Raw genomic sequence first — 229,190 nt, forward strand, 5'->3', positions numbered from 1 at the left:
TTCGGTCCGAGGACGACCGTGCGGTGGCCGAGGCGGCGCGCGGCCTCCAGGCCGGTCAGCGTCTTGCCGAGGCCCGGCGGCAGCACGACCCAGGCCCGGCGCCCGCCCGCCGCGAACGCCGCCGCCAGCCGGTCCAGCGCCGCCGCCTGGTGGCGGCGCAGCGGCACCGGCGGCCGGGTCGCCGCCACCGCCGCCGCGTCGTCCGTGGACGCGCCGCCGCGTGCCGGGCCGCCCTCCGGAGCGCCGGTCACCAGCCGCGCTCGCGCCACTCCCGCACGTGCGGCCGCTCGGCGCCGAGCGTGGTGTCGCCGCCGTGCCCCGGGTACACCCACGTCTCGTCCGGCAGCCGCGCGAACAGCTTGGACTCCACACCGTCCAGCAGGCTCGCGAACCGCTCCGCGTCGCCCCAGGTGTTGCCCACGCCGCCCGGGAACAGGCAGTCGCCGGTGAAGACGTGCGGGTGCCCGTGCGGGTCGTCGTAGACCAGCGCCACGGACCCCGGCGTGTGCCCCACCAGGTGGACGGCCGTCAGCTCGACCCGCCCGACCCGTACGGTCCCGCCGTCCTCCAGCGGCACGTCGGTCGGCACCGGGATGCCCTCCGCGTCGAAGCGCCCCGCGTACGTACGCGCGCCGGTGGCCCGTACGACCGCTTCGAGGCCCTGCCAGTGGTCGTCGTGCCGGTGCGTGGTGACGACGGAGGCGATCCCGTCGGCACCGATGAGCCGCAGCAGGGTGTCGGGGTCGTTGGCGGCGTCGATCAGCAGCTGCTCGCCGGTGGTGCGGCAGCGCAGCAGGTACGCGTTGTTGTCCATCGGGCCGACCGCGACCTTCGAGATCATCAGGTCGGCCAACTCGTGCACGTCGGCGGGGCCGCCGACCTTCACCACTCCGTGGTAAGCCATGGCCCCACGCTATCCGCCCCGCCGGTCACCTCACAGCGGCGGGAGGACGGGCAGCGGGCCGGAGGCGGAGAGGCCGCTCCCCGTCGTACGCCCGGTGAGCCAGCCGGTGAGCGCGGCGGGCGTACCGGTCACGACGACCGGCTCCCCGGCGGGCGCCCCGGTGCGCCACGTGCGGCCGTCCTCGGCGCGCAGTTCGACGGCCTCGGGGACGTCGGGGTGGGCGTGGAAGCGGCGGGCCATGGTGGCGGTCTCGCGCGCGACGAAGTCGGCGGGGAGGTCGTCGACGGCGTAGTCGAGGCCGAGGTCGACGTGGTGCAGCTCGATCTCGATCCGGCGACGGAAGGGCACGGCCGCGGCGAGGTCGGTGACGCCGTTGCGCAGCTCGACGGTGCGCCCCCAGCTCTGCGCGTCCTCCGCGGCGAAGGCGGCGTCCAGCCGGGCCGCGGCCGCGCGCAGGTCGGCGGCGTGGACGGCGGGGGTGCGCGGGGCGTCCCGTTCGATGTCGGCGTCGCGCGCCTGCCCGCTGACGTACATCGGCCGTCCGGAGAGTACGTTGAGGAGGGCGTCCGCGTTGCGCGCGAGGTGGGCCAGTACGTGGCCGCGGGTCCAGCCGGGGAGCCGCGAGGGGGCGCGGAGCGCGGCGTCGTCCAGCGTCTCCACGGCGGTCAGCAGGCGCGCGGTGGCGTCGCGTACGGCGGCGGCGTCCGCGTCGGGGGCCTCGGCGGCGGGGTTGTCGGACGCGGGGTCACGGGGCGCCTGGTTCCGGGTCGCGGGGTCGGCGGGGTTCTGGTGCGGAGGCGGAGTCATGATCCGAACGTACGCGGCGTGACACCTTCGGGTGAAGAAGGCCCGTGGAGACCACGAAGACCCGTAAATCGAATGCGCGTGCTATAGGCTCTGGAATTGCGCATCCCGAACACACCGTCGCGGCGCTCGCCCTACCCTGGGCCGGTGGGCTCCGCCCATATCCGTACACATGCGAAAGGTCCCTCCCCGCGTGGCTGACCGTCTCTCCGTCCGTGGCGCTCGCGAGCACAACCTCAAGAACGTCTCCCTCGACCTCCCCCGTGACGCGCTCATCGTGTTCACGGGGCTCTCCGGGTCGGGCAAGTCCTCGCTGGCCTTCGACACGATCTTCGCCGAGGGGCAGCGCCGCTACGTCGAGTCGCTGTCCTCGTACGCGCGCCAGTTCCTCGGGCAGATGGACAAGCCCGACGTCGACTTCATCGAGGGCCTGTCCCCCGCGGTCTCCATCGACCAGAAGTCCACCTCGCGGAATCCGCGCTCGACGGTCGGCACCATCACCGAGGTCTACGACTACCTCCGGCTGCTGTTCGCCCGCATCGGCCGTCCGCACTGCCCCGAGTGCGGCCGCCCCATCGCGCGCCAGTCGCCGCAGGCGATCGTGGACAAGGTGCTGGACCTGGAGCCGGGCACCCGGTTCCAGGTGCTGTCCCCGCTGGTGCGGGAGCGGAAGGGCGAGTTCGTCGACCTGTTCGCGGACCTCCAGACCAAGGGGTACAGCCGGGCGCGGGTGGACGGCGAGACGGTCCAGCTGTCGGAGCCGCCGAAGCTGAAGAAGCAGGAGAAGCACACGATCGAGGTGGTCGTGGACCGCCTCACCGTCAAGGAGAGCGCGAAGCGGCGGCTGACGGACTCCGTGGAGACGGCGCTCGGACTCGCGGGCGGCATGGTGATCCTCGACTTCGTCGACCTGCCCGCGGACGACCCGCAGCGTGAGCGGATGTACTCGGAGCACCTGTACTGCCCGCACGACGACCTGTCGTTCGAGGAGATGGAGCCGCGCTCCTTCTCGTTCAACTCCCCCTTCGGCGCCTGCCCGGAGTGCACCGGCATCGGCACGCGGATGGAGGTGGACCCGGAGCTGATCGTCCCGGACGAGGACAAGTCGCTGGACGAGGGCGCCATCCACCCCTGGTCACATGGCCACACCAAGGACTACTTCGCGCGCCTGATCGGCGCCCTCGCGGACGCCCTCGGCTTCCGTACGGACATCCCGTGGGCGGGTCTGCCGCAGCGCGCCCGCAAGGCCCTGCTGCACGGGCACCGCACGCAGATCGAGGTGCGCTACCGCAACAGGTACGGACGGGAGCGGGCGTACACCACGTCGTTCGAGGGCGCGGTCCCGTTCGTACGGCGACGGCACCAGGAGGCGGAGACCGACACCAGTCGGGAGCGCTTCGAGGGGTACATGCGGGAGGTGCCCTGCCCCTCCTGCGCGGGCACCCGGCTGAAGCCGGTGGTGCTGGCGGTCACCGTGCAGGACCGGTCGATCGCGGACGTCGCCGCGATGTCGATCAGCGAGTGCGCGGACTTCCTCGGCGGCATGAAGCTGACGGACCGCGAGAAGACCATCGCGGAGCGGGTGCTGAAGGAGGTCAACGAACGGCTGCGCTTCCTCGTCGACGTCGGCCTCGACTACCTCTCGCTGAACCGCGCCGCGGGCACCCTCTCCGGCGGCGAGGCCCAGCGCATCCGGCTGGCGACGCAGATCGGCTCCGGCCTGGTCGGCGTGTTGTACGTGCTGGACGAGCCGTCCATCGGGCTGCACCAGCGGGACAACCACCGGCTGATGGAGACGCTCGTCCGCCTCCGGGACCTGGGGAACACGCTGATCGTCGTCGAGCACGACGAGGACACCATCAAGACGTCCGACTGGGTCGTGGACATCGGTCCGGGCGCGGGCGAGCACGGCGGCGAGGTCGTGCACAGCGGCACGTTGAAGGAGCTGCTGGCCAACGAGAAGTCGGTGACGGGCCAGTACCTGGCGGGCAAGCGGCAGATCCCGACCCCGGACGTCCGCAGGCCGCTGGACCCGAAGCGGCGGCTCACCGTGCACGGCGCCCGGGAGAACAACCTGCGGGACCTCACCGTCAGCTTCCCCCTCGGCGTGCTCACCGCCGTCACGGGCGTCTCCGGCTCCGGCAAGTCCACCCTGGTCAACGACATCCTCTACACCCACCTGGCCCGCGAGCTGAACGGCGCGAAGTCGGTGCCCGGACGGCACACCCGGGTGGACGGCGACGACCTGGTGGACAAGGTCGTGCACGTCGACCAGTCCCCGATCGGCCGCACCCCCCGCTCCAACCCGGCGACGTACACGGGCGTCTTCGACCACGTGCGGAAGCTGTTCGCGGAGACGATGGAGGCGAAGGTACGGGGATACCAGCCGGGCCGTTTCTCGTTCAACGTCAAGGGCGGTCGCTGCGAGAACTGCTCGGGCGACGGCACCATCAAGATCGAGATGAACTTCCTGCCGGACGTCTACGTCCCGTGCGAGGTCTGCCACGGCGACCGGTACAACCGGGAGACGCTGGAGGTGCACTACAAGGGCAAGTCCATCGCCGAGGTGCTGGACATGCCGATCGAGGAGGCCACGGACTTCTTCGAGGCGGTGCCCGCGATCTCCCGCCACCTGCGCACCCTGAAGGACGTCGGCCTGGGGTACGTACGGCTGGGCCAGCCCGCGCCGACCCTCTCCGGCGGTGAGGCACAGCGCGTCAAGCTGGCGAGCGAACTCCAGAAGCGGAGCACGGGCCGCACGGTCTACGTACTGGACGAGCCCACCACCGGGCTGCACTTCGAGGACATCCGGAAGCTGATCACCGTGCTGTCCGGGCTGGTCGACAAGGGCAACACGGTCATCGTCATCGAGCACAACCTCGACGTGATCAAGACCGCGGACTGGCTCGTCGACATGGGCCCCGAGGGCGGCAGCGGCGGCGGTCTGGTCGTCGCCGAGGGCACCCCGGAGCAGGTCGCGGGGGTGACGGGCAGTCACACGGGCAAGTTCCTGCGGGACATCCTGGGCAGCAGGGTGACGGACGCCCCGGCGGAGCTGAAGCCCGCGGGGAAGACCGCCAAGAAGACCACGGGCGCCAAGGCGGCGAAGGCCGCGAAGACGGCCACCGGCGCGAAGGCCGCGAAGAAGACGGCGGCGACGCGCAAGCGGTGAACGGAGGCTGACGGGCCGTCGGCCGTTCCGGCCCGCGCCTCACCCGTGGGGCACACGGGTGAGGCGCGTGTTGCGGCGAGGACTTGCAGGTGCACCGCGTTAACGTCCAGCGGGTCGGGCGGAATGCGGTGCACCTGCTGTTTTCAGCGATTTCTCCCGAGACCTCTGGTGTAGACCGGTCACTCTTGCCAGCGTGTGCGGCTGTGTGCGCAGAAAGCGCGCAGAACTCACGTCTCTGTGGGAGATGTTGTGATTCGAGTTCCGACACGCAGAAGGTCCCTCACCCGCCCACTGATCCCCGCCCTCACGGTTCTCGCGCTCACCGCCGGGCTCGCCCCGGCCGCCGCGGAGCCCGCCCCGACGGCCCCCGTCGCCGCCGCCCGACCGGCGGACGGCCCCGGCACCGACGTGGGCCCCGAGACCGACACCGGCTCCGACCCGGGCTCCGGCTCCGGCTCCCACGACGGGATGGAGCTGTCCCGTACGAGCCGACCGGTCGCGCCGGGCACCACGCTCACCTCGTTCGACCGGCTGGAGCCCGACAAGTGGCTCCGCGCCGACGCGTTGAGCGTCGACCTGGACGGCGGCACACGCGTCGACCACCTGTCCTCCGGAAAGGTCTCCGGGCGGCGGACCGTCGAGGACCTCGCGGACGCGCACGACCCGGGCCGCGGCCGCCGTACGGTCGCCGCCCTCAACGCCGACTTCTTCGACATCGACGCGACGGGCGCCCCCCTCGGCCCCGGCGTACGGGACGGGAAACCGGTCAACTCCCCCGCGCCCGGCACCTCCGAGGCCGCCGGTTTCGGCCCGGACAGCGCCGGGCGCATCCTGGACCTCTACTTCGAGGGCACCCTCACGCTGCCCGGCGGCACGGAGCCCCTCGGCGCGTACAACGCGGCCAACGTCCCCGGCGACGGCGTCGGCGTGTACGACACCCGCTGGGGTGCGGCCGACCGCGCCCTGACCGTGGACGGCGCCACCACGACCACCGAGGTCGCGGTACGCGGCGGCAGGGTCGTCTCGGTCCGCAACGGTCCGGGCCGGGGCGGCATCCCGAAGGGCACGACCGTGCTGCTGGGCCGCGACGCCGGGGCGCGAACCCTCGCGCGGCTGGCGCCGGGTGACGCGGTGTCGGTCGCGTACCGCATGCGGACGGACGACGGCAGCCCCGTGCCGCGTACGGCCGTCGGCGGGCGCGGCCTGCTGGTCGTGGACGGGAAGCCGCAGGACTGGGAGGGCCGCCCGAACAACCCCGCGGCGCCGCGTACGGCGGTCGGCTTCTCGAAGGACGGCGCGACGATGCACGTCCTGACCGTGGACGGCAGGCAGCCCTCGTCCGGTGGCGTGACCCTCACCGAACTGGCGCTGATGATGAAGGAGTTGGGCGCCCACAACGCCCTCAACCTGGACGGCGGCGGCTCCTCCACCCTCCTCGCCCGCGTGCCCGGCTCCGACACCCGGCGGCTGGAGAACGCGCCCTCCGACGGCGAGCAGCGCGAGGTCCCCAGCGCGCTCGCCCTCACCGCGGCCGACGGCAGCGGCCGGCTCCGCGGCTACCGGGTGACGACCGCCGCCGACCCGGCGCGCGCCCCGTCCGCCGACACCGTGCCCGGCGGCCATCCGGAGCGCGTCTTCCCGGGCCTCACCCGGCAGTTGACGGCGGCCGGTTACGACGAGACGTACGGCCCGGCGGACCTCCCGGCGGCGGGCGGTACGCAGCGGGGAGCGCCCCGATGGCGTACGGACCGGCCGGGCGTCGGCCGCGTCGACGGCGACGGCCGGTTCCACGCGCGCGGCAGCGGCCGTACGCGCGTCACCGCCGCGTCGGGCGCCGCGCGCGGAGGCACCCGGCTGGAGGTGCTCGGGCCGCTGGCGCGGGTGCGGCCCACGCACGCGCGGGTCGGACTGGCGGACCCGGCGGCGACGGGCGCGTTCGGGATCGTCGGCCACGACGCGCGCGGCGGGAGCGCGCCGATCGACCCGGCGGACGTACGGCTGGAGTACGACCGTGCGCTGTTCGCCGTCACCCCGGACCGGGCGAGCGGCGGTTTCACCGTCGCGGCGCGTACGGACCGGGCGTCCGTCACCGGGAAGGTGACCGTGACGGTGGGCGGCCGCAGCACGGTCGTCGGGGTCACCGTCGGCCTGCACGAGCGGGTCGCGGCGGACTTCGAGGACGCGGGCGACTGGACGTTCAGCGCCGCGCGGGCGGAGGGTGCGGTCGCGGCGGAGCCGGAGGGCCGTACGGGCGGCGGGCTGCGGCTGAGCTACGACTTCGGCATGTCCACCGCCACGCGCGCCGCGTACGCCAACCCGCCGCGGCGGCTGGAGGTGCCGGGGCAGCCGCAGAGCTTCACGCTGTCGCTCAAGGGCGACGGGCACGGCGCCTGGCCCTCGCTGCACCTGGTGGACGCGAACGGCACGAGCCATGTGCTGCGCGGCCCGGACGTCGACTGGGAGGGCTGGCGCGAGATCACGTTCACGGTGCCGGAGGGCGTCGCGTACCCGCTGGAGGTACGGCGCTTCTACCTCGCCGAGACCCGGCCCGCCGAGCAGTACACCGGCGAGGTCACCGTCGACCAGCTCGTCGCGCACACCCCGCCGGACCTGCGGCTGCCGCCGGTACCGACCGTACGGGACCCGTTGATCTCGACGGCGGCGGACGTACGCGGGCGCGACTGGCGGTTCGCGGTGCTGTCGGACGCGCAGTTCGTGGCGCGCGACCCGGACAGCCCTGTGGTACGGCAGGCGCGGCGCACGCTGCGCGAGATCCGGGCGGCCCGGCCGGACTTCGTCGTCGTGAACGGCGACCTGGTGGACGAGGGCGCGCCCGCGGACCTGTCGTTCGCGCGGAAGGTCCTGGAGGAGGAGTTGGGGGACTCGGTGCCGTGGCACTACGTGCCGGGGAACCACGAGATAATGGGCGGGGAGATCGACAACTTCGTGGCCGAGTTCGGTCCCGCGCAGCGCACGTTCGATCACAAGGGGACGCGCTTCCTCACGTTCGACACGTCGTCGCTGACGCTGCGGGGCGGCGGCTACGGGCAGTTCGGGGTGCTGCGACGGCAGCTGGACGCGGCGGCGCGCGACCCGCGGGTGCGTTCGGTCGTGGTCGTGCAGCACGTGCCGCCGCGCGACCCGACGCCGCAGCGGGCGAGCCAGCTGACGGACCGGCTGGAGGCCGACCTGCTGGAGGACTGGCTCGGCGCCTTCCGTACGCGCTCGGGGAAGGGCGTGCTGTTCGTCGGCGGGCACGTGGGCGTCTTCGACGCCTCACGGGTGGACGGCGTCCCGTACCTGGTCAACGGCAACGCCGGGAAGGCGCCCGCGGCCCCGGCCGACGAGGGCGGCTTCACCGGCTGGTCGCTGGTGGGCGTGGACCGGCACCACGACGGGCGCCCCGAGGCGAAGCACGGCGGAGGCGGGCACGGCGGCGAGCACCGGGACGACGGCGGGCTGTTCGCCGTACGGACCGCCGCGCACGTCGACGGGCTGGCGCTGGAGACACCCGCCCGGCTGTCGGTCGGTGAGACCGCCGACGCGCGGGCCACCGTGGTGCAGGGCGAGGGCGACACGGCGCGGGAGGTGCCGGTCGGCTGGCCGCTCAGCGCGGACTGGTCCGGTTCGGGCCGGATGTGCCTCCCGGACGGTGCCGCGAAGGCGGACCGGAAGCGCTGCGCCGCCTCGTACGACCCGGTCACCGGCCGTCTGACGGCGCTGCGGCCCGGCACCGTACGGCTCGCGGTGGAGGTGAACGGGGCGCGGGCGGAGCGCGAGGTCGTCCTGGGGTGAACCCGACCCGGCACGGCGGGACCGCCGGGGCGTGGTGCCCCGGCGGTCCCGTACGCGCGTCGCCGTCCGGCGGTGCCGGTCAGCGCTTGACGTCGTCGCTCTCCTGCGCGTCCTTGGCCTCGGCCTGCTCCGGCGTCTCGACGCCCAGCTTCTTCGAGGCGTAGAGGCTCGTCACCGTGGTCACGACCAGCACGGCGCAGATGACGCCGAGCGAGACCGGGATGCTGATGACGGGCACGTGGACACCGGCCTCGTGCAGGGCGTGCAGCACCAGCTTCACGCCGATGAAGCCGAGGATCACGGACAGCCCGTAGGAGAGGTGGACCAGCTTCTTGAGCAGGCCACCGATCAGGAAGTACAGCTGCCGCAGGCCCATGAGGGCGAAGGCGTTGGCGGTGAAGACGATGTACGGGTCCTGGGTGAGGCCGAAGATGGCCGGGATCGAGTCGAGTGCGAAGAGGACGTCGGTGGTGCCGATCGCGAGCATCACGATGAGCATCGGCGTCATCAGGCGGACGCCGTTCTCCCGGATGAACAGCTTCGTGCCGTGGTACTTGTCGGTGGACGGGACCCGGCGCTCGACCAGCTTGAGGAAACGGTTCTCCTCGTATGCCTCTTCCTCCTCGTCCGCACGCGCCTCCTGGATGAGCTTCCACGCGGTCCAGATGAGGAAGCCACCGAAGATAAAGAAGACCCAGGAGAACGTGGAGACGATCGCCGCACCCGCGGCGATGAACCCGGCCCGCAGCACCAGCGCGATCAGCACGCCGACCATCAGCACGCGCTGCTGGTAGATCGTCGGCACCGCGAACTTGGCCATGATCAGGACGAACACGAAGAGGTTGTCGACACTGAGCGACTTCTCCGTGACGAAGCCCGCGAAGAACTCACCCGACGCCTGCGTCTCACCGAGGGCCAGCAGGCCGAGCCCGAAGGCGACGGCGAGGGCGATCCAGACCGAGGTCCAGATCCCGGCCTCCTTGATGGAGACCTCGTGGGGCTTGCGGCCGCCGACGAAGAAGTCGACGGCGATGAGGGCGCACAGACCGACGATGGTCATGGCCCAGACGGCAAAGGAGACATCCATACGTACTGCTACCTCCGGCGGTCACTGCTGCCTGGAGGTCTCTTCCGCCCGTACGCCCATGGTGTGACGCGCCGGACCGGCGCCCCGGGGCCGATCGGCCGACCCGTACTGACGGGGACACCGCGAGGTTGGGAATACTCCCCTCCGCCCGTTCAGCGTAAAGCAGGACCAAGGAAAGGTAAAGAGATTCCTTTACCTTTCCTTGGTCACCGCCCACCCGTCCCCTCGGGTCCGTGCGAGGCGTGCCCTCCAGGGGCACTCCCCAGCGATGATGCCCGCACCCCGGTCGGCGCGCACGCGGAGCGGCGCCGCGCGGGCCCGGTCAGCGCCCGTACGCCCGCCGGGCCGTCGCGACCTGCCGCAGCACCTGCGGCACGACCTGGCTGCCCGCGGGCACCAGCGGCGGCTCGTACGTCCACGCGTGGCCCACCCAGGGGTCCGCCAGATGATCGTCCGGCACCGGGGTCACCCGCAGCAGCGCGCGCCACAGCGGGTCGAGCACCGGGCCGTACGACCGGGCCTCGTCGCGGTCCGCGACCATCAGCAGGTTGACGCCGACGGCGGGGCCCTCGTCCGCGAGATAGCGGAGCTGGGTGACCGCGCGGTCGTCGAAACCGTGCGGGAAGTCGTGCACCACGAGCAGCTGCTCCGCCGTGTCCAGCTCGGGAGGGAGCGCGCCGGTGGCACCGCTGCGCATCGCCATCTGCACCAGGTCGACGCGCTGGGTCAGCCGCTCCAACGTCCGGGCCACGCCCGCCGCGCCCACGGCGGGCGGCTCGCGCAGCGCGCCCGACTCCAGCAGCGGCACGAGCGACGCGGCGGCGGACCCGGCCGGGTCGATGACGTGGAGGGTGAAGCAGTCGACGGGGTAGACCGCGACGAGCCGGGCCGCGATGGCCACCGACGCCTCGACCGCCAGCCGCCGCAGCTCGTCGGAGCTGACGGACGCGGCGCCCGCCCCGCTGTTGCCGCTGTCGATCCACAGGCCGCGGTCCAGCGGCAGCCGGACCAGCATCGGGATACGGAGGTCGGCGCGCTCCGGCAGGGTCAGGTCACCGAGGCGGAGCGCCATCGGCACCTCCATCGGCACCTCGTACGCCTGCCAGACCGGATTGTCCCACCGGGCGAAGGCGGGCGGCAGCGCGGGCTCGACGACCTCCGACTCCGCGACGAGCTGGTCCAGGTCCCGTTCCAGTACGGCGCCCGCCTGGTCGACGAGTCGGGTGTGCTTCGCGCGGGCCTCGTCCCTGGCGGCGTCGGCGGCGGGGCCGATCCGGGCGCGCGGGTCGGAGAGGACCTTGTCCAGCTCCTGCTCGCGGCGGGAGTCCGCGAAGTCGACCGCGGAGCGGTAGGCCGCGACGGTCCGCGCCAGGTCCTCGAACATGCCCCAGATCTGGTTGTAGAGCCGCTCGTCCTGGGACCATCCGGCGGCGTCACCCGCGACGGGCACCGGCGGGGCGTCCGCGGGCTGCCCGACGCCGGGCGGCGCGGGACCGGTGGGCGGCACCGGGGCGCCCGGGGCCGGGGCGTCCGGGCCCGTCGGGGCGCTGGAACGGCGGCCCGGGTGCTGGTAGTTGACGGGTCCACCGCCACCCGCGGGGTCCGGGGTGCCGGAGGGCACCGGGCGCGCGGCGGCCCCGGTCTGGGCGGCGGGCTGCCGGGCGCCGCGCGTGGCGGGAGGGGGCGGTGCCACGGAGCGGGCGAGCCCCGCCGCGACCGCTTCGTTGATCGTGTCCGCGAGCTGCTGGGCCTCGGGAAGACCCTGGTCGTGGAGGAGGGCGGCCAGCCCGCCCGCGTACCCCTGGCCGACCGCGCGCACCTTCCACGCGCCCTGCCTGCGGTACAGCTCCAGGGCGATCACCGCGGACTCCGCGTGCAGGCCGGTGAGCGTGAAGCGGGCGATCTCGGTGCCGTCGAGGCCCGTCACCGCCGCGAACGGCGGGGCGAAGTCACCGAACCCGGACGGGCCGCCCACCCCCGCGGGGAGGGCGAGCAGCACGTTGACCCGGTGGACGGCGTCGGGGAGGGCGTCGAGGTCGACCGCGAGCCGGTGGTCGGCGGCGGCCTGCCGGGACACCTCGATGCCGTGGATGTGCGGCTCGGCGGGGTGGGCTATCCATCCCGCGTCCCGCATCAGGCCGTGCTCGTCGTTGAGCGTCGCACCGGCGAGCACCGGCTCACCGGCCGAGACCCGGATCTCCAGACGGGTCCCGGGCAGTGGGTGGTTCTGCCCGCGGACCAGCTCGGCCGTCATCCTCTTCGCACCCCTCCGCCGCTCGGCGTCACGAGATCCAGCCGCCTACAGGAACGGCACGATCGTCGGCATCAGGTCCTGGAACGTACGGCCGTTGGCGGGCTCACCGATGGCCGTCATCTGCCAGCCGTTGCCCTGGCGGTGCACCTTGGCCATGATCTGCGCCGTGTACTGGCCGCCGCCGGTCAGCGTGTAGCGCGCCATCTCCTGGCCGTTGGTCTCGTCGATGAGACGGCAGAAGGCGTTCTCGACCTCGGCGAAGGTCTGGCCGGTGAAGGAGTTCACCGTGAAGACGATCTGGTCGATGTGGACGGGCACGCGCTGGAGGTCGACCATGACCGCCTCGTCGTCGCCGCCCTGCCCCGCGCCACCCACCAGGTTGTCACCGGTGTGCCGGACGGAACCGTCGTCGCTCACGAGGTGCCGGAAGAAGACGACGTCCACCGGCTGCTTGTCCGCGAACAGGACGGCCGAGGCGTCGAGGTCGATCTCCTTGGTGCGCTTGCCGAACAGCCCACGGCGGGGCGCCGCCTGCCAACCCAGCCCCATCCGCACCGCGGTAAGGGTGCCGCCGTCGGACTTCTGCAGACTGATCGCCTGTCCCTTGGACATGTTGACCGTCACTGCGCGATCCCCTCTCGCCGTTCTCTCTGCGTGCCGTCATGGGCGGCGGCACTCCCGAACCTTATGCAGTGCCGCGGACACCCGTGCCAGGACGGGTGGTCTTTGTGTCGTTCTTGCAACACTCCGCTACTTCAGGCCCGCCTCACGCATCTGCCGCAGTTCCTTCTTCAACTCCCCCACCTCGTCGCGCAGTCGGGCGGCGACCTCGAACTGGAGCTCCGCGGCGGCCGCGCGCATGCGCTCGGTCATCTGCTCGATCATCCCGGCGAGCTCCTCCGCGGGGCGGTCCGTCAGCTCCGCGGCGTCCGCGCGCTTCCCGGCTCCGGCGGCCCTGCCGCCGAGCGCGGGGACGGGTGCCTTGGCGGGCTTGGCCTTGTCGCCGCCGACGTGGCGGTAGCCGGTGCCGAGCAGCTGCTCGGTGTCGATGTCCTCGCGGGCGATGTCCGCGACGATGTCGCCGATCTTCTTGCGCAGCGGCTGCGGGTCGATGCCGCGCTCCTCGTTGTACGCGACCTGCTTCTCCCGGCGCCTGTTGGTCTCGTCGATGGCCTTCTCCATCGCCGGGGTGATCCTGTCGGCGTACATGTGGACCTCGCCCGACACGTTCCGCGCGGCCCGGCCGATGGTCTGGATCAGGGAACGGCCCGACCGCAGGAAGCCCTCCTTGTCCGCGTCGAGGATCGCCACCAGCGACACCTCGGGCAGGTCGAGGCCCTCGCGCAGCAGGTTGATGCCGACGAGCACGTCGAACTCACCGGAACGCAGCTCCCGCAGCAGCTCCACGCGGCGCAACGTGTCCACGTCGCTGTGGAGGTATCGGACCCGGATGCCCAACTCCTGGAAGTAGTCGGTGAGATCCTCGGCCATCTTCTTGGTGAGGGTGGTCACCAGCACCCGTTCGTCCTTCTCCGTACGGGTGCGGATCTCGTGCACCAGGTCGTCGATCTGGCCCTCCGTGGGCTTGACGACGACCTGCGGGTCGACCAGGCCGGTCGGGCGGATGATCTGCTCCACCACGCCGTCGCCGCGGGACAGTTCGTACGCGCCCGGGGTCGCGGACAGGTAGACCGTCTGGTCGATGCGCTCCAGGAACTCCTCCCACTTCAGCGGGCGGTTGTCGATCGCGGACGGCAGCCGGAAGCCGTGCTCGACCAGCGTGCGCTTGCGCGCCGAGTCCCCCTCGTACATCGCGCCGATCTGCGGGACGGTCTGGTGCGACTCGTCGATGACGAGCAGGAAGTCGTCCGGGAAGAAGTCGATCAGGGTGTGCGGCGCGGAGCCGGGCTCGCGGCCGTCGATGTGCCGGGAGTAGTTCTCGATGCCGGAGCAGGTGCCGATCTGGCGCATCATCTCGATGTCGTACGTGGTGCGCATCCGCAGCCGTTGCGCCTCCAGCAGCTTGCCCTGCTTCTCCAGGACCGCCAGCCGCTCCGCCAGCTCGGCCTCGATGCCCGTCACGGCGCGCTCCATGCGCTCCGGGCCCGCGACGTAGTGCGTGGCGGGGAAGACGTGCAGCTCCTGGTGGTCCGCGATGACCTCGCCGGTGAGCGGGTGCAGGGTGGAGAGGGCCTCGATCTCGTCGCCGAACATCTCGATGCGGACGGCCAGCTCCTCGTACACCGGGAAGATCTCCACGGTGTCGCCGCGCACCCGGAACGTGCCACGGGTGAACGACACGTCGTTCCGCGCGTACTGGATCTCGACGAAGCGCCGCAGCAGCCGGTCCCGGTCGATCTCCTGGCCGACGGCGAGGGGGACCATGCGGTCTACGTACTCCTGCGGAGTGCCCAGGCCGTAGATGCAGGAGACGGAGGCCACCACGACGACGTCCCGCCGGGTCAGCAGGGAGTTGGTGGAGCTGTGGCGCAGGCGCTCCACCTCCTCGTTGATGGAGGAGTCCTTCTCGATGTACGTGTCCGTCTGCGGGACGTACGCCTCGGGCTGGTAATAGTCGTAGTACGAGACGAAATACTCCACCGCGTTGTGCGGGAGCAGCTCGCGGAACTCGTTGGCCAGCTGGGCGGCGAGCGTCTTGTTCGGCGCCATCACCAGGGTGGGGCGCTGGAGCTGCTCGATCATCCAGGCGGTGGTCGCCGACTTGCCCGTGCCGGTGGCACCCAGCAGCACGACGTCCTTCTCACCGGCGCGGACGCGTCGGCTGAGGTCCGCGATGGCCGCGGGCTGGTCGCCGTTGGGCTGGTAGGGGCTGACGACCTCGATGGGCGCCGCCTTGCGTTCGATCTCCGTGACTGGCCGCATGCAGTCCAAGGTACGACCCGGCACCGACAATCCCGTCCGGGCCGGGGTCGGGGCCGCTGCTCTCCGCGTACGGGCGACGCCGTCGCGTTTACAACGGCCTCCCTCCGTTCAGCTGTCGGTCACCTGTTCCCCGATTGCGTGTACCACGCACGCGGGAAGCTCTTCGCTGTCCGTACGCAGACCGACGCGAGGAGTGTCCGCATGCCGAAACGTCCCGTCGCCCTCACCGCCGGTGCCCTGCTGGGGATGTCCGCTCTGTTCGCCACCGCCGTACCGGCGGCCGCGGACGCGCAGGAGTCGTTCAAGGGCGCGCCGACGCCCGTCGCACACCGGGGCGCGTCCGGGTACGCCCCCGAGAACACCCTCGCGGCCGTCGACAAGGCCGCCGCGCTGGGCATCAGGTGGGTCGAGAACGACGTGCAGCGCACGCGCGACGGGAAGCTGGTCGTCATCCACGACACCACCCTCGACCGTACGACCGACGCCGAGGAGGTCTACCCCGACCGCGCCCCGTGGAACGTGGGGGACTTCACCGCGGCCGAGATCGCGAAGCTGGACGCGGGCAGCTGGTTCGGCAAGAAGTACGCCGGGACGAAGGTGCCGACGCTGAAGCAGTACCTCGCCCGGGTCGGCAAGCACGACCGGAAGCTGCTGCTGGAGCTGAAGGAGCCGGGGCGCTACCCCGGCATCGAGGCCCAGACCCTCAAGGAGCTGAGCAACGAGGGCTGGCTCGACGCCGACCACGTCGACGGCAAGCTCATCGTGCAGAGCTTCGACGCGGGCGCCGTCGCCAACGTGCACCTGCTGAAGCCCGCCGTGAAGACCGGCTTCCTGGGCAAGCCCGACGTCGACGACCTGGGCACGTACGCCCTCTTCACGGACCAGATCAACCCCAGCAGCAGCACGCTCACCAAGGACTACGTGGACGCGGTGCACGCCGTACGCGGCGCGCACGGCAAGCCGATGCAGGTCCTCACCTGGACGGTGAACGACGCGAAGGGCGCGCGGGCGGCGGCGAAGGCCGGGGTGGACGGGATCATCTCGAACTTCCCGGACGTGGTGCGGGACGCGCTGGAGGACTGAGCCGCGCCCCGCGCGGTGCCTCGGGGCGTACGGCGCCGGGGCACCGTTGTCGGTGGGCTCCCGTAGGGTTCGCGACGTGACGGACACCACGCGGGACACCGAGGACGCGGACACCACGCGGGCCTGGTCCTGGACCCCGTACGACGCGCCCGTCGGGCCGCTGCTGCTCGCGGCGACGGACGAGGGCCTGGTGCAGGTCGTCTTCCACGCCGACGCGCGCACCGCCGAGCGCGCGCGTGCGCGGCTGCGCACGCGGCTGGGGCCCGGGGCCCGCCGGGGAGCGGGCGGCGCCGACGCGCCGTCCGGCCCGGAGGCGTGGCTGGCGGAGGCGGTGGAGCAGTTGGACGCGTACTTCGCGGGCACGCTGCGTACGTTCACGCTGCCGCTGGACTGGACGTTGACCAGCGGTTTCAACGAGCGGGTGCTGCGGGAGCTGGCCACCGGCGTGCGCTACGGCGCGACCGCCGGATACCAGCACCTGGCCGACCGGGTCGGCGAGCCGGGCGCGGCCCGCGCGGTCGGGGTGGCGATGGCCGGCAATCCGCTGCCGGTGGTCGTGCCGTGCCACCGCGTCGTGGAGAGCGGTGGCGGGCTGGGCGGATTCGGCGGCGGCCTGGAGACCAAGCGGACGCTGCTGGCGCTGGAGGGCGTGCTGCCGGAGCCGCTGTTCTAGGCGCTGCCCGTGCCGTACGGCACGGAGCGGCCCGGTCGCACCCGCCCCCCGGCGGGGTCAGACCTTGACGCCGTGCTTGTGGAGGAAGGGCATCGGGTCGAAGCCGGAGCCGTAGGCGGCGGTGGTCCGGATCTCGAAGTGGAGGTGCGGGCCGGAGGTGTTGCCGGTGTTGCCGGACCGGGCGATCCGCTCCTCGGTGTTGACGTGCTCCCCGACGCGTACGTCGATCTTCGACAGGTGGGCGTACTGGCTGAACTTGCCGTTGGGGTGCTTGATCACGACGTTGTTGCCGTAGGCGCCGCCGTTCCCGGCCTCGACGACGGTCCCCTTGTGCACGGAGTTCACGGGGGTGCCGACCGGGATGGCGAAGTCCTGCCCGGAGTGCTTGGCGGACCAGCGGTCGCCGCTGTTGCCGAAGGACGCGGTCAGCGTGTACGGCTTCGCGACCGGCCGGACCCAGGACGCGGCCTTCTTGGCGGCGGCCTTCTTCGCGGCCTTCGCCGCCTCGGCCTTCTCCTTCTTCGCCTCGGCCTTCTCGCGCGCCGCGGTGGCGGCCGCCTCGTACTGCGCGTCCGACTGCTGCCGCGTCGCCTCCGCCAGGTCGCCGGCCGCGCTCGCCGCGAACGGGTCGTGGGGCGCGGCCGCGGGCTCCGCCGCCGCCGCGACGCCCGCGCCCAGCGCGAGGGCCGCGCACAGCCCGGTGGAGAGCAGGGCGGCCTGACCGCGCGGAGTGTTCACGAACGTGGCGGGAGTGACCTTTTTCGGCATACCGGTGCTACCTCCGGACAAAGCTGGTGAATCCCCGACTTCTGCCGGGGCTCCACCTTGGTAGCGCGACATTCGGGCCGGGATCAAAGGGCCCGGATACTAGGCCGCCCCGTAGTCGAATTACGGGGAATGCCGGATTTCCCGCCGCGGGCCGCCGGAACCGTCCGTGGGCTCCGCGTGACCCCGTGCGCGGGCACCCGTTCCGAGCTGCGGTGATGGCGGAGCACCACGCGGGGCGCGTATGGGGCGGGGGCGTCGGTACGGGCGCCGGGCGCGCGTACGGGAACGCGTTCGCGTCTTCCTATTCCGGCTCGTAGCGGCGGAATGGCCTGTGCCGCACCTCACCGGCGCGGGGCCGAAAGCGGCAATTCCTGTGACGTGGCGCACGGCCTTCTGTGAGCTGGCGCACGCCTTTTCTGTGACCTGGCGCACCCGGGTCCCGGCTGCCAGACTGACGGGCCGTGCCCGACACCAGCGAATCGTTCGACACTCCTGACGCCGTACGGGCGGCGGGCGGCGCCGGGATCGCCGCGCTGCGCCGCCGCGTGCACGCCGTACTGGTCGTGACCCAGATCCTCGGCGGGCTCGGCGTCGCGACCGGCATCGCGCTGGCGTCCGTACTGGCCGAGGACATCGGCGGATCGGAGGGGCTCGCCGGGCTGGCGTCCACGTCGTCCGTGCTCGGTACGGCCGTGGTGTCGCTGCCGCTCGCCGCGCTGATGGCCGCGCGGGGGCGCCGCCCGGGGCTCACCCTGGCGTACCTGATCGCCGCGTGCGGCGGCGCGGTCGTGGTCGTCGGCGCCGTGCTGGAGAGCTTCCCGCTGCTGCTGGCGGGCATGGCCGCGTTCGGCGAGGTCCGCGGCGGCGAACCTCCAGGCGCGGTTCGCCGCCGCGGACCTCGCCGAGCCGGAGCACCGCGCCCGCGCGATCTCCTCCGTCGTGTGGGCGACGACCGTCGGCGCCGTCCTGGGCCCGAACATCGCCTCGCCCGCCGGGCGGAGCGTCTCCGCGCTGGGGCTCGGCATACCGGCGACGGCGGGCCCCTTCCTGTGGGGCAGCGGCATCTTCGTCGCCGCGGGCGCCCTCGTCCACGTGCTGCTGCGCCCCGACCCGCTGCTCACCGCCCGCGCGCTGGAGACGGCGGAGGCGGACGCTGCGCGGGCGGACGGAACCGGCGCGGCGGAACGGGCGCCCGCGCGCGGCCACACCCTGCGCGCGGGCATGGCCGCCGTCGCCGCCTCACCCCGCGCGCGGCTCGCGCTGGTGACCATCGCGGGCACGCACACGGTGATGGTCTCGATCATGGTGATGACACCGGTCGCGCTCAGCCACCACGGCGCGGACATCGACCTGATCGGGCTGGTGATCAGCGGTCACATCGCGGGCATGTACGCCCTCTCCCCCGTGATGGGCCGACTCGCGGACCGCCTCGGCCGGATCAGCGTCGTCGGGCTGGCGGTGGCCCTGCTGGCGTGCGCGGGCGCCGTCGCCGGGACCGCGGGCGCGGACCACACGCGGTCGGCCGCCGGTCTCGTCCTCCTCGGCCTCGGCTGGTCGGCGGGCCTGGTCGCGGGCTCCGCCCTGCTCACCGAGTCGGTGCCCACGGCCGCGCGCGCGGCCACGCAGGGCCTCTCCGACCTGACGATGAACGGCGCGGCCGGTGCGGGCGGCGCGCTGGCCGGGGTGATCGTCTCGCACGCGGGCTACGGGATGCTGACCGCCGTCGCCGCCGGGCTGCTGCTGCCGGTGGCCGCCCTGGCGCTCGCGCACACGCTCCGCCGGGCGCCGGACCGCACGCCCCGCGCGGAGGCACCCGGGTGACGCGCCGGGCGTGCGCGCCGTTCCGCACCCGCCGGGCCCGCGCACCGCTCCCCCCGGGTCAGTCCCGCGCGCCGTTCCACGCCGGGTGGCCGGGTCGGTCGACCCGTACGACGACGTCCGCCGCCTCCACCGGGCCCACCTCGGCCTCGTAGCGGGCGAAGGCGGGCAGCGTCCACCGTTCCGCCGGGTCGGTACGCCGGTCCAGCGCCGCCGGGGTCAAGCTGAGGTGCACCGTCAGGTCGAACGGGAACCAGTGCCCGAGCAGCAGCGGGCCGTGCAGCAGCAGCACTCCCCCGTCCGCGAGGGCGACGCGCGCGCTGCGGGTGGCGCGGTCCGTGACCGGGTCCCACAGGTCGGGCAGCACGCGCCCGTCGCCGCCGGGGTCGAGCGGCCCGAAGACCTCTCGCCAGAGGGCTCCGGTGTCGTGCCACAGGTCGACGTACGCGTCCGGGTCCCGTTTGCCGTACTCGAAGCGGAGCGACGCCGGGCGCAGGAATCCGCCCGCCGCGACGGTCAGCACCGGGCGGCCGCGCAGCCGCAGCGCCTCCGCCAGCGCCTCGGCCAGCTCCTCCGGGTGGGCGGCGGGCGGTCCGTCGAGGGCGACGCGGAGGCGGGTGCCGCCATCGGCGGGCGCGGTGGCGGTGAGGCGGTCGGCCAGGGCCCCGGTCAGCCGCTGCCAGGTGATCGCTTCCAGTCGCACGGGGTCCATGATGCCGCCGCGCGCGTACGACCCCACCACCGCCCGCCGTTCCCCGTACGGGCCCGTGCCCCGCGCCGGTCAGGCCACCGCGCGCTGCGCCGCCGCGCGGAAGCGGGACGGCGGCACCCCGTAACGGGCGGTGAACGCCTGCCGCAGCGCCTCCGCCGTCCCGAAGCCGCACCGCGCCGCGACGGTGCCGACCGGCAGCCGGGTGGAGGCGAGGAGGTGCGCGGCGGCCTCCGTACGGGCGCCGCGCACGTACCGGCCGGGTGTCTGCCCGAGCTGGTCGAGGAAGAGGCGGGTGAGGTGGCGTTCGCTGACGCCCACCGCGGCGGCCAGCCCGGCGACGGTCAGCTCGCCGGACAGGCCGCTCGTGACGAGGTCGACGGCGCGCCGCACCAGGCCGTCCTCCGGGGCGGGCGGGCCGGTGAAGATGCTCATCTGCGCCTGGTTGCCCGGCCGTTGGAGGTAGGTGACGAGCCAGCGGGACACCAGCCGGGCCAGTTCCGCGCCGTGGTCCTCCTCGACGAACGCCAGCGTCAGGTCCAGCGCGCTGGTGACCCCGGCGGCGGTGCTGACCGCGCCGTCCCGCACGTAGATGGGGACGGGGTCCACCGTGATCCGCGGGTACGCGGCGGCCAGCCGCTCGGCCAGCGCCCAGTGCGTCGTCGCGCGCCGCCCGTCGAGCAGCCCCGCCGCCGCCAGTACGGTCGCGCCCGTGCACACCGACGCGACCCGTCGGCTCTCGCGCGCCAGCCGCCGTACGTGCCCGGTGACGCGCGGGTCGGCGGCGGCCCGCTCGTGGCCGGGGCCGCCGGAGACGAGCAGGGTGTCGAGCGGCCCCCGGACCCGTTCCAGGGTGCGTCCGGCGCGCAGGCCGAGGCCCGTGCCGGTGTCGATGTCGCGGCCGCCGGGGGTGGCGAGGGCGACGGCGTACGGCGGGGTGGCGCCCAGTTTGACGGCGGCGTCGAGGGTGGACGTGACGCACGCGATGTCCAGCATCTCCGCGCCCTCGTAGCCGACGACGACCACCTGTCGTTCGCTCATACGGGTGAGCCTATGCGGGGCGTACGGCGGGCCGGGCCGGGTCTGGAGGACGGGCTTCCCAAGAATCCGGACACGGCTCCCGTACGCCCTTCGCGGTACGGCCGTGCCCCGCCCAGGCTGGCCGCATGACCAAGACCATCGCTTTCGCGTTCTATCCCGGCTGCACGGCGCTCGACCTCGTCGGCCCGCTCCAGGTGCTGTCCGGACTGCCGCAGCTCGACCCCTCGTACGAGGTGGTCGTCGTCGGCGCCGACACCGCGCCCGGCGCCACGGACACCCCGCTGCGGCTGGCGGCGAGCCACACGTACGAGGAGGTGCCCGACCCGGCCGTGGTCGTCGTGCCCGGCGGCGGCGAGCCGACGCTCGCGGCGCTCGCGGACGAGGCGCTGGTCGGCTGGATACGGCGGACCGCGCGGACCGCCGGGACCGTGGCGTCCGTGTGCAGCGGCTCGCTGCTGCTCGGCGCGGCGGGGCTGCTGGAGGGGCGCCGGGCGACGACGCACTGGGGGCTGCGTTGGATGCTGCCCGCGTTCGGCGCGGAGCCCGTGGCGGAACGGTGGGTGGAGGACGGGCCGGTGCTCACGGCCGCCGGGGTGTCGGCGGGCATCGACATGGCGCTGCACCTGGTGGCGCGGCTGACGGGCGAGGAGACGGCGCGGACGTTGCAGCTGGGCATCGAGTACGACCCGCGGCCGCCGTTCGGCGCCATCGACTGGGACGCGCCGCGCGTCGCCGAACTGGCGCCGCTCTTCGAGAAGATGGTCGCCGACGGGCTCGCCGGGCAGCCGGAGCTGCTGGCGCGGGTACGGGCGGCGGACCCGCGCTGACGGCGCGTACGGGCGCCGGGCCGCGCCCCCCTTGGCTCCGCGCGGGGTTCGGGGGAGGATCGGGCGCATGCAGAGTGAGCTTTTCGCCTCCGAGAACATGGCGCAGCCGGCGTCCGCGCCGGGCATGGTCCAGCAGAACTCCAAGTCCATCAAGTACGTGGTGAACGGCGAGTGTTACGCCCGACAGGGCGCGATGATCGCCTTCCGCGGCAACCTCCAGTTCGACCGGCAGGGGCAGGGCGTCGGGAACTTCCTGAAGCGGTCCGTCACCGGCGAGGGGCTGGCCCTGATGGCGGTACGGGGCCAGGGGGAGGCGTGGTTCGCGCACGAGGCGGCGAACTGCTTCATCGTCGACTTCGCCCCGGGCGACTCCCTCACCGTCAACGGCCGGAACGTGCTGTGCTTCGACACCAGCCTCAGCTACGAGATCAAGATGGTGAAGGGCGCCGGGATGACCGGCGGCGGGCTGTTCAACTGCCTCTTCTCCGGACAGGGCCGCCTCGGCGTGATCTGCGAGGGCGAGCCCGTCATCATCCCGGTGTCGCCGCAGCAGCCGGTGTACGTGGACACGGACGCGGTGGTCGGCTGGAGCGCGCAGCTGCACACGTCGCTGAACCGCTCGCAGAGCTTCGGCTCGATGATCCGCGGCGGTTCCGGCGAGGCGGTGCAGCTGAAGCTGGAGGGTGAGGGCTTCGTCGTCGTGCGCCCGAGCGAGCTCCAGCCGACGCCCGCCTCCAACTGACACCCGCGTCCGAACGGCGCGCGTCCGACTGACGCGCGCCCCTCACCGCGTACGCCCCGGAGCCCTCGGCGGGTGCGGCCATTCGGCCGCAGGAGGGCCCCGGGGTGGTCATCCCCGGGGTACGGGCGCGCGGGGCGCCGGGCGGGCGGGGAGGTTTCCGGCACGATGCGGGAGGCCGTGGTGGTCGCGGCCGCACATCGTGTCGCGGGAGACCAGATGCAGAGACGCACGTTCGCCCTGTCCGCCGCCTCGACCGCCGCCGTGGTGCTGGCGGGGACGCTCGCCGCCGCCCCGGCCCCGGCGGGCGCCGCCACCCCGGCCGCCGCGCGCACCGCCTCCGATGCCTCCGCCGTCGCCGCCCCGAAGTGGACGGGCTGCGCCACCTCCGCGTACCCGCGGCTCCAGTGCGCGACCGTACGGGTGCCGCTGGACCACGCCCGGCCCGGCGGCCGCAAGATCACGCTGGCGCTGTCCCGCGTCCCGCACACCGCCCGTACGTACCAGGGCCCGCTGCTGGTCAACCCCGGCGGGCCGGGCGGCAGCGGGCTGAGCCTGGCCGGGTTCGTCGCGGAGTCGCTCCCGGCGGAGGTGGCGGCGCAGTACGACGTGATCGGCTTCGACCCGCGCGGCGTGGGGAGGAGCGAACCCCGACTGGACTGCCGCCCCGGGCACTTCGACCCCGTACGGCTCGACTCCGTACCCCGCGACGCGCAGGCGGAGCAGGCCAACGTGCAGCGCGCCGGGGACTTCGCCCGGTCCTGCGCGCAGCGGCACCACGACGTGCTGCCGCACCTCGGCACGGTCGCCGCCGCGCGGGACATGGAGGTGATCCGGCGGGCGCTGGGCAGCCCGCGGATCAACTACTTCGGCTACTCGTACGGCACCTACCTCGGCGCCGTCTACGCCAAGCTGTACCCGCACCGGGTGCGCCGCGCCGTCCTCGACAGCGTCGTCGACCCGAAGGGCGTCTGGTACGAGGCGAACCTCGCGCAGGACGTCGCGTTCGACGCGCGGCACAAGGCGTTCGCGGCGTGGGTCGCGGCGCACGACGACGAGTACGGCCTGGGCACGGACCCGGCGGACGTCGAGGCCGCGTGGTACGGGATGCGGGACGCCGTGCGCGAGGAACCGGCCGCGGGGCGGGTCGGGCCGTCCGAGCTGGAGGACACGTACCTGCCGGGCGGCTACTACAACGGCTACTGGCCGGAGTTGGCCGAGGCGTTCGCCGCGTACGTGAACGACGGCGACGAGCGGCCGCTCGGCGCGGCGTACGACACGCACGGCGCGGTCGACGCGGCGGGCGACAACGGCTACTCCGTCTACACCGCGGTGCAGTGCCGCGACGCGTCCTGGCCGCGCGACTGGCGCACCTGGCACGAGGACATGACGGCGACGCACGCCAAGGCGCCGTTCATGACGTGGAACAACGCCTGGTACAACGCACCGTGCGCGTTCTGGCCCGGCACGTCGCTGACGCCGCCGGACATCTCCAACCGGAAGCTGCCCCCGGTGCTGCTGTTCCAGGCGACGGACGACGCGGCCACCCCGTACCAGGGCGCGGTCAACCTCCGCCGCGCGCTGGACCGTTCGCGCCTGGTCGTCGAGGAGGGCGGCGGCAACCACGGCATCACGCTCAGCGGCAACGGCTGCCTCGACCGCCGTCTCGCCGCCTACCTGGCCACGGGCGAGGTGCCGCGACGCGGCGGGGCCACCGGACGCGTCGGCGGGGCGGACGCGGTGTGCGAGGCGCTGCCGGAGCCGGAGGCGGAGGCCGACTCCCCGGCGGGCGACTCCGGCGCGGAGGCGGAGGCGGGCGCGAAGTCCGGTGCGCGCGCCGGGGGTTCGGGCGCCGGTTCGGACGCGCCGGGCCGTGGGGACGGCCGTACGCGCGGCGCGGAGCTGCACCGGCTGCTCGGTTTCCGCGCGTGACGCCGTGACAGGTGGGGCGCGGTAGGGCGCGGTGGAACGGGAGCCCCGGGCGTACGCGTTCGGCGCACCCGGCCCACCCGTACGACGGAATCCCGTCCGGGCCTACAACCGTTCCCGGGCGCCGCGTGTCTTCTTGGGAAACCGGATCCTTCGGCCGGTGCCCCCTCCGGACGCGTACGGAGGGACGACCTGCACCCGTGCCCGATCCGGGACCACCGCACCACCGAACAAGGGGGAAACACCCATGCGTTCACGCATGATCGCCACCGCGGCCGTCGCAGCGGCCTTCGTCGTCCTGCCCGCGAGCAGCGCCTTCGCGGGCAGCGGCCCGGTCGCCCCGCCGTCCGAGCGCACGGCCGCCGGTTCCACCGCGCCCTCCCCGGAGGGCAACCCGCTGAGCGCGAAGGCGAAGGCCGCCGAGGTCTGCGACGACGCGCGTCAGATCGGCACCACCGGCTACGTCAAGCGGGGCGGCGAGACGATCGCGTCGGTCAAGCAGTTCTACTCGGCGGAGTGCAAGGAGAACTACTCCTACGTCTGGCTCTGGGACAGCTTCGTCGACAAGCAGGACGACTACGACGTCACCGCCTCCGTCTACAGCTACTCCCAGGACAAGCAGCTGGGCACCGTGACGTGGCCCGTGGACAACGGCCAGGAGTACTGGTCGGAGGGCGCGGCCACCGCCAGCGAGTGCACCGCCGCGGTCGGCACCGTCCGTCCGGTCGGCACCGCCAGCCCGCTGACCGGCCAGAGCGACAAGCGCTGCTGACCCGGCCCAGGTGACACCAGGAGGCGCCCCGCCACCCGCCAGGTGGCCGGGGCGCCTCCGCGCGTCGTACGGTCCCGGGCGCGGGGTCAGCCGGGGCTGGCGCGGCCGTGGCGCCAGTAGCCGACGAAGGCGATGTCCCGCTTGGGGACGGCCCGTTGGCCGGCCAGGTGGCGGCGTACGCCGGTGACGAGCTTCGACTCGCCCGCGACCCAGGTGTACGCGGGCGTGCCCAGGCCGGTGGCGTGCCGGACGGTCTCCAGGGCGAGGGCGCCGGGGACCGCGCCGCCGCTCTCGCCGTCACCCGCACCGTGGCCGTCGCCGTGGCCCTCGCCGTGGGGACCGTCCCGGCTGTCGCGGGGCAGCCAGGTGACGCGGACGCCGTCCGGGCGGGCGAGGTCCGCGCGGATGTCGGCGGCCGTGGGGACCTCCAGGTACGCGTGGCCGGTGAGGTCGGGCGGTGCGCCCGCCAGGACGGACAGCGCCGCGGGCAGCGCGCTCTCGTCGGCGACCAGCAGCCGGGTCCCGGCGCGGTCGGGCGGCAGGTAGCTGTAGCCCTCCTCGAACATGCCCGCCGGGTCGCCGGGTCGGGCGCGGGCGGCCCAGGCGGAGGCGGGCCCCTGGTCGCCGTGGAGGGCGAACTCGATGTCCAACTCCCGCTGCTCCGGCCGGTGTTCGCGCACCGTGTAGCTGCGGACCCACGGCCGCCGGGAGACGGGCTGGAAAAGCGTCTCGGCCATCCACGCGTCGTTGTGGAGGCTGGGCAGCCACAGCCCCTCCTGCCCCGCGCGCGGGAAGAAGAGGCGTACGGCGTGGTCCAGGCCGGGGCTGGTGAACCCGGCGAGGGCGGGGCCGCCGAAGGTGAGGCGGCGGAACGACGGGCTCACGCGCACGTTGGCGCGCACCTCCAGCGGGATGACGCGCCGCTGCCGGGCCCGTTTGACCCTGGGTATCACGGCCGCACCTCCGCGAGCCGCAGGCGTACGCCGTCGAGGAACAGCTCCAGCCCGTACGTGAAGCGCTCCTCCGGGTCGGCCCGTACGACGGCCTCCATGGCGCGGTTCAGCTCGGTGTCGGGGAGGTCGGCGCCCCGGTCCGCCCAGTCGCCCTCGGCGCGTTGGGCCTGTTCCTCGATGGTGTGCCCGAGCACGTAGTACATGGCGGCGAAGACGACCCAGCCCGCGCGGTCGAGGGGGAAGCCCGCGTCGGTGAGGACGCGGACGGCCTGCTGGCCGCCGCGTTCGGTGTTCGGCTCCGTCACGTACGTGCCCGCGACCACGCGGGCGCCGTCGCGGTGGGCGAGGAGCGCGCGGCGGATACGGTGCGCCATCTCGGCCAGCCGGGCGTCCCAGGCGCCGGGCGGGAGCGGGGTCGCGGTGACCTCGCCGACGATCCGGTCGGCCATGGCGCCGAGGAGCGCCTCCTTGTTCCTGAAGTGCCAGTAGATCCCGCCCGCCCGGACGCCGAGGTGGGCGCCGAGCTTGCGCATGGTCAGGCCGTCGAGGCCCTCGGCGTCGAGCAGGGCCAGGCCGCCGGTGACGACGTCCGCACGTTTCAGCTGCATGCCGGGAGTCTGGCACTGAACTTGAACAACGTTCAAGCCTGAACGGTGTTCAAGTGATGGCCGTCACAGTGGGTACGGTGGACTGTGCCATCGTGGAGTCGGCGGCCTCGCCCGGGGCGGAGGCCAATCGGACCGCACGCCCACCCCGTACACGGTCAGAGAGGACCCGGAGACCACAGGATGATCTCCCCCGACACGGCACGCTTCTGGTGGCGGGCCGTCCCCAAGGAACGCCCCAAGGGCGCGGGTTGGCGCGCGGTCGACGAGTCGGACTTCCGGGAGCGCGAGGACCGCGTCACCGGGCCGCAGAGCCTCACCGGACCCGTACCCGGCTGGGCGGACGACCTGTTGCGCACGGCGCGGGCCGCCTTCCTCGCGGACCGGCTCGTACGGCGTCCGGTGGCCGGTCCGCCCGACGGGACCGGCGCGGAGCCGGGCGGGGCGGCCGTGGAGGCGGGCGGGTCCGGCGCGGCGGAGGGCGAACAGGGCGGTGCGGCGCGGCACTTCACCGTCTCGGTGCCCGTCACGGACCCCGACCGCTGGGAGGCGGCCGCCGAGCCGCTGCTGTCGCCACTGCTGGGCGCGCTGACGGGGGACGTGTGGACGCTGGAGTTCCGGCAGTTGCCGCAGCGGCCCACGCAGGCGCTGCTCCCCGGCGACGACACCCGCCGCGCCCGTGAAGTGGCGGTGTTCTCCGGCGGGTTGGACTCCCTGGGCTGGGCCGCGCAGCGTGCCGCCGACACCCGGCGCGGGCCGCTGCTGCTCGTCGCCTTCGCGGAGCGGAAGCCGGGGAAGTGGGCACGGCAGCCCGCGTACGACGCGGTGCGCGCGCTCGGCGGACGCCTCGTCCGCCTCCTCACCGTCCCCGGCCAGACGCCACGGGCGCACGGCAACACCCTGGAACGTACGGCCAGTTCACGCGGTCTGCTGTACGCGGCGCTCGCCGTACGGGCCGCCGCCGCCGAGGACGTACCGGTGCTGCACGCGCCCGAGAACGGCCAACTCGCCCTCGGCACACCGGCCTTCGGGCAGCCGCCCAGCATCGTGCACCCCTGGCCGCTGCACCTGCTGAACGGGGTGGTGACGGCCGTCGCCGGGACCGTACGGGTCAAGAACCCGCTGCTGTACGACACCTGCGGCCAGGTCTGCCGGGCCGCGCTCGCCGCCGGACTCGACCGCGACGCGCTGGAACGGACGGTGAGCTGCGCGGCGGCTCCCGCCCGCCGACCGGGGCCCGAGGTCGTCAACTGCGGGCTGTGCCAGGGGTGTCTGGTACGCCGCGCGGGTCTGGTGCACGCGAACGGCGCGGACACCACCCCGTACGGGTCGGCGCCCTGGCTGCTGCCCCCGGACCACCGGGACGCCGGGACGTGGCGCGCGCTCGAACCCTGGCTGGAGCGGCCGGAGTTCACCGGTGACGACCTGGTCGCGCGGTTGCCGCTGCCGCCGCGTACGCACGCGGAACCGCTGCTGGAGGTCGTCGAGCAGGGGCGCGAGGAGTTGCGCGCGCTGGTGCGCGCGGCGCCGCGCGTGGTGGGCAGCGCCTGAGCGGCGTGGGGCAACTCCCGTACGGGGAGGGCCGGTTGGGACGGTCAGCCCGCGCCGGGGGGTGCGGGGGTCACGGGGGCGTCCGTACCGTCCGCGTCCGTGCCCTCGTCGACGAGCGGCACGAGCAGCACCGTGCCGCCCACCCGTACGGTCCCCGGGTCGTGCGGCGGCCGCGCCGCGTCGTGCAGGTCGGCCAGCAGGGCGGCGAACCGGCCGCGGAACGCGTCCCAGTCCTCCGGCGTCAGCCACAGCTCGGCGTCGGCGGTGACGCCGGGGCTGCCGCTGGCCTGCCGGGCGGCGCGTTCCCGGAGGTTGTGCGCGAGCGACTCGGCCAGCAGCGGGGCACCGTCGCGCGCGGCCTGGTCGGAGAGGGACGTGCCGCGCACCGTGCGGTAGCGGCGTTCGACGCCGCCCCGGCGCGTACGGGTCCCGGCCCGCTCCGTGAGTCCGGCGTCCCCGAGGAGCCGCAGATGGTGGCTGGCGAGCGCGTGCGAGACGCCCAACTCCCGCGCGAGGGCGGCGGCGGACTGCGGAGCGGCCCACATCAGCGAGAGCATCCGCAGCCGCGTGGGGTGGGAGAGCGCGCGCAGCACGGGGTCGTTCGTGGTCACGGCCGCCAGTAGACACCACGGTGTGGCGGGGCGTGCGACTCCCCAGCGTTGACTTGGGGGTGCGGCCGCGGCACGCTCCTCACGGACGGCGGGCGGGGAACCGCGACGGCGCGTACGGGACGGGGGCGGGCGACCGCCGGTGCGGCGGCGCGCACGGGCTGGGGCGCCGCGCGGGTGCCGCGCGACCGGAACGCGGGCCCGTACCTGACCGGCGTCGTCGTCTCCGGCTTCGGCAGCTCCGCGATGACCCTGGCAGTCGGCGTCCGGCTCAAGTCCCTCACGGGCTCGGGCAGTCTGGCGGCGCTGGCCCTGTTCTGCGTGTGGGCCCCCACCCCCGCCGGTCCCAGGCGATGTCCGGGCGGTCCTCCCGGGCTCGCGACGACGGGGCGCGGTGCCGGGCCGGGTCGCCGCGCCGGGGACACCGTCCACTGACCGCGCGGGCCCCAACACGTGTGCCTCGTACGGGACTTGGCGGCCGGACCACCTGCGCCGGACCGGTCCGCGTCGCTACCGTGACCCCATGCTTCCTCCCCGACACCCCCAGGTCCCCCGCTCCCCCTCCCCCGCGCGGAACGCCACCCCGAACGCCGCTCCGCGCGCCGTCCGGCGCTGGAGACGCGTACGCCAGGCGGTCGTCGCCGCCGTCTGCGCGGCGGGCGTGGCCGCCGCGCCCTCCGCCGCCGTGGCGACGCCGGGCAGCGGCGTCACCGCGCGGACCCTCGCGGAGGGCACCGCCGAGCGGGGCGTGGAGATCAGCGCGGAGGGGCGTACGGAGGTCGCCCACCGGGAGATCACCATCGCGCCCGGCGGCTCCACCGGCTGGCACCACCACCCGGGGCGGCTGCTGGCGGTCGTGCAGTCCGGCACCCTGACCCGTACGCTCGACGACTGCACCGTCGAGGTCTCCGGCCCCGGCGACACGGTGCTGGAGCCGGTGGGCGAGGACCATCCGCACATCGGGCGCAACCTCGGTACGGAGCCGGTGGTGCTGTACGCGACCTACGTGAAGCCCGCCGGCACCCCCGACTCGGTCGACGCGCCCGACCCGGGCTGCGACCAGCCCTGAGCGCCAGCGACCCTGAGCGCCAGCGGCCGTGCCCCCCCCACCCCTGACCGGTGCTCAGCCGTGCGCGACGCCGAACGGGGCGAACGAGACGCGCGTCGTCGAGCCGTCGTCCGCCCAGCGCACCACGACCGCGTCGGGACCGGCCGACAGCACCGTCGCCGCCGACGGCCCGGCGTGCGCGCCCCGTTCGGCGGCGGCGCCCGGCCCCCCGGCGAGCACCGCCAGCGCCGCGTACAGCGCCGCGCCGCCCGCCGCGCCGGGCACCCCACCGGGCACGTCCGCCGTCAGGCGCGGGACCAGCGCCCAGCGCGTGAACGCCGTGCCCCGCGGCGCCCGTACGGTGTCCCGCCCCGTCCAGCCGTACAGCCCGCGCAGCCCGGACCGCGCCTCCACCCCGGACCGCGCCTCCGCACCCCCGGCACCGTCGGCGCCCTCGCCCGGCTCCCCGCCCGTCGCCCAGCCCGTCTGGGTGACCCGCGCCCCCGGCGGCGCGCCGGTCACGCGGTGCACCCGCAGCTCGTACGGCCCGCGCGCGAACGTCACGCTCTCCACCCGCAGCCCCGGCACCGTCGGCGGCCCCGACGCGAACACCGGCAGGTGCCACGACGCGGCCCAGCCCCAGCCGCCGCCCGGCCCGGCGTCGCCCGCGCCCAGCGGATGGACACGGCGGCGGGTGCTGGGCACCCCGTCGACCTCGACGGCGAGGTGGTTGTCCGGCGCGTTGCCCGGAGCGGTCGGCCCGGTGCGCGTCGAGTACGCCAGCCGCCCGTAGTGCGGGTCGTCGGCCGCCGCCGACTCGCCCTCGTCGGGGCGTACGTGGTCGCTGCCGTGGTTGTGCAGCCGTACGACGCCGTCCGCGCGGGTCGACTGGAGCAGCAGGCCGGGTACGGGCAGGGCGCGGACGTGGTCGGGCCCGTCGCTGGGCGCGGGCTCCTCGGTGGCGGTCCACAGCGGGTGTTCGGCGGGGGCGAGCAGCGCGACGAGGGCCTTGCCCGCCCAGTACGGGGAGGCGGGCCCGGAGTACGGCTGGAGGGTGGCGGCGTGCGGCCCGTACCAGCCCGGGGCGAGCAGCCCGTCGTCGCCGGTCGCGCCCCGGTCGAGGAAGTGCCGGAACGTGCCGCTCAGCAGCCGCCGTGACGTGCCGGGGCTGAGCGGCGTCCACCCGGTGACGGCGCCCATGGCGACGGCGGCGCCCGCGGCGAAGCGGTAGGTGAGCGACCGGCCGAAGTGCATCGGCGCGCCGTCCGCGCCGAAGGTGGGCGCGAAGCCGTCCAGGTGGGCGCGCAGCCGCGGGCCGTGGTGCGCCGACTCCCGTTCGTCCCGGGCGAGATGGGCGTGCAGCATCGGGTAGAGGTGCAGGGCCCAGCCGTTGTAGTGGTCGAAGGCCCGGCCGTCCCCGTCGGCGTACCAGCCGTCCCCCCGGTACCAGCCCTCCAGCAGCCGCAGCGCCCGTTCCCGCGCCCGCTCCGTCTCGCCGTCGCCGCGCCCGACGGACTCCAGGAACGTGGCGACGGTGTACGGGAAGAGGTACCAGTTGTTCGGTGCGGGCGTGTGCCGCAGCGCGCCCCGCAACCACGCCTCGGCCCGGTCCCGTACGCCGTCGTCCAGCCGGTCCCACAGCCACGGCCGGGTCAGCCGCAGACCGAGCGCCACCGACGCCGACTCGACCATCGGCTGCCCCCGCCCCGGGTGGTCGAGGACCGGCGGCCACGACTCGGCGTCCGCGCGGCCGGGCGTGCGGGTGCCCGCCGCGAGCCCCTCCGCGTACCGGCCGAGCCAGCCGTACGGGTCGGCGCCGCCCGTGCCCGCCACCCGGAACGCGGCGGTCAGGAACGTGCGCGCGTACCCCTCCAGCCCGTCCGAGCGCACGCCCGACACCGACGGCGCGCCCGGCAGGTCGAGCAGCGCGCCGCACGGGGTGGCCCAGCGCCACGCGGCGCGCAGCAGGCCGTCGGCGGCGGCCTCCCAGTGGGCGCGGGTCCAGCCGGTGTACGGGCTCGACTCCCGGTCCTCAGGCGGCCGTTCGGGCAGGTAGGGGCCCTGTCGCGCGCCACCGGCGCCCGTCACGCCAGGGACTCCAGCCGGTCGCGCCGTACGGGATGCGCGAAGCCCTCCCCGGCGGCCCAGCGGGCGGCCTCCGCGACGGCCAGCTCGGCGAGCCGCTGCCACTCGTTGCCCTGCGAGCCCGCGAGGTGCGGGGTGAGCAGGACGTTCCGGCAGTCCCACAGCGGGTGGTCCGGGGGCAGCACGTCGGGGTCGGTGACGTCGAGGACGGCCCGTACGCGGCCCTGCCGCACGACGTCGGTCAACGCCTCCTGGTCGACGACGGCGCCGCGCGCGGTGTTGACGAGGACGGCGTCCGGCCGCATGGAGGTGAGGAGTTCGCGGCTGACGAGGCCGCGGGTCGCGGGCAGCAGCGGGGTGTGGACGCTCACCGTGTCGCTGCGCGCGAAGAGTTCGGGGAGGGCGACGGCGCGCACCCCGAGAGACGCGGCCTCCTCCGCCGACACGTACGGGTCGTGGAGCAGCACCTCCAGGTCGTACGGGCGGAGCAGTTCGACCACCCGCCGCCCGATCAGGGACGCGGACAGGATGCCCACGGTGCGGCGGTAGTTGCCGACGTCCGGCCCGGCGCGCAGCCAGTCGTCGGCGCGGCGCTCCGTACGGAACCGTTCCGCGCGCTCCAGCACCCGCTTGCCGGTGAGGAGGATCATCGCCACGGTGTACTCGGCGACGGGCAGCGCGTTCGCCGACGCCGCCGAGGACACCTCGATGCCGCGCCGCCAGCACGCCTCGGTGACATGGCCCCGCACGCTGCCCGCCGTGTGCACGATCGCCCGCAGCCGGGGCGCGGCCGCCAGCGCGGCGGCGTCCACCGGCGGGCAGCCCCAGCCGGTGACGAGGAGTTCGGCGGTGGCGAGCGCGGCGCGGGCACGGTCGGTGCCGAAGTCGTCGAGCGGGGGCGGCGGTACGAGGTCGCAGTGCGCGCCGAGCGCGGCCAGCGCCGGGGGGCGCAGGACGGCCGCCGCCGTCCCGGGCGCCATGGCGAGGACGGCGTGGGGTCGGCGCGTACGGGCGCCGCCGCCCGGCGCGGGTCCGGACTGGTAGGGCGTGCCGGGGGCGGGTGCGGTGGGCATCGCGTGCTCCTGGGGGCCGGGGCGGGGCGGCGGGGGCGGGTGTCGCCGTACGAGGGGGTGGGCGCCCCGCCGCGCCCTGTCCAGCCTTCCCGCTCGGCCACCGTACGTACCGCGGGCGTACCCGGCAGGCGTACCTGCCGCGGCCGTGCGTACCGCCCGTCGCCCACGCACGTACAGCCCGTCACACCCGGCCGCCGTTACCCAGTCGTGACAACCCCGCGCCCCGCCCGGGGCTCTACCCCGTCGAGACCCGTGGTCATAGCCGACCGGCACATCCCACGGGCACACACCGGAGGCACAAGCCGGAGGCATCGGGAAGGGACGCGTGAGGTTCGTGCACGACAAGGCGGAGCACCGCAGGAAACCGCGACTGGCCCGGCGCGGGCTGCTGGGCGTGGGACTCGCCGGGGTCGCCGGGCTGGGGGCCTGGGACGTACGGCACTGGTACGGCGGGAGCGGCAGCGGCTCCAGCGGGACGATCCGCGACGCGGGCACCCCGAGCCCCGCCTCCCCGCGCCTCATCGGCGACGGCTCCACCGCCGACACCGGCCCGCAGCCCGGACGGCCGGAGGTCACCAGGCTGGAGCCGGGGGAACGCCCGCCGCAGTTCGTCGTCGTCTCCTGGGACGGGGCGGCCGCGCTGGACGACGGCCTGTTCCCGCGCTTCCTCAAGCTGGCGAAGAAGCTCGACGCGCACATGACGTTCTTCCTGTCCGGCCTCTACCTGCTGCCCGAGTCGCGCAAGTCCCGCTACCGGCCGCCGATGAACCCGGCGGGCGCCTCCGACATCGGCTACCTCAGCGACGACCACATCCGCACCACCCTGGAGCAGATAGCCGCGGCCTGGAAGCAGGGCCACGAGATCGGCACCCACTTCAACGGCCACTTCTGCTCCGGCTCGGGCTCGGTCGCCAAGTGGACGCCGGAGATGTGGCGCAGCGAGATCGACCAGGCCGTCTCGTTCGTCACCGAGTGGCGGACGAACACCGGCTTCAAGGACCTGGACCCGCTGCCGTTCGACTACGGCGAGGAGTTGGTCGGCGGCCGTACGCCGTGCCTGCTCGGCCAGGACAACCTGCTGCCCACCGCGAAGGAGCTGGGCTGGCGCTACGACGCCAGCAGTCCGGGCGGCACCCAGGTCTGGCCGCGGAGGAAGCAGGGCCTGTGGGACCTGCCGTTGCAGGCCGTGCCGTTCCCGGGGCACGACTTCGAGGCGCTGACCATGGACTACAACTTCATGGCCAACCAGTCCGACGGCTCCGGCGACGGCGACCCGGCGGCCCGCCCCACCTGGCGCGAACAGGCCCGCGGCGCCTACCGCGCCGGGTTCCGGCGGGCGTACGGGAGCAACCGGGCGCCGCTGTTCCTCGGCAACCACTTCGAGAGCTGGAACGGCGGCATCTACATGGACGCCGTCGAGGAAGCCCTGCTTGACATGGCTGAGTACGATGAGGTCCGCTTCGTGTCCTTCCGGGAGCTGTGCGACTGGCTGGACGCGCAGAGCCCGGCCGTCCTGCGGAGCCTCCAGGGCCTCGGTGTCGGTGAGGCGCCCGCGCGGGGGTGGGCGAAGACCCCCTGACCGGGTCACCGCCACCGACCGCCACCGGGTCGACCCGCACGTCGCCCCGACCCGGCCCCACGTACCCGCCGTCCCCGTCCCCGTCCCGTAGGCACGCAGAGTTGACGAACGAAAGTGAAGCGGCGCAGCTGTTCGAGGAGCTGTACCCCCCGCTCGCCGGTTGGTGCCGCGGGCTCGTCGACTCCGACGCGCTCGCCCACGAGATCGCCAGCGAGGCGTTCACCCGGCTGTGGTCGCGCTGGTCACGCGTGGACGACACCCGGGCGTACCTCTTCGCCGTCGCCGCCAACCTCGTCAAGGACCACTGGCGGCGGCAGGAACGCGACCGCCGGGCGACCCGGCTCGTACGGAACGCGGAACGGGACGCCGGGCCGCCCCGCATGGAGCACGCGCAGGAGATCCGGGAGATCGTCCAGGCCCTGCCGAAGAAGCTGCGCATCCCCGTGCTGCTGTACTACTACGCGGACCTCCCGGTCGCCCAGATCGCGACGGCGCTCGGGCACAGCACGGGCACCATCAAATCCGACCTTCATCGCGCCCGCGAACTACTGCGATGGGAGCTGAGGGACCTCCGTGAAATCACCTGACGAGCCGCCGCGCGGCGCGCACGGCGGCGGCCCCGGCGACCCCCCGTCCGAGCCGGGACCGGACACCCCGTCCGAGATCCGCGACGCGTTCACCGTGCACGCCGCCCCGCTGCCCGCCCCGCCGGGCGCGTTCGGGGAGATCCGCCGTGCCGCGGCGAGGCGCCGCCGTCGGCGCGTGGCGGTGTGCGGGGCGGTGCTGACGACCTCCTGCGTCGCCCTCGGCGTGGTGTTCGCGCAGCAGTGGACGCCGCCGACGGAGGACGGCCGCGGTCCGGCCGCCACCGCCGACACGCTCCCCACGCCCTCGGACACGTCGGGGTCGACGGTCGGCGGCACCCCGGACCGCAGCCCCGACCCTTCGCCGTCCTCCCCGGCGGCCCCGACGAAGCCGACGCGGACCGCGCCCCCCGACCGCGGTGCGCCGTCCCCCTCGCGGACGGGGTCGGCGTCCGGCGGCGCCGAGGGCGACGACCCGGGGCGTACGGAGTGCGCGAGCGCGGACGTCGGTCTGGAGGTGGCCGGTTCGGAGCAGGCGGCCGGTTCGCGCTACGTGACGGTGCGCCTGACCAGCACCCGTACGACGCCCTGCACGATCACCGGCTACCCGGACGTCGTCCCCGTCACCGCCTCGGGCCGCACCGTCGGGAACGGCGCCGACCACGTCGCCTCGGACGTACGCGCCGTGACCCTGGAGGCGGGCGCCACCGCGCGCTTCGTGCTGAAGGCCGCCAACCCCGACAACTACGACCGCGAGACGTGCGACCCCGCGCCCGCCGCCGCCCTGCGCGTCGCGTGGCCGGGCTCCGAGGGCTCCGACCGGCTGCCGGTGGAGGGGCTGCGGACGTGCCGCTCCGACGAGGTCACGTCCACGCACGTGACCGCCGTCGAGCCCGGCGCGTGACAGGCGTCGCGCCGGGCGTCGTACGGGGTCAGTACAGCGTCAGCCCGTACGCGGCGAGGACCTCCGTCACCGGCTGGTAGTACGAGGCGCCGCCGGACGCGCAGTTGCCGCTGCCGCCCGCCTCCAGACCGAGCGCGGTCGTACCGGAGTACGCGGAACCGCCCCGCTCCCCCGGCTCGGCGCAGACCGTCGTCGCGAACAGCCCGGTCACCGCGCCCTCGGGGTGGTTGATGGTGACGTTGACGGCGGTGACGGTGCCGCACCGTACGCCCGTGGTGGTGCCGGCGCGGCAGACGGCGCGGCCGACGGTGGGCGCGGCGGCCCCCGTGATGTCGATGATCTGGCCGCCGGCGCGGATCTCCCCCGGGTAGGAGAGGTCGGGGTTGGTGTAGCGGATGACGCCGTAGTCGCTGCCCGGGAACTGCGCGCCCGCCGTCACGCCGACCTGCACGGTCAGCGCCGGGTCCGCGAACCACGTCTGGGCCGCCGCCGCGCAGTGGCCGGGCAGCAGGCCGTAGGAGGCGGACGCGTCACGGGCGTTGAAGCCGACGGCGCAGACGGTGCCGCCGCTGCCGTAGAGGACGTCGCCGCCGCGTACGGCGGTCACGTCGGCCGTTCCCACCGCCGCCGCGGGGGCGGCGGGCAGGACCAGCGCGGCGAGCAGGGCGGCGGCGCAGGCGGCGAGCGTACGGATGAGGGTGCGGGTACGGGCGCGGGGTGCGCGGGCGGGTCGGGCCGTACGGGTGGCGGGGCGGGGTCCGCGTCTCACAGTTCCTCCCGGTGCGTGCGGGCTGTGCCTCGGTCCGGCCCCCGCATTGTGCGGGGGCCGGGCACCGGAGCGGTAGCCCCGTACGCGCCGGAAGGGGCGGGAGGCGCGGCCGGAGACGACCTAAGCGAGGTCCGGGAAGGCCGCGGCCTCGACGAAGTCGGGGCGCGGGTCGAGCGCCGCCGCCAGCCGGAAGTGGCGGCGGGCCTCGTCGCCCCGGTCGGCGCGTTGGAGCGTACGGCCGAGGGCGAAGTGCGCGAACGCGTTGTCCGGCTCGCGCTCCAGGACCGTCTGGAACTCGCTCTCGGCCGACCGCAGTTGGGCGCTGAGGAAGTACGCGCGGGCACGGAGCAGCCGGGCCGCCGTGTTCTCCGGGTGCGCGGCGACGACCGGTTCCAGCAGCTTGACGGCGCCGCGCGGGTCGCGGGCCGCGAGCAGTTGCTCCGCCGCGCGGAAGTCGATGACGTGGGTAGAGGCCGTGGACTCGGACACTGAGATCCTCCTGACCTGGTCGGTACGGGGCGGTAACGCGCGCACCGTCCCGCGTATTCCGCTCCGGCCACGGGAGTTCCCGGCCACGGCGCGGGCAACGGCACCGGCTACCGGGCCGGAGCCGCCGCTCAGCCCGCCGCGGCGGACCCCAGCGCGTCCCAGACCTCCCGCACCCGCGGCTCCAGCTCCGCCAGCGGCCCGTCGTTGTCGATCACCACGTCCGCGATCGCCCGCCGTTCCTCGCGGCCGGCCTGCGCCGCCATCCGCGCGCGGGCCTCCTCCTCCGTCATGCCGCGCAGCCGTACGAGCCGGTCCAGCTGCGTCGCGGGGGACGCGTCCACGACGACGACCCTGTCGTAGAGCGGCGCGAGCCCGTTCTCGGTGAGCAGCGGCACGTCGTGGACGACGACCGCGTCCGGCCCGGCCGCGTCCGCCACCTCCGCGGAACGGGCGGCGACCAGGGGGTGCACGATCGCGTTCAGCGCGGCCAGCCGCCCCGTGTCGGCGAAGACGATCGCGCCGAGCTTCGGCCGGTCGAGGCTCCCGTCGGCGGCGAGCACGTCCGTCCCGAACTCCGCGACGACCGCCCGCAGTCCGTCCGTACCCGGCGCCACGACCTCGCGCGCGATCAGGTCCGCGTCCACGATCACCGCGCCGTACGAGGCGAACAGCCGCGACACCTCGCTCTTGCCCGCGCCGATGCCGCCCGTCAGTCCCACCTTCACCATGCGTGCCACGCTATACGGTGCGCGGCGCCAGCTCCGCGACGAGGTCGCCCGCCGTGACCCGGTCCGCCGCCGCCGCGTCGTACGGGCCGGGGAACAGCCGGTACGCCGTGCCCGTCACCCCGTCCGCGACGCCGTCCACGCCGTCATCCGCCGCGCGGTACGCCCCCGTCGGGCCGGGAAGGTCCGCCTCGACGAGCGCGCAGAACGCGCGCGTCCCCGGTGCGAGCGGCGGCTCCGCGCCGCGCTCGACGGCGTCCGGCGACCAGCCCTCGCGCAGGCGCTCGGCGAAGCGGGCGACGGACTCGTCGGGCCGCCGCCGGTAGGTGTGCGTCGCGCCGCCGCCCGCGTCCCGCCGCTCGGGCGGGGCGAACGGCTGCGGCACCCGTACGTGTACGGGCGCGCCCTCGCGCGTACGGGCCGCCGCGTGCCAGCACGCGAGGTCCCACAGCGTGACGCGGGTGCCGGGGCGGTACGCGTCGGCGAGGTCGCGGCCGAGCGCGGCCAGCCGCCGCCGGTAGCGCCACACGTGGTGCCCACCGCCCTCGCCGCCCAGAGTGGCGTCGGTCCACGGCGCCCGCCGCGCCGCCAGGTCGACGGTCATGGGCACGGCGATCCGCGTGTTCCAGAGAAGGTGAGAAGGAAGCACAACCCGGAGCCGCCCCCGCGCACGCCGACCATCCCCCGGGGACGGGCCGTCGCGCACCCGCTTTTCACCGCCCGCCCCGCACCGTGTCCCCGCTGGGGTCCCGCCGCCAAGCCCGGGTCAGCCGCCCTGCGCGCCGCCGCCGGTCGCCCCGCCACCGGTGCCGCCGTCGCCGTCCAGGTCCGCGAGGAAGCGCTCGAAGACGTCCCCCAGCTCGTCCGCCGAGGGCAGCTCCGCGGGCTCCGCGACGAGGTTCCCGCGCGTCTCCGCACCGGACACCGCGTCGTACTGCTGCTCCAACCCCCGTACGACGGTGACGAGATCCTCGTCGCCCTGCGCGAGCTGCCGCTCGATCTCGTTCTGCGTCTTGAGCGCCTCGCCGCGCAGCCGGAGCGCGATGTCCGGCAGGACCAGCCCGGTCGCGGAGGTGATCGACTCCAGTACGACGAGCGCCGCGTCCGGGTACGTCGACCGCGCGACGTAGTGCGGCACGTGCGCCGCGACGCCCACCGTGTCGTGCCCGTGGTCGCTCAGCCGCAGCTCGGCCAGGGCCGCCGCGCTGCCCGGCACCTGCGCCTCGTCGAAGGGCGAACGGTGGCCCGGCACCAGGTCGAGCCGGGTGCCGTGCGGCGTGAGCCCGACGGGGCGGGTGTGCGGGACGCCCATGGGGATGCCGTGGAACGTGACGGACAGCCGCACCCCGGTGCGTTCGACGATCTCCCGGAACGCCTCGGTGAACCGCTCCCACTCCACGTCCGGTTCGGGCCCGGACAGCAGCAGGAACGGGGCGCCGGTCGCGTCCCGTACGAGGCGCAGCTCCAGCCGCGGCGTCTCGTACGCGACCCAGCGGTGCCGCCGGAAGGTCATGGCGGGGCGGCGGGCGCGGTAGTCGACGAGGCGGTCCACGTCGAAGCGGGCCACGGTGACGTGGGGCTGGACGTCCAGCACGTGGTCGACGATCTGGGCGCCGGTGTCACCGGCGTCGATGAATCCCTCGAAGTGGTAGAGCAGCACCAGTCCGGCGCTGTCGGCGCCGTTGATGATCTCGTCGACGGCACGCAGCCCTGCGGGCTCCCACTCGTACAAACCCTTCGGTTCCAGCACGTTGTCAGCTCCTTCGCTCCGTAGGCGCCAACGTGCCGGGAGGCGGCGGCATTCCCGGGAGCGGTGCGCGTACGGGGGTCCGGGGCTTCTTGACGGGGACGCGGGACGGCCGTAGCTTCCGGAGCACCCAAGCGTGTTCATGTCAACGACCGAGGTTCAGGTCGTTGAACTCCCTCTCCCCCACAGCCTGTTCGAGGAGCCCCCATGCGCAGTCGCCGCCGTACCACCCTCGCCTCGGCCGCCGTCGTCGGCGCCGGTGCCGTGCTCGCCACCGGGGCCCTGGCCCTCGGCGCACCCGCCGGGCAGGCCGGTCCGGTCGGCGCCGCCGACGTGGTCGAGGTGTCCGACGCGGCCGGGCTGAAGGACGCGCTCGCCTCGGCGCGGCCGGGCGACACGATCCGGCTGGCCGACGGCACGTACGAGGGCAACTTCGCCGCGACGGCCTCCGGCAGCGAGTCGGCGCCCGTCACCCTCACCGGCTCCGCCGACGCCGTCCTCACCGCGGGCGGCGGCTACGGCCTGCACCTGGACGGCGCGTCCCACTGGAACCTCAGCGGGTTCACGGTGACCGGCGGCCAGAAGGGCATCGTCATGGACGGCGCGAACGGCGTCCACATCGACTCCGTCACCGTGCACGGCCTGGACATGGAGGGCGTCCACTTCCGCGCGTCCAGCTCCGACGGCTCACTCCGCGACTCCACCATCCGCGACACCGGGAACGACGGCCGCGGCATGGGCGAAGGCGTGTACGTCGGGAGCGCGGGCGGCACCGACGACCACAGCGACCGGATCGTGATCGAGGGCAACACCCTCGGACCGGACATCCGCGGCGAGAACGTCGACGTCAAGGAGGGCACCACCGGGACGCGGATCACCGACAACACCTTCGACGGCAGCGGCCTTACCGGGGTCCACTACGACGACTCGTGGGTCGACATCAAGGGCAACGACGTGCTGGTCGAGCAGAACACCGGCACCCGCACCACCAACGACGGCTACCAGGTGCACGAGGTGCAGGGCGGCTGGGGCTGCGGCACCGTCTTCCGCGGGAACGAGTCGGACCTGACCGGCGCCGCCGGGTCGGACCGCTTCGCCATCGACGTCACCAACTACGACGCGCGGGACTGCCCCGCCACCGTGACCGGCGACAACACCGTCACCGGCGGCGACGGCCTCACCAACCCGGGCGTACCCGTCGAGGACTGACCAGCCCGACGCCCCACCCCGTACCGCCCCGCACGCACGACGAGGGCCCCTTCCGTACGACCGTACGGAAGGGGCCCTCGTGACGCTGCTCTCCGCCTCAGCCCGGCGAACGGGCTTCGGACCGGCTCAGCGGCTCAGCTGCGGACAGCTCAGCTCTGGCCTCCGGCCAGCTTCTCGCGGAGCGCCGCCAGCGCTTCGTCCGAGGCCAGCGCACCGGAGTCGTCGGACGACTCCGAGGAGTACGAGCCGCCGCCCTGGCCGCCGCCGGACTGGCCGCCGCCCTGCGGGGTGGAGGAGCCGGAGACGGCACCCTCGGCCGCCGCCTGCTCGTCGGCCTCGCGGGACTTGACGACCTGCGCCTGGTGCTGCTCGAAGCGGACCTGCGCCTCGGCGTACTGCTGCTCCCACTCCTCGCGCTGCTTCTCGTACCCCTCCAGCCAGTCGTTGGCCTCGGGGTCGAAGCCCTCGGGGTAGATGTAGTTGCCCTGGTCGTCGTAGGACGCGGCCATGCCGTACAGCGTCGGGTCGAACTCGACGACGGACGGGTCGGCGCCGAACGCCTCGTTCGCCTGCTTCAGCGAGAGGCTGATGCGGCGGCGCTCCAGGTCGATGTCGATGACCTTGACGAAGATCTCGTCGTTGACCTGGACGACCTGCTCCGGGATCTCCACGTGGCGCTCGGCCAGCTCGGAGATGTGGACCAGACCCTCGATGCCCTCGTCCACTCGGACGAACGCGCCGAACGGCACCAGCTTGGTGACCTTGCCGGGGACGACCTGGCCGATCTGGTGCGTACGGGCGAACTGCTGCCACGGGTCTTCCTGCGTCGCCTTGAGCGACAGGGAGACACGCTCGCGGTCCATGTCGACGTCCAGGACCTCGACCGTGACCTCCTGGCCGACCTCGACGACCTCGGAGGGGTGGTCGATGTGCTTCCAGGACAGCTCCGAGACGTGCACGAGACCGTCGACACCGCCGAGGTCCACGAACGCGCCGAAGTTGACGATGGAGGAGACGACGCCGGAGCGCACCTGGCCCTTCTGGAGGGTGGTGAGGAAGGTCTGGCGGACCTCGCTCTGCGTCTGCTCCAGCCAGGCACGGCGGGAAAGGACCACGTTGTTGCGGTTCTTGTCCAGCTCGATGATCTTGGCTTCGAGCTCCTTGCCCACGTAGGGCTGGAGGTCGCGGACGCGGCGCATCTCGACGAGCGACGCCGGCAGGAAGCCACGGAGGCCGATGTCGAGGATGAGACCACCCTTGACGACCTCGATGACGGTACCGGTGACGATGCCGTCCTCTTCCTTGATCTTCTCGATGGTGCCCCAGGCCCGCTCGTACTGGGCACGCTTCTTCGAGAGGATCAGGCGCCCCTCCTTGTCCTCCTTCTGGAGAACAAGGGCCTCGATCTCGTCACCGACGGCCACGACCTCGTTCGGGTCGACGTCGTGCTTGATCGAAAGCTCGCGCGAGGGGATGACGCCCTCGGTCTTGTAACCGATGTCGAGCAGGACCTCGTCCCGGTCGACCTTCACGATGACGCCGTCGACGATGTCGCCGTCGTTGAAGTACTTGATCGTCTCGTCGATCGCGGCGAGGAAGGCTTCCTCGGAACCGATGTCGTTTACCGCAACCTGCGGGATGGTCACGGTGGTCTCGGTGCTGCTCGTCATGTGGAAAAGGGCTCCGGTACGGACATTGAGTCGTAGGCACTGCCACGCCGAGAACCCGTATCGCATCACATGCAGCCGACCGGGACCTTCGTACAGCACGGGACCCGGGGGACGTACAACGATGAGAGCGCGACCTGCTCTGTCTGAGGAGCGCAGGCTCGCAGCGCAACTTGTAGCATACGGGGGCAGCCGGGCACGGTCAATGCACGAACGAGCACACCAGGGGCGTATTCGCCCAATCCCGGCAGAATTCGCTGGACGGCACCACGCGGCACGGGCCGCGGCCCGCCAGCGTCCCCGCACATTACGACGACGGGCGCGATGAGCCAAGAGGACGAGCCGGAGGCCACGCGCCGTGAGTCCGGCCAGAACGAGACCAGCCGGGCCAACCGGAGTTGGTGGGACCGGAACGCGGACGACTACCAGCAGGAGCACGGCGCCTTCCTCGGCGACCACCGCTTCGTGTGGGGCCCCGAGGGCCTCGACGAGGCGGACGCGGGACTGCTGGGCCCGGCGGCGGAGCTGCGCGGCCGGGACGTGCTGGAGATCGGCGCGGGCGCGGCGCAGTGCGCGCGCTGGCTGGCGGAGCGCGGGGCGCGGCCCGTCGCGCTGGACCTCTCCCACCGGCAGCTCCAGCACGCGCGGCGCATCGGGGAGTCCGCCGACCGTACGGCGGGCGGGGTCGCGCTGGTGGAGGCGGACGCGGCGGCGCTGCCGTTCGCGGCGGGCTCGTTCGACCTGGCCTGCTCGGCGTACGGCGCGCTGCCGTTCGTCGCGGAGCCCGTACGGGTACTGCGCGAGGTGCGCCGGGTGCTGCGGCCCGGCGGGCGGCTGGTGTTCTCGGTGACGCACCCGGTGCGTTGGGCGTTCCCGGACGAGCCCGGCCCGGAGGGGCTGACGCTGGCGGCCTCCTACTTCGACCGCACTCCGTACGTGGAGCAGGACGACTCCGGGGACGCCGTCTACGTGGAGCACCACCGGACCATGGGCGACCGGGTACGGGACGTCGTCGCCGCCGGTTTCCGGCTCGTCGATCTGGTGGAGCCGGAGTGGCCGAGCTGGAACCGCCAGGAGTGGGGCGGCTGGTCGCCGCTGCGGGGCGCGTTCATCCCGGGGACGGCGATCTTCGTGTGCGTGCGGGACTGAACTCCCGCACGGGACACGGCCTGATCCGGACGCGGCCCGGCCCCCGGGGTGAACCGGGGGCCGGGCCGCGTTCCGACGTCGGGACCGGTGACCGTCAGGGCTGGGTGACGGTCAGGTCGATGTCGAGCGTGACGGAGCCGTCGCCGGTGACGAGGCGCAGCTTGAACACGCCGACCTCGGCGTCCGCGGTGATCTCCGGCAGCTTCAGCACGCCGTTCGCGTCCGTCTTCAGCTCGGTCAGAGCGCGTACGGGCTGCTCCTTCTTCCCGAAGAACGGGCCCTTCGTCGCGGGCTTGCCGTCCGCCGTGACCATGGTCGCGGTCATCGGGATGCCCGCGGACGCCTTGCCCTGGTAGGTGGCGCGCACCTCGACCGGGTGGGCGAACACGCCGCCCGCCACCGCCGTGAGCGGGTCGGCGTTCGTCCGGACGACCAGGTCGGCCTGCGGCTTCGGCTCCTCCTTCGGCTTGACCGTGGCGCCGAAGTCGGTGCTCACGCTGCGGCCCACGACCGAGGCGCGCACCGTGAAGGCGCCCGCCTTGCCGCCCGCGCTCAGCTTCGGGGCGACGGCCAGGCCGTCGGCGTCGCTGGTGACGGTGGCCCGCTTCTCGCCGCCGGGGAACGTGGCCTCGGTGCTGCCGACGATCGCGTACTCGACCTCGACGCCCTTGACCGCCTTGCCGTCCTCGCCGGTGGCGCGGGACTGGAAGCGCTTGGCGAAGTCGGTGCCCGCGACGGCCGTCAACTGCCGGTCGCCGACCTGCTTCAGGCCGGTGGCCACCGCCGGGTCCTCGTCGTCCGGGTCCTCGCCGCCGGGCTGGTCGGGCTCGTCGGGCTCGTCGGGCTTGTCCGGCTTTTCACCGCCCGGCTTGTCGCCACCGGGCTTCTCCCCGCCGGGCTTGTCGCCGCCCGGCTTCTGCGAGGGCTTGTCCGGCTTGCCGGAGGGCTTGCCACCGGGGCGGGTGTCGACGCCGGGGCCGTCGCTGTCGGGGAGCGTGCCCTCGCCGTCGGGCACCTGGTGCACGCCCTTGCGGTAGTACTCCAGCCACGACAGCACCGTACGCAGGTACTCCTGCGACTGGTTGTAGCTGAGGACCGCGCGGTCCAGGTCGGCCTTCACGGCCAGGTCCCGTTCGCCCGCGCACAGGTACTCGCCCGCGGCGAGCGCCGCGTCGAAGATGTTGTTGGGGTCGCGGCGCCCGTCGCCGTTGCCGTCCGCGCCCCAGCGCGCCCAGGTCGACGGGATGAACTGCATCGGGCCGACCGCGCGGTCGTACGTCGCGTCGCCGTCGTAGACACCGCTGTCGGTGTCGGTGATACGGGCGAAGCCCGCACCGTTCAACACCGGGCCCAGGATGGGCTTCAGCGTCGTGCCCGCCTTGTCGACGGCGCCGCCGCGCGCCTGCCCGGACTCCACCTTGCCGATGGCGGCGAGGAGTTCCCAGGGGAGGCCGCAGCTGGCGTCGGAGCCCTCCAGGGACTTCTCCGCCTTCTTGTACGCCGCGAGGACCGTCGCCGGGACCCCCGACGCGTCACCCCCGGCGTGCGCCGGGTCGCCGTCGGGTGCCGGGGACTCCAGCGGCGGCAGCTCGGTGTGGTACGAGTCGTCGCCGGGGCCACCGGTGTCGGGCGCCCCGGTGCTCCGGTCGTCCTCGTCGGCGCCGGACCGCACGACGTCGAGGCCCGGGGCCTGCGACGCCGTCAGCGCGGCCATCGCCGCTGCCGCCACTGCGGCGGTGCTCACGCCCTTGCGGAGTCTTGCACCCTGGAACTCGGTGAACTTCGCCGCCGCGTGTCTGCCGCGATATCGCGCCATTGATCAGACCGCCCTCTCCCCTGCGGATCTGCCGACTCCCCATCTCCGGTGACCCTACGACAACCACGGGCCTGAAGTCAGCGCCCGTAGGCGCCCACCGGGGGGCTGGGACCGACTCGTGACGAGGCCGGACAGGCCGTACTCCCCTTGTTCACCGGGGAGTACGGCGCCCGGCGCGCACCGTCACCGGACCACGCCGGGCCCACCGTGACCGTTCCGCGCCGGGATCGCACCGGGGCCGTGCCGGACCGGCGCTCAGTGCGCGGCCGACTCCCAGTCCGCGCCCGAACCCACCGACACGTCGAGCCGCGCGCGGAGTTCGACCGCGCCCGCCATCTCGCGCCGCACCAGCTTCTCCACCTGCTCCCGTTCACCGGGGGCGACCTCGACGACGATCTCGTCGTGCACCTGGAGCAGCATCCGGGACGCCAGCCGCTCGTCGCGCAGCGCCGTGGCCACCCGCAGCATCGCGACCTTGACGATGTCGGCGGCGGTGCCCTGGATCGGCGCGTTGAGCGCCATCCGCTCGGCCATCTCGCGGCGTTGCCGGTTGTCGCTGGTGAGGTCCGGCAGGTAACGGCGGCGACCCATGATCGTCTCCGTGTACCCGATGGCCCGCGCCTCCTCCACCGCCCGGTGCAGGTAGTCGCGCACGCCGCCGAACCGCTCGAAGTACTGGTCCATCAGTCTGCGCGCCTCGTCCGGCGCGATGTTCAGCTGCTGCGAGAGGCCGAACGCCGACAGCCCGTACGCCAGTCCGTACGACATCGCCTTGATCTTGCGCCGCATCTCCGGGTCGACGGCGGTCGTCGGCACGCCGAACACCTGGGAGGCGACGGTGTCGTGCAGGTCCTCGCCGGAGGAGAGTGCCTCCAACAGGCCCTCGTCGTCGGAGAGATGCGCCATGACACGCAGCTCGATCTGGCTGTAGTCGGCGGTGAGCAGCGACTCGTACCCCTCACCGACACGGAAGCCGCGGCGGATCGCGCGGCCCTCGTCGGTCCGCACCGGGATGTTCTGGAGGTTCGGGTCGGTGGAGGAGAGCCGCCCGGTGGCGGCGACCGTCTGGTGGAACGTGGTGTGGATACGGCCGTCGGGCGCGATCGTCTTGATCAGGCCCTCGACGGTGGTGCGCAGCTTCTGCTGCTCGCGGTAGCGCAGCATCAGCACCGGCAGCTCGTGCTCCGTCTGACCCGCGAGCCAGGCGAGGGCGTCCGCGTCCGTGGTGTAGCCCGTCTTGGTCTTCTTCGTCTTCGGCAGGCCCAGCTCGTTGAAGAGGACCTCCTGGAGCTGCTTGGGCGAGCCGAGGTTGAACTCGTGGCCCACCGCGGCGTGCGCCTCCGTGACCGCCTGCTGCACGGCGTCCGCGAACTGCCGCTCCAGGCCGGTCAGCCACTCGCGGTCGGCCGTGATCCCGGCCCGCTCCAGCTCCGCGAGCATCGCGGAGGTCGGCAGCTCCAGGTCGCGCAGCAGTCCCGAGGCGCCGACCTCCTCCAGCCTGCCCTCGAAGACCTCCCCCAGGTCGAGGACCGTACGCGCCTCGCTCATCAGCGCGTCCGCCTCGGCCTGCCCGTCCTCGTCCTCCTCGACGCCGAGCGCGAGCTGACCGTCGCCGTCGGCGGGCGCGGGCGCCAGCTCACGCCCCAGGTACTCCACCGACAGCGCGTCCAGCGCGAACGAGCGGCGGCCGGGCTTGACCAGGTACGCCGCGAGGGCCGTGTCCATCCCGACGCCCGCCACACGCCAACCGTGCTCCGCGAAGACCCGCATCGCGGACTTCGCGTCGTGCAGCACCTTGGGCCGCGCGTCGTCCGCGATCCACGCCGCGAACGCCTTCTCGTCCGACTCGTCCAGCTCCGCCGGGTCGAACCAGGCCGCCGGGCCGCCGACCGCGGCCAGCGCCAACGCGCCCACGCTGCCCGCGCCGAGCTGCCACTCGGCGCGCACCGCCAGGCCGAGCGGCCCGGCCGCGCCGTGCTCCGCCAGCCAGCCGGGCAGCTCGCCGGGGGCGAGCACCCGCCCGTCCACGGCCACACCGGCGGCCGGGGCGGGCGGCTCGTCCTCGACGGCGCCCGGGTCGACGGCGAACAGCCGGTCGCGGAAGTTCTGGTGGCGGAACTCCAGGGCGTCCAGCACGACGGTCAGCGTGTCCCGGTCGTACGGCGCGCGCTCCAGGTCGGCGGGCCCCTCGGGCAGTTCGACGTCCCGCACCATCTCCGTCAGACGGCGGTTGAGCCGCACCGCGTCGAGGTGCTCGCGCAGCTTCTCCCCGACCTTCCCCTTCACCTCGTCGGCCCGCTCGACCAGCTCCGCGAACGAACCGAACTGGTTGATCCACTTCGCCGCGGTCTTCTCCCCGACGCCCGGGATGCCCGGCAGGTTGTCGGAGGGGTCGCCGCGCAGCGCGGCGAAGTCCGGGTACTGCGCGGGCGTGAGGCCGTACTTCTCGTGCACCTTCTCCGGCGTGAAGCGCGTCAGCTCCGAGACGCCCTTCGTCGGATACAGCACCGTGACCCGGTCGCTGACCAGCTGGAACGAGTCCCGGTCGCCGGTGACGATGGAGACGTGGAAGCCCGCCTCCTCAGCCTGCGTGGTGAGCGTGGCGATGACGTCGTCCGCCTCGAAGCCGTCCACCGCGAAGCGCTTGACGCGCATCGCGTCCAGCAGCTCCCCGATCAGCTCCACCTGCCCCTTGAACTCGTCGGGGGTCTTGGACCTGTTCGCCTTGTACTCCGCGAACTCCTCCGACCGCCACGTCTTCCGCGACACGTCGAACGCGACCGCGAAGTGCGTGGGCGCCTCGTCGCGCAGGGTGTTCGCGAGCATCGACGCGAAGCCGTAGATCGCGTTCGTCGGCTGACCGGTGGTGGTGGAGAAGTTCTCCGCGGGCAGCGCGAAGAACGCCCGGTAGGCGAGCGAGTGCCCGTCCATGAGGAGCAGGCGCGGAACGGTGTCTTGCGATGCTGTCTTCGCTGTCTTTGCCACGTCCCGCATACTCCCACGCCCCACTGACAGCGGGCCCCGACGCCGCCCCCGCACGGCCGTCCACAGGCCGGTACGCGCCGTGTCCTCCGGCGCTAGCATCGGAGCATGAGTCGAAAGCCGCCCGCGCACGATCCCGTACAGGACGCACCCGAGGTCGGCGACCCCAAGCGGGCCGCGGCCGGACTGCCCGCCGTGGGGCACTCGCTGCGGCAGGCGCAGCAGCAGATGGGGGTGCGCCGTACGGCGCTCACCCTGCTCCGCGTCAACCAGAAGGACGGCTTCGACTGTCCCGGCTGCGCCTGGCCCGAGCCGGAGCACCGGCACACCGCCGAGTTCTGCGAGAACGGCGCGAAGGCCGTCGCGGAGGAGGCCACGCTGCGCCGGGTGACGCCCGCGTTCTTCGCGGAGCACCCGGTCGCGGAGCTGGCGGAGCGCTCCGGCTACTGGCTGGGTCAGCAGGGCAGACTCACCCGCCCGATGTACCTGCCGGAGGGCGGCACCCACTACGAACCGGTGTCCTGGGAGCGGGCGTTCGACCTCGTCGGTGAGGAACTGACCGCGCTCGACTCGCCCGACGAGGCCGTCTTCTACACCTCCGGCCGCACCAGCAACGAGGCCGCGTTCCTCTACCAGCTGTTCGCCCGCGAGTTCGGCACGAACAACCTGCCGGACTGCTCCAACATGTGCCACGAGTCGTCCGGTTCGGCGCTCACCGAGACCCTCGGCGTCGGCAAGGGCAGCGTCCTGCTGGAGGACATCCACCAGGCGGACCTGATCATCGTCGCCGGGCAGAACCCGGGCACCAACCACCCGCGCATGCTCAGCGCCCTGGAGCGGGCCAAGCAGGGCGGCGCCCGCGTCATCACCGTCAACCCGCTGCCCGAGGCCGGGCTGGAGCGCTTCCGCAACCCGCAGACGCCCCGCGGACTCGTCGGTTCCGGCACCCCCCTCACCGACCTGTTCCTCCAGGTCCGGATCGGCGGCGACCAGGCCCTGTTCCGGGCCCTGAGCCGCCTGGTGCTGGAGGCGGGCGCCACCGACGACGCGTTCATCGACGCGCACACCCACGGCTTCGAGGAGTACGCCGCGACCGCGCGCGCGGCCGACTGGGCGGAGACGCTGCGGGCGACCGGCCTGGAGCGCACGGAGATCGAACGGGCCGCCCGCATGGTCCTCGACTCCGAACGCACCGTCGTGTGCTGGGCGATGGGCCTCACCCAGCACAAGCACTCCGTGCCGACCATCCGCGAGGTCGTCAGCTTCCTGCTGCTGCGCGGCAACGTCGGCCGCACCGGCGCGGGCGTCTGCCCCGTTCGCGGCCACAGCAACGTGCAGGGCGACCGCACCATGGGCATCTTCGAACGGCCCGCGCCCGCGTTCCTCGACGCGCTGGAGAAGGAGTTCGGCTTCGCCCCGCCCCGCGAGCACGGCTACGACGTCGTACGGTCCATCCGCGCGATGCGCGACGGGCAGGCCAAGGTGTTCTTCGCGATGGGCGGCAACTTCGTGTCCGCGTCCCCCGACACGGCCGTCACCGAGGACGCCGTGCGGCGCGCCCGGCTGACCGTGCACGTGTCCACGAAGCTCAACCGCTCCCACTGCGTCACCGGCGCCCGCGCGCTGATCCTGCCCACCCTCGGCCGCACCGAGCGCGACCGGCAGGAGGGCGGCGACCAGTTCGTGACCGTCGAGGACTCCATGGGCATGGTGCACGCCTCACGCGGCCGGCTGGACCCCGCCGACCCGACGCTGCTGTCCGAACCGGCGATCGTGTGCCGCCTGGCACGCCGGGTGCTGGGCGCGGAATCGGCCACGCCCTGGGAGGAGTTCGAACGGGACTACTCCCGGGTCCGCGACCGCATCGCCCGGGTCGTGCCCGGATTCGACGACTTCAACGCGAAGGTCGCACACCCCGGCGGCTTCACCCTGCCGCACGGGCCGCGCGACAGCAGGACCTTCCCGACCGCCACGGGGAAGGCCAACTTCACGTCCGCGCCGCTGGAGTACCCGCCGGTGCCCGAGGGCCGCCTGCTGCTCCAGACGCTCCGCTCCCACGACCAGTACAACACCACGATCTACGGCCTCGACGACCGCTACCGCGGCATCCGCAACGGCCGTCGCGTCGTCCTCGTCCACCCCGAGGACGCGACCGCGCTCGGCTTCGCGGACGGCGACTACGCCGACCTGACCAGCGAGTGGCGCGACGGCGTCGAGCGCACCGCGCCCGGCTTCCGCGTCGTGCACTATCCCACCGCGCGCGGCTGCGCGGCGGCGTACTACCCGGAGACCAACGTCCTCGTGCCGCTCGACGCCACCGCCGACACCAGCAACACACCCGCCAGCAAGTCCGTCGTGATCCGGCTGACCCCGGCACCGGCCCCGGCGCCGGCCGACTGACCCGGGCCAGAGGACAGCGCGCCGCCGCGCTCTGATAGGAATGACGACCGGCACGATCGGTGCACAGGGCAACGGACGGCGGAAGCGGTCCGACGACGGGGAGCGGAGCGCGGCGATGGGCGACCAGGGCACGACGGAGTTCCCCCCGGAGATCGTCGAGGAGTGGCGCGGGTCGGGCGTCGACCTGGCCGCGATGTTCTCCGCCGGTCACCTGGGCGAACGGATGGGCCTGCGCGTCGTCGAGGCCTCGCCCGACCGCGTCGTGGGCACCCTGCCGGTCGAGGGCAACACCCAGCCGTACGGGCTGCTGCACGGCGGCGCCTCCGCCGTGCTCGCGGAGACCCTCGGCTCGGTCGGCGCCATGCTGCACGGCGGCCCGCGGAAGGTCGCGGTCGGCGTGGACCTCAACTGCACGCACCACCGCGCCGTACGCTCCGGCCTGGTCACCGGCACGGCCACACCCGTGCACCGGGGGCGGACCACCACCACGTACGAGATCGCCGTCACCGAGGAGTCCGGGAAGCGCGTCTGCACCGCGCGCCTGACCTGCCTGCTGCGCGACGCGGAACCGCCCGCCGCGAGCTGACCCGCCCGCCCCGGCCGCCGTACGCGCCCGACCCCGGACACCGCCGCACTCCGCGTACGCCCGACCGCCGCACGCCCGCGCCCGTACGCCCGCCGTACGCCCGCCGCACGTCCCCGCGCACCCGCCGGTGCGGGCGAACGCCCCCCCGCACGCCGCACGATCCGCGGTACGGCCCCTGGCCCACGGGCACGCCAGGCGCTAGCTTCCCGCCATGGGGGACACACCAAGCGGACGCGACCACGAGCACGGGCGGACCCACGGGCACGACCACCGGCCGGAACTGGTCCCGGAGCCGGAACCGACACCGGACCACACCACCGAGTACGCGGGCGACCCCGAGGTCCTCGTCACCCACGGCACCCCCGGCCTGGCCGAACGGTGGGCCCTGCTGCCCACCCGCACCCGGCACGCCGTGACCGCCGCCGTGACGCTCGCCGTCGTCGCCGCCGGATCGCTCTTCGCCCTCGACCAACGACCCGTACCGGAACAGGCACCACCGGTTCCGTACCCGGCGGAGATGACGTCGATCACTCTCCGGGAGATCTCCTTCGACGAGGACACCGACCGCGGCCTCACCCTCTCCCTGCGCGCCAGCACCACCGGCGACGCCCCCGTCACCGTCACCCGCGTCGGCACCGGCCGCGGCGGCGTGGACCTGCACGTGGACCCGTCGCCGCCGTTCGTGCTGACCGGCCCGAAGCCGCGCGTACTCACCGTGCGCACGACCGTCGAGACGTGCGAGGGGCTGCCCCTCGACGCCGCCGTCCCCTCGATTCAGGTGACACTGCGTAACGCGCGCGCGGAGCAGAAGTCGACCGTGATCGTCGATGAGCGCTACGCGCGTGCACTCAGCCACCAACTCCGTTCGCTATGCGGACTCCCCTCCGCACGCTGAGTTGCCCTCTGCTAAGCAGAACTGCGGTTTCGCTGTCCGATACACGGGCGTTTCCAGCGCGTAACACACAAGATCCACTAAACATTGCCCGGGGTGGCCCGGGTCATAACAAGAACGTCACATCCTCTCCCCGACTGCTCCCACACCGCCGTCATCGGCCATAGAGTCACGGCCAGTCACCGCGCCGCCAGGCGTGAACCGCTCACCCGGGACGGCGCCGGCCACGGCCGCCCCGACGGGCCGAACGGTCCGCACGCGGAAGTGCGCCGCGCCAGGGGAAAGGACTGATCGTGCGTCAGCGATCCTTGCTCATCATCACCACCGGGGTCACCGTGGGAGCCCTCACGTTGTCCGCCTGCGGGTCCCGCGACGACGACAACGGAGGCGACAGCGGCGGCGGCAACAAGACCGTCACCATCGGGCTCGACGCCCCGCTCACCGGCGACCTCTCCGCACTCGGCGAAGGCATCAAGAACTCCGCCGAACTGGCCGTCAAGACGGCCAACAAGGAGAAGACCGTCGACGGCGTCACCTTCAAGCTGGTCGCCAAGGACGACGCCGCGCAGGCGTCCACCGGCCAGCAGAACGCCACCGAGTTCGCCGGCGACGAGACCATGATCGGCGCCGTCGGCCCGCTGAACTCCGACGTCGGCCAGTCCATGCAGAAGGTCTTCGCCAACGCCGACATGGTCCAGGTGTCGCCCGCCAACACCAACCCCGCGCTCACGCAGGGGAACGACTGGCAGTCGGGCAAGAAGGAGCGTCCCTTCAAGACGTACTTCCGCACCTCCACCACCGACGCGGTCCAGGGCCCGTTCGCCGCCCGCTACCTGTACGGCGAGAAGAAGCTCAAGAGCGTCTACGTCATCGACGACAAGAAGACGTACGGCGCCGGACTCGCGGGCACCTTCGCGGCCGAGTTCAAGAAGCTCGGCGGCAAGGTCGTGGGCACCGACCACGTCAACCCCGAGGACAAGGACTTCGGCTCCGTCGCCACCAAGGTCGCCGCCGCCAAGGCCGACTTCGTCTACTACGGCGGCGAGTACCCGGCCGCCGCACCCCTCGCCGACCAGATCAAGCGCGCGGGCGCCAAGATCCCCACCGTCGGCGGCGACGCGCTGTTCAGCGCCGAGTACATCAAGATCGCCAAGAAGAACGCCGAAGGCGACATCGCCAGCTCCGTCGGCGCCCCGCTGGAGACCCTGGACACCGCCAAGGCCTTCATCAAGAACTACAAGGAAGCGGGCTACGACCAGGCCTACGAGGCGTACGGCGGCTACGCCTACGACAGCACCTGGGCGATCATCGAAGCCGTCAAGAAGGTCACCGAGGACAACGACGGCAAGCTGCCCGACGAGATGGACGAGTCCCGCTCGAAGGTCGTCGAGGCCATGCAGAAGATCACGTTCGACGGCGTCACCGGCAAGGTCGGCTTCGACCAGTACGGCGACACCACGAACAAGCAGCTCTCCCTCTACGAGGTGAAGGACGGCAAGCACGTCCCCATCGAGAGCGGCACCTTCGAAGGCTGACCACCAGCACCACACGCCCAGCCAGCATCGCCAGGGCTCGCGCGGGGGCGCACACCACGCCCCCGCGCAGCCATATCTGACACCCATCCCCGGAGGCCAGCGGTGAACGATCTGCCGCAGCAACTCGCCAACGGCCTGCTACTCGGCGGGCTGTACGGACTCATCGCGGTCGGCTACACGATGGTCTACGGCATCGTCCAGCTCATCAACTTCGCCCACGGCGAGATCTTCATGATCGGAGGGTTCGGTGCGCTGACCGCGTACCTGTGGCTCCCCGAGAACACGAGCCTCGTCATCGCCCTGCCCTTCATGCTCGTGTTCGCCGTCGCCTGCTCCGTCCTCGTCGGCATCGGAGCGGAACGCTTCGCCTACCGCCCCCTGCGCGGCGGACCCAGACTCGCGCCACTCATCACCGCGATCGGCCTGTCCATCGCGCTCCAGCAGGCCATCTGGGCCTTCTACCCCGACGGCACCAAGTCCCGTTCGTTCCCCCAGTTCCACGGCGAATCCCTCGACTTCGGGGCCTTCACCATCGGCCGCGGCGACCTCTTCCTCTTCGTCGCCGCCCCGCTCAGCATGATCGGCCTCGGCTTCTTCGTGTCCAAGACCCGCACCGGCCGCGCCATGCAGGCCACCTCGCAGGACCCCGACACCGCCAAGCTCATGGGCATCAACACCGACCGGATCATCGTCACCGCCTTCGCCATCGGCTCCGCGTTCGCCGCCGTCGCCGCCATCGCCCACGGCCTCAAGTACGGCGAGGTCAACTTCAAGATGGGCTTCATCGCCGGCCTCAAGGCGTTCACCGCGGCCGTCCTCGGCGGCATCGGCAACATCTACGGCGCCATGCTCGGCGGCGTCGTCCTCGGCCTCGCCGAAGCCATGGCCACCGCCTACATCCAGGACATCCCCGGCATGTCCCAGCTCGGCGGCGGCAGCTGGAAGGACGTCTGGGCCTTCGTCCTGCTCATTCTCGTACTGCTGCTGCGGCCACAGGGCCTGCTCGGCGAACGCGTCGCGGATCGGGCGTGATACCCATGACACCCACCACCCCCACCGCCACGGCGGACAAGACGGCCCCCGGCCCCGTGCCCGGCCTCCTCAAACTGCCCGCACACATCGCCCGCTGGGCCACCCTCGCCGGCGCCACCGGCGTCCTGCTCAGCACCTTCCTCGCCTGGACCTGGACCGCGGCGTTCCCCGGCAACCTCACCGTCGACCTCTACCCCGGCGGCCTCCAGGTCCTCGCCCTCACCGGCGCCCTCCTCACCCTGCTGTTCGCCCTCTCCGCACAGGGCGTACGCGGCCTCGGCTGGCTCACCCCCGGCGGCAAGCACTCCCCCGTGCTGCTCCTCGCACTCGGCACCGCCGCCACCACCCTCTACAGCGTCGCCGCCATCGCGCAGAAACTCGGCGGCCTCGTCAACCTCGAACCCGGCGGCTGGATCGCCGGAATCGCCTCCGTCGTACTCCTCGTCGGCGCACTCGGCCTCCCCGCCGACACCCCCGGCGACGCCGTACGACCACCCACCTCACCGCACCAACGGCTGCTGCACAGCTTCAAGGCACCCACACCCGAACGCGGACCCGTACTGCCGTCCTGGGCCGAGATCCTCATCATCGCCGCCGTCGTCGGCGCCGGACTCGAGGTCTTCGCCTACGGCATCAGCACCCCCTACGGCGAACTCTTCATCGGCTACCTCCTCACCACGGGATTCGCCCTCGCCGCCATCACCCGCTCCGGACTCAACCGGCGCCTGTCCGCCGTCACCGCACGGCACCGCAACGTCACCGTCGCCGCCGCCTTCATCGCGGCGTTCATCTTCCCGCTCACCCAGACCAGCGAGGCGTACGCCACCCTCGGCGCGTACATCCTCATCTTCGCCACCGTCGCCCTCGGCCTGAACGTCGTCGTCGGACTCGCCGGACTCCTCGACCTCGGCTACGTCGCCTTCCTCGGCGTCGGCGCCTACGCCGCGGCACTCGTCTCCGGCTCGCCCTACAGCACCCTCGACGTCCAGTTCCCGTTCTGGGCCGCCGTCCTCACCGGCATCGGCGCCTCACTCGTCTTCGGCGTCGTCATCGGCGCCCCCACCCTGCGGCTGCGCGGCGACTACCTCGCCATCGTCACCCTCGGCTTCGGCGAGATCTTCCGCATCGCCATGCAGAACATGGACGGCACCTCGGGCCCCAACGTCACCAACGGCCCCAACGGCATCCCCAACATCCCCGACCTGGAGATCCTCGGCTTCAACCTCGGCGAGGAACACACCATCCTCGGCTTCGAACTCGGCCGCTTCTCCAACTACTACCTGCTGATGCTGATCTTCACCGGCATCGTCGTCCTCGTCTTCCGCCGCTCCGACCAGTCCCGCATCGGCCGGGCCTGGGTCGCCATCCGCGAGGACGAGACCGCCGCACGCGCCATGGGCATCAACGCCTTCCGGCTCAAGCTCATGGCCTTCGCACTCGGCGCGACCCTCGCCGGCATGGCCGGCACCGTGCAGGCACACGTCACCTTCACCGTCACACCCACCCAGTACAAGTTCGTCGAGGTCGTCCCGCCCAACTCCGCGTTCCTCCTCGCCGCCGTCATCCTCGGCGGCATGGGCACCGTCAGCGGACCCCTCATCGGCGCCGCGCTCCTCTACCTCATCCCGGAGAAACTCGAGTTCATGGCCGAGTACCAGCTCCTGCTGTTCGGCATCGCCCTCGTCCTGCTCATGCGCTTCCGGCCCGAAGGACTCGTCGCCGACCGCCGCAAGCAGCTCGAATTCCACGACACCGGCCAACTCGACGTACCCAAGGCCGGACTCACCAAGGCGGGGGTGTGAACCACATGACCACCACCAGCACGACACCCGCCACACCGGGACCCGCCGCCGGACCCGGCGGCACCGTACTCGAAGCCACCGGCGTCACCATGCGCTTCGGCGGCCTCACCGCCGTACGCGGCGTCGACCTCACCGTCGACAGCGGCGAGATCGTCGGACTCATCGGCCCCAACGGAGCCGGGAAGACCACCTTCTTCAACTGCCTCACCGGGCTCTACGTGCCCACCGAAGGCACCGTGAAGTACCGCGGCACGGTCCTCCCCCACCGCTCCCACCTCGTCACCAAGGCCGGAGTCGCCCGCACCTTCCAGAACATCCGCCTCTTCGCCAACATGACCGTGCTGGAGAACGTCCTCGTCGGACGCCACACCCGCACCAAGGAAGGACTCTGGTCCGCGCTCCTGCGCGGACCCGGCTTCCGCAAGGCCGAACGCGAATCCGAGGAACGCGCCATGGAACTCCTGGAGTTCACCGGCCTCGACACCAAACGCGACCACCTCGCCCGCAACCTCGCCTACGGCGAACAGCGCAAACTCGAGATCGCCCGCGCCCTCGCCTCCGAACCCGGGCTCCTCCTCCTCGACGAACCCACCGCGGGCATGAACCCGCAGGAGACGATGGCCACCCAGGAACTCGTCCGCGCCATCCGCCGCCAAGGCACCGCCGTCCTCGTCATCGAGCACGACATGCGGTTCATCTTCAACATGTGCGACCGCGTCGCCGTCCTCGTCCAGGGCGAGAAACTCGTCGAGGGCAGCCCCCAGGTCGTACAGAGCGACGAACGCGTCGTCGCCGCCTACCTCGGCACCCCCTTCGAGGGCGAACCCGGCGAGAGCGAAGCAGCCGAGGTACGCGCCGCCGAAGCCCGCGAAGCGGGCGGCACGAGCAGCAGCGGCAGCGGCGAGGGCAAGAAGGAAGGTGAGGGCAAGTGACCGCGCTCCTGGAGGTCGAGGACCTGCGCGTCGCCTACGGCAAGATCGAGGCCGTCAAGGGCATCTCGTTCAGCGTCGAGGCAGGCCAGGTCGTCACCCTCATCGGCACCAACGGCGCCGGGAAGACCACCACCCTCCGCACCCTCTCCGGACTGCTCACCCCGCTCTCCGGAAAGATCACGTTCGACGGGGAGGTACTCGACGGCGTCGGCGCGCACAAGATCGTCGCCATGGGCCTCGCCCACTCCCCCGAGGGCCGCAGACTCTTCCCCCGCCTCACCGTCACCGAGAACCTCCAACTCGGCGCCTTCCTGCGCCGCGACACCGAGGCCATCGAGAAGGACATCCAGAGCGCCTACGAACGCTTCCCCATCCTGGGCGAACGCCGCAAACAAGCCGCCGGCACCCTCTCCGGCGGCGAACAACAGATGCTCGCCATGGGCCGCGCCCTCATGTCCCGACCCAAACTGCTCATGCTCGACGAGCCCTCCATGGGCCTCTCCCCGATCATGATGCAGAAGATCATGGAGACCATCACCGAACTCAAGAACCAGGGCACCACCATCCTGCTCGTCGAGCAGAACGCGCAGGCCGCGCTCTCCCTCGCCGACCAGGCACACGTGATGGAGGTCGGCGAGATCGTCCTCTCCGGCACCGGACAGGACCTCATGCACGACGAGTCCGTACGCAAGGCGTACCTCGGCGAGGACTGACCGCCCCGGAACCACGTGCGGGGAGGGCCGCCCCACCGGTGGGGCGGCCCTCCCCGCGCGTGTCCGTACCGGGGACAGCCCCGTCGAACGTCGTCACAGCCGCTACGGCTGCTGTCGCCGCTTCTCCTCGCCGTCCTGGATCACGGCCTCCGCGACCTGCCGCATCGACAGCCGCCGGTCCATCGACGTCTTCTGCACCCACCGGAACGCCGCCGGCTCCGACAGCCCGTACTGCGTCTGGAGCACGCTCTTCGCCCGGTCCACCAGCTTCCGCGTCTCCAACCGCTCCGACAGGTCCGCGACCTCACGCGACAGCAGCCGCAGCTCCGTGAAACGCGACACCGCCATCTCGATGGCCGGAACGATGTCGCTCTTGCTGAACGGCTTCACCAGGTACGCCATCGCCCCCGCGTCCCGCGCCCGCTCCACCAGCTCCCGCTGCGAGAACGCCGTGAGCATCAGCACCGGCGCGATGTTCTCCTCCGCGATCTTCTCCGCGGCGGAGATGCCGTCGAGGACCGGCATCTTCACGTCGAGGATGCACAGGTCGGGACGGTGCTCGCGAGCCAGCTCCACCGCGGTCTGCCCGTCCCCGGCCTCACCGACGACGGTGTAGCCCTCCTCCTCCAGCATCTCCCTGAGATCCATCCGGATCAGGGCCTCGTCCTCCGCGATGACGACCCTCGTCGTCTGCGGCGGCACATGCGCGCTCTCCTCCTCGGCGCCGGGCCGTGGCTCGGTGGGACCCGGCCGCGGGCTGCCGGGGGTGGGCTCGGGGACGTCCGCGGTGCTCACTGGGCTCCTCGTTTCCGCACAGGTGGGAGTCACGAGCCTACCCATTACGTTCGCGGCGTGGTCAGCCGGTAGACTGACTGGGCTGTGTGCGGCCGGGTTGGTGGAATGGCATACACGGAGGTCTCAAACACCTCTGCCCGAAAGGGCTTGTGGGTTCGAATCCCACACCCGGCACATCCGCGCCGTCGGCGACCACTCGTACGAGTGAACGAATCCCGTTTTCCCGACCGGCATTTCGTTCCCCTTGCCACGATGCGCGCATGGAACGACATCCACCACACGTTCGAGCCGAAGCGCTCGCCCTGCTCGGCAAGGGCATGACCAACAGCGCCGTGGCAGCCGCTCTGGGCGTGCCCGCGGGCACCATCGGCTACTGGTTGCACGTCGAGCGGGCCCGACGGGGCACGCTCCCCGGACGGAACGCCGCGCCGTGCCCCCGGTGCGGGGGCTCCCCGCTGGACACCACGGCGTACGCGTACCTCCTCGGCCTCTACCTGGGCGACGGACACATCAGCCGGTACTCCGCGCACCGCGTGCCGAACCTCATGATCACCTGTTCGGAAGCCTGGCCGGGGCTGATGGACGCGTGTGAGGCGGCCGTACGTGCGGTGTTCACGCAGAACGCGGTCTGCCGCGTGCGGAGGACCGGCTGCCGCAACGTGAAGGTCTACTCGCGGCACCTCTGCTGCCTCTTCCCGCAGCACGGGAAGGGGAAGAAGCACGAGCGGCGCATCGTGTTGGCGGGGTGGCAGCGGCGGGTCGTGGACGCGCACCCGTGGGAGCTGGTGCGGGGGCTGGTGCATTCCGACGGGTGCCGGGTCGTCAACCGGACGTCGCGGATCGTCGGCGGGGAGCGGAAGCGGTACGCGTATCCCCGGTACTTCCTCACCAACCGGTCGGAGGACATCCTGCGCCTGTACGCGGACACCCTGACGGCGGTGGGTGTGGAGTGGCAGGTCACGCGCAGGGCGGGCGTGCCGTACAACGTGTCGGTGGCGCGGCGCTCTTCGGTGGCGTTGATGGACGCGTACGTGGGGCCGAAGCACTGACGGCTGAGCACTGACGGGTCCGTGGTCGCGGGGGCGGCGGGGCGGGTGTGTTCGGCGGGTGGCGTAACCGCGTGCGGAGTGTCGGCGGGGTGCGGGAGCATGGGCGGCATGTCCGTACTGACGCGCGACGAAGCGCAGACCCGTGCCCGGCTCCTCAGCGTGCGGCACTACGCGATCGACCTCGATCTGACGCGTGGTGAGGAGGTGTTCGGCTCCACCACCGTCGTGCGGTTCACGGTGGCCGAGGAGGGGGCGGACACGTTCGTCGAGTTGCGGCCGGTGGTGCTGCGGGAAGCGGTGCTGGACGGGCGGGGGCTGGCGGTTCCGGAGGGGGTGCCGGAGGGGCGGCTCGCGTTGCGGGGGCTCGCGGCCGGGGAGCACGAGCTGCGGGTGGTGGCGGACATGCCGTACTCGCGGGTGGGTGAGGGCATGCACCGGTTCTCGGATCCGGTGGACGGGCGGACGTATCTGTACACGCAGTGCTGCATGGACGACGCCCCGCTGGTGTTCGCGTGCTTCGACCAGCCGGATCTGAAGGCGGTGTTCGAGGTGGCGGTGACGGCGCCGGAGGGCTGGACGGTGCTGGGGAACGGTACGGCGGCGCGTACGGCGGACCCGGGTGCGGGCGCTCCGGCGGGTACGGAACCAGGTACGGGCCCGGGTGCGGGTGCGGAGCGCTGGGTGTGTGCGGCGACGCCGCCGATCAGCACGTATCTGGTGGCGGTGGCGGCGGGGCCGTACCACTCGGTGCGTACGGAGCACGCGGGGCTGCCGTTCGGGCTGCACGTGCGGCGGTCGTTGGCGGAGTACCTGGACCGGGACGCGGAGGAGTTGTTCGATCTGACGCGCCGGTGTTTCGACCGGTATCACGAGATCTTCGACGAGCCGTATCCGTTCGACTCGTACGACCAGGCGTTCGTGCCGGAGTTCAACTCGGGGGCGATGGAGAATCCGGGGCTGGTGACGTTCCGGGACGAGTTCGTCTACCGTTCGGCGGTCACGGACACGGAGCGGCAGACGCGCGGCATGGTGATCGCGCACGAGATGGCGCACATGTGGTTCGGGGATCTGGTGACGTTGCGCTGGTGGGACGACATCTGGCTGAACGAGTCGTTCGCGGAGTACATGGGTTACCAGACGCTGGCGGAGTCGACGCGGTTCGGGGACACGTGGACGGATTTCGCGGTGGCGCGCAAGGGGTGGGGTTACGACGCGGACCAGCGGGGTTCGACGCACGCGGTGGCGCCGGACGCGGACGCGGTGCCGGACACGGACGCGGCGCGGTTGAACTTCGACGGGATCTCGTACGCGAAGGGGGCCGGTGCGCTGCGGCAGTTGGTGGCGTGGCTGGGTGAGAAGGCGTTTCTGGCGGGGATCAACGAGCATTTCGCGCGGCACCGTTTCGGGAACGCGACGTTGGCGGACTTCATCGACTCGTTGGCGCGGGCGTCGGTGGACCGGGACGTGCACGCGTGGGCGGAGCGGTGGCTGCGTACGACGGGTGTGGACACGTTGGTGCCGGTGGTGGCGGAGGAGTCGGGGCGCTGGTCGTTGGGGGTGCGGCACGTGGGTGGGCGGCCGCACCGGCTGGCGGTGGGGTTGTACGACCAGGCGCCGGCGGACGGGCGGCGGTTGGTGCTGCGGGAGCGGCTGGAGTCGGACGTTCCGGCGGGTGCGGACGCCGCGGACGGGTGCGGGGTCGGTGCGGGGGTCGGCGGCGGTGCGGCCGGTGGTGTGGTGCCGTTGCACGTGGCGGACGGGCCGCGGCCGGATCTGGTGCTGTTGAACGACGGGGATCTGACGTACGCGAAGGTGCGGCTGGACGCGGTGTCGTGGGCGACGGTGCGGGAGTCGCTGTCGGGGTTGCCGGACGCGCTGTCGCGCGCGGTGGTGTGGAACGCGGCGCGGGACATGGTGCGGGACGCGGAGCTGGCGCCGGGTGAGTATCTGGAGACGGTGCGGCGGCATCTGCCGTCGGAGTCGGACGACGCGGTGGTGCAGGGGGTGTTGGCGTTCGCGCGGACGCAGGTCGCGGACCGGTGTCTGGCGGGGGCGGAGCGTACGGCGGCGCTGGACGTGCTGACGGAGACGTGCCGGGAGTTGTTGGCGGGGTCGGTGGACGGTTCGGCGCCGGGGGTGCGGTTGACGGCGGTGCGGGTGTTCGTGGACAGCGCGACGTCGCCGGAGGAGTTGTTGGCGTGGCGGGCGGCGGGTGCGGTGCCGGGTGGTCCGGTGTTGGACCCGGAGTTGTTGTGGCGGGTGTTGCACCGGTTGTCGGTGCTGGGCGCGGTGGGTGAGGCGGAGATCGCGGCGGCGTTGGCGGCGGATCCGAGTGCCACGGGGCAGGAGGGGGCGGCGCGTTGCCGGGCGGCGTTGCCGGAGGCGGCGGCGAAGGCGGCGGCGTGGGAGGCGTTGTTCGGGGAGTCGGACACGTTGTCGAACTATCTGTTCACGGCGGTGGCGCGGGGTTTCTGGCAGCCGGAGCAGCGGGAGTTGCTGGCGGGGTACGCGGCGCGGTATTTCGACGCGGCGGTGGAGGTGGCGGCGCGGCGTGGTCCGGCGATCGGTGAGGCGGCGGGGCGGTGGGCGTTCCCGGTGTCGTTGGCGGACGAGGAGGTGTTGCGGCGCGGGGTGGAGTGTCTGGAGTCGGGGCGGCCGACGGCGGCGTTGCGGCGGCAGTTGGCGGATCAGCTGGACGATGTGCGGCGGGCGTTGGTGGTGCGCGCGCGGGCGTAGGAGCGGCGGCGGGCGTACGGGGTGGGGCGGGTGTCGGGGCGTACGGGCGCGGGTGTCGGGGCGTGCGCGGGCCCGGCGCGGCCGGGGTGCGGGTGGGGCGGCCCATAGCACGCGCGCTCCCGTCGCCGGGCCGCTGTCCCACGTTCGGGCGAATGCGTGCCCACTTGGGTGGCTGGCGCGCGGGCGGGACGTAGCTTCGGCCCTCTGAGCCGTCCGGGTCCTCAGGATTCCTGGCGCGGGTCCCCGAACCGAGAGAGCAGTCGCCCATGTTGTGTGTGTCCGCTGTCGCCGATTCCCGTCTGCTCGCCGGAGGCGCCCGGGGTGCCGCCGCGCTCCGCCCGCTGGTGGCGACGGTCCTGGACGCGCTGGCGGACGGGGCGCGGGAGCGGTCCGGGCCGCTGCCGCGGGGTGGCCCGGCCGCGGTGGCGGAGCGGGTCGGCGCGGTGGTGCGCGGGGCGCACGTCGGGGGTGGCGTGCTGCCGGAGGAGGGGGTGGGAGCGGACGCGGCGCTGGCGGCGTTGGTGGGGCTGGTGGCGGAGGGGGCGGCGGACCCGGCCGATCCGTTGTGCGCGGCGCATCTGCACTGTCCGCCGTTGGCGGTGGCCGCGGCGGCGGATCTGGCGGCGAGCGCGCTGAATCCGTCGATGGATTCGTGGGATCAGGCGCCGGCCGCCTCGGAGTTGGAGGCGTTGACGTGCGTGGCGTTGGCGGAGCTGGTGTTCGGGGCGCGCGTGGGGTCGGGTCGTACGGCGGACGCTTTGGTGACGACGGGCGGTACGGAGTCGAACCAGCTGGGGGTGTTGCTGGCGCGGGAGGCGCACGGTACGGGCGTGCGGCTGGTGTGCGGGGAGAACGCGCACCACAGCGTGCACCGGGCCGCGTGGCTGCTGGGGTTGGCGCCGCCGGAGGTGGTGCCGGCGCCGCGTGGGGTGCTGGACCCGGTGGCGTTGGACGGTGTGCTGGCGGGCGGGTCGGTGGCGGGCGGGTCGGGGCGCGCGCTGGTGGTGGCGACGGCGGGGACGACGGACGCGGGGGCGGTGGACCCGCTGTCGGAGGTCGCGGACGTGGCCGCGCGGCATGGTGCGCGGTTGCACGTGGACGCGGCGTACGGCGGGCCGCTGCTGTTCAGTGACGTGTTGCGGCCGGTGCTGGCGGGGTTGGAGCGGGCGGACTCGGTGACGTTGGACCTGCACAAGCTGGGTTGGCAGCCGGTGGCGGCGGGGTTGTTCGCGGTGCCGGACGGTGCGGCGCTGCGTCCGTTGGACCATCGCGCGGAGTATCTGAACGCGGACGACGACACGGAGGCGGGGCTGCCGGACCTGTTGGGGCGTTCGTTGCGGACGACGCGGCGGCCGGACGTGCTGAAGGTGGCGGTGACGTTGCGGGCGTTGGGGCGCCGGGGGTTGGCGGAGCTGGTGGAGCAGACGTGTGGGGCGGCGCGGGAGTTGGCGGGGCTGGTGGCGGCTGACCCGGCGTGGGAGCTGTGGGCGGAGCCGGAGCTGTCGACGGTGCTGTTCCGTCCGGCGGGCCGTGCGGACGGCTGTGCGGACGGCTGTGCGGACGGCGGCGGGGACGGGGCGGTGGCGGAGGTGCGGCGGCGGCTGCTGACGGAGGGCCGGGCGGTGCTGGGTCGGGCGTCGTTGGACGGGCGGCTGTGGTGGAAGGTGACGTTGCTGAATCCGCAGGTGCGGCGTGGTGAGTTGGTGGCGCTGCTGGAGCTGGTGCGCGGTGCGCTGGCGGCGTGCGCGCCACCCGGTCCGCGCGGGGCGCACGGGGCGGTGCCCGCGTGACGGCCGCGGCGGGCCCGGTCGGCCCGGCGCGTGGCGGCGCGCCGGAGCCGGACGGCGCGGTCCCCGACGCCGTACGCCCCGACCTCGTACGCCCCAACCCCGTACGCCCCGAACCCGCGCCCTCCGACCCCGCGTTCCCGGACGGCGTGCTGCCGGAGAGCGCCCTCCCCGAGCCCGGGGGCGACGGCGGGCACGGGGGTGAGGGCACGTACGAGCGCCCGTACGACCTGGCGGGCGTCGGCGTCGGCCCGTTCAACCTGTCACTGGCGGCGCTCGCGGACGGCCTGCGCGGGCTGCGGACGGTCTTCTTCGACCAGCGTCCGCGCTTCTCCTGGCACCCGGGTCTGATGATCGAGGGTGCCACGCTCCAAGTGCCGTTCCTCGCGGACCTGGTGTCGCTGACCGACCCGTCCAGCCCGTGGTCGTTCCTGAGTTTCCTGCGAGCGCAGGGCCGGCTGTTCCCGTTCTACTTCGCGGAGCGCTTCCACATCGAGCGCGCGGAGTACGACGCGTACTGCCGCTGGGTGAGCGCCGGTCTCGCGGGCGGTGAGGGGGCGGACAGCGGCGGGCTGCTGTTCGGGCACCAGGTGGACGCGGTCCGGTGGAACGGCGAACAGCGCCTGTTCGAGCTGGACTTCACGCAGCTGGACCCGGTGACGGGTGAGGCGGCGGCGCTGGGCCGCCGTTGGGCGCGGAACGTGTCGCTCGGCATCGGGACGGCGCCGTACGTGCCGGAGGCGCTGCGTCCGCTGGCGGACACCCCGACGGTGCCGGTGATCCACTCGGCGGACTACCTGGACCACCGCGAACGGCTGCTGGCGGCCGGGCACATCACGGTGATCGGTTCGGGTCAGTCCGGCGCGGAGGTCTTCCTGGACCTGTTGCGCAACCGGCCGTGCGGGCGGGAGGGGCTGCACTGGCTGACGCGGAGCGCGGCGTTCGCGCCGATGGAGTACAGCAAGCTGGGTCTGGAGCACTTCACGCCGGACTACACGCGCTACTTCCACGGCCTGCCGGAGCGGGTGCGGGACGCGCTGCTGGCGCGGCAGGGGCAGTTGCACAAGGCGATCGACCACGGGACGCTCGCGGCGATCCACGACGAGCTGTACCACCGTACGTGCCAGGGCGGTTGGCCGGACGCGGTGCTGACGCCGGGGGTGAGCGTGCGGACGGCGGGCCGGATCGGGCGTACGCAGGTGGAGCTGCACCTCGACCACGCGGAGCAGGGCGAGCGGACGCGGCTGCGTACGGACGCGGTGGTGCTGGCGACGGGTTACCGGGAGCGGGCGCACGACGGGTTGCTGTCGGCCCTGGACCCGTACGTGCGGCGGGACGCGGCGGGGCGGCCGCGGGTGGACGAGCGGTACCGGATGGTGCTGGACCCGGAGGTGACGGGCGCGCTGTACGTGCAGAACGCGGAGCGGCACACGCACGGTGTGGGCGCGCCGGACCTGGGGATGGCTGCGCACCGGAGCGCGGTGATCCTGGACTCGCTGACGGGCGGGGAGGCGTACGCGTTGCCGGGGCGTACGGCGTTCACGACGTTCGGGCTGCGGGCGGGGCAGCAGGGGCGGGTGCGGCCGGGCGGCGGGCCGGGGGCCGGGTCGGGGTCCGCGGGGATGCCGACGGGGTACGCGGGCTACGCGGGTTTCGCGGGCAGGCGTACGGCGGTGCCGGGGCCGCGGCCGGACGCGGGCGCGGTGACCGGCGGGGTCACCGGGGCGCCGGGTGCGGACACGGGCGCGGGTGGCGAAGGGCAGCCGGACGGCGGGGAGTTGCGGGAGGGTGGGGGACGTACCGTACCGCTGATCAGGGAGCCGTGATGACCGAGGACCACGCCGCCGAGCCCGTACCCGCCCCGTACGGGACGCCCGACGCGCCGCGGGTGGCCGTGCGCGGGGAGGCGCGGCTGGAGTTCGACCCGGAGATCGCCCGGCTGGGGGTGACGGTGAGCGCGCGCGGCGTCGACCGGCGGGGCGCGTTGAGCGACCTGACCCGGCGCAACAGCGAGGTGCTGGAGCTGCTGAAGGGCTACGGGGACGCGGTGGAGAAGCTGGAGACGGGCGCGTTCACGATCACGCCGGAGCTGGCCGAGAAGGGCCGCCGGGAGCGGGTGCGCGCGTACCACGGGCGGGTGCGGGTGACGGCGACGGTCGGTGACTTCACGGTGCTGGGCGAGTTGACGACGCGTCTCGCGGACCGGGAGCTGACGCGGGTGGACGGGCCGTGGTGGGCGCTGCGCCCGGACTCGCCGGTGCACCGGCAGGCGCGGCAGCAGGCCGTACGGGAGGCGGTGACGCGGGCCCGGGAGTACGCGGACGCGCTGGGCGCGGAGCTGGTGTCGCTGCTGGAGCTGGCGGACCTGGGCGCGGAGGGGCCGGGGGTGGCGCCGCGGGCGCCGGGTGCCGCGCGGGGGGCCGGGTACGGGGGTCCGGCGCGGGCCGCCGCACCGCCGGAGCTGGACCTGGAGCCGGAGCGGCAGACGGTCCACGCGCACGTCAACGCGCGCTTCACGATGAGCCCGCCCGCGCTCTGAGCCGAGCCGCGGCGCCCGGCTCCCGGTGCCCGGCGTCTCCCCCGCTCCGGGTGCTCATCGGAGCGGGGGTGCGCACACCTTTAGATGTTGTCAACGGCCCTTCATCGGAAGGCTGTTGGTCAGTCACCTTCCGACAGTTCTCTACCGGTCGGTAAGTCATAGGGTCCCGCTATGCGCCGAGCAAAGATCGTCAGCACACTGGGCCCCGCCACCGACTCGTACGAGCAGATCAAGGCACTCGTCGAGGCCGGAATGGACGTGGCCAGGCTCAACATGAGCCATGGCACGCACGCCGACCACGAGGCACGTTACGCACGGGTGCGCGCCGCCTCCGAGGAGACCGGCCGCAGCGTCGGCATCCTCGCCGACCTTCAAGGTCCGAAGATCCGCCTCGGCCGCTTCCGGGACGGGCCGGTACTCCTTGAACGCGGCGACGCGTTCACCATCACCGTCGAGGACGGCGCGGACGAGGGCGACCGTACGTGCTGCGGCACCACGTACGCGGGCCTGGCCGGGGACGTCGCCGCGGGCGAGCTGATCCTGGTGGACGACGGGCGCGTGACACTGCGGGTCACCGCCGTGGACGGGCCGCGGGTGCGCACGGAGGTCGTCGAGGGCGGCATGGTCTCGGACCACAAGGGCCTCAACCTGCCGGGCGTCGCGGTGTCCGTGCCCGCGCTGAGCGAGAAGGACGTCGAGGACCTGCGCTGGGCGCTGCGCACGGGGGCCGACGTGATCGCCCTGTCGTTCGTACGGGACGGGCAGGACGTGAAGGAGGTCCACCGGGTGATGGCCGAGGAGGGGCGGCGCGTCCCGGTCATCGCGAAGATCGAGAAGCCGCAGGCGGTGGACAACCTGGAGGCGATCGTCGACGCGTTCGACGGGCTGATGGTCGCGCGTGGTGACCTCGGGGTGGAGATGCCGCTGGAGTCCGTGCCGATGGTCCAGAAGCGGGCGGTGGCGCTGGCGCGGCGGAACGCGAAGCCGGTGATCGTCGCGACGCAGATGCTGGACTCGATGATCGACGCGTCGCGCCCGACCCGCGCCGAGGTGTCGGACGTCGCGAACGCGGTCATGGACGGTACGGACGCGGTGATGCTGTCCGGTGAGACGAGCGTCGGCAACTACCCGGTGGAGACGGTCGAGACGATGGGCCGCATCGTCGCCGCCGCCGAGCGGGACATGCTGGCGAAGGGCCTGACGCCGCTGACGCAGCGGAGCAAGCCGCGTACGCAGGGCGGCGCGCTGGCGCGTGCGGCGGCGGAGATGGGCGACTTCCTGGGGGCGCGGTTCCTGGTGGCGTTCACGCAGTCCGGCGACACGGTGCGGCGGCTCGCCCGTTACCGTTCGCCCATCCCCGTCCTGGCGTTCACGCCGGACGAGGCGACGCGCGCGCAGCTGAACCTGACGTGGGGCGTGGAGACGTTCCTCGGCCCGACGGTGCGGACGACGGACGAGATGGTCAGCCAGGTCGACGAGCAGCTGTTGAAGATCGGGCGCTGCGAGCAGGGCGACCTGGTGGTGATCACGGCCGGTTCGCCGCCGAGCGTGCCGGGCTCGACCAACCTGGTGCGGGTGCACCACATCGGCGAGGACGACACCCCCCGCTGACGGAGAGCCGGTACGGGTACGGGGGCCAGGCGGTGTCCGGGCGGTCTTTGAGGGGTGGCTCGCGGCGTCGGATGCGGTGCATCGCAAGGCGGAGGATCGTCCTCGTACCGGATCGTACGTGGACGACTCCGACAACGCGGCGAGGTGCCGTAGCCGTCGTCGCGAGCCCGAGAAGACCGCCCGGACACCGCCTAGCCCGCCGCGGGGGTCTCCGGCCCGTCGTCGGTCTGCACGGCGTCGGAGATCTGCTCGTGGTGCCGGATCACCTCCGCGATCACGAAGTTGAGCAGTTTCTCCGCGAACGACGGGTCGAGCTTGGCGCTCTCGGCCAGCTCCCGGAGCCGTACGATCTGCCGCGCCTCGCGGGCCGGGTCGGCGGGCGGCAGGCGGTGCGCCGCCTTCAACCGCCCCACGCGCTGCGTGCACTTGAAGCGCTCGGCGAGCATGTGGACGACGGCGGCGTCGATGTTGTCGATGCTGGCCCGCAGCTCCTCCAACTGGGCCCGTACGGACTCGTCGGGGGCGGGGGCGGTCGCGTCGCTTACGGCTGTCGCGTCGGTCGCGTCGGTGTCGTTCATCGACACCAGAGCCTATGCGGCCCGTCGCCCGCTGTCGTCGGTGGGTCACATCCCGGACACGGTGCGGCGCCCGCGCCGCCCGCGCGCCGCCCGTAGAGTGGTCGGGCGACCGACAGGGCGGGGCGGTGGAAGCCATGGGAGTGCGGCACGGCGGCGGCGCCGACCCGGTCGAACGGGGCTTTCCGCACCTGGAGACCGTACGGGCCGCGGTGACCGCGCTGTACCGGCGGCTGTCGTACGACACCGTCCGCACCTTCGACACCAGCGTCTCCCCCGGCGACGTGGCGTTCGCCGACGGCGACGACCTGTATCCGGGGGTGCAGCGCGTGGCGCGGGTGATGGCGCGGCACCTGCGGCTGCCGGACGCGCGGATGATCGTGTCGTTCCGGGACATGGAGTACGCGGCGAACGTCGAACTGGCCGCCGGGCCCGAGTTCTTCGTCGAGCTGAACTCCCGTTTCAAGCGGCACCGCCGCGACATCGGCGCCGCCCTCGCCCACGAGGTGACGCACGTCTACCTGCACCGTCTCGGCCTGTCCTTCCCCGGCACCCGCGACAACGAGATCCTCACGGACACCGCCGCGACGTACCTCGGCGCGGGCTGGCTGCTGCTCGACGCGTTCCGGCAGGACGCGGTGTCGTCGCAGAAGCTGGGCTATCTGACGCCGGAGGAGTACGGCTACGTGCTGGCGAAGCGGGCGGCGCTGTTCGGTGAGGACCCGGGCGTGTGGTTCACCAGCCCGCAGGCGTACGAGGCGTACCGCACGGGCCGGACGCGCGCCGAACGCGACGCCGCGCGGCCACCGCTGGCGGCAGGCGGCTGGGCGGGCCGCCGCCGCTACGCCCTGGACCGGCGGCTGGCCCTGGCCGGGTCCGGGACGGGAGCGGGGGCGGCGTCGGGGGCGGCGTCGGGTCAGGGGTACGCGTTCGAGGCGGGCCCGGTGCCGCACGTGTCGTTCCCCTGCCCCACGTGCCACCAGCGCGTCCGGCTGCCGGTACGGGGGCGGGTACGGGCGCGGTGCGGGCTGTGCCGGACGGTGCTGGACGTCGACACGTGACGGCCGGGGCGCCGCGTACGGCGTGCGGGTACGGGTGCCGAGGGCGCGGGGAGGGGCGGGCCCGTCGTACGCTCGCGGGCATGAGCCCTTCCATCGCGCGCAACACCACGGTCGACCTGGACGCCCTGCTGGACTTCGTACGGCCCCGGCACCGCGCCGTGCTCCTCACCCGCCGCTCCGACGGGACGCCGCAGGCGTCGCCGCTGACGTGCGGCGTGGACGGCGAGGGCCGCATCGTCATGTCGACCTACCCGGAGCGCGCCAAGACGCGGAACGCGCGCCGCGACCCGGCGGCCAGCGTGGTCGTGCTGTCCGACGAGTGGAACGGGCCGTGGGTGCAGGTCGACGGGGACGCGGAGGTCATCGACGCGCCGGACTCCGTGGAGCCGCTGGTCGAGTACTTCCGGGTGATCTCCGGGGAGCACCCCGACTGGGACGAGTACCGCGCCGCGATGCTGAAGCAGGGCAAGTCGCTGATCCGCGTCACCCCGCGCCGCTGGGGCCCGGTCGCCACCGGCGGGTTCCCGGCGCGCCTCGCGGAGTAGGCGCGGCGAGCGGCGGGGCGGGCGGGGTCGGCGGGGCGGGCGAGGGAACGGGCGGGGCAGCGGAAGTGCGTACGACCAGCAGGGGGTGGGCCGCCGTGCGCCGCCTCGACGGCCTCGACCGGCTCGCCGCCGCGCTCCTCGGCTGCGGTCTCGTCGCCCTGGCGACGGGCGCGCTGCCCACCGACCGGGCGGGCGACGCCATGACCCGGATCGTGCCGCTGCTCGGCTTCCTCGGCACGGTGGTCGTCCTGGCCGAACTCACCCGCCGCGCCGAGGTGTTCGACGCGGCGGCGACGGGCGTCGCGCGGGCCGCGCGGGGCAGCTACCCGGCGCTGTTCGGGCTGTGCGTGCTGTTCTCCTCGGTCACCACGATCGCCCTGAACCTCGACACCACCGCCGTCCTCCTCACCCCCGTCATGCTGGCGCTCGCCGGACGCGTCGGCATCGCGCCGGTGCCGCTCGCCATGACGACCGTCTGGCTGGCCAACACCGCGAGCCTGCTGCTGCCGGTCTCCAACCTCACCAACCTCCTCGCCGCCGACCGCGTCTCCCTCTCCCCCGCGGAGATGGCCGCCCGCATGTGGGCGCCCCAACTGGCCACACTGGCCGTCACGATGCTCTGCCTGTGGGGCTTCTTCTGGCGGCGCGGCCGACGCGACGCCGCCACGTACGAGCCACCCGCCCGCTTCCGCGCCGCCGACCCCGTACTGCTGCGGCTGTGCGCCGTGGCGTGCGTCGGCTTCCTGGTCGCGGTGCTGCTGGCGGAGCTGCCGCTGTGGGCGGTGTCGACGGCGGCGGCCGTCGCCGTGGTCGCCGCGTTCGCCGTACGGGACCGGGGGGCGCTGCGGCTGTCGCTGGTGCCGTGGCGGCTGCTGGTGCTCGTGCCCGGCATGTTCCTCGTCGTGGAGACGGCGAACGCGCACGGCCTGCACGGCTTCCTGGTGTCCGCCGTCGGCGACGAGGGCGGCTTCGCGGGGATGCTCCGCACGGCGGGGGTCGGCGCGGGCCTGTCGAACGCGCTGAACAACCTGCCCGTCTACGTGGCGGGCGAGTCCGCCGTACCGACCGGCCACCACGACCAACTGCTGGCCCTGCTCATCGGCACCAACGTCGGTGCCACGGTGACCCCCTGGGCCTCGCTGGCCACGCTGTTGTGGTTCGAACGCTGCCACTGGCACGGCACGCCGGTCCCGCTCCGCCGGTTCATGGCCACGGGCCTGGTGCTGGCCGTGGGCTGCGTGGTGGCGGCGACGGGGACGTACGCGCTGGTGCACTGAGCGCGGCCACCGTGCGGGGGCGCCTGCCGGGCGGCCGTGGTGCGGGGAGCGGCCCGCGCGGGCTCACGGCGCGGGGCGGAGGCGGAGCACGGCCGCGCCGTCCGCGACCCCGGCGACCTTCAGGCGCATCCCGTTGAGCGCGCCCTCCGTCCCGGCGTCGCACGTCAGGGCGATGGAGCCGGGCGCGTCGGCGGAGGGACCGGTGATGCTCATCGCGCAGCCGCTGTCGTTGACGAACTCCGTGCCGTACAGGACCGCGCTCAGCACGAGCGTTCCCGCCTCGACCGAGGTGACCGTCATCGCGCCGAACCCGTACCGCTCCGGGACCGGCACCACGTCCCCCTCCTTCACCCGCACCTCGCAGGTGCCGTCCGCGCACGCCTGCCGGTCGGTGCCGTCGGCCGGGTCGGGCAGCGACGGCTCGGCCGACGGCTCGGGCTCGGGCTTCGACTCCCGCTTCGACTCCGAGGGCCCCGGGCCGGGCGGCGCCGACGTGCCCTCGCCGGGGCGGCCGTCGGCGCGGGAGCCCCCGCCGTCGCCCCCGCCGTCGGCATCGCCGTCCGACGAGCAGGCGGTGAGGGCGGTGAGGGCGGTGAGCAGCAGCGCCGGGAGCAGTACGCGGGCGGCCGTACGGGGCCCGGGGGCCCGCGGTGAACGGTTCATGCGCCCATCCGACCAGATCCGCCCGGGACCGCTCCCGACCGCTCAGCCGCGTACGGTCACCCCCGCGCCGCGCGCCCGGCGACGAACGGCAGCAGCACCTCGTTGACCTCCCGCGCGTGCGTCCACAGCAGGCCGTGCGGGGCGCCCTCGATCTCCACGTACTCCGCCTCCGGGAACGCCTCGTGGAACGGGCGGCCCGTCGCGTCCACGGGCAGGATGTCGTCCGCCGTGCCGTGCACGATCAGCGCGGGCTTCCCCGACTCCCGTACGGCCGCCACGTCGGGCCGGAAGTCCTCCAGCCAGGTGGGCACCACGGCGTACGCGGCGGCGGGCGCGGAGCGTTCGGCGGTGTGCCGGTGGGCGTCGAGGGCCTCCTGGCTGATGCGGTGGCCCAGGTTCTCGTCGAGGCGGTAGAAGTCCCGGAAGAACTGCGTGAACCAGGCGAAACGGTCCTCGCGCGCCGCCTCCTCGATACCGTCGAAGACGGACCGCGGCACGCCGGTCGGGTTGTCGTCGGCGGCGAGCAGGAACGGTTCGAGCGAGGCGAGGAACACGAGCCGGGCGACGCGCGCGTGCCCGTGGTTCCGTACGTAGCGGGCCAGTTCGCCGGTGCCCATGGAGAAGCCGACGAGGACGACGTCCCGCAGGTCGAGGTGGCGCAGGAGGGCGTCGAGGTCGGCGGCGAAGGTGTCGTAGTCGTAGCCCGTGGCGACCTTGGCGGAGCGGCCGAAGCCCCGCCGGTCGTACGTGACGACGCGGTGGCCCGCCGCGAGGAGTTCCCTGGTCTGGCGCTCCCAGCTGTGGCCGTCCAGGGGGTAGCCGTGGATGAGGACGACGGGCGGGCCGGAGCCCTGGTCCTCGTAGTACAGCTCGACGGAGGTGCTGTTCTCGGTGCCGGCGGTGACGTGGCCCATGGTGACGGTGGCCTTCCCTCTCGCGTACGCGTACGGCACCCGGGTACCCCTCGGCCCGCGACGCACGCGAAACCCGCGCGCAGCCCGTGTCGGGGCGCCCCGTACGCGTACGGGGCGGGGCTGGTGCGGGTGCGCGGCGGGTGCCGGTGGGGTCAGTCGCCGTCGAGGCCGCCGCCCCCGCCGAGGCCGAAGTCCCCGCCGCCGTTCACGTGGCCCGGGGGCTGCTGCCGGACCTCCTGCCGGGCCTCCCCGGTCCCCCACTGGATGTGCCGCCACGACCGGCCGTCGACCGCGGGCGGCCGGTGCTTCTCCCGCGCCGCCGTCGCCGCGCTGCGCGGCTCCCGCCACCCGGGATGCTCCTCGGCCGCCCCGACGGACATCGAGACCGCTACCAGCCAGACGACCCCGACGGCGAGCAGAAGGACCAGTGCCACTCCCATGAGCGTTCCCCCCTCCCGGCCGCGACGCGGCCCGTGAGGGACATATCCCCTCCCCCGCCCGGACCGTAACTCCGGTCGGGGGCCGGTGGGTTGCCCCGATCACACCTCGTACGGGCGGACTTCACCTCATCAAGTGAACCGGCGCCCGCACCCAGGTGCGTTGCCGACCCGGCCACCGATAGTGGGGACGAACGGACGGGTACGGACCCGTACAGCACATGAGGGAGTGCCATGCGCGCAGAGGCAGTTGACCGCGTCAAGCTCGTTTTCTCCCTGTTCGACGTGGACGGCAACGGATATCTGGAGTCCGACGACTTCGACCTGATGTCGAGCCGCGTCAACGCGGTGGCCGCCGGCTCCGGGCCGGAGGCGAAGGACGCGATGCGGAGGGCCTTCCAGCGGTACTGGACGACCCTGGTGACGGAGATGGACGCCGACGGCGACGGCCGGGTGAGCTACGAGGAGTTCGTGGGGTGCGTGCTCAGCCCCGAACGGTTCACGCCGACGGTCGGTGACTTCGCGGCGGCGCTCTCCGCCCTCGGCGACCCCGACGGGGACGGGCGCGTCGAACGGCCCCTGTTCACCGACCTGATGCTGGCCATCGGCTTCTCCCCGGCCAACATCGACGCCCTCTTCGACGCGTTCGGACCGGACGCGGACGGCCAGATCACGGTCCCGACGTGGCGCGAGGGCATCGAGGAGTTCTACGCCCCGGACCGCGCGGGCATCCCCGGCGACCGCCTGGTGTCGGGCGCGTAGCCCGCGCCCCGCACACCCGCCGCCACCCCGCGCACGGCGACGCCCGCCCTCCGGTCGGGGTGGAGGGCGGGCGCCGGGTCCGGGGTGGGCGTACGGGTCCGGGGTGGGCGTACGGGCCGGGGCGGGGCCGGGCGGGGAACGCCCGGCCCCCGGCCGTCAGACCGTCAGGGGGCGGTCCGTGGGCCGGACCGGTGCCTGGAGGGTGCTCGTACCCGTGAGGTAGCGGTCGACGCCCCGGGCCGCCGAGCGGCCCTCGGCGATGGCCCAGACGATGAGCGACTGGCCGCGGCCCGCGTCGCCCGCGACGAAGACGCCGTCGACGGACGTGGCGTAGTCGGCGTCGCGCGCGATGTTGCCGCGCTCGTCGAGGTCCACGCCGAACTGCTCGACGAGGCCGTTCGCCCGGTCGGTGCCGGTGAACCCCATGGCCAGGGTGACGAGTTGGGCCGGGATGCGGCGTTCGGTGCCGGGCACCTGCTCCGGCCTGCCGTCCTTGAACTCGACCTCGGCCAGGTGCAGCCACTGCACGTCGCCGTTCTCGTCGCCCTCGAAGCGGGTGGTGGACACGGCGTACTCGCGGGTGCCGCCCTCCTCGTGCGCGGAGGTCACCTTGTAGAGCATCGGGTACGTCGGCCACGGCTGGTGCGCGGGCCGGTCCTCGCCGGGGCGCGGCATGATCTCCAGCTGGGTGACGGACGCGGCGCCCTGCCGGTGCGCGGTGCCGACGCAGTCGGCGCCGGTGTCGCCGCCGCCGATGACGACGACGTGCTTGCCCTCGGCGGAGATCGGGGAGGTGACGAGGTCGCCCTCCTGGACCTTGTTGGCCAGCGGCAGGTACTCCATGGCGAGGTGGACGCCGTTGAGTTCACGGCCCGGAACGGGCAGGTCGCGGGAGGTGGTGGCGCCCGCGGCGATGACGACGGCGTCGTGCCGCTTGCGGAGCTTCGCCGCGTCGAGGTCGCGGCCGATCTCCACCTCCGTACGGAACTTGGTGCCCTCCGCGCGCATCTGCTCGATACGGCGGTTGATGTGCACCTTCTCCATCTTGAACTCGGGGATGCCGTAGCGCAGCAGCCCGCCGATGCGGTCGGCCCGCTCGTACACGGCGACGGTGTGCCCGGCGCGGGTCAGCTGCTGGGCGGCGGCCAGCCCGGCGGGGCCGGAGCCGATGACGGCGACGGTCTTGCCGGACAGCCGCTCCGGGGGCTGCGGGGTGACGTCCCCGGCGTCCCACGCCTTGTCGACGATGGTGACCTCGACGTTCTTGATGGTCACGGCGGGCTGGTTGATGGCCAGCACGCACGCCGACTCGCAGGGCGCGGGGCACAGCCGCCCGGTGAACTCCGGGAAGTTGTTCGTGGCGTGCAGCCGCTCGCTGGCGGCGGCCCAGTCCTCGCGGTAGGCGTAGTCGTTCCACTCGGGGATGAGGTTCCCCAGCGGACAGCCGTTGTGGCAGAAGGGGATGCCGCAGTCCATGCAGCGCCCGGCCTGCTTGCTGATGATCGGGAGCAGCGAGCCGGGGACGTACACCTCGTTCCAGTCGCGTACGCGGTCGGCGACGGGCCGGGACTCGGCGCCCTCGCGGCCGGTGGTCAGGAAGCCCTTGGGGTCAGCCATCGATCGCCGCCTCCATCATCTTCTCGTGGGTCTCGGTCTCCGAGAGTCCCGCTCGCTCGGCGGCGTCCTTGGCGGCGAGCACGGCCTGGTACGTGGGCGGCAGGACCCGGCTGAAGCGGTTCGCGGCCGAGTCCCAGTCGGTGAGGAGCTTCTCCGCGACGGTGGAGCCGGTCTCCTCGTGGTGGCGGCGCACCACGTCGTGCAGCCACTGCCGGTCGGCGTCGTCGAGGGGGCCGACGGCGTCGCGCAGTCCCTCGTTGACGTGGGCGGGGTCGAGGTCGATCACGTACGCGGTGCCGCCGGACATGCCCGCGCCGAAGTTCCGTCCGGTGCTGCCGAGCACGACGGCGCGGCCGCCGGTCATGTACTCGCAGCCGTGGTCGCCGACGCCCTCGGAGACCACGGTGGCGCCGGAGTTGCGTACGCAGAAGCGTTCACCGACGCGGCCGCGGAGGTACAGTTCGCCGCCGGTCGCGCCGTACGCCAGGGTGTTCCCGGCGATGGTGGAGAACTCCGCGAGGTGGTCGGCGCCCCGGTCGGGTCGTACGACGACGCGGCCGCCGGAGAGGCCCTTGCCGACGTAGTCGTTGGCGTCGCCCTCCAGGCGGAGGGTGACCCCGCGAGGCAGGAACGCGCCGAAGGACTGCCCGGCGGAGCCGGTGAAGGTGAGGTCGATGGTGTCGTCGGGCAGTCCGGCGCCGCCGAACCTGCGGGTGACCTCGTGGCCGAGCATGGTGCCGACGGTCCGGTTGATGTTGCGGATGTCGAGCCGGGCGCGTACGGGCTGGGCGGCCTCGGGGGTGTCGGCGGACAGCGCGTCGGCGGACAGCCGGATCAGCTCGTTGTCGAGGGCCTTGGCCAGGCCGTGGTCCTGCTCGACGGTCCGGTGCAGGGAGGCGCCGGCGGGCAGTTCGGGCGTGTGCAGCAGCGGCGCCAGGTCCAGGCCCTGGGCCTTCCAGTGGTCCACGGCCCGCCCGGTGTCGAGGAGTTCGGCGTGCCCGACGGCCTCCGCGAGGCTGCGGAAGCCGAGTCCGGCGAGGAGTTCGCGGACCTCCTCGGCGATGAACCGGAAGAAGTTCACGATGTACTCGGCCTTGCCCGCGAACCGTTCGCGCAGCACCGGGTTCTGCGTGGCGATGCCCACCGGGCAGGTGTCCAGGTGGCAGACGCGCATCATGACGCAGCCGGAGACGACGAGCGGCGCGGTGGCGAAGCCGTACTCCTCGGCGCCCAGCAGCGCGGCGATCAGCACGTCGCGGCCGGTCTTCAGCTGGCCGTCGGTCTGGACGACGATGCGGTCCCGCAGCCCGTTCAGCAGCAGCGTCTGCTGCGTCTCCGCGAGGCCCAGCTCCCACGGGCCGCCCGCGTGCTTGAGGGAGGTGAGCGGGGAGGCGCCGGTGCCGCCGTCGTGGCCGGAGATCAGGACGACGTCGGCGTGCGCCTTGGAGACGCCGGCGGCGACGGTGCCGACGCCGACCTCGGAGACGAGCTTGACGTGGATACGGGCGCGGGGGTTGGCGTTCTTCAGGTCGTGGATGAGCTGGGCGAGGTCCTCGATGGAGTAGATGTCGTGGTGCGGCGGCGGGGAGATGAGGCCGACGCCGGGTGTGGAGTGGCGGGTCCTGGCGACCCACGGGTAGACCTTGTGGCCGGGCAGCTGGCCGCCCTCGCCGGGCTTGGCGCCCTGGGCCATCTTGATCTGGATGTCGTCGGAGTTGACCAGGTACTCGCTGGTGACGCCGAAGCGGCCGGACGCGACCTGCTTGATGCTGGAGCGGCGCGCGGGGTCGTAGAGCCGGTCGGGGTCCTCGCCGCCCTCACCGGTGTTGGACTTGCCGCCGAGCTGGTTCATGGCGATGGCGAGGGTCTCGTGCGCCTCGCGCGAGATGGAGCCGTACGACATGGCGCCGGTGGAGAAGCGCTTGACGATCTCCGCGACGGGCTCGACCTCGTCGATCGGTACGGGCGGCCGTTCGCCGTCCTTGAAGCGGAAGAGGCCGCGCAGCGTCATCAGCCGCTCGGACTGCTCGTCGACGCGCCGCGTGTACTGCTTGAACACGTCGTAGCTGCGGGCGCGCGTCGCGTGCTGGAGCCGGAAGACGGTGTCCGGGTCGAAGAGGTGCGGCTCGCCCTCGCGGCGCCACTGGTACTCGCCGCCGATCTCCAGGTCGCGGTGCGCGGGGGCGATGCCCGACACCGGGTACGCCTTGGCGTGCCGGGCGGCGACCTCGCGGGCGACGACGTCGAGCCCGGCGCCGCCGATCTTGGTGGTGGTGCCGTGGAAGTACGTGTCCACGAAGCTCTCGTCGAGCCCGACGGCCTCGAAGACCTGGGCGCCGCGGTAGGACGCGACGGTGGAGATGCCCATCTTCGACATCACCTTCAGGACGCCCTTGCCGAGCGCCCTGATCAGGTTCCGCATGGCCGTCTCGGGGTCGGCCCCCGGCAGGAACGTGCCGACGCGGACGAGGTCCTCGACGGACTCCATGGCGAGGTACGGGTTGACCGCGGCGGCGCCGTAGCCGACGAGGAGCGCGACGTGGTGGACCTCCCGTACGTCTCCCGCCTCGACGAGCAGCCCCACGCGCGTCCGCTGCTTGGTGCGGATCAGGTGGTGGTGCACGGCGGAGGTGAGGAGCAGCGACGGGATCGGGGCGTGCTCGGCGTCGGAGTGCCGGTCGGACAGCACGATCAGGCGGGTGCCGGAGGCGATCGCGGCGTCCGCCTCGGCGCAGATCTCGCGCAGCCGGGCGGCGAGGCCGTCGCCACCGTCCTGCACGCGGTAGAGGCCGGAGAGGGTGCTGGCCTTGAAGCCGGGGAGGTCGCCGTCGGCGTTGACGTGGATGAGCTTGGCCAGCTCGTCGTTGTCGAGCACCGGGAAGGGCAGCGTGATGGTGCGGCAGGACGCGGCGGTCGGCTCCAGCAGGTTGCCCTGGGGGCCGAGCGACGAGTGCAGGGAGGTGACCAGCTCCTCGCGGATGGCGTCCAGCGGGGGGTTGGTGACCTGCGCGAACAGCTGCGTGAAGTAGTCGAAGATCAGCCGGGGTCGTTCGGAGAGCGCGGCGATCGGGGAGTCGGTGCCCATGGAGCCGATGGGCTCGGCGCCCGTACGGGCCATAGGCGCGAGGAGGACGCGCAACTCCTCCTCGGTGTAGCCGAAGGTCTGCTGGCGGCGGGTGACGGAGGCGTGCGTGTGCACGATGTGCTCGCGCTCGGGCAGATCCGCGAGGCCGACGAGTCCGGCCTGGAGCCACTCCTCGTACGGCTGCTCGGCGGCGAGCCGCGCCTTCAGCTCGTCGTCCTCGACGATGCGGTGCTCGACGGTGTCGACGAGGAACATCCGGCCGGGCTGGAGGCGTCCCTTGCGGACGACCTTCGCGGGGTCGATGTCGAGGACGCCGACCTCGGAGCCGAGGACGACGAGGCCGTCGTCGGTGACCCAGTAGCGGCCGGGGCGCAGGCCGTTGCGGTCGAGTACGGCGCCGACCTGCGCGCCGTCGGTGAAGGTGACGCAGGCGGGGCCGTCCCAGGGCTCCATCATCGTGGCGTGGTACTGGTAGAACGCCCGCAGCGCCGGGTCCATCGAGTCGTGGTTCTCCCACGCCTCGGGGACCATCATCAGCACCGAGTGCGGCAGGGAGCGCCCGCCGAGGTGGAGGAGTTCGAGGACCTCGTCGAAGGTCGCGGAGTCGGAGGCGTCGGGGGTGCAGACGGGGAAGATCCGCTCCAGGTCCCGCTGACCGTCGGGGCCGGTGCCGAAGAGGTCGCTGTCGAGCTGCGACTCGCGGGCCCGCATCCAGTTGCGGTTGCCCTGGACGGTGTTGATCTCGCCGTTGTGCGCGACGAAGCGGTACGGGTGGGCCAGCGGCCAGCTCGGGAACGTGTTGGTGGAGAAGCGCGAGTGCACCAGTGCGACGGCGGTCGCGCAGCGGCGGTCCGACAGGTCGGGGAAGAACGGCTCCAGCTGCCCCGTGGTGAGCATGCCCTTGTAGACGATGGTGCGGGCGGAGAACGACGGGAAGTACGTGCCGGCCTCGCGCTCGGCGCGCTTGCGCAGCACGAACGCGGCCCGGTCCAGCTCCAGCCCGGCGCGGCGGGTGGTGGTGGTCGCGGGGTCGGCGACGAACAGCTGGCGGAAGGTGGGCATGGTCGCGCGGGCGCCCGCGCCGAGGAGCTCCGGCGTGGTGGGGACCTCGCGCCAGCCGAGGACGTCGAGGCCCTCCTCGGCGGCGATCGTCTCGACGCGCGAGACGGCCTTGTCCGACTCGTCGGCGTCGGCGGGCAGGAACGCGATGCCGACGGCGTACGCCCCCGCCTCGGGCAGCTCGAAGGGGACGCTCTCGCGGAGGAACGCGTCCGGGACCTGGAGGAGGATGCCGGCGCCGTCGCCGGTGTCCGGGTCGGAGCCGGTGGCGCCGCGGTGTTCGAGGTTGCGGAGGACGGTGAGCGCCTGCTCCACCAGCTCGTGGCTGGGTACGCCGGTGAGAGTGGCGACGAACCCGACGCCGCACGCGTCGTGCTCGTACCGGGGGTCGTACATCCCCTGCTTCGCAGGGTGGGCCGCCAGGGATGCAGCGCGCATCGGCTCTCCCGTCGTCGTCGGTGGCAGTGCAGGTGCCGAGGGACGACGTTGGCCCTCAGGGAACAAATTTTCGTGCAGATTACATGATGGCGCATCTTCCCAGAAAGCGGATGGTTCGTCCCAGTATGCGGACCTCGATGAAAGCGGACATCACGGGCGGCGCGCGGCGCGAGCACCCGCGGGGGTACGGGGTGGGCACGGCCTCCGGTCGCGGCCCGGTCCGGCCTCGCCGGCGGGCCGGGCGGTGCGCCGTCGCGACGCGACGGACGCGGTCCACCCCGCCCGTGACCGGCACGTTCCGGTCGACGTTCGCGGTGGAGGTACGGCACGTACGCAGCGGGTCGCGCGGCGGGCGCACCGCGGACACGTACTACGACATGTGCTGCGGACACGCAGGGCGGCACGGGCGTCGTTGCCCGGGGGCGCTCTTGCTGGGGGGACTTTCCGCCTTCTGCCCATCGTGACAGCCGCGAAACCGCCGGGTAACCCACGGATGGCACACATCACGCGGAGCCACCGGCCGCGTACGGGCCCGGAGACGGCCGGTGCCGCGCCCCGGAGGCGGCCGGAGAGGCGGTGCGGCCACGGCGGGGCGGCGGCCGGGGAGACGGGCACGGAACATTCCCGTGTCCGGCGGGCGCGTGCCCCTTGTGCGGGGGCGGGGGCGTCTGCGACCGTTCCGCCTGTAAACGTTTACAGGCCCTCGGGCGGACGGCGGACGGGGGTGCGCGTGGTGTCGACGAGCGGCCCTCCCACGGTGGAGACGATCGCGACGCGCGCCGGGGTCTCCACCGCGTCGGTCTCCCGGGTGCTGAACGGCCACGGCGCGCGCCCCGAGACCGTACGGCGCGTCGAACGGGCCGCCGCCGAGCTGGGCTACGTGCCGAACGCCGTCGCCCGCTCCCTCCAGGGCGGCCGCTCGCGGCAGCTCAGCGTCGCCGTACGGGACCTCCGTGACCCCGGCCACGTCGCGATGGTCCGCGCGGTCCAGGCCGTCGCGCGGGCCCACGGCTACCGCCTCGTGCTGCACTCCACCGACACCGCCGCCGACACCGCCCACGCCGTCGCTGACGAACTGGACGTGCTGCGCGGCCTCGCGGACGGTACGAGCGACGGGCTGGTGCTCTGCCCGGTCCACGTCACGCCGGAGCACGTCGAGGCGCTGCGGACGGCCGCGCAGCCGGTCGTCGTCCTCGGCGCGTTCCCCGACGGCGTGGAGCCGCCCGCCGACGGCGTGCGCGACGACCCGGCGGCGGGCGCGGAGCTGGCCGTACGGCACCTGGTGCGGACCGGGCGGCGGCGCGTCGCGTTCCTCGACGGCCCGGCGGGCACCGCGCCCGGCCGCGACCGGCACCGCGGCTACCGCGCGGCGCTCGCGGCCCGCGGCCTCACGCCCGACCCGGCGCTCGTCGCGCACGCCGACACCACCGTCGAGGCAGGTACGCGGGCCCTGCACAGGCTGCTGGACGGACCGGCGGGAGGCGGCGGCCGTACGGGCGAGGGGCACGGCGGCGGCGTCGACGCGGTCCTCTGCGCCGACGACCGGCTGGCGCTCGGCGCGACCCACGCCCTGCACGCGCGCGGGCTGCGCGTCCCGGCGGACGTCGCGGTGGCCGGGATGGGCGACTCGCCGCTGGCCGAGGCCGGTTGGCCGCCGCTCACCAGCGTCGACCTGGGCGCCGCCGAACGCGCCCGGATCGCCGCGGAAATGCTGCTCGCCCGCGTCGCGGAACGGGACGCGGGCACCGCCCGTACGCCCGCGCGCACCGCGACGGTCGCGCCCCGGCTCGCCGTACGCGCCTCCTCCGCGCCGCCCGCCCCGGGCGCGCGCCCGCCGGGGGTGGCGACGTGACCGGCACCCGTACCGCGACCGGCCCCGACGCCCGTACCCCCGGCGACCGCGGCACGCCCCCGCCCCGCACGATCCGCGAGCGGAGGTCCGCGCTGGGCCTGGACCGCGACGCGTGGTTCCTGCTGCTGCCCGCGCTGCTGCCGATCCTGGTGCTGAGCGTGGGGCCGCTGCTGTACGGGCTGTCGCTGGCGTTCACGGACGCGCAGGCGGGCCGTACGGACCCCACGCGGTGGATCGGCGTCGACAACTTCGCGGACCTGCGGTACGACACGCTGTTCTGGGACTCGTTCCGGATCGGCCTGGTGTGGGCGGTGTGCGTGACGGCGATCCAGTTCGCGCTGGCGCTGGGCCTCGCGCTGCTGCTCGACCAGAACCTCCGCTTCCGCTGGCTGGCCCGTACGCTCGCGCTCGTCCCGTGGGCGATGCCGGAGGTCGTCATCGGCATCATGTGGCGGCTCGTCTACCACCAGGACGCGGGCGTCCTCAACGCCACGCTGCGCGACCTCCACCTGATCACCGAGAACGTCAACTGGCTGGCCGACCTGTCCCTCGCGCTGCCCGCCGTGATCGCGGTCGGCGTGTGGGCGGGCATGCCGCAGACGACGGTGGTGCTGCTCGCCGGGCTCCAGAACGTGCCGCGCGACCTGCACGAGGCCGCCGCCCTGGACGGCGCGGGCGTGTGGCGCCGCTTCCGCGCGGTGACCTGGCCCGCGCTGCGACCCGTCGTGTTCTCGATCACCGCGCTCAACTTCATCTGGAACTTCAACTCCTTCGGGCTGGTGTACGTGCTGACGCAGGGCGGTCCCGGCGGTGAGACGCGGCTGCCGACGCTGTTCGCGTACGAGGAGGCGTTCCGCTACGGGCAGTTCGGCTACGCCGCCGCCATGGGCCTGGTGATGATCGCGGTCGTCGCCGTCCTGCTGACGGTCTTCCTGCGCAACCGGCTGACGGAGGTCGACCGGTGAGCGGCGGCACGGCACGGTCGAACACCGCGCCCGCCCCGGCACCCCGTGCGCGGCGGCGCGGGCTCCGTACGGCGCTGGGCCGCGCGGGGCAGTACGGGGCGCTGCTCTGCTACCTGGTCTTCCTCGCGTTCCCGCTGCTCTGGCTGGTGTCGAGCGCGTTCAAGTCGCCGCAGGAGCTGGGCTCGGTCGACCCCGCGTGGCTGCCCCGGCACTGGTCGCTGGACAACTTCCGCGCCGCGTTCGACCAGCAGCCGCTGGCCCGTTCGGCGCTGAACAGCCTTCTGGTGGCGGGCACGGCGGCGACCGTGTCGGTGCTGGTCGCGGTCCCGGCGGCGTACGCGACGGTGCGCTACCGCTCGCCGGTCGGCCGGGCGACCACGGGCTGGGTGCTGGTCAGCCAGATGTTCCCGTTCGTGCTGGTGATCATCCCGCTGTTCCTGGTGCTGAAGAACCTCCGGCTGGTCGACTCGCTGTTCGGGCTGATCCTCGTGTACGTGGTGTGGAACCTGCCGTTCGCGCTGTGGATGCTCCAGGGGTACGTACGGGCCGTGCCCGCCTCGTTGGAGGAGGCCGCGGCGATCGACGGGTGCGGCCGCCTCCGTACGCTGCGCAGCGTGGTGCTGCCGCTGCTCACACCGGGTGTGGTGGCGACGCTGATGTTCTCCTTCGTCACCGCCTGGAACGAGTTCTTCTTCGCCCTCGTGCTGCTCAAGTCCCCGGAGAAACAGACGATGTCGGTGATCCTCACGCACTTCCTCGGCGACGAGGGCGCCGCCGACCTCGGGCCGCTCGCCGCCGCCGCGCTGCTCGCGACCCTGCCGAGCCTGCTGTTCTTCGCCGTGCTCCAGCGGAAGCTCGTCGGCGGCATCGCGGCCGGGGCGGTGAAGGGCTGATGCGGCGCCGCCGCTTCCTCGGCGCCGCGTCCGGCGCGCTGGCCGCCGCGGGCACGGGCACGCTGCTCGGCGGCTGCTCCGGGCGCGGCGACGACGGTGTGCTCGACTACCTCAGCCTGGCCTGGCAGCGGGAGTCCGTCGCCGCCAACAAGGCGCTCGTCGCCGAGTGGAACGCCCGCAACCCGGACCGGAAGGTGCGCTACGTGCAGGGCAGTTGGGACACCGTCCACGACCAGCTGCTCACCTCGTTCGAGGGCGGCGAGGCGCCCGACGTCATCCACGACGAGGCCAACGACCTCACCGACTTCGCCCACGGCGGCTACCTCACCGACCTGCGCGGGCTGCTGCCCGCCGGGCTGCGGCGGCGGATCCCGGACCGGTCCTGGGACATGGCGACCTTCTCCGACGGCGGCGTCTACGGCGTGCCGCTGATGCAGGAGCCGCGCGTGCTGATCGCCAACCGGAAGCTGCTGGAACGGGCCGGGATACGCGCCCCGGAGCCCGAACGGCCGTGGACCTGGCCGGAGTTCGAGGACGCGGCGCGGGAGCTGCGGGGCGGCGGCGCGTACGGCGTGGCCTGGGCCATGAAGGAGCCCGTCAACCAGTCGGTGAACCTCTCCCTCACCACCGGCGGCGCCGTCTTCCACCGCGAGGACGGCCGGAACGTGGTCCGCTTCGACGCCCCCGACTCGTACGTCGCGGAGGTCGTACGGCGGCAGGTCCACGACGCCCGTACCGCCCCGAAGGGGGCCCTCGGCATGGGCGGTTCGGACACGCTGCCCGGGTTCTTCGCCGGGCGGTACGCGATGGTGCCGCTGAACTTCTCCTTCCGGCAGCAGGTGCGGCAGCAGGCGCCGGACGGCTTCGAGTGGGTGACGCTGCCGATGCCCGCCGGTACGGGGGACGGCTCCGGTACGGGTACGGGTTCCGGTACGGGTACGGGCGGGCGTTCCGGTGGCGGGCAGGGCGTCAGCCCGCAGACGCTGTCCATCGCGCGGGACACGGCGCGCAAGGAGGACGCCATGGCGTTCGTCGCCTTCCTGACCCGTACCGACCACATGGCGCGGCTGGCGAAGGGCGACTGGATGGTCCCGACCGGCACCGCGGCCCTGCGCGACCCGGACCTGAACTCCCCGCGCCACGGCTGGCGTACGGGCGTACGCGCCGCCGCCGACCTGCGCGCGTCGCCCGTGCTGGGCGTGCGGGGCTACGCCGAGTGGGCGGACAAGATCGCGACGCCCGCGTTCCAGGAGTTCTACAGCGGCGGCATCGGGCTCGGCGCGCTGCGGGACCGGCTCGTCGGGGACGGCAACCGGGTCCTCGCCCGGTACCAGCGATGACAGGAGAGGCCCCGACCGTGACCCCCGCTCCCCCGGCCCGCGCGGCCGTCGCCGTACTGGGCAGCGCCAACATGGACCTCGTCGCGTACGTCCCCACCGCGCCCCGCCGCGGCGAGACCGTGACCGGCACCGCGTTCCACACCGTGCCCGGCGGCAAGGGCGCCAACCAGGCCGTCGCCGCCGCGCGCGCGGGCGGCGCGGTGACGATGATCGGCGCGGTCGGCGCGGACGCCTTCGGCACCCGGCTGCGTACGGTGCTCACCGACGCGGGCGTCGACACCGACGGGCTGCGCACCACCGGGGGCGCCAGCGGCACCGCGCACATCGTGGTGGACGACGCGGGCGGCAACTCCATCGTCGTCGTCCCCGGCGCCAACGCCGCCGTGGACGCGCTCACCGGCGGCGACGAGGCTCGGATCGCCGCCGCCGGGACGCTCCTCCTCCAGCTGGAGACCCCGCTGCCCGGCGTCCTCGCGGGCGCCCGTACGGCCCGCGCGCACGGGGTACGCGTCGTGCTGACGCCCGCGCCCGCGCGGCCGCTCCCCGACGAACTCCTCGCCGCCACCGACCTGTTGGTGCCCAACGAGCACGAGGCCGCCGCCCTCTCCGGCACCTCCGACCCGGAGCGGGCGGCGGTCGCGCTGCTGTCCGCCGTGCCGGAGGTCGTCGTCACGCTCGGCGCGGCGGGCTGCCTGTACGCGGCGCGCGGCGCCGACCCCGTACGGGTGCCCGCGCCGCGCGTGCGGGCGGCGGACACGACGGCGGCGGGCGACACGTTCGTGGGCGCGCTCGCCGTCGCGCGCGGCGAGGGGCGGCCCATGGCCGCCGCGCTGGCCTGGGCGTCGGCCGCCGCGGCGCTGTCCGTACGGCGGGAGGGGGCGTCGGCGTCGATGCCGTACCGGCGCGAGATCGACGCGTACCTCGACACGTACGCCGCGGACACCGGCACACCCGCTCCCGGCCGCTGACCGCGCCCGACCGCACGTCTCCCGCCCGATCCCGGTACGACCGAGCCAGGAAGAACGAACGCGCTGATGAACGACTCGCACGCCGCACCCGCCGCCCCTGCCCCGGAGCCCGACCCGGCACCGGACCCGGCCGCCGCCGAGCCCGCGCCCGAGCCCGCCGAGCCCGTCGCGCCGCTCCACGGCGTACGCGTCCTCGACCTCGCCACCCTCTTCGCCGGTCCGCTCTCCGCCACCCTCCTCGGTGACTTCGGCGCCGAGGTGATCAAGGTGGAGCACCCGCACCGGCCCGACCCGTCGCGCGGCCACGGCCCGGCGAAGAACGGCGTCGGACTCTGGTGGAAGCTGCTCGGCCGCAACAAGCGCACCATCACCCTCGACCTGTCCACGCCCGGCGGCCGCGACGTGCTGCTGCGGCTGGCCGCCGACGCGGACGTGATCGTCGAGAACTTCCGCCCCGGCACCCTGGAGAAGTGGGACCTCGGCTGGGAGCAGCTGTCCGCCGTCAACCCGCGGCTGGTGCTGGCGCGCGTCACCGGTTTCGGGCAGGTCGGCCCGTACGCCCGCCGCGCCGGGTTCGGCACGCTGGCCGAGGCGATGAGCGGGTTCGCGGCGGTCACCGGGGAGGCGGACGGGCCGCCGACGCTGCCGCCCTTCGGGCTGGCGGACTCGGTGGCGGCGCTGTCCACGGCGTACGCGGTGATGACGGCGCTGCACGGCCGCGCGCGCACCGGCCGCGGCCAGGTCGTGGACATGGCGATCATCGAGCCGATGCTGACGGTGCTGGGGCCGCAACCCCTCTGGTACGACCAGCTCGGCTACGTCCAGCCCCGTACCGGCAACCGCTCCACCAACAACGCGCCCCGCAACACGTACCGCACCCGGGACGGCCGCTGGCTGGCCGTCTCCACGTCCGCGCAGTCCATCGCGGAACGCGTGATGCGGCTGGTGGGGCGGCCGGAGCTGGTGGACGAGCCGTGGTTCGGCACCGGCGCCGGGCGGGCCCGGCACGCGGACGAGCTGGACGCGGCCGTCGGGGACTGGATCGCGGAGCGCGACAGCGCGGAGGTGATCGCCGCCTTCGAGCGGGCGGAGGCGGCGGTGGCGCCGATCAACGACGTACGGGACGTGCTGGAGGACGAGCAGTACCGCGCGCTCGGCTCGATCACCGAGGTCGAGGACGAGGAGCTGGGCACCATCCGGATGCAGAACGTCCTCTTCCGGCTCTCGGAGACCCCCGGCGCGATCCGCTGGGCGGGTCGCCCGCACGGCGCCGACACGGAGGCGGTCCTCGCCGAACTGGGCATCGGCGCGGAGGAGTTGCGGACGCTGCGGGAGAACGGCGCGCTGTGAACCGGCCCGGCCGCTGACACGGCGGCGCGCGGAACCCGTGGGGTCCCGCGCGCCGTGTGGTCCGGTCGGTCCGTGCCGTCAGAGCTTCTTGGTGGCGCCCCGCCCGGAACCCGTCCCGGCCGGGTCGTCCGCGTCCGGATCTGCGTCCGGATCGGCGTCGGCGTCGGCGTCCTTGCCGGTGGCGGCGTCCCCGTCCGGGACGGCGCCCTTCCCGGCGGCGGGCTCGTCGCCCTGCTCGCCGCCCTCGGCGCCCTCACCGCGGTCCTCGTCACCGTCCTCGCGGTCCCCGGCGCGCTCGGCGCCGTCGGGCGCGTTCGGTTCCACGACCTCCTCGCGGCCGGGCCTGCGCCGCTGGGAGATCACGAAGTAGGCGACGGCGCCCAGGAAGACGACGATCGACGTCCAGTTGTTGAGGCGCATGCCCCAGACCTCGTGCGCGTCGTCGACCCGCATGTACTCGATCCAGAAACGGCCCGTCGTGTAGAGCGCGACGTAGAGCGCGAAGGCCCGCCCGTGGCCGAGCCGGAAGCGCCGGTCGGCCCAGATCACCAGCAGCGCGGCACCGGCGCACCACAGCGACTCGTACAGGAACGTCGGGTGGTACGTCGCCAGGTCCGGCGAGTCGACCGGACGGTTCTCCGGGTCGATCCGCACGGCCCACGGGAGGTCGGTCGCGCGCCCGAACAGCTCCTGGTTGAACCAGTTGCCCCAGCGCCCGATCGCCTGCGCGAAGGCCAGGCCGGGCGCCACGGCGTCCGCGAAGGCGGGCAGCGGGATGCCCCGGCGGCGGCAGCCGATCCACGCGCCGACCGCGCCGAGGGCGACGGCGCCCCAGATGCCGAGGCCGCCGTCCCACACGCGGAAAGCGTCGACCCAGTTGCGGCCGTCGCCGAAGTACAGCTGGTAGTCGGTGATCACGTGGTAGAGGCGTCCGCCGACCAGTCCGAACGGGACGGCCCACACGGCGATGTCCGCGACCGTGTGTTCCTGGCCGCCACGGGCGACCCAGCGCCTCCCGGCGAGCCAGACGGCGAAGAAGACACCGACGATGATGCAGAGCGCATAGCCGCGCAACGGCACCGGTCCGAGATGGATCTCGCCGGCGGAGGGGCTCGGGATGAAGGCAAGGGTGTCCATGGCTTCACCGACGCTACCGTGCCCGGCCCCCGCGTGGGCAATCCGCCCGGCACAACGGCTCCATAACGAGCCGCGCTCCCCCGTCCACCTGCCCGTACGGCCCGGCCGCGCGCCGTCTCCCGTACGCCCGTACGCCTCCGCCCGCGCGCCGTCTCCCGTACGTCCGCGCGCCTACGCCGCCTTGGCCTCGACCAGCTTGGCCAGCTTCTGCGGGGTCAGCGGGTCGCTCTGGTCCGCGTACACGTTCTCGCCGTCCAGCAGCACGGTCGGCGTCGCGTTGTGCCCGGACTTCAGGAAGGCGTTGTTGGACCGCTCCACCCAGGTGCCGTGGCGGCCGTCCTCGACGCACTTCTCGAACGACGGCCCCACGAGCCCGTCGACCTTGCCCGCCAGCTCGACGAGGCGCTCGCCGTCGCCGAAGTCGTCGTCCTGCTCGCCGGGCTGGTTGGCGAACAGCACGTCGTGGTACGGCCGGAACTTGCCCTGGTCGCGTGCGCAGAGCGCCGCGTTGGCGGCGTTGGTGGAGCCGCTGCCGCCCATGTTGTCGTCGATGATCGTGACGATGTGGTACTCGGTCCTCAGCTTCCCGGCCTCCTCCAGCTCGCGGATCGTGCCCCGGAACTGGTTCTCGAACTGGGCGCAGGCCGGGCAGCGGAAGTCCTCGTAGACGGTGAGGGTCGCCGGGGCCGCCGCCGCGCCCTGCGTGACCGGCTTGGCGGAGGTCGTGTCGCCGCTGCCGCCGTCGTCGCCACCGCTGTTGGCGACGACGGCGCCGGTCGCGCCCGCGACGGCGAGCACCCCGACCATCACGCCCGCCACCTTCAGCGCGCGGACGCGCTTGTCCGCGGCCTTCTCGCGCTCCTGCTGCTCCCGCAAGCGCTCACGGGCGCTGCGCTTTCCCTCGCGGTTCTTCTCGCTCATCACAATCTGGGCCAACGAACCGGGCGACGCCCGCGCGTCCACCTCCCCCGGGTTTCCCCCGAAAGGAGGACGCGCCGGGGCGCGCGGTCCGGGGTCCACCCCGAGCCGCGCGCCCCACCCGAACCGGCGGCACCGGCAGCACCAACGACACCAGCAGCACCGGCCGTCAGCCGCGCGTCCGTACCCCCGCGGCCAGTTCGCCCGCCAGTGCCCGTACGTCCGCCAGGCCCGCCGCGAGGTCGTCACCCGCGTCGAGCAGCCGCTTCACGAAGGCCGACCCGACGATCACCCCGTCCGCGAACGCCGCGACCTCCGCCGCCTGCGCGGGCGTCGAGACGCCGAGGCCGACGCACACCGGCAGCGGCGTCGTCGCCTTCGTACGGCGCACCAGCTCCGCCGCCTGCTCGCCGACCGACGCGCGGGTGCCGGTCACGCCCATCAGCGAGGCCGCGTACACGAAGCCGCTGCCCGCCCGCGTGATCTTCGCCAGCCGCTCGTCGCCGCTGGAGGGCGCGACCACGAAGACGGTCGCCAGGCCGTGCCGCTCGGCGGCCTTCCGCCAGCCCTCGGACTCCTCGACGGGCAGGTCCGGGAGGATGCACCCGGCGCCGCCCGCCGCGGCGAGTTCGGCGGCGAAGCGCTCGGGGCCGTAGCGGTCGACCGGGTTCCAGTACGTCATGCACAGCACCGGCGCGCCCGTCGCCGCGTGCGCCTCGCGGACCGTACGGAGCACGCCCGCGATCCGTACGCCGCCGCGCAGCGCGATGTCGTCGGCGGTCTGGATGACGGGTCCGTCCAGCACCGGGTCGCTGTGCGGGAGGCCCACCTCGACGATGTCGCAGCCGCCCTCCAGCAGCGCGACGCACGCCTGGATGCCGCCGTCCACGGTGGGGAAACCGGCCGGGAGGTAGCCCACGAGCGCCGCCCGGTTCTCGGCCGCGGCGGCGGCGAGGGTGGCGGTCAGCAGCTCGACGTTGCCGGTGGCCGCTCCGTCCGCGGGCGGCACCGCCGAGGTGTCCGTCCGCGTGTCCACGGGTCCGCTCACTTGTCCGCCCCCTCGCCCCGGGCGCGGTCGCCGTCCCCGGTGCCGTCCTCGCCGTCGTACAGCCCGAAGTAGCGGGCCGCCGTGTCCATGTCCTTGTCGCCGCGCCCGGAGAGGTTGACCAGCACGACGCCGTCCTTCCCCAGCTCCTTGCCCAGGTCGAGCGCCCCGGCCAGCGCGTGCGCGCTCTCGATGGCCGGGATGATGCCCTCCGTACGGGACAGCAGCCGCAGCGCCCGCATCGCCTGGTCGTCGGTGACGGGCCGGTACTCGCCGCGTCCGGAGTCCTTCAGGTACGCGTGCTCCGGGCCGATGCCCGGGTAGTCCAGGCCCGCCGAGATCGAGTACGGCTCGGTGATCTGTCCCTCGTCGTCCTGGAGCACGTACGACCGTGAGCCGTGCAGCACGCCGGGCTCGCCCGCGGTCAGGGTCGCCGCGTGCTCGCCGGAGTCCACGCCGTGTCCGGCGGCCTCGAAGCCGACCAGCCTCACGTCGGCGTCGGGGATGAAGGCGTGGAACAGGCCGATCGCGTTGGACCCGCCGCCGACGCAGGCGGCCACCGCGTCGGGCAGCCGCCCGACGCGCTCCAGGATCTGACGGCGCGCCTCGACGCCGATGACCCGGTGGAAGTCACGGACGAGGACGGGGAAGGGGTGCGGACCGGCGACGGTGCCGAAGAGGTAGTGGGTGCGGTCGACGTTGGCCACCCAGTCGCGGAACGCCTCGTTGATGGCGTCCTTCAGCGTGCGGCTGCCGGAGGTCACCGGGATCACCTCGGCGCCGAGCATGCGCATGCGCGCGACGTTGAGCGCCTGGCGCTCGGTGTCGACCTCGCCCATGTAGATGGTGCAGTCGAGGCCGAAGTACGCGCAGGCGGTCGCCGTGGCGACGCCGTGCTGGCCCGCGCCGGTCTCCGCGATGACGCGGGTCTTGCCCATGCGCTTGGTGAGGAGAGCCTGGCCGAGCACGTTGTTGATCTTGTGCGAGCCGGTGTGGTTGAGGTCCTCGCGCTTGAGGAACACCCGCGCGCCGCCCGCGTGTTCGGCGAACCGCGCGGCCTCGGTGAGGGGGCTGGGCCGACCGGTGTAGTCGACCAGCAGCTCCTCCAGCTCGGCGGCGAACGCGGGGTCCGCCTTGGCCTTCTCGTACTCGGCGGCCACCTCGTCCACCGCGGCGACGAGCGCCTCGGGGATGAACTTGCCGCCGAAGATCCCGAAGTAGCCCTCGGGGTTGGGCACCTGACCGTCACGGTCGGGAATGAAGAAGCCGGACATCCGACGTACTCCTCGCAGAAATGGACATCAAGGAAGAATGCAGGGGACAGTCTGCGCACGGGTCCGCGCGTACGCCCGTGGGCACGCGCGGAGGCGCGGCGGGACGGGCGGCGGCACGGAGACGTACGGGAACGCGCGCGTACGGGCGCCAGGGGCGGCGTACGGACACGGCGGGGCGCACGGGCTGCCACGGCCCGGATGTGCGCCCGCGAACGACCTGGCCCGCTAAGGCAGTTGCCGCGCGGGCCACCCCTCGGGGGTGCTCGCGACGGTACGGCGCGGCGCGGTCAGGCCGTGGGGCGCCGCCATCGGCGGCCGTTGATCTGACCGGGCTCGCACCCGATGTGGTAGCGCACGCGCCGACCGCGTACCCGGCGGGCGGGCGCGCGGCAGCCGCGCGGGCGGCACCCCCGGCCCAGCGCCGCGTACGGCAGCGGGGGCCGCGCACCGGCGCGTCCGCGCGCGGTGGGCGCGACGGGCACGGAGGTGGCGGCGGGCGCGGCGGTCATGGCGGGGTCAGCTCCGCCCGTGCCGGAGCGCGGGGTGGGCACCGGCCGCGACGAGGTCGGCGACGGCGGCCCGGGGGTCCTTGCCGGTGACGAGGGACTCTCCAACGAGTACGGCGTCGGCACCCTCGTTCGCGTACGCGATCAGGTCGTGCGGGCCCCGTACGCCCGACTCCGCGATCCGCACCACGTGGTCGGGGATCTCGGGGGCGATCCGCTCGAAGTTGCCGCGGTCGACCTCCAGCGTGCGGAGGTTGCGGGCGTTGACGCCGACCAGCTTCGCGCCGGCGGCGAGCGCGCGCTCGACCTCCTCCTCGTCGTGCACCTCGACGAGCGGCGTGAGCCCGATGGACTCGGCCCGCTCGACGAGGGAGACCAGCGCCTCCTGCTCCAGCGCGGCGACGATCAGCAGCACGAGGTCCGCGCCGTACGCGCGCGCCTCCCACAGCTGGTACGCGGTGAAGACGAAGTCCTTGCGCAGCACGGGGATGTCGACGCGGGCGCGGACCGCCTCCAGGTCGGCGAGGGAACCGCCGAAGCGGCGGCCCTCGGTGAGGACGGAGATGACGGAGGCGCCGCCCGCCTCGTAGTCGGCGGCGAGCCCGGCGGGGTCCGCGATCGCGGCGAGCGCGCCCTTGGAGGGGCTGGAGCGCTTCACCTCGCAGATGACCTTGACGCTGTCGCCCTTGAGCGCCGCGACCCCGTCCTTCGCCTGCGGTGCCGCCGCGGCGCGCTGCTTGAGATCGTCGAGGCTGACGCGCGCCTGCCGCTCGGCCAGGTCTTCGCGGACGCCGTCGATGATCTCGTCGAGCACACTCACGCGAGCGGCCCCCTTCATGGCTGAGGGAATGGTCGGTAAAGGCAGTCCGATGGTATCCGCCGAGGAGCGGAGCACCCGCATCCGGTTGCCCCAAATCTCACATTCCGGACAGAACGGCCGGGAGACAGGGGTCAGGTCAGGGGTCCGTCAGGGGGCCAGGCCCGCACCGAACGGCAGGTTCCGCACCACGGTGAACGCGAGCACCAGCCCGCCCAGCACCCAGCCGTGGACCGCGCGCGGCGGTACGGGCAGCAGCGCCACCGCCGACACCACCGGACGCCGCCGCAGCACCTCCCGTACCCAGCACAGCCAGAGCACCGCGAGCGCCGGGAAGGCCACCGCCACCAGCGCGTTGGCGCCCAGCGCGGCGACCGCGTCGCCGTGCGCGACGGCGTGCGCCGCGCGCAGCCCGCCGCAGCCGGGACAGAGGACGCCGGTCAGGCTCAGCAGCGGGCAGGCCGGGTAGTGGCCGGGCTCGTTCGGGTCGACGGCGCCGACGAAGCCCACGGCCGCCACGGTCGCCACCAGCGCCGCGACGGGTGCGGCGAGCCGTACGAGGGGGCCGCGCCCCGGCCCGTACGCGGCACGCGGACCGGCGGGGCGACGCCACCACCCGCGGGCACCGGTCGGATCGCTCACACTCCCCACCTTCCCCGCCGGGCGCCCGCCGGTCCACCCGCGCGCGGTCGGTGACCGCGCGGGCGGGCCGGGACGGCGGTGCGCCGGGACGGCACGGGGGCCTGGCCCGGGGGCCGGGCCGACCTCACCGCCGGGCCGAGGTCAGCGCCGCGTCCCCGGTCGGGACCGCGCCCCGGTCAGGACTGCGCCGACGCCGTGGCCGGTTCCTGGCCCGCGGCCGCCTGCGGCGTCCCCTGCTCCCGCTTCTGCGGGACCGGCGCCTGCCGCTGCGGCTTCTGGCCCATACCGGCCGCGCGCATGGCCATACCCACCACGCCGCCGAGAAGGGCCACGGCGCCTCCGGCCGCGACGCCGACCGGCTCGGCCATCACCGTGTAGACCCCGCCGACGCAGAAGCCGAGGAAGGTGATGGTGACGCCGGTCCAGGCCGCCGGCGTGTGTCCGTGGTTGTTGCCCGCCATTGACTGCTCCTCATCGATGAACTGGGCGGACCTACGGAGCCCGCCCGCGCCATTCTCCCCCGCGCGCGGGGCCACCCGCCTCAGGGGGTGCCGTACGTGGGGTCCTCACCGCGGTCGAGCGCCTTCCACAGGTCCTCCGGCCGCTCGTCCGGGTCGGACGGCGGCGTCTTCCCGTCGCCCGCCGGACCCGCGCTCGCGGACCGCCCCGACCCCGCGGGCCGCCCGTCCGCGTCCGTCCGCCGTTCCGCCCGGGGCCCGCGGCCGGGGCGGCGGACGGTGCGCTCGTACCGGCCGCTGCCCGCCATCGACGGCCACGACCGCCCGTACACCAGCGCCAGCACGCCCGCGGCGAGCAGCAGCACGCCGCCCGCGGCCGAGACGTACGGCCAGGCGCTGTGCGTCACGTCGCCGATGCCGCTGCTCGCCAGCCCGCTGGCCTGCGCGGCCTTGTCCTTCAGCGCCGCGGTGTCGCGCGCGCCGAGGACGGCGGTCGCCACCGTCCCGGCGCCGCAGAGGGCCAGCAGCGCGGCGACACCGAACCGTACGGCCCGGCGCACCGCGAACACGGCGACCAGCGCGGCCAGCCCCACCAGGGCGAGCGCGCTGGGGAGTCCGCTGATGTCGTTGCCGTCGGCCTCCAGCGGGAGGGTCCCGTCGGCGAACGACGCGCTGCTCTCGCTCCACACCTGCCCGGCGGCCACCAGCACCAGGGCGGCGCCCAGCGCCCCGCACGGCAGCGCGGCCGCGAGCGCGCGGCGGGGCGCCCGGGTGGTGGCCCGGGTGGCGGCGGGGGGTTCGGAAGTCACGCCTCCACGCTACCGCCGAGCCGTCCGGCGGTGTCGACCGCCCTCAGCACGGCGGCGGCCTTGTTCCGGCACTCGATGTCCTCGGAGGCGGGGTCGGAGTCGGCGACCACACCGGCCCCGGCCTGCACGTACGCGGTGCCGCCGCGCAGCAGCGCCGTACGGATCGCGATGGCCGTGTCGGAGTCGCCCGCGAAGTCGAGGTAGCCGACGCAGCCGCCGTAGACGCCGCGCCGGGTGGGCTCCAGCTCCTCGATGATCTGGAGGGCGCGCGGCTTGGGCGCCCCCGAGAGGGTGCCCGCGGGGAAGCAGGCGGTGAGCGCGTCGAAGGCCGTACGGCCCTCCGCGAGGCGGCCGGTGACGGTGGACACGAGGTGCATGACGTGGCTGTAGCGCTCGACGGACATGAAGTCGACGACCTCGACGCTGCCGGGCGCGCACACCCGCCCCAGGTCGTTCCGGCCGAGGTCGACGAGCATCAGGTGCTCGGCGCGCTCCTTGGGGTCGGCCAGCATCTCGTCCGCGAGCGCCGCGTCCCGCTGCGGGGTGTCGCCGCGGGGCCGGGTGCCCGCGATGGGGTGCAGCAGGGCGTGCCCGTCCTCGACCTTGATCAGCGCCTCGGGGCTCGAACCGACCACGTCGAAGCCGCCGTCGTCGTCCTCGAAGCGGAACAGGTACATGTACGGGCTGGGGTTGGTGGCCCGCAGCACCCGGTACACGTCCAACACCCCCGCCGCGCACGGCGTCTCGAACCGCTGCGAGGGCACGACCTGGAACGCCTCGCCCGCCCGGATGCGTTCCTTGATGTCCTCGACCACCGCCCGGTACGGGGCGCCGCCGGTCCGCGCCGTGTACTCCGGCAGCCGGGACGGCGGCAGCGGCGTCGTGCCCGTGGGCACGGGACGCGCGAGGTCGGCGGTCATCGCGTCGAGGCGGGCCACGGCGTCGCGGTGGGCGTCGTCGACGCCGGTGTCGAGGTCGTTGTGGTTGATGGCGTTGGCGATGAGCAGCACCGTGCCGTCGCGGTGGTCGAGCACGGCGAGGTCGGACGCGAGCAGCATCGTCAGCTCGGGCACGCGCAGGTCGTCGACCGTGCTGTCGTCGAGCTTCTCCAGGCGGCGTACAACGTCGTAGCCGAGGTAGCCCACCATGCCGCCGGTGAACGGCGGGAGTTCACCGGCCTCGTGGAGGTCGCGCGGGGTGTGCAGGGCCTCGACGGTCTCGCGGAGCGCGTGCAGCGGGTCGCCGTCGGTGGGAACCCCGACGGGCGGGGTGCCGAGCCAGTGCGCCCGCCCGTCGCGGACGGTGAGGGCGGCGGAGCTGCGGACGCCGACGAAGGAGTAGCGGGACCACGTACGGCCGTTCTCCGCCGACTCCAGCAGGAACGTGCCCGGCCGCTCCCCCGCCAGCTTGCGGTAGAGCCCGACGGGGGTGTCCCCGTCCGCCAGCAGGCGCCGGGTGACCGGGATGACCCGGCGGTCCTTCGCGAGCGTACGGAAGGTGGCGAGGTCCGGTGTCGTCATGGCGCCTGTCTCCGGGGAGGTGGTGTGGTTCGGGGGAGGTCGAGGGGCGGGTGCGTCGCCGCGCGAACGGCCGGGCGGGGGGCGGGGGTTGCGGCCGTACGGGCCGCGGCCGGTCCGGTGCGGGGCCGGTCGGTTCGGCGGGGTCCGGGTGCGCGGTCCGGTGCGGGGTCAGTCGCCGGAGGCGAGCAGCCCGGCGTCGAAGCAGGTCCGGTCGCCGGTGTGGCAGGCGGCGCCGACCTGGTCGACCTTGACGAGGACGGTGTCGCCGTCGCAGTCGAGGGCGACGGACTTGACCCACTGGAAGTGGCCGGAGGTGTCGCCCTTCACCCAGTACTCGCCCCGGCTGCGCGACCAGTACGTGCAGCGGCCGGTGGTGAGCGTACGGTGCAGTGCCTCGTCGTCCATCCAGCCGAGCATCAGCACCTCGCCGGTGTCGTACTGCTGGGCGACGGCCGCGACGAGTCCGTCGGCGTTCCGCTTGAGCCGCCCGGCGACCGCCGGGTCGAGGGAGCCGGGGCCGTCGGAGGGGGTACGGGATGTGGCAGAGGACATGCGGCCATTCTGCCGTCCGACGGGCCGCCGGACGCACCCGCGTGGGACGTCGGGTAACGGAAGGGCGTACTCCGGGCGGCCGGGGGTAACAGCATGGTCCCGACAAGGGCTTTTCCCGTCCCTCGGCGACCGCATGTCAGTGCGATGGTGCATCCTTTCGGCATGAGCTTCCCTCCGCCGCCGCAAGACCCGTACGGCTCCGGCGCTCCCGGCTCGGGCGGCGGTTTCGGCCCGCCTCAGGGCTTCGGCCCGCCGGAACAGCCGGGCCCCTCCCAGGGTTACGGATACCCGGGCCCCCAGTCCGGTGGGTACGGCCCGCCGCCCGGCGGTCCCGGCCAGCCGCCCTACGGCACGCCGCCCCCGCCGCCCGGCGGGGGGAACAACGGCGGCAAGGTCGCCGCGATCCTCATCGGCGCCGTGCTGGTGGTGGGCCTGGTCGTGGGCGGCGTCATCCTGATGAACGGCGACGACGACGGCGACTCGGACAGCGCCAAGGCGACGAACACGCCGAGCGCCGGTGACACGCCGAGCAGTTCGGGTCTGCCGACGGACATCCCGACCGGCATACCCACCGACATCCCCAGCCCCAGCCTGCCCACGACGGGCGCCGACCCGACGACCGGGGACCTGGTGCCGTTCGTCGTCCTGGACCCGGGCCAGTGCTTCGACCACCCGGCGCTCAGCAGCGCCGTGACGGAGGTCGAGACCCGCTCGTGCAACGGGCCGCACAACGGCGAGGTGATCGCCAACGACAAGCTGACGGGCACCTTCTCCTCCGAGACGGAGCTCCAGAGCAAGGTCCTGGAGCTGTGCAAGGCGGACGCCGCCGAGCGGCTCAAGAAGATCCCGCAGGACGGCCGCAACTACTACTTCTACGCGATCTACCCGTCGTTGGAGACGTACCGCATCCGGGGCCAGGACACCATCTCCTGCTCCCTCACCCTCAGCAACTCCCTCAACGGCACGAAGCTCGACAAGCCCCTCCCGGGCTGACGGGCCCCACCGGCGTACGCTTGCGGCATGTCGACCCATGCCAAACGTGAACGCCTGCTCCTCGCCGACCTGCTGGAGTCCGCCGGGCCCGACGCCCCCACGCTGTGCGAGGGTTGGCGGACCCGCGACCTCGCCGCGCACGTCGTGGTGCGCGAGCGCCGCAGCGACGCGGCGGGCGGTCTCCTGCTCAAGCCGCTGGCCGCGCGACTGGAGCGGGTGCAGGGCGAGTTCGCCGCGAAGCCGTACGAGGAGCTGATCCACCTGCTGCGCACGGGGCCGCCGCGCATGTCCCCGTTCGCGCTGAAGCAGGTGGACGAGGCGGCGAACACGGTGGAGTTCTACCTGCACGCCGAGGACGTACGACGCGCCGGGGGCGACGGGATGCCGCGCGAGCTGGACCCGGTCTTCGCGGACGTGCTGTGGCGGCGGCTGGAGACGGCCGCGAAGCTGTACGGCCGCAAGTGCCCCGTCGGGCTCGTGCTGCGCCGCCCCAACGGGCAGACGACGGTGGCCCGCAAGGGCACGCCGGTCGTCACGGCCACCGGTGAGCCGTCCGAGCTGCTGATGTTCGTCACGGGTCGGCAGGACTCGGCCCGGGTGGAGCTGGACGGCGAGAAGGAAGCGGTGGCCCGCGCGCAGGAGGCGGGACTCGGTCTCTGACCCTCATCGGCACCCGTGACGGCGCCCCCGGAGCCTCGGCTCCGGGGGCGCCGTGCTGCCGTACGACCGCACCGCCCCGCCCCGCCCCGCGCCGTACGGCGTCAGTCCGCGAGGACGCGCGACGCGATCCGGGCGCCGGGGGACGCCTCCGCCAGGTACGCGGTCAACTCCTCGCCCGCCGCCGCGAGTTCGCCGTCCGTCAGCGGGCCGAGCGCGTCGCACACGAACAGGGCGCGCGTGGTGTCGTACGTGAGGCGGGTGCGTACGCACTGCCGCCAGTTCCAGCGGCGGCACGTGACGCCCGCGTCGTCGCGCCACACCACCTCACCGGGGCGCGGGTGCTCCACGGCCGGTTCGCCGCCGGTGGTGACCTCGAACGGCTCGTCGCCCTCGGCCCGTACGAGCCGGGCCGGGCCGCGGTAGTGGTCGAGGTCCTCGCCGCCCAGCGGCAGGGCGTGGGTGATCGACACCGCGTTGTAGAGGTCCGTGAGCCGGTCCACGCGGGGCAGCCCGGCGTCCAGACGGCGCAGCAGCGCCTCCGCGCTCGGGCGCGTGCGCTGGGGCTTCGCGCCGAAGGCGCGGAACGCCTCGCGCCACGCGGCGAGATGCGGGTGCTCCTCCGGGGGCGCGTCCGCGAACCGCGCGCGGGCCCGTTCCTCCGCGGCGGCGAGCACCCGTTCGCTGAGGTCGTCGCTGGGGCCCGGGGTCAGGCCGTCGGCGACGACGAGCAACGCGCGGTAGTCCGGGCGCAGTTCGCGTACGGCGGGATCGATGGCGGCGGTGTCCAGCCAGTGGTCGGCGTCGAAGGGCACGGGCTTCCTCAGGTCGCTGTGATGAACTGCCAGGTCCACCCTAGTGCACCACAGACCCCCGTCCAGCTGCCCGCGCGGTCACCCTCCGGTCACGCGTCCGCGTCCGCCCGGCGGTTGTTGCGGTCGACCTCCGGCATGTGCGTCTCCGCCCAGTCCCGGAGCGCGGCGAGCGGGCCGTCCAGCGACAGCCCCAGGTCGGTGAGCCGGTAGTGCACGCCCGGCGGCACGGTCGGTTCGACGCGGCGGGCCACCAGCCCGTCCCGTACGAGCGCGCGCAGCGTCACCGACAGCATCTTCTGCGAGACGCCCGGCATCCGGCGGCGCAGCTCCGCGAACCGGACCTCCCCCGGCGCCGCCTCGGCCAGCACCTTGATCGCCATCGACGTCCACTTGGTGCCGACGCGGTCCAGCAACTGCCGCGTGGGACAACGCGGATCGAACAGGTCGCCGCGCCCGGCCGGTACGTCCGTGGTCACCCGCAGCTCACCACCTGAGGGGAAAGTGCCGTCTTGGGCCGCCCACGCTAGCCGCCTAGCGTGCTCTTGTCACCATTGGTTACCGCCCACCACCTGGAGCTTCCCATGCCCGAACTCCCGCACGCCGTACGCCCGGAGCTGCGTTCCGTCACCCTCCCCGACGGCGTACGGCTGAACGTCGCCGTGACCGGCTCCGGCCCCGCCGTACTGCTGCTGCACGGCTTCCCGCACACCTGGGAGCTGTGGACGGACGTGATCGCGGGGCTCGCGGACCGCCACCGGGTGATCGCCCCGGACCTGCGCGGGTTCGGCGCGAGCGACCGGGCCGCGGACGGCTACGACGCGGAGACGCTCGCCGGGGACGCGGCGGCGCTGCTCGCGGCGCTGGACGTACGGTCGGCCGCCGTCGTCGGCATCGACGCGGGCACGCCGCCCGCGTTCCTGCTCGCGCTGCGCCGCCCGGGGCTCGTACGGCGGCTCGTCGTCATGGAGTCCCTGCTCGGCGGGCTCCCCGGCGCGGAGGACTTCCTCGCGGACGGGCCGCCGTGGTGGTTCGGCTTCCACGCCGTGCCGGGACTGGCCGAGACGGTGCTGGAGGGGCACGAGGCGGAGTACGTCGACTGGTTCCTGCGCGCGGGCACGCTCGGCGAGGGGGTGCGCCCGGAGCTGCGGGACGCGTTCGTCCGCGCGTACACCGGGCGGGAGGCGCTGCGGTGCGCCTTCTCGTACTACCGGGCGCTGCCCACGAGCGCCGCCCAGCTCGCGCGGGCCACGGCGGGCGCGCGGCTGACCGTGCCGACCCTGGCGGTGGGCGCCCGGCCCGTCGGCCCGGCCCTTGAGCGGCAGCTCCGGCCGCTCGCGGACGACCTGACGGGGCACGTCCTCGAGGACTGCGGGCACATCGTGCCGCTGCACCGCCCGCACCAACTGCTGGCCCTGCTCCGCCCGTTCCTGTCCACCACCCCGGAGTGACCCGTACGGGCGCCGGGGTCGCGGCCGTGGGGCTACGCCTTCCAGTCCCGCAGCCGCCGCGCGACGTCCCCGAGGTCCAGCCGCTCCCCCCGGATGTCCCGCACCAGCTGGACCATCCCACCGGGCGGGGGCCGCAGCGGCGCACCCGCGAGCCCGCAGTACGCCCACGCACAGGTGGCCCCGATGATGCCGTTGTAGTCCTTGAAGGGCCGCAACCGCACGATCGTCTCCAGCAGCACGGCCGCACGGGTCGGCGTCTCCTCGTAGTACGTCTCACCGGCGAACCGCTCGAACCTGTGGCGCTCCACCGCGGCGTGCAGCGCACCCCAGTCCCGCAGCGACGGGTCCTCGGGGACATGCGTCGCCTGGATCTCCAGAACCCAGCCCGCGTCGATGTATAAGGTCACCGGTCGCCTTCCTCGAACGCGTCCAGGAACTCCGGCGCCAGCACGCCGAACTTCTCGCTGGCCTCCGCGGTGAAGTGCTTCCGCTGCCGTCTGCGCACCACGTCCTCGGTCAGGATGTCGTGCGCCAGCCGTTTGATCGCCAGGCCCTGCTCCTTCGCCTCGGCACGCAGCTCGGCCAGCTCTTCCTCGGTGAACTCGATCGTGATTCCAGGCATGCGATCAGACTAGACACACCGCAACCCGAATCGCTACCAGGTTCACTACCAAGGGTGATCCACGGCCCGGCGTTGACGCCCGCCGCCCCCTCAGTCGCGCCCCACCCGCTCCTCCAGGATGCGTTGCAGCTCGCGGGCCGCGCGGGTCGGGGAGACGTCGCCGCGGTGCGCGACCGAGATGGTGCGGTGCAGGCCGGGCGCGGTGAACGGGGTGGTGCGCAGGCCCGAGCGGGCCCCGACCATGCCGGGGACGACGGCCACGCCGAGCCCGGCCCGTACGAAGCCCAGCACCGCGTCCATCTCGCCGCCCTCGACGCCCAGCACCGGTTCGAACCCGGCGGCGCGGCAGGCCGCCAGCGTGAGGTCCCGCAGGTCGTAGCCGCGCCGGAACATCGCCAGCGGCCGGTCGCGCAGGTCCTCGATACGGATACGGGATCGGCGTACGGGCGGGGGCGCGTCCGGCGCGGAGACCACCACCAGCTCCTCCCGGAGCAGCTCCGCCGTGGTGAGCGCGGGGGCGTGTCCGAGGAGCGGGGTGATGATCAGCGCGAGGTCCAACTCACCGGCGGCGAGCACCCGTACGAGGTCCTGGGAGCCGTCCTCGTGGACGACGAGTTCGACGCCCGGGTAGCTGTCGTGGAACGCCCGCAGCACCCCCGGCACGATGCTCGCGCACAGGCTGGGCGGCGCCCCGAGGCGGACCCGCCCGCGGCGGAGCTGGGCGGCCTCCTGGACCTCGCGACGGGCGGTCTCGGTGTCGGCGAGGATGCGGCGGGCGAGCGGCAGCAGGGCCTCACCCGCGTCGGTGAGGGAGATGTGGCCGCGGGCGCGGTGGAAGAGTTCGGCGCCCAACTCCCGTTCCAGGGCGCGGATCTGCTGCGACAGGGACGGCTGGGCGACGTGTTCGCGTCGGGCGGCGCGGGTGAAGTGGCGGGTGTCGGCTACGGCGGCGAAGTAGCGGAGCTGCTGGAGCTGCATACGGCGAGGGTAGGCGCCGTGGATAGTCACTGCCTATCGAAAGCAGCGGAACCATGTCTTGGACTGATGCCCCGGCCGCTCTCTACCGTCGGCTCCATGGCACTGGTGACGCGGACGCGGACGCGCTCGGACGGGCGCGGGAGCAGGGCGGCGGGCGGCTCGGCGGACGGCCCCGGGAGCGGCGGCCCGGGGGACGGCGCCGCGAGCGGGGCGGCGGCACGGCGGACGCCCGTACGGGGAGCGGCGCGGCAGCCGTCCCTGGTGACGCTCGTGTGGCGGTCGACCGTCGGCAAGAAGGCGGTGATGGCGGTCACCGGCCTGATCATGCTGGCGTACCTGGTCGGGCATCTGCTGGGGAACCTCAAGGTGTTCTTCGGCCCGGACGACATGAACGGCTACGCGCACTGGCTGCGCACCATCGGCGAACCCGTCCTGCACCACGGCTGGTTCATCTGGCTGGCCCGCGTCGTCCTGCTGGCCGCCGTCGTGCTGCACGGCGTCTCCGCGTACCAGCTGAGCCGCCGGGGCGGGGCCGCGCGGCCCGTGGCGTACGCGCATCCGCGGCGGCCCCGCAACCACCGCGGCGACTACGCGACGCGCACGATGCGCTGGGGCGGCGTGATCCTCGCGCTGTTCCTCGTGTGGCACCTGCTCGACCTGACCACCGGCACGGTCAACCCCCGGGGCGAGGAGGGCCACCCGTACGAGAACATCGTGGCGACCTTCGGCACCTGGTACGGCAACACCGTCTACATCGTGGCGATGCTCGCCCTCGGACTGCACGTCCGGCACGGCTTCTGGAGCGCCGCCCAGACCCTCGGCGTGAACAGCGCGCGGCTCGACCGGGGGCTGAAGCTCACCGCGAACGGGCTGGCCCTGGTGCTGACCGCCGGATTCGTCTCCATCCCCCTGGCCGTGATGACGGGAGTCGTGAGCTGACCATGGCCGACGCACACAGCACCACAGCGGCGGACGGGCCCCGGGAAACCGGGGCGGCCGCCCCGTACACCGACTACGCCGTCGGCGCGCCGCTCGTCGACACCAAGGCCCCCGACGGGCCCGTGGCCGACCGCTGGAAGCGCCGCCGCTTCGAGGCGAAGCTGGTCAACCCGGCGAACCGGCGCAAGCACACCGTCATCGTCGTCGGCACCGGCCTGGCCGGGGGCGCGGCGGGCGCCTCGCTGGCCGAACAGGGCTACCGCGTCGTGCAGTTCTGCTACCAGGACTCCCCCCGGCGCGCCCACTCCATCGCCGCGCAGGGCGGCATCAACGCGGCGAAGAACTACCGCAACGACGGCGACTCCGTGCACCGCCTCTTCTACGACACCGTCAAGGGCGGCGACTTCCGCTCCCGCGAGTCGAACGTGCACCGCCTCGCGGAGGTGTCGGTGGAGATCATCGACCAGTGCGTCGCGCAGGGCGTGCCGTTCGCGCGGGAGTACGGCGGGCTGCTGGACACGCGGTCGTTCGGCGGCGTGCAGGTCTCCCGTACGTTCTACGCCCGGGGGCAGACGGGGCAGCAGCTGCTGCTCGGCGCGTACCAGGCGCTGTCCCGGCAGATCGCCGCCGGGAGCGTGGAGATGCACCCGCGCACCGAGATGCTGGACCTGGTCGTGGTCGACGGGCGGGCCCGGGGCATCGTGGCGCGGGACCTGGTGACCGGCCGCGTCGACACGTACCTCGCGGACGCCGTGGTGCTCGCCACCGGCGGCTACGGCAACGTCTTCCACCTCTCCACCAACGCCAAGAACTCCAACGCCACCGCCGTCTGGCGGGCCCACCGGCGCGGCGCGCACTTCGCCAACCCGTGCTTCACGCAGATCCATCCGACGTGCATCCCGCGCGCGGGCGACCACCAGTCGAAGCTGACGCTGATGAGCGAGTCGCTGCGGAACGACGGCCGGATCTGGGTGCCGAAGGCGCGCGGCGACGACCGGCCGCCCGCCACGATCCCGGAGGACGAGCGGGACTACTACCTGGAGCGGCAGTACCCCTCGTTCGGCAATCTCGTACCGCGCGACATCGCCTCCCGCGCCGCGAAGAACGTGTGCGACGAGGGCCGTGGCGTCGGTCCCGGCGGGCAGGGTGTGTACCTGGACTTCGCGGACGCGCTCGCCCGGATGGGCCGGGCGGCGGTGGAGGCGCGGTACGGGAACCTCTTCGAGATGTACGAGCGGATCACCGCCGAGAACCCGTACGAGGTCCCCATGCGGATCTACCCGGCGATCCACTACACGATGGGCGGCCTCTGGGTCGACTACGACCTCCAGACCACCGTGCCCGGCCTGTTCGCCGTCGGGGAGGCCAACTTCTCCGACCACGGCGCCAACCGGCTCGGCGCCTCCGCCCTCATGCAGGGCCTGGCCGACGGCTACTTCGTGCTGCCCGCCACCCTCAACGACTACCTCGCCGGGCACTGGCACGACGAGGTCCCCGACCACCATCCGGCCGTCGAGGAGGCGGTCGGCGCGGTCACCGACCGGCTGTACGCCCTGCTGTCCAACGACGGCGACCGCACCCCCGACTCGTTCCACCGCGAGCTGGGCGAGGTGATGTGGGACGAGTGCGGCATGTCCCGTACGGAGCCGGGGCTGCGCAAGGCGCTGGACCGGATCCCGGCGCTCCGCGAGGAGTTCTGGCGGCGCGTCCGCGTGCCCGGCAGCGGCGAGGCACTCAACCAGTCGCTGGAGAAGGCCAACCGGGTCGCGGACCACCTGGAGCTGGCCGAGCTGATGTGCCTGGACGCCCTGCACCGCACCGAGTCGTGCGGCGGCCACTTCCGCGAGGAGAGCCGTACGGCGGACGGCGAGGCGGCACGGGACGACGAGGCGTTCTCGTACGTCGCCGCCTGGGAGTTCACCGGCACCGGACGCCCGCCGACGCTCCACCGCGAGCAGCTGACCTTCGAGTACGTCCACCCCACCCAGCGGAGCTACACGTGAACCTCCACCTGCGCATCTGGCGCCAGCCCGGCCCGGACGCCGAGGGCGCCATGACCACGTACGAGATGACGGGCGTCAGCCCCGACATGTCGTTCCTGGAGATGCTCGACACCCTGAACGAGGAGCTGGCTGAGCGCGGCGAGGAGCCCGTCGCGTTCGACCACGACTGCCGCGAGGGCATCTGCGGGGCGTGCGGCATGGTCATCAACGGGCAGCCGCACGGGCCGGAACGGACCACCGCGTGCCAGCTGCACATGCGGCACTTCGCGGACGGCGACACGATCGACGTGGAGCCGTGGCGGGCGGCGGCGTTCCCGGTCGTACGGGACCTGGTGGTGGACCGGTCGGCGTTCGACCGGATCATCGGCTCCGGCGGCTACGTGACCGCGCCGACGGGCAGCGCCCCGGAGGCGCACGCGACTCCGGTGCCGAAGGCTGCGGCGGACACCGCGTTCGAGAACGCGGAGTGCATCGGCTGCGGGGCGTGCGTGGCGGCGTGCCCGAACGGGTCGGCGATGCTGTTCACCTCGGCGAAGGTCGTCCACCTCAACTCGCTGCCGCAGGGGGCGCCCGAGCGGGAGACGCGGGTGCTGGACATGGTCGGGCAGATGGACGCGGAGGGCTTCGGCGGCTGCACCAACACCGGCGAGTGCGCGACGGCCTGCCCGAAGGGCATCCCGCTGCCGTCGATCGCGGCGATGAACCGCGAGTACCTGCGGGCGGCGCGGCGTACGGGGCGCTGACGGGAGCATCTAGCATCGCCGTATGGGTTCCGAGGAGCAGGCGCAGGGCGGACGGCCGCAGGACGAACAGGCCCTGCGGGAGGCGGCGGACGCGGGCGACGCCGAGGCGATGCACGGACTGGCGCGGCGGCTGATGGAACGGCGCGAGACGTACGTCGAGGCCGAGGTGTGGTGCCGGCTCGCCGCCGACCACGGGCACGTCGAGGCGATGCACGGGTTGGCGCAGATCCTGCACGCGCGGGGTGAACTGCCGGGCGCCGAGGAGTGGTTCCGGCGGGCGGCCGACGCGGGGCACGAGGAGGCGCTGCACCGCGTACCGCTGCTGCTCCAGGAACGCGGCGAACGGGCCGAGGCGGAGGGCTGGTTGCGGCGCGCGGCCGAGGACGGGCGGCCCCGGGCGATGTACAACCTCGGGGTGCTGCTGCGGGACGGCGGGCGGGACGACGAGGCGGAGCCGTGGTTCCGGCGGGCGGCGGACGCGGGGCACGTCGACGCGATGTTCAACCTGGGCGCCGGGCTGTTCGAGCGCGGCGACCTGGCGGCGGCGGAGACCTGGCTGGGGCGCGCCGCCGACCACGGCGACGCGGACGCGGCGGCGGGGCTGGCGGTCGTACGACGGGCGCGCGGCGAGGGCTGAGCGCGGGCGCGGGGGCGCGTACGGGCGATGCGTACGGCGGCGGGTGGGGCGCGTACGGCCCGTCAACCCGCCGCCGCCGAGGCTCACTTCATCGGGTGGTCCGCCGGGCCCGCCCGGCGGTCCGGCCCTCACCGCACCGGGCGGCCCGCCTCCCGCAGCGCGTCCTTGACCTGACCGATCCGCAGGTCACCGAAGTGGAAGACGGACGCGGCCAGTACGGCGTCGGCACCCGCGTCGACCGCGGGCGGGAAGTCCGCGAGCCGCCCCGCGCCGCCGCTGGCGATCACCGGTACGGCCACGTGGCGGCGGACGGCGGTGAGCATCTCCGTGTCGTAGCCGTCCTTGGTGCCGTCCGCGTCCATGGAGTTCAGCAGGATCTCGCCCGCGCCCAACTCGGCGCCGCGGTGCGCCCACTCGACCGCGCAGACGCCCGTACCGCGCCGTCCGCCGTGTGTGGTGACCTCGTAACCGGAAGCCGTGCCGGGGGCGCGGCGCGCGTCCACGGACAGCACCAGCACCTGGCTGCCGAACCGTTCGGCGACCTCCCGGATCAGCTCCGGGCGGGCCAGCGCCGCCGTGTTGACACCGACCTTGTCGGCGCCCGCGCGCAGCAGCCGGTCCACGTCGTCGGTGGTACGGACGCCGCCGCCCACGGTCAGCGGGATGAACACCTGCTCGGCGGTGCGGCGTACGACGTCGTACGTGGTGGCGCGGTCGCCGGAGGAGGCGGTGATGTCGAGGAACGTCAGCTCGTCGGCGCCCTCCGTGTCGTACAGCTTCGCCATCTCGACGGGGTCGCCCGCGTCGCGCAGGTTCTGGAAGTTGACGCCCTTGACGACGCGTCCGGCGTCGACGTCCAGGCAGGGGATGACACGTACGGCCAGGGTCACGGGGTGGCCCCCTCCGCCGCGCCCGTACCGGCGCCGCCGCCCCGGTACGCCTCCAGCTCGACCTCCACCAGGATGCGGGAGTCCACGAAGCCGGAGACCACGACGAGCGTCGCCGCCGGGCGGACCGCGTCGAACAGCTCGCGGTGCGCGCGGGCGACGTCGTCCACGTCCCGCGCGTGCGTCAGGTACATGCGGGTGCGGATCACCGCGTCCGCGCCGAGCCCGAACGGCTCCAGCGCCGCCAGCCCGTTCGCGAACGCCGCGCGGGCCTGCTCGTACGGCGAGCCCTCGCCGATCACCACACCGTCGGTCAGCGGTGTCGTGCCCGCGACCAGCACCCGGTCGCCCGCGGCGACCGCCCGCGCGAAGCCGATGGTCTCCTCCCAGGGGCTGCCCGACTGCACACGCTCGACACGGGGGGTACGGGTCATGGGGCGACGGCCTCCAGAGCCTCTTCGAGGGTGAACTCCCGGGCGTAGAGGGCCTTCCCGACGATCGCGCCCTCCACGCCCTCCGGCGTCAGCGCGGCGATCGCCCGCAGGTCGGCGAGCGACGAGACGCCGCCCGACGCGACCACGGGCCGGTCGGTGGCGGCGCAGACGCCGCGCAGCAGCTCCAGGTTGGGGCCCTGGAGGGTGCCGTCCTTGTTGATGTCGGTGACCACGTACCGCGCGCAGCCCTCGCCGTCCAGGCGCGCCAGCGTCTCGTACAGGTCGCCGCCGTCCCGCGTCCAGCCGCGCCCGCGGAGCGTGCGCCCGCGTACGTCGAGGCCGACCGCGATCCGGTCGCCGTGCTCCGCGATGATCTTCGCGACCCACTCGGGGCTCTCCAGCGCGGCCGTGCCGAGGTTGACCCGGGTGCAGCCGGTGGCGAGGGCGGCGGCCAGCGACGCGTCGTCGCGGATGCCGCCGGACAGCTCCACCTTGATGTCCATGGCCCCGGTCACCTCCGCGATCCGCTCGCGGTTGTCGCCGGTGCCGAACGCGGCGTCCAGGTCGACGAGATGGAGCCACTCGGCGCCCGCGCGCTGCCAGGCGACCGCCGCCTGGAGCGGGTCGCCGTACGACGTCTCGGAGCCGGACTCGCCGTGCACGAGGCGTACGGCCTGGCCGTCGCGGACGTCGACGGCGGGGAGGAGTTCGAGGGTGGGCGTGCCGGACGGCGCGCCGGAGGGGGTGGGCATCAGAGGGTACCGATCCAGTTGGTCAGCAGCTGCGCTCCGGCGTCGCCGGACTTCTCGGGGTGGAACTGGGTGGCCCACAGCGGGCCGTTCTCGACGGCGGCCACGAACGGGTCGCCGTGCGTCGTCCAGCTGACGAGCGGGGTGGGCATCGCGGCGTGCGTGGCCTCCAGCTCCCAGTCGTGGACGGCGTAGGAGTGCACGAAGTAGAACCGCTCGCCGGACGGCACGCCCGCGAACAGCCGGGAACCGGCCGCCGCGTCGACGGTGTTCCAGCCCATGTGCGGTACGACGTCCGCCTTCAGCGGGCCGACCGTGCCGGGCCACTCGTCCAGCCCGGCGGTCTCCGTACCGTGCTCGACGCCGCGCGCGAAGAGGATCTGCATGCCGACGCAGACGCCCAGCACGGGACGGCCCCCGGCGAGCCTCCGTTCGACGATCCACTCCCCGCGGACCTCCCGCAGGCCCGCCATGCACGCGGCGAACGCGCCGACGCCGGGCACGAGCAGCCCGTCGGCGGCCATCGCCCGGTCGTAGTCGCGGGTGATCTCGACCTCCGCGCCCGCGCGCGCGACGGCGCGCTCGGCGGAACGGACGTTCCCGAAGCCGTAGTCGAGGACGACGACGCGCTTCGCGGGCGACGCGGCGCTCACGACCACACCGCCAGCCGCATGATTCCGCCGAGCAGCGACATGCCCGCGGCGAAGCCGAGCAGGACGACGAGACCGCGCGGCATCTCCTGCTTCCAGAAGGAGACGGCGCCGCCGAGGAAGAACAGCCCGACGAAGATCAGCAGTGCCGACAGACCCGTCACAGCGCGCCCTTCGTGGAGGGGATGCCGGTCTGCCGCGGGTCGATCTCCGAGGCGTGGCGCAGGGCCCGCGCCAGCGCCTTGAACTGGCACTCGACGATGTGGTGCGCGTTGCGCCCGTACGGCACGTGGACGTGCAGCGCGACCTGCGCCTGGGCGACGAACGACTCCAGGATGTGCCGCGTCATCGTCGTGTCGTAGTCGGCGCCGATCATCGGCGCCATCCCGTCCGGCTCGCTGTGCACCAGGTACGGGCGGCCCGACAGGTCGACGGTCACGTGCGCGAGGGACTCGTCCAGCGGCACCGACGCGTTGGCGAACCGTACGATGCCGCGCTTGTCCCCCAGGGCCTCCCGGAAGGCGGCGCCGAGCGCGAGGGACGTGTCCTCGATCGTGTGGTGGCTGTCGATGTGCAGGTCGCCGTCGGTCTTCACGGTGAGGTCGAACAGGCCGTGCCGACCGAGCTGGTCGAGCATGTGGTCGTAGAAGCCGACGCCTGTCGACACGTCGACGTTCCCGTGTCCGTCGAGGTCGATCTCGACGGCGACGGACGTCTCCTTGGTGGTGCGCTCGGCGCGGCCGGTACGGGTCATGCTGCGTTCTCCTTCATGAGCTTGCGTACGGCGTCCAGGAACGCGTCGTTCTCGGCCGGGGTGCCCGCGCTGACCCGCAGCCACCCCGGCACCCCGTTGTCGCGGACCAGGACGCCCTCGTCCAGCAGCCGCCGCCAGAAGGCGTGGGCGTCGGTGAAGCGGCCGAACTGCACGAAGTTGGCGTCGGAGTCGGTGACCTCGCAGCCCGCCGCCCGCAACTCCGCGACCAGCCGGTCCCGTTCGGCCTTCAGCTGCTCGACGTAGCCCAGCAGCGTGTCGGTGAACTCCAGCGCGGCCAGCGCCGTGGCCTGGGTGACGGCCGACAGGTGGTACGGCAGCCGCACCAGTTGCACGGCGTCGACCACGGCGGGTGCGGCGGCGAGGTAGCCGAGGCGGAGACCGGCGGCGCCGAACGCCTTGGACATGGTGCGGGACAGCACCAGCCGCGACCGGCCCTCGATCAGCGGCAGCAGCGACGCGCCGTGGCTGAACTCGCCGTACGCCTCGTCCACGACCACCAGCGCGCCACCGCTGTCCGCCCGCGCGGCCTGCGCCGCCTCGTACAGCGCCAGCACCGTGTCGGCGTCCACGGCCGTGCCGGTGGGGTTGTTGGGCGAGCAGACGAAGACGACGTGCGGCCGGTGCTCGGTGACGGCGCGGACGGCGGCGTCCGTGTCGATGGTGAAGTCCTCGCGGCGCGGCCCGGAGAGCCAGCCGGTGCCGGTGCCGCGGGCGATGAGCGCGTGCATCGAGTACGACGGCTCGAAGCCCAGCGCCGTACGGCCCGGACCGCCGAACGCCTGGAGGAGCTGCTGGAGCACCTCGTTCGACCCGTTGGCGGCCCACACCTGGGCGCGCCCGACGGGGTGGCCGGTGGTGCGGGTGAGGTACTCCGCCAGGCCGGTGCGCAGCTCGACGGCGTCCCGGTCGGGGTAGCGGTTGAGGGAGCGGGCGGCGTCGGCGACGCGCTCCGCGATGCGGGCGACGAGCGGTTCGGGCAGGGGGTAGGGGTTCTCGTTGGTGTTCAGCCGGACCGGTACGTCCAACTGGGGCGCGCCGTACGGGGACTTGCCGCGCAGCTCGTCGCGTACGGGCAGCTCGTCCGGGCCGCCGGGGTCCGTGCCGGGCGCGGGGTCCGTGCCGGTGCCGTTCACGACGCGCCGTCCTCGAAACGGGCCGTGACGGCCGAACCGTGCGCGGGCAGGTCCTCGGCCTCCGCGAGCGTCACGACGTGGTGGGCGACCTCGGCCAGCGCCTCCCGCGAGTAGTCCACGACGTGCACGCCGCGCAGGAACGACTGCACCGAGAGGCCCGAGGAGTGGCAGGCGCAACCGCCCGTCGGCAGCACGTGGTTGGAGCCCGCGCAGTAGTCCCCGAGGGAGACCGGCGCGTACGGGCCGACGAAGACGGCGCCCGCGTTCGTCACCCGGGCGGCGACGGCGGCGGCGTCCGCGGTCTGGATCTCCAGGTGCTCGGCGGCGTACGCGTTGACGACCGCGAGGCCGTGCTCCACGTCGTCCACCAGCACGATCCCGGACTGCCGCCCGGCCAGCGCCTCGGTGATCCGCTCCCGGTGCCGGGCTGCGGCCACCCGCGGCGCCAGCTCCCGTTCGACGGCCGCCGCCAGCGACTCGGACGGCGTGACCAGTACGGCGGCGGCGAGCGTGTCGTGCTCGGCCTGGCTGATCAGGTCGGCGGCGACGTGCGCCGGGTCGGCGGTGTCGTCCGCGAGGACGGCGATCTCGGTGGGCCCGGCCTCGGCGTCGATCCCGATCCGGCCCTTGAGCAGCCGCTTCGCCGCGGCCACGTAGACGTTCCCGGGCCCGGTGACCAGCTGCGCCGGGCGGCACTCCTCGGTGCCGTACGCGAACATGGCGACGGCCTGCGCCCCGCCCGCCGCGTGCACCTCGTCCACGCCGAGCAGCGCGCACGCCGCGAGGATCGTGGGGTGCGGCAGCCCGTCCCACTCGGTGCCGGGCGCGGACTGCGGCGGCGACGAGACGGCCAGCGAGGCGACGCCCGCCTCCTGCGCGGGGACGACGTTCATGACGACGGACGACGGGTAGACCGCCTTGCCGCCCGGTACGTACAGGCCGACGCGCTCCACCGGCACCCACCGCTCGGTGACGGTGCCGCCCGGCACGACCCGTACCGTCGAGTCCGTACGGCGCTGCTCGCGGTGGACGGCGCGGGCGCGGCGGACGGACTCCTCCAGGGCGGCCCGTACGGCCGGGTCCAGCACGTCGAGCGCGCGGCGCAGCGCCTCGGCCGGGACCCGGACCCGTTCGATGGCGCAGCCGTCGAAGCGCGCGGCGTGGTCGATCAGCGCCGCGGTGCCACGATGGCGGACGTCGTCGCAGATCGGCCGCACCTTCTCCAGGGCGGCTTCGACGTCCAGCTCGGCGCGCGGCAGCAGGCTGCGGTCGACTCCGTCACCCGTCGCTCCGGCGTCGCCGGAGGGGACAGAACCCCGCAGATCGATTCGGGAGATCACGAAACCCATTCTCGCAGACCGGTTCCGGCCGACGGACTTCCGTATCACTGACTGATATCCGCCCCACAAGGGTCTCGTCGCCACTGGCGTTCGTCCGGTCACGGAGGGGTAAGGGACGGGGAGACCTGGGAGCTTGGGGGAGGGGACACGTGAGCGATCCGTCGGACTCGGGAGAACCGCCGGCCGGGCTGCAACTGACCACCGCGGAATGGGGGATGTGGCAGGCGTTCCGCAACGGCAGCGAGTACGACCTGAGCAGCGGCGAGGCCGAGCTGGACGACCCGAACGGCGAGCACGAGTGGGGCCCGCGCCGCAGCGTGCGCGCCCGCGTGCTCGCGCTGCTGCTGCTGCACGGGCCGCCCGCGCTCCTCGGCCGGGTCGCGTCGCTGCACCTCACGGGCGCGTACGTGACGGGGAAGCTGAACCTCTCGGGCGGCACCATCGAGCCGTACTTCGAGCTGCGCCAGTGCCGCTTCGAGAAGGAGGTGCTGATGCCCGAGGCGCACATGTCCACCGCCCGGCTGGTCAACTGCTACCTCCCGCGCCTGGAGGCCGCGCGCGTCCGCACCGAGGGCGACCTGCACCTGGCCCGGTGCAGCATCCCCGGCGGCATCCGCCTCACCGACGCCACCATCGGCACCGACCTGCTGCTGAACGAGGCCACCGTCGGCAGCGGCCGCCACATCCGCGCGATCGCCGCCGACGGGCTGAACGTGTCGCAGGAACTCCAGGCCAGCCTGCTCGTGACGGACGGCGAGGTGTCGCTGCGGGGCGCGACGGTGGGCGGCTCGCTGTTCATGTACGGCAGCGTGCTGCGGAACAGGCACGGCCGGTACGCGCTGCACGCGCCGCAGTTGACCGTCGACCAGTTCGCGCACTTCGCCGACGCCGAACCGGACCGCTCCCGGCTGATCGGCAGCGCCACCCCGCCGACCGGCACCTACTACCCGTACACCACCCCGGGCGCGGCCCGGCGGCGTACGAAGCGCTTCGAGTGCACGGGCGGCGTGAAGCTGGACGACGGGCGGTTCGGCAGCCAACTCGTCCTGGACAACGCGCGGTTCCAGCTGGAACGGGACCAGGAGCTGTCGCTGCGCCGCGTCACCACGCCGGAGCTGTGCTTCACCTCGCAGGCGCCCGAGCGCGGCGTGGTGGTGCTGTCCGGGGCCACGGTGGAGAACCTGGTGGACAAGGTCGGCAGCTGGCCGAAGGACGAGCGGCTGTGGATGGCCGGATTCACGTACCAGCAGCTGATCCACCGTGGCCACTTCTCGCTCCAGCAGCGGCTCCAGTGGCTGGCCGCGGCGACGCCCGAGTACTCCCCCGGCCCGTACGAGCAGCTCGCCAACGTCTACCGGCTCAGCGGCGAGGACGCCGACGCGCGCGCCGTGCTGCTGGCGAAGCAGCGAAGGCGGCGCGAGACGCTGCCGCTGGCGGGCAAGTTGTGGGGCTACCTCCAGGACCTCACGGTCGCCTACGGGTACCGGCCGGGGCAGGCGGCGCTCTGGATGGCGGTCGTCTGGTGCGCGGGCGTGGTGGTCTTCGGCGCCGAGCCGCCGCCCCCGCTGCGGGAGGGCGAGGCGCCGCAGTGGAACGCGGTGCTGTACTCGCTGGACCTGCTGCTGCCCGTCATCACCTTCGGGCACGACACGGCCTGGGACCCCCGCGGCGGCTACCAGTGGCTGGCCGCCGCGATGATCCTGCTGGGCTGGATCCTGGCCACGACGGTCGCGGCGGGGGCGACCCGGCTGCTGCGGCGGCAGTGACCGGCGGGGCGTACGGCGTACGTGCGCGGGACGGGAACGGAAGGAGGGGCGCGTACGGGGCGGCGGGCGCGGGCCGGGCGGACGTACGGGTGACGGCGGGCCACGGGTGGGGCTCCGGAGGCTTTAGGCTTACCGGTCGTGACCACCGCGCTTCCGATCTTCCCGCTCAACTCGGTGCTGTTCCCGGGCCTCGTGCTGCCCCTGAACATCTTCGAACCGCGGTACCGCGCCCTCATGCGCGACCTGCTGGAGATCCCCGAGGACGCGCCGCGCCGCTTCGGCGTCGTCGCCATCCGCGACGGCCGCGAGGTGGCGCCGACCGCGACCGGGCTGCCGGACGGAGCGCAGCCGTCGGGCGCCGACCCGACGGCGGGCTTCGGACCGGACCCGATGAAGTCGTTCTACGGCGTCGGCTGCGTCGCCGACGCCTCCACCATCCGCGAGCGCGGCCACGGCGGCGCGGCGGACGGTACGGACGGCGGGCCGGGCTCGGGCGGACCTGGTGACGACGACGCGGACGGCGACGGGGACCGCGGCGGCTACGAGGTGCTCGCCACCGGCACCACCCGCTTCCGGCTGCTGTCCGTCGACGCCAGCGGGCCGTATCTCGTCGGTGAGGTCGAGGAGTTGGAGGAGACCGACGGCGAGGGCGCGGGGGCCCTCGCCTCGGGCGTGCTACGCGCGTTCCGCGCCTACCAGAAGCGCCTCGCCAGCGCCCGCGAACGCACCCTCGCCGCCGGGCAGGAGCTGCCGGACGACCCTTCGGTCGTCTCGTACCTGGTGGCCGCCGCGACCGTGCTGGACACCCCCGCGAAGCAGCGGCTGCTCCAGGCACCGGACACCGCGACGCGGCTCGCGGAGGAGCTGAAACTCCTTCGCCGGGAGACCGCCGTGATCGGTAAGCTCCCCTCCCTCCCGGCGGCGGAGCTGACCCGCCGCCCCACCAGCCCCAACTGAGGCCGTCCGGACCGGCGACGGCCCCGCCGGGGCCGAGCCCGGACCGAGGCCATGGCGAAGAAGAAGCAGAAGCAGCAGTCGTCCGCGACCCCCGCGACCGTCGCCGCCACCCGGGCGGGGGTGCCCTTCACCACCCACGCGTACGCGCACGACCCGGCCGCCCCCTCGTACGGCGAGGAGGCCGCCGAGGCCCTCGGCCTCTCCCCCGGCCAGGTCTTCAAGACGCTCGTCGCGGACGTGGACGGCGCGCTCACCGTCGCCGTCGTACCCGTCTCCGGCTCGCTCGACCTCAAGGCGCTCGCGGCCGCCGTCGGCGGCAAGCGGGCGGCGATGGCCGACCCGGCCGCCGCCGAACGCGCCACCGGCTACGTGCTGGGCGGCATCTCGCCGTTGGGGCAGCGCAGGGAGCTGCCCACGGTGGTGGACGCGTCGGCGGCGGAACGGGAGACGGTCTGCGTCTCGGCGGGTCGGCGCGGCCTGGAGATCGAGCTGGCCCCGGCGGACCTGGTCGCCCTGACGGGGGCGCGTACGGCGCCGATCGCGCGCGGGTGAGCCCCGGCCCGGGTGGGCCGGGCACGGCCCCACCGCTCAATGGCTGCCCGCGAGTTCGCCGCTGAGCCGGTCGTGGAGCCGGGCGCTGGAGTCGTTCAGCCCGGTGATCTCGACGGTCTTGCCGCGCTGCGCGTACTTCTCCCGTACCGCGTCGAGCGCCGCCACGGACGACGCGTCCCACACGTGCGCGGCCGACAGGTCGACGACGACGCGGGCCGGGTCGCCCGCGTAGTCGAACCGCGCCGCCAGCCCGTCGGAGGACGCGAAGAACAGCTCGCCCGTCACCCGGTAGAGGACCTGCGTACCGTCCGGGTCCGGCACCGAGGTCACCTCGGCGACCTGCGCCACGCGCCGCGCGAACACGGCCATGGCGACGACCGATCCGACGACCACGCCGACCGCGAGGTTGTGGGTGGCCACGACGCAGACGACGGTCACGGCCATGACGCCGATCTCGCCCGCGGGCATCCGCCGGAGCGTCGCGGGCGCGACGGAGTGCCAGTCGAACGTCGCGAACGCCACCATCACCATCACCGCGACCAGCGCGGCCATCGGGATGTCGGAGACGACCGGCCCGAAGACGACGCACAGCACCATCAGGAAGGCGCCGGCGAGGAAGGTGGAGAGGCGGGTACGGGCGCCCGAGACCCGTACGTTGATCATGGTCTGGCCGATCATCGCGCAGCCGCCCATGCCGCCGAAGAAGCCGGTGACGATGTTGGCGACGCCCTGGCCGACGGACTCCCGGGTCTTGTCGGACGGGGTGTCGGTGAGGTCGTCGACGAGCTTCGCCGTCATCAGCGACTCCATCAGCCCGACCAGCGCCATGGCCAGCGCGTACGGCGCGACGGTGGTCAGCGTGCCGACGGTGAACGGCACGTCGGGGAGGGCGGGTACGGGCAGGGCGGACGGCAGTTCGCCCTTGTCCCCGACGGTGGGGACCGCGATCCCGGCGGCGACGGTGACCAGCGTGAGCGCCACGATCGACACGAGCGGCGCGGGGATCACGGTGGTCACCCGCGGCAGCAGCACCATGAGGGCCAGCCCGGCGACGAGCAGCGGGTAGACGGGCCACGGCACCCCGGTCATCTCCGGCACCTGGGCCATGAAGATGAGGATCGCGAGGGAGTTGACGAAGCCGACCATCACGCTGCGCGGCACGAAGCGCATCAGCCGCGCCACTCCGAGCAGGCCGAGGACGACCTGGAGGACACCGGCGAGGATGACGGCGGCGACCAGGTAACCGAGGCCGTGCTCCCTGTTGAGCGGGGCGATGACGAGGGCGACCGCGCCCGTGGCCGCCGAGATCATGGCGCGCCTGCCGCCGACGACGGCGATGGTGACGGCCATCGTGAACGAGGCGAAGAGGCCGACCGCGGGGTCGACCCCGGCGATGATCGAGAACGAGATCGCCTCGGGGATCAGCGCGAGGGCGACGACGAGACCGGCGAGGATCTCCGTACGCCACACCTTCGGGTCGGAGAACCAGTCGGGACGGCGGGGCCGGAGGGCGCGCAGGCGCGCGGCGGTGGCGGGGGTGGGGGCGGAGGCGCTGGAAGCACTGGAGGCGGTCAAGAGCGGGCCTGTCGTGTTCGGGCACGCCGGGGCGGCGTGGGAGGTACGGGTGGGGCGGGCGGTACGGGAGGGGCCGGGGGCGTCGTCGGACCCGGCGCGGCGTACGGGGAGGATGTCCCGCACCAGGGCGCGGTCGCGGCGGAGTACCGCCCGCGCCTCGCGGAACTCTACCCTGACGTGAGGGTAGAGATGACGGCCGTCCCGGTGTGAGGACGGCGACGGACGACGAGAAGGGCGAGCCGTGGACGGCGAGCACATGCAGATCGGTGAGGTCGCCGCGCGGACGGAGCTGTCGCTGCGCACCATCCGGCACTACGAGGAGACCGGGCTCGTACCGCCGTCCGCCCGCTCCCAGGGCGGCTTCCGGCTCTACACGGAGTCCGACGTCGCCCGCCTCATGGTGATCCGCCGGATGAAGCCGCTCGGCTTCAGCCTGGACGAGATGCGCGACCTGCTGACGGCCACGGACCGACTCGACTCCGACGGGCCGCTCACCGCACCGGAACGGGCCGAACTGCTCGGCCGCGTACGGGGGTTCGAGCAGGCCGCGCAGCAGCGGGTGGCCGACCTGCGGACGCAGCTGGCGCGGGCCGAGGAGTTCGCGGCGACACTGCGGGAACGGCTCGCGCCCGGCACGGACGGCTGAACCTCACCCGCCGCGGGCGCCACCGGGCGGGGGCGCGGGGCCCGGACCGTCGAAGAGGCGGTCGAGATGGGCGCGCAGGACGGCGAGGGCGGCGTCCGCCGTACGCTGCCCGACCAGCACGCCCGCGCCCAGGCCGTGGCTGAGCGCCAGCAGGTGCGCGGCCTCCGTCGCGGGGTCGCGGGCGCGGTCCAGGGCCCCGTTTTCCCGCGCCTGCCGGAGCACGTCGGCCAACCGCCGCTCCAGCCGGTCGGGGCCCGCCACGAACGGCTGCGCGGCCAGCTCCGGATCGGTCAGGGCCAGCGCCGCGTACGAGGTCCACACCAGGTGGAAGGTGCGGCTGTCCGCGTCGGTGGGCAGGGCCTCGGCGAGGAACGCCTCGACGAAGGCGTACGCCGTCACCGGCCGAGGCAGCGCGGCCAGTCGGGCCGCCCACCGGTCGTGGCTCTGCCGCTCCAGCCGCTCCAGGGCGGCGTGCAGCAGGGCGGCCTTGGTGTCGAAGTAGTACTGCACCAGGTTCACGGACATGCCCGCCTCGGTGGCGACGGCCCGCATCGTCACGGCGTGCAACCCGTCGCGCGCGGCGACGCGGACGAGGGCGTCCGCGATGTGCGTACGGCGCTGGGCGTGGTCGACCCGCTTCGGCACGCCGCGTCCTCCCCTTCCCGGGGCGCGCTCCGCCGCACGCACCGCCCCGCCGTCCGTACCCCCGGCCCCCGTCCGCCCGGCGCCCCATGGCCCGCGCCCCGTGTCGCGTGTCCCGCACGGGGGGACGGGCCCGGGGGTACGTGCCGACGGGCCGGTGTCACCAGCTCGTCGGGAACGGCGGCTCCGGGTCGCGCGGGCCGAACGCCGCGAGGAACGCCAGGTGCGAGGCCAGCGCGCCGAACGGGACCGCCAGCAGCGCCCCCTTCGACTCCAGCTTCAGCGGCCCGTCGAAGGTCTTCCCCTCCCCCACGTCCCGCGCGTGCGCCGCCAGGTCGCTGGTCGGGCCCAGCCAGACGCCGAGCTTCCAGCCGATCAGCGCGGCCGCGATCCCCCCGGCCGTGAGGCCGACGACCAGGCCCACCCCGCCCTTGCGGCGCAGCAGGAACAGCAGCGCGCCCGCGAACGCGCCGACTCCCAGTCCGAGCAGCAGGAAGGTGCCGTCGGCGCCCACCGCCTCCTCGCCCTCCGGGTGCTTGAGGAAGACGGCCTCGCCGTCCGAGACCAGCGGCACCCGCGGCGCGAGCCACACCCACAGCAGCCCGAGTGCGACGCCGAGGACCGCCACGCCCAGCGTGGTGAGCACCGCGTCACGGAGCTCCTGCCGCACCGGCAGGCCCGTGACGGACTCGCCGGACGCCGCGACGACGCCCTCGGTCCCGGTCCGCCCAGGCTCGGTGGCACGGGGCGGGGACGCCCACGGGTCGTGGGCGTCGGGCTGGCGCTGGGAGTGGTCGCTGTTCGGTGAGGAGGGGTTCGGTGCCGTCACCCCGCCATCGTGCCAGGCTCGGAACCCCGTCCGGCACGGGGACGGCGAACCGTCGTGGCGCGGCGACGGCACCGTCCGCCTACAGGCCCGGTATCCGGCCGTTCCGGAAGAGGTCGACGAAGATCTGGTGGTCGCGGCGCGCGGTCGTGCCGTACTCGTGCGCGAAGTCGACCAGCAGCTCCGCGAAGCCCTCTTCGTCGCCCGCGATGGCCGCGTCGATGGCCCGCTCGGTGGAGAACGGCACGAGGGTGTGCCCGCTCTCGTCGTCCGCCGCCGCGTGCATGGTGGCGGTGGCCCGTCCGAGGTCCGCGACGACCTGGGAGATCTCCTCGGGGCTGTCCAGGTCGGACCAGTCGAGGTCCACCGCGTACGGCGAGACCTCCGCGACCAGCTGTCCCTTGCCGTCCAGCTCCGTCCAGCCGAGCCACGGGTCGGCGTGCGCCTGGAGCGCGCGCTGCGAGATGACGGTGCGGTGGCCGCCGTGCCGGAAGTAGTCGCGGATCGCGGGGTCGGTGACGTGCCGGGAGACGGCGGAGGTCTGAGCCTGCTTCATGTAGATGACGAGGTCGTTCTCCAGGGCGTCGCTGTTCCCCTCCAGCAGGATGTTGTACGACGGGAGTCCGGCGCTGCCGATGCCGATGCCGCGGCGGCCCACGACGTCCTTCACCCGGTACGCGTCGGGGCGGACGGCGGTGGCGCCGGGCACGGTGTCCAGGTAGGCGTCGAAGGCGTCCAGCACCTTGTACCGCGTGGCGGAGTCCAGCTCGACGGTGCCGCCGCCGGGGCTGAACCGCCGCTCCCACTCCCGGATCTCCGTCATGCCGTCGAGCAGCCCGAACCGGGTGTGCGCGCGGGCGGCCCGCAGCGCCGCGAGCACCGGGCCCTCCGCGGTGTCGAGGTTGAGCGACGGTATGTCGTCGCCCTTGGCGCCCACGGCCAGGCTGCGGACGCGCTCGCGGTACGCCGCGGCGTAGGTCCGGATGAGGTCGGTGATCTGCTCGTCGCTGAGCGCCTTGGTGTAGCCGAGGAGGGCGACGGACGCGGCGAAGCGCTTCAGGTCCCAGGTGAACGGGCCGACGAACGCCTCGTCGAAGTCGTTCACGTTGAAGATGAGCCGGCCGTTCGCGTCCATGTACGTGCCGAAGTTCTCGGCGTGCAGGTCGCCGTGTATCCAGACCCGCGACGTGCGGTCGTCCAGATACGGGCCGCCGTCCTTCTCCGCGTCCTGGTCGGCGTAGAAGAGGCAGGCCGTGCCGCGGTAGAAGGCGAACGCAGAGGCGGCCATCTTCCGGAACTTGACCTGGAAGGCGGCCGGATCGGCGGCCAGCAGCTCGCCGAAGGCGGTGTCGAACACCTCGAGAATCCGCTCGCCGCGCTCTTCGTCCGTGCCGACCTGCTGGGTTGTCATGGAGAGTGCCCCTTACTGACTCGTGCGTCCGCTGCTTCCAACGCGCGAGCGTAGCCCGGAGTGCCCGGCCGCGAGACCTCTTCCGCGGGGCCCGCGACCGGCTCCCGGGGCGGGCACGGGACGGCACCGTGCCGGACGGGCGCGAGGTGCGGCGGGCGGCGCGGCGGAAGGCGCGACGGGTTGTCGGTGGCGGGTCGTAGACTCCTGAATCGCCCCTGAAGACCCGCGCCGGAGGTGGCCCGCACCGTGACAGACCAGCAGTTCACACACTTGCATGTGCACACTCAGTATTCGCTGCTGGACGGTGCCGCCCGACTCAAGGACATGTTCAACGCGTGCAACGAGATGGGCATGTCGCACATCGCGATGACCGACCACGGGAATCTGCACGGGGCGTACGACTTCTTCCACCAGGCCAAGAAGGCCGGTGTCACCCCGGTGATGGGCATCGAGGCGTATCTGGCGCCGGAGTCGCGGCGCAGCGCGCGCCCGGTCAAGTGGGGCACCCCGCACCAGAAGCGGGACGACGTCTCGGGCAACGGGGCGTACACGCACATGACGATGTGGGCGCGTGACGCCGTCGGTCTGCACAACCTCTTCCGCGCCCAGTCACGGGCCAGCCTGGAGGGCTTCTTCCGGAAGCCGCGCATGGACAAGGAGTTGCTCGCGGAGTGCGCCGAGGGTCTGATGGCGACGACCGGCTGCCCGTCCGGCGAGGTGAGCACCCGCATCCGGCTGGACCAGATGGACGAGGCGCTGAAGGCCGCCGGTGAGTACCAGGACATCTTCGGCAAGGAGAACTTCTTCGTCGAGCTGATGGACCACGGCATCGACATCGACAAGCGGGCGCGGGACGGCCTGGAGGAGATCGCCCGCAAGCTGGACGCGCCGTTCGTCGTCACGAACGACTCGCACTACACGTACGAGAGCGAGGCGTCCGCGCACGACACCCTGCTGTGCATCCAGACGGGCAACAACCTGTCGAACCCGGACCGTTTCCGGTTCGACGGCGCGGGCTACTTCCTGAAGTCGGCCGCGGAGATGTACGCGATCGACAACTCCGACGCGTGGCAGGAGGGTTGCCGCAACACCCAGTTCCTCATCGCCCAACGGGTCGACACGGAGGGCATGTTCTCCACACGGAACCTGATGCCCCGCTTCGACGTGCCCGACGGCTTCACCGAGGTGACCTGGTTCCGCGAGGAGGTGCAGCGCGGGATGGCCCGCCGTTACCCGGACGGCGTGCCGGAGGACCGGCAGAAGCAGGCCGACTACGAGATGGACATCATCGTCGAGATGGGGTTCCCGGGATACTTCCTGGTCGTCGCCGACTTCATCATGTGGGCCAAGAACAACGGCATCGCGGTGGGCCCCGGGCGCGGCTCGGCGGCGGGCTCGATCGTGTCGTACGCGATGGGCATCACCGACCTCGACCCGATCGACCACGGCCTGATCTTCGAGCGGTTCCTCAACCCCGAGCGCGTCTCCATGCCCGACGTCGACATCGACTTCGACGAGCGCAGGCGCGGTGACGTCATCCGGTACGTCACGGAGAAGTACGGCGCCGACAAGGTCGCCATGATCGGCACGTACGGCACGATCAAGGCCAAGGCCGCGATCAAGGACGCCTCCCGCGTCCTGGGCTACCCGTACGCGATGGGCGACCGGATCACCAAGGCGATGCCCGCCGACGTCCTCGGCAAGGGCATCCCGCTGTCCGGCATCCTCGACAAGGACCACCCGCGGTACAGCGAGGCGGGCGAGGTCCGCTCGATGTACGAGAACGAGCCGGACGTCACCAAGGTCATCGACGCCGCGCGGGGCATCGAGGGCCTGGTCCGGCAGATGGGCGTGCACGCCGCGGGCGTGATCATGTCCAGCGAGAAGCTGATCGACCACGTGCCGGTCTTCTCCCCGAAGAACGACGGCACCGTCGTCACCCAGTGGGACTACCCGAGCTGCGAGTCGCTCGGCCTGCTGAAGATGGACTTCCTGGGCCTGCGGAATCTCACGATCATGGATGACGCGGTCAAGCTCATCAAGAAGAACAAGGGCGTGGAGCTGACCCTCCTCGACCTGACGCTGGACGACCCGAAGACCTTCGAACTGCTCTGTCGCGGCGACACGTTGGGCGTCTTCCAGTTCGACGGCGGCCCGATGCGGTCCCTGCTGCGGCTGATGAAGCCCGACAACTTCGAGGACATCTCCGCCGTCTCGGCGCTCTACCGCCCCGGCCCGATGGGCATGAACTCGCACATCAACTACGCCCTCCGGAAGAACGGGCAGCAGGAGATCACCCCGATCCACCCGGAGCTGGAGGAGCCGCTCCGGGAGGTCCTGGGCATCACCCACGGCCTGATCGTCTACCAGGAGCAGGTGCAGAAGGCCGCGCAGGTCCTCGCGGGCTACTCCCTGGGCCAGGCCGACCTGCTGCGCCGCGCGATGGGCAAGAAGAAGCAGGAGGTCCTGGACGCCGAGTTCGTCAACTTCCAGCAGGGCGCCCGCGACAAGGGGTACTCGGACGAGGCGATCCAGGCCGTCTGGGACGTGCTGGTCCCCTTCGCGGGGTACGCCTTCAACAAGGCGCACTCCTCGGCGTACGGCCTGGTCACGTACTGGACCGCCTATCTGAAGGCGAACTACCCCGCGGAGTACATGGCCGCGCTGCTCACCTCGGTGCGCGACGACAAGGACAAGTCGGCGGTCTACCTCAACGAGTGCCGGAAGATGGGCATCAAGGTGCTCCCGCCGGACGTGAACGAGTCCGAGGGCAACTTCACCCCGCGCGGCGACGACACCATCGTCTTCGGCCTGACCGCCGTGCGGAACGTCGGGAACAACGTGGTGGACTCCATCGTCAAGTGCCGCCGCGCGAAGGGCGCCTACGCCTCGTTCCCCGACTTCCTCGACAAGGTCGAGGCGGTCGTCTGCAACAAGCGGACCGTCGAGTCGCTGATCAAGGCGGGCGCGTTCGACGCCATGGGCCACACCCGCAAGGGCCTGACCGCGCACTTCGAGACCATGATCGACAACGTGGTGCAGGTCAAGCGGAAGGAGGCCGAGGGGCAGTTCGACCTCTTCGGCGGGATGGGCGACGACACGGGCGACGACTCGCCCTCGTTCGGCCTCGACGTCGAGTTCTCGGACGTCGAGTGGGAGAAGACGTACCTCCTGGCGCAGGAACGGGAGATGCTCGGCCTGTACGTCTCGGACCACCCGCTGTTCGGCCTGGAGCACGTCCTCAACGACAAGGCCGACGCGGCCATCGCGCAGCTCACCGGCGGGGACTACTCGGACGGCTCGATCGTCACGATCGGCGGCATCATCTCCGGCCTCCAGCGGAAGATGACCAAGCAGGGCAACGCCTGGGCCATCGCCACGGTGGAGGACCTGGCCGGTTCGCTGGACTGCATGTTCTTCCCCGCCACGTACCAGCTGGTCTCCACCCAACTCGTGGAGGACGCCGTGGTGTTCGTGAAGGGGCGCCTCGACAAGCGCGAGGACGTGCCGCGCCTGGTCGCCATGGAGCTGATGATCCCGGACCTGAGCGAGGCGTCGGCCAACGCCCCGGTGACGATCACCATCCCGTCGGTCAAGATCACTCCCCCGCTGGTGGCGAAGCTGGGCGAGGTCCTCACCCACCACCGGGGCGCCACGGAGGTCCGGGTCAAGCTCCAGGGGACGCGGCGTACGACGGTGCTCCGGCTGGACCGGCACCGCGTGACCGTGGACCCGGCGCTCTTCGGCGATCTGAAGCAACTGCTGGGCCCGGCCTGCCTGGCGGGCTGACCCCACCGGCACCCGGCACCCGCAGCGGCACCCCGTACCCGTACCGGCGGAGCCGCCGGCACCGCGTCCGCCGGGCCGCGCACGTACGCGCGACCCGGCGGACGCCGGAACGACCGGTGCGGAACGGTCAGTTGTGACCGAAGCTCCGCTTCCGCCCCTTGTGTGCCACCCCCGCGGGCCCGCCCTCGGACTTCATGTCCTCGGCGGCGGTGGACTCGGCCTCCCGCCGCGACCTGTCGGCGCCGCGCTGCGCCGAGCTGCTGGGCTGCTGCCTGCGTTCCCGGTTCTTGTTCTTGGCCATGATCGTCCTCCTGCGGGGATCTCCCCTTCGTGGGGCCGATGTCAGCCTTGCACGGGGGAAGAAATGCCGCATTCCAGGCAATTACCATGAGTGAGGCCGCTATCCTGACGCCGCCACGCCGGTGATCGAGTTCGGGCGGTGAACACCCGTCCCATCGGGCAGACTCGGGGAAAACACGCTGTGAGAGAAGGTGGCACGTGGACCGCTGCGTCGTCCTGGTGGACGCCGGGTACCTCCTGGGAGCCGCCGCGAGCCTCCTGGCCGGGGAGCCGACCCGGTCCCGCATCACCGTCGACCACACCGCGTTGATCCAGGCCCTGCGGGAGCGGGCCGAGGGGGACACGGAGTGCGCGCTGCTCCGCATCTACTGGTTCGACGGCGCCCCCGACCGCGTGCCCCAGCCCGAGCACCGACGGCTGCGGGTGATGCCCCGCGTCACCGTACGGCTGGGCGCCCTCACCCGGAGCGAGGGGCGCTGGGCGCAGAAGGGCGTCGACGCCGCGATGCACGCCGAGCTGACGGAGCTGGCCCGTAACCGCGCCTGCTCCGACATCGTGCTGGTGACCGGCGACGGCGACCTGCTGCCGGGCCTGATGTCCGCCAAGGAGCACGGCGTCGCCGTGCACCTGTGGGCGGTGCAGGCCGCCGACGGCGACTACAACCAGTCGGAGGACCTCGTCGCCGAGGCCGACGAACGCCGGGTGCTGGACCGTACGTGGATCACCCGGGCCGTACGCGCCAAGGACCTCAGCGGCGTCTGCGCCACCCCGCGGGAGCCCCGCCCCGAGATCGCCGCCATCCTCGCGGCGCCACTGCCGGAGTCGGGGAAGAACGGCTCGGCCCCCGTGGCACCCGCGCCCCCGGCCGAGCACCCCGACGACGCCGAGGGCGGGCACGACGACGGCGCCGCGTCGGACGCCGCCGAGTCCGCCGCGCCGGCGCGGAGCGAGACCGCCGTGCCCACCCCGAAGGACCTCGCCGGGCTCGGCCGCCCGCCGCACGGCGCGCACGGCGCCCCGCAGGCGCACCACTCCGGCGCGTCCGCCGGTGCGATGCTCCGCTGGTCGTCCGACAAGGGCTACGTCGAGCGGCCCGGTGCCGCGGGCGAGGCGCCGGAGGTCGCGGCGCTGCCGATGCTGGCGCAGCTCACGACGGCCGAGCAGCGGTGGGCGGACCGCGAGGAGGACATCACGGCCGTCAGCGGCGACCCGTTCGAGGTCGGCCAGGTCTTCGCGCGGCGCTGGATCGGCCGCCTCGGTTCGCGGACGCACCTCCAGCACCTGTCCGGCGAGTACCCGCGCGTCCCGCACCGCATCGACGGTGAACTGCTGCGCTACGCCGCCCGGTTCGGCCTGCTGGCGCACAAGGACGACCAGATCGACGAGCACGACCGGTACGCGATCCGGGCCGGTTTCTGGCGCGAGGTCGACGCGCTGACCGCCACGGAGCGGTCCCCCTCGGCGGAGTAGCGCGGGGCCCGGCGCCCGTACGGGCCGCCCCCGAGCACCCCGGGCCGTACGGGCCGCCGCCCGGCCACCGTGTCGAGGTCGCCCCCGTATGCCCCGCTCGGCCCCGTCGGTCCCCCCGACCCCCCTCGGCACGGACCACCCGGACCGGCCGCGTACCCTCGTAGTTCGTGGAAACGGGCACGGGGCAGGCGGTGGGCAGCGTGGGAACGCCAACGCGGGCCGCCGTGCGGACAAGCGCCCTGGTCAAGACGTACCCGCCGGGCCGCGCCCGGCGCGGCACCCCCGCGACGCCCGAGGTCCGCGCCACCGACGGCGTCTCCCTCACCGTGCGGCGCGGCGAGGTCTTCGGCCTGCTCGGCCCGAACGGCGCCGGGAAGTCCACCCTCGTACGCCAGCTCACCGGCCTGCTGCGCCCCGACGCGGGCGCCGTCGAGGTGCTGGGCCACGACGTCGTACGGCATCCGGAACGGGCCGCGCGGCTCCTCGCCTACCTGGGGCAGGAGTCGACCGCCCTCGACGAGCTGACCGTCTCGCTCGCCGTGGAGACGACGGCCCGGCTGCGCGGCCTCGCGCCGCGCGAGGCCCGGCTCGCCCGCGACCACGTGCTGGAGGAGCTGGAGCTGTGCGGCATCGCGGGCCGCCCGCTGCGCCACCTCTCCGGCGGCCAGCGCCGCCTGGCGTGCGTCGCGACCGCGCTGGCCGGCGAGCGCCCGCTGCTGGTGCTGGACGAGCCGACGACCGGCATGGACCCCGTCGCGCGGCGCGCGGTGTGGGCGGCGGTCGACCGGCGCCGGGTGGACCGGGGTACGACGGTGGTGCTCGTGACGCACAACGTGATCGAGGCGGAGACGGTGCTCGACCGCGTCGCCGTGCTGGACCGCGGCCGGGTGATCGCCTGCGACACCCCGGGCGGTCTGAAGGCGCTGGTCGGCGGCGACGTACGGCTGGAGCTGGTCTGGCGGGAGCGGGCGCCCGTCGAGGTGCCGGAGGTCGCCGCGCTCGGCGCCGACGCCGCCGTGGCGGGCCGCCGCTGGACCCTGCGCCTCACGCCGGAGGCCGCGCGCGACGCGGTCGCCACGGTGACGGCCGGGCCCGCCTTCGCCGCGCTCGACGACTTCACGCTCGCCACGCCGAGCCTGGAGGACGTCTATCTGGCACTCGGGGGCCGTACGGAAGGCTTGGTGAAGACGTGAGGTACGCGCGGACGGTCTCCCTCCCCCGGTGCGCTCCGGCGGGGGCGCGGTGAGCACGGCGGCGGCGGAGAGCCGCGCCAGGTTCGGTGACCCGGCCGACGGACCGGCGGGCGCGGACAGGACCGGTCGCGCCACGGGCGCGACCGGGGACACCGGTACGGGTACGGGCGCGCGCGGCACCGACCGTACGCCCGGCGGCGAGGCGTGGTCGGGCACCGGGCCCGCGCCGCTCGCGCCGCGCGCGCGGCTGTGGCCGTCGATGGGCGCGGTGTACCGGGCGCAGCTCTCGCGGGCGCGCGTGGCCCGTATCCCGCTGCTGTTCGTGGCCACGTTCCAGTCGCTGGGGATCATGGTCCTGATGCGCGGCGTGGTGGACGGCGGCGCCGAGGCGCGCGCGGTCGTCGCCGGGTCGAGCGTGCTGGTCGTGGCGTTCGTCGCGCTCAACCTGCTCGCCCAGTACTTCGGCCAGCTCCGCGCCAGCGGCGGCCTCGACCACTACGCGACACTGCCGGTACCGGCCGCCGCCGTCGTACTGGGCGCGGCGGGCGCGTACGCCTCGTTCACCGTGCCGGGCGTCCTCTTCACGGCGGTGGTCGGCAGCGTGCTGTTCGCCCTGCCGCTGGGCGGCCTGTGGGTGCTCGTGGCCGTGATCCCGCTCGCCGGGGCCGCCCTGGCGGGACTGGGCGCGGCGCTCGGGCTGCTCGCCCCGCGCGCGGAGCTGGCGACGGTCTGCGGCCAGCTCGGCATGTCCGCCGCGCTGCTGCTGGGGGTGCTGCCGGGCGGGCAGCTGCCGGGCCCGGTGCAGTGGGTACGCGACCTGCTGCCGTCGACGTACGGCGTCGAGGCGCTGGCCCGCGCGCTCCAGTCACGGCCGGAGTGGCCGCGGGTGGCCCTGGACCTGGGGGTGTGCGCGGCGGTGGGCGTGGTGTCGCTGGCGGTGGCGACCTGGGCGTACCGGCGGGCGTCGGTCCGCTGACGGCCCGGCGGACCCCCGTACGCGCGGCCGTGCCCGCCCGTACGGCCCCGGCAACTCCCCTGGTCCGCCGCGTAACGGTCGGATACCGGGCTGGTCGCTAAGCGGCCCCCTTTAGCTGCCGCTTAGCCCCGACCGTGGCACACTCGGGCGGCGATGGGCATAGCAGGGGCAGGCATACGGACGGCACGGGCGGCGGTCTTCACCGCGCTGTGCGTCGCGCTGTCCGCGGGCGCCCACGTGCTGCTGTCCGGAGCGCCCGTGCCGCCCGGCACGCTCGCCCCCGTCAGCGTCGGCGTCTTCCTCCTCGCCTTCGCGCTCGCCGACCGCGAGTGCGGCTTCCTCCGCATCGCGGCCCTGCTCGTCCCCCTCGAACTCTTCGCGGACACCGTCTTCACCGCGGGCCAGCACACCTGTTACGGCCAGGCGGGCGGCCCCGTGACCGGCCCGCTCCGCTCCGTGGGGATCGACTTCGTGTGCGCCGGGGGCGAGTTCGGCACCCCGCTCGCCCGGCTGGCGCACGGCGGTACGTCGCTCCCCGCGCACGCCCCGGCCAGCTCGCCGTGGCTGCTGCTGGCCGCGCACCTCGCCGTCGGCCTGCTCGCCGCCGCCTGGCTGCGCCGCGGCGAGGCCGCCGCCGCGCGCCTGCTGCGGGCCGCCGCCGCGACCGCCTTCCGGCCGCTGCTGTGCGCCGCCCGCGCCCGTACGAGCGCCGCCGACGGCCCGCCCGCCGGTACGGCCCGCGCGCTGCCCGTACGCGCCGTCCGCCCGTACCCGCTGATCCGCCACTCCGTGCTGCGCCGCGGACCGCCGTACGCCCTCGCGACCACCGCCTGAGCGCACGACGTCCCCGCCCCACGTACGACACGGAGAGAACCACCATGAGCAAGCGCAACAGCCAGGAAGCCAAGCGCGCCGCCCGCGAGCGGCTGCGCGTCGAACGCGAGAAGCAGGCGAAGCGCGAGAAGATGCGCCGCCAGCTCGTCGTCGGCGGCTCGATCGTCGCCGTCCTCGCGATAGCCGCCGGTGTCGGCGTGGCCGTGTCCAACATGGGCGGCAACGGCGGCGAGGGCGACTCCAGCGACTGGAGCGCCGCCACGAAGCTCGCCGAGAAGGGCGACGGCGGCAGCGTCTCGGTGGACGGCGAGAAGGTGAAGTACGCGGCCCCCGCGAACACCTCCGGGAAGAACGGCAGCGAGATCGTCGTCGGTGACGAGAAGGCCGAGCACACGCTCGGCGTCTTCGAGGACATGCGCTGCCCGATCTGCTCCACGTTCGAGCAGACGACCGGGAAGGCCATCCTGGAGGACATCGACAAGGGCAAGTACAAGGCGTCGTTCACCTTCGGCACCTTCCTCGACAAGAACCCGGCGGCGGCGGGCACCGGCTCCAAGAACGCGCTGAGCGCGCTCGGCGCGGCCCTGAACGTCAGCCCGGAGGCGTTCCTGGAGTACAAGGAGACGCTGTACTCCAAGGAGCACCACCCCGAGGAGACCGACGACGCGTTCGCCAGTGACGACGACCTGATCGAGATAGCCCAGAACGTCAAGGAGCTGAAGGGCAACAAGGACTTCGAGAAGGCCGTCAAGGACGGCACGTACGACGCCTGGGCCATGCAGATCTCGAAGAAGTTCGACAAGTCCGGCGTCCAGGGCACCCCGACCATCAAGCTGGACGGGAAGCACCTCAAGGCCGACTCGCAGGGCAGCCCGCCCATGTCCCCGGAGCAGCTGAACACCCTGGTGGACAAGGAGATCGCCGCCAAGGGCAAGGGCGGCGGGGACGAGGAGAAGGACAAGGACAAGGGCTGACGCCCCAGGACCGTACGGCCGCGCGCGGCGGGAGGCCGCGCGCGCCCGTACGGTCCCCGGCGGGCGCCGGGCCCGCCGTACGGAACCGCGCTCAGCCGTCCAGGTCCGCCAGGAAGCCCAGCGCCGTACGCCACGTGGCGTCCGCCGCCTCCGCGTCGTGGTCGTCGAGGTCCGGGTCGGTGTAGAGGTGCCCGGCCCCGGCGTAGCGGTAGACCTCCACGTCGGCGCCCGCCCGCGTCATGCGCAGGTACCACGCGTTCAGCCAGTCGTGCGACTCGAACGGGTCCGGGTCCGCGACGTGCAGCTGTACGGGCAGGTCGTCCACGGCCGCGTCCTCCGGCAGGTCGGAGGTGCCGTGGAGGAGGAGCAGCCCGCGCGCGTGGCGGTCGGCCAGCGCCAGGTTCTGCGCGACGGACCCGCCGAGCGAGAAGCCCGCGTAGACGAGGCCGTCGGCGGAGTACGGGGCCGCGGCGGCGACGCCGCGCCGCAGCAGCTCGTCCGTGCCGATGGCGTCCTTGATGTCCCGGCCCTGCTCGACCGTCTCCGCCGTCCGCCCCTCGTACAGGTCCGGTACGTGCACGGTGTGGCCCGCCGCCCGCAGCCGCTCTGCGGCGGCGTGCACCGCGGGGCGCAGACCGTGGACGGAATGGAACAGCACAACAGTGGCCATCGGCGCGTGTCACTTCCCACAGGAGCAGAATTTCGTGCGCGCCCATCCTGCCAGTTAGCGTTCCCCCTCACGGCCCCGGGACCACGGGCCCCGGCGGCCCCACGGGAACGCCAGGAAGAGGAGCTGAGAGGTTCATGGAGCAGGTGCTGCGCCCCGTCCTCGTCGTCGGTGGCACGATCGCCATCGCCCTGATCGCGGGCTGGCTCGCCGACCGCGTACTGGACGCGGCGGACCGCAGACACCCCGAGACGCCGCTCTGGGGCCATCTGCGGCGCTGCGGACTCCCGTTGCAGGTCGTCCTGGTCTCCTCGGGCCTCCAGGCGGCGTACGGGCTGACGGGCATCGACACCCACGAGGACCGGCTGATCAAGAACATCCTGGCGCTCGTCACGGTGGCCGCCCTGGTGTGGCTCGCCGTACGGACGGCCAGCGCGGTCGCGGAGACGTCCCTCGCCCGGTTCGCGGCGACGACCCGCGACCCCGCGCGCGTACGCCGGTTCCGGACCCAGCTGACGATGATCCAGCGGGTCATCACGTTCGTACTGGCGACGATCGCCGCGGCCGTCGCGATCCTGCTGCTCTTCCCGGAGCTGCGGGCGCTGGGCGCGTCGATGCTGGCGTCGGCGGGCGTGATCGGCATCGTGGCCGGTGTCGCCGCCCAGTCCATGCTGGGCAACCTCTTCGCGGGACTCCAGGTCGCCTTCGGCGCCTCCGTGCGCATCGGCGACACGGTGGTCGTGGAGGGCGAGTGGGGCGTGGTCGAGGAGATCTCCCTCGCGTTCCTGACCGTACGGATCTGGGACGACCGGCGGCTGACGATGCCCGTCGCGTACTTCAACAGCAAGCCGTACGAGAACTGGTCGCGCGGCGGCACCGAGATCACCTGCACCGTCGTGCTGCACCTCGACCACTCGGCGCCCGTACGGCTGCTCCGCGAGCACCTGCACACCGTCCTCACCGAGCGCGACGACTGGGACCGGCGGACCTGGAGCCTGGTCGTCACGGACACCACGCCCACCACGATCCAGGTGCGGGCGGCGATGTCCGCCAAGGACACGGACGACTGGTGGACGCTCCAGTGCGGCGTCCGCGAGGAGCTGGTGACCTGGCTCCAGCAGGAGCACCCGTACGCCCTGCCGCGCGTCGCCACGTCGCCCGCGGCGACCGCCCCGCACGAGGCCGCGCCGGGCGCGGGCCCGCGCGTCGGCCCGCAGGGCGGCGGGCCGGGCACGGAGCGCTAGGCGCCGTACGGGGCGCGGGTGGCGGCGTCAGTTCACGTTGAAGCTGCGGACGTCCAGCCGGTGCAGCACCCGGTCCACGATCTCCGGGTCGGTGCCCGGCTCGTTCCGCGCGGCGACGACCTCGTGCCGGGCGGCGGACAGCAGCTCGCCCTGCAACCGGTGGATCTTCCGCAGCCGCTGCACCCGCTGCTCGTGCGCGTCCCGGCGGTCCTCGTCCACCAGCTCGGGCGAGACGCGTACGCCGAGGTCCTGCGCCCGGCGCAGCAGCGCCTCGGTGATCTCCTCCGGCAGGTCCTCCTCCGCCTCGATCTCGCGGAGCCGCCGCTTCGCGGCCTTGGCGCAGCGGATCGCCAACTCCCGTTCCAGCTGCCGTTCGGCGGCGGTGTCGGCCCGTACGTGCAGCCGCTTCACCAGCCACGGCAGCGTGAGGCCCTGGAGGACCAGGGTCACCAGCACCACCACGAAGGCGAGGAAGAGGATCGCGTCCCGCTCCGGGAACTCCTCGCCGCCCTCCACGGTCAGCGGTACGGCGAGGGCCAGCGCCACGGACGCCACCCCGCGCATCCCGGACCACCAGACGACGATCGTCTCCCGCCAGCTCATCGGGATCTCCTCGTCCACGTCCTTGCGCTGGTGCAGCTTCCGGGCGAGCCAGGAGGCGGGCAGCAGCCAGAGCAGCCGTACGACGACCACCGCCCCGACGACCAGCCCGGCGGCGGGGAGGAGTTCGTCCCAGCGGCCGCCGACCGCGGCCAGCACCGGCTGGAGTTCGAGGCCGATGAGGCCGAAGGCGATGCCGGTGACGAGGGTGTCCACCACGGACCAGAACGTCTGCCCGGCGAGCCGTCCGCTGACGTCGTCCGCGTCGACGGCCCGCCCGGAGGCCAGGAACAGCGCGGTGACCAGCACCGCGAGCACACCCGAGCCGTGCAGTTCCTCGGCGAGCACGTACGAGGCGAAGGGCACCAGGAGGCTCAGCCCGGTCTGGAGCGTCACGTCGTCGAGGAAGGTCATCAGCCGGTTCGCGGCCCAGCCCAGCGCGAGGCCGACGGCGACGCCGACGACGGCCACGAGGGCCAGTTCACCGACGGCCTCGGTGAGCGAGAAGTGGCCGGTGACGGCGGCGGCGATCGCCACGTGGTAGAGGGTGATCGCGGTGATGTCGTTGAACAGCCCCTCGCCCTCCAGGATCGACACCAGCCGCCGTGGCAGCCCGAGCCGCGCCGCCACCTGGGTCGCCGCGACCGGGTCGGGCGGCGCCACCAGCGCGCCGAGGGCCACGGCGGCGGCCCACGGCAGCCCCGGTACGGCCGCCTCCGCGACGCACGCGACGACCGCCGTGGTGACGAAGACGAGGGCGACGGCCAGCAGCAGGATCGGCCGCGCGTTCGCCGTGAACTGCCGCCACGACGTGCGCTGCGCGGCGGCGTACAGCAGCGGCGGCAGCACCAGCGGCAGGATCAGGTCGGGCGGCACCTCGACCTCGGGGACGAACGGCAGCAGCGCGAGCACCCCGCCGAACAGCGTCATCAGCACCGGCGACGGCAGGCCCAGCCGGTCCCCGACCGGGACCATGACGACGGCGGCCAGGAGCAGCGCGAAGACGAGGGCGAGCTGGTCCACGGCTACGCGCTCTCGGCGCGGACCCGGTCCAGCGCCAGCCGCAGGTCGTCCGGGTAGCCGCTCTCGTACTCCACCCAGGCGCCGTCGCCCGGGTGCTCGAAGCCGAGGCGTACGGCGTGCAGCCACTGCCGGGTGAGCTTCAGCCGCCCGGCGAGCTTCGGGTCGGCGCCGTACGTCAGGTCCCCGACGCAGGGGTGCCGGTGCGCGGCCATGTGCACGCGGATCTGGTGCGTACGGCCGGTCTCCAGCTTGATGTCGAGCAGGCTGGCGGCGCGGAACGCCTCCATCAGGTCGTAGTGCGTGACGGACGGCTTGCCCTCGGCGGTGACGGCCCACTTGTAGTCGTGCTGCGGGTGCCGCCCGATGGGCGCGTCGATGGTGCCGCTGAGCGGGTCGGGGTGGCCCTGGACGAGCGCGTGGTAGCGCTTGTCGACCGTACGCTCGCGGAACTGCTGCTTCAGCAGCGTGTACGCCCGCTCCGACTTGGCGACGACCATCAGCCCGGACGTGCCCACGTCCAACCGGTGCACGATGCCCTGCCGTTCGGCGGCGCCGGACGTGCTGATGGTGTAACCGGCCGCGGCCAGACCGCCGATGACGGTGGTGCCCGTCCAGCCGGGGCTGGGGTGCGCGGCGACGCCGACGGGCTTCACGACCACCACGACGTCCTGGTCGTCGTGGACGATCTCCATGCCCTCGACGGGCTCCGCGACGACCCGTACGGGCGCGGGGGGCGCGGGCATCTCCACCTCGATCCAGGCGCCGCCCTGCACCCGGTCCGACTTCCCGGCCTCCGCGCCGTCGAGCCGGACCTTCCCGTCCGCGGCGAGTTCGGCCGCCTTCGTACGGGAGAAGCCGAACAGCCGGGCGAGGGCGGCGTCCACACGCTCGCCCTCCAGGCCGTCAGGTACGGGCAGGGTGCGGACTTCGGGAAGCATGCTCACCTGATCGAGTATGCCGGACGGCCGGTGCGCCCCCGACCGTACGCCCCCTCGCGCGACGCCCGGTGACTCACCCGCGCGGCTCCCTCCGGCATGCGCGGCCCTCCCCGCACGGTGACGGTGTGACCACGTTCCGAGCCCGCCCGGAGGGAGCCCCGTATGTCGCCAGAGCCCCCGGTGACCCCAGCGCCCGCGCGCCACCGCATACCCGGCCGGCGCGTGGTCGCGGTCGCCACCGCGACCGCCCTGTCCGCCCTCGGCCTGGCCCTGCTGCCGGGCGACGTGGCCGACGCCGTCGGCGTCTCCGGACCGTGCGCGATCAAGGCCACCCCGGGCTTCGGGGAGGGGCCGACGGGCCCGGAGTACGTCAGCCCGGAGGGCCGCCGGAAAGCCACCATGATCATGGTCGACTTTCCCGACATACCCGCGCGCGGCGCCGCCGCCGACCGCGCCGCCTTCTTCTCCGACTACGGCGAGCGCTACCTCGACCGCTCCTCCTACGGCCGCTACCACCTGGACCTGGAGCCCACCCGCGGCTGGACGCGGATGCCGCGCGGCTGGTCCTCGTACGACATCCGGCGCGGCATCACCTCCGAGGACATGCGGGCGTACGTGCAGGACGCCATCGACGCGGCCCGCGCGCGCGGCACGGACTTCCGCGACACCGACTTCGTGTACGTCGTCGCGGACGACAACGTCCCCGCGCAGCCCACCGTCTCGCAGGCGAACACCTTCGACTCGCTCCACGCGGGCACCCGCGACATCCGCGCCGCCGCCCTCGTCTTCGGCCGCCGCGCCGACTCCCCCACCTGGCAGCGCGGGAACTTCGTGCACGAGGCCAACCACCTCTACGGCCTGCCGGACCTCTACAACGTCCGCAACGGCGCCTCGGTGGAGTTCGCGGGCGGCTGGGACACCATGAGCATGGCGGGGATATCGGACCTGATGGGCTGGCACAAGTGGAAGTTCGGGTGGCTGGCGGACCGTCAGGTGGAGTGCGTCAGCAGGCCCGGCACGAGCACGCACACGCTGAAGCCGGTCGGTTCGCGGGACGGCGCGAACATCGCCGTGGTGAAGACCGGCCCGAGCACGGCGGTCGTCGCCGAGGCCCGTACCCGTACGGGACTGGACGCCCGGATCTGCACCGAGGGCGTACTCGTCTACACCGTCGACTCGCGGGTGGAGACCGGCCGCGGCCCCGTACGCGTCGTGGACGCGACGCCGCGCAGCAAGGGCGGCAGCGCCTGCGCCGACCACTCCCCCGCGGAGCTGGCCGAGCTGGGTGACGCGCCGTTCCGCGCGGGCGGCGGGCACACCTTCGCGAACGGCGTACGGGTGGCGGTGACCGACGGCCCGGAGAAGCCGGGCGGGAGCTGGACGGTACGGGTGACGCGACCGCGCTGAGCGGGCGGCGCGCGGCGGCGCGGTGGGGCCCGGACGGCGGGCGGCGCCCGGGTCAGTCCCGGTGCAGCGTGCCGTCCGGGTCGAGACCGCGGAAGGAGAGGACGACGATCAGGATGCCGCCGCAGACGATGGCGGAGTCCGCGAGGTTGAAGACGGCGAAGTGGGTCGGCGCGATGAAGTCGACCACCGCGCCGCGGAAGACGCCGGGCGAACGGAAGACGCGGTCGGTGAGGTTCCCGAGGGCGCCGCCGAGCAGCATGCCCAGCGCGATGGCCCACGGCGTGCTGTAGAGCCGCCGCGCCAGCCGGGCGATGACCAGGATGACCACCGCGGCGATCGCGGTGAGCACGAGGGTCAGCGCCTCGCCGATACCGAAGGCCGCGCCCTTGTTCCGGATGACCTCCAGCCGCAGCACGGTGCCGAACACGTCGATCGGCTCCTGGTGCTCCAGCCGGTCGACGACCACCAGCTTGCTGAACAGGTCCAGGGCGTACGCGAGGGCGGCCACCCCGACCAGTACGGCGATCCGGCGGCGCCCGCGCGGCGGCTGCTGCCCGGACCGCTCCGCCGTCGACTCGTCCTCATCGGGGGTCTCGATGGTCCGCTCCGCCTCTGTCACGAGATGAGGGTACGACACGTGGTGCGGGCCACGATCAGCGGCGCTCCTGCTTCTGCTTGCACTCCACGCACAGCGTCGCGCGGGGGAACGCCTGCATGCGGGCCTTGCCGATCGCGTTGCCGCAGCTCTCGCAGAGGCCGTACGTACCGGCCTCCAGCCGCTCCAGCGCGCGCTCCGTCTGGTGGACCATCTCGCGGGCGTTGGCGGCGAGCGCCATCTCGTGCTCGCGCGTGATGTTCTTCGTGCCGGTGTCGGCGTCGTCGTCGCCCGCGCCGTCGCCGGAGTCCCGCATCAGGCCGGTGAGGGCCTCCTCGGAGGACGCGATCTCGGCGTGCAGCCGTACGGCCTCGGTCTGGAGCTCGGCGCGCGCCTCCGCGACCTCCTCCTCCGTCCACGGGTCCTCGCCGGGGCGTACGGCCAGCTCGGCGGGGTTCACGGGCGTGGTCCGGGACGCGCGGGCGGTGGGAACCGCCGCGGCCTTCGCCGGAGTCTTCTTCGCAGCCACGGTCTGGGCTCCCGTCTTCTTGGCGGCAGGTGTCTTCGTGGCGCGCTTCTTGCCGGCGGGCGCCTTCTTCGCCGTGGTCTTCTTGGAGGGTGCCTGGTCGGCGGGGGCTTTCCGCACGGGTGCGGACGTCGCCTTGGTCACACTCTTCCCCTCGGCCGCCGTGTCGTCGGCGGACCGCCCCTCGGGGGCGGGTTGCCGCGCGGAGGCCGTCTTCTTCGCGGCGGTCCGTCTCGCCACCATGGCCGCGACCCCTTCACATTGTGTGATCTTGCTCGCGAATCGTGACCGGAACGATAAATCGACTTCGCGTTCGCGGCAACGGGGCACGCCGTTCCCTTCGTGATCTTCGTCCGCCCGGCGGCGCACCCCTCGGTCGCCGCCGAGAGCAGTTGTGCCCCGCTCCACCGCTCGAAAACCGTTCATGCCCACTGGCGGCGGCCCGTACACTGGCCGGAGCGAAAGGCGTGGATGGGGACGAGTAGCGTCCGTGTGCGGCCGAGAGCGACCCGGGGACGGTGTGAGCCCGGGGGTCAGCGCGACGTGAAGATCACCCCGGAGCCGCCGGAAGAAAAGCTCCCCGGAGCGAGTAGACCCGGCAGCGCGGCCCAATGAGGGGGCGACGGCACGTTCCGTCGCCAAGGAGGGTGGTACCGCGGGACGGCTGCCGCAGCGGCAGGCGCTCTCGTCCCTCCGACGGAAGCCACACGTCCGCCGGAGAGAGACGACCCCGATGAGTCCGCAGCCGCAGTACCACCAGGTCCCCGCCCAGGTCGACCTGCCCGAGCTCGAACGCGCCGTGCTCGACTTCTGGGCCGAGCAGAAGGTCTTCGCCCGCAGCCTGGAGCAGTCCGAGGGCCGCCCCGAGTGGGTGTTCTACGAGGGCCCGCCCACCGCGAACGGCATGCCCGGCGCGCACCACATCGAGGCCCGCGTCTTCAAGGACGTCTTCCCCCGCTTCCGTACGATGCAGGGCTACCACGTGGCGCGGAAGGCCGGCTGGGACTGCCACGGCCTGCCGGTCGAGCTGGCCGTGGAGAAGGAGCTGGGCTTCAACGGCAAGCAGGACATCGAGGACTTCGGCATCGCCGAGTTCAACGCCCGCTGCCGCGAGTCCGTCACCCGGCACACCGACGCGTTCGCGAAGCTCACCGAGCGCATGGGCTACTGGGTGGACATGGACGCGGCCTACCGCACCATGGACCCCGAGTACGTCGAGTCCGTCTGGTGGTCGCTCAAGGAGATCTTCCGCAAGGGCCTGCTGGCCCAGGACTACCGCGTGGCCCCCTGGTGCCCGCGCTGCGGCACCGGCCTGTCCGACCACGAGCTGGCGCAGGGGTACGAGACGGTCGTCGACCCGTCGGTCTACGTCCGCCTCCCCCTGACCACCGGCCCGCTCGCCGGTGACGCCGCCCTGCTGGTCTGGACGACCACCCCCTGGACGCTCGTCTCCAACACCGCCGTCGCCGCGCACCCCGAGGTGACGTACGTGGTCGCCACCGACGGGCGGGAGCGGCTGGTCGTGGCCGAGCCGCTGCTGGAGAAGGCGCTGGGCGAGGGCTGGACGGCGACGGGCCAGTCGTTCTCCGGCGCGGAGATGGAGCACTGGGCGTACGAGCGCCCCTTCGACCTGGTCCCGCTGGACGGCGCGAACTTCGTGGTGAACGCGGAGTACGTCACCACCGAGGACGGCACCGGCCTGGTGCACCAGGCGCCCGCGTTCGGCGAGGACGACCTGCGGACCTGCCGCGGGTACGGCCTGCCGGTGGTCAACCCCGTACGCCCGGACGGCACCTTCGGGGAGGGCGTCGGCCTGGTCGGCGGGCAGTTCTTCAAGAAGGCCGACGAGACGCTCGTCGCGGACCTGGACGCGCGCGGCCTCCTCTTCCGCCACCTGCCGTACGAGCACAGCTACCCGCACTGCTGGCGCTGCCACACCGCGCTGCTCTACTACGCGCAGCCGTCGTGGTACATCCGCACCACCCAGGTCAAGGACGCGCTGCTCCGTGAGAACGCGCGCACCAACTGGTACCCGGACTCGGTGAAGAACGGCCGCTACGGCGACTGGCTCGACAACAACATCGACTGGGCCCTCTCCCGGAACCGCTACTGGGGCACCCCGCTGCCCATCTGGCGCTGCGCCGACGACCACCTCACGTGCGTCGGTTCGCTGGCCGAGCTGAGCGACCTGACCGGCACCGACCAGTCGGACCTGGACCCGCACCGGCCGTTCATCGACGAGGTCACCTTCCCCTGCCCCAGCTGCGAGTCGACCGCCACGCGCGTCCCGGAGGTGATCGACGCCTGGTACGACTCGGGCTCGATGCCGTTCGCGCAGTGGGGCTACCCGTACCGCAACAAGGAGCTGTTCGAGAAGCGCTACCCCGCGCAGTTCATCTGCGAGGCCATCGACCAGACCCGCGGCTGGTTCTACACGCTGATGGCCGTCGGCACCCTGGTCTTCGACCGGTCCAGCTACGAGAACGTCGTCTGCCTCGGCCACATCCTCGCCGAGGACGGCCGCAAGATGTCCAAGCACCTGGGCAACATCCTGGAGCCCATCCCCCTCATGGAGCGGCACGGCGCGGACGCGGTGCGCTGGTTCATGGCGGCGGGCGGCTCACCGTGGGCCGCGCGGCGGGTGGGGCACGGGACGATCCAGGAGGTCGTCCGCAAGACGCTCCTCACGTACTGGAACACGGTGGCCTTCCAGGCGCTGTACGCCCGTACGTCCGGCTGGGCGCCCACCGACACCGACCCGCGGCCGGGCGAGCGGACGCTCCTGGACCGCTGGCTGCTGAGCGAGCTGCACGCCTTGGTCGACCTGGTGACGGCCGCCATGGAGAACTACGACACGCAGCGCGCCGGCAAGCTGCTGTCGACCTTCGTCGACGACCTGTCGAACTGGTACGTACGCCGCTCCCGCCGCCGCTTCTGGCAGGGCGACCCGGCCGCGCTCCGTACCCTGCACGACACCCTGGAGACCGTCACGCGGCTGATGGCGCCGCTGGTGCCGTTCATCTCCGAACGGGTCTGGCAGGACCTGGTCGTCCCGGTCGTCCCCGGCGCCCCGGAGTCCGTGCACCTGGCGGACTGGCCCGTGCCCGACCTGGACGCGGTCGACCCGGAACTCTCCGGCGACATGCTGCTCGTACGACGCCTGGTCGAGCTGGGGCGTGCCACGCGCGCGGAGTCCGGCGTGAAGACCCGGCAGCCGCTGTCGCGGGCGCTGGTGGCGGCGCAGGGCTTCGCCACGCTCTCCCCCGACCTGCGGCGGCAGATCACCGAGGAGCTGAACGTCAGCGAGCTGGCCTCGCTCTCCGAGGTCGGCGGCTCCCTGGTCGACACGACCGCCAAGGGCAACTTCCGCGCGCTGGGCCGTCGTTTCGGCAAGGGCACCCAGGCCGTCGCGAAGGCGATCGCCGACGCGGACGCCGCCGCCCTGTCGGTGGCGTTGCGGGCGGGCTCCGCCGCGGTCGAGGTCGACGGCGAGCGGGTCACCCTCGTACCGGAGGAGGTCATCATCACCGAGACCCCCCGCGAGGGCTGGTCGGTGGCCTCCGACTCGGGCGCCACCGTGGCGCTGGACCTGGAGATCAGCCCGGAGCTGCGCCGGGCGGGCCTCGCCCGCGACGCGATCCGGCTCATCCAGGAGGCGCGGAAGAACTCCGGGCTGGACGTGGCCGACCGGATCGCCCTGCGCTGGTCCGCCGCGGACGACGACGTCGCGCGGGCGCTGGCGGACCACACGGAGCTGATCTCCGAGGAGGTCCTGGCGACGGACTTCACCGCGGGCGACCCGGCCGAGGCGGACGGCACGTACGGGGAGCCGTTCGAGGACGAGTCCCTGGGGCTGGTCTTCCGCCTCCGCAAGGCGTAGCCACAGCGCGCGGGCACGCGAAAGGGGCCGGGCCCGAGAGTGACTCTCGGGCCCGGCCCCTTCGTGTGGCGTCCGCGTCGCTCAGCGACCGGCGGGGACGATCAGTTGTCGTCCTCGTCGATCAGGAAGCCCCGCATCGGCGACGGTGCCTGCTGCGGCCCGCCCTGGGGGCGTACCGGAGCCATCGGCTGCGTCATCGCGGGCGTCATCTGCGGCTGGCCGCCCCCGTACGTCGGGCCGCCGTTCTGCGGGTGACCACCGGGGCCGCCCATCGACGGACCGCCCATCGAGGGGCCACCCATGGACGGGTTGCCGCCCATCGACTGGTGTCCGCCCATGGTGCCGCCGGCGCCGGAGGGCGCGCCCGCCGAGGCCATCGACGGGGACGGCGGCAGGGACGCGGTCGCCGGGGTGCGCGGCGGAGCCAGCGAGTCGTCGGCCTGGTTCTCCAGCTGGCGCAGCTGGCTCTCCAGGTACGACTTCAGCCTCGTGCGGTACTCCCGCTCGAAGCCGCGCAGGTCCTCGACCTTGCGCTCCAGCGTGGCGCGGGCGGACTCCAGGGAGCCCATCGCGACGCGGTGCTTCTCCTGGGCGTCCCGCTCCAACGCGTCGGCCTTGGCGCGGGCGTCCCGCTCCAGGCCCTCGGCACGGCTGCGGGCCTCGCCGACGATCTTGTTGGCCTCGGAACGGGCCTCCGCGATCGCCTGGTCGGCGGTCTGCTGGGCCAGCGACAGCACACGGGCGGCGCTGTCGTTGTTCTGGCCGCCACCCTGCTGCTGCATCTGCTGCATCTGCTGGGGCAGACCGGGACCGCCGGGACCCTGCGGGCCGCCCATCATCCCGGGAGGTCCGCCGGGACCACCGGGGCCGCCCATGCCGGGACCACCGGGACCCTGCGGGCCGCCCATGGGTCCGCCCTGCGGACCACCGGGACCGGCGGGAAGCTGGGGCTGGCCGCCCGGAAGCTGCGGCGGGCCGCCCATCCCCTGCTGCGGGTGCTGGGGATGTTGCTGATGCTGCGGGTGCTGGGGGTGTTGCGGGTGCTGCTGCTGCGGCGGCACCGGCTGCGGTCCCGATATGGCGGCGGGCACGGGTGGCCCGCCTGGCCGTTCCTGGGGTTCAGGTTTGCGCATGCCGCCGCCCTGCTGCTGGTTCTGCGCGGCAGCCCGGGTCGCCGCGGCCAACTTGGCCCGCAGGTCCTCGTTCTCGCGGAGCAAACGCGTCAGTTCGCCCTCGACCTCGTCAAGGAAGGCGTCGACCTCGTCCTCGTCGTAGCCTTCACGGAGACGGACGGTCGTGAACTGCTTGTTCCGTACGTCCTCGGGGGTCAGTGGCATCTCTTCACCTCAACGTAAGTCGTCGGCATATCGGCAAGACCGTCTCGCTCGTTCACAGCCCGGCCACGACGTTGATCAGGATCCAGACGATGATCATGAGCACGAAGAAGGACAGGTCGAGCGCCACGCCCCCGAAGCGTAGCGGCGGGATGAACCGCCGCAGGAGCTTGAGTGGCGGATCGGTGACAGTGTAGGTGCCCTCCAGAACGACGACCATCGCCTTGCCTGGCTGCCATGAGCGGGCGAACTGGAAGACGTAGTCCATCACCAGCCGGAAGAGAAGGATCAGGAAGAAGCAGTACAACGCGATCTGGATCACCTGTAGTGCGGTCCCCATCTGCGTTGCCTCTCCCCTGACTCTCTCGTGTGGCCCTGCGACCCCTGCCGTGACACCACGTCTCAGCTCTGGTTGAAGAACCCGCCCTCTGCGATGCGGGCCTTGTCTTCCGCCGTGACATCGACGTTAGCAGGAGACAGCAGGAAGACCTTCTGTGTCACCCGTTCAATACTTCCGTGCAAACCGAACACCAGACCGGCTGCGAAGTCCACCAGTCTCTTCGCATCCGTGTCGTCCATCTCGGTCAAGTTCATGATCACCGGAGTGCCCTCGCGGAAGTGTTCCCCGATGGTACGGGCCTCGTTGTAGGTCCGGGGGTGCAACGTGGTGATCCGGTACGGCTCCCGCTCGGACACGACCTTGGGCATGATCACCGGGGCGCTCTTCTCCAGGTTCTGGCGTTCAGGTGTGATGGATGACACGGGGGCAATCCTCCCCGCTCGTCCGCTTTCAGGGACCACCGAGGGCGGTGGCGAGATCTCGCGCTCCCGCTGGGCCGGGGGGTGCATGACCCGTACCGACTCCTCGGGATCGTCCTTCTGCAACGAGTGGTGCGGCTGCGGCTGATGGTGCCGCCGGCGCTCCGGCTCCGGTTCGGGCTCGAACTCGTCGTCGGGGTCGAACCCCGGGCCGTCGTACCCATCGTCCTCCACGAGGCCGAGGTAGACCGCCATCTTGCGCATAGCGCCGGCCATTTCTTGCGTCCTCCGCTCTGTGGTGGGTCCCCTGCCTCCCACGGGAGGCCCCGGGCTCCGTCACCGGTGGCCATGAATCCACATACCCCGTCCGCCTGTCCACTCTGAGTGATCTGGCGGAAATGACCATATTTTCTGCTGTGGTCCGACTTGCTTGGCGACGTTACCCGAGGCGGGGTCGGACTCCGAGTACCGCACTGCCGACGCGTACATGTGTCGCACCCGCCGCCACCGCCTCCTCGAAATCCGCACTCATGCCTGCTGACACCATGTTCGCAGCAGGATGCCGCGACCGCAGGTCGGTTGAGATTTCCCACAGCCGCCGGAACGTCTCGCCGGGGCGTCCCGCGTACGGTCCCGACAGCGGTGCGACCGTCATCACCCCCGCCAGGCGCAGCCCCTGAGCCTCCGTTACCCGCTCCGCCAGATCCGGAACGTCGGCGGGCCGCACACCACCGCGCGGGGCGGCGGGCTCTGACTCCCCGTCGAAGCCGACCTGGAGGAGCACGCCGGTCTCCCGCCCCGCGCGGACCGCCGCCTCGGAGAGCGCGGTGACCAGCCGCGGCCGGTCGACGGAGTGCACGAAGTGGGCGTAAGACGTCACGGAACGGGCCTTGTTGGTCTGCAACTGGCCCACGAAGTGCCAGTTCAGCGGGAGGTCCGCGCAGGCCGCCGCCTTCGGGGCGGCGTCCTGGTCGCGGTTCTCCGCCACGTCGCGCACCCCCAGCTCCGCCAGCAACCGTACGTCGCTCGCCGGGAAGGTCTTCGTCACGACGACGAGGGTGACGTCCTCCCGTGCGCGCCCCGCCGTGCCGCACGCGCCGGCGATGCGCTCCTCCACCCGGGCGAGGTTGGCGGCCAGTTCGGCCTTCCGGTCAGCCACGTCCCGTACCCCGCGCTCCGCGTCCGTACCCATCGCTCCCCCTCACCGGCCGGACCGCGGACCGGGCGGTTCCAGCCAGACGTAACTCGCCAGCCGTCCGGTGTCCTTGTCCCGCCGGTACGAGAAGTGGTCCGCCGACTCCAACGTGCACACGTCGGACAGCTCGACCGAGGTGACGCCCCGCGCGGCGAGCTGCGCCCGTACGCCCGCCGCCACGTCGAGCGCCGGAGTGCCCCGACGCGTCGTGGCGTACGCCTCGGGCACACGCGCGGCGACCTCGTCCCGCATGTCCGCGGGCACCTCGTAGCAGCGGCCGCAGACGGCGGGGCCGGTGCGCGCCGTGATCCGCGCCGGGTCGGCGCCGAGCCGGACCATCGCGTCGACCGTCGCGCCGACGACCCCGGCGGCGAGCCCCGGGCGACCGGCGTGGGCCGCGCCCGCGACCCCGGCGACGGGGTCGGCCAGCAGGACGGGGGTGCAGTCGGCGGTGAGGACGGCGAGGACCGTGCCGCGCCGCGCGGTGACGACGCCGTCGACCGGTTCGGCGCCGAGGTCGGCGGGGCCAGTGACGACGGCGACGTCCGCGCCGTGGACCTGGTTCATCCAGACGACCGCCGCCGGGTCGAGCCCGAGCGAGGTGGCGGCCCGCCGCCGGTTCTCCCGTACGGCCGCCGGGTCGTCGCCCACCGCGCCGCCGAGGTTGAGGGACGCACGAGGAGCGGCGCTCACCCCGCCCCACCGGTCGGTGGAGGCGAAGTGGGCGCCGCTCTCGGTGTCGTGCCGACCTATCACCGCGCGGATTCCCGCGGTCCGGCCGGGCCACGGGTGCCGTACGGCTCCGGGGAGCCGCCGCGTACGGTCGCCGTGCTCACTTGAGGAAGTCCGGTACGTCCAGCTCCTCGGCCTGGCTGTCCTGGTACGGACGGGCCGGCGGGACCTGCGGCGAGGGCGCGGAGTGGCCGACCGGATCGGCGGACGACGGGGCGGACTCGACCGGCGCGGACTGGTCCTCGCGCGGGCTGAGGACGCCGAGCGTCGGCCGGTCCCGGTCCCGGTCCGCGTCCGGCTCGGGCACCGGGCGGGGGCCGGAGGACGACTCGTCCTTGCCGCCGTACGCGCCGAGGACCTTGTCGCGGTTCTTCGAGGGCGGTTGGCCGCCGTCGAACCCGGCGGCGATGACCGTGACCCGGACCTCGTCGCCGAGGGCGTCGTCGATGACCGCGCCGAAGATGATGTTCGCCTCGGGGTGGGCGGCCTCGCTGACGAGCTGGGCGGCCTCGTTGATCTCGAAAAGGCCGAGATCCGACCCTCCGGAGATGGAGAGCAGCACACCTCGGGCGCCGTCGATGGACGCCTCCAGCAGCGGCGAGGAGATCGCCATCTCGGCAGCGGCCACCGCGCGGTCGTCGCCGCGCGCGGAGCCGATGCCCATGAGCGCCGAACCCGCCTCCGACATCACGGACTTGACGTCCGCGAAGTCGAGGTTGATCAGGCCGGGCGTCGTGATCAGGTCGGTGATGCCCTGCACACCGGAGAGCAGCACCTGGTCGGCGGACTTGAACGCGTCCAGGACACTGACCTGGCGGTCCGAGATGGACAGCAGCCGGTCGTTGGGGATGACGATCAGGGTGTCGACCTCGTCGCGCAGCCCAGCGATGCCGTCCTCCGCCTGGTTCGCGCGGCGGCGGCCCTCGAAGGTGAACGGGCGGGTGACGACGCCGATCGTCAGGGCGCCGAGCGAACGCGCGATGTTGGCGACCACGGGCGCGCCGCCGGTGCCGGTGCCGCCGCCCTCGCCCGCCGTCACGAAGACCATGTCGGCCCCCTTGAGGACCTCCTCGATCTCCTCGCGGTGGTCCTCGGCCGCCTTGCGGCCGACGTCGGGGTTGGCCCCCGCGCCGAGTCCGCGGGTCAGCTCACGGCCGACGTCGAGCTTGACGTCGGCGTCGCTCATCAACAGGGCCTGCGCATCGGTGTTGATCGCGATGAACTCGACGCCCTTGAGACCGACCTCGATCATCCGGTTGATGGCGTTCACGCCACCGCCGCCGATACCGACGACCTTGATGACTGCGAGGTAGTTCTGCGGTGCTGCCACGTCGAAGGCCTCTCGCCTCGAGTTACGTATCCCTGTGGGGCGGTTCGTTCGCCGACCCGAACCCTAACTGTGAAGTTTAGGGTTACCAGTGCCTGTGGTTCCTGGAGTCTTCGCAACGGACACTAAGTCGACAAGTGCTGGGTGTTCAACGAACACGCCGAACCTCCCGTTTTTCTTTTCACCCTATGTGATCAGGCCAAGCAGTGCTTATCCAGGGTGCTGGCCTGCGTGGATGTGCGTCAACTCGGCATCACCGAGGGGGCGCTGGGGACGCTGACGTCGAAGTGTTCGGCGTCCCCGACCGCTTTCATCAGCGCCGCGAGCGCCTTCGCCTTCGCCTCTCCGTGTTCGCCGCTCCCCCACAGCACCGTCCGATCCCCCGTCAACTCCAGGGTGAGGGAGTCGTACGAGCGGACCCGTACGGTCCGGATCTCCTTCGCCACCCCCGCCGGAGCCTCCCGTACGGCGCGCACCGCCGCGGTCCGCAGCCGGGCCGCCGAGAACGGACGGTCCGCCGCCGGACGGTCGCGTCGGACGACCAGAAGCGGAACACCCGTCGGGCGCTTGCCGACTGTGGCGAAACGTACGCCCTCGGCGTCCACTTCGACGAATTTCCCGGCCTCTTCCTGAACGAGTTCCGGCTTTCGTTCCGTCACTTTCAGGCCGACTCCGTGCGGCCACGCGCGGACGACCTCGGCCGTACGGATACGCGGCAGCCGCTGCCGCAGCCGCCGTTCCGCCGCGTCCTTGTCGAGCGAGACCAGCGGGGAGCCGACCGGAACGGCCGCCGCGTCCCGGATCTGACGCTCCGTGAGGACCCGCGCCCCGTCGACGGAGACGTGCTCGACGCGCAGCCAGGACGAGCCGTACAGCGCCCAGACGCCGAACGAGCCGAGCAGCAGCGCGAGGACGACGAGGAGCACCACGGCGCGCCGCCGGAGCCGTATCCCCGGGCGCCGCCCGCGGGGCCGGTCGTCGCCGCCACCGCCCTCCGGGATCTCCTCGGAGTCCGGCGGCGGGCCGCCCGGCCGGTCACCGCGCCGCTCGCTCCGGTCGGCGTCCCTCGTGCGTACGGGCACTCTCCCTGCCTTCTCACGCCGCTCGGCGGCCGGGCCGCCCCGGCCGCCCGGTCAGCCCTGACGGCGTGCCGCGATCGCTTCGTGCACCATGCCGACGAGCAGCTCGTCGGCGTCCCTGCGGCCGAACTCCGCCGCCGCCCGCGCCATGTCGTGGAGCCGGTGCGGATCGGAGAGGATCGGGAGCACGTTGCCCTTGATCCACTCCGGTGTCAGCTCCGCGTCGTCCACGAGCAGTCCGCCGCCCGCCTTGACGACGGGCTGGGCGTTGAGCCGCTGTTCGCCGTTGCCGATCGGCAGGGGGACGTACGCGGCCGGGAGCCCGACGGCTGACAGTTCCGCGACGGTCATCGCGCCCGCGCGGCAGAGCATCATGTCGGCCGCGGCGTACGCGAGGTCCATCCGGTCGACATACGGTACCGGTACGTAGGGCGGCATTCCCGGCATGTGGTCCAGGAACGGCAGTTCGTTCTTCGGCCCGACCGCGTGCAGGATCTGGATGCCCGCGCGCTGCAGGTGCGGCGCGACGGCCTGGACGACCTCGTTCAGCCTGCGGGCGCCCTGGGAGCCGCCGGTGACGAGCAGGGTCGGCAGGTTGGCGTCGAGGCCGAAGGCGGCGCGGCCCTCCGCGCGCGTCGCGGACCGGTCGAGGACGGCGATGTTGCGGCGCAGGGGGATGCCGACGTAGCGCGCGTGCCGCAGCTTGCTGTCCGGGGTGGAGACGGCGACGTGGGTGGTGTAGCGCGACCCGATCTTGTTGGCCAGGCCGGGGCGGGCGTTGGCCTCGTGCACGACGATCGGGACGCCGAGGCGCTTGGCCGCCAGGTAGCCGGGGAGGGCGACGTAGCCGCCGAAGCCGACCACGCAGTCCGCCTTGGTGCGTTCCAGGATCTGCTCGGCCGCCTTGACGGTGCCGCGCAGCCGCCCGGGGACGGTGATCAGCTCCGTGGTGGGCTTGCGCGGGAGGGGTACGGCCGGGATGAGGCCCAGTTCGTAGCCCCGCTCCGGGACGAGACGGGTTTCGAGGCCGCGCTCCGTGCCGAGAGCGGTGATGCCCACGGTCGGGTCCTGCCTGCGCAGCGCGTCCGCGAGGGCGAGCGCGGGCTCGATGTGACCGGCGGTCCCCCCACCGGCGAGTACGACATGCACCGAAATTCACCGCTCTCCGGACGGCGGCCCTTCGGAACGCCGTCTCATCGTCTTCTTCCTCACCCCGGCCCGCATCCTGCCGAACGCGGGCTGCCGCATGTCCAGTGCCACGCGCGCGGCCGGGTCGTCACGCGCGAAGGCGATCAGCAACCCGATGGCGAACATCGTCGGCAGCAGCGCGGAACCTCCGTAGGAGAACAGCGGGAGCGGGACACCGGCGATCGGCAGCAGGCCGAGCACCGCACCGATGTTCACCGCGGCCTGCGCCGTGATCCAGGTGGTCACGCCTCCCGCGGCATACCTGACGAAGGAATCCTCCGTGCGTCCGGCCACGCGGATACCCGCATAGCCTAGAGCCGCGAAGAGGGCGAGCACCGACAGCGTCCCCGCGAGACCCAGCTCCTCCCCGGTGACCGCGAAGATGAAGTCCGTATGCGGTTCGGGGAGTTGGCCCCATTTTTCCACACTCGCGCCCAGGCCGGAACCAAACCATCCGCCCGAGGCGAGGGCGTAGATGCCGTGCACGGCCTGCCAGCACTGGTCGTTGGGGCCGGGGTCGGTGGCGCCGAGGCAGCCGAGCCGGGACATGCGGTTGGGGCTGCTCGTGATCAGCAGGAAGCCGAGGACCGCGGCGACGCCGAGGGTCGTGGCGAACAGCCGGGTGGGGGCGCCCAGCAGCCAGAGCAGGCCGAAGAGGATCGCTGTGAGAATGATCGCGGTCCCCATGTCGCCGCCCAGCATGATCAGCCCGAGCAGCAGGAACGCGACGGGCACGAGCGGTACGAGCATGTGCTTCCACTCGTTCAGCAGCCGCTTCTCGCCCTTCCGCGCGAGCAGGTCCGCGCCCCACAGCACCAGGCCGAGCTTCGCGAACTCGCTGGGCTGGAGCTGGAACGGGCCGCCGAGCTGGATCCAGTTCTGGTTTCCGTTCACCGCGTGCCCTATGCCGGGGACCTGGACCAGGCAGAGCAGGAACACGGAGACCGCGAGCAGCGGGTACGCGCACGCGCGGTGCAGCCGTACGGGCATGCGGGAGGCCGCGAGCATCAGTACGGAGCCGAGGACGGCGGCGACGAGCTGCTTCTGGAAGAAGTACGTGGACGACAGCCCCGACTGGAGCGCCTCGATCTGCGAGGCGGAGAAGACCATCACGAGGCCGAGGGCGGTCAGCAGCAGGCTGCCCCCGAGCACCAGGTAGTACGCGGTGAGGGGGCGGTCCCACGCGCGCCGGGCGCGGTCGAGCGCGCGCCGCAGCCCCTCGGGGCCGCCGGTCGTACGCCGGGGCTCCGGCCGTTTCGGCGGGCGCCGGGGCGCGGGGGCGGGCGCGCGGCCCGCACGCCGGAGGGCGGTGCCGCGGGCGCGGGCGGGCGGGGCGCCAGGCGCGGGCGCGGACGCCCGGGAGCCGGGGCGTACGGTGCCGCGGCCGCGTGGCGGGGGCTGGGGTGCGTGCCGGTCCGTGGTCATGTCCGTGTCCCCTCCTGGTCGCCCGCACCCGCGGTCCGGGGACCGGTGGGCTACTGTCCTTCGGCGGTCGGGACGGCGGCCAGGGCGCGTACCGCCTCCGCGAACGCCTCACCACGCCTGTGGTAGTTCGTGAACATGTCCATCGAGGCGCAGGCCGGTGCCAGCAGGACCGTGTCACCGGGCCGCGCGAGCCGCGCCGCCGCGCGTACGGCCGCCGCCATCGCCCCAGTGTCCGTCCGGTCGAGATCGACCACCGGCACATCCGGGGCGTGTCGCGCGAGGGCTTCGCGGATGAGGTGACGGTCCGCGCCCAGCAGCACGGCGCCGCGCAGCCGCCCGGCCGACGCCGCCACGAGCCCGTCGAACGTCGCGCCCTTCGCGAGCCCTCCCGCGATCCACACGACGGGGTCGTACGCGGCCAACGAGGCTTCCGCGGCATGGGTGTTGGTGGCCTTGGAGTCGTCCACCCAGCGCACGTCGGCCACGTCAGCGACGTGCTCGATGCGGTGCGCGTCGGGGCGGAAGGCGCGCAGCCCGTCCCGTACGGCAGCGGCCGGTACGCCGTAGGCGCGGGCGAGGGCGGCGGCGGCCAGGGCGTTGGCGATGTTGTGCGGGGCGGGCGGGTCGACGTCGCCGACCTCGGCCAGCTCCTGGGCCTGCTGGTGACGGCGTTCCACGAACGCGCGGTCGACCAACAGGCCGTCCACGACGCCGAGTTCGGAGGGGCCGGGGGCGCCGAGGGTGAAGCCGACGGCGCGGCAGCCCTCGACGACGTCGGCCGCGCGCACCAGGTCGGTGGTCGCCGGGTCCGCGGTGTTGTGGACGCAGGCGACCTGGTTGCCCTCGTAGATCCGGCCCTTGTCGGCGGCGTACGCCTCCATGGAGCCGTGCCAGTCGAGGTGGTCGGGCGCGAGGTTGAGGACGGCGGCGGAGTGCGCGCGTACGCTCGGCGCCCAGTGCAGCTGGTAGCTGGACAGTTCGACGGCCAGCACGTCGTACGGCTCCGGGGAGAGCACGACGTCGATCAGCGGGGTGCCGATGTTGCCGACGGCCGCGGTGCGCAGACCGGCGGCCTCCAGGATGGCGGCGAGCATCCGCACGGTGGTGGTCTTGCCGTTGGTGCCGGTGACGGCGAGCCAGGGCGCGGCCGTACGGCCGTCGGCGCCGCGCAGCCGCCAGGCCAGTTCCACGTCGCCCCACACCGGGACGCCCGCCGCCGCCGCGGCGGCGAACAGCGGGCCGTCCGGCTTCCAGCCGGGCGAGGTGACAACGAGGTCGGTGCCCGCGGGCAGCGTGGCGCCGTCGCCGAGGCGGACGGCGACGCCGTTCGCGGCGAGCGGTTCGGCGCGGGCGCGGTGCGCCTCGCCGTCGCCGCCGTCCACGACGGTGACGGCGGCGCCGCACCGGGCCAGCGCGCGGGCGGCGCTGACGCCGCTCACGCCCAGCCCGGCGACGGTGACCTGACGGCCCGTGAAGTCCGCGGGCGCGTCAGTGCCGCCCGGCTCGGTCGCGCCACTCAATTCGAGGCCGCCCACCCTGCGTAGAAGATGCCGATGCCGAGGATGGCGCACATGCCCTGGATGATCCAGAAGCGGACCACGACCAGCACCTCCGACCAGCCCTTCAGCTCGAAGTGGTGCTGGAGGGGCGCCATCTTGAAGACGCGCTTCCCGGTCAGCCGGAACGAGCCGACCTGGATGACCACGGACATCGTGATGAGCACGAACAGGCCGCCGAGGACGGCGAGCAGCAGCTCCGTACGGGAGCAGATCGCCAGTCCGGCGAGGGCGCCGCCCAGGGCCAGGGAGCCGGTGTCGCCCATGAAGATCTTCGCGGGCGAGGTGTTCCACCACAGGAAGCCGAAGCAGGCGCCCATGAGCGCGGCGGCCACGACGGCCAGGTCCAGCGGGTCGCGTACCTCGTAGCAACCGGGGCCCGCGCTCAGCGGGTTGGCGCAGGACTCCTGGTGCTCCCAGACGCAGATGAAGGTGTACGCGCCGAAGACCATCACGGAGGCGCCGGTGGCCAGGCCGTCCAGACCGTCCGTCAGGTTCACGCCGTTCGACATCGCGAGGATCATGAACAGCGCCCAGATGACGAAGATCACCGGGCCGAGGTACCAGCCGAAGTCCTGGGTGAACGACAGCCTGGTGGAGGCCGGCGTCAGGTTCCGGTTGTCCGCGAAGTTCAGGGCCAGGACCGCGAAGGCGATGCCGACGATGAGCTGTCCGGCCATCTTCGCCTTGGCCCGCAGACCGAGGCTCCGCTGCTTGACGATCTTGATGTAGTCGTCCAGGAAGCCGACCACGCCCATGCCCGCGAAGAGGAACAGCACCAGCAGGCCCGAGAAGGACGGCTGGCTGCCGGTCAGCAGCTTCGTCAGGACGTACGCCGCGAGCGTCGCGAAGATGAACGCGATGCCGCCCATCGTCGGGGTGCCGCGCTTGCTGTGGTGGTTCCGCGGCCCGTCGTCGCGGATGAACTGCCCGTAGCCCTTGCGGGCCAGCAGTTTGATCAGCAACGGCGTCCCGATCAGGGACAGGAAGAGACCGATGACCCCCGAGAACAGGATTTGCCTCATCCGGCAGCGACCTCGCCCTCGTCGAGCAGGGCGAGCGCGACCCGCTCCAGCCCCACCGACCGAGACGCCTTCACCAGTACGACATCCCCCGGGCGCAGTTCCCTGCGCAGCAGGTCGACCGCCGCCTGAGCGTCGGACACGTGCACCGACTCCTCACCCCACGAACCCTCGTTCTTGGCGCCCGCGTCGAGCCAGACGGCCTCCTGGCCGCCCACCGCCACGAGCTTGCTGACGTTGAGCCGGACGGCGAGCCGCCCGACCGCGTCGTGCTCGGTGAGCGACTCGTCACCGAGCTCGGCCATCTCCCCGAGCACCGCCCAGGTCCGCCGTCCCCCGGCCATGGCGGCGAGCGCGCGCAGCGCGGCCCGCACGGAGTCGGGGTTGGCGTTGTAGGCGTCGTTGACGACCGTGACGCCGTCGGCGCGCTCGCTGACCTCCATCCGCCAGCGGGAGAGCGTGCCCGCGGCGGAGAGGGCCTCGGCGATCTCCACGACGAACATGCCCAACTCGTGGGCGACGGCCGCCGCTGCGAGCGCGTTCGACACGTGGTGCTCACCGTACAGCCGCATGGTCACGTCACCGCACCCGGAGGGTGTGTGAAGCGTGAAAGCGGGCCTGCCCTGCTCGGTGAGCCGGACGTCGGTGGCGCGTACGTGCGCGTCGGCGGACTCCCCGAAGAGGACGACGCGTGCCTTCGTACGGTCCGCCATGGCGCGTACGTACGTGTCGTCCGCGTTCAGCACGGCGACGCCGCCGTCCTCGGCCGCGGGCAGCGACTCGACCAGCTCGCCCTTGGCCTGCGCGATGGCGTCCCGGCCGCCGAACTCCCCGATGTGGGCGACGCCGACGTTCAGCACGACGCCGACGCGGGGCGGCACCAGCTCGGTGAGGTAGCGGATGTGGCCGATGCCGCGGGCGCCCATCTCCAGGACGAGGAAGCGGGTGTCCCGTTCGGCGCGCAGCGCGGTGACGGGCAGCCCGATCTCGTTGTTGAGGGAACCGGCGGGCCAGACGGTCGGGCCCAGCCGCTCCAGGAGCTGCGCGAGCAGGTCCTTGGTGCTGGTCTTGCCCGCCGAGCCGGTGAGGGCGACGACGCGGGTGCCGAGGCGGGCCACGGTGTACCGGGCGAGGGCGCCGAGCGCCTTCTCGACGTCGTCCACGACGATCGCCGGTACGCCCACGGGCCGGGTCGCGAGGACGGCGACGGCACCGTCCTCGACGGCCCGCACGGCGTAGTCGTGGCCGTCGACGCGCTCGCCGTCGAAGGCGGCGAACAGTCCGCCCGGCGTCACCTGCCGGGAGTCGATCACGACCGGGCCGGTCACCTCGGCGTCCGGGTCCGGTATGTCGCGCTGCCGCCCGGAGACGGCGGCGGCGATCTCGGTGAGGGTGAGGGGGATCATCGGTTCTGGTCGTCCGCCTGGGAGTTGTCGTCCGGCTCGGGTCCGCGCGCCCGTGCGCCGTGCTGTCGTACGCCCTGCTGTTCCGCGCCGCCGCGCGCCGCCTCGATGGCCGCGCGCAGCACCTTCCGGTCGTCGAACGGGCGGACCACGCCCGCGATGTCCTGGCCCAGCTCGTGGCCCTTGCCGAGGACGAGGACGCTGTCCCCCGGCTCCGCGCGGGCCACGGCCGCGGTGACGGCCGCCGCCCGGTCCTCCTCGACCAGCACGGTGCCGCGCTCGTACGCGGGGACCTCGGCGGCGCCGGCCAGCATGGTGGCCAGGATCGCCAGCGGGTCCTCCGTACGCGGGTTGTCGGAGGTGAGCACGGCGGTGTCGGAGAGGCGGGCGAGGGCCGCGCCCATCGCGGTCCGCTTGTGCGGGTCGCGGTCGCCACCGCAGCCGAGGACGGCGTGCACGGCGCCGTCGGTGACCTTGCGGATGGCGTAGAGGACGGACTCGACGGCGTCGGGCTTGTGCGCGTAGTCGACGACGGCGAGGTACGGCTGCCCGGCGTCGACCCGTTCCAGCCGCCCCGGCACGCCCGGTACGGCGGCGACGCCGTCGGCGGCGGCCTGCGGGTCGACCCCGGCGACGGCGAGGGCGACGACGGCGGCGAGCGCGTTGGCGACGTTGAACGGGCCGGGGAGCGGCGCGACGGCGGTCACGGTGACGCCCTCGGGGCCCAGGATGGTGAACGTCGAGCCCAGCGGCCCCACTTCGACCCCGTCCGCGCGCCAGTCGGCGTCGGGGTGGCCCTCGGCGGAGAAGGTGGTGACGGGGACCTCGGACTCGGTGATGAGGCGGAAGCCGTACTCGTCGTCGAAGTTGACGACGCCCGCGCGGGACCGCGCCTTGGTGAACAGCTGCCGCTTCGCGCGGAAGTAGTCCTCCATGTCCGGGTGGAAGTCCAGGTGCTCGGGGCTGAGGTTGTTGAAGACGGCGACGTCGAAGACGCAGCCGTCGACCCGGCCCAGCACCAGCGCGTGGCTGGAGACCTCCATGGCGACGGACCGTACGCCGCGTTCCCGCATCACCGCGAACAGCGCCTGGAGTTCGGTGGCCTCGGGCGTCGTACGCTCCGACTTGAGGCGCTCGTCCCCGATCCGGGACTCGACGGTGCCGATCAGGCCGGTGAGCGAGCCGTCCTTCTCGGCGGCCTTCCGCAGACCGCCCTCGATCAGGTACGCCGTGGTGGTCTTGCCGGAGGTGCCGGTGATGCCGATCTGGAGCAGGTCCTCGCCCGGCTCGCCGTAGATCCGGGCGGCCAGCGCGCCCATCCGGGCCCGGGGGTCGGGCACGGTGAGGACGGGGAGCCCGGTGGCGGCGGCCCGTTCCGTACCGGTCGGGTCGGTGAGGACGGCGACGGCGCCGAGGCTCAGGGCCTGGGTGGCGAAGTCCGCGCCGTGGAAACGGGCGCCGGGCAGCGCGGCGTACACGTCGCCGGGCCGCACCGCGCGCGAGTCGTGCGTGATGCCGGTGGCGGCGGGGGCCGGGGCCCCGTCCGTCGGCTCACCGTCGGGCGCCGGGACGCCCAGCTGCGCGGCCAGCTCGGCCAGGGGCGCGGGGCGGGGGTGTTCCGGGCGCGGCGGCGCGGTGGGGTTCTGATCAGCTTGTGGCACGGCGGTGAGCGTACCGGGCGGCGGCTGCGCGTCGCGAAGTGAGGGGCGCGGGGGGTCCGCGGAGTCCGAGCGGTGCGACGCACCGTCAGTGATCGTTCTCACGTGCTGCTCCGTGGCGTTCGTTCTGGTCGAAGAAGACGGGCATGGGGCTCGGTTTCGCACCGGTGGGCGGGACCTGGAGCGTCTTCAGGGAGAACTCCATGACCTGCTTGAAGACGGGGCCGCACACGTCGCTGCCGAAGTAACTGCCCTTGCGGGGGTTCTGCACGGCGCAGTAGACGGTGACGCGCGGCTTGTCGGCCGGGGCGAACCCGGCGAAGGAGGAGGTGTAGCCGCGGTAGCGGCCGGTCTCCGGGTCCACCCGGTTGGCCGTGCCGGTCTTGCCGGCGATCCGGTAGCCGGGGACGCGGGCGACGGTTCCGGTGCCCTCGTCGCTGGCGACGACCGTCTCCAGCATGCGCGCCAGCGTACCCGCCGTCTTGCCGCTCACGACCCGCCGCTCCGCCGGTTCGGGCGCCGCGGTGAACTCGCCGTCCGGGCCCGTCGTACCCCGTACGAGGCTGGGTGCCACGCGGGTGCCGCCGTTGGCGATGGTGGAGTATATCGACGCGGCCTGCACGGCGTTGAGCGAGAGGCCCTGCCCGAACGGGATGGTGTGCTGCTGCGACGCCGACCAGTCGCCGGGCGCGGCGAGCAGCCCGGGGGTCTCGCCGGGGAAGCCGAGTCCGGTCTTGCGGCCGACGCCGAACTTCCGCAGGTACGAGTACAGCACCTCGTTCGCCTGCCGCTGCGTCTTGCCGAGCTGCTCGGCGGCGAGGATCGTGCCGATGTTGCTGGACTTGGCGAGTACGCCGTTGAGTGTCAGCTCCCACGTGGGGTGGTCGACGTCGTCGGCGAAGGCACGGTCGGCGCGCGGCAGCCGGTTGGGCACGGTGACGTGGGTGCCGGGTGAGGCGACGCCCTCCTCCAGCACGGCGGCCAGCGACATCAGCTTGGACGTGGAGCCGGGCTCGAACGCGTCCTGGAGCGCGCCGTTGCCGAGGCTGGCGCTGTCGGCGCCGCCGAGGTGGTTCGGGTCGAAGGTGGGCGCGTTGGCCACCGAGAGCAGTTCGCCGGTCGCGGTGTCCTGCACGACGACGTAGCCGCTGTCGGCCTTGGACTTCTCGACCTGCTCGGTGATGGCGCGCTGCGCCGCCCACTGGATGTCCCGGTCGAGGGTCAGCTCGATGTCCGAGCCGGGCACCGGGGAGCGTTCCTTCACGTCGGCGGTGGGGACCTGGCGGCCGCCGGACTGGGTGTAGGTGATCTTCCCGTCCTCGCCCTGGAGTTCGCCGTCGAGCAGCGCCTCCAACCCGCCGCCGCCCCTGCCGTCGGCGGAGACGAAGCCGAGGACGCTGGCGCCGAGTTCGTCGTTCGGGTAGACGCGTTTGGCGTGCTCCTCGGAGTAGACCCCGGCGAGCACGTTGGCGCCGCCGCCCTTGGCCGCCTTGTCGGCGAGGGCGCTCTTGAGGTCCTTGATCTGCCGCCACGCCGCCGGGGTCCGCTTGCCGGCGAGCACGGTGTAGCGGGTGTCGCGCTGCGAGAGCTTCGCGGTCAGCTCCTTCGGGTCCTCGCCGAGGATGGGCGCCAGCAGGGTGGCCGCCTGGGCGGGGGCGTCCCGTACGCCCGCCTGGTCGGGCCGGAAGAGGTACGGGTCGGCGGTGATGTCGTACGCGTCGACCGTGGTGGCCAGCGGGGTGCCGTCGCGGGCGGTCATGGTGCCGCGGTCGGCGGCGAGCGGCACGGTGATGTAGCGGTTGACGGCGGCCTTGTCCGCGAACGCGCTCGCGTCGACCGCCTGCACCTGGAGCAGCCGGGCCGTGAAGAGCAGCACGACGAGCGTGAGGGTGAGGCCGATCAGCCGCAGCCGGGGGCGCGGGCGGGCGAGCCGCACCACGGGGGCGGCGGGCGGGCGTTCACCCGTACGGCCCGGGGGGCGGCGGGTGTCGCGGTGCCCGGCGGCGTCGGGGCGGGGCGGGCGGGGGGCGCCGGTCGCGCGGGGCGCGTCGGGGCGGGCGGGGCGCGGGACGCGGCGGGCGGAACGGGCGTCGCGGGGAGCGGGTTCGCGGGGGCGCTCGTCGCGGCGCGCGCGGGCGTCCCGCTCGTCGCGCGGGCGCGGGCCGCGGGGGGCGTCGCGCCCCTCACGCCCCTCCCGGCTCCCGCGCGCCTCACGCCGTTCGCGGCCGTCGCGCCGGTCCCGCCCGTCGCGGCCCTCGCGCCCGTCGCGCCCCTCTCCGCCGGACCGTTCGCTCACGGCTCCTCCCGTTCACCCTCGTCCACGGCCGGTTCGGGCTCGCCGCGCACCGTGCCGTCGGGGGCCAGGAACGCGGGCGGGCCGCCCGGCACCATGCCCAGCTCGCGGGCGCGCTCCTCCAGCGCGCCGGGCGCGGAGTACGAGCCGACCTCCTGCTCCAGCGCCTGCTGCTCGTCGGTCAGCTCCTGCGTCTCCCGTTCCAGGTCGTCGAGGCGGAACGAGCCGTTGTTGAGCGACGCGTTGAGCAGCAGCAGCGCGAGCAGTCCCCCGCCGAGCAGCAGGACCATCAGCAGGACGAACGGGGTGCGCGCCGCCCGCGTACCGCTCGCCGGGACCAGCTCCACCAGCCGGGTCAGCCGCCGCTGCGCCGTCACGGCTGCACCTCCCTGACCCGTTCGGCGCCGCGCAGCCGGGCGGGCGCCGCGCGGCGGTTGGCGGCGATCTCGTCCTCCGTGGGCAGTTCCGCGCCGCGGGTGAGCAGGGCCAGCCGCGGCTGGTAGCGCTCGGGTACGACGGGCAGCCCGGCGGGGGCGGTGCTGGTGGCGCCCGCGGTGAGGACGCGTTTGACGAGGCGGTCCTCCAGCGAGTGATACGCGAGGACGGCGACGCGACCACCCACCGCCAGCGCGTCCACGGCCGCCGGAACGGCCCGTTCCAGGACGGCCAGTTCGCCGTTGACCTCGATGCGCAGCGCCTGGAAGGTGCGCTTGGCCGGGTTGCCGCCGGTGCGCTTCGCGGCCTGCGGCAGCGCGTCGCGGATCAGCTCGACGAGCCGCGCGCTGTTCCGGAACGGCTCCCGGTCCCGTTCCCGCACCACCGCCTCGACGATGCGCCGCGCCTGCTTCTCCTCGCCGTACGCCCGCAGCAGCCGTACGAGATCGCCCGGCGGGTACGTGTTGAGGACCTCCGCCGCGCTCATCCCCCGCGTCTGGTCCATCCGCATGTCCAGCGGCGCGTCCTGGGCGTACGCGAAGCCGCGCTCCGCCTCGTCCAGCTGCATCGAGGAGACACCGAGGTCGAACAGCACGCCCTGCACCCGCGGGGTGCCGAGCTTGGCCAGGACCTCGGGCAGCTCGTCGTAGACGGCGTGCACGAGGGTGGCGCGGTCGCCGTACGGGGCCAGCCGCGCCCCGGCGAGGTCGAGGGCGGCGGTGTCGCGGTCCAGGCCGACCAGGCGTACGTCGGGGAAGCGCGCGAGCAGCGCCTCGGCGTGCCCGCCGAGGCCGAGCGTGCAGTCGACGACGGTCGCTCCCGGTCCGGCGAGGGCGGGGGCGAGGAGGTCCAGGCAGCGTTCCAGCATGACCGGGACGTGACGCTCGTTCGTACTCAATGTGCCCTCTCAGGTCCGGCGGGCACCAGGGGCCTGTCGGCCGCACGTGCGTCCTGGTCCCCGCCCGCTCTGCCGGGAAAGCGGCCTCTGGCGCCGGGGAAGTGACGTCAGTCGGCTCCGAGCGGGAGGAGACCGGGCCGCACGTACACAGCCGCGCACGCGAGGACCGCGTACACGGAGGGCCCGGGGTCCACGGGGAGTGTCACGGCTCCCACTTCGCGTCACTTTAGTCCACAGGCCCCGGCGGTCAACCAACTGGTCAGGCGCGTCCCCGGCCGCTCCACGCGGGCGGCGCACGCCCCGCGCACCCACTCTGTGGGTTACGTCACATGACCTGGCTTGACCCCTTTTACCCGCTTCTCCTCACGGGCCGAACGCGCGGGCGACGGCTAACGTCGTACGCATGTCCTCCCTTTCTTCTTCCCGCGAAGAGACCGTGACCGACCGCCTCGTAGCGGCCAACGAGCAGTACGCGTCCCAGTTCACGGACCCCGGCATGGACGCGCGGCCCGTGCAGCGCGTCGCCGTCGTCGCGTGCATGGACGCCCGGCTCGACCTGCACGCCGCGCTCGGGCTCCGGCTCGGCGACTGCCACACCATCCGGAACGCCGGGGGCGTCGTCACCGACGACACCATCCGGTCGCTGACCATCAGCCAGCGGGCCCTGGGGACCCGTTCGGTGGTGCTCATCCACCACACGGGCTGCGGGCTGCTCAACCTCACCGAGGACTTCCGGCACGAGCTGGCCGCCGAGGTCGGGCAGCGGCCGAGCTGGGCGGTGGAGGCGTTCCGCGACCTCGACAGCGACGTGCTCCAGTCGATGGAGCGCGTCCGTACCTCTCCGTTCCTGCTGCACAAGGACGACGTGCGCGGCTTCGTGTTCGACGTGCGCACCGGCAGCCTGCGGGAGATCGAACCCGGGATCGCCCCGGAACAGTGACGTAAGCCCCTGCCACCGTGAAGAATGGGCCAAGTGACAACGTATGACGAACACGTGAGCCTGGGTGAGCTGACCACCACGGCGGACGACGTGCGCCGCTCGGTGGAGAGCGTCATCGAGGGCAAGCCGGAGGCGGTACGCCTCTCGCTGACCGTGCTGCTCGCCGAGGGCCACCTGTTGATCGAGGACGTGCCGGGCGTCGGCAAGACGATGCTCGCCAAGGCCCTGGCACGCTCGATCGACTGCACGGTCCGGCGCATCCAGTTCACGCCGGACCTGCTGCCGTCCGACATCACGGGTGTCAGCGTCTACGACCAGCAGCGGCAGGACTTCGAGTTCAAGCCGGGCGCGATCTTCGCCCAGATCGTGCTCGGCGACGAGATCAACCGCGCCTCCCCCAAGACCCAGTCCGCGCTGCTGGAGTCGATGGAGGAGCGGCAGGTGACGATCGACGGGCAGACGTACCCGCTGCCCGACCCGTTCATGGTCGTCGCCACGCAGAACCCGGTCGAGATGGAGGGCACGTACCCGCTGCCCGAGGCGCAGCGCGACCGCTTCATGGCCCGCGTCTCCATCGGCTACCCCAGCCCCGCCGCCGAGTTGGAGATGCTCGACGTGCACGGCGGCGCCTCCCCGCTGGACGACCTCCAGCCGGTGGCGCACGCCCACGACATCGTGAAGCTCGTCGAGGCGGTGCGCGGCGTCCACGTCTCGGACCCGGTGCGGCGGTACGCGGTGGAGCTGGTCTCCGCCACCCGTACGCACCCGGACCTGCGGCTGGGCGCCTCGCCGCGCGCCACCCTGCACCTGCTGCGCGCGGCGCGGGCGGCGGCGGCGCTGAGCAGCCGCGAGTTCGCGCTGCCGGACGACGTGCAGGCGCTGGCCGTGCACGTGCTCGCGCACCGGCTGCTGCCGACGGCGCAGGCGCAGCTGAACCGGCGTACGCCCGAGCAGGTCGTCGCGGAGATCGTGCAGCGCACCCCGGTGCCGACCGGCGCCGGCCCGGCCGCCCCCGGCGCGCCGCCCGACCACGGCCGACAGCAGCCGCGGGGGTACTGATGTCCGCCGACCCGCGCGCGCAGGGTGCCCTGGCCGACCAGGGTCCGGCCCCCGCGCGGGGGCCGGACCCGGACGGCTCCGGTGGCTCCGACGGTCCCGGCCGCGACCGGCAGCAGGGCACCCTGCGCGGCGCGCTCGGCGGCCTCACCACCCGGGGCCGCTCCTTCCTCGCAGCCGGACTGGCCGCGACCCTCTGCGCGTACGTGCTCGGGCAGGCCGACCTGCTGCGGGTCGGCATGCTGCTGGCCGTACTCCCGCTGGTCTGCGTCGTGGTGCTGCACCGCACCCGCTACCGCGTCGCCGGATCACGCCGCCTCACCCCCTCCCGCGTACCGGCGCGCGACGAGTCGCGCGTGCACCTGCGGGTCGACAACGTCTCGCGGCTGCCCACCGGACTGCTGATGCTCCAGGACCGCGTGCCGTACGTGCTGGGCCCGCGCCCCCGCTTCGTACTGGACCGGGTCGAGCCGGGCGGACGCCGCGAGGTGTCCTACCGGGTGCGCTCGGACCTGCGCGGGCGCTTCCCGCTCGGACCGTTGCAGCTGCGGCTGACCGACCCGTTCGGGATGTGCGAGCTGACACGGTCGTTCCACGCGTACGACACGCTGACCGTCGTACCGCGCGTGGAGCCGCTGCCCGCCGTACGGCTGGCCGGGGAGACCACCGGGTACGGCGACGGGCGGCAGCGTTCGCTGGCCCTCGCCGGTGACGACGACGTGATCCCCCGCGGCTACCGGCACGGAGACGACCTGCGCCGCGTCCACTGGCGTTCCACCGCCCGCCACGGCGAGCTGATGGTCCGCCGCGAGGAGCAGCCGCAGAAGGCGCGCTGCACCGTACTGCTGGACACGCGGCGCGACGCGTACTCCGGTTCGGGCCCGGACTCGCCCTTCGAGTGGGCCGTCTCCGGTGCCGCCTCCGTCTGCCTGCACCTGCTGGAACGGGGCTACGCCGTACGGCTGCTGACCGACACCGGCGCGATGGCGCCCGGCCCGGACGGGGCGAGTTTCGGCGGCGACTCCTCGGACACGGCGGGGCTGCTGCTGGACACCCTGGCCGTCGTCGAGCACTCCGCCGAGCCCGGCCTGGGCCGCGCGCACGACGTGCTGCGCGGGAGCACGACCGGCCGCGAGGGGCTGCTGGTCGCCTTCCTCGGCGACCTGGACGAGGACCAGGCGACGCTGGTGGCGGGGATGCGGCAGCGGACGAACCGGGCGGTGGCGTTCGCCGCCCAGGCCGCGTACCCGGGGCTGGGCAGGGAGGCGTTCGACGCCTCCCTGCGGGTGCTGGCCGAGTCGGGCTGGACCGCGCTGCCCGGCGGACCGGGCATCTCGGTGCCCGCGCTCTGGCGGGACGCGGACAACGCCGTGGTGAAGGGGCTGGACCGATGAGTGGACGTGCCCGGCTCGCGGTCTGCGCGGCCACGGCGACCCTGGCCGCCGCCTGCGCGCTGCTGCCGCTGGTGAACCCGGCGACCTGGCTGCTCCAGGCGGCGCTGCTGGTGCTGGTGCAGACGGGCGTGGGCGCGGCGGCCCGCCGGGTGCCGCTGGCGCGGCCCCTGACCGTACTGGCGCAGGCGCTGGTGTCGCTGGTGCTGCTCACGCTGGTCTTCGCCTCGGGCCACGCGCTCGCCGGGGTGGTGCCGAGCCCGGAGTCGTTCCGGCACTTCGCGGACCTGCTGGACGAGGGCTCACGGGACGTGAGCCGCTTCGCCATACCGGCGCCCGTCACCGACGGCATCCGGCTGATGCTCGTCGGCGGCGTGCTGACCGTCGCCCTCCTCGTGGACGCCGTCGCCGTCACGTACCGCAGCGCCGCACCGGCCGGGCTCCCCCTCCTCGCGCTCTACTCGGTGGCCGCCGGGCTGTCCGAGGACGGCGCGCGCTGGCTGTGGTTCGTGCTCGCGGCGGGCGGCTACCTGCTGCTGCTCCTCGCCGAGGGGCGGGAACGGCTGTCCCAGTGGGGCCGCGTCTTCACCGACCGGCCCCGCCCATTCGGCCGGGGACACCAGCCGGGCGGCGTGACCGGCCCGGCGCTGGCGCCGGTGCGCACCGGCCGCCGGATCGGGGCGCTGTCGCTGGGCATCGCGCTCGTCGTGCCCGCGCTGCTGCCGTCGCTGAGCGGCGGCCTGCTGGACTCCGTACGCGACCGGGGCGGCGGCAGCAGCGACAGCAGCACGGTCTCCGCCGTGAACCCGCTGGTCGCGCTCCAGGACAGCCTGAACCAGCCGGAGAACCGCACCGTGCTGACGTACGGCAGCGACAGCCGTTCGCCGGACGAGATGTACCTGCGGATCGTCGCCCTCGACCAGTTCGACGGCTCGTCGTGGAAGCCGTCCGAGCGGCGCATCACCGAGGTGCCGAACCCGCTGCCGACACCGCTCGGGCTCGGCCCGGACGTACGCACCGACACCGTCCGTACGAACATCAAGGCCGCCGACTGGTACGCGCAGAACTGGCTGCCGATGCCGTACCCGGCCAGCCGCGTACGGACCGAGGGCCGCTGGCGGTTCGAGCCGGAGGGCCGGACGCTCGTCGGGGACCGGGGGCAGACCACGCAGGGCGTGCGGTACGACGTGGAGAGCCTGACCGTACGGCCCACCGCCCGGCAGCTGGCCGAGGCGGGGGCGCCGCCGGACGCGCTGGCGCGGGAGTACACGGAGGTCCCGGACTCGCTGCCGTCCGTCGTGCACCGCAAGGCCCGGCAGATCACCCGCACCGCGACCAACGACTACCAGCGGGCGGTCGACCTCCAGCAGTGGTTCGCGGAGGACGGCGGCTTCACGTACGACACGGAGGTGCGGGCCGGGAGCGGGTCCGCCGCGATCGTCAACTTCCTGGAGCAGAAGGAGGGCTTCTGCGTCCACTTCGCGTTCTCGATGGCGGCGATGTCCCGCACGCTGGGCATCCCGGCGCGGGTCGCGGTGGGCTTCACGCCCGGCACGTCGCAGAGTTCCGGGCGGATGGCGGTCGGCCTCCAGGACGCGCACGCCTGGCCGGAGCTGTACTTCGAGGGCGTCGGCTGGACCCGCTTCGAACCGACGCCGACCCGCGGCTCCGCGCCCGTGTACGCGCAGCCGGACGCGCCGGACCTCGACGACGGCGCCGAGGACGAACTGCCCGCGCTGCCCGACGAGTCGGACGAGCCGAACCCGACGCCGTCCAGCTCGCAGGAGTGCACGGCGGAGCAGAAGCGGGCCGACCCGCAGTGCGGGCAGCTCGCCCCCACCACCGGCTCCGGGTCGTCCGGCGGGGGGTTCCCGCTGCGGACGGCCGGGGTGCTGGCGGCCGTCGCCGTGGTCGGCGTGGGGCTGCCGTTGCTGCCGCTGCTGTGGCGGACGCGGGTACGCGCCCGGCGCCTCGGTCCGCGCGGCGGGCCGCTCGACGCGTGGCGGGAGCTGCTCGACTCGGGCTGGGACCACGGCGTACCGCCCGAGGGGTCCGCGACGCCCCGCAAGGCCGCGGCGCGGCTCGCCCACGAGGGCGGGCTGGGGCCGGAGGCGGCCGGGGCGGCGCACCGGGTGGCGCTGGCGGTGGAGCAGGTGCTGTACGCGCGGGAGCCGCGTCCGGCGGACGGGCTCGCGAACGACGTACGCCGGGTGCGGCAGGCGCTGCACGACGGGGCGTCGAAGCGGGTACGGGCGCGGGCGGTGCTGCTGCCGCGTTCGGCCGTGCGCGTGAGGTGGGCGGTCTCGGCCCGCTGGGAGGCGACGGTGGAGCGGTGGCGCGACCGGGTACGGCTGCGGTTGCGGCTGCGGCCGGTCACCGGGCCGAAGCGATGAGGCGGTGAAGGCGCGCGGTGGACGGAGCGGGTACGGGGGGTGCGCCGTGCGGGTGCCGGTACGGGCCACGGGGCAGCCTTGGCCGGTGCCCGCGGACCGGCCCCGGGCACCGGCCAAGGCTGCCCCGGACATGACGAACGGGTGGGGGCCGCCTCTCTGAAGAGGTGGCCCCCACCCGTTCACCGCACCGACCGTGCTGGTCGTCGTCGTGGAGGAATCCGCCGATCCGAGGAGAAGCGGACGCTCATCGCGTCCGCCCGCCCGTCCCGCTCGTGCCGTGCGCCGCCGCTAGCCCTGCTCGTCCCGTCGGCGCTGCCAACGGTCCTCGATACGGTTCATCATGGAGCGCCGCTGCTGGCGCTGCTGCCGGGGCTGGCGGCGCTGCCGCAGGCCGCCGGAGGACGACGGCGCCGGACCGGAGCCCGTACCGTGCTGCTCCTCACCGGGCTTCGGCGCCTTGCGCCAGCCGGTCACGGCCAGCACCGCGCAGCCGAGCATGACGAGGAAGCCGACGACGCTGATCCAGATCTGCTGCGCGACCATCCCGGCCATGAGGAGGGCGATACCCACGAGGAAACCCGCCACTGCCTGGTAGACCCGCTTGCGGGTGTACGTGCGCAGCTCGCTTCCTTCGAGCGCTGTCGCGAATTTGGGATCTTCGGCGTACAGCGCTCGCTCCATCTGCTCGAGCATGCGTTGCTCGTTCTCAGAGAGCGGCACGGCGTCCTCCTACTCGTCGGTCGCGGGGGCGACCGGATGCGGCTCTTCAAGGATAGGCAGGGAATCGCCCCCGTGAAACCCGCCCTCTACGCCAATTCCTCCCACCTGCGCCGGGATGCCGGAGAGGGGTGGCGGTCGGTGTATTCCCGTCATTCCCTCACCGCCTGTCCGTCATGCCGGACGGTGTCCCTCGATCATACGGGGCGTAGCAGTCAACCGGGCGGGCTGTGGCTCAGCCCACGACGACGGGTCCGGAGCGCCTCCGGCGGCCCGTGGATCCGGGGGCGCGGAGGCGGCCGTCGCGGTGAACGGCCGCCCCGGACGGCGGTGTCCGGAGCGTGGTCGGCACGGACCCGGCGGGGCCGGTGGAGCCGGCGCGTGGACCGTACGACGTACCGCGCGGACGGCACCGGGCGTACGGGCGGGCGGGTCCGGCGACCGTGCCTCAGCGCGGCCCGACCTCGGCCAGCACGTGCAGGCGGCTCGCGACCGAGTGGAACGCGGGCAGCTCGGCCGCCGCGGCCTCCAGGCGCGCCAGCGCCTCCTGCGCGTCCGGCTCGGTGTCGACGAGCGCTCCGGGCACCAGGTCCGCGAAGACCCGTACACCGTGCACGGACACGACGCCCAGCCCCGTGCCGGTCACCAGGTCGGTCAGCTGCTCGGCGGTGAAGCGGCGCGGCACCGGGTCGCCGTCGCCCCAGCGGCCGTCGTCGGAGGTGAGCGCCTGTCGGGCCTCGGTGAAGTGGCCCGCCAGGGCGCGCGCCAGCACGGCGCCGCCCAACCCGGCCGCCAGCAGGCTGAGCACGCCGCCTTCGGGGCGGAGCGCCGCGACGACGTTGCGCAGGCCGTCGGCCGGGTCGTCCACGTACTCCAGGACGCCGTGGCAGAGCACGGCGTCGAAGCCGCCGCGCGCGACGACCTCGAAGAGACCGTGCGTGTCGCCCTGCACGCCGCGCACCAGGTCGACGACCCCGGCCTCGGCCGCGCGGCGCTCCAGCGCGAAGAGCGCGTTGGGGCTGGGGTCGACCACCGTGACGCGGTGGCCGAGGCGGGCCAGGGGCACCGAGAAGTTGCCGGTGCCGCCGCCCGTGTCGAGGACTTCGAGGACGTCACGGCCGGTGGCCGCGGCCCGCCGTTCCAGCGCGTCCCGCATGACCTCCCAGACCACGGCGGTACGGGTGGAAGCGCGGGGGCGGGACATGGCGGAGCTCCTCGGCGGCTCTGGTGCTGGCGCGCCCAGCCTAGGCGATGTCCGGGCGATCTTCTCGGGCTCGCGACGACGGCCACGGCACCTCGCGGCGTTGTCGGAGTCGTCCATGTACGGCCCGGTACGAGGACGATCCTCCGCCTTGCGATGCACCGCATCCGACGCCGCGAGCCACCCCTCAAAGACCGCCCGGACACCACCTGGGCGATGTCCGCCCCGACACCACCTCGGTGACGTCCGCCCCGACACCGCCTCGCCGAGGGGCCCCGCCCGGTGTCCCGTCCCCGCTCCTCCGGGTCCGGGCCGCCCCGCGCTAGCCCGCGCGCGGGTGCGTGTCCGGCAGGCCGGGCGCGGGCCCGCGCCGTACGGGCGCGTCCCACGGCTCGTCCGCCGGTGCCACCCGTGGCTGGGGCAGGGCGGGCTGGGCGACGAGCATCCGCTCGACGAGTCGCAGGAACGCACCGGCCGCGCGGACGAGGTCGTCCGCGTCGCGCGGGCTCGCGGCGTCCTGGATGCCCGCCTCGGCGCGGGCGCGGCGCTGGGCGCCGGAGGCGAACAGCACGCACCACTCGGTCAGTTCGGGCGTCACCTCGGGCAGCACGTCCCAGGCGCTGCGTATGCGCTGCCTGCGGCGTTCGTTCGTCTCGGGGCGTCCGCGCACCGCGAGCACGGCGGCGGCCGTGCGCAGCGCGGCCAGATGGGCCGTGGCGTACCGCTCGTTGGGCGCCTCCGTCGCCGCGGCCTCGTCGAGGCCGTGCTGCGCCTGCGCGAGCAGGTCGCGCGCGGCGGGCGGGGCCGTGGCGCGGCGGAGGACGGGATGGACATCGTTCGGGGGCCCGTGCATGGCGAACCTCCTGCAAGTCGTCTGACGGTTCCGATGATGCGGCCGTACGCGTACATCGTTGCGCACGCCACTGACAATCCGCCCTGAGCTGCGCAAACGCCCTTTGCGAGGGCACCGCACGGGCGGCGGATCGGGGGGCCTACACTTTGAACTGACCGGTCAGTTCAAAAACGTGGGAGGACGGGACCGTGCGCGACGAGACCCAGGGCGGTGCCGCGGTGACGGCCGCCGGGCTGGAGCTGGAGGGCCCGCGGGGCGAGGTGTTCCGCGAGGTCGCGGTGGACGCCGGACCCGGCGCGCTGATCGCCCTCGACGGCCCCTCCGGCTCCGGCCGCAGCTGCCTGCTGCTCACCCTCACCGGCCGCATGCGCCCCACCGGCGGCGACGCCGAGGTGGGCGGCCACCCGCTGCCCCGGCGGGCCGCGGCCGTACGGCGCTTCAGCGCGCTCGGCCCGGTGCCGGGCCTCACCGACCCGGACCCGGCCCTGAGCGTGGCCGAGCACCTGCGGGAACGGGCCCTGCTCCAGCGCCGGTTCGGCGGTTCGGCGCGCGCGCTGCTCCGCCCGCGGCGGGAGCGTACGGCCGCCGCCCGGCAGCGGCTCGACGCCGCGCTGGACGCCGCCGGGCTCGACCCGGACGCCCTGCCGAAGGGGGCGCGCACCCGCGTACGCGACCTGGAGCGGCTGGAGGAGTTCCGGCTCGGCGTCGCCCTGGCGCTGACCGGGGCGCCCCGGCTGCTGGCGGTGGACGACGTCGGGTTCAAGCTCCCGGCGGACGAGGCGGCGGCGGCCTGGTCGCTGCTGTACGGGATCGCCGCCGCCGGGACGACCGTGCTGGCCGTGGGCACGCCGCCGCCCCTCGGCGCGGACGCGCCGGTGCCCGTGGGCGGCGTGCACCACGTCCGTACCCGCCCCCCGCGCGCGGCGGAGGAGCGCACGGTCACCGCCCCAACCGCAGCCACCACCGCCACCGCCACCGCAGCCACCACCGCCCGTACCGACGCCGGGACCGCGCGGTGAGGGCGCCCCGGCTGGCCGCCCTGGAACTGCGGCGCTTCGGACGCGGGCGGCTCCCCCGCGCCGCCATGGTCGCGATGCTGCTGCTGCCGCTGCTCTACGGCGGGCTGTACCTGTGGTCGTTCTGGGACCCGTACGACCGCCTCGACCGGATACCCGTCGCCCTCGTCAACGACGACCGCGGCGCGCGTACCGGCGGTGACGAACTGCGCGCGGGCGACGCCCTCGTGGAACGGCTGCGCGACAGCGACACGTTCGACTGGCGGGAGACCGGTGGCGCCGACGCGCGCGCGGGCGTGGAGGACGGGCGCTACCAGCTGTCGCTGACGGTGCCCGCCGACTTCAGCGAGCGGCTGGCGTCCGGCGCGGGCGAGCACCCCGGCGCGGGCACGCTGAAGGTACGGACGAACGACGCCAACAACTACCTCGTCGGGCAGATCTCGCGCACCGTCTTCTCCGAGGTGCGCGCGGCCGCTTCGAGCCGTACGGCGCGGGGCTTCCTGGACCGGATGTTCGTGTCGTTCTCCTCGCTGCACGACCGTACGGAGGAGGCCGCCGACGGTGCCGACGAGCTGGGGGACGGCATCGGCGAGGCCCGGCGCGGAGCGGGTGACCTGGCCGGTGGGCTGGACGAGGCGGAGGACGGCAGCGGGCGGCTGAAGGACGGTACGGAGGAGCTGCACACGGGCTCCGGCAAGCTCCGCAAGGGCAGCCGCCAGGTCGCGGGCGGCACGCAGAAGCTGGCGGACAAGGTGCACGGCGCCACGAAGGACGTACGCCCCTTCCTGCGCGACCACGACGGCGACCTCGCGAGCGCCGCGCGGGCCGTCGCGCGCGGCAGCTCCGCGCTGCGGGAACGGCTGGACGAGCTGCCCGCCGCCGCCCGCAAGGCGCGTACGGACTCGCGCCGGGCGGCGGACGCGCTGTCGGTGATCCACGAGACGCGGTGCGGGAGTTCACCGGAGGTGCCACCGGAGGTACCGCGCCCGACGGGGAGCCCCGCCTCCCCCACCCCGACCGCCTCACCGGCGCCCTCCACCCCACCCGTACCGGCGGAACCGACCGCGCCCCGCGTCGGCGACCGCACCGGCTGCGCGGACCTGAAGAAGGCCGTCGACGCGGCGGAACGGGCCGCGACCGTCGCGAAGAAGGTCGACGACGTGACCAAGGACCGGCGAGAACTGGAGGATCTCGGCCGCGACCTCGACACCCTCCACACGCAGGCGAACGCCCTCGCGGAGGCCGCCCCGCACCTCGGGGACGACCTCGACCAGGCCGTCGCGAAGATCGACAAGCTCAACGCGGGCGCCCACCGGGTGTCGCGCGGCGCGGCCGCCCTCGACACCGGCCTGTCGTCGGCGCGGTCCGGCGCCGCGTCCCTCGACACGGGCCTCGGCAAGTTGTCCACGGGCGCGGACAGCCTCAACGGCGGGATGTTCCGCCTCTCGGACGGCTCCGGCAAGCTCGCGAACGGCCTGCACAAGGGCGCGGAGAAGATCCCGGACCACGACGAGAAGCAGCGCGACGCCCGTACGGGCGTCATGGCCGACCCCGTCGACCTCACGTCGAGCGCCCTGCACTCCGCGCCGAACTACGGCACCGGCTTCGCCCCGTACTTCGTCCCGCTGTCCCTCTGGGTCGGCGCGATGGTCGCGTACATGCTGCTCCAGCCGCTCAACAGGCGGGCGCTGGCGGCGGGCGCGCCCGCCGCGCGGGTGGCCCTCGCGGGCTGGCTGCCGGTGGCCGCGATCGGCGCGGCGCAGGCCCTGGTGCTGCTCGCCGTACTGCGCTGGGGGTTGGGGCTGCGGCTGGCGCACGGCGCGGCGACGGTGGGCTTCCTGCTGCTGGTGACGGTCTGCTTCACGGCGGTGGTGCAGTTCCTCAACGCCCGCTTCGGACCGGCCGGGCGCATCCTGGTGCTGGCGCTGCTGATGCTGCAACTGACGTCCGCGGGCGGCACGTACCCGGTCCAGACGAGCCCCGGCTTCTTCCAGGCGCTGCACCCGTTCCTGCCCATGACGTACGTCGTCGACGGGCTGCGGCACCTCGTCACCGGCGGCCCGGCGGGGCCGGTGTGGCAGGCGTGCGGGGTGCTGGCGGCGTACACGGCGGGCGCGTTGGCGCTCACGACGCTGGCCGCCCGCGGGCGGCAGATGTGGACGGTGGAACGTCTGCACCCGGAGATCAGTCTGTGAGAATCGGCACCATGCAGACGACCAGCGCCCGCCGCAACGCGACCCGGCAGAAGCTCTACGAGGCGGCGGTCACGCTCATCGCCGAACAGGGCTTCTCCTCCACCACCGTGGAGGAGATCGCGGAGCGCGCCGGGGTCGCCAAGGGCACCGTCTACTACAACTTCCGCAGCAAGAACGACCTCTTCGAGGAGCTGCTGCGGCACGGTGTCTCCCTCCTCGCCGCCGATCTGCGGGCGGCGGCGGAGGGTACGGCGGCGGCGGGCGGCAGCCGGATCGACGCGCTGGACGCGATGGTCCGCGCCGGGCTGGTCTACATCGACCGCTATCCGGCCTTCACGCAGCTGTACGTCGCCGAGCTGTGGCGCACCAACCGCGCCTGGCACTCGACGCTGACCGTCGTACGCCGCGAGGTGGTCGCCGTGGTGGAGGAGGTGCTGCGGGCGGGGGTCGCGGAGGGTGAGCTGAGCGGCGAGATCGACGTACCGCTGACGGCGGCGGCGCTGGTGGGCATGGTGCTGGTGGCGGCGCTGGACTGGCAGTCGTTCCAGCCGGAGCGCTCGCTGGACGACGTGCACGGCGCGCTGTCGCTGCTGCTCCAGGGACGCGTCGGCGGACGCGTGCCCTAGGCACACGTCCGCCGACGCCCCCCGTTCCCCTGCCCCCGTACCCCCGGCTCGCGCCCCCTGGGCGGTGCCGGTACGGGTCGCCGCGCCGTTCCGCCGCCCCGTGCCGGCGGTTCGGTGCCGCGCCCCGTTCCACGCCGCACACTCTTCCGTCCGGGTGGGTGGCGGGCCATCCGCGCGGCTACTCATCCGGCGGCGTAGGTACGCGTACTCAGGCCGGTGACCGGCCGGGGTGCGGGCGCGGGGCGGGCGGGCGCGGCCGTTAGAGTCCGGACGCATGGCACGTATTGCGGTGGTCGGCGCCGGGTTGGGCGCCATGGCGGCGGCGGCCCGGCTGGCCGTGGCGGGGCACGAAGTGACCGTGTACGAACGGACGGAGACCCACGGCGGCGGCGTACGGCGCTTCGCCCGCGACGGCTTCGCCTTCGACACCGGGCCGGGGCTGCTGCGGCTCCCGGCGGCGCACCGCGACCTGTTCGTGAAGACCGGCCGCGAACCCCTGGAGCGGTGCGTCGAGTTGACGCGCATCGACCCGGACGTGCGGCACCACTTCGCGGACGGCACGACCATGACGCTGCCCAGCACCTCGCACGGCGGCGTCGCGGCGGCGCTGGACGCGGCGCTCGGCGAGGACGCGGGCGCGCGCTGGAACGCGCTGCTGGGCCGCGCCCGTACGGTCTGGGAGGCCACCCGCCGTCCGCTGCTGGAGGAGCCGCTGTCCCACGGGGCGGACGCGGCCGGGGAGTTGGGGCACGACCCGTACCCGCGTCCGGTGCGGCGCCGCCGCCTCGCGCTCCGCCGCCCGGGGCGCGCCACCCGCACGGGCCGTCCGACGACGCTCCGCGAGGTCGCGGAGGCGGAGCTGCGCGATCCCCGGCTGGTGGCACTGCTGGAGAGCTACGCGCACGCGTACGGCCTCGATCCGGCGCGCGCGCCGGCGGGCGCGGTGGTGCTGCCGTACATGGAGCAGACGTTCGGCTGCTGGTACCCGCGGGGCGGGACACGGGCGCTGGCGGACGCGGTGTACGCGCGCTGCCGGGCGCGCGGGGTGCGGTTCCGCTTCGGCGCCGGGGTGCGGCGCGTACGCGCGGAGGGCGGGCGCGCGACGGGCGTGGAGCTGGCCGACGGGTCCACGGAGGCGGCGGACGTCGTCGTCGCGTGCGGCGGCGTCCCGGGCACGGACACGTGGGACGGGAGCGGGGACGGCGGGGGCGGTTCCGGGGACGGGGCCGCCGCGGGTGAACCGCCCACCGGGAGCGCGCGGTTCACCGTGCTGCTCGCGCTGCGCGGCGCGCGCCCGCGCGACGCGGCGCACCGCGCCGTCGTGCACACGACCGTGCGCGGGGAGGAGGGCGTGGTGACGGTGCTGCGGCCCGACGACCCGGCGCTGCGCCCGGACGACGGGCACGAGGCCGCGGTGCTCACCACCGCCGTACCGGGCGGCCCGGTGGCCGCACCGGAGCGGCTGGCGGACGAGTTGGTCGCCGCCGCCGACGCGGCCGGACTCGGCCTGGGGGCGCGGGTGTTGTGGCGCGAGGTGCGTACGCCGGAGGCGTACGCGGCGGAGACCGGTTCCCCAGGCGGCGTGGTCCCCGCGCCCGTGCTGGCGGGCGCGGACGGCGCCTACCTGCGGGCGCCGAACCGTACGCCGCTCGACGGCCTGTACGTGGCGGGTGGCTGGGCGCATCCGGGCGGCGGGCTCGCCCACGCGACGATGTCGGGCGCCCTGGTGGCGGGCCTGGTGGTGGAGGGCGACGGCTGGCGCGGCTCGCGGTGACGGCCGCGCCGGGAGCGTGGCGCCCGGCGCGGTGAGGGCCCGGGCCGCGGGCCGTCCGCGTCAGTACCCGCGCCGGTCGGGGTCGGGGTAGCCGTTGCCCGAGGTGTCGTAGCCGCTGCCCGACGTGTCGTACCCGTAGCCGTTGCCGTCGTCGTACCCGCCGTCGCCGTAGCCGCTCTGGTACGGGTACGCCGAGGGGTCCGGCTGCTGGCCGACGGGGTCGCGCTGCTGCGGCATCCACACGCCGCCCGGGGGCGTCTGCTGGTAACCGCCGTCGGCGTACCCGGTGGAGCCGCCGTCGGCGTAGTAGCCCTGCTGCGGCTGCTGCTGCGCGTACGGGTCGTCGCCGCCGACGTACTGCGTGCCGTAGCCGTCGGAGCCGTACCCGTCGCCGGAGTACCCGCCCGTGTCCGTGCCGTACCCGTCCTGCGTGCCGTAGCCGCCGCCCGAGGTGTCGTAACCACTGCCCGACGTGTCGTACGAGGCGGAGTTCGCGGCGTACGGGTCGGCGGCGTCGTAGCCGCCGCCGTTGCCGAAGACGTCGCCCCCGCCGTAGCCGTCCCCGTAACCGTCGCCGTACGGCTGCTCGCCGCCGTAGCCGTTCCCGTAGGTCGCGTACGCGTCCTGCTGCCCGTAGCCGTGCGCGTACTCGTCGCCCCCGGCCGCCTGCGGCTGCACCTGCGTCTGGTCGTGCGCCGGGTAGCCGTCCCGGCCGTAGCCGTCGTACCCCGCGTAGCCGTCGGGCGCGCCGCCGATCCGGTCGTCGCCGCGGTCGTAGACGCCGTACTCGCTGGTGTCGTCGGGCATCGGCTGCGGCGCGTACGTCTCCACCTCGGAGACCTCCAGCACCGGTTCGGCGTCGACCGGCGGCAGCGGCTCCATGCCGCCCTCGCCGTCGCCCTCGCGGCGGCGACGGCTGGAGCCCGGCTTGCCGCCGAGCGCCCAGCCGGTGGAGAAGCCGCGACGGTACGAGAGGGTCACGAAGGTCTGGCCGATGGCGAACGCGACGGCGCCCACCGTGATCACGGGGATCGACGACATGGCGACCACGCCGACCACCACGGTGGCGAAGCCCGCGAACGCCACCAACCGCCAGCGCAGCCGCGCCTTGTACTGGAGCAGTACCTCGCCGAGCAGCCACAGCGCGACGACTCCGAACGCTATGTAGAGGACCGTCCAGCCCATGTACGCCCTCTTCCCGCCGCCACCCTGGCCCGGCTCAGCTCACGTCTGCGCGGTCCGGCCCGGGGACCGCCTGTGGAGTCCCAGATTCTCGTAGATCTCAAGCGTCGCCGTGGAGTGGTTCAGCGTGATGAAGTGCAGACCGGGGATGTCCTCGGCCAGCAGTCCCGCGCACAGCTCCGTCGCGTACTCGATTCCGATCGAGCGTACAGCCGCCGGATCGTCCTTCGCCGCGTGGATGCGCTCCACGAGGCCGTCGGGGAAGCGGGCGTTGCTCAGCTCGGCCAGCCGCTCGATCTGGGCCACGCTCGTGACCGGCATGATCTCCGGAATGATCGGGGTCGCGCAGCCGAGCGCGGCAGCACTGTCCCGCAGCCGCAGATAGTCCTCGGCGTGGAAGAACATCTGGGTGATCGCGTAGTCCGCGCCCGCCCGGCACTTGTCGACGAAGTGCCGTACGTCCGTGTCCCGGTCCGTCGAACGCGGGTGCATCTCGGGGAAGGCGGCGACGCCGACGCAGAAGTCCCCTGCCTCCTTGACCAGTTGGACCAGCTCCGAGGCGTACGTCACGCCCTCCGGGTGGCGCACCCACTCCCCCATCGGGTCGCCGGGCGGGTCGCCGCGGATCGCGAGGACGTTGCGGATGCCCGCCGCCGCGTACTGGCCGATGACGTTGCGGAGTTCGGCGCGCGAGTGGTTGACGGCGGTGAGGTGCGCGACGGGCGTCAGCGTCGTCTCGTTGGCGATCCGCTCGGTGTTCCGGACCGTGCCCTCGCGGGAGGACCCGCCCGCGCCGTACGTCACCGACACGAAGGTGGGGGACACGGCCTCGATGCGGCGCAGGGCGTTCCAGAGACTTCGCTCGCCCTTCGCCGTCTTGGGGGCGAAGAACTCGAAGGAGAACGACTGTTCACCGGAGGCGAGCAGCTCTCGTACGGTCGGCGTACGGTCAGTCCTGGTGACAGGGGTGCCAAGGGCCATGCGTGCAGGTTAGCCGCCACCGCAAGTACGCCTCGCCCACGGTGGGGCGCTATGTCCCGGATGCCGGGATGCGGATCGGCGGAACGGGTGGCGGGTCCCTCCGGGGGCTCCCCGGCCTCCACGGCCCCCGCACGGCCCGCACGGGTCACCGCCCGGGTGACGGTCGGCGCTCCCGGAGCCGTCGCGCCAGCTCCGCGGTGGCGGCACCGGGGTCGGACGCCTCGGTGATCGCGCGGACGACCACCACCCGGCGGGCGCCCGCGTCGAGGACCTCGTCCAGGTTGGCGTGGTCGATGCCGCCGATGGCGAACCAGGGGCGGTCGGTGGCCAGCGACGCCGCGTACCGCACCAGGGGCAGGCCCGGCGCGTGCCGTCCCGGCTTGGTGGGCGTGGGCCAGCAGGGGCCGACGCAGAAGTAGTCGACGCCGGGGGCGGCGGCCGCGTCGTCGACCTCCGCCTCCGCGTGGGTGGAACGGCCGACCAGCACCGGGTCGGCGGCGTCGTCACCGGCGGCGCTCCCCCGGAGGATCTCGCGCGCCACCGGCACGGGCAGGTCGCCCTGGCCGAGGTGGAGCACGTCGGAGCGGGCGGCGTACGCGAGGTCCGCGCGGTCGTTCACGGCGAGCAGCGCGCCGTGCCGACGGCAACTGTCGTGGAGCACCGCCAGGTGCTCCAACTCCTCGGCCGCCTCCATGCCCTTGTCCCGGAGCTGGAGCACGTCCACCCCGGAGGCGAGCACCTCGTCGGCGAACGCGCGCAGGTCGCCACGCTCCTTGCGGGCGTCCGTGCACAGGTACAGCCGGGCGTCGGCGAGCCGCTCACGGGCGGTGCGGGACATACGGGCGGCTCCCGGAAGGGGTGTACGGACCGCGCGCGGCGGCCCGTACACCCGTGGTCGAGTGGTGGGTGTCCGGCTGCGGGGTCAGACGGCGAGTGCCTGGGCCCGCCGCTTCACCTCGGTCCCGCGATTCTCCCGCAGGGCCTGCGCCGGGGTGCCGGGCAGGGTGTCATCCGGGGTGAACAGCCATTCCAGCATCTCCTCGTCGGTGAAGCCGTCGTCCTTGAGCAGGGTGATGGTGCCCGGCAGGCCCTTCACGATCCGGCCGTCGCCGATGAAGTCCGCCGGCACCTGGAGCACGCGGTTCTCCCCCCGGCGCACCGCGATCAGCTGGCCCTCCTTGACCAGCTGGCGGACGCGGGTCACGACGACGTCGAGCCGCTCGGCGATGTCGGGCAGCGTGAGCCAGTCGGGGACGAGAGCATCGGTCTTTGCGTCAATCTCGGTCACGTATCCAGAGTGCCATCCCGCACTGACAGTCACTACCGCGGTGGCGAACGGACCTCGGCGGAAGTGCGGTCCCTCCCCGCGCACGGCACACTCCGTCCCCACGCGGACACCCGCGCACCACCCCGTACCGGGACGGCGGTGAGGGCGGTGACGGCGGTGGAGAGGGCGGCGGGGTACGGGTCAGAGCGCCGTGCTCTTGAGCGGCGTCTCCGGGTCCGCCAGCAGCGCCGGGTCCACCGGGGTGTCCTTGCCGATCAGCCTGCGCGCCTGCGCCAGGTCGCGCGGGCGGCCGACGGCCAGCAGCGCGGTGAGCCTGCCGTCCCGCAGCCAGCACACGGACCAGGCGGCCTCGCCGAGGTCGCCGCGGCGCACCAGGGTGTCGCCCTCCGAGTGCTGCCCGATGTACTGCACGAAGCGCCCGAACTGCTCCGACCAGAAGTACGGCACCGGGTCGTACAGTTGGCCCTCCACCGCGTCACCGGCCGCGTCCGCCGCCACGTTCGCGGCGACGACGGCCGGTCCCTGCATCGCGTTGTCCCAGTGGTGCACCAGCAGCCGTCGGCCGTAGCGGGCGGACGGGAACGAGGCGCAGTCGCCCACCGCGTACACACCGGGCACCGTCGTACGCAGCCCCGCGTCGGCCCGTACGGAACCGTCCGCGCACAGTTCCACGCCCGAGCCGCGCAGCCAGCCCGTCGCGGGCCGGGCGCCGATGCCGACGACCACCGCGTCCGCGGCCAGCCGGGTGCCGTCCGCGAGGACCACGCCGCCGGGCTCGACGGAGGCCACCGCGACGCCCGTACGCAGCCCGGCGCCGCTCTGCTCGTACCAGGCGCGCATCGACTCCGTCAGCTCGGCGGGCAGCGCGCCGGGCAGCGGCCGGTCCGCGGCCTCCACCACGGTCACCTCGCAGCCCGCCTCGCGCGCGGCGGTCGCGAACTCCGCGCCGATCCAGCCCGCGCCGACCACGACGAACGCGCCGCGCTTCTCCAGCACCGGCCGCAGCCGCACCGCGTCGTCCAGGGTGCGCAGCACGTACACGTCGGGGAGCGTCGCGGTGCCGGGCAGCGTGACCGGGTCGGCGCCGGTGGCGAGCACCAGCCGGTCGTACGCCAGCGGGCCCGCGTCGGTGTCGACCTCGCGCGCGTCGGGTCGGAGGCCGGTGACGCCGCGGCCGAGGGCGAGTTCGACGTCGAGGGCGCCGAAGTCGATGTCGAACGCCGAGCCCTCGGTCCTGCCCAGCAGCACCGCCTTGGACAGCGGCGGCCTGTCGTACGGCTGGTGGGGCTCCGCGCCGACCAGCGTGACGGGACCGGTCCAGCCGCGCTCGCGGAGCTGGACGGCGGTCTGCACCCCGGCCATGCCCGCTCCGGCGATCACGACCCGCTGCGTGCTCTGACTGTCGTTCACGCGGACACCCTATCCGTGCCCCCGCCCCCTGCGGCGGCCGGGAGCGGCCCTCCCACGGGGCCGACGCGGGCGGTGGGCGGGCCCCGACGGGTACGCGGGGAGGGGCAGTACGCTGGCCGGAGCACGCACACCGCGGGAGCCCGGACGGACCGGGCTGAGAGGGAGGCTGACCGGCCTCCGACCGTACGCACCTGATCCGGGTCATGCCGGCGAAGGGAGGAGCCGCGCCATCATGGGCACGGAAAGCGGGAGGAACACCACGGGCGCCGGGCCCCGTACAGGCGCCGCGTGCGTCCGCGCGCGCCCCGCCGACGTCCTCGTCCTCGGCGGCGGCCTCATCGGCCTCGTCACCGCGTGGCGGGCGGCGCAGCGCGGGCTGCGCACGGAGGTGGTCGACCCCGCGCCGGGCGGCGGCGCCGCGCGGGTCGCGGCCGGGATGCTGGCGGCGGTCACCGAGCTGCACCACGGCGAGGAGGCGCTGCTGCGCCTCAATCTCCGTTCCGCCGCCCGCTTTCCGGCGTTCGTCGAGGAGCTGGCGGAGGCGGGCGGGCGCGACGTGGGCCACCGTACGAGCGGCACGCTCGCCGTCGCGCTGGACGCCGACGACCGCGCGCAGTTGCGGGAACTGCACGCGCTCCAGCTGCGCCACGGGCTGGAGTCGGAGTGGCTGACCGGCCGCGAGTGCCGCCGGCTGGAGCCGATGCTCGCCCCGTCCGTACGGGGCGGGCTGCGCGTGGACGGCGACCACCAGGTCGATCCGCGGCGCCTCGCGGCCGCCCTCGTCGCCGCCTGCGGGCGCGCGGGCGTCGTTTTCGTACGGTCGTCGGCGGCGCGGCTGTCCGTCGTACGGGACCGCGCGGTGGGCGCCGTGCTGGACGACGGGACGGAGCGGCGGGCGGACCGCACGGTGCTGGCGACCGGCTCGTACAGTGGCGCGCTGGCGGGGGTGCCGGACGCGCTGCGGCCGCCCGTACGGCCGGTGAAGGGGCAGGTGGTGCGGCTGCGGGTGCCGCCCGCCCACGGCCCGTTCCTGTCGCGCACGGTGCGCGCGGTCGTCCGCGGCGGGGCCGTGTACCTGGTGCCGCGCGCCGACGGCGAGCTGGTCGTCGGCGCCACCAGCGAGGAGCTGGGCTGGGACACGACGGTCACGGCGGGCGGCGTGTACGAACTGCTGCGCGACGCCCACGAGTTGGTGCCGGGCGTCACGGAACTCCCGCTGGCCGAGACCGGCGCCGGACTGCGCCCGGCCACCCCGACAACGCGCCGCTGCTGGGCCCGTCCGGCCTCCCCGGGCTCCATCTGGCCACCGGGCACCACCGCAACGGGGTGCTGCTCACCCCGGTGACCGGGGACGCGATGGGCGAGCTGCTGGCGACGGGTGAACTGCCCGCGTACGCGCGGCCGTTCAGCGCGGACAGGTTCGGCGCGGGCGGGCCCGACGCGGGTGGATCGGCAGGCGGTGCCCCGGGGGACGACTCCCGGCGGACGACACGGCAGGAGGCCCTCTGATGACGACCGGCACGCACACCCGCGTCACCGTCAACGGCGCACCCCGCGAGGTGCCCGCCGACCTCACCCTCGACCGGCTGGTGGCCACCTTCTCCACCGCCCCGACCGGTGTGGCGGCGGCGCTCAACGAGGCCGTCGTTCCGCGCCGCCGGTGGCCCGACACCCCGCTCGCGGACGGCGACCGGATCGAGATCCTCACGGCAGTCCAGGGAGGCTGAGCCACCATGACGCACGCCCGCACCACCGCCCCGTACGACACCCGTACCGGGACGGCGACGGCCGTACGCACGGGTACGGAGGAGGACCCGCTGGCGCTCGGCGGCACCACGTTCACCTCCCGGCTGATCATGGGTACGGGCGGCGCCCCCAGCCTCGACGTGCTCGAACGGGCCCTGCTCGCCTCCGGTACGCAGCTGACGACCGTCGCCATGCGCCGCCTCGACCCGACCGTGCGCGGCTCCGTCCTCTCCGTACTGGAACGGCACGGCATCCGCGTCCTGCCGAACACCGCGGGCTGCCACACCGCCGGGGAGGCCGTCCTCACCGCGCGGCTGGCGCGCGAGGCGCTGGGCACGGACTGGGTGAAGCTGGAGGTCGTCGCCGACGAGCGCACCCTGCTCCCGGACCCCGTCGAACTGCTGGACGCCGCCGAGGCGTTGGTCGACGACGGCTTCACCGTCCTGCCGTACACCAACGACGACCCCGTGCTGGCCCGCAAACTGGAGGACGTGGGCTGCGCGGCGATCATGCCGCTCGGCTCCCCCATCGGCTCCGGCCTCGGCATCCGCAACCCCCACAACTTCCAGCTGATCACCGAACGCGCCGGGGTGCCCGTCGTCCTCGACGCGGGCGCGGGCACCGCGTCCGACGCCGCGTTCGCCATGGAGTTGGGCTGCGCGGCGGTCATGCTGGCCTCCGCCGTCACCCGCGCCCGGGAGCCGGAGCTGATGGCCGGGGCCATGCGGCACGCGGTGGCGGCGGGCCGTCTCGCGTACCGCGCGGGCCGCATCCCGCGCCGCCACTTCGCGGAAGCGTCCTCGCCCACGGCGGGTACGGCGGCGCTCGACCCCGAACGCCCGGCGTTCGGCGGTACGTTCTGACCGGACCCGGGTGACGGGCCGGAAGCGCCACCCGTACCGCCGAACGTCCCGTCGTCGCACGCGACTTGTCACACTTACGTCCCGGTGGGCGCCGCCCGGCGTACGGGGCGGGGGGGCTTGTCGGCGGCCCCTCGTAGACTCGGTGCCGTGGACAGGACCCTTCACGACCCGTTGGTGGGGCAGGTGCTCGACGGGCGCTACCGCGTCGAGGCGCGCATCGCCGTCGGCGGCATGGCCACGGTGTACCGCGCCGTGGACACCCGCCTCGACCGCGTGCTGGCACTGAAGGTGATGCACCCTTCGCTCGCCGTGGACGAGCTGTTCGTCGACCGCTTCATCCGCGAGGCGAAGTCCGCGGCCCGGCTCGCCCACCCCAACGTGGTCGCCGTCTTCGACCAGGGCACCGACGGCGGCTACGTCTACCTGGCGATGGAGTACGTCGCCGGACGCACCCTCCGCGACCTGCTGCGGGAGCGCGGGGCGCTGCGGCCGCGCGCCGCGTTCGACGTGCTGGAGCCGATGCTGTCGGCGCTCGGCGCCGCGCACCACGCGGGGCTCGTCCACCGGGACATGAAGCCGGAGAACGTGTTGATCGGCGACGACGGCTCCGTCAAGGTCGCGGACTTCGGGCTGGTGCGCACGGTCGACGGGCAGACCTCGTCCAGCACCGGGCAGCTCATGGGCACGATCTCGTACCTGGCGCCGGAGCAGATCGAGGACGGCGTCTCCGATCCCCGCTCCGACCTGTACGCGTGCGGTGTCCTCCTCTACGAGATGCTGACCGGCGCCAAGCCGCACTCCCCCGGCACCCCGGCCGCCGTCCTCTACCAACACCTGCACGAGGGCATCCCCGCCCCGTCCGGCCTCGTCCCCGGCCTGGCCCCGCAGCTCGACGAGCTGGTCGCGCGCACGACGGCGCGGGCCCCCGCGGACCGCCCGGACGACGCGCTGGCGCTGCTGGCGGAGGTCCGTACGGCGCGGGCGGCGCTCACCGGCGAGCAGTTGGAGGCGCTGCCGCCGGGCGCGCGTACGGACGCGGAGCACGGCGACCGCACCCTCTCCCTCGGCTGCGGGAACGGCGGCGGCGACGGCCGCTCGGCCGGTGACGCCGAGGCCACGAGCGTGCTCCCGTACGACACGGCGGTCACGGAGCCGGTCCCGTACGGGCCGGGCACCCGGCGCGAAGGCGGCGCGGGCACGGACCACACCACGGCCGAGCTGGGCGTGGTGGCGCCGGACGGCGCGGGACCGGGCGCCGCGGGACCGGGCGCCGTCGGGCTGGGCGCCGTGGGGCTGGCGGACTTCGCGGGCGACGACACGGCGGAGCACGGCGCGGACGCCGCCGGGACGGCGCCGCCGGGCGGGCACGCGGGCGGGCCGGGGCGGGGGCCGTGGCGGCCGTCGCTGCTGGTGCTGACGGGCGTGCTGCTCGTGCTGCTGCTCGGCGGCGGCGCCTGGTACCTGACCAGCGGGCAGTCCGTGAAGACCCCCGCCGTGCTGGACATGACCGAGGCCGAGGCGCGCGAGACGCTGGAGGAGGCGGGCCTCGACGTGGACGTCGAACGGGACCACAGCCTGCGCGTGCAGCGTGGCCGGGTCATCGAGACGTCGCCCGCCCCCGGCGAGACGTCCGACGGCGACGTCACCATCGTCGTCTCGCGCGGCCCGGAGATCGTCAAGGTGCCGGACCTGGCGGGCATGCCCCTGGACGAGGCGCGGGCGAAGCTCAAGGGCGTCGGCCTGGACCCCGGCATCGTCACGCGGGAGTTCGACGCGGAGACGGCGCGGGGCTCCGTCCTGCGCACCAAGCCCGACGCCGGTACGGAGAAGCGGCCGGGCTCGGCGGTCGCCCTGACCGTCTCCAAGGGCGAGGTGATCCCGGCCCCGGACCTCGTCGGCGACGACGAGGACGACGCGCGGGACGCGCTGGAGGAGCTGGGCCTGAAGGTGCGCGTCGCCCAGCAGCGGGTGTTCTCCGACGAGGACGAGGGGAAGGTCGCCGAGCAGTCCCCGAGCGAGGACGCGCCGCTGGCCGAGGGCGACACCGTCACCCTCACCCTCTCCAAGGGGCAGGACATGGTGTCCGTCCCGGACGTCGGCGGCCAGGACGCCGACGAGGCGCGGGAGGCGCTGGAGGACGCGGGCTTCTCGGTGAAGGTGCGGAAGCTGTTCTTCGCGGACCGCGTCTTCAACCAGTCGCCCGAGGGCGGCGACGAGGCGCCGCGCGGCTCCGAGGTCACCATCTGGGTCCGCTGAGGCCCTCCGCTCCTCCCGACCACGGCACCTCCCGACCACCGCGCCTCCCCACCCCGCGCCCGCCCGCTGACACGGCCGCCACGGCCGGGATTCCGCGCGCCCTCGTACGGGCTTCCCCCGCGCCCTCGCACGGCTCACCTCATGCGCTTCTGCGAACACCCCTCGTGTCGCCGGAGGGGGTCCGCTGTGAGCCCGCACATAGGACCCAGATCACTTACGACCGGGATTAGCAGGAAATACCGGACAGTTCACCGCGCCCGCGCCAGGGCGATACACCCGCTCTGTGCCGTTCTCACGAATCCGGGTAGTACGTCACACTTTTGATCTGCGAATTCTCAGGCCCTAACAATTGCCGGCGTCGCACGGTGCCGCGAACAGCTCGCGGTCCCGTTGCCCCGTCCCCCGCGTCAGCGACGCACGCGATCGAAAGGCCGCTCGTTCATGCTCAGCACCCAGCACCTCGCCCGCATGTCCCGCACCGCCCGTTACTCGACCGCCGGTGCCGTCGCCGGTGTCGCCGCGCTCTCGCTCGCCGTCGTCCCCGGTTCCGCCGACGCGGGCCACGGCGGCCAGAACGCCGCCACGAAGGCCGACGCGATGCCCGTCGCGTTCACCGGGAAGATCGGGCACGAACGGTCCCGGGAGAGCGGGATCGCGCAGAAGGTCGACGCCGTCGAGCGGGCCGAGACCGCGGCCGCCGAGAAGAAGGCCGCCGCGGCGGAGCGGCGGGCCGAGGCGCGCGCCGAGGCCGCCGACAAGGCCGCGGACGCGCGGAAGGACCGCGCGTCGGACCGGTCCGCGAGCCGCTCGGCCGACCGCGGGAAGGTGAAGAAGGCCGCCGGGCCCGGCAAGTCCGCGAAGACCACCTACCCGGACAACCTCGACGGCTGGATACGCGAGGCCCGCGCCATCCTGAAGCGCGAGGGCATCCCCGGCTCGTACGCGGGCATCCACCGCAACATCATCCGCGAGTCCGGCGGCGACCCGAACGCCGTCAACGACTGGGACATCAACGCCCGCAACGGCGTCCCCTCCAAGGGCCTGCTCCAGGTGATCAAGCCCACGTTCGACGCGTACCACGTCGCGGGCACGCCGCACGACCTCACCGACCCCGTCGCGAACATCGTCGCCGCGTGCAACTACGCGGCGGACCGCTACGGTTCGATGGACAACGTCGACTCGGCATACTGAGCCGTGTGACGACTTCGCGAGAACGCAATCCTGTCGGCGGACATGTCCCGGTGGCCCGGGGCCTGGCCGCCGACGGCCTTTCCTACGCGCGGGAGATCGGGGCGGAGGCCGTGCAGGTGTTCGTCGCGAATCCGCGCGGCTGGGCGACGAATCCGGGCCGCGCGGCGCAGGACGAGGAATTCCGCGCGGGCTGCGCGGCCGACGGTATTCCGGCGTACGTGCACGCGCCGTATCTGATCAATTTCGGTTCGCACACCGGGGCGACCGTACGCAATTCCGTTTCCTCGCTGCGCCATTCGCTCCGCCGCGGCCGGGAGATCGGTGCCGCGGGCGTGGTCGTGCACACCGGTTCCGCGACCGGCGGCCGGTCCCGCGACGTCGCGCTGGCGCAGGTGCGCGAGGAGATGCTCCCGCTCCTGGACGAGCTGACGCACGACGACGACCCCTGGCTGCTGCTGGAGCCCACGGCCGGACAGGGTGCGTCGATCTGCTCCCGAGTCCCGGACCTGGGGCCCTACTTCGAGGCGTTGGACCGGCATCCGCGGCTCGGCGTCTGCCTGGACACCTGCCATCTGCACGCGGCGGGCCACGACCTGGCGGCGCCCGGCGGCATGAAGGAGACGCTGGACACCCTGGAGGCGGTCGTCGGTCCCGGGCGGCTGAAGCTGATCCACGCGAACGACTCGAAGGACGTCGCGGGCGCGCACAAGGACCGGCACGCGAACATCGGCGCGGGGCACGTCGGCGCCGAGCCGTTCGGCGAGTTGCTGTGCCATCCGGCGACCGCCGGGGTGCCGCTGGTGATCGAGACGCCGGGCGGTACGGCGGGCCACGCGGCGGACGTCGCGCGGCTGAAGGAGCTGCGCCCGTACGCGTAGCCGCGTGCGGGTGGTCGGGCGCGGATGCTACCACTCGGGCCCGTCGCCGGGCTCCTCCTGGTACGAGTAGCGCTGCTCGCGCCAGGGGTCGCCGAGGTTGTGGTAGCCGCGCTCCTCCCAGAAGCCGCGCCGGTCCGCCGACATGTACTCGACGCCGCGCACCCACTTCGGCCCCTTCCAGGCGTACAGGTGCGGCACCACGAGCCGTACGGGGAAGCCGTGCTCGGCGGTCAGCGGTTCACCGTCGCGGTGGGTCGCGAAGAGCACGTCCGGCGCGGTGAAGTCGGACAGCCGGAGATTCGCGCTGAACCCGTACTCGGCCCAGACCATCACGTGCGTGGCGGTGGGCCCCGGCGGCGCCAGCTCCAGAATCGTACGGGTGCCCACTCCGCCCCATTCGGCGCCCAGCATGCTGAACTTGGTGACGCAGTGCAGATCCGCGACGGCCGTCTCGTACGGCAGCGCGGAGAACTCCTCGTGGGACCAACGGTGCTTGTCCGCGTCCGCGGTCACGCCGAACACCCTGAATTCCCAGCGCTCCGGCCGGAATTTCGGTACGGGGCCGTAGTGGGTGACCGGCCAGCCGCGTTGGAGGCGTTGTCCCGGCGGAAGCTGCGCATGCTCCGATTCGCGGCTTTCCGACTGACCCATACCCCCATGGTGACAGACCGCCCCACGCCGCCCCGCGCACCCCCCGCCGGGAACCTACGGAATCCTTAAATGCGGGCAATTCGCGTAAGTTTGATAAGCCTGCACTTACTGGACCGACTCGCCGCCTCGGTGCGAGGATGCGCGCGCAACTCCTGTCGATTCACGTGTGGAAGGAGCCCGCTGACATGCAGGGCGACCCCGAGGTCATCGAATTCCTCAACGAGCAGCTGACCGCCGAGCTGACGGCGATCAACCAGTACTTCCTGCACGCCAAGATGCAGGAGAACTTCGGCTGGCCCAAGCTCGCCAAGTACACGCGTTCCGAGTCCATCGACGAGATGCGCCACGCGGAGACCCTGACGGACCGCATCCTCTTCCTCGAGGGACTGCCCAACTACCAGCGGCTGTTCCACGTCCGCGTCGGGCAGACGGTCACCGAGATGTTCCAGGCGGACCGCCAGATCGAGGTCGAGGCGATCGACCGGCTGCGCCGCGGCGCCGAGATCATGCGCACCAAGGGCGACATCACCTCGGCCAACATCTTCGAGGACATCCTCAAGGACGAGGAGCACCACATCGACTACCTGGACACGCAGTTGGAGCTGATCGAGAAGCTGGGCGAGCCCCTCTACATCGCGCAGCTGATCGAGCAGCCGGAGGGCTGACCCGACCCGCGCGGCCGACGCGGCCGTACGGGCGCGGTGCACGGGCGGCGCGCGCCCGTACGCCGGAGGGCGCTCAGGCGGCGACGGCGGGCCGTACGGTCGCGGGCGCCGCGGCCGGGGCCGGACCCACCGAGGTGGGCACGGGCGCGGGTGCGGTCTGGGGCTCGGCGGTCCGGCCGCCGAGGGCCTGGTCGAGTCCCGTGCGGCGCGGGCAGCCGCCCCGCCCGAGGATGCCCTGGATGCGGCGGACGCACGAGCCGCAGTCGGTGCCGGCCTTGCTGGCCGAGGCGACCTGGCGCGGGGTGCAGGCGCCCGCCTCCGCGTGCGCGCGGATCTGCTCCTCGGTGACGCCGAAGCACGAGCAGACGAACACGCGGCCACCTCCGGCACGGCGCGGCTCCCCGGGAGCCCTGGACAGTGAGGTCAGCCTAACCTTACCCGTCCGGTGCCGTCCACCAAACGCCCGTGGGGCCCGGGTCACACCACAGGTGACCCGGGCCCCACGTGCCCGTACGACGTCGCGCGAGGCGGGAGCGGCCCCCGCCGCGCTCACTGGCCCCGGTACATCTCCGCGACGAGGAACGCCAGGTCCAGCGACTGGCTGCGGTTGAGCCGCGGGTCGCACGCCGTCTCGTAGCGCTGGTGCAGGTCGTCGACGAAGATCTCGTCGCCGCCGCCCACGCACTCCGTCACGTCGTCGCCGGTCAGCTCCACGTGGATGCCACCCGGGTGCGTGCCCAGGCCCTTGTGCACCTCGAAGAAGCCCTTGACCTCGTCGAGCACGTCGTCGAAGCGCCGCGTCTTGTGCCCGCTGGCGGCCTCGAAGGTGTTGCCGTGCATGGGGTCGCAGACCCACACCACCTGCGCGCCGGACGCGGTGACCTTCTCCACCAGCGTCGGCAGCCGGTCGCGGATCTTGTCCGCGCCCATCCTGGTGATGAACGTGAGCCGCCCCGGCACCCGGTCCGGGTCCAGCCGCTCGATGAGCGTCAGCGCGTCCTCGGGCGTCGTCGTCGGGCCGAGCTTCACACCGATCGGGTTCCGTACCCGGGCGGCGAACTCGACGTGCGCGCCGTCCAGTTGCCGCGTCCGCTCACCGATCCACAGCATGTGCCCGGACACGTCGTACAGCTCACCGCTGCGGGAGTCCGTACGGGTCAGGGCGGTCTCGTAGTCGAGCAGCAGCGCCTCGTGCGAGGCGTAGAACTCGACGGTCTTCAGCTCCTCCGGGTCCGTCCCGCAGGCGTGCATGAACTTCATCGCCTGGTCGATCTCGCGCGCCAGCGCCTCGTAGCGCTGGCCGGAGGGCGAGCTGCGCACAAAGTCCTGGTTCCAGGCGTGCACCTGGCGCAGGTCGGCGTAGCCGCCGGTGGAGAAGGCGCGCACCAGGTTCAGCGTGGAGGCGGACGCGTGGTACATCCGCTTCAGCCGCTCCGGGTCCGGCCTGCGGGCCTCCGCGGTGAACTCGAAGCCGTTCACCGAGTCGCCGCGGTACGTCGGCAGGGTCACGCCGTCCCGCGTCTCGGTCGGCTTGGAACGGGGCTTGCTGTACTGCCCGGCGATCCGGCCGACCTTCACCACGGGCACCGAGCCCGCGTACGTGAGGACCGCGCCCATCTGGAGCAGGGTCTTCAGCTTGTTGCGGATGTGGTCCGCCGAGACCGCGTCGAACGCCTCCGCGCAGTCCCCGCCCTGGAGCAGGAACGCCTCGCCGCGGGCGACGGCGCCCAGCCGCTCGGTCAGCAGGTCGCACTCGCCCGCGAAGACGAGCGGCGGATACGACTCCAGCTCGGCGACGGTCGCGCGCAGGGCGGCGGCGTCGGGCCAGTCGGGCTGCTGCGCCGCGGGCAGGTCTCGCCAGGTGTGGACACCGGCGTCGGGATTGGCGTTCACGGTCACCGCACCAGGTTACGTGCTCCCGGGCCCCGCGATGACCCCCGACCGCTGATTGAGACGTACGCGGCACCGCGTACGCCCCCCGCGCCCCGGGTCACCGCGCGTAGCGTCCACGCGCGGTGACGGGGCGGTGTTCAGCGGGTGCCGTACAGCGACTCGATCTCTTCCGCGAAGTCCTTCACGACGACGTTCCGCTTCAGCTTCAGCGACGGCGTGAGATGCCCGGTCTCCTCGGTGAACTGGGCGGCCAGCACGCGGAACTCCCGTACGGACTCCGCCTTGGACACCGCCGCGTTCCCGTGGTCGACCGCCCGCTGCAACTCCGCGCGCAGCTCCGGGTCGGCCAGCAGCTGCGGGTGCGTGAGGCCGTCCTTGCCGTGTTCGCCCGCCCAGCGCGGCAGGAACTCCTCGTCGACCGTGAGCAGCGCCCCGACGAACGGCCTGCCGTCGCCGACGACGATGCACTCCGCGACGAGGGCGTGCGCGCGGATGCGGTCCTCGATGACGGCCGGGGCGACGTTCTTGCCGCCCGCCGTCACCAGGATCTCCTTCTTGCGGCCGGTGATCGTCAGATAGCCGTCCGCGTCCAGGGAGCCGAGGTCGCCGGTGTGGAACCAGCCGTCCGCGAGGGCGTCGTCGGTGGCCCGCTCGTTGTTCCAGTAGCCCGCGAAGAGGTGCTCGCCGTGCAGCATCACCTCGCCGTCGTCCGCGATGCGCAGCACGGAGCCCGGCAGCGGCTGCCCGACGGTGCCGATCTTCTGCCGGTCGAACGGGTTGAACGCGGTGGCCGCGCACGACTCGGTGAGCCCGTACCCCTCCAGGACGGTGAAGCCGATGCCGCGGTAGAAGTGGCCCAGCCGCTCCCCCAGCGGGGCGCCGCCGGAGATGGCGTGCGCGGCGCGGCCGCCGAGGACGGCGCGCAGCTTCCCGTAGACGAGGCGGTCGAAGACCCGGTGCCGGAGGCGGAGCGCGAGGCCGGGGCCCTGCGGGGTGTCGAGGGCGCGGCTGTACGCGATGGCGGTGTCCGCCGCCTTGTCGAAGACGCCGCCCTTGCCGCCCGCCTGGGCCTGCGCCCGCGCGGAGTTGTAGACCTTCTCGAAGACGCGGGGGACGCCGAGGACCATCGTCGGGCGGAACGAGGAGAGTTCGTCCGTGAGCGTCTTGATGTCGGAGACGTGGCCGAGCCTGATCGGCGCCATCACCGCGGCGACCTGGACGAGTCGGCCGAAGACGTGCGCGATCGGCAGGAAGAGGAGGACGGACGACTCCCCGGTGCGGAACAGCGGGCCGAGGCGTTCCACGACGTTCCCGCACTCCGCGAAGAAGCTGCGGTGGGTGAGGACGCAGCCCTTGGGGCGGCCGGTGGTGCCGGAGGTGTAGACGATGGTGGCGGGCGAGTCGGCGCGGGGCGCGGAGCTGCGCTCCTCGACCGTCTCCGCGGTGATCTCCGCGCCCGCGGCGGTCAGTTCGGCCACGGCGCCCGCGCCGTCGGGGGCCGGGTCCCCGGGGGACGGCTCGATGCGCCACACGTGGGCGAGCGCGGGCAGCCCCTCCCGTACGCCGTCCACCGCCTTGCCGTGCGCCTCCGTCTCGACGACGGCGGCGACGGCGCCCGAGTCCCCGAGGATCCAGGCGATCTGCTCCGGCGAGCTGGTCTCGTACACGGGCACCGTGACGGCGCCCGCGCTCCAGATGGCGAAGTCGAGGAGCGTCCACTCGTAGCGGGTACGGGACATCAGCGCGACCCGGTCCCCCACCGCCACCCCCGACGCGATCAGGCCGCGCGCCACCGCGTGCACCTCGGCCAGGAAACCGGCCGCGGTCACGTCCTCCCAGGCGCCGTCGCGCTTGCGGGCGATGACGGGGACGTCGGCGTGCTGTACGGCGTTGCGGCGGATGAGGTCGGTGAGGTTTCCGTCCACGGGCACCTCGTAGAGGGCCGGTAGGCTGAACTCGCGCAACTGCTGCTCCTCGTCGGCACCGGGCGGGGACCTCGCGGGGCGGCCTCCGTGGATTCGGGCCCGGGGTCGGCGGGACCCCGGCGGAATGACGGCCCGGACGTTACCCACTGGTAAAGCCGGCGGGATAGAGGCGGCGGCGAGATTGTTCGCTCCGTCACACGTGCCCGGACGCGCCTGCTGAGAGGTTAGTGCACGCGTCGATCGGCCGGTAATCGCCGCAGGTGGACATCGTGTGAGCGGACGGCGCCACCCGGCGATGTCTAAGGTGAGCCCATGCGGGTGCATGTGGTGAGCGACGTACACGGCAACAGCGATGACCTCGCCAGGGCGGGTGACGGCGCGGACGCCCTGGTGTGCCTCGGCGACCTGCTGCTGTTCCTCGACTACGCCGACCACTCGCGCGGCATCTTCCCCGACCTGTTCGGCGTGGAGAACGCGGACCGCATCGTCGCGCTGCGCACCGCCCGCCGCTTCACCGAGGCCCGCGAGCTGTCCCGTCGGCTGTGGGCGGGGCTGGACCGGGACGCGACCATGGAGGCGGCCGTCCGCAGGCAGTACGCGGAGCTGTTCGCCGCCTTCCCCGTCCCGACGTACGCGACGTACGGGAACGTGGACATGCCGCCGCTCTGGCGGGAGTACGCGCGGGAGGGCACGACCGTGCTGGACGGCGAGGCCGTCGACATAGGCGGGCTCCGCTTCGGCTTCGTCGGCGGCGGGCTGCCCAGCCCGATGCGCACCCCGTACGAGGTGGACGAGGAGACGTACGCCGCGAAGATCGCCGCCCTCGGCGAGGTCGACGTGCTGTGCTCGCACATCCCGCCGGAGGTCCCGGAGCTGTGCTACGACACCGTCGCCCGCCGCTTCGAACGCGGCAGCACGGCGCTGCTGGAGGCGGTCCGGGCCGTACGGCCGCGCTACCACTTCTTCGGCCACGTCCACCAGCCGCTGTCCCGGCGCATGCGCATCGGCCGCACGGAGTGCGTGAACGTGGGGCACTTCAACGCCACGGGCACGCCCTGGGTGTTGGAGTGGTGACCCCGCCCGGGGAGCACGGCGGACCGGCCCGGGGCGGCCCCGTACGGCGGGTGACGGGCCCGCCGGGGCCGCGCGGTAGCCTTCCAGCGCAGACGCAGCAGCGGCACGGGCAAGCGGAGGAGCCACAGCGATGGCGGAACACACCAGCTCCAGTATCACCATCGACGCGGCACCCGCCGAAGTGATGGGCGTGATCTCGGACTTCGGCCGCTACCCCGAGTGGACCGGCGAGGTCAAGGAGGCCGAGGTGCTGTCGACCGGCGCCGACGGCCGCGCCGAGGAGGTCCGGCTGCTGCTGGACGCCGGGGCCATCAAGGACGAGCACACGCTCGCGTACGAGTGGACCGGGGCGCACGAGGTCAGCTGGTCGCTGGTCACCTCGCAGATGCTGCGCGCCCTCGACGGCTCGTACGCGCTGGCGCCGCTGGACGGCGGGGCGCGCACGGAGGTCACGTACCGGCTGACCGTGGACGTCAAGATCCCCATGCTGGGGATGATCAAGCGCAAGGCGGAGAAGGTCATCATCGACCGCGCGCTGGACGGGCTGAAGAAGCGCGTCGAGTCGGGCGACGCCGCCGGGGGCGGCGCGGCGGACGCGCCGAAAGACGGCCGTTCCTGAGACGGCCGCCCCCGGGACGCCGGACGGCGCGGAGCAGGCGGCGCACGTGCCGGGGCCCGTCGCGGACCGCGAGCCCCTCGCGCACCCGGCGCCCGCGCCCGGCGCCGGTACGGTGCTCGTCACCGGCGCGGGCGGCGCGGGCCGTACGACCGTCGCGGCGGCGACCGCGCTGGCCGCGGCCCGGGACGGCGCGCGGACGCTGCTGCTGACCACCGCGGACCACGGCGTGCTGGAGGCCGTGCTCGACGCGGCGCCGGGCACGGCGTACGGCGCGCGGCCCGTCGCCGTCACGGCGGCGCCGGGGCTGTGGGCCGCGCGCGCGGACACCGACGGTGACTTCCGCGAGCGCGCGGCGGCCGTCCAGCGGCACGGCCGCGCCGTGCTCGAACTCGCGGGCGCCGAGCCCCTGTCGGCCGACGAACTCACCCCGCTGCCCGGCGCCGACACCTTCGCCCTCCTGCACGCCCTGCGCGCCGCGCACTCCCCCGGCGACTCCCCCGCCTGGGACGTCGTCGTCGTGGACCTGCCACCCGCCCCGCGGGCGCTCGCCGCGCTCGCCCTCCCCGGACAGCTGCGCCGCTACCTGCGCCGCCTGCTGCCGCCGGAGAAACGGGCCGCGCGGGCACTGCGCCCGGTCCTCGCGCAGCTCGCCGGGGTGCCGATGCCCGCGGAGTGGCTGTACGGCGCCGCCGCCCGCGTGGAACGCGAACTCGCCGCCGTGCAGCGCGTGGTGGACGCCCCCGGCACCTCCGTACGGCTCGTCGCCGAGCCCACCGGGGAGCTGGCCGCGCGGGCGCTGCGCACCGTACGGGGCGGGGTGGCGCTGTACGGGCTGCGGGTCGACGCGGTCGTCGCGAACCGCGTACTGCCGGCGGGGGCCGAGGCGGAGGCGGGGCCCGAGGCCGGGCGGGGAGCCGGGCCGGGCGCGTGGGCGGCGGCGTACGGCGCGCGGCAGCGGGCCGCGCTGGCGGAGCTGCGCGCGGCGGCCGGCGGCGCCCCCGTGACCGAACTCCCGCACCTGGGGCGGGAACCGCGCGGCCCGCGCGACCTGGCGGAACTACCGGTGCCCGCGCCCACGGGCGTACCGGACGACGGGTCGGCGGGCGCGCGCCCCGGAGACCCGGTGCTCGGCTCGGTCGAGGACCGGCTCGCCGCGGAGGGCCTGCTGTACTGGCGGCTGCCGCTGCCGGGCGCGGAGCGGGACGCGGTGGGGCTCGTACGGCACGGGGACGAACTGGCCGTCACGGTCGGCCCGTACGCCCGCAGGCTGCCGCTCCCCCCGGCGCTCCGCCGGTGCCGGGTCACCGGGGCGGCGCTGGCGGACGGCGAGCTGCGCGTGCGGTGCGCGCCGGACGCGCGGCTGTGGCCGCGGGGGGACAGCGGCGCGAGCGACGGCGACGGGCCGGACGGCGCGGGCTGAGCGCGCGCACGGTCCACGGGGTGGGGCTGTTCGGGTACCGTCGGGAGACACCCCTGTCTCCGTACGACCGTGCCGCCCCGTAGGAGCCGTCATGAGCGATGCCGCCGCCGAGCGCCCCGCAGCCGAGCCCGACGAGGACGCCTGGGCGACCGCCTGTGAGGAGGACCTCGCCGCGGAGAAGGCGCGGCGCCGCACCGAGTACGGGCCGCAGCCGGTCAGCGCCGCCGAGGAGCTGCGGCGGCTCGCGGACGCGGTCGCCGACCGGTTCGGCCTCCTCGGCAAGCCGCTGGGCGGACCGGCCGGACAGGCCGCGGCGCAGGGCGTCGCGCAGCAGCTGTTCGCGCAGGCGCGCGCCGTCGTCGAGCCGGTCGTCGAGCGCAACCCGCAGGTCTTCGACCACCTCGCGACGGCGGGCAACGAGCTGCTGGCGGCGTACCGTTCGGCGGTGCAGGGCGAGGAGCGGCGCTGGTCGGCGGACGTACGGCCCGAGGACGTACGGCTGACGCCGCACGACGCGGCGGACGGCGCGACGGCCCCGGAGACGGGGACGCGGACCGAGCCGGGCGAGGAAGCGGGCGCGGAGACCGGCGGCGCGGACACCGGCAAGGGCACCCGCGAGGACCCGGGCAAGGGCGGCACGGACGACGACGGGCCCGACGGGCCGCAGCGGATCGACCTGGACTGAAGCCCCGGACTGGGCCCCAACCCCCGCGGGCCGTCCGCCCGTACCGGACGCGCCCCGGGCCTCCCCGTGCGCTCCGGTACCCTCATGCGCAGCGGGGAACGACCGAAAACTGAGGGATACATGGGACTCACCATCGGCGTCGACATCGGCGGCACCAAGATCGCGGCCGGCGTGGTCGACGAAGAGGGCACGATCCTGGAGACGTGCAAGGTGCCGACTCCGCCGACCGCGGAGGGCGTCGTGGACGCCATCGGGAACGCGGTCCGTGAGGTCAGCGCCCAGCATCCCGTGGAGGCCGTCGGGATCGGCGCGGCCGGATACGTGGACGACAAGCGCGCCACCGTCCTCTTCGCGCCCAACATCGCCTGGCGCCACGAGGCGTTGAAGGACAAGGTGGAGCAGCGCGTCGGGCTGCCCGTCGTCGTGGAGAACGACGCGAACGCGGCGGCCTGGGGCGAGTACCGCTTCGGCGCCGGGCAGGGCCACGACGACGTCGTGTGCATCACGCTCGGCACGGGCCTCGGCGGCGGCATCGTCATCGGCGGCAGACTGCACCGCGGACGCTTCGGCGTGGCCGCGGAGTTCGGCCACATCCGGGTCGTCCCGGACGGCCTGCTGTGCGGCTGCGGCAGCCAGGGCTGCTGGGAGCAGTACGCGTCGGGCCGGGCCCTCGTGCGGTACGCGCAGCAGCGTGCCGCCGCGACGCCCGAGAACGCGGAGGTGCTGCTCGGCCTCGGCGACGGCACCCCGGAGGGTGTCGAGGGGCGGCACGTCAGCCAGGCCGCGCGGGCGGGCGACCCGGTGTCGGTCGACGCGTTCCGCGAGCTGGCGCGCTGGGCCGGTGCCGGACTGGCCGACCTGGCCTCGCTGTTCGACCCGTCGGCGTTCATCGTGGGCGGCGGCGTCTCGGACGAGGGCGACCTGGTGCTGGACCCGATCCGCAAGTCGTTCAAGCGCTGGCTGGTCGGCGGCCAGTGGCGCCCGCACGCGCAGGTGCTCGCGGCCCAACTCGGCGGCGAGGCGGGCCTCGTGGGCGCGGCGGACCTGGCCCGGCAGGGCTGACGGCGCACCGCGCGCGATCGTACGGCGAGGCGGGTCGGGGCACGTTCCCCGGCCCGCCTCGTACGTCGCGGGGGCGGCGACCGCACCTCGTCCCTACGGCCTCCCGGCCGTGGCGGGCGCGTACTACGCTCGGTGGCATGACGTACGCGGACCTTGCGGACCTTCCCGGATCGAAGACGGAGCCCGACGGGTCCGCGGTGGTCCGCCTCCTCAGCTACAACGTCCGCTCCCTGCGCGACGACCGCGAGGCGCTCGCCCGGGTGATCCGCGCGTGCGCGCCCGACGTGCTCTGCGTGCAGGAGGCGCCGCGCTTCTTCCGCTGGCGCAAGTACGCGGCGTGGCTCGGCCGCCGTACGGACCTCTGCTACGTCACGGGCGGCGCCACCGCCAGCGGCCCGATGATCCTCTCGTCGCTGCGCGCGCACGTCGAGCACACCGAGGACGTGCTGCTCCCCCGTACGCCCGGACTGCACCGGCGGGGGCTGGCCACGGCCGTCCTGCGGTTCGGCAGCTCGGCGCGGCTGGCCGTCGTCAGCTGCCACCTCAGCCTCCAGGCCGCCGAACGGCGCGCGCAGGCGGGCCTGTTGCTGGACCGGCTGCCGCACGCGGCGACGCCGCACGCGGTGGTGGCGGGCGACCTCAACGAGCGGCCGGACGGGCGCGCGTTCCGGCGGCTGGCGGGCGCGTTGCAGGACTGCGGGGCGGTACGGCCGTGGGGCGGCGCGTACACCTCGACCCCCGACGACCCGCACCAGCGCATCGACGCGGTACTGGCGTCGGAGGGCGTGGAGGTGCTGGGCTGCGGCGTCCCCGTCGGGCTCCCGGGCGTCACCGGCCGCGACCTGCGCGCGGCCACCGACCATCTGCCGGTGCTGGCGGCGCTGCGCGTACCGGCGGCGGCAGCGGCGTAGCTCCGGGGCCCGCCGGGTCAGCTCGCGCCGTTGCGCCCCGCCTCGGCCCGTTCGCGTTCGCGGCGCAGCTCGAGGGAGACGAGCCGTCCGGTCAGCAGTGTCACCAGGCTGAATACCAGCAGCAGTGTCAGTGTCAGCACGGTCAGCCCCCCGTTCCTCGCATCGGCCGTACCGGCGCCGGGAGCGCCGGAGGTGTCGGACGTGTCGGCCCCTCGATCGTGGCGCGCGGGCGGCGCGGGCGCACTGCCGGATGCGGGCAGCGTCGCGGCGGCGCACGCTGCCGGGTCGTACGGGGGCGGGGGTCGTACGGCGGCGGGCGTCAGCGGGCGAACTTCGCGACGGCCTCCGGGGTGACGGGCGTGAAGAAGTTGACGAGGTTGCCGTCGGGGTCGCGGAACAGCAGCGCCCGGTTGCCCCACGGCATGGTGGTCGGCTCGGTCACGAAGTCGGTGACGAGACCGGCCAGGTTCGCGCGCACCCGGTCCACGTCGTCCACCAGGAACTCGATGATCACGCTGCGGTTGTCGGCCGCGCGGGAGGAGCCCGGCGCGAACAGCGGCACGGTACGCGTACTGGCGAGGGCCAACGTCGCGCCGGGCGTACGGAGTTCGGCGAAGTCGTCGGTGTACCGGTCCGCGCGCAGGCCGGTCGCGCGCTCGTAGAAGGCGACGAGGCGGGGGAGGTCGTCGGTGATGACGCGGATCGAGACGAAGTCCATGGTGCTCTCCTGGGGTGCGGTGACCTGGTGTTCCGCACGCTAGGACGGATAGTGGACGGTTCCGGTCCACTATCCCGGACGCATCACGCGTCCCCCCAATAGTCTCGGGCCATGTCCCGACCCACCGGCCGCGTGCTGACCCTGCTGGAGCTGCTCCAGTCCGGCGGCACCCGGACGAGCGCCGAACTGGCCGCCCGCCTCGGCGTCGACGGGCGCAGCGTGCGCCGGTACGTGGAGCAGCTGACCGACCTCGGCATCCCCGTGGAGGCGGTACGGGGACGGTACGGCGGCTACCGCCTGGCCGCGGGCTACCGGCTGCCGCCGCTCATGCTCGACGACGACGAGGCGCTCGCCGTGCTCCTCGGCCTGGTCGCCGGACGGCGTACGGGCCTGCTGACGGCGGGCGGCCCGATGGCCGACACGGCGGGCGAGACGGCGGCGGCGAAGATCCGGCGCGTGCTGCCCGCCCCGCTCGCCCGCCGACTCGACGCGGTCCTGGAGACCCTCGCCCTCACCGAGCCGTCCGGCACGCTCCCGCCGGCCACGACCGCGCCCCCGCCGGACACCGGGACGCTGCTCACGCTGGCCGACGCCGTACGCCATCGGCGGCCGGTCGCCCTCCGGTACACCGACCGCCACGGGCGGCGCAGCGACCGCGTGCTGCACCCGTACGGCGTGGTGGTGCACGCGGGGCGGTGGTACGTGACCGGCGCGGACCCCGACGCGGACCCCGGTGACGGGGACGGGGACGGCGGTACGGGCGGCGGGGAACGGACCTTCCGGCTCGACCGCGTCGCGGAAGCCAGGGCGCTGCCCGGCACGTTCGAGGCGCCGCCGGAGCGGGACCCGGCGGCCCGCCTGCTCGCCGGCTTCGCCGACGCCCCGTACCGGCACGAGGTGACGCTGCGCGTCCACGCCACGTTCGGGGCGATCCGCGCGCGGCTGCCCGCGAGCGTGGCGCGCGTGACGGAGATCCCGGAGGAGACGCGGACCCCGCAGGCCCCGGAGGGTACCGCGGCGGCGGAACGTACCGACGGGCGCTGGCACCGCGTCGAGCTGCGGGTGGAGAGCCTCGACTGGCTGCCCGGCGTACTGGCGTCCCTGGACCGGCCGTTCGTCGTCGAACGGCCGGACGCCCTGCGCGGTCTCGTGGCCGCCGCGGCCGAACGCCTCGCGGCCCGCGCGCACGCCCGCGCCGACCACGGGCGGGCGCCGGACACCGCCTGGCCGGACACCGCCTAGACGACCGCGCCGCGCCCCGGGTCCTCGAAGCCGTCGTCGTCGCGGTCGTCCCGCATCCGGGCCACCAGCGTGCCGAAGCCGCCGAGGAAGCCGCCGACGCCGAGCGTCACGATCCACCAGGTCATGTCGAAGCGGAACAGCACGGCGGCGAGCAGCAGCAGCGGCCCGCCGAGCACCGCGATCCAGGCGAACTTCGTCGTCGGGTCCGCCTCCGGCAGCGGCGGCGGTTCCGGCGGTACGAAGTGCCCCTCGTCGTCCTCGTCCGCGCCGGTCCAGTCGCGCGGCCCGGTGCCCGCCGCGTACACGGTGACGCTCCGGACGACCGGCGGCCCGCCGCCGTCCGCGCCGTCCCGTCCGTCGTCGGCGGACCGGGTGAGGGTGTCGCCGTCCGGCTCGCGCCGACCGCTGTCGTCCCGTGCGCCGTCGGCGTCGCCGTCGTGGGCGTCGCCCTCCGGCCGTTCCGCGTCCCCGTCCGCGTCCGCGTCCTCGGCCCGGCCGTCGGCCGCGCCGGGCCCCTTGCCCGGAACGGCACCCGCGCCCGCACCCGTACGCCGGTCGCCGCCGTCGTCGCCCCGGTCCCCGTCACCGTCCCCGTCGCCGAGGCCGACGGCGGGTACGTCGCCGTACGCCGCCACGATCGCGGCCCAGGCCGCCTCCTCGTCCGGCGGCAGCACGGGCTCCGACTCGTCGCCCTTGCCGGCTCCGGCGTCACGCCCCGTCACGAGCCGCCTTCCCTGCCGCGATCCGGGAGAAGAAGCCCTCGCTGTCCGCGAAGACGCGCTCCGCGTCGTGGTCCAGCGTGGCGACGTGGTAGCTGCGCTCCAGCAGCGTCTCGGTGACGTCCTCGGAGGACACCCGCGAGAGGATCAGCGCGGAGTCGGCGGGCGGCACCACGTGGTCGGTACGGCTGTGCAGCAGCAGCAACGGCTGTGTCACCTCCGGGAGTTCGCCCCGCACCACCCCGAAGAACCCGCGCAGCGAGTGGGCGGCGTGCAGCGGCACGCGGTCGTACCCCAGCTCGTGGGCGCCCTCCTTCGCGATGTCGTCGGTGATGCCCTTCGTGGAACGTACGAGGTGGCGCGCGACGGGCAGCGCGTACCCGGACAGCCGGGGGAACGTGCACGCCGGGTTGACCACGGCGACGCCGTCGACCGCGTCGCCGTGCCGGGCCGCGAGCCGCAGCGCGAGCGCGCCGCCCATGGAGAGACCGGCCACGAAGACCTGTGCGCAGCTGTCCCGCAGGAGGCGCAACTCCCGGTCCACGGTGGCGTACCAGTCCTGCCAGCCGGTGGCCGCCAGGTCCTCCCAGCGGGTGCCGTGGCCGGGGAGGAGGGGCAGCGACACCGTGTACCCCGCGTCGGCCAGGTGGCGGGCCCACGGGCGGAGCGACTGCGGTGAACCGGTGAAGCCGTGGCAGAGGAGGACTCCGACCTCCGACCCCTCATGACGCATCGGTTCGGCTCCTGGGATGAGCGGCACCGTGGGACTCCGTTCGCGGCGGGCGGCTGTGCCCACACTGTAATTCGTCGTACGCGGGTCCGTCAGCGCCCGGGACGCCAGGGGGCGCGCGCACTTCGCCGTACGCCGCCCGCACGCCGGTCGGGAACGGAGGCGCGGGCAGCGGGATAGGCTCGTGGGCGTCGGACACAGGAGGTCCCGGTTGCTCTACGGCGCCATGAAGCTGTCGGTCGGCAGCTCACTGAAACTGGTCTTCCGCCCCTGGGTGGAAGGTCTGGAGAACATCCCCGAAAGCGGCCCCGCCATCCTGGCGAGCAACCATCTGTCGTTCTCGGACTCCTTCTTCCTGCCCGCGATACTGGACCGGAAGATCACCTTCATCGCGAAGTCCGAGTACTTCACCTCACCCGGCGTCAAGGGCCGGCTGACGGCCGCCTTCTTCAAGGGCGTCGGGCAGCTCCCGGTCGACAGGTCGGGCGTACGGGGCGCGGCCGAGGCCGCGATCCGCAGCGGGCTGGACGTGCTGGAGCGGGGCGAGCTGTTCGGCATCTACCCGGAGGGCACCCGTTCCCCGGACGGCAGGCTGTACCGCGGCAAGCCCGGCGGCCTGCCCCGGCTCGCGCTGCTCTCCGGCGCCCCGGTGATCCCGCTGGCGATGATCGACACGGAGAAGATCCAGCCGCCGGGCCAGGTCGTCCCGAAGGTGATGCGGCCGGGCATCCGGATCGGCAGGCCGCTGGACTTCAGCCGCTACCAGGGCATGGACGGGGACCGCTTCATCCAGCGTTCGGTGACGGACGAGGTGATGTACGAGATCATGCGGCTGTCCGGGCAGGAGTACGTGGACGAGTACGCCACGGCCGCCAAGCGCCGTATCGCGGACGCCGAGAAGGCGGCGAAGGCCGAAAGCTCCCAGCGGGCCGAGGATGCCGAGCGGGCGGCGCGGTCCGTGACGGCCGACGGGGCCGCGGACACGGCACCGGCCCCGCGGGGCGGGGAGCACGCGGCGGGGGCCGCGGGGCGCCGGGAGGACGGCGAGCGGAGAGCGGCGTAGCGACGCCGCGGGGCACGAACGGGGGGGGGACAGCCGATGGCCGCGACGACGATGTCGGTCGAGCAGCCGCTGTGGCAGGCGTTGACCGGGTACCGGGTGGCGACGCTGCTCTACGCGATCGGGCTGCACGTCGCGTACGGCGAGTACGCGCATCCGCTCGGCGCGCACGTCTACATGGTCGCGCTGGCGGCGTGGACGGCCTGCACCTTCGGCAAGACGTTGTCCGCCGAGCGCTGCACGCTCCCGTTCCTCGCGGGCGACCTGGCGGTGGCCCTCACCGGCATCGTCCTCACCCGTTACGTGGCGACGTCCGAGCGGCTGGCGGAGGGCGTCACCACGCTGCCGTCGATATGGACGGCGGGCGCCGTCCTCGGCTGCGCCGTCAAGGGCGGCTGGCGCTGGGGCGCGGGCGCCTCCGCGCTGGTCGGCGCCGTCAACCTGCTGGCGCGCGGCGGCGCGACGCGCGAGACGCTGCACAACGTCCTGCTGGTCTGCGTCGCCAGCATCGCCATCGGCTACGTCGTCGAGGTCGCCCGCGCCAGTGAACGCACCCTCGCCCGCGCCCTCCGTATCGAGGCCGCCACCCGCGAACGGGAACGGCTCGCCCGGGACATCCACGACAGCGTGCTCCAGGTGCTGGCGATGGTGCAGCGGCGCGGTACGAACCTCGGCGGCGAGGCGGCCGAACTGGGGCGGCTCGCGGGCGAACAGGAGGTGGCGCTGCGCGCGTTGGTCTCGGCGCGGGCGCCCGCCACGGGTGGCCTGTCCGGTACGGGCGTCGGGACCGGGGCCCGTACGGATGCCGGGCCGGGGGCGTACGGCGGCGCGGGGCCGGACGGCGGCGGGCACGGCGACGAGGGCGACCACGGCGAGGGCGGCGACGGGCCGGGCGGCACCGTCGACCTGCATCCGCTGCTGGCGGGCGAGGCGTCGGCGCGGGTGACGTTCTCCGGACCGGGCACCCCCGTACCGCTGCCCGCGACGGCCGCGCACGAGCTGTGCGCGGCCGTCGGCGCCGCCCTGGACAACGTACGGCGGCACGCCGGTGCGGACGCGCGGGCGTGGGTGCTGCTGGAGGACGAGCCGGACGCGGTGCTGGTCACCGTCCGCGACGACGGCCCCGGCATCCCCGCCGGGCGGCTGGCGGACGCGGAGGCGGAGGGCCGGATGGGGGTCGCGCTGTCCATCCGGGGGCGGTTGCGGGAACTGGGCGGCACGGCTGAGCTGGTGTCCGTGCCGGGACAGGGGACCGAGGTGGAATTGAGGGTGCCGAAACATGACTGAGCGGGAGCCCGTACGGGGCGGGGCGCAGGACGCGCGGGACGGCGCGGCGGGCGGGGCGAGCCCGGCGGCGCTGCGGGTGATGGTCGTGGACGACCACCCGATGTGGCGCGACGCGGTCGCCCGCGACCTGGAGCAGCACGGGTTCGACGTGGTGGCCACGGCGGGCGACGGGGAGCAGGCCGTACGCCGCGCGCTGGCCGCCCTGCCGGACGTACTGGTGCTGGACCTGAACCTGCCCGCGAAGCCGGGCGTCGAGGTCTGCCGCGAACTGCTCGGCGTACGGCAGGAGTTGCGGGTGCTGGTCCTGTCCGCGAGCGGGGAGCACGCGGACGTGCTGGAGGCGGTGAAGTCCGGCGCCACGGGCTATCTGGTGAAGTCGGCGAGCACCGAGGAGTTGGTGGACGCGGTCCGCCGGACGGCCGCCGGGGACCCGGTGTTCACGCCGGGGCTGGCCGGTCTGGTGCTCGGTGAGTACCGTCGGCTGGCCACCGAGCCCGCGTCGCGGGCGCAGGCGGACCCCGGGGTGCCGCAGCTGACGGACCGCGAGACGGAGGTGCTGCGGCTGGTGGCGAAGGGGCTCAGCTACCGGCAGATCGCGGAACGCCTCGTCATCTCCCACCGCACCGTGCAGAACCACGTGCAGAACACCCTGGGGAAGCTCCAGCTGCACAATCGCGTGGAGTTGGTGCGGTACGCGATAGAGCGCGGACTCGACGACGCGGAATGACCGCGTCCGTACGGCGTGCCCCGGCGCGGGCCCCGGCGCACGCCGTCACCGCGCGCGTTCGAGCGGTCGCTCGTACGGGTGAGCGTGCGGGATGCCGCAGGTCCGTTTCGCCCCGCCGTGGCAGGGAATCCGCGCCGTCCGCACCATCCCCATGTGATCTGCATCACCGCTAGCGTGGCGGCTGTCGCGTCCACGTGAGAAGGGAACATTCCCATGCGGGTCGGTGTGCTGACCGGTGGCGGAGACTGCCCCGGGCTCAATGCGGTGATGCGGGCGGTCGTCCGCAAGGGTGTGCAGCGGTACGACTACGACTTCGTCGGGTTCCGGGACGGATGGCGCGGTCCGCTGGAGAACGACACCGTACGGCTGGACATCCCGGCCGTGCGCGGCACGCTGCCACGTGGCGGCACCATCCTCGGCTCCTCGCGCACCAACCCGTTCCACGAGGAGAACGGCGTCCGGCGCATCCGGGAGACCCTGGCGAAGCACGAGGTGGACGCGCTCATCGCGATCGGCGGCGAGGACACCCTCGGCGTCGCGGCGCGGCTCACCGACGAGTTCGGCGTGCACTGCGTCGGCGTCCCGAAGACCATCGACAACGACCTGTCCGCCACCGACTACACCTTCGGCTTCGACACCGCCGTGCACGTCGCCACGGAGGCCATCGACCGGCTGCACACCACCGCCGAGTCCCACATGCGGGTGCTGGTCGTGGAGGTGATGGGGCGGCACGCGGGCTGGATAGCGCTGCACTCGGGGCTCGCGGGCGGCGCCAACTGCATCCTGATCCCCGAGCAGCGCTTCGACATCGAACGGGTCTGCGGCTGGGTGGAGTCGCGCTTCAGGGCGACGTACGCGCCGATCGTGGTCGTCGCGGAGGGCGCGATGCCGAAGGACGGGCAGCTGGTGCTGAAGGACGGGTCGACGGACCCGTTCGGGCACGTCCGGCTGTCCGGGGTGGGCGAGTGGCTCGCGAAGGAGATCGAGCGGCGCACCGGCAAGGAGGCGCGGACGACCGTACTGGGTCACATCCAACGAGGCGGCACGCCCAGCGCGTTCGACCGCTGGCTGGCCACGCGCTTCGGGCTGCACGCGATCGACGCGGTGCGGGACGGCGACTGGGGCACGATGGTCGCGCTGCGCGGCACGGACATCGTGCGCGTCCCGCTGGCGGAGGCGACGGCCCGGCTGAAGACGGTGCCGCCCGAACTGTACGAGGAGGCGGGGGTGTTCTTCGGCTGACGGGCGGCGGGCGGTCGGTGTGACGGGCGGCGGGTGCCGGGGCGGTGGCGGTGGCGGTGGCGGTGGCGGTGGCGTGCGGGCGTACGCCACCGCCCCGGCGACCCGTACGGTCCTCAGACCCGTACGGCGGCCAGCAGTTCGGCGGTGATCCCCGCGCCGTCGAGCGTCAGCACGGACTCGGGGTGGAACTGCACGCCCGCGAAGCCGGGCCCGCGCAGCGCGTGCACCTCGCCGGTGGCGCCGTCCCGGCTCACCTCGACGCCGCGCAGCGCGAGCCGGTCGGCGGCCCGGTCGTCGCAGTGGGCGGCGTACGAGTTGTAGAAGCCGACGGTCTCGGTGCGCCCGAAGAGGTCGACCGGCTCCTGCGCGCCCTGGTACGGGCGGGCCTTGCGGACGAGTTCCAGGCCGAGTTCGGCGGCGATCAGCTCGTGGCCGAGGCACACGCCCAGCAGCCCGTGCACGTGCCCGTCCCCGTACGCGTGCCCGCCCGGTGTCCGGTCCCCCGGCAGCAGGTCGCGGGCCAGACCCCGCAGGAAACGCATCTTCGGGTCGCCCGCGTCACGCGGATCGCCGGGCCCCGGCCCCAGCACGACGGGCCCCCGGTGGCCGAGCGCGGCCTCCCGTACGCCGGGCTCGTCGAAGCGCCGTACGGTCACCGCGAAGCCGCACGCCCGCAGCACGTGCGCCAGCATCGACGTGAACGTGTCCTCCCCGTCCACCACGAACGCGTGCCCGCGCCCCTCCCCCGGCGCGCCCACCCCACCGTCGTCCCCCTCCCCGGTCCGCATCCGCAGCCAGAACGGCGCGAGCCCCGCCCGCCGCGCCTCCAGCGCCGCACGTACCCGCGGGTCCTCGGCCAGCCGGGGCCGGGCGCCCGACGCGCGTACGGGCGCCTCCCGTACGCCCAGCGCCGTCAGCACCCCGGCCGCCTTCGCGTGCGTCTCCGCGACCTCGGCGGCCGGTTCGGAGGCCCGGACGAGGGTGGCGCCGACGGGGACGCGGAGCCGCCCGGTCGCGGCGTCGACATCGGCGGTACGGATCAGGATCGGTGAGTCGAGGGTCTGCGTACGGCCGTCGGCGGAGCACCCGAGGAGGGCGAGCGCGCCGCCGTAGTAGCCGCGGCCGCGCGGCTCGTGGCGGCGGATGACGCGGCAGGCGTTCTCGACCGGGGAACCGGTGACCGTCGCCGCGAACATCGTCTCGCGCAGCACGTCCCGTACGTCCAGCGAACTCCGGCCGCGCAGCTCGTACTCGGTGTGCGCCAGGTGCGCCATCTCCTTGAGCCGCGGCCCGACGACGACGCCGCCGCGGTCACCGATGACGCTCATCATCTTCAGTTCCTCGTCGACGACCATCGACAGTTCCTCGCGCTCCTTGCGGTCGCGGAGGAAGTCCAGCAGGCCGTCGGCCGTCGGGCCCTCGGGCGGGTAGCGGTAGGTGCCGCTGATGGGGTTCATGACGACGGTGCCGCCGCTCATCCGCACGTGCACCTCCGGACTGGCGCCGACCAGCACCCGGTCGCCGGTGTGCACGACGAACGTCCAGTACGCGCCGCGCTCCCCGCTCAGCAGCCGCCGGAACAGCGCGAGCGCGTCGGCGCGCGAGAAGCCGTGGACGGTGCCGTGGAAGTCGCGCCGGATGACGAAGTTGGCGCCCTCGCCGGTGCCGATCTCGTCCCGTACGACGGCGCGCACGGTCTCCTCGTACGCGCCGTCCGCGACGTCGAACGCGCCGTCCGTCACGCGCACGCCGTGCGCGGGCAGCGCGTCCAGCAGGGCGTCCAGGGGCAGTTCGCGGGTCTCGTCGGGCACCAGGACGGCCAGCGGGGTGCCGTCGTCGTGGGCGGTGAGGCCGCGTTCGCGGATCTGCCGGAACGGGACGAGGGCGAGGGCGCCCGTGGCGGGGACGGGCAGTTCGGCGAGGGAGGCGACCTCCCGTACGGGACCGGTCAGCAGCTCCACGACGGCGTGGTCGCGGCCGGGCGTACGGCGCCGCAGCAGCGCGAACGGCGGGGCGCCGGGCCGCAGCAGGCCGTCGAGCACGGAGCGGAGCGCGGCCGGAGCGGGGGTGGGGGCGGGCGGTAGGTGTGGGGGCGGGGCGTCCGGTGCGGGGGTGCCGGGTCGGGGCATCGGGGTGTTCCTTCCGGGTACGGGGCGGAGGAACGGCCGCCGCGTGCCCGGTCCGGACACACCGAAGGCCGCCCCTCGGGCGGCCTTCGCGTCGGTGCAGGGTACGCGCAGTCAGTGGGCCGCCGGATGAGCGGTCCACCACCAGTCACGGGTCGTCTGCGCGAACATGCCCGCACCCTACCCGAACCCCGGCGCGGCGGACGCCGACCGGCACCCGCGCCCCGGGCGCCCACGGAGCGCGCCTACAGCAGCTCCTTCAGCTGTTCCGCCAGCAGGTCCCGGCGCCACTTCTCCTCGACCCACGCCCGGCCGCGCTCCCCCATCCGCCGCCGCAGCTCCGGGTCGCGGAGCAGGGGGACCAGCCGCTCGGCCACGGCGTCGGGCGACCCGCCCCGTACGACCCACCCGGTCTCGCCGTCCCGTACGGCGTCGGGCGCGCCGCCGGAGTCGCCCGCGACGACGGGCAGGCCGGTGGCGGACGCCTCCAGGTAGACGATGCCCAGGCCCTCGAACTCCAGCCCCGCCTTGCGCGTACGGCACGGCATGGCGAAGACGTCACCCGCGCCGTGGTGCGCCGGCAGTTCGGCCCACGGCACGGGGCCGGTGAAGCGCACCGCGTCGGAGACGCCGGTGGCGACGGTCAGCTTCTCCAGCGCCGGGCGGTACGGCCCGTCACCGACGAGCAGCAGCACCGCGTCCGGCACCTCTTCGAGGACGCGCGGCATCGCGGCGATCAGCGTGTCCTGCCCCTTGCGCCGCACCATCCGGGACACGCACACTACCACGGGCCGGTCCCGCAGCCCGAGCCGCTCGCGTACGGCCGCGCCGCCCGAGTCGGGGTGGAACGTCTTCTCGTCGACGCCCGGCGGGAGTTGGACCATCCGCGCCGCGGTGTCGGCGGGCAGCGCCCCGGCGATCCGGCTGCGGGTGTACTCCCCGAGGTACGTGAGGACGTCGGTGTGGCGGGCGACCCGCTGCACGATGTGCCGGAAGAACGGCACCTGCACCCAGCCCGCCTCGTGCCCGTGCGTGGTGCCGACGAGCCGTTCCGCGCCCGCCTCGCGCAGCGCGGGCGCCATCAGCCCGAGCGGCGCCGCCGCCCCGAACCACACGGAGCGGCAGCCGTGTTCGCGCAGCAGCGCCACGGCCCTGCGGGTGACGCGCGGGGTGGGCAGCAGCGTCGTCGCCCGGTCCCGTACGACGGTGAACGGCTGCTCCGCGTCGAAGCGCGCGGTGGCGGCGCGCCCCTCGGCGTTCCGCTTCCAGCTCGACGTGTAGACGACGACCCGTTCCGGGTCCATCCGCAGCGCCATGCTGTGCAGGAACGTCTGGATCCCGCCCGGACGCGGCGGGAAGTCGTTGGTGACGATCAGGGTCTTGTGCATCGCTGACGACAGTACCCGGCGGTCGGCCCGCCGCAGGGGCGGCCCGTACGCTCCGGGCGCGGCCTGTACGGTCTTCGGATGCGCCTCCCCGTAGCCCTCTGGTGCGCGACCCGGGCCGTGCTGCTGCTGACCGTGTTCAAGGTCCTCACCGTGCCCGGCCCCGACGTGACCACCGACGTGTCGGTGATCTACCGGACCTGGTCCGAGGTGCTGCGCACCGGCAGCTTCCCGCTGGACGACGTGACGTGGCAGTACCCGCCGGGCGCCGCGCTCGCCGTACTGTCCCCGGGGGCGCTGCCGTTCCTGGAGTACGCGTCGGCCTTCTTCGTCCTCATGTGCGCGGCCGACGCCGCCGCCTTCGCGCTGCTGCTGCGCGCCTCGCGCCGCCCCGGCGGCCGTACGGCGGGCGCCTGGTGCTGGACGGTGGGCGTGCCGCTGCTCGGCCCGACCGCGTACGCGCGCTACGACCTGCTGGTCACCGCCGTCGCCGTCGCCGCCCTGCTGGCGCTGGCGCGGCGACCGCGTACGGCGGCGGCCCTGGCGGCGTGCGGGGCGCTGCTGAAGGTGTGGCCCGCGCTGCTGCTGGTGGGCGTGGGGCGCGGCCGGACGGCCCGTGCGGTGTGGGCGACCGCGGCGGGCACGGCCCTGGCGGGGACCGCGGTGTTCGCCGCGACGATGCCCGGGGCGCTGGACTTCCTCACCGCGCAGCGGGACCGCGGGACCGAGGTGGAGTCGCTGGGCTCGCTGGTCTTCCACGTCGCCCGGCACCACGGCTGGGAGGGGCAGGTGCTGCTCAACTACGGGTCGGTGGAGTTCCTCGGCCCGTACGTGGACGTCGTCAGCGACGTGTCCCTCGGCCTCAGCCTGCTCGGGTTCGGCTGGCTGCTGCTGTGGCGGGTGCGTGCGGTGGAGTGGACGGAGAGCACGGCGGCGGACGCGGCGTTCGCGGCGGTGCTGGTGTTCACGACGACGAGCCGGGTCATCAGCCCGCAGTACATGCTGTGGCTGGTCGGCCTGGCGGCGGTGTGCGTGTCGCTGCGGGCGAGCCGACAGACGCCGCCCGCGCTGCTCGTGGTGGTGGCGACGGGGGTGACGCTGCTGGAGTTCCCGCTGGGGTTCGCGCACGTCGTCGCCAGCGACGCACGCGGCGTAACGCTGCTGGCGGTGCGGAACGGGCTGTTGGTGGCCGCGACCGTGCTGGCGTGCGTACGGCTGTGGCGTACGACGGTGACCGAGCCGCGCCGCGCGGGCGCCGTACCCGGCGCGCGGGAGGCGGCGGGGGCGGCGGTGCCGCCGTGGCGGACGGGACGGTCGGGGCCACGGCACGCGGCACGGGCGACCGGGGAGCGTACGGCGGCGGGGGCGCGTACGGGCACGGCGACCGGCGCGGACGCGGGGCACCCCGACGACGGGGACGGCACGGGGGGCCGCGCTCAGGCCAGCTCCTCCCGCAGGTAGGCCCGCCACAGCGCGACGAACTCCGCGCGCTCCAGCCCCAGTACGTCGCGCAGCGCCGCGTCCACCGCGCGCTCCCGCCCCTCGTCGCCACCACCGCCCCGCCGCGCGCCCACCTCCAGGTAGAACGCCATCAGCCGCGCGTCGCCCCAGCGGTCCGCGATCATCCGGCAGGCGAGCCAGCCGCCCTCGTACGCCCGGCTGAGCGCGTCGGCGGCCGCGTCGAACCGGAACTCGTCGTCGCCGGGCAGCCCCTCGGGCAGCGCGTCCTCCCGGACGGCGCGGGCGAGTTGGGGCGCGGCGTCGGACGGCGGGCGGCCCGTGCCGCGGTAGCCGACCCAGTCGGCCAGCCCCTCCGACAGCCACAGCGGGGTGACGTCGGTGGTGTACGGGCGGCTGGCGACATGGACGGTCTCGTGCGTCATCACGACCTGCCGCCCCTCCCCGCTCAGCACCCCGTACGCCTCCGGGTTGACCAGGACACGCGCCGAGGGCGCGGACGTGCCGCCACCGGTACCGGTGGTGACGGCGGCGATGCCCTCGTACGACGCGCCGGGCGCGCCGAGGAGTTCGGCCAGCGCCTTCGAGGTGGCGGGGACCTCGACGACGAGGCGCCGGGGCCAGGGGCGCGGCCAGGAGAGGGAGACGGCGGGGACGGCGCGGTCGGCAGCCGCGGAGACGGCGCGGAGCATCGAGCCGTCCGCGCCGGGACGCCCGTCGACGCTCAGCACCAGGCTGTGCTTCCCGCGCAGCACCGACACCCGGCCCTGCTCCCACAGCTGACGCGCGCTGCCCGCCCGCTCCGCCGCCACGTACCAACGGCCGTCACGGCGCGCGAAGTCCAGCTTCTCGACGGCGGTCACCGGCACCCGGTCGTAGTCGCGCAGCCGGTAGCGCAGCCGTACGTCCGCCTCGGCGCGGGCGCCGCGCAGCCGCAAGTCCTCGACGCGGTACGACCACTGCGCCAGGGGCAGCACCGACAGGTTGCGGAAGACGGCGCGCTGCGCCGCGCGGTAGCCGCGGGCCGCCGGGTCGACGGCCGCGAGATAGCCGTCCCGGTCACCCGCGAGCACGGCGTCGGCCTGCCCGTCCAGCGCCCGCTGGATGCCCGCCCCGGCCGCGCGCCGGTCCTCGTACGCCCCGCCGGCGCCGCGTACCGGCAGCACCAGCGCGAGCAGCAGCAGCCCGCCCAGCCACCGCACCCACCACCCGCGCCGCCCGTCGCCCACACGGGCGATCGTACGGTGCGGGCGTGCGCGCCGGGAGCGCGCCGGAGGCGGCACCACAGGGGCGGGCGCCGCCTCCTGCTCAGGGTCTGACCACGGCGGACACGGGCATCATGCCGACCGGGTCGTACCGCACCTGCGCGCCCGGCTGCGGCGCGTGCACCACCTGCCCGTTGCCCGCGTACATGGCGACGTGGCTGGCGTCCGCGCGGTAGATCACCAGGTCCCCGGGGCGGGCCTGGGACAGCGGCACGTGGCTGCCCGCCGAGCGCTGCGCCTGCGAGGTGCGCGGGATCGACGTGCCCGCCTGCCCGTACGCCCACTGCGTCAGGCCGGAGCAGTCGAACGACGACGGGCCCGCCTGCCCCCAGCCGTACGGCGAGCCGACCGCGCGCTGGGCCGCCGCCAGCGCCGACGACGCCCGCCCGGACGACGCCTCGGCGCCGCCCGGCGCCGCGTCGCGCGGGACGCCGCGGGACGCGCGGTCGCGCTCGGCGCGCTCGTCGGGGGTCAGCCGGTCCAGCAGCCGCCGCGCCGAACGGAGCTTCGCCTGCACGGACTTCTTGTGCCGCAGCAGCTCCGCGCGCTGCGTGCCCAGCCGTTCGAGGGTACCCGCAGCCTCCGTACGCCGCTGCTCCAGGGCGCGCCGGGCGCTCTCGAACTCCCGCAGCTGGCCGCGCTGCCGGTCGCCGACGCGGTCGAGCGTGGCGGCCCGGTCCAGGTAGCCGTCCGGGTCGGAGGAGAGGATGAGGGCGACGGTCGGGTCGACCGCGCCCGATCTGTACTGCGCCCCGGCGAGCGAACCCAGCGCGTTCCGCAGCCGGTTGACCTTCGCCTGCCCGCGCGCCGCCTCGTCCTGGAGCTGCTCGACGCGCTTCCGCAGCGTGGTGACGCGCTCCGCCGCCCCGTTGTACTTGTCGGTGGCCCGCTCCGCCTGCTCGTACAGCCGGTCGACGCGCGCCCCGGCCGTGCCGGACGACGTGGCCTTCCCCTCGTCGGGCTCCGCCGCCGCCATCGACGAGGTGAGAGCTGCCACGGCGGACGCGGCGGCCGTCAGCACGGTGACCCGGGCGGGCCAGCCCGTGCCGGGGCGGGGAGGCCGCCGATGGGACCGGTGTGAGGACACGACGGGCGTGCTCCTTCTGCTAGGGCGTCGCTTCGAACGCGAAATACGCCCGCAGAATGTAACCGCGCGATCACAGGGGGTCCAGGTGACTCAGCCGTACGGAAAGCCCGCGCACACGCGCGAACGCCCCGCCGATGACGCAGGTCATCGACGGGGCGGGACGGTCACCGGCCGTCGTACGGAATCACCCGGACGAACGACGTGTGGATGCGCGCCGGTTACGCGTACGGCCGCGCGTCGGCCGTCACGTGGCCGTGGGTCAGCCGACCCGTACGCCGTACTGGAACGGCATGTTGTTGATCGACTCGAAGCGCACGCTCGCACCCGGCTTCGGGGCGTGCAGCACCTGGCCGTTGCCCGCGTAGAGGCCGATGTGGTGCAGGTCGCCGTAGAACAGCACCAGGTCGCCCGGCTTGAGTTCGGACTGCCCGATCGTCGTGCCCGCGCCCGCCTGCGCCTGCGAGGTGCGCGGCAGCGAGACGCCCGCCTGCTGGTACGCCCAGGAGGTGAGGCCGGAGCAGTCGAACGAGCTGGGGCCGGTCGCGCCCCACACGTACGGGGAGCCGATCTTGCCCTTGGCGGCGGCGAGGGCGGCGCTGGCGCGCTGCGAGGCGGGGACGTCGCTGCCGAGGTCGGCGCGGTCGCCGGCGCTGCGGTTGGCGCGCTGCTCCTTCGCCTCCAGGGCGGCGCGCTCCTTCTCGGAGAGCTTGTTGAGCAGCGTCTGCGCCTGGGCGAGCTTGCCCTGGATGGTCTTCTTCTTCGCACCGAGCTGCTTGCGGGTCTCGCTGAGGTCCGCGAGCTTGTCCTTGGCCTCCTCGCGCTGCTGCGCGAGGCTGCGCTGCTTGCTGCGGATCTTCTCCAGCGCCTCGGTCTGCTTGGTGCCGAGCTGGTCGACCGTGGACGCCTTGTCGAGGTAGCTGTCCGGGTCGGAGGAGAGGAACAGCTGGAGGGTGGGGTCGATGCCACCGCTGCGGTACTGCGCGGAGGCCATCGAACCGAGGCCGTTCCGCAGCTCGTTGAGGTCACCCTGACCGCGCGCGACGGTGTCCTGGAGGGTGGTGACCTCCTTCTGGAGCTTCTGCCGCTTCTCCTTGGAGCCGTTGTACTTCTCGGTCGCCGCCTCGGCTTCCTCGTACAACTTGTCGACCTTCGACTTGACCTCCTCCTTCGACGGCTTCGAAGGCTCGTCGGCCGAAGCGGCCTGGGAGGTCATGGCGACGGCAGCGGCAGCGGTCGCCGTGAGAACGGTGACCCGGGTGCGGCTCGGCTGCTTGGGACGACGGTGGGACGCCACTGGGGCGAGCTCCTTCTTCCTCAGCCGCCTGCCGGCATCTCTCCGGCTCCACCGCGGACGCTCAACGGACGCCGTGGAACTAGGCGGTACCCCCGCCGCCACTCCCGTTGAGTGGTCGACCGCGCGAAGGTTCGAGCCCAGACACTAGCGACGCGCATCTGATCGGATCAAATCCCTCGGGAAAAAACCTTCGCCGGAACCACATTCTTTACCCTCATCCCACCCGCAGCTACGGCCACTTGACACTCCGTAGGAGCGATAAGGGACACAACGGCCACAGCGGGCAAGTCCCCCGGCGGGCCCGTTCCGGCGCGCACCGACCCGGACCGGCGTCTCCGGTGCGCGTACGGGTACGGGACGGCGTACGCGTGCGGGCCGCTCGGACGTACGGCGCTCAGGTGCGGGCGAGCCGGTTGAGCAGCAGCACCGACGCGACCGGGCGGGCGCCCGCCGCCGCGCAGCCGTCCGCGACCTCCCGGTCGGAGGAGACGACGACCACGGGCCGCCCGGACGGCTCGGCGCGGACCAGCCTGCGGATCAACTCGTCGGCGGTCTGGCCGGGTTTGCTGAACAGCACCCGCACCCCGCGCGGCGGCGCGAGCAGCACCGGCACGGCCAGTTCGGCGCCGTCGAAGACGCACGTCATCTCCGCGCCCGTCTGCGCCGCCAGCATCGCCAGCCCGCCCAGCAGCCGCAGCCGCTGCTTGTCGAGGGGCATCGTCGGATAGCCGGACTTGGTGACGTTGTAGCCGTCGACGACCAGGTGCGCCTGCGGCAGCGCGAGCAGTTGGTCCAGCAGGGCCGGGTCGGTCTCCGACAGGGCGCGCGCCGCGATGTCCCGCGGCGTCATCCGGCCGGGCTCGACGGCGTCGACGGTGTCCGCGGGCCGCTCCTCCACCGGCGGCAGGGCCAGCTCCCGCCGGAGCCCCTGCGCCGCCTCCAGGACGGTGTCCAGCAGCAGCCGTACCCGCATGTCCTCGACGCTGCGCCCCTCGCGCGCCGCGCGCCGCCCCGCCTCCAGGGCCGCCTCGGTCTCCGCCAGCCGGGCCTTGGCGCGGCGCAGTTCGCCGTCCGCGGCGCTCCTGTCGGCGGCCGCGGCGGCCCGTACGTCGTCCAGCTCGGCGCGGGTCCGGCGCAGTTCCGCCTCGCCGCGCTTCACGTCGCTCTGCGCGCCGCGCAACCTGCGCTGCGCGCCCTCCAGTTCACGCCGTACGGTGTCCAGCTCCGCGCGGGCGCGGTCCGCGTCGCCGCGCGTCGCCGCGCGCAGCTCGACCAGTTCCGCGCGCAGCCGGTCCAGTTCGCGCCGGGTCTCCTCACCGGCGCGCTCCTCCTGGGCGCGCTGCGCCTCCTCACCGGCGGCGACGACGAGCTTCACCCAGTCCGGCGGGCGCAGCACGTACGCGACCGCCGCCACCTCCACCGGGTCGGCCGCCGCCGGGGGCGCGCCGGACTCCACGACGGTGGCCAGCTCGGGCAGCATCTCCCGCAGCCGCTCGGCGACGCGCTGCCGGAAGACGGTGTCCCCGGCGAGTGCCGCCGCCATCGCGTTGCCGCCGAACTTCACGCGCCGCTGCGGCGTGAACCGCGCGTACTGCCGCAGCGGCGCGGGGAGTTCGGCCACCGTGAGGCCGCCGAAAGCGTCCCCGGCGAGGGTCACCACCCGGTGGCGCACCTTTTCGGGCAGGGGGCGGTCGAGTGTCTCGTCCGGCGGGTCGCGATCCTCGCGTTCACCGCCCGTACGTTCCACCACCGCTCACACCGCCCGTTCCTCAGACCTCTGCGCCCGGCCGGTCCACCAGCTCGATCTGGTCGGCCGCGTTGCACCAGCGGCACCGGACGGACTCGATGGTCTCACTGAGCACTTCGCGTTCCTCCGTCGTCGCCTCCCCCGCCAGGTCCAGATGGACGAACTCGACCACCTTGCTGGAGCGCGTGACGTCGAACCGTGTCAGATTCCCGCACAGGGTGCAGCGCCAGCGCGTCTCCGCCGTGGGCTGGGGGACCGTCATGTGCCGTCCACTTCCTTCCGGGTGCTCCGCGATCTCACTCGTACCGCTTCGCACCGCCCGTGTCGCTACGTGTCGTTGCGTGCCGCTCCGTACCGTAGGCGCCGCGCTGCCGCCCGTCACCCTACGACCCGTGCCGGGCCGCGTGGGCCGAGCGGGACGCGCCGTCGCCGGGCCGCCCCGATCCGCTCCGCGCGGCACCGGTACCCGCTCCCCTACCCGCTCGGCGCGCGGGCACCCTGTGACGCCCCCTACCCTCGCGATCCGGGGGCGCGGGCTCCTCTAGAGTGAGCGGGCCCGTCACGGACGCCGCGGGCCGTACCCGACGAAGGGATCACCCCATGATCACCTCGATCGTGCTCATCAGGTGCAGCACCGATCGCATCCCTGAGATCGCCGAGCAGATCGCCGCCCTGGAAGGGGTGAGCGAGGTGTACTCGGTGACCGGGGCGCACGACCTCGTCGCGATGGTGCGGGTGGCGCGGCACGACGACCTCGCGGACGTCATCCCGGGCCGGATCAGCAAGGTGGCGGGGGTGCTGGCGACGGAGACGCACATCGCGTTCCGCACGTACTCGCAGCACGACCTGGAGGCGGCCTTCGCGATCGGCCTCGACGCGTAGAAGTCGCGCGCGGGGACCGCGCCACGCCGTACGCGGACGGGGCGCCGTGGCCCGACTCCCGGCCCCCGGCGCCCCGTTCGCGGCTCCGCCTGTCCTACGGGTTCAGCCCGCGGCCGTCGCCGCGTCCTCGTCCGGCACGCAGCGCCCGTCCTCCGTGCGGTACGTCCACCGGGGGCCCTCGGTGACCAGCTCGCGCACGGCCCGTACGAACCGGTCGACGTGCTCGTCGGGGGTGCCCGCGCCGAAGCTGGCCCGGACCGCGTTCAGCGACCGCTCGCCCGTGCCCGCGTCCGGCGCCGGGGCGCCGCCGCACTCGCCGGGCTCGTCGGGGGCGCCGCCGAGCAGGGCGCGCAGCAGCGGGTGCGCGCAGAACATGCCGTCGCGCACGCCGATGCCGTACTCGGCCGACAGCGCCGCCGCGAAGTGCGAGCTGTTCCAGCCGTCCACGACGAACGACAGCACCCCGACCCGTTCCGCCTGCGGCCCGAAGAGGGACAGCACCCGTACGCCGGGGACGTCCGCGAGGCCGTCCAACACCCGCGCGAGGAGCCGCTGTTCGCGCCGTACGAGCCGGTCGAACCCGGCCTCCTCCAGGGCGCGGCAGGCGGCGGCGAGGGCGTAGGCCCCGACGACGTTCGGTGAACCGGCCTCGTGCCGGGCCGCACCCGTGTGCCACTCGACGTCCAGCGCGCCGTCGGCGTCCCGGGCGACGCGCTTGCTGGCGCCGCCGCCCGCGAGGTACGGCTCGGCCGCGCGCAGCCAGTCCGTACGGCCCGCCAGCACGCCGGCGCCGAACGGCGCGTACAGCTTGTGCCCGGAGAACGCGACCCAGTCCACGTCGAGTTCGGTGACGTCCACCGGGTGGTGCGGCGCCAGCTGCGCCGCGTCCAGGACGATCCGGGCGCCGTGCCGGTGGGCGGCGGCGGCCAGTTCGCGTACGGGCCAGATCTCGCCCGTCACGTTGGACGCGCCCGTCACGCACACCAGCTTCGGCCCGGCGGGCGCGGCGCGCAGCGCCTCGTCGAGGGCGGCGACGGCCTCGTCCGGCGTACGGGGCGCGCGCAGGCAGGTGGTGCGGTGGCCGCGCCACGGCAGCAGCGACGCGTGGTGCTCGGTCTCGAAGACGAACACCCGGGTGTCCGTGGGCAGCGCGCGGGCCAGCAGGTTCAGCGAGTCGGTGGTGGCCCGGGTGAAGACGACCTCGTCGTCCGGGCGGCAGCCGAGGAAGCGGGCGACGGTGGCCCGGCTCTCCTCGTACAGCCGCGTCGACACCTGCGACAGGTGCCCGGCGCCGCGGTGGACGCTGCCGTAGTACGGGGCGTACGCGGCGACGTCGTCCCAGACGCGCCGGAGGACGGGGGCGCTGGCGGCGTAGTCGAGGGCGGCGTAGAACACCTCGCCGCCGGTGACGAGGGGGGCGAGGACGTCGTCGCCGAGGACGGGCAGCGGGGCGTCCGTGGAGGCGCGGCGGCCGGTGGGCGCCGGGGAGGCGGGTGCGGGGGCGGTTCCGGGAGCGGTGCCGGTGGGCAGGGTGACGGGCTCACACAGGACGGCGGTATCCACGGACATGACGACGGCACTCCCTCAAGGGCCAGGACCCCTGGCGTGAGGAGTCCGCGCTTGCCGCAGACCTCGCTGCCTGCGGCCCGGTCATCACCCGGGGCACCCCGCCACGGAAGGAGGGTTGCCGGACAGCGGGCCGGGGCCTTGATCGCTGTCACTCGTGACCTGCCGAAGAGTGTGCCACAGCTCCGGCCGAGGGCTGAAGTCGCCGTCCACGTGGTGGACACGGGCCCGGTGCCACGGGCCCTCCGGCGCACCCGGAGACGTACGGCGGCGCCCCGGGACGTACGGTCCCCGGGGCGCCGCCGCGCCTCACGCGTTGCTCGCGGCCACCCAGCGTTCCAGCGCCGCCTTCGCCGCGCCCGAGTCGACGGACTCCGCCGCGCGGGCCGCGCCCGCCGCGATCCGGTCCGCCAGCGGCCCGTCCGACGGCTCCAGGGCGACGAGCGCCGCACCCGCGTTCAGCAGCACCGCGTCCCGTACGGGCCCGTGCTCACCGTCCAGCAGCCGCCGCGCCACGTCCGCGTTGTACGCGGCGTCCGCCCCGCGCAGCGCCTCCACCGGCACCAGGTCGACGCCCAGGTCCCGGGGGTCGAACGACTCGCGAAGCACGGCACCGTCCCGTACGGTCCAGACCGTCGAGGTGGCCGTCGTCGTCAGCTCGTCCAGCCCGTCGTCACCGCGGAACACCAGCGCGGACGAGCCGCGTTCCGCGAGCACCCCGGCGAGGATGGGCGCCATCCGGGCGTCCGCGACGCCGGTGGCCTGGGCCCGTACGCGGGCCGGGTTCGTCAGCGGGCCGAGGAAGTTGAACGACGTCGGGATGCCCAACTCCCGCCGCGCGCCCGCCACATGACGCAGCGACGGGTGGAACTTCACCGCGAAGCAGAACGTGATCCCGGCTTCCTCCGCGACCTCCGCCACCCGCTTCGGCGTCAGCTCCAGATTGACGCCCAGCTTCTCCAGCACGTCGGACGCGCCGCTCGCGGAGGACGCCGCGCGGTTGCCGTGCTTGACGACGCGGGCGCCCGTACCGGCCACGACGATCGCCGCCATGGTGGAGATGTTGACCGTACGGGCGCGGTCGCCACCGGTGCCGACGATGTCGACGGTCGGGCCGGGCACCTCGATGACGTTGGCGTGGGCGTACATCGTCCGGACGAGCCCGGAGATCTCCTCCACCGTCTCGCCCTTGGCCCGCAGCGCCACCGCGAAGCCCGCGATCTGCGCGTCCGTCGCCTCCCCGCGCATGATCCGGTCCATCGCCCAGGCCGTCGCGTCCGCGTCCAGGTCCTGGCCGGCGAGCAGGGCGCTCAGTACGTCCGGCCACGAGCGGGCCGCCGTGGTGTCGCCTCCAGCGGGGGTCGCAACGCTCATGGGATCACTCCTGGCCTGGGTGGAGGGTACGGCTGGTTCGGTGCCGCGTACGTCCGGCGCGGTACGTCCGGCGCGGCTGGCCGCAAGCCTAGCCGCGCGCGGGCGGCGCGGGGCGCGCTGCCCCGCACACGCCGCGGGCCCCGGCCCCCGTACGTGGTGTACGGAGGGCCGGGGCCCGCGGTGCGGCGCGCCGCGCGGCGGCGTGCCGGGGATCAGTGGTGGCCGTGGCCGCTCGTGATCTCCTTGTACTCCTCGGCGGTCGGCTTGGCGATCTGCGCGTCCTCGCCGTAGTAGCCCTTGGACAGCCGCGCCCTGAGCTTCTCGACGGGGCCGACCTTGCGCCGTACGCCGTGCTCGTCCGTGTCCGGTCCGATCTCGGTGGGCCGGTACTGCTCGTGCGCGGTGAGCGTGTGCAGGTCCTCCTGCGCCAGCGGCTCGTGCACCTCGATGAACTCGCCGTGCGGCAGCCGCTTGATGATGCCCGACTCCCGTCCGTGCAGCACCTTCTCGCGGTCCTTGCGCTGGAGTCCCAGACAGATCCGCTTGGTGATGATGAACGTGAGGACGGGGACCACGAAGAAGCCGATCCGGACGAACCACGTGATCGCGTTGATCGACAGATGGAAGAACTGCGCGACCACGTCGTTGCCGCCACCGATCAGCAGCACCAGGTACGCGGCGATCCAGGCGGCGCCGAAGCCCGTACGCGTCGGTACGTTCCGCGGCCGGTCCAGGATGTGGTGCTCGCGCTTGTCCCCGGTCACCCACGACTCGACGAACGGGTAGACCGCGATCGCCGTGAGCACCACCGGCAGCAGCATCAGCGGGATGAACACGCCCATCACGAGCGTGTGCCCCCAGATGTTGATCTCCCACCCGGGCATGAAGCGGATCAGGCCCTCGGGGAAGCCCATGTACCAGTCGGGCTGCGCGTTGGTGGACACCTGGTCCGGGCGGTACGGGCCGAGCACCCAGATCGGGTTGATCGTGAAGGTCGCGGCGATCATCGCGATGACACCGAAGACCAGGAAGAAGAACCCGCCCGCCTTGGCCATGTAGACCGGCAGCAGGGGCATGCCGACGACGTTCTTGTTGGTCTTGCCCGGACCCGCCCACTGGGTGTGCTTGTGGTAGAAGACCAGGATCAGATGCGCCGTCAGCAGGCCGAGCATGATGCCCGGCAGCAGCAGCACGTGGATCGCGAAGAAGCGCGGGATGATGTCGTGCCCGGGGAACTCGCCGCCGAACAGGAACATCGCCACGTACGTGCCGACCACCGGCGTCGACAGGATCGCGCCGTGCATGAAGCGGATACCGGTGCCGGACAGCAGGTCGTCGGGGAGCGAGTAGCCCGTCAGGCCGGTGAACATGCCGAGGATGAGCAGCAGGAAGCCGAACATCCAGTTCAGCTCGCGCGGCTTGCGGAAGGCGCCGGTGAAGAACACCCGCATCATGTGCATCAGCATGGCCGCGATGAAGATCAGCGCGCCCCAGTGGTGGATCTGCCGGATCAGCAGCCCGCCCCGCACGTCGAAGCTGATGTCCAGCGTCGACGCGTACGCCTCGGACATCACGACGCCGTGCATCGGCACGTACGAGCCGTGGTACTCGATCTCACCCATGCTCGGCGTGAAGAACAGCGTCAGGTACACGCCGGTCAGGATGATGATGATGAAGCTGTAGAGCGCGATCTCGCCGAGCATGAAGGACCAGTGGTCCGGGAAGATCTTGCGCATGTTGGCCTTGGCCAGGGTGTAGATCCCCAACCGGCCGTCGGCCCAGTCCGCGACCTTCTCGCCCGCGGGAGCCTTGCGCTTGCCCGGCGCTCCCGCGCCGGGTGCGTTGGTGGTCGTCGTACTCATCCGCGCTCCCAGAAGGCCGGGCCGACAGGCTCCGCGAAGTCGCCCTGCGCTTCGAGGTAGCCGTCCTTGTTGACGCTGATCTTCAGCTGCGGCAGCGGGTGGCCCGCGGGGCCGAACAGCACCCGCGCGCCGTCGGAAAGGTCGAACGTCGACTGGTGGCACGGGCAGAGCACGTGGTGCGTCTGCTGCTCGTAGAGGCTGACCGGGCAGCCGACGTGGGTGCAGATCTTCGAGTAGGCGAGGATGCCCTCGTGGGACCAGTCCAGGGACCGCTTGTCCTTGATGTCGTCCGGCTCGATGCGGACGAGCATCAGGGCGGCCTTGGCGATCTCCGTGGCGAAGTCGTGGTCCTCGCGCTCCAGGCCCTCGGGCTTGGCGAAGGCCAGCGAGCCGACGACGATGTCCTCGGGCTTCAGCGGCTCGTTGGTGTTCTCGTTGATCAGCAGCTTGCCCTTTTTCCAGGCCGTGTGCCGCATCTTCGTGCCGGGCAGCGGACCGAGGTCGCGCAGCAGGACCAGGCCGGAGAGCGGCAGCAGCGTCAGCGCGCCGAGCATGGTGTGCCGCACCAGCTTGCGCCGACCGAGCTGCGACTCCTCGGCGCCCTGCCGGAAGTCGGCCAGCACCTTCTGCTTGACCTCGGGCTCCGCCTCGATCGGGTGGCGCTCGTCGGCGATCTCCACGTCCGACATGAGCGTGCGGGCCCAGTGGACCGCCGCCGCGCCGATGCAGAAGAGGGCCATGCCGAGGCTGAGGCCCAGCGACAGGTTCAGCGCGCTGACGTGGCCCAGCGGCCAGACGTAGACGATCTTGTCGATCGGGAACGCCACGTACGACGCGATGAAGGCGACCGTGGCCAGCATCGACACGGTGAACAGCAGCGCGACGGTGCGCTCGGAGCGCCGCGCCGCCCGCTCGTCGATGTCCTGCACCCGGTGCTCGTGCGGGGGGAGTCCGGGGTCCGCGAAGGGGTCCTCGTCCAGTACGGCCACGCTGTGGCCCTGGTGCCCGTGCTCACCGGGGAGTTTCTCGTTCTCTGGCACGATCTCGTCAGATCCAGTTCCGTGGGATCCAGTCTCACTGCTCATGACTTCTTGGCCTTTGCGGTCCGCGCTGCGACCCAGATGGCGACGGCCACCAGCGAACCGAGACCGAACACCCAGCCGAACAGGCCCTCGCTGACCGGGCCGAAGCCGCCGAGCTTGTAACCGCCGGGGGTCTCCGCCTCGTCGCTGTTGACCGTCTTCAGGTAGGCGATGACGTCGCCCTTGTCCTTCTGGGTCAGCACCGTGTCGGGGAAGGACGGCATGTTCTGCGGGCCGGTCTGCATCGCCTCGTAGGCGTGCTTCTTGCTGACGTCACCGAGGTCGGGCGCGAACTTGCCCTTCGAGAGGGCGCCGCCCTCACCGGTGAAGTTGTGGCACTGCGCGCAGTTGGTGCGGAACAGCTCGCCACCGTTCGCCAGGTCGGCGCCGTTGGGGTCGTACTGCTCCTTGTTCGGCACGCTGGGGCCGGGGCCGAGCGAGGCGATGTAGGCCGCGAGCTGGTCGGTCTCCGCCTGCGTGTACTTCGCCTGCTTCTTCGGCACCTGGGCGCCGGGCTGCTGCGCGGGCATCCGGCCGGTGCCGACCTGGAAGTCCACGGCGGCGGCGCCGACACCGGTGAGGCTCGGGCCGTCGCTCGTGCCCTTGCCCCCGGTCCCGTGGCAGCTGGCGCAGCCGACGGTGTAGAGCTTCTTGCCCTCGTCGATGGCGAGGGAGGAGCTCGACCCCTGGTCGGCCTTGGCCTCGTCCGCCGGGGCGAGCGCGGTATACAGCCCCCCGGTGGCCGCCAGCGCGAAGAGTAGGACGACGAGCGCCGCCAGCGGATGGCGCCGTCGTGCGGAGAGCTTTTTCACGGATTACCCCGGTGTCAGGATCTTCTGCGTCGGTGCTTCTGGCTGTGTCTGCGGTGGTCTGCGGCCGAGGAGGCGGGCCGCCAGGCTCACTTGATCAGGTAGATCGTGGCGAAGAGGCCGATCCAGACGACATCGACGAAGTGCCAGTAGTAGGACACGACGATGGCCGCAGTGGCCTGTTGATGCGTGAACCGTTTCGCCGCGTACGTCCTGCCCAGCACGAGCAGGAACGCGAAGAGGCCACCCGTCACGTGCATCCCGTGGAAACCGGTGGTCAGGTAGAACGCCGATCCGTAGGGATCAGAGGACAGGGAGAGTCCCTCGTGCTTGACCAGCTCCGTGTACTCGAAGACCTGGCCGCCGATGAAGATCGCACCCATGATGAAGGTGACGATGAACCACCCCCGGAGCTTCTTCACGTCGCCGCGCTCGGCCGCGAACACACCGAGTTGGCAGGTGAGGGAGGAGAGCACCAGGACCGTGGTGTTGGCCGCCGAGAACGGCACGTTCAGCGCCTCGGCGTGCTCCTTCCAGAAGTCGGCACCCGTCACCGACCGCAGGGTGAAGTACATCGCGAAGAGGGCCGCGAAGAACATCAGCTCGGAACTCAGCCAGATGATGGTTCCGACGCTGGTGAGGTTCGGTCGGTTGACCGACGGGTGCGCGTGCCCGGTTTCTACTGCTGTTGCTGTCGCCACGCCGACATTATGTCGGTCGCTTATCGCGGCCTCACTTCCGGGGGTGCCGTTCGGTGTGTCCGACCGTCCTGCGCTGCTCAAACGCGTGTCCGGCAGGCCCTGGGCTGCGGTGTTGACGCGGGCCCGCAGGGAGTAGCATCCCGGGCAGGCAGGGGAAGTTCGACGAGAACGACACGCGGAGGAACGATGGAGCCGACCGCCACGGTGCTGGTCTACAGCGACGACGCCAACACCCGCGAGCAGGTGCGGCTCGCCGCGGGGCGGCGCCCCGCCTCCGACGTGCGGCAGGTCGAGTACCTGGAGTGCGCGACCCTCCCGGCGGTGCTGTCCGCGCTGGAGGAGTACCGGATCGACGTCTGCGTGCTGGACGGCGAGGCCGCGCCGGCGGGCGGCATGGGTGTCTGCCGACAGATCAAGGACGAGATCTTCGACTGCCCGCCGGTCCTGCTCCTCATCGGCCGCCCCCAGGACGCCTGGCTGGCCACCTGGAGCCGCGCCGAGGCCGCCGTCTCGCACCCGGTGGAGCCGGTCGCGTTCGCGGACGCCCTCGCGGGTCTGCTGCGCGAGGAGGAGCGGTCGGGCGCGGGAGCGGCTTGACGTACGGCACGCGGGGCGCGGCCCGGCGTACGGGCTCCGGTCGGTGAACGTCCGCCGTTCCCACCGGAGTCCACGCCGGGCGCCTTCGCTCCGGCCCTCTTCGTCGCAAGCCGCCCGCCGTCGTGTCACAGCCCGCGGCTCAGCTCTCGAACCGGAGTCGTCCGGGGCCGTTCCGTACGTGCTCGGCGTCCGCGCCGCCGGTCAGCGCGCTGCCGCGGCGCCACTCCTTCCAAGAGAGGTTCCAGTCGCCGAAGCCGTTGTCGAACGGGTCCATGCGGTCGCCGGAGCCGTTGACGTAGCGCACCACGTCGCCGCGCCGGACCAGTTCGTAGAACCAGCGGGCGTTCGCCGTGCTCATGCCCGTGCAGCCGTGGCTGACGTTGGCGGAGCCCTGCGAGCCCGTCGACCAGGGCGCGGCGTGCACGAACTCGCCGCTGCGCGTGACCTGCGTGTTCCAGTGCACCGGCAGGTCGTACGACTCGGAGCTGCCCTCCGGTATGCCGATGCTGGTGCCCTGCATCCGGATGAACGGCTGCTTCCCGAGCACCACCTTGGTGCCGTTCCGCGTCTCGAAGCCCGACTTGCCCGTGGTCACCGGCAGCGTGCGCAGGTGCTTCCCGTTCCGCCGTACGGACATGGTGTGCGCGCTCATGTCCACCAGCGCCTCGACGCGCGCCCCCGTACGGATCGTCAGCGGTCTGGTGTCGCCGCCGCGCAGGCCGTCGCGGATGCCGACGCCGCCGAGTGACGAGCTGACCGTGACGGTGGCGTGCGTGGGCCAGAAGCCCTTCGGCCGGTAGTGCAGCGTCCGGCCGTCCACCCAGTGCCAGGCGCCCTCCGTACGCGGCGTGGACTCGACGCGCAGCGCCCGTTCCACGGTCCGGCGCTCCCCCGCGCCGCGCATCCGGTGGCTCAACTCCGCGACGAGCGGCTGCCCGACGCCGTACGTGCCGCGCTCCGGGCCGAACGTCACGCCGAGCCTGCGGCCGTCGGCGGGCTTCGTCTGGAAGCGCAGGGTGCGGCTGCCGGGTGCGCCGTCGCCGTTCTCGGTGCTGACCACCACCGTGTAGCGGACACCGGCGGCCAACGGTGACGTCGAGCGCCAGCGGTCGCCGTCCGACGACAGCTTTCCGGCGAGGCGGCGGCCCGCCGCGTCGGTGGCGAGGACGTCCGTGATGCGCGACCCGGAGCCGGACGCGGTCACTTCGAGGGGTTCGCGGGAGTCGACGCGGCCGCCGTCCTCCGCCGCGTCGGCGTTGACGACGACCTGGTCGCCCGCGTCGTAGGGTGCCGCGGCGAGCGGGCTGGAGTCGCCGCCGCAGGCGGTGAGCCCCGCCGCCAGGGGCCCGACTATCAGGGCGCAGGCCAGGGCCTTCCGGCACTTCGGTCGAGGTGTCATGTGCCCAGCGTCGGGGACACCGACCCGTACGGTCCTGCTGGACTCCTGCGAACGGGTGCCCCCGCCCGCCCCACCTCCCGTACGGCGCCCGCCCCGCGCTCCCCCGGGTACGACGACGGCCCGGGTCGCGGGGACCCGGGCCGTCGGCGTGGTGCTTCCGCGCGGCCGCCTCAGCGGACGCGGGTGGCGGTCACTGGTTCTGCGCCTCGCCGTGGTAGTACTCGAAGACCCAGCCGTACAGGCCGATCAGCAGCAGCGGCAGCGAGAAGAACAGCAGCCACCAGCCGAAGACGACGCCCAGGAAGGCGCACGCGCCGCCGACCGCCAGGGAGAGCGGCTGCCAGCTGTACGGGCTGAAGAAGCCGACCTCGCCCGCGTCGTCCGCGACGTCCGCGTCCTTGTCGTCCTGCGCGCCGGTGTCGACGCGGCGGGCGGTGAAGGCCAGGTAGTAGCCGATCATCGCGGACAGACCGAAGGCCAGGAAGAGGCCCGTGGTGCCGACCGGCTCCTTCGACCAGAGGCCGTAGACGATGGCCACGCCGAGCATGAAGACGGACAGCCAGAGGAACATGTGTCCCTGGATCTTCACTTGCTCTCACCCTCTCCCGGCTTGGCGCCGTGCGCGCTGTCCCCGACGAGAGCCTTCTCCCGCGGGTCCGGGTCACCGAGCTGGTCGAGCGCGGCGATCTCCGGGTGGTGCAGGTCGAACGCCGGGGATTCGGACCGGATACGCGGCAGCGTGAGGAAGTTGTGCCGCGGCGGCGGGCAGGAGGTCGCCCACTCCAGCGAACGGCCGTACCCCCAGGGGTCGTCGACCTCGATCTTCTCGCCGTGCTTCGCGGTCTTCCACACGTTGTAGAAGAAGGGGAGCATCGACATGCCGAGCAGGAACGAGCTGACGGTGGAGACCGTGTTCAGCGCGGTGAAGCCGTCCGCGTCCAGGTAGTCGGCGTACCGGCGGGGCATGCCCTCGGCGCCGAGCCAGTGCTGCACGAGGAACGTGCCGTGGAAGCCGGTGAACAGCGTCCAGAAGGTGATCTTCCCGAGCCGCTCGTCCAGCATCTTGCCGGTGAACTTCGGCCACCAGAAGTGGAATCCGGCGAACATCGCGAAGACGACGGTGCCGAAGACGACGTAGTGGAAGTGGGCCACCACGAAGTACGAGTCCGACACGTGGAAGTCCATCGGCGGCGACGCGAGGATGACGCCCGTCAGGCCACCGAAGGTGAAGGTGACGAGGAAGCCGATCGTCCAGAGCATCGGTGTCTCGAAGGACAGCGAGCCCTTCCACATGGTGCCGATCCAGTTGAAGAACTTCACGCCCGTCGGCACCGCGATCAGGAAGGTCATGAAGGAGAAGAACGGCAGCAGCACACCGCCGGTGACGTACATGTGGTGCGCCCAGACCGTCACCGAGAGGCCCGCGATCGCGATCGTCGCGCCGATCAGGCCGATGTAGCCGAACATCGGCTTGCGGCTGAAGACCGGGATGACCTCGGAGACGATGCCGAAGAACGGCAGCGCGATGATGTAGACCTCCGGATGCCCGAAGAACCAGAAGAGGTGCTGCCAGAGCAGCGCTCCCCCGTTCGCGGCGTCGAAGATGTGCGCGCCGAACTCGCGGTCCGCCTCCAGCGCGAAGAGGGCGGCGGCCAGCACCGGGAAGGCGAGCAGCACCAGGACACCGGTGAGCAGCACGTTCCAGGTGAAGATCGGCATGCGGAACATCGTCATGCCGGGTGCGCGCATGCAGATGATCGTGGTGATGAAGTTGACCGAGCCGAGGATCGTGCCGAAGCCGGAGAAGGCCAGACCCATGATCCACATGTCGGCGCCCACGCCCGGCGAGTGCACCTCGCTGGAGAGCGGCGAGTACGCGAACCAGCCGAAGTCCGCCGCGCCCTGCGGGGTGAGGAAACCGGCGACCGCGATGAGCGAGCCGAAGAGGTAGAGCCAGTACGCGAACATGTTCAGCCGCGGGAACGCCACGTCGGGCGCGCCGATCTGGAGCGGCATGATCCAGTTCGCGAAGCCCGCGAAGAGCGGGGTGGCGAACATGAGCAGCATCACCGTGCCGTGCATGGTGAACGCCTGGTTGAACTGCTCGTTCGACATGATCTGCGTGCCCGGCCGGGCGAGTTCCGCGCGCATGAACAGCGCCATCACGCCGCCGATGACGAAGAACAGGAACGACGTGCCGAGGTAGAGCGTCCCGATCGTCTTGTGGTCGGTGGTGGTCATCCACTTCACCACGACGTTGCCGGGTTGTTTACGGCGCACGGGCAGCGCGTTCTCGTTCGAGGCGTCTGCCGCTGCGGCACCCTGGTGCGGTTCGTTGAGGATGCTCACGGGTTATTCGTCTCCGCATTCCTGGCGTCGCCG

200 protein-coding genes, 1 tRNA gene, 3 pseudogenes and 2 riboswitches (2 of these 206 running past the window's edge) are annotated in these 229,190 nt (G+C 73.6%); of the genes and pseudogenes, 91 read left to right on the forward strand and 113 right to left on the reverse strand.

The features are described 5' to 3' along the window. The 3 genes in view from D7M15_RS29345 to D7M15_RS04585 are tightly spaced (at most 30 nt apart) and all read right to left on the reverse strand, a layout consistent with a single transcriptional unit that may run on beyond the window. A protein-coding gene (locus D7M15_RS29345) for a DEAD/DEAH box helicase family protein (RefSeq protein ID WP_206337321.1) crosses the window boundary here: on the reverse strand, positions 1-251 show its start. 2,737 nt of this gene lie to the left of the window's left edge; only the first 251 of its 2,988 coding nucleotides appear in the window; the start codon lies at positions 249-251; its stop codon lies beyond the left edge, outside the window. Next, positions 248-904 carry an MBL fold metallo-hydrolase gene (locus D7M15_RS04580; protein ID WP_121516309.1) on the reverse strand — a complete coding sequence of 219 codons (657 nt, stop codon included), beginning with the start codon at positions 902-904 and terminating at the stop codon, positions 248-250. The genes D7M15_RS29345 and D7M15_RS04580 overlap by 4 nt, the downstream gene beginning before the upstream one ends. A gap of 30 nt (positions 905-934) precedes the next feature. Beyond that, positions 935-1,711: a maleylpyruvate isomerase family mycothiol-dependent enzyme gene (locus D7M15_RS04585; protein ID WP_121516310.1), complete on the reverse strand. Its 777-nt coding sequence runs from the start codon at positions 1,709-1,711 to the stop codon at positions 935-937. A 190-nt stretch (positions 1,712-1,901) separates the two neighbouring features. Here D7M15_RS04585 and uvrA point away from each other — a divergent pair, with 190 nt between their 5' ends. Then, entirely contained in the window at positions 1,902-4,880 is a 2,979-nt protein-coding gene (gene uvrA / locus D7M15_RS04590) for an excinuclease ABC subunit UvrA (protein WP_121516311.1), read from the forward strand. Positions 4,881-5,348: 468 nt separating this feature from the next. Further along, the gene (locus D7M15_RS04595) at positions 5,349-8,675 is read left to right on the forward strand and encodes a phosphodiester glycosidase family protein (protein WP_121520206.1); all 3,327 of its coding nucleotides are present in this window, start codon (positions 5,349-5,351) and stop codon (positions 8,673-8,675) included. A 79-nt stretch (positions 8,676-8,754) separates the two neighbouring features. Here the strand turns inward: D7M15_RS04595 and D7M15_RS04600 are convergent, their stop codons facing one another. From D7M15_RS04600 to uvrB, 4 genes are all read right to left on the reverse strand, one after another. Beyond that, positions 8,755-9,762, reverse strand: coding sequence for a TerC family protein (locus tag D7M15_RS04600; protein WP_121516312.1), 1,008 nt, complete (start codon positions 9,760-9,762; stop codon positions 8,755-8,757). 322 nt (positions 9,763-10,084) lie between these two features. Then, complete coding sequence (locus D7M15_RS04605) at positions 10,085-12,016, reverse strand: TerD family protein (protein WP_121516313.1); 1,932 nt, start codon at positions 12,014-12,016, stop codon at positions 10,085-10,087. Between the two features lie 45 nt (positions 12,017-12,061). After that, entirely contained in the window at positions 12,062-12,640 is a 579-nt protein-coding gene (locus D7M15_RS04610) for a TerD family protein (RefSeq protein ID WP_121516314.1), read from the reverse strand. A gap of 126 nt (positions 12,641-12,766) precedes the next feature. Continuing rightward, the gene (uvrB, locus tag D7M15_RS04615; RefSeq protein WP_121516315.1) at positions 12,767-14,899 is read right to left on the reverse strand and encodes an excinuclease ABC subunit UvrB; all 2,133 of its coding nucleotides are present in this window, start codon (positions 14,897-14,899) and stop codon (positions 12,767-12,769) included. A 201-nt stretch (positions 14,900-15,100) separates the two neighbouring features. Between uvrB and D7M15_RS04620 the strand changes: the two genes are divergently transcribed. Beyond that, complete coding sequence (locus D7M15_RS04620) at positions 15,101-15,982, forward strand: glycerophosphodiester phosphodiesterase family protein (protein WP_121516316.1); 882 nt, start codon at positions 15,101-15,103, stop codon at positions 15,980-15,982. Between the two features lie 76 nt (positions 15,983-16,058). Further along, complete coding sequence (locus tag D7M15_RS04625) at positions 16,059-16,655, forward strand: methylated-DNA--[protein]-cysteine S-methyltransferase (protein WP_121516317.1); 597 nt, start codon at positions 16,059-16,061, stop codon at positions 16,653-16,655. Positions 16,656-16,712: 57 nt separating this feature from the next. Here D7M15_RS04625 and D7M15_RS04630 read toward each other — a convergent pair whose 3' ends face one another. Beyond that, positions 16,713-17,423 (reverse strand): M23 family metallopeptidase, encoded by a 711-nt coding sequence (locus tag D7M15_RS04630; RefSeq protein ID WP_121516318.1) that lies wholly within the window; start codon positions 17,421-17,423, stop codon positions 16,713-16,715. A gap of 524 nt (positions 17,424-17,947) precedes the next feature. Here D7M15_RS04630 and D7M15_RS04635 point away from each other — a divergent pair. Further along, a pseudogene (locus D7M15_RS04635) lies at positions 17,948-19,244 on the forward strand (MFS transporter). Between the two features lie 58 nt (positions 19,245-19,302). Here D7M15_RS04635 and D7M15_RS04640 read toward each other — a convergent pair. Continuing rightward, positions 19,303-19,944 (reverse strand): uridine kinase, encoded by a 642-nt coding sequence (locus D7M15_RS04640; RefSeq protein ID WP_121520208.1) that lies wholly within the window; start codon positions 19,942-19,944, stop codon positions 19,303-19,305. A 78-nt stretch (positions 19,945-20,022) separates the two neighbouring features. Beyond that, the gene (locus D7M15_RS04645) at positions 20,023-20,991 is read right to left on the reverse strand and encodes a helix-turn-helix domain-containing protein (protein WP_121516319.1); all 969 of its coding nucleotides are present in this window, start codon (positions 20,989-20,991) and stop codon (positions 20,023-20,025) included. Positions 20,992-21,116: 125 nt separating this feature from the next. Here D7M15_RS04645 and D7M15_RS04650 point away from each other — a divergent pair, with 125 nt between their 5' ends. The 4 genes from D7M15_RS04650 to D7M15_RS04665 all read left to right on the forward strand — a co-directional run bounded on the left by D7M15_RS04650 (position 21,117) and on the right by D7M15_RS04665 (position 25,258). Continuing rightward, positions 21,117-21,818 (forward strand): DJ-1/PfpI family protein, encoded by a 702-nt coding sequence (locus tag D7M15_RS04650; RefSeq protein WP_121516320.1) that lies wholly within the window; start codon positions 21,117-21,119, stop codon positions 21,816-21,818. Positions 21,819-21,885: 67 nt separating this feature from the next. Further along, positions 21,886-22,560 (forward strand): AIM24 family protein, encoded by a 675-nt coding sequence (locus D7M15_RS04655; protein WP_121516321.1) that lies wholly within the window; start codon positions 21,886-21,888, stop codon positions 22,558-22,560. Between the two features lie 216 nt (positions 22,561-22,776). Beyond that, a complete protein-coding gene (locus D7M15_RS04660; RefSeq protein ID WP_121520210.1) occupies positions 22,777-24,489 on the forward strand; it encodes an alpha/beta hydrolase in 1,713 nt (570 codons plus the stop codon). Positions 24,490-24,733: 244 nt separating this feature from the next. Then, positions 24,734-25,258 carry a hypothetical protein gene (locus tag D7M15_RS04665; RefSeq protein WP_121516322.1) on the forward strand — a complete coding sequence of 175 codons (525 nt, stop codon included), beginning with the start codon at positions 24,734-24,736 and terminating at the stop codon, positions 25,256-25,258. A gap of 86 nt (positions 25,259-25,344) precedes the next feature. Here the strand turns inward: D7M15_RS04665 and D7M15_RS04670 are convergent, their stop codons facing one another. Together D7M15_RS04670 and D7M15_RS04675 are read right to left on the reverse strand one after the other, a co-directional pair. Next, entirely contained in the window at positions 25,345-26,211 is an 867-nt protein-coding gene (locus tag D7M15_RS04670) for a siderophore-interacting protein (protein ID WP_121516323.1), read from the reverse strand. Continuing rightward, positions 26,208-26,819: a TetR/AcrR family transcriptional regulator C-terminal domain-containing protein gene (locus tag D7M15_RS04675; protein WP_121516324.1), complete on the reverse strand. Its 612-nt coding sequence runs from the start codon at positions 26,817-26,819 to the stop codon at positions 26,208-26,210. Before D7M15_RS04675 ends, D7M15_RS04670 begins: the two co-directional genes overlap by 4 nt. A gap of 180 nt (positions 26,820-26,999) precedes the next feature. On the opposite strand from D7M15_RS04675, the gene D7M15_RS04680 reads away from it, so the two are divergent. Beyond that, the gene (locus tag D7M15_RS04680) at positions 27,000-28,367 is read left to right on the forward strand and encodes a hypothetical protein (protein ID WP_121516325.1); all 1,368 of its coding nucleotides are present in this window, start codon (positions 27,000-27,002) and stop codon (positions 28,365-28,367) included. A gap of 44 nt (positions 28,368-28,411) precedes the next feature. On the opposite strand, the gene D7M15_RS04685 is transcribed toward D7M15_RS04680, so the two are convergent. Then, complete coding sequence (locus tag D7M15_RS04685; RefSeq protein ID WP_121516326.1) at positions 28,412-28,978, reverse strand: helix-turn-helix domain-containing protein; 567 nt, start codon at positions 28,976-28,978, stop codon at positions 28,412-28,414. Positions 28,979-29,152: 174 nt separating this feature from the next. Between D7M15_RS04685 and D7M15_RS04690 the strand changes: the two are divergent. Both D7M15_RS04690 and D7M15_RS04695 read left to right on the forward strand, forming a co-directional pair. Continuing rightward, positions 29,153-29,323 (forward strand): annotated as a pseudogene (locus D7M15_RS04690) (MFS transporter); the annotation flags it as partial. A gap of 175 nt (positions 29,324-29,498) precedes the next feature. Beyond that, complete coding sequence (locus D7M15_RS04695) at positions 29,499-30,044, forward strand: cupin domain-containing protein (RefSeq protein WP_121516327.1); 546 nt, start codon at positions 29,499-29,501, stop codon at positions 30,042-30,044. A gap of 54 nt (positions 30,045-30,098) precedes the next feature. Here D7M15_RS04695 and D7M15_RS04700 read toward each other — a convergent pair whose 3' ends face one another. Together D7M15_RS04700 and D7M15_RS04705 are read right to left on the reverse strand one after the other, a co-directional pair. Further along, positions 30,099-32,111 (reverse strand): DUF2264 domain-containing protein, encoded by a 2,013-nt coding sequence (locus D7M15_RS04700; RefSeq protein ID WP_240649129.1) that lies wholly within the window; start codon positions 32,109-32,111, stop codon positions 30,099-30,101. Beyond that, a complete protein-coding gene (locus D7M15_RS04705) occupies positions 32,108-33,088 on the reverse strand; it encodes a hydroxyacid dehydrogenase (RefSeq protein WP_240649576.1) in 981 nt (326 codons plus the stop codon). Before D7M15_RS04705 ends, D7M15_RS04700 begins: the two co-directional genes overlap by 4 nt. Positions 33,089-33,506: 418 nt before the next feature. Between D7M15_RS04705 and D7M15_RS04710 the strand changes: the two genes are divergently transcribed. From D7M15_RS04710 to D7M15_RS04720, 3 genes are all read left to right on the forward strand, one after another. Further along, a complete protein-coding gene (locus D7M15_RS04710; RefSeq protein ID WP_240649130.1) occupies positions 33,507-34,760 on the forward strand; it encodes a hypothetical protein in 1,254 nt (417 codons plus the stop codon). A gap of 101 nt (positions 34,761-34,861) precedes the next feature. After that, complete coding sequence (locus D7M15_RS04715) at positions 34,862-35,347, forward strand: sigma-70 family RNA polymerase sigma factor (RefSeq protein ID WP_121516329.1); 486 nt, start codon at positions 34,862-34,864, stop codon at positions 35,345-35,347. After that, a complete protein-coding gene (locus D7M15_RS04720) occupies positions 35,334-36,248 on the forward strand; it encodes a DUF4232 domain-containing protein (RefSeq protein ID WP_121516330.1) in 915 nt (304 codons plus the stop codon). The genes D7M15_RS04715 and D7M15_RS04720 overlap by 14 nt, the downstream gene beginning before the upstream one ends. A gap of 28 nt (positions 36,249-36,276) precedes the next feature. On the opposite strand, the gene D7M15_RS29350 is transcribed toward D7M15_RS04720, so the two are convergent. From D7M15_RS29350 to D7M15_RS04745, 5 genes are all read right to left on the reverse strand, one after another. Next, positions 36,277-37,017, reverse strand: a complete 741-nt coding sequence (locus D7M15_RS29350) for a S1 family peptidase (protein WP_276314424.1) — start codon at positions 37,015-37,017, stop codon at positions 36,277-36,279. Between the two features lie 120 nt (positions 37,018-37,137). Beyond that, positions 37,138-37,506, reverse strand: a complete 369-nt coding sequence (locus D7M15_RS04730; protein ID WP_121516331.1) for a tetratricopeptide repeat protein — start codon at positions 37,504-37,506, stop codon at positions 37,138-37,140. Between the two features lie 128 nt (positions 37,507-37,634). Further along, entirely contained in the window at positions 37,635-38,234 is a 600-nt protein-coding gene (gene coaE / locus D7M15_RS04735; RefSeq protein WP_121520218.1) for a dephospho-CoA kinase, read from the reverse strand. Positions 38,235-38,244: 10 nt separating this feature from the next. Further along, positions 38,245-38,835, reverse strand: a complete 591-nt coding sequence (locus D7M15_RS04740; protein WP_121516332.1) for a hypothetical protein — start codon at positions 38,833-38,835, stop codon at positions 38,245-38,247. A 162-nt stretch (positions 38,836-38,997) separates the two neighbouring features. Beyond that, positions 38,998-39,981 (reverse strand): PAC2 family protein, encoded by a 984-nt coding sequence (locus D7M15_RS04745; RefSeq protein ID WP_121516333.1) that lies wholly within the window; start codon positions 39,979-39,981, stop codon positions 38,998-39,000. 204 nt (positions 39,982-40,185) lie between these two features. Between D7M15_RS04745 and D7M15_RS04750 the strand changes: the two genes are divergently transcribed. After that, positions 40,186-41,187 (forward strand): right-handed parallel beta-helix repeat-containing protein, encoded by a 1,002-nt coding sequence (locus tag D7M15_RS04750; RefSeq protein ID WP_121516334.1) that lies wholly within the window; start codon positions 40,186-40,188, stop codon positions 41,185-41,187. Between the two features lie 149 nt (positions 41,188-41,336). Here D7M15_RS04750 and rpsA read toward each other — a convergent pair whose 3' ends face one another. Beyond that, positions 41,337-42,857, reverse strand: coding sequence for a 30S ribosomal protein S1 (gene rpsA / locus D7M15_RS04755; RefSeq protein WP_121516335.1), 1,521 nt, complete (start codon positions 42,855-42,857; stop codon positions 41,337-41,339). Positions 42,858-43,178: 321 nt separating this feature from the next. Here rpsA and D7M15_RS04765 point away from each other — a divergent pair, with 321 nt between their 5' ends. Beyond that, positions 43,179-44,003, forward strand: a complete 825-nt coding sequence (locus D7M15_RS04765; RefSeq protein ID WP_121516337.1) for a class I SAM-dependent methyltransferase — start codon at positions 43,179-43,181, stop codon at positions 44,001-44,003. A gap of 94 nt (positions 44,004-44,097) precedes the next feature. On the opposite strand, the gene D7M15_RS04770 is transcribed toward D7M15_RS04765, so the two are convergent. Beyond that, positions 44,098-45,747, reverse strand: coding sequence for a lytic murein transglycosylase (locus D7M15_RS04770; RefSeq protein WP_346428785.1), 1,650 nt, complete (start codon positions 45,745-45,747; stop codon positions 44,098-44,100). A 327-nt stretch (positions 45,748-46,074) separates the two neighbouring features. After that, the gene (polA, locus tag D7M15_RS04775; RefSeq protein ID WP_121516339.1) at positions 46,075-48,813 is read right to left on the reverse strand and encodes a DNA polymerase I; all 2,739 of its coding nucleotides are present in this window, start codon (positions 48,811-48,813) and stop codon (positions 46,075-46,077) included. A gap of 96 nt (positions 48,814-48,909) precedes the next feature. Here polA and D7M15_RS04780 point away from each other — a divergent pair, with 96 nt between their 5' ends. The 8 genes from D7M15_RS04780 to D7M15_RS04815 all read left to right on the forward strand — a co-directional run bounded on the left by D7M15_RS04780 (position 48,910) and on the right by D7M15_RS04815 (position 58,693). Continuing rightward, positions 48,910-51,201 (forward strand): FdhF/YdeP family oxidoreductase, encoded by a 2,292-nt coding sequence (locus D7M15_RS04780; protein ID WP_121516340.1) that lies wholly within the window; start codon positions 48,910-48,912, stop codon positions 51,199-51,201. A gap of 115 nt (positions 51,202-51,316) precedes the next feature. Continuing rightward, positions 51,317-51,787, forward strand: coding sequence for a PaaI family thioesterase (locus tag D7M15_RS04785; RefSeq protein WP_121520220.1), 471 nt, complete (start codon positions 51,317-51,319; stop codon positions 51,785-51,787). Between the two features lie 211 nt (positions 51,788-51,998). Continuing rightward, complete coding sequence (locus D7M15_RS04790) at positions 51,999-52,682, forward strand: hypothetical protein (protein ID WP_121516341.1); 684 nt, start codon at positions 51,999-52,001, stop codon at positions 52,680-52,682. Between the two features lie 290 nt (positions 52,683-52,972). Further along, entirely contained in the window at positions 52,973-54,214 is a 1,242-nt protein-coding gene (locus D7M15_RS04795) for a branched-chain amino acid ABC transporter substrate-binding protein (protein ID WP_121516342.1), read from the forward strand. 102 nt (positions 54,215-54,316) lie between these two features. After that, positions 54,317-55,246, forward strand: coding sequence for a branched-chain amino acid ABC transporter permease (locus D7M15_RS04800; protein ID WP_121516343.1), 930 nt, complete (start codon positions 54,317-54,319; stop codon positions 55,244-55,246). 5 nt (positions 55,247-55,251) lie between these two features. Beyond that, positions 55,252-57,048 carry a branched-chain amino acid ABC transporter permease gene (locus D7M15_RS04805; RefSeq protein WP_121516344.1) on the forward strand — a complete coding sequence of 599 codons (1,797 nt, stop codon included), beginning with the start codon at positions 55,252-55,254 and terminating at the stop codon, positions 57,046-57,048. Between the two features lie 5 nt (positions 57,049-57,053). Further along, a complete protein-coding gene (locus D7M15_RS04810) occupies positions 57,054-57,980 on the forward strand; it encodes an ABC transporter ATP-binding protein (protein WP_121516345.1) in 927 nt (308 codons plus the stop codon). After that, positions 57,977-58,693 carry an ABC transporter ATP-binding protein gene (locus D7M15_RS04815; protein WP_121516346.1) on the forward strand — a complete coding sequence of 239 codons (717 nt, stop codon included), beginning with the start codon at positions 57,977-57,979 and terminating at the stop codon, positions 58,691-58,693. Before D7M15_RS04810 ends, D7M15_RS04815 begins: the two co-directional genes overlap by 4 nt. 102 nt (positions 58,694-58,795) lie before the next feature. Here the strand turns inward: D7M15_RS04815 and D7M15_RS04820 are convergent, their stop codons facing one another. Further along, entirely contained in the window at positions 58,796-59,488 is a 693-nt protein-coding gene (locus D7M15_RS04820) for a response regulator (protein ID WP_240649131.1), read from the reverse strand. Between the two features lie 91 nt (positions 59,489-59,579). On the opposite strand from D7M15_RS04820, the gene D7M15_RS04825 reads away from it, so the two are divergent. The 7 genes from D7M15_RS04825 to pyk all read left to right on the forward strand — a co-directional run bounded on the left by D7M15_RS04825 (position 59,580) and on the right by pyk (position 69,210). Continuing rightward, positions 59,580-59,662, forward strand: a tRNA-Leu gene (locus D7M15_RS04825). An 86-nt stretch (positions 59,663-59,748) separates the two neighbouring features. Further along, positions 59,749-60,537, forward strand: coding sequence for a helix-turn-helix domain-containing protein (locus tag D7M15_RS04830; protein WP_121516348.1), 789 nt, complete (start codon positions 59,749-59,751; stop codon positions 60,535-60,537). A gap of 99 nt (positions 60,538-60,636) precedes the next feature. Continuing rightward, positions 60,637-63,273: an aminopeptidase N gene (pepN, locus tag D7M15_RS04835; RefSeq protein WP_121516349.1), complete on the forward strand. Its 2,637-nt coding sequence runs from the start codon at positions 60,637-60,639 to the stop codon at positions 63,271-63,273. Positions 63,274-63,539: 266 nt separating this feature from the next. Next, positions 63,540-65,063, forward strand: a complete 1,524-nt coding sequence (locus tag D7M15_RS04840; RefSeq protein ID WP_121516350.1) for a pyridoxal-dependent decarboxylase — start codon at positions 63,540-63,542, stop codon at positions 65,061-65,063. A gap of 227 nt (positions 65,064-65,290) precedes the next feature. Then, positions 65,291-66,886: a SidA/IucD/PvdA family monooxygenase gene (locus D7M15_RS04845; RefSeq protein ID WP_240649577.1), complete on the forward strand. Its 1,596-nt coding sequence runs from the start codon at positions 65,291-65,293 to the stop codon at positions 66,884-66,886. Beyond that, on the forward strand, positions 66,886-67,599 hold the full coding sequence (locus D7M15_RS04850) for an SIMPL domain-containing protein (protein ID WP_121520224.1): 714 nt from the start codon (positions 66,886-66,888) through the stop codon (positions 67,597-67,599). Before D7M15_RS04845 ends, D7M15_RS04850 begins: the two co-directional genes overlap by 1 nt. 171 nt (positions 67,600-67,770) lie before the next feature. After that, on the forward strand, positions 67,771-69,210 hold the full coding sequence (pyk, locus tag D7M15_RS04855) for a pyruvate kinase (RefSeq protein ID WP_121516351.1): 1,440 nt from the start codon (positions 67,771-67,773) through the stop codon (positions 69,208-69,210). 191 nt (positions 69,211-69,401) lie between these two features. Here pyk and D7M15_RS04860 read toward each other — a convergent pair whose 3' ends face one another. Continuing rightward, on the reverse strand, positions 69,402-69,788 hold the full coding sequence (locus D7M15_RS04860) for a chorismate mutase (RefSeq protein WP_121516352.1): 387 nt from the start codon (positions 69,786-69,788) through the stop codon (positions 69,402-69,404). 134 nt (positions 69,789-69,922) lie between these two features. On the opposite strand from D7M15_RS04860, the gene D7M15_RS04865 reads away from it, so the two are divergent. From D7M15_RS04865 to D7M15_RS04875, 3 genes are all read left to right on the forward strand, one after another. Next, a complete protein-coding gene (locus D7M15_RS04865; protein ID WP_165906357.1) occupies positions 69,923-70,846 on the forward strand; it encodes a hypothetical protein in 924 nt (307 codons plus the stop codon). Between the two features lie 80 nt (positions 70,847-70,926). Continuing rightward, the gene (locus D7M15_RS04870) at positions 70,927-71,391 is read left to right on the forward strand and encodes a PPOX class F420-dependent oxidoreductase (protein WP_121516354.1); all 465 of its coding nucleotides are present in this window, start codon (positions 70,927-70,929) and stop codon (positions 71,389-71,391) included. 95 nt (positions 71,392-71,486) lie between these two features. Next, positions 71,487-72,668, forward strand: coding sequence for an SLC13 family permease (locus tag D7M15_RS04875; RefSeq protein WP_240649132.1), 1,182 nt, complete (start codon positions 71,487-71,489; stop codon positions 72,666-72,668). Positions 72,669-72,731: 63 nt separating this feature from the next. On the opposite strand, the gene D7M15_RS04880 is transcribed toward D7M15_RS04875, so the two are convergent. From D7M15_RS04880 to D7M15_RS04890, 3 genes are all read right to left on the reverse strand, one after another. Further along, entirely contained in the window at positions 72,732-73,331 is a 600-nt protein-coding gene (locus D7M15_RS04880; RefSeq protein ID WP_121516356.1) for a hypothetical protein, read from the reverse strand. A gap of 56 nt (positions 73,332-73,387) precedes the next feature. Beyond that, positions 73,388-74,245 carry an alpha/beta hydrolase gene (locus tag D7M15_RS04885; protein WP_121520226.1) on the reverse strand — a complete coding sequence of 286 codons (858 nt, stop codon included), beginning with the start codon at positions 74,243-74,245 and terminating at the stop codon, positions 73,388-73,390. Between the two features lie 152 nt (positions 74,246-74,397). After that, a complete protein-coding gene (locus tag D7M15_RS04890; protein WP_121516357.1) occupies positions 74,398-74,679 on the reverse strand; it encodes a hypothetical protein in 282 nt (93 codons plus the stop codon). Between the two features lie 237 nt (positions 74,680-74,916). Here D7M15_RS04890 and D7M15_RS04895 point away from each other — a divergent pair, with 237 nt between their 5' ends. Next, positions 74,917-75,444 (forward strand): EF-hand domain-containing protein, encoded by a 528-nt coding sequence (locus D7M15_RS04895; protein ID WP_121516358.1) that lies wholly within the window; start codon positions 74,917-74,919, stop codon positions 75,442-75,444. A 156-nt stretch (positions 75,445-75,600) separates the two neighbouring features. On the opposite strand, the gene D7M15_RS04900 is transcribed toward D7M15_RS04895, so the two are convergent. Beyond that, positions 75,601-77,061: a glutamate synthase subunit beta gene (locus tag D7M15_RS04900; RefSeq protein WP_121516359.1), complete on the reverse strand. Its 1,461-nt coding sequence runs from the start codon at positions 77,059-77,061 to the stop codon at positions 75,601-75,603. Next, complete coding sequence (gltB, locus tag D7M15_RS04905; RefSeq protein WP_121516360.1) at positions 77,054-81,643, reverse strand: glutamate synthase large subunit; 4,590 nt, start codon at positions 81,641-81,643, stop codon at positions 77,054-77,056. The genes D7M15_RS04900 and gltB overlap by 8 nt, the downstream gene beginning before the upstream one ends. A gap of 730 nt (positions 81,644-82,373) precedes the next feature. Between gltB and D7M15_RS04915 the strand changes: the two genes are divergently transcribed. The 6 genes from D7M15_RS04915 to D7M15_RS04940 all read left to right on the forward strand — a co-directional run bounded on the left by D7M15_RS04915 (position 82,374) and on the right by D7M15_RS04940 (position 89,011). Further along, a complete protein-coding gene (locus D7M15_RS04915; RefSeq protein ID WP_240649133.1) occupies positions 82,374-83,495 on the forward strand; it encodes a LacI family DNA-binding transcriptional regulator in 1,122 nt (373 codons plus the stop codon). Between the two features lie 71 nt (positions 83,496-83,566). Then, on the forward strand, positions 83,567-84,460 hold the full coding sequence (locus D7M15_RS04920) for a sugar ABC transporter permease (protein ID WP_121520228.1): 894 nt from the start codon (positions 83,567-83,569) through the stop codon (positions 84,458-84,460). Between the two features lie 74 nt (positions 84,461-84,534). Continuing rightward, complete coding sequence (locus D7M15_RS04925; RefSeq protein WP_240649578.1) at positions 84,535-85,353, forward strand: carbohydrate ABC transporter permease; 819 nt, start codon at positions 84,535-84,537, stop codon at positions 85,351-85,353. After that, a complete protein-coding gene (locus D7M15_RS04930) occupies positions 85,353-86,693 on the forward strand; it encodes an extracellular solute-binding protein (protein ID WP_121516363.1) in 1,341 nt (446 codons plus the stop codon). The genes D7M15_RS04925 and D7M15_RS04930 overlap by 1 nt, the downstream gene beginning before the upstream one ends. 17 nt (positions 86,694-86,710) lie before the next feature. After that, complete coding sequence (rbsK, locus tag D7M15_RS04935) at positions 86,711-87,661, forward strand: ribokinase (protein WP_276314426.1); 951 nt, start codon at positions 86,711-86,713, stop codon at positions 87,659-87,661. Positions 87,662-87,727: 66 nt separating this feature from the next. Then, the gene (locus tag D7M15_RS04940; RefSeq protein WP_121516365.1) at positions 87,728-89,011 is read left to right on the forward strand and encodes a CoA transferase; all 1,284 of its coding nucleotides are present in this window, start codon (positions 87,728-87,730) and stop codon (positions 89,009-89,011) included. 78 nt (positions 89,012-89,089) lie between these two features. Here the strand turns inward: D7M15_RS04940 and lgt are convergent, their stop codons facing one another. From lgt to hisI, 11 genes are all read right to left on the reverse strand, one after another. Further along, a complete protein-coding gene (gene lgt / locus D7M15_RS04945; RefSeq protein WP_121516366.1) occupies positions 89,090-90,148 on the reverse strand; it encodes a prolipoprotein diacylglyceryl transferase in 1,059 nt (352 codons plus the stop codon). A 171-nt stretch (positions 90,149-90,319) separates the two neighbouring features. Continuing rightward, a complete protein-coding gene (locus tag D7M15_RS04950; protein WP_121516367.1) occupies positions 90,320-91,069 on the reverse strand; it encodes a thioredoxin domain-containing protein in 750 nt (249 codons plus the stop codon). Between the two features lie 166 nt (positions 91,070-91,235). Next, entirely contained in the window at positions 91,236-92,075 is an 840-nt protein-coding gene (gene trpA, locus D7M15_RS04955) for a tryptophan synthase subunit alpha (RefSeq protein WP_121520230.1), read from the reverse strand. A 35-nt stretch (positions 92,076-92,110) separates the two neighbouring features. Beyond that, on the reverse strand, positions 92,111-93,385 hold the full coding sequence (trpB, locus tag D7M15_RS04960; RefSeq protein ID WP_121516368.1) for a tryptophan synthase subunit beta: 1,275 nt from the start codon (positions 93,383-93,385) through the stop codon (positions 92,111-92,113). A gap of 287 nt (positions 93,386-93,672) precedes the next feature. Then, entirely contained in the window at positions 93,673-93,894 is a 222-nt protein-coding gene (locus D7M15_RS04965; protein ID WP_121516369.1) for a hypothetical protein, read from the reverse strand. Between the two features lie 7 nt (positions 93,895-93,901). Then, positions 93,902-94,711 carry an indole-3-glycerol phosphate synthase TrpC gene (gene trpC / locus D7M15_RS04970; RefSeq protein WP_206337323.1) on the reverse strand — a complete coding sequence of 270 codons (810 nt, stop codon included), beginning with the start codon at positions 94,709-94,711 and terminating at the stop codon, positions 93,902-93,904. Positions 94,712-94,858: 147 nt separating this feature from the next. Beyond that, positions 94,859-95,239: a DUF2752 domain-containing protein gene (locus tag D7M15_RS04975; RefSeq protein ID WP_240649580.1), complete on the reverse strand. Its 381-nt coding sequence runs from the start codon at positions 95,237-95,239 to the stop codon at positions 94,859-94,861. 287 nt (positions 95,240-95,526) lie between these two features. Beyond that, complete coding sequence (locus tag D7M15_RS04980) at positions 95,527-95,811, reverse strand: HGxxPAAW family protein (protein WP_121516372.1); 285 nt, start codon at positions 95,809-95,811, stop codon at positions 95,527-95,529. 80 nt (positions 95,812-95,891) lie between these two features. After that, complete coding sequence (locus tag D7M15_RS04985) at positions 95,892-96,617, reverse strand: TIGR02234 family membrane protein (protein WP_121516373.1); 726 nt, start codon at positions 96,615-96,617, stop codon at positions 95,892-95,894. Next, on the reverse strand, positions 96,614-98,137 hold the full coding sequence (locus D7M15_RS04990) for an anthranilate synthase component I (protein ID WP_121516374.1): 1,524 nt from the start codon (positions 98,135-98,137) through the stop codon (positions 96,614-96,616). Before D7M15_RS04990 ends, D7M15_RS04985 begins: the two co-directional genes overlap by 4 nt. Before the next feature lie 168 nt (positions 98,138-98,305). Beyond that, positions 98,306-98,689 carry a phosphoribosyl-AMP cyclohydrolase gene (gene hisI / locus D7M15_RS04995; protein ID WP_121516375.1) on the reverse strand — a complete coding sequence of 128 codons (384 nt, stop codon included), beginning with the start codon at positions 98,687-98,689 and terminating at the stop codon, positions 98,306-98,308. A 162-nt stretch (positions 98,690-98,851) separates the two neighbouring features. Here hisI and D7M15_RS05000 point away from each other — a divergent pair, with 162 nt between their 5' ends. Beyond that, positions 98,852-99,682: a hypothetical protein gene (locus D7M15_RS05000; protein ID WP_121516376.1), complete on the forward strand. Its 831-nt coding sequence runs from the start codon at positions 98,852-98,854 to the stop codon at positions 99,680-99,682. A gap of 27 nt (positions 99,683-99,709) precedes the next feature. Beyond that, positions 99,710-100,342 (forward strand): TIGR03085 family metal-binding protein, encoded by a 633-nt coding sequence (locus tag D7M15_RS05005; protein ID WP_121516377.1) that lies wholly within the window; start codon positions 99,710-99,712, stop codon positions 100,340-100,342. Between the two features lie 101 nt (positions 100,343-100,443). Here the strand turns inward: D7M15_RS05005 and D7M15_RS05010 are convergent, their stop codons facing one another. Beyond that, positions 100,444-101,154, reverse strand: coding sequence for a phenylalanine--tRNA ligase beta subunit-related protein (locus D7M15_RS05010; RefSeq protein WP_121516378.1), 711 nt, complete (start codon positions 101,152-101,154; stop codon positions 100,444-100,446). 89 nt (positions 101,155-101,243) lie between these two features. After that, positions 101,244-101,630, reverse strand: a complete 387-nt coding sequence (locus tag D7M15_RS05015; protein ID WP_121516379.1) for a helix-turn-helix domain-containing protein — start codon at positions 101,628-101,630, stop codon at positions 101,244-101,246. A 105-nt stretch (positions 101,631-101,735) separates the two neighbouring features. On the opposite strand from D7M15_RS05015, the gene D7M15_RS05020 reads away from it, so the two are divergent. After that, complete coding sequence (locus D7M15_RS05020) at positions 101,736-102,602, forward strand: alpha/beta fold hydrolase (RefSeq protein ID WP_121516380.1); 867 nt, start codon at positions 101,736-101,738, stop codon at positions 102,600-102,602. Positions 102,603-102,634: 32 nt separating this feature from the next. On the opposite strand, the gene D7M15_RS05025 is transcribed toward D7M15_RS05020, so the two are convergent. From D7M15_RS05025 to D7M15_RS05035, 3 genes are all read right to left on the reverse strand, one after another. After that, positions 102,635-103,009, reverse strand: a complete 375-nt coding sequence (locus tag D7M15_RS05025; protein ID WP_121516381.1) for a hypothetical protein — start codon at positions 103,007-103,009, stop codon at positions 102,635-102,637. Further along, positions 103,006-103,224 (reverse strand): hypothetical protein, encoded by a 219-nt coding sequence (locus D7M15_RS05030; RefSeq protein WP_121516382.1) that lies wholly within the window; start codon positions 103,222-103,224, stop codon positions 103,006-103,008. The genes D7M15_RS05025 and D7M15_RS05030 overlap by 4 nt, the downstream gene beginning before the upstream one ends. 90 nt (positions 103,225-103,314) lie before the next feature. Beyond that, positions 103,315-104,202, reverse strand: a complete 888-nt coding sequence (locus D7M15_RS05035) for a LysR substrate-binding domain-containing protein (RefSeq protein ID WP_121516383.1) — start codon at positions 104,200-104,202, stop codon at positions 103,315-103,317. 96 nt (positions 104,203-104,298) lie between these two features. Between D7M15_RS05035 and D7M15_RS05040 the strand changes: the two genes are divergently transcribed. Genes D7M15_RS05040 through D7M15_RS05055 form a run of 4 tightly spaced genes read left to right on the forward strand, consistent with a single transcriptional unit; the run spans position 104,299 to position 108,524 of the window. Further along, complete coding sequence (locus D7M15_RS05040; RefSeq protein WP_121516384.1) at positions 104,299-105,141, forward strand: succinate dehydrogenase cytochrome b subunit; 843 nt, start codon at positions 104,299-104,301, stop codon at positions 105,139-105,141. Between the two features lie 2 nt (positions 105,142-105,143). Further along, on the forward strand, positions 105,144-107,144 hold the full coding sequence (locus tag D7M15_RS05045; protein ID WP_121516385.1) for a fumarate reductase/succinate dehydrogenase flavoprotein subunit: 2,001 nt from the start codon (positions 105,144-105,146) through the stop codon (positions 107,142-107,144). Next, a complete protein-coding gene (locus tag D7M15_RS05050; protein WP_121516386.1) occupies positions 107,141-107,887 on the forward strand; it encodes a succinate dehydrogenase/fumarate reductase iron-sulfur subunit in 747 nt (248 codons plus the stop codon). Before D7M15_RS05045 ends, D7M15_RS05050 begins: the two co-directional genes overlap by 4 nt. A 22-nt stretch (positions 107,888-107,909) precedes the next feature. After that, on the forward strand, positions 107,910-108,524 hold the full coding sequence (locus D7M15_RS05055; RefSeq protein ID WP_121516387.1) for a tetratricopeptide repeat protein: 615 nt from the start codon (positions 107,910-107,912) through the stop codon (positions 108,522-108,524). A gap of 128 nt (positions 108,525-108,652) precedes the next feature. Here D7M15_RS05055 and hisF read toward each other — a convergent pair whose 3' ends face one another. The 8 genes from hisF to hisD are packed head-to-tail and all read right to left on the reverse strand — an operon-like array spanning position 108,653 to position 114,492. Continuing rightward, complete coding sequence (hisF, locus tag D7M15_RS05060; protein WP_121516388.1) at positions 108,653-109,414, reverse strand: imidazole glycerol phosphate synthase subunit HisF; 762 nt, start codon at positions 109,412-109,414, stop codon at positions 108,653-108,655. Then, positions 109,411-109,845 (reverse strand): RidA family protein, encoded by a 435-nt coding sequence (locus D7M15_RS05065; RefSeq protein ID WP_121516389.1) that lies wholly within the window; start codon positions 109,843-109,845, stop codon positions 109,411-109,413. Before D7M15_RS05065 ends, hisF begins: the two co-directional genes overlap by 4 nt. Further along, positions 109,842-110,597, reverse strand: a complete 756-nt coding sequence (gene priA, locus D7M15_RS05070; protein ID WP_121516390.1) for a bifunctional 1-(5-phosphoribosyl)-5-((5-phosphoribosylamino)methylideneamino)imidazole-4-carboxamide isomerase/phosphoribosylanthranilate isomerase PriA — start codon at positions 110,595-110,597, stop codon at positions 109,842-109,844. The genes D7M15_RS05065 and priA overlap by 4 nt, the downstream gene beginning before the upstream one ends. After that, entirely contained in the window at positions 110,597-111,247 is a 651-nt protein-coding gene (gene hisH / locus D7M15_RS05075; protein ID WP_121520232.1) for an imidazole glycerol phosphate synthase subunit HisH, read from the reverse strand. Before hisH ends, priA begins: the two co-directional genes overlap by 1 nt. Further along, positions 111,244-111,408 (reverse strand): hypothetical protein, encoded by a 165-nt coding sequence (locus D7M15_RS28370; RefSeq protein ID WP_165906201.1) that lies wholly within the window; start codon positions 111,406-111,408, stop codon positions 111,244-111,246. The genes hisH and D7M15_RS28370 overlap by 4 nt, the downstream gene beginning before the upstream one ends. Next, positions 111,405-111,998 (reverse strand): imidazoleglycerol-phosphate dehydratase HisB, encoded by a 594-nt coding sequence (hisB, locus tag D7M15_RS05080; RefSeq protein ID WP_121516391.1) that lies wholly within the window; start codon positions 111,996-111,998, stop codon positions 111,405-111,407. The genes D7M15_RS28370 and hisB overlap by 4 nt, the downstream gene beginning before the upstream one ends. Then, positions 111,995-113,152, reverse strand: coding sequence for a histidinol-phosphate transaminase (locus D7M15_RS05085; protein WP_121516392.1), 1,158 nt, complete (start codon positions 113,150-113,152; stop codon positions 111,995-111,997). The genes hisB and D7M15_RS05085 overlap by 4 nt, the downstream gene beginning before the upstream one ends. Further along, positions 113,149-114,492 carry a histidinol dehydrogenase gene (hisD, locus tag D7M15_RS05090; RefSeq protein WP_121520234.1) on the reverse strand — a complete coding sequence of 448 codons (1,344 nt, stop codon included), beginning with the start codon at positions 114,490-114,492 and terminating at the stop codon, positions 113,149-113,151. The genes D7M15_RS05085 and hisD overlap by 4 nt, the downstream gene beginning before the upstream one ends. A gap of 149 nt (positions 114,493-114,641) precedes the next feature. On the opposite strand from hisD, the gene D7M15_RS05095 reads away from it, so the two are divergent. From D7M15_RS05095 to ybaK, 3 genes are all read left to right on the forward strand, one after another. Beyond that, positions 114,642-116,258 (forward strand): oxidoreductase, encoded by a 1,617-nt coding sequence (locus D7M15_RS05095; protein WP_121516393.1) that lies wholly within the window; start codon positions 114,642-114,644, stop codon positions 116,256-116,258. 138 nt (positions 116,259-116,396) lie between these two features. Next, complete coding sequence (locus tag D7M15_RS05100) at positions 116,397-117,215, forward strand: LON peptidase substrate-binding domain-containing protein (RefSeq protein ID WP_121516394.1); 819 nt, start codon at positions 116,397-116,399, stop codon at positions 117,213-117,215. 51 nt (positions 117,216-117,266) lie between these two features. Further along, entirely contained in the window at positions 117,267-117,767 is a 501-nt protein-coding gene (gene ybaK, locus D7M15_RS05105; protein ID WP_121516395.1) for a Cys-tRNA(Pro) deacylase, read from the forward strand. A gap of 36 nt (positions 117,768-117,803) precedes the next feature. On the opposite strand, the gene D7M15_RS05110 is transcribed toward ybaK, so the two are convergent. Beyond that, positions 117,804-119,342: a SulP family inorganic anion transporter gene (locus tag D7M15_RS05110; protein ID WP_121520236.1), complete on the reverse strand. Its 1,539-nt coding sequence runs from the start codon at positions 119,340-119,342 to the stop codon at positions 117,804-117,806. A 241-nt stretch (positions 119,343-119,583) separates the two neighbouring features. Between D7M15_RS05110 and D7M15_RS05120 the strand changes: the two genes are divergently transcribed. Beyond that, positions 119,584-119,988 (forward strand): MerR family transcriptional regulator, encoded by a 405-nt coding sequence (locus D7M15_RS05120; RefSeq protein ID WP_240649134.1) that lies wholly within the window; start codon positions 119,584-119,586, stop codon positions 119,986-119,988. Positions 119,989-119,991: 3 nt separating this feature from the next. Here D7M15_RS05120 and D7M15_RS05125 read toward each other — a convergent pair whose 3' ends face one another. The 3 genes from D7M15_RS05125 to D7M15_RS05135 all read right to left on the reverse strand — a co-directional run bounded on the left by D7M15_RS05125 (position 119,992) and on the right by D7M15_RS05135 (position 122,867). Further along, positions 119,992-120,633 (reverse strand): TetR family transcriptional regulator C-terminal domain-containing protein, encoded by a 642-nt coding sequence (locus D7M15_RS05125; RefSeq protein ID WP_121516396.1) that lies wholly within the window; start codon positions 120,631-120,633, stop codon positions 119,992-119,994. A gap of 157 nt (positions 120,634-120,790) precedes the next feature. Next, entirely contained in the window at positions 120,791-121,459 is a 669-nt protein-coding gene (locus tag D7M15_RS05130; RefSeq protein ID WP_240649135.1) for a DUF2567 domain-containing protein, read from the reverse strand. Between the two features lie 79 nt (positions 121,460-121,538). Then, entirely contained in the window at positions 121,539-122,867 is a 1,329-nt protein-coding gene (locus tag D7M15_RS05135; RefSeq protein WP_121516397.1) for a DUF2252 domain-containing protein, read from the reverse strand. A 246-nt stretch (positions 122,868-123,113) separates the two neighbouring features. Here D7M15_RS05135 and dnaE point away from each other — a divergent pair, with 246 nt between their 5' ends. Further along, positions 123,114-126,656 carry a DNA polymerase III subunit alpha gene (gene dnaE / locus D7M15_RS05140; RefSeq protein WP_121520242.1) on the forward strand — a complete coding sequence of 1,181 codons (3,543 nt, stop codon included), beginning with the start codon at positions 123,114-123,116 and terminating at the stop codon, positions 126,654-126,656. A gap of 127 nt (positions 126,657-126,783) precedes the next feature. On the opposite strand, the gene D7M15_RS28375 is transcribed toward dnaE, so the two are convergent. Beyond that, positions 126,784-126,957, reverse strand: coding sequence for a hypothetical protein (locus tag D7M15_RS28375; RefSeq protein ID WP_165906202.1), 174 nt, complete (start codon positions 126,955-126,957; stop codon positions 126,784-126,786). Positions 126,958-127,154: 197 nt separating this feature from the next. Between D7M15_RS28375 and D7M15_RS05145 the strand changes: the two genes are divergently transcribed. The 5 genes from D7M15_RS05145 (at position 127,155) to D7M15_RS05165 (ending at position 132,403) form a co-directional block, all read left to right on the forward strand. Continuing rightward, the gene (locus tag D7M15_RS05145) at positions 127,155-128,426 is read left to right on the forward strand and encodes an NYN domain-containing protein (protein WP_121516398.1); all 1,272 of its coding nucleotides are present in this window, start codon (positions 127,155-127,157) and stop codon (positions 128,424-128,426) included. A gap of 191 nt (positions 128,427-128,617) precedes the next feature. Continuing rightward, entirely contained in the window at positions 128,618-129,619 is a 1,002-nt protein-coding gene (locus tag D7M15_RS05150; protein ID WP_206337455.1) for an ABC transporter ATP-binding protein, read from the forward strand. Positions 129,620-129,878: 259 nt separating this feature from the next. Continuing rightward, a complete protein-coding gene (locus tag D7M15_RS05155) occupies positions 129,879-130,595 on the forward strand; it encodes an ABC transporter permease (protein WP_165906358.1) in 717 nt (238 codons plus the stop codon). Between the two features lie 153 nt (positions 130,596-130,748). Further along, positions 130,749-131,429 carry a hypothetical protein gene (locus D7M15_RS05160; RefSeq protein ID WP_121516399.1) on the forward strand — a complete coding sequence of 227 codons (681 nt, stop codon included), beginning with the start codon at positions 130,749-130,751 and terminating at the stop codon, positions 131,427-131,429. A gap of 44 nt (positions 131,430-131,473) precedes the next feature. After that, positions 131,474-132,403, forward strand: a complete 930-nt coding sequence (locus tag D7M15_RS05165) for a thioredoxin domain-containing protein (protein WP_121516400.1) — start codon at positions 131,474-131,476, stop codon at positions 132,401-132,403. Between the two features lie 91 nt (positions 132,404-132,494). On the opposite strand, the gene D7M15_RS05170 is transcribed toward D7M15_RS05165, so the two are convergent. Next, the gene (locus tag D7M15_RS05170) at positions 132,495-133,073 is read right to left on the reverse strand and encodes a dienelactone hydrolase family protein (RefSeq protein WP_121516401.1); all 579 of its coding nucleotides are present in this window, start codon (positions 133,071-133,073) and stop codon (positions 132,495-132,497) included. A 134-nt stretch (positions 133,074-133,207) separates the two neighbouring features. On the opposite strand from D7M15_RS05170, the gene D7M15_RS05175 reads away from it, so the two are divergent. Next, positions 133,208-134,314 carry a mechanosensitive ion channel domain-containing protein gene (locus tag D7M15_RS05175; RefSeq protein WP_121516402.1) on the forward strand — a complete coding sequence of 369 codons (1,107 nt, stop codon included), beginning with the start codon at positions 133,208-133,210 and terminating at the stop codon, positions 134,312-134,314. A 27-nt stretch (positions 134,315-134,341) separates the two neighbouring features. Here D7M15_RS05175 and D7M15_RS05180 read toward each other — a convergent pair whose 3' ends face one another. Further along, positions 134,342-135,937: a Na+/H+ antiporter gene (locus tag D7M15_RS05180; RefSeq protein ID WP_121516403.1), complete on the reverse strand. Its 1,596-nt coding sequence runs from the start codon at positions 135,935-135,937 to the stop codon at positions 134,342-134,344. A 2-nt stretch (positions 135,938-135,939) separates the two neighbouring features. After that, complete coding sequence (locus tag D7M15_RS05185; protein WP_121516404.1) at positions 135,940-136,881, reverse strand: RluA family pseudouridine synthase; 942 nt, start codon at positions 136,879-136,881, stop codon at positions 135,940-135,942. A 156-nt stretch (positions 136,882-137,037) separates the two neighbouring features. Here D7M15_RS05185 and D7M15_RS05190 point away from each other — a divergent pair, with 156 nt between their 5' ends. After that, the gene (locus tag D7M15_RS05190) at positions 137,038-138,282 is read left to right on the forward strand and encodes a peptidase M6 (protein WP_121516405.1); all 1,245 of its coding nucleotides are present in this window, start codon (positions 137,038-137,040) and stop codon (positions 138,280-138,282) included. A 52-nt stretch (positions 138,283-138,334) separates the two neighbouring features. Here the strand turns inward: D7M15_RS05190 and lspA are convergent, their stop codons facing one another. Further along, a complete protein-coding gene (lspA, locus tag D7M15_RS05195) occupies positions 138,335-138,901 on the reverse strand; it encodes a signal peptidase II (protein ID WP_121516406.1) in 567 nt (188 codons plus the stop codon). Positions 138,902-138,935: 34 nt separating this feature from the next. Continuing rightward, complete coding sequence (locus tag D7M15_RS05200; protein WP_121516407.1) at positions 138,936-139,646, reverse strand: TraR/DksA C4-type zinc finger protein; 711 nt, start codon at positions 139,644-139,646, stop codon at positions 138,936-138,938. A gap of 490 nt (positions 139,647-140,136) precedes the next feature. On the opposite strand from D7M15_RS05200, the gene ileS reads away from it, so the two are divergent. Then, positions 140,137-143,283 (forward strand): isoleucine--tRNA ligase, encoded by a 3,147-nt coding sequence (ileS, locus tag D7M15_RS05205; RefSeq protein WP_121516408.1) that lies wholly within the window; start codon positions 140,137-140,139, stop codon positions 143,281-143,283. 101 nt (positions 143,284-143,384) lie between these two features. Here the strand turns inward: ileS and D7M15_RS05210 are convergent, their stop codons facing one another. From D7M15_RS05210 to rsmH, 16 genes are all read right to left on the reverse strand, one after another. Then, the gene (locus D7M15_RS05210; protein WP_121516409.1) at positions 143,385-144,620 is read right to left on the reverse strand and encodes a DivIVA domain-containing protein; all 1,236 of its coding nucleotides are present in this window, start codon (positions 144,618-144,620) and stop codon (positions 143,385-143,387) included. 52 nt (positions 144,621-144,672) lie between these two features. Beyond that, positions 144,673-144,957 (reverse strand): YggT family protein, encoded by a 285-nt coding sequence (locus tag D7M15_RS05215; RefSeq protein ID WP_121516410.1) that lies wholly within the window; start codon positions 144,955-144,957, stop codon positions 144,673-144,675. A gap of 62 nt (positions 144,958-145,019) precedes the next feature. Then, positions 145,020-145,652, reverse strand: a complete 633-nt coding sequence (sepF, locus tag D7M15_RS05220) for a cell division protein SepF (RefSeq protein ID WP_121516411.1) — start codon at positions 145,650-145,652, stop codon at positions 145,020-145,022. A 163-nt stretch (positions 145,653-145,815) separates the two neighbouring features. Further along, the gene (locus D7M15_RS05225; RefSeq protein ID WP_121520247.1) at positions 145,816-146,535 is read right to left on the reverse strand and encodes a YggS family pyridoxal phosphate-dependent enzyme; all 720 of its coding nucleotides are present in this window, start codon (positions 146,533-146,535) and stop codon (positions 145,816-145,818) included. Positions 146,536-146,577: 42 nt separating this feature from the next. Then, a complete protein-coding gene (gene pgeF, locus D7M15_RS05230; RefSeq protein WP_121516412.1) occupies positions 146,578-147,327 on the reverse strand; it encodes a peptidoglycan editing factor PgeF in 750 nt (249 codons plus the stop codon). Positions 147,328-147,403: 76 nt separating this feature from the next. Beyond that, a complete protein-coding gene (gene ftsZ, locus D7M15_RS05235; RefSeq protein WP_121516413.1) occupies positions 147,404-148,633 on the reverse strand; it encodes a cell division protein FtsZ in 1,230 nt (409 codons plus the stop codon). 239 nt (positions 148,634-148,872) lie between these two features. Then, positions 148,873-149,712, reverse strand: coding sequence for an FtsQ-type POTRA domain-containing protein (locus D7M15_RS05240; protein ID WP_240649136.1), 840 nt, complete (start codon positions 149,710-149,712; stop codon positions 148,873-148,875). Positions 149,713-149,763: 51 nt separating this feature from the next. After that, positions 149,764-150,858 carry an undecaprenyldiphospho-muramoylpentapeptide beta-N-acetylglucosaminyltransferase gene (gene murG, locus D7M15_RS05245; RefSeq protein WP_121516414.1) on the reverse strand — a complete coding sequence of 365 codons (1,095 nt, stop codon included), beginning with the start codon at positions 150,856-150,858 and terminating at the stop codon, positions 149,764-149,766. Positions 150,859-150,864: 6 nt separating this feature from the next. Then, on the reverse strand, positions 150,865-152,322 hold the full coding sequence (ftsW, locus tag D7M15_RS05250; protein WP_121516415.1) for a putative lipid II flippase FtsW: 1,458 nt from the start codon (positions 152,320-152,322) through the stop codon (positions 150,865-150,867). A 50-nt stretch (positions 152,323-152,372) separates the two neighbouring features. After that, on the reverse strand, positions 152,373-153,842 hold the full coding sequence (gene murD, locus D7M15_RS05255) for a UDP-N-acetylmuramoyl-L-alanine--D-glutamate ligase (protein ID WP_121520251.1): 1,470 nt from the start codon (positions 153,840-153,842) through the stop codon (positions 152,373-152,375). Next, positions 153,839-154,903 (reverse strand): phospho-N-acetylmuramoyl-pentapeptide-transferase, encoded by a 1,065-nt coding sequence (mraY, locus tag D7M15_RS05260; RefSeq protein ID WP_121516416.1) that lies wholly within the window; start codon positions 154,901-154,903, stop codon positions 153,839-153,841. The genes murD and mraY overlap by 4 nt, the downstream gene beginning before the upstream one ends. Then, a complete protein-coding gene (gene murF / locus D7M15_RS05265; RefSeq protein ID WP_121516417.1) occupies positions 154,900-156,306 on the reverse strand; it encodes a UDP-N-acetylmuramoyl-tripeptide--D-alanyl-D-alanine ligase in 1,407 nt (468 codons plus the stop codon). Before murF ends, mraY begins: the two co-directional genes overlap by 4 nt. Beyond that, positions 156,303-158,066, reverse strand: a complete 1,764-nt coding sequence (locus D7M15_RS05270) for a UDP-N-acetylmuramoyl-L-alanyl-D-glutamate--2,6-diaminopimelate ligase (protein WP_121516418.1) — start codon at positions 158,064-158,066, stop codon at positions 156,303-156,305. The genes murF and D7M15_RS05270 overlap by 4 nt, the downstream gene beginning before the upstream one ends. Further along, the gene (locus D7M15_RS05275) at positions 158,050-160,257 is read right to left on the reverse strand and encodes a penicillin-binding protein 2 (protein WP_121516419.1); all 2,208 of its coding nucleotides are present in this window, start codon (positions 160,255-160,257) and stop codon (positions 158,050-158,052) included. Before D7M15_RS05275 ends, D7M15_RS05270 begins: the two co-directional genes overlap by 17 nt. Then, entirely contained in the window at positions 160,254-160,631 is a 378-nt protein-coding gene (locus D7M15_RS05280; protein WP_121516420.1) for a septum formation initiator family protein, read from the reverse strand. Before D7M15_RS05280 ends, D7M15_RS05275 begins: the two co-directional genes overlap by 4 nt. Further along, positions 160,628-161,557 carry a 16S rRNA (cytosine(1402)-N(4))-methyltransferase RsmH gene (gene rsmH / locus D7M15_RS05285; protein ID WP_240649137.1) on the reverse strand — a complete coding sequence of 310 codons (930 nt, stop codon included), beginning with the start codon at positions 161,555-161,557 and terminating at the stop codon, positions 160,628-160,630. Before rsmH ends, D7M15_RS05280 begins: the two co-directional genes overlap by 4 nt. 433 nt (positions 161,558-161,990) lie before the next feature. Here rsmH and D7M15_RS05290 point away from each other — a divergent pair, with 433 nt between their 5' ends. Genes D7M15_RS05290 through D7M15_RS05305 form a run of 4 tightly spaced genes read left to right on the forward strand, consistent with a single transcriptional unit; the run spans position 161,991 to position 167,367 of the window. After that, complete coding sequence (locus tag D7M15_RS05290) at positions 161,991-162,527, forward strand: carbonic anhydrase (RefSeq protein ID WP_121516422.1); 537 nt, start codon at positions 161,991-161,993, stop codon at positions 162,525-162,527. A gap of 33 nt (positions 162,528-162,560) precedes the next feature. Beyond that, on the forward strand, positions 162,561-163,586 hold the full coding sequence (locus tag D7M15_RS05295) for a MoxR family ATPase (protein WP_121516423.1): 1,026 nt from the start codon (positions 162,561-162,563) through the stop codon (positions 163,584-163,586). Next, a complete protein-coding gene (locus D7M15_RS05300; RefSeq protein WP_121516424.1) occupies positions 163,586-164,977 on the forward strand; it encodes a DUF58 domain-containing protein in 1,392 nt (463 codons plus the stop codon). The genes D7M15_RS05295 and D7M15_RS05300 overlap by 1 nt, the downstream gene beginning before the upstream one ends. Beyond that, entirely contained in the window at positions 164,974-167,367 is a 2,394-nt protein-coding gene (locus D7M15_RS05305; protein ID WP_121516425.1) for a DUF3488 and transglutaminase-like domain-containing protein, read from the forward strand. The genes D7M15_RS05300 and D7M15_RS05305 overlap by 4 nt, the downstream gene beginning before the upstream one ends. A 288-nt stretch (positions 167,368-167,655) precedes the next feature. On the opposite strand, the gene D7M15_RS05310 is transcribed toward D7M15_RS05305, so the two are convergent. The 3 genes from D7M15_RS05310 to D7M15_RS05320 form a co-directional block, all read right to left on the reverse strand. Then, complete coding sequence (locus tag D7M15_RS05310) at positions 167,656-168,087, reverse strand: DUF3040 domain-containing protein (protein WP_121516426.1); 432 nt, start codon at positions 168,085-168,087, stop codon at positions 167,656-167,658. A 445-nt stretch (positions 168,088-168,532) separates the two neighbouring features. Further along, entirely contained in the window at positions 168,533-169,288 is a 756-nt protein-coding gene (locus D7M15_RS05315; protein ID WP_121516427.1) for a methyltransferase, read from the reverse strand. A 319-nt stretch (positions 169,289-169,607) separates the two neighbouring features. Beyond that, positions 169,608-170,138 (reverse strand): SAV_6107 family HEPN domain-containing protein, encoded by a 531-nt coding sequence (locus D7M15_RS05320; RefSeq protein WP_121516428.1) that lies wholly within the window; start codon positions 170,136-170,138, stop codon positions 169,608-169,610. Positions 170,139-170,326: 188 nt separating this feature from the next. Here D7M15_RS05320 and D7M15_RS05325 point away from each other — a divergent pair, with 188 nt between their 5' ends. The 4 genes from D7M15_RS05325 to D7M15_RS05340 all read left to right on the forward strand — a co-directional run bounded on the left by D7M15_RS05325 (position 170,327) and on the right by D7M15_RS05340 (position 175,749). Continuing rightward, on the forward strand, positions 170,327-171,157 hold the full coding sequence (locus tag D7M15_RS05325) for an ATP-binding cassette domain-containing protein (RefSeq protein WP_121516429.1): 831 nt from the start codon (positions 170,327-170,329) through the stop codon (positions 171,155-171,157). Continuing rightward, on the forward strand, positions 171,154-173,349 hold the full coding sequence (locus tag D7M15_RS05330; protein WP_121516430.1) for a YhgE/Pip domain-containing protein: 2,196 nt from the start codon (positions 171,154-171,156) through the stop codon (positions 173,347-173,349). The genes D7M15_RS05325 and D7M15_RS05330 overlap by 4 nt, the downstream gene beginning before the upstream one ends. Positions 173,350-173,360: 11 nt before the next feature. Further along, positions 173,361-173,975, forward strand: coding sequence for a TetR/AcrR family transcriptional regulator (locus tag D7M15_RS05335; protein ID WP_121520253.1), 615 nt, complete (start codon positions 173,361-173,363; stop codon positions 173,973-173,975). A gap of 274 nt (positions 173,976-174,249) precedes the next feature. Beyond that, a complete protein-coding gene (locus tag D7M15_RS05340) occupies positions 174,250-175,749 on the forward strand; it encodes an NAD(P)/FAD-dependent oxidoreductase (RefSeq protein WP_121516431.1) in 1,500 nt (499 codons plus the stop codon). Between the two features lie 60 nt (positions 175,750-175,809). On the opposite strand, the gene D7M15_RS05345 is transcribed toward D7M15_RS05340, so the two are convergent. The 5 genes from D7M15_RS05345 to D7M15_RS05365 form a co-directional block, all read right to left on the reverse strand. Beyond that, positions 175,810-176,934 (reverse strand): hypothetical protein, encoded by a 1,125-nt coding sequence (locus tag D7M15_RS05345; protein WP_121516432.1) that lies wholly within the window; start codon positions 176,932-176,934, stop codon positions 175,810-175,812. 39 nt (positions 176,935-176,973) lie between these two features. Next, positions 176,974-177,912 (reverse strand): methylenetetrahydrofolate reductase [NAD(P)H], encoded by a 939-nt coding sequence (metF, locus tag D7M15_RS05350; RefSeq protein WP_121516433.1) that lies wholly within the window; start codon positions 177,910-177,912, stop codon positions 176,974-176,976. A gap of 145 nt (positions 177,913-178,057) precedes the next feature. Continuing rightward, a complete protein-coding gene (gene thiE / locus D7M15_RS05355) occupies positions 178,058-178,750 on the reverse strand; it encodes a thiamine phosphate synthase (protein ID WP_121516434.1) in 693 nt (230 codons plus the stop codon). An 84-nt stretch (positions 178,751-178,834) separates the two neighbouring features. Beyond that, positions 178,835-179,200, reverse strand: a complete 366-nt coding sequence (locus D7M15_RS05360; protein ID WP_121516435.1) for an Rv2175c family DNA-binding protein — start codon at positions 179,198-179,200, stop codon at positions 178,835-178,837. A gap of 180 nt (positions 179,201-179,380) precedes the next feature. Beyond that, positions 179,381-180,562 (reverse strand): FAD-dependent oxidoreductase, encoded by a 1,182-nt coding sequence (locus D7M15_RS05365; protein WP_240649581.1) that lies wholly within the window; start codon positions 180,560-180,562, stop codon positions 179,381-179,383. Positions 180,563-180,732: 170 nt separating this feature from the next. After that, positions 180,733-180,845, forward strand: a riboswitch (TPP riboswitch). Here D7M15_RS05365 and thiO point away from each other — a divergent pair. From thiO to D7M15_RS05395, 6 genes and pseudogenes are all read left to right on the forward strand, one after another. Next, positions 180,843-182,119: pseudogene (thiO, locus tag D7M15_RS05370) on the forward strand (glycine oxidase ThiO). Its footprint overlaps the riboswitch before it by 3 nt. Beyond that, on the forward strand, positions 182,119-182,337 hold the full coding sequence (thiS, locus tag D7M15_RS05375; protein WP_121516437.1) for a sulfur carrier protein ThiS: 219 nt from the start codon (positions 182,119-182,121) through the stop codon (positions 182,335-182,337). Before thiO ends, thiS begins: the two are co-directional and overlap by 1 nt. Positions 182,338-182,343: 6 nt before the next feature. After that, complete coding sequence (locus tag D7M15_RS05380) at positions 182,344-183,219, forward strand: thiazole synthase (protein WP_165906203.1); 876 nt, start codon at positions 182,344-182,346, stop codon at positions 183,217-183,219. A 147-nt stretch (positions 183,220-183,366) separates the two neighbouring features. Continuing rightward, the gene (locus D7M15_RS05385) at positions 183,367-185,475 is read left to right on the forward strand and encodes a PASTA domain-containing protein (protein WP_121516438.1); all 2,109 of its coding nucleotides are present in this window, start codon (positions 183,367-183,369) and stop codon (positions 185,473-185,475) included. A gap of 441 nt (positions 185,476-185,916) precedes the next feature. Then, on the forward strand, positions 185,917-186,666 hold the full coding sequence (locus D7M15_RS05390; RefSeq protein WP_121516439.1) for a transglycosylase SLT domain-containing protein: 750 nt from the start codon (positions 185,917-185,919) through the stop codon (positions 186,664-186,666). Between the two features lie 5 nt (positions 186,667-186,671). Continuing rightward, on the forward strand, positions 186,672-187,544 hold the full coding sequence (locus D7M15_RS05395) for a deoxyribonuclease IV (protein WP_121516440.1): 873 nt from the start codon (positions 186,672-186,674) through the stop codon (positions 187,542-187,544). A gap of 27 nt (positions 187,545-187,571) precedes the next feature. Here the strand turns inward: D7M15_RS05395 and D7M15_RS05400 are convergent, their stop codons facing one another. After that, positions 187,572-188,195 (reverse strand): sulfite oxidase-like oxidoreductase, encoded by a 624-nt coding sequence (locus tag D7M15_RS05400; protein WP_121516441.1) that lies wholly within the window; start codon positions 188,193-188,195, stop codon positions 187,572-187,574. A 185-nt stretch (positions 188,196-188,380) separates the two neighbouring features. Between D7M15_RS05400 and bfr the strand changes: the two genes are divergently transcribed. Then, a complete protein-coding gene (gene bfr, locus D7M15_RS05405) occupies positions 188,381-188,860 on the forward strand; it encodes a bacterioferritin (protein ID WP_121516442.1) in 480 nt (159 codons plus the stop codon). Positions 188,861-188,933: 73 nt separating this feature from the next. Here bfr and D7M15_RS05410 read toward each other — a convergent pair whose 3' ends face one another. The 3 genes from D7M15_RS05410 to D7M15_RS05420 form a co-directional block, all read right to left on the reverse strand. Continuing rightward, on the reverse strand, positions 188,934-189,233 hold the full coding sequence (locus D7M15_RS05410) for a (2Fe-2S)-binding protein (protein ID WP_121516443.1): 300 nt from the start codon (positions 189,231-189,233) through the stop codon (positions 188,934-188,936). A 176-nt stretch (positions 189,234-189,409) separates the two neighbouring features. Further along, entirely contained in the window at positions 189,410-190,759 is a 1,350-nt protein-coding gene (locus D7M15_RS05415) for a 3-deoxy-7-phosphoheptulonate synthase class II (protein WP_121516444.1), read from the reverse strand. A 131-nt stretch (positions 190,760-190,890) separates the two neighbouring features. Continuing rightward, positions 190,891-192,717, reverse strand: coding sequence for an AMP-dependent synthetase/ligase (locus tag D7M15_RS05420; protein ID WP_121516445.1), 1,827 nt, complete (start codon positions 192,715-192,717; stop codon positions 190,891-190,893). 273 nt (positions 192,718-192,990) lie between these two features. Between D7M15_RS05420 and D7M15_RS05425 the strand changes: the two genes are divergently transcribed. From D7M15_RS05425 to D7M15_RS05450, 6 genes are all read left to right on the forward strand, one after another. Continuing rightward, a complete protein-coding gene (locus tag D7M15_RS05425) occupies positions 192,991-193,752 on the forward strand; it encodes a metallophosphoesterase (protein WP_121516446.1) in 762 nt (253 codons plus the stop codon). 130 nt (positions 193,753-193,882) lie between these two features. After that, positions 193,883-194,371: an SRPBCC family protein gene (locus D7M15_RS05430; protein WP_121516447.1), complete on the forward strand. Its 489-nt coding sequence runs from the start codon at positions 193,883-193,885 to the stop codon at positions 194,369-194,371. Positions 194,372-194,417: 46 nt separating this feature from the next. Continuing rightward, complete coding sequence (locus tag D7M15_RS05435; protein ID WP_121516448.1) at positions 194,418-195,791, forward strand: ArsA-related P-loop ATPase; 1,374 nt, start codon at positions 194,418-194,420, stop codon at positions 195,789-195,791. Between the two features lie 91 nt (positions 195,792-195,882). Then, entirely contained in the window at positions 195,883-196,476 is a 594-nt protein-coding gene (locus D7M15_RS05440) for a DUF5304 domain-containing protein (RefSeq protein ID WP_121516449.1), read from the forward strand. A gap of 120 nt (positions 196,477-196,596) precedes the next feature. After that, positions 196,597-197,538 carry an ROK family glucokinase gene (locus D7M15_RS05445; RefSeq protein ID WP_121516450.1) on the forward strand — a complete coding sequence of 314 codons (942 nt, stop codon included), beginning with the start codon at positions 196,597-196,599 and terminating at the stop codon, positions 197,536-197,538. A gap of 137 nt (positions 197,539-197,675) precedes the next feature. After that, complete coding sequence (locus tag D7M15_RS05450) at positions 197,676-198,449, forward strand: endonuclease/exonuclease/phosphatase family protein (RefSeq protein ID WP_121516451.1); 774 nt, start codon at positions 197,676-197,678, stop codon at positions 198,447-198,449. Between the two features lie 17 nt (positions 198,450-198,466). On the opposite strand, the gene D7M15_RS29355 is transcribed toward D7M15_RS05450, so the two are convergent. Next, on the reverse strand, positions 198,467-198,589 hold the full coding sequence (locus tag D7M15_RS29355) for a hypothetical protein (protein WP_276314429.1): 123 nt from the start codon (positions 198,587-198,589) through the stop codon (positions 198,467-198,469). A gap of 179 nt (positions 198,590-198,768) precedes the next feature. After that, positions 198,769-199,167, reverse strand: a complete 399-nt coding sequence (locus D7M15_RS05455) for a VOC family protein (protein WP_121516452.1) — start codon at positions 199,165-199,167, stop codon at positions 198,769-198,771. 111 nt (positions 199,168-199,278) lie between these two features. On the opposite strand from D7M15_RS05455, the gene D7M15_RS05460 reads away from it, so the two are divergent. Continuing rightward, positions 199,279-200,409, forward strand: coding sequence for a WYL domain-containing protein (locus D7M15_RS05460; RefSeq protein WP_121516453.1), 1,131 nt, complete (start codon positions 199,279-199,281; stop codon positions 200,407-200,409). Here D7M15_RS05460 and D7M15_RS05465 read toward each other — a convergent pair. Then, a complete protein-coding gene (locus tag D7M15_RS05465; RefSeq protein ID WP_121516454.1) occupies positions 200,406-201,131 on the reverse strand; it encodes a hypothetical protein in 726 nt (241 codons plus the stop codon). The genes D7M15_RS05460 and D7M15_RS05465 overlap by 4 nt on opposite strands. Continuing rightward, positions 201,118-201,888 (reverse strand): alpha/beta fold hydrolase, encoded by a 771-nt coding sequence (locus tag D7M15_RS05470; RefSeq protein WP_121516455.1) that lies wholly within the window; start codon positions 201,886-201,888, stop codon positions 201,118-201,120. Before D7M15_RS05470 ends, D7M15_RS05465 begins: the two co-directional genes overlap by 14 nt. Before the next feature lie 181 nt (positions 201,889-202,069). Between D7M15_RS05470 and D7M15_RS05475 the strand changes: the two genes are divergently transcribed. From D7M15_RS05475 to D7M15_RS05490, 4 genes are all read left to right on the forward strand, one after another. Further along, positions 202,070-202,921, forward strand: coding sequence for a lysophospholipid acyltransferase family protein (locus D7M15_RS05475; RefSeq protein ID WP_121516456.1), 852 nt, complete (start codon positions 202,070-202,072; stop codon positions 202,919-202,921). A 36-nt stretch (positions 202,922-202,957) separates the two neighbouring features. Continuing rightward, positions 202,958-204,205 carry a DUF5931 domain-containing protein gene (locus tag D7M15_RS05480; RefSeq protein ID WP_240649138.1) on the forward strand — a complete coding sequence of 416 codons (1,248 nt, stop codon included), beginning with the start codon at positions 202,958-202,960 and terminating at the stop codon, positions 204,203-204,205. Positions 204,206-204,284: 79 nt separating this feature from the next. Continuing rightward, entirely contained in the window at positions 204,285-204,932 is a 648-nt protein-coding gene (locus D7M15_RS05485; RefSeq protein ID WP_121520257.1) for a response regulator transcription factor, read from the forward strand. Positions 204,933-205,145: 213 nt separating this feature from the next. After that, complete coding sequence (locus D7M15_RS05490) at positions 205,146-206,174, forward strand: 6-phosphofructokinase (protein ID WP_121516457.1); 1,029 nt, start codon at positions 205,146-205,148, stop codon at positions 206,172-206,174. 113 nt (positions 206,175-206,287) lie between these two features. Here D7M15_RS05490 and D7M15_RS05495 read toward each other — a convergent pair whose 3' ends face one another. Next, a complete protein-coding gene (locus D7M15_RS05495) occupies positions 206,288-208,303 on the reverse strand; it encodes an anthranilate synthase family protein (protein WP_121516458.1) in 2,016 nt (671 codons plus the stop codon). A 242-nt stretch (positions 208,304-208,545) separates the two neighbouring features. Then, positions 208,546-209,688, reverse strand: coding sequence for a glycosyltransferase family 4 protein (locus tag D7M15_RS05505; RefSeq protein WP_121516459.1), 1,143 nt, complete (start codon positions 209,686-209,688; stop codon positions 208,546-208,548). Positions 209,689-209,766: 78 nt separating this feature from the next. On the opposite strand from D7M15_RS05505, the gene D7M15_RS05510 reads away from it, so the two are divergent. Continuing rightward, positions 209,767-211,146, forward strand: coding sequence for a glycosyltransferase 87 family protein (locus D7M15_RS05510; protein WP_121516460.1), 1,380 nt, complete (start codon positions 209,767-209,769; stop codon positions 211,144-211,146). Here D7M15_RS05510 and D7M15_RS05515 read toward each other — a convergent pair. The 5 genes from D7M15_RS05515 to D7M15_RS05535 form a co-directional block, all read right to left on the reverse strand. Beyond that, positions 211,122-212,372: a hypothetical protein gene (locus tag D7M15_RS05515; protein WP_240649139.1), complete on the reverse strand. Its 1,251-nt coding sequence runs from the start codon at positions 212,370-212,372 to the stop codon at positions 211,122-211,124. The two genes, D7M15_RS05510 and D7M15_RS05515, sit on opposite strands and share 25 nt — an antisense overlap. Positions 212,373-212,451: 79 nt before the next feature. After that, positions 212,452-213,495, reverse strand: coding sequence for a C40 family peptidase (locus D7M15_RS05520; protein WP_240649140.1), 1,044 nt, complete (start codon positions 213,493-213,495; stop codon positions 212,452-212,454). 259 nt (positions 213,496-213,754) lie between these two features. Further along, positions 213,755-214,789 (reverse strand): C40 family peptidase, encoded by a 1,035-nt coding sequence (locus D7M15_RS05525; RefSeq protein ID WP_121516462.1) that lies wholly within the window; start codon positions 214,787-214,789, stop codon positions 213,755-213,757. Positions 214,790-215,183: 394 nt separating this feature from the next. After that, positions 215,184-216,539 carry an NYN domain-containing protein gene (locus D7M15_RS05530; protein ID WP_121516463.1) on the reverse strand — a complete coding sequence of 452 codons (1,356 nt, stop codon included), beginning with the start codon at positions 216,537-216,539 and terminating at the stop codon, positions 215,184-215,186. A gap of 19 nt (positions 216,540-216,558) precedes the next feature. Then, positions 216,559-216,798, reverse strand: coding sequence for a hypothetical protein (locus tag D7M15_RS05535; RefSeq protein WP_121516464.1), 240 nt, complete (start codon positions 216,796-216,798; stop codon positions 216,559-216,561). A gap of 338 nt (positions 216,799-217,136) precedes the next feature. Between D7M15_RS05535 and D7M15_RS05540 the strand changes: the two genes are divergently transcribed. Beyond that, entirely contained in the window at positions 217,137-217,418 is a 282-nt protein-coding gene (locus D7M15_RS05540) for an Lrp/AsnC ligand binding domain-containing protein (protein ID WP_121516465.1), read from the forward strand. A 102-nt stretch (positions 217,419-217,520) separates the two neighbouring features. Here D7M15_RS05540 and D7M15_RS05545 read toward each other — a convergent pair whose 3' ends face one another. The 6 genes from D7M15_RS05545 to D7M15_RS05570 form a co-directional block, all read right to left on the reverse strand. Then, a complete protein-coding gene (locus D7M15_RS05545) occupies positions 217,521-218,987 on the reverse strand; it encodes an aminotransferase class V-fold PLP-dependent enzyme (protein WP_121516466.1) in 1,467 nt (488 codons plus the stop codon). Positions 218,988-219,029: 42 nt separating this feature from the next. Continuing rightward, a riboswitch (SAM riboswitch) is annotated at positions 219,030-219,147 on the reverse strand. Between the two features lie 146 nt (positions 219,148-219,293). Further along, positions 219,294-220,358, reverse strand: a complete 1,065-nt coding sequence (gene trpD / locus D7M15_RS05550; protein ID WP_121516467.1) for an anthranilate phosphoribosyltransferase — start codon at positions 220,356-220,358, stop codon at positions 219,294-219,296. 212 nt (positions 220,359-220,570) lie between these two features. After that, positions 220,571-222,220, reverse strand: coding sequence for a cytochrome bc complex cytochrome b subunit (locus tag D7M15_RS05555; protein WP_121516468.1), 1,650 nt, complete (start codon positions 222,218-222,220; stop codon positions 220,571-220,573). Continuing rightward, a complete protein-coding gene (locus D7M15_RS05560) occupies positions 222,217-223,305 on the reverse strand; it encodes a Rieske 2Fe-2S domain-containing protein (protein ID WP_121516469.1) in 1,089 nt (362 codons plus the stop codon). Before D7M15_RS05560 ends, D7M15_RS05555 begins: the two co-directional genes overlap by 4 nt. Then, positions 223,302-224,114, reverse strand: a complete 813-nt coding sequence (locus D7M15_RS05565; RefSeq protein ID WP_121516470.1) for a c-type cytochrome — start codon at positions 224,112-224,114, stop codon at positions 223,302-223,304. The genes D7M15_RS05560 and D7M15_RS05565 overlap by 4 nt, the downstream gene beginning before the upstream one ends. A gap of 86 nt (positions 224,115-224,200) precedes the next feature. Then, entirely contained in the window at positions 224,201-224,812 is a 612-nt protein-coding gene (locus tag D7M15_RS05570) for a heme-copper oxidase subunit III (protein WP_121516471.1), read from the reverse strand. Positions 224,813-224,998: 186 nt separating this feature from the next. Here D7M15_RS05570 and D7M15_RS05575 point away from each other — a divergent pair, with 186 nt between their 5' ends. After that, entirely contained in the window at positions 224,999-225,409 is a 411-nt protein-coding gene (locus D7M15_RS05575; RefSeq protein WP_121516472.1) for a response regulator transcription factor, read from the forward strand. Positions 225,410-225,548: 139 nt separating this feature from the next. Here D7M15_RS05575 and D7M15_RS05580 read toward each other — a convergent pair whose 3' ends face one another. The 4 genes from D7M15_RS05580 to coxB form a co-directional block, all read right to left on the reverse strand. Next, positions 225,549-226,808 (reverse strand): Ig-like domain-containing protein, encoded by a 1,260-nt coding sequence (locus tag D7M15_RS05580; RefSeq protein ID WP_121516473.1) that lies wholly within the window; start codon positions 226,806-226,808, stop codon positions 225,549-225,551. Positions 226,809-226,998: 190 nt separating this feature from the next. Further along, positions 226,999-227,397, reverse strand: coding sequence for a cytochrome c oxidase subunit 4 (locus D7M15_RS05585; RefSeq protein WP_121516474.1), 399 nt, complete (start codon positions 227,395-227,397; stop codon positions 226,999-227,001). Further along, entirely contained in the window at positions 227,394-229,157 is a 1,764-nt protein-coding gene (ctaD, locus tag D7M15_RS05590; protein WP_240649141.1) for a cytochrome c oxidase subunit I, read from the reverse strand. The genes D7M15_RS05585 and ctaD overlap by 4 nt, the downstream gene beginning before the upstream one ends. Continuing rightward, positions 229,154-229,190, reverse strand: the end of a protein-coding gene (gene coxB, locus D7M15_RS05595) for a cytochrome c oxidase subunit II (protein WP_121516475.1). It continues 902 nt past the right edge of the window; the window shows 37 of its 939 coding nt (coding positions 903-939); its start codon lies off the right edge, out of view — the gene reads right to left on this strand; it ends in the stop codon at positions 229,154-229,156. Before coxB ends, ctaD begins: the two co-directional genes overlap by 4 nt.

Source organism: Streptomyces sp. Z26 (assembly GCF_003665095.1).
Lineage (GTDB): Bacteria > Actinomycetota > Actinomycetes > Streptomycetales > Streptomycetaceae > Streptomyces > Streptomyces phytohabitans.

Bases quoted from the DNA above. Each gene is read 5' to 3' on its own strand.
- D7M15_RS05045 (WP_121516385.1), top strand. From the start codon at position 105,144: ATGGCCGACGCACACAGCACCACAGCGGCGGACGGGCCCCGGGAAACC.
- D7M15_RS05315 (WP_121516427.1), bottom strand. From the start codon at position 169,288: ATGTCCCGCCCCCGCGCTTCCACCCGTACCGCCGTGGTCTGGGAGGTC.
- D7M15_RS05030 (WP_121516382.1), bottom strand. From the start codon at position 103,224: ATGCCTGGAATCACGATCGAGTTCACCGAGGAAGAGCTGGCCGAGCTG.
- D7M15_RS04740 (WP_121516332.1), bottom strand. From the start codon at position 38,835: ATGACCGTCGACCTGGCGGCGCGGCGGGCGCCGTGGACCGACGCCACT.
- D7M15_RS04595 (WP_121520206.1), top strand. From the start codon at position 5,349: ATGGAGCTGTCCCGTACGAGCCGACCGGTCGCGCCGGGCACCACGCTC.
- D7M15_RS04885 (WP_121520226.1), bottom strand. From the start codon at position 74,245: ATGGGCCACGTCACCGCCGGCACCGAGAACAGCACCTCCGTCGAGCTG.
- D7M15_RS04900 (WP_121516359.1), bottom strand. From the start codon at position 77,061: ATGGCTGACCCCAAGGGCTTCCTGACCACCGGCCGCGAGGGCGCCGAG.
- sepF (WP_121516411.1), bottom strand. From the start codon at position 145,652: ATGGCCGGCGCTATGCGCAAGATGGCGGTCTACCTCGGCCTCGTGGAG.
- pyk (WP_121516351.1), top strand. From the start codon at position 67,771: ATGCGCCGAGCAAAGATCGTCAGCACACTGGGCCCCGCCACCGACTCG.
- D7M15_RS05340 (WP_121516431.1), top strand. From the start codon at position 174,250: ATGGCACGTATTGCGGTGGTCGGCGCCGGGTTGGGCGCCATGGCGGCG.
- D7M15_RS04665 (WP_121516322.1), top strand. From the start codon at position 24,734: ATGCGTTCACGCATGATCGCCACCGCGGCCGTCGCAGCGGCCTTCGTC.
- D7M15_RS04895 (WP_121516358.1), top strand. From the start codon at position 74,917: ATGCGCGCAGAGGCAGTTGACCGCGTCAAGCTCGTTTTCTCCCTGTTC.
- polA (WP_121516339.1), bottom strand. From the start codon at position 48,813: ATGCGGGACGTGGCAAAGACAGCGAAGACAGCATCGCAAGACACCGTT.
- coaE (WP_121520218.1), bottom strand. From the start codon at position 38,234: ATGGTGAAGGTGGGACTGACGGGCGGCATCGGCGCGGGCAAGAGCGAG.
- D7M15_RS04600 (WP_121516312.1), bottom strand. From the start codon at position 9,762: ATGGATGTCTCCTTTGCCGTCTGGGCCATGACCATCGTCGGTCTGTGC.
- D7M15_RS04605 (WP_121516313.1), bottom strand. From the start codon at position 12,016: ATGACGGCCGAGCTGGTCCGCGGGCAGAACCACCCACTGCCCGGGACC.
- D7M15_RS05485 (WP_121520257.1), top strand. From the start codon at position 204,285: ATGGTCGTGGACGACCACCCGATGTGGCGCGACGCGGTCGCCCGCGAC.
- bfr (WP_121516442.1), top strand. From the start codon at position 188,381: ATGCAGGGCGACCCCGAGGTCATCGAATTCCTCAACGAGCAGCTGACC.
- D7M15_RS05175 (WP_121516402.1), top strand. From the start codon at position 133,208: ATGGAGCAGGTGCTGCGCCCCGTCCTCGTCGTCGGTGGCACGATCGCC.
- D7M15_RS05005 (WP_121516377.1), top strand. From the start codon at position 99,710: ATGTCGACCCATGCCAAACGTGAACGCCTGCTCCTCGCCGACCTGCTG.
- D7M15_RS04750 (WP_121516334.1), top strand. From the start codon at position 40,186: ATGCGCAGTCGCCGCCGTACCACCCTCGCCTCGGCCGCCGTCGTCGGC.
- D7M15_RS05160 (WP_121516399.1), top strand. From the start codon at position 130,749: ATGGGCATAGCAGGGGCAGGCATACGGACGGCACGGGCGGCGGTCTTC.
- rsmH (WP_240649137.1), bottom strand. From the start codon at position 161,557: ATGCTGGAACGCTGCCTGGACCTCCTCGCCCCCGCCCTCGCCGGACCG.
- D7M15_RS04790 (WP_121516341.1), top strand. From the start codon at position 51,999: ATGGGGGACACACCAAGCGGACGCGACCACGAGCACGGGCGGACCCAC.
- D7M15_RS05560 (WP_121516469.1), bottom strand. From the start codon at position 223,305: ATGAGCAGTGAGACTGGATCCCACGGAACTGGATCTGACGAGATCGTG.
- D7M15_RS04940 (WP_121516365.1), top strand. From the start codon at position 87,728: ATGAACGACTCGCACGCCGCACCCGCCGCCCCTGCCCCGGAGCCCGAC.
- D7M15_RS04810 (WP_121516345.1), top strand. From the start codon at position 57,054: ATGACCACCACCAGCACGACACCCGCCACACCGGGACCCGCCGCCGGA.
- D7M15_RS05440 (WP_121516449.1), top strand. From the start codon at position 195,883: ATGAGCGATGCCGCCGCCGAGCGCCCCGCAGCCGAGCCCGACGAGGAC.
- D7M15_RS05430 (WP_121516447.1), top strand. From the start codon at position 193,883: ATGGCGGAACACACCAGCTCCAGTATCACCATCGACGCGGCACCCGCC.
- thiS (WP_121516437.1), top strand. From the start codon at position 182,119: ATGACGACCGGCACGCACACCCGCGTCACCGTCAACGGCGCACCCCGC.
- D7M15_RS05065 (WP_121516389.1), bottom strand. From the start codon at position 109,845: ATGACCCGTACCCCCCGTGTCGAGCGTGTGCAGTCGGGCAGCCCCTGG.
- D7M15_RS04655 (WP_121516321.1), top strand. From the start codon at position 21,886: ATGCAGAGTGAGCTTTTCGCCTCCGAGAACATGGCGCAGCCGGCGTCC.
- D7M15_RS05455 (WP_121516452.1), bottom strand. From the start codon at position 199,167: ATGGACTTCGTCTCGATCCGCGTCATCACCGACGACCTCCCCCGCCTC.
- D7M15_RS05035 (WP_121516383.1), bottom strand. From the start codon at position 104,202: ATGCAGCTCCAGCAGCTCCGCTACTTCGCCGCCGTAGCCGACACCCGC.
- D7M15_RS04950 (WP_121516367.1), bottom strand. From the start codon at position 91,069: ATGAGCGAGAAGAACCGCGAGGGAAAGCGCAGCGCCCGTGAGCGCTTG.
- D7M15_RS04705 (WP_240649576.1), bottom strand. From the start codon at position 33,088: ATGGCGCCCGGGACGGCGGCGGCCGTCCTGCGCCCCCCGGCGCTGGCC.
- D7M15_RS04660 (WP_121520210.1), top strand. From the start codon at position 22,777: ATGCAGAGACGCACGTTCGCCCTGTCCGCCGCCTCGACCGCCGCCGTG.
- ileS (WP_121516408.1), top strand. From the start codon at position 140,137: ATGAGTCCGCAGCCGCAGTACCACCAGGTCCCCGCCCAGGTCGACCTG.
- D7M15_RS05320 (WP_121516428.1), bottom strand. From the start codon at position 170,138: ATGCACGGGCCCCCGAACGATGTCCATCCCGTCCTCCGCCGCGCCACG.
- D7M15_RS05300 (WP_121516424.1), top strand. From the start codon at position 163,586: ATGTCCGCCGACCCGCGCGCGCAGGGTGCCCTGGCCGACCAGGGTCCG.
- D7M15_RS05345 (WP_121516432.1), bottom strand. From the start codon at position 176,934: ATGGGCTGGACGGTCCTCTACATAGCGTTCGGAGTCGTCGCGCTGTGG.
- uvrB (WP_121516315.1), bottom strand. From the start codon at position 14,899: ATGCGGCCAGTCACGGAGATCGAACGCAAGGCGGCGCCCATCGAGGTC.
- trpD (WP_121516467.1), bottom strand. From the start codon at position 220,358: ATGAGCGTTGCGACCCCCGCTGGAGGCGACACCACGGCGGCCCGCTCG.
- D7M15_RS05390 (WP_121516439.1), top strand. From the start codon at position 185,917: ATGCTCAGCACCCAGCACCTCGCCCGCATGTCCCGCACCGCCCGTTAC.
- D7M15_RS05555 (WP_121516468.1), bottom strand. From the start codon at position 222,220: ATGAGTACGACGACCACCAACGCACCCGGCGCGGGAGCGCCGGGCAAG.
- D7M15_RS05450 (WP_121516451.1), top strand. From the start codon at position 197,676: ATGACGTACGCGGACCTTGCGGACCTTCCCGGATCGAAGACGGAGCCC.
- D7M15_RS04870 (WP_121516354.1), top strand. From the start codon at position 70,927: ATGAGCCCTTCCATCGCGCGCAACACCACGGTCGACCTGGACGCCCTG.
- hisB (WP_121516391.1), bottom strand. From the start codon at position 111,998: ATGACCCGTACCGGCCGCGCCGAGCGCACCACCAAGGAGACGTCCGTC.
- D7M15_RS05460 (WP_121516453.1), top strand. From the start codon at position 199,279: ATGTCCCGACCCACCGGCCGCGTGCTGACCCTGCTGGAGCTGCTCCAG.
- mraY (WP_121516416.1), bottom strand. From the start codon at position 154,903: ATGAGGCAAATCCTGTTCTCGGGGGTCATCGGTCTCTTCCTGTCCCTG.
- trpB (WP_121516368.1), bottom strand. From the start codon at position 93,385: ATGTCCGGCTTCTTCATTCCCGACCGTGACGGTCAGGTGCCCAACCCC.
- D7M15_RS05505 (WP_121516459.1), bottom strand. From the start codon at position 209,688: ATGCACAAGACCCTGATCGTCACCAACGACTTCCCGCCGCGTCCGGGC.
- ybaK (WP_121516395.1), top strand. From the start codon at position 117,267: ATGGCGAAGAAGAAGCAGAAGCAGCAGTCGTCCGCGACCCCCGCGACC.
- D7M15_RS05335 (WP_121520253.1), top strand. From the start codon at position 173,361: ATGCAGACGACCAGCGCCCGCCGCAACGCGACCCGGCAGAAGCTCTAC.
- metF (WP_121516433.1), bottom strand. From the start codon at position 177,912: ATGGCCCTTGGCACCCCTGTCACCAGGACTGACCGTACGCCGACCGTA.
- D7M15_RS05445 (WP_121516450.1), top strand. From the start codon at position 196,597: ATGGGACTCACCATCGGCGTCGACATCGGCGGCACCAAGATCGCGGCC.
- D7M15_RS04990 (WP_121516374.1), bottom strand. From the start codon at position 98,137: ATGACGACACCGGACCTCGCCACCTTCCGTACGCTCGCGAAGGACCGC.
- D7M15_RS05155 (WP_165906358.1), top strand. From the start codon at position 129,879: ATGGGCGCGGTGTACCGGGCGCAGCTCTCGCGGGCGCGCGTGGCCCGT.
- D7M15_RS05165 (WP_121516400.1), top strand. From the start codon at position 131,474: ATGAGCAAGCGCAACAGCCAGGAAGCCAAGCGCGCCGCCCGCGAGCGG.
- gltB (WP_121516360.1), bottom strand. From the start codon at position 81,643: ATGCGCGCTGCATCCCTGGCGGCCCACCCTGCGAAGCAGGGGATGTAC.
- rpsA (WP_121516335.1), bottom strand. From the start codon at position 42,857: ATGACGAGCAGCACCGAGACCACCGTGACCATCCCGCAGGTTGCGGTA.
- D7M15_RS05135 (WP_121516397.1), bottom strand. From the start codon at position 122,867: ATGACAACCCAGCAGGTCGGCACGGACGAAGAGCGCGGCGAGCGGATT.
- D7M15_RS05055 (WP_121516387.1), top strand. From the start codon at position 107,910: ATGGGTTCCGAGGAGCAGGCGCAGGGCGGACGGCCGCAGGACGAACAG.
- D7M15_RS04850 (WP_121520224.1), top strand. From the start codon at position 66,886: ATGACCGAGGACCACGCCGCCGAGCCCGTACCCGCCCCGTACGGGACG.
- D7M15_RS04585 (WP_121516310.1), bottom strand. From the start codon at position 1,711: ATGACTCCGCCTCCGCACCAGAACCCCGCCGACCCCGCGACCCGGAAC.
- D7M15_RS05000 (WP_121516376.1), top strand. From the start codon at position 98,852: ATGAGCTTCCCTCCGCCGCCGCAAGACCCGTACGGCTCCGGCGCTCCC.
- D7M15_RS04780 (WP_121516340.1), top strand. From the start codon at position 48,910: ATGAGTCGAAAGCCGCCCGCGCACGATCCCGTACAGGACGCACCCGAG.
- D7M15_RS04580 (WP_121516309.1), bottom strand. From the start codon at position 904: ATGGCTTACCACGGAGTGGTGAAGGTCGGCGGCCCCGCCGACGTGCAC.
- D7M15_RS04765 (WP_121516337.1), top strand. From the start codon at position 43,179: ATGAGCCAAGAGGACGAGCCGGAGGCCACGCGCCGTGAGTCCGGCCAG.
- D7M15_RS05490 (WP_121516457.1), top strand. From the start codon at position 205,146: ATGCGGGTCGGTGTGCTGACCGGTGGCGGAGACTGCCCCGGGCTCAAT.
- D7M15_RS05215 (WP_121516410.1), bottom strand. From the start codon at position 144,957: ATGGGGACCGCACTACAGGTGATCCAGATCGCGTTGTACTGCTTCTTC.
- D7M15_RS04930 (WP_121516363.1), top strand. From the start codon at position 85,353: ATGCGGCGCCGCCGCTTCCTCGGCGCCGCGTCCGGCGCGCTGGCCGCC.
- D7M15_RS05575 (WP_121516472.1), top strand. From the start codon at position 224,999: ATGGAGCCGACCGCCACGGTGCTGGTCTACAGCGACGACGCCAACACC.
- D7M15_RS04840 (WP_121516350.1), top strand. From the start codon at position 63,540: ATGTTGTGTGTGTCCGCTGTCGCCGATTCCCGTCTGCTCGCCGGAGGC.
- D7M15_RS05170 (WP_121516401.1), bottom strand. From the start codon at position 133,073: ATGGCCACTGTTGTGCTGTTCCATTCCGTCCACGGTCTGCGCCCCGCG.
- D7M15_RS05510 (WP_121516460.1), top strand. From the start codon at position 209,767: ATGCGCCTCCCCGTAGCCCTCTGGTGCGCGACCCGGGCCGTGCTGCTG.
- D7M15_RS05305 (WP_121516425.1), top strand. From the start codon at position 164,974: ATGAGTGGACGTGCCCGGCTCGCGGTCTGCGCGGCCACGGCGACCCTG.
- D7M15_RS05190 (WP_121516405.1), top strand. From the start codon at position 137,038: ATGTCGCCAGAGCCCCCGGTGACCCCAGCGCCCGCGCGCCACCGCATA.
- hisI (WP_121516375.1), bottom strand. From the start codon at position 98,689: ATGTCCTCTGCCACATCCCGTACCCCCTCCGACGGCCCCGGCTCCCTC.
- D7M15_RS05540 (WP_121516465.1), top strand. From the start codon at position 217,137: ATGATCACCTCGATCGTGCTCATCAGGTGCAGCACCGATCGCATCCCT.
- D7M15_RS28375 (WP_165906202.1), bottom strand. From the start codon at position 126,957: ATGGCCAAGAACAAGAACCGGGAACGCAGGCAGCAGCCCAGCAGCTCG.
- D7M15_RS05210 (WP_121516409.1), bottom strand. From the start codon at position 144,620: ATGCCACTGACCCCCGAGGACGTACGGAACAAGCAGTTCACGACCGTC.
- D7M15_RS04630 (WP_121516318.1), bottom strand. From the start codon at position 17,423: ATGCCGAAAAAGGTCACTCCCGCCACGTTCGTGAACACTCCGCGCGGT.
- D7M15_RS04860 (WP_121516352.1), bottom strand. From the start codon at position 69,788: ATGAACGACACCGACGCGACCGACGCGACAGCCGTAAGCGACGCGACC.
- D7M15_RS04620 (WP_121516316.1), top strand. From the start codon at position 15,101: ATGCCGAAACGTCCCGTCGCCCTCACCGCCGGTGCCCTGCTGGGGATG.
- D7M15_RS04695 (WP_121516327.1), top strand. From the start codon at position 29,499: ATGCTTCCTCCCCGACACCCCCAGGTCCCCCGCTCCCCCTCCCCCGCG.
- D7M15_RS05480 (WP_240649138.1), top strand. From the start codon at position 202,958: ATGGCCGCGACGACGATGTCGGTCGAGCAGCCGCTGTGGCAGGCGTTG.
- D7M15_RS05495 (WP_121516458.1), bottom strand. From the start codon at position 208,303: ATGCCCCGACCCGGCACCCCCGCACCGGACGCCCCGCCCCCACACCTA.
- D7M15_RS04675 (WP_121516324.1), bottom strand. From the start codon at position 26,819: ATGCAGCTGAAACGTGCGGACGTCGTCACCGGCGGCCTGGCCCTGCTC.
- D7M15_RS04965 (WP_121516369.1), bottom strand. From the start codon at position 93,894: ATGACCGCCGCGCCCGCCGCCACCTCCGTGCCCGTCGCGCCCACCGCG.
- D7M15_RS05545 (WP_121516466.1), bottom strand. From the start codon at position 218,987: ATGTCCGTGGATACCGCCGTCCTGTGTGAGCCCGTCACCCTGCCCACC.
- murF (WP_121516417.1), bottom strand. From the start codon at position 156,306: ATGATCCCCCTCACCCTCACCGAGATCGCCGCCGCCGTCTCCGGGCGG.
- D7M15_RS05200 (WP_121516407.1), bottom strand. From the start codon at position 139,646: ATGGTGGCGAGACGGACCGCCGCGAAGAAGACGGCCTCCGCGCGGCAA.
- D7M15_RS04645 (WP_121516319.1), bottom strand. From the start codon at position 20,991: ATGAGCGAACGACAGGTGGTCGTCGTCGGCTACGAGGGCGCGGAGATG.
- D7M15_RS05400 (WP_121516441.1), bottom strand. From the start codon at position 188,195: ATGGGTCAGTCGGAAAGCCGCGAATCGGAGCATGCGCAGCTTCCGCCG.
- D7M15_RS05380 (WP_165906203.1), top strand. From the start codon at position 182,344: ATGACGCACGCCCGCACCACCGCCCCGTACGACACCCGTACCGGGACG.
- D7M15_RS04980 (WP_121516372.1), bottom strand. From the start codon at position 95,811: ATGGCGGGCAACAACCACGGACACACGCCGGCGGCCTGGACCGGCGTC.
- D7M15_RS05040 (WP_121516384.1), top strand. From the start codon at position 104,299: ATGGCACTGGTGACGCGGACGCGGACGCGCTCGGACGGGCGCGGGAGC.
- D7M15_RS05020 (WP_121516380.1), top strand. From the start codon at position 101,736: ATGCCCGAACTCCCGCACGCCGTACGCCCGGAGCTGCGTTCCGTCACC.
- D7M15_RS05365 (WP_240649581.1), bottom strand. From the start codon at position 180,562: ATGGCCGGGGTGCAGACCGCCGTCCAGCTCCGCGAGCGCGGCTGGACC.
- D7M15_RS05535 (WP_121516464.1), bottom strand. From the start codon at position 216,798: ATGACGGTCCCCCAGCCCACGGCGGAGACGCGCTGGCGCTGCACCCTG.
- D7M15_RS05425 (WP_121516446.1), top strand. From the start codon at position 192,991: ATGCGGGTGCATGTGGTGAGCGACGTACACGGCAACAGCGATGACCTC.
- D7M15_RS04680 (WP_121516325.1), top strand. From the start codon at position 27,000: ATGATCTCCCCCGACACGGCACGCTTCTGGTGGCGGGCCGTCCCCAAG.
- D7M15_RS04805 (WP_121516344.1), top strand. From the start codon at position 55,252: ATGACACCCACCACCCCCACCGCCACGGCGGACAAGACGGCCCCCGGC.
- D7M15_RS04865 (WP_165906357.1), top strand. From the start codon at position 69,923: ATGGGAGTGCGGCACGGCGGCGGCGCCGACCCGGTCGAACGGGGCTTT.
- pepN (WP_121516349.1), top strand. From the start codon at position 60,637: ATGGGCGGCATGTCCGTACTGACGCGCGACGAAGCGCAGACCCGTGCC.
- D7M15_RS04785 (WP_121520220.1), top strand. From the start codon at position 51,317: ATGGGCGACCAGGGCACGACGGAGTTCCCCCCGGAGATCGTCGAGGAG.
- D7M15_RS05290 (WP_121516422.1), top strand. From the start codon at position 161,991: ATGTCCTCCCTTTCTTCTTCCCGCGAAGAGACCGTGACCGACCGCCTC.
- ftsW (WP_121516415.1), bottom strand. From the start codon at position 152,322: ATGACCACGGACCGGCACGCACCCCAGCCCCCGCCACGCGGCCGCGGC.
- priA (WP_121516390.1), bottom strand. From the start codon at position 110,597: ATGCCCACCCCCTCCGGCGCGCCGTCCGGCACGCCCACCCTCGAACTC.
- D7M15_RS04830 (WP_121516348.1), top strand. From the start codon at position 59,749: ATGGAACGACATCCACCACACGTTCGAGCCGAAGCGCTCGCCCTGCTC.
- D7M15_RS05580 (WP_121516473.1), bottom strand. From the start codon at position 226,808: ATGACACCTCGACCGAAGTGCCGGAAGGCCCTGGCCTGCGCCCTGATA.
- thiE (WP_121516434.1), bottom strand. From the start codon at position 178,750: ATGTCCCGCACCGCCCGTGAGCGGCTCGCCGACGCCCGGCTGTACCTG.
- D7M15_RS04650 (WP_121516320.1), top strand. From the start codon at position 21,117: ATGACCAAGACCATCGCTTTCGCGTTCTATCCCGGCTGCACGGCGCTC.
- lgt (WP_121516366.1), bottom strand. From the start codon at position 90,148: ATGGACACCCTTGCCTTCATCCCGAGCCCCTCCGCCGGCGAGATCCAT.
- D7M15_RS04880 (WP_121516356.1), bottom strand. From the start codon at position 73,331: ATGAACCGTTCACCGCGGGCCCCCGGGCCCCGTACGGCCGCCCGCGTA.